This window comes from Sporolactobacillus pectinivorans, assembly GCF_002802965.1.
GTDB lineage: Bacteria > Bacillota > Bacilli > Bacillales > Sporolactobacillaceae > Sporolactobacillus > Sporolactobacillus pectinivorans.
Window position 1 is genome coordinate 429,438 of the sequence record NZ_NXGA01000001.1, and the last position, 167,739, is coordinate 597,176.

Consider the following 167,739-nt stretch of genomic DNA (forward strand, 5'->3'; position numbering starts at 1 on the left):
AAGACTTTGGATGCTCCCGTCCTCTCCGTTTTTACCGTGTAAAACCGGAAAAACGACATCTAAATGAGTTCGAAAGAATTTGCCATTGCGCTGCTCCAGAAAGCCATGCAAACTGGGATACGGCAAGATTGCAGCAGGCACCCCCCCCTGCTCACTCCAAGTATCCTGTGGAATTGCTTCCAATGGTCCGTCATATCGTTTCCACGTGCCGTTTTGCGTAATACCAATCAGTATTAATTCATATTTTGTGGTATCCAAATTGGTGATGATCGAATAAGCAGACTTCAGCGAAACCTTATATTCCGCCGAATCTCCTCCAAATAAAATGCCAACTGTTATTTTTTTCAACTTGTACGACTCCTTAAGACCGTAATTTTACAATCATTTGCATCCAGCGGCCCGTGTGATAGACTGCTTGTTTTTTTACTCGTTGACAAATTATAAACCTACCTTCCTTGTTGTGCCATCATTATTTAAGCACAATCAGCCGGCAAATTTCTTAATTTCATCTTAATTTCTATAAATTTCTTATCAAAGGCTGTTCAAAAAATGCGATTTTAATTTTGAAGAGAGCAGAAGAAAGGACTCATTACGGTTCCAATATAGGAAATGGGAGGGAAAAAGTCATGAAGGGTAATTGCTTCTTATATTGATATCCATTCAGCACCCAAATTTGAACAGACTCTAAAACACAAAATTAAAAAAAATATTTTTTCGGAATATCATTCGAGGTATAAAAAAACGGGCTTCAAGCCCGTTTTTTCCGTAATGAATGACTGAACTACTGTCAGCCGATTTGCTGCTGCGCATCAGCTGTAGCAAATTGACTGTTATAAAGATCGGCATAAAAACCTTTTGCTTCGAGCAGCGTTTCATGAGTGCCTTGCTCAATCACGCGTCCGTGATTCATCACGAGGATCAGATCTGCTTCTTTGATTGTCGAGAGACGGTGCGCGATGACAAAGCTGGTCCGATTTTTCATTAACGTCTGCATCGCTTTCTGAATGTGTGCTTCCGTCCGGGTATCCACACTGCTGGTCGCTTCGTCAAGTATCAGGATGACCGGATCGGCAAGAATCGCCCGGGCAATTGTCAGGAGCTGTTTCTGTCCTTGTGAAATGTTGCTCCCCTCTTCATTGAGCACCGTTTCATAGCCATCCGGCAGCGTACGGATAAAATGATCGGCATGCGCCGCTTCGGATGCCTGTATGATTTCTTTTTCAACGGCACCCTCGCGTCCGTAAGCAATATTTTCACGGATTGTTCCCTGAAACAGCCAGGTATCCTGCAGCACCATGCCAAAGAGATGATGCAGATGTTCCCGCTTCAGATCCCTGATGTCAATGCCGTCAACGGTGATTTGGCCTTCGCGGCAATCATAGAAACGCATCAGCAAGTTGACCAGCGTGGTTTTCCCGGCACCGGTCGGACCCACAATAGCGACGGACTGACCGGCCTTCACATCGATATTCATCTGCTCAATCAGCGGCTGGTCGTCTTTATACCGGAATGAAACATGGTCGAATCGGACATTGCCCTGCGGTTCCCTGAGGACGAGCGCATGCTCTCTATCTGGTATGTCTTCCGTTTCATCCAGAATTTCAAAAAGACGTTCGGCCGAGGCAACCGTCGATTGTATAATATTAGAGATATTCGCGATCTGATTCAACGGCTGGCCAAACTGGCGGGCGTACTGTATAAATGCCTGAATATCTCCGATCTGTATCGACCGTTTGATGACCAGTATGCCGCCGACTACCGAGATCAGAACATAACCGATATTGCCGACAAACATCATCATTGGCATCATGATGCCGGACAGAAACTGTGCCTTCCATGCGGAATGATAAAGCTGGCTATTTATCTTGTGAAACTTAACAACCGATTGTTTTTCCCTTCCAAACGCTTTAACAACCTGATGGCCTGTGAACATCTCCTCAACATGCCCGTTCAGGTCGCCGATCTGCGCCTGCTGCTGTTTAAAAAAGCCTTGCGAACGTTTCGTAATCATCATGATGCCCACAATGCTAAGTGGAATCGTCAGAAGTATAACTGCACTGAGCAGCGGACTGATCGTCAGCATCATCACAATCACACCAAGGAGCGTGACAATCGAGGTGATCGATGTGGTCAGGCTTTGCTGAAGCGTGTTACTGATATTTTCCGAATCGTTAACGGCGCGGCTGAGCACATCCCCGTATGGATGCGAATCGAAATAACTGACAGGCAGCCGGGCTAGTTTTTCATTAATCTGTCCGCGCAATTTATAGACCATTTTTTGGGAGACTCCGCTCATCAGGTACTGCATCACATAAGTGAACAATGAGCTAAGTACATATAAAATAACCAGTGTAACAACAATATTCCAGATGTATCCAAAATCAACATGTGCTCCCGGCACACCATGCAGTTTCATCATCATACCCTGAAAAAGCCTTGTCGTTGCATTACCCATCAATTTCGGAGCAATAATGGTGAAAACTGTACTTAATAGAGCAGCTGCAAAGACGGCAATAATGACGTACATATGCGGTTTCAGATAAGTCATCAGCCGGTTAAATGTTTTTTTAAAGTGCTTGGGTTTCTGAACCGGCATGCGCATTCTGCCATGTCCGCCAAATCCTCCTCGGGGACCCTGGCTCCTTTTTTCTTCCTCACTCATGCCAGTTCCTCCTTTTTCAGCTGAGATGCGACAATTTCCTGATAAACCGGACATGATGCCATTAATTCATCATGTGTGCCAATCCCGACAATATTGCCATCGTCCAGAACAATAATCCTGTCCGCATGGAGGACCGTGCTCACGCGCTGGGCGACAATGATCAGAACCGATTTTTTTGTTTTCCTTGCCAGTTCCGCCCGCAGCCGAGCATCCGTGCGATAATCAAGTGCCGAGAAGCTGTCGTCCAGAAGAATGATCTCTGCTTTTCTGGCCAGCGCCCGGGCAATAGCCAGCCGCTGCTTCTGGCCGCCGGAGACATTTTTCCCTCCCTGGGCAATCTGCGACTGGTAGCTTTCGCTCATTTCCCCGATAAACTCATCGGCTTGCGCAACGCGTGCGGCTTCTCTGACATCCTCATCTGTTGCCTGATCATTTCCATAACGGATATTCTCGGCAACCGTTCCGGTGAACAGTATCGCTTTTTGTGGAACATAGCCGATCTTCGCCCGGAGCTCTTCTAGTGGAATATCCCTGACATCTCTGCCGTCAATTCGGACCGTACCGCTGACCGCATCAAAAAATCTCGGAATAAGATTGAGCAGCGTCGATTTTCCAGCGCCGGTTCCTCCTATGATTGCCGTCGTTTCACCAGAGCGCGCAGTAAACGAGATATGGGACAATGCCGGCTTTTCTGCGCCCGGATAGGCGAACGTGACATCGCTGAATGACACGCTTCGCTCACTTTCCATATCCGGTTTTCCCGGACGTACAGCAACATCGACAATATCCGGCTGCAGATCAAGCACTTCATTGACGCGGACCGCTGAAACCTGCGCCCTTGGTATCATGATGAACATCATCGCGCCCATCAGGATGGAGAACATAATCTGCATCGCGTATTGAATAAAAGCCATAAGATCACCGACCTGCATGTTCCCGCTATTGATTCTTAGCCCACCAAACCAGACAATCGCGACCGTCGACAGATTCATAATCAACATCATCAGCGGAATGGCCGCGGCCATAATCTGATTGATTTTGATCGATGTCTCAGTGATATCCCGATTTGCCATATCAAATCTGTTTATTTCATGTTTTGTCCGGTTAAAAGACCGAATGACGCGGATGCCGGTCAGTTCTTCACGCAGCACCAGATTCAACCGGTCCATTTTCTTTTGAATGACCTTAAAAAATGGAATTCCTTTTTTAGCCAACACCACAATTCCGACAATCAGCAGCGGCAGCGTAACAACGAGAACCAGAGAAAGCTTGGCATCCTTGTACACCGCCATAATAATGCCGCCAATGAGCATTAACGGAGCCATGGTCATCATCTTGAGTATCATCATATAAACCTGCTCAATTTGTGCGATATCGTTAGTCGTTCTCGTAATCAGTGAACTTGTGCCGACTTGATCGAATTCTTTTAATGAGAAAGTTTCAACATGTGCAAACATGCTGTCCCGCACATCACGGCCAAACCCGGACGCGACTCTGGAAGCCAGATAATTGGCGATCACTGTGAATGCGCCGGCAATCAGTGTCACAAGTAACATCCAGAGACCCATTTTATAGATATAGGGCATATCACCTTTGACAATTCCTGTATCCACAATATCCGACATCAGTGTCGGAAGATAAAGATTGGCCATCGATTGCAGAAAAACAAAAATGACAGAAAAAATGGCTGACCACATGTAGGGCTTTAAATATTTTGACAGGCGAATCACTTTCTCATCTCCCATTCAGAAAAACTTTTTTTAAAATGGCAACGAACTACTAAGTATAGATGTCATACAGCATTTTTTCAGTATAATTCACATTTGTGAACCCGGGATGAACAATTTTTTTCAACAGATTTCATCGTCAACGTCTGATCATTTCAGAATAAGAAGTCAAACAGCCATATTGTTCGTTTTGATAGTTTGATTTTATCACAGCTGGTAGAAAAAACATTATGCTACTCAACAACCATGCAAAAACACAGGCTTGATTCTGGAACTCCATGTGAAATATTCTTTATACCCTGTCCCCCTATTCCCAGCTGTTACGGCGAGGTATCAATCTACATATTTCATACTACAGCATCCATGCAAGTGACAGGGTATAATCTGAGTATCGTTTATAACATACATACCTTTTGATCGGACATTAGCGTGGCACTTCGATGTTTCGCATCCTGTGTTCTTCCGCAGTCGATAAGTTGGGAAATGAATGAAGATGCACTTTTATAAACCTATAGAAATTGCCGGAGAGCTTCACATCAATCAAAACCACCCCTGTGAAATGACCCCCTGAAGTTGGACAATAAAAATCCAACTTCAGGGGGTTTTACTACGACAAGGTATTCAAACGATTTTAAGCTTAAGGTAGTCAGTGAGTATCTTGGTGGAATGGGGAGTACGTCGTTGTGCCATAAATATCATATTCCTTCCAAGAAAACAGTTTTAAATTGGGTCCATCATTATCAGACAAACGGTCTATCAGGAATCAAAAGTTATGATCGAAGAACGGAATGTTATACCTTACAATTTAAATTAAAAGTATTAAAGTGGATGGAGGAGAACCATTCATCACTCGATAATACCGCCTGTCACTTCAATATTTACTCCCCTTCCACTTAGACAATGCCTAGATGGAAAGTTTCTTTCACATCATGAAGGCTGATACAGTAAATGCTCATAACTATCAGACTCGGGAAGAACTGGAAACGGCCATGCGTGAATGGATTAAGTACTATAATAAAACCAGAATCAAAGAAAAGCTCGGTGGCCTGAGTCCGATTGACTACCGGATTTCGACTACCGAGCAAGCAGCTTAAAAACTATGTCCAACTTTTGGGGTTCAGATCACCCATGCTGGTGCAAGGTGTGGGTTTTTCAACAAGCCCAATCAATCTTTCTTATTTCAAGAAACTTACATCTTTTAACTTTTTTTTCGATATCGACCACCAAATGTTAAAACAAAAGCAACAATAAGCTCAACTATAAGGATAGCATCAGTCACCAATGAACTAAGCTTAAAAACATATTTAGTTAAAAGCCAAGCCACGATCAAAGCTCCAATAATCGTATAATAAAAGGCACCAGAGAACACTCTCATTGCAATCACCACCTAGTTTCTAAAAATTTTTCACTTATATTTCACTTATAATATACCTCATAATTTTCATAAGTACCCGGCCCCATGGGTGGTAAATAGTAAATATATTTTATATAAACTCCCTACCAACTTCGCCACCTCGGGGCTGTCGGCCAAAAAAGAGCCGACCCATGCTGGCACAAGGGTAGCTCTGTTTCATTAAAAATTTGTTTCTTGAAATAAAGCTTGACAGGCTTAGAAGAAATCATTGTCTCCTCAATACTGACTAGAAGTAAGTAGGAGGCTTTTTTACATAATTATTTTTTTTTACCCGTTGGCACAAATACAATATACAAGATGCACATAGGAATAACTATTCGATATACTGTTGATGCAGAAATTATGTTGAAATACGAAATTGTAAGAAGAAAAACAGCGATGATAGTTATGGCTATTCTAAGAAGTAGGAAACCCTTTTCCATAATTAATCCTCTCTAATCATTGCCAATGTATGTTGCTAATACCATTAAGTTCACCAGCGCCTGAAAGGGTTCCAAGCTCTACCAACCATATGTTCACATCAAATCTAATTCCACCTGGTGCAATACCAATAGCAACTCCTAGAGTACTAACAATTTTAGCAACAATTGGTTGTGGAATCCAAATACCTCCAATAGTAACGCCTGTGCCTATATGTTGAAGTGTACTACGGGATAAATATACTCTTGCCTTATGATATTTTAATGGTAACTCTTTCTTAGTATTCTTTCACCGAAAACTTGTTGCGTGGTGACCGCAAAAAAATTGCGCGATCTCCGCAAAACCACGCAAAAAAATTGCGTGGTTAAGGAAGCCAAAGGCAGACCTTTATGCAAGCGACTCTCTTAATATAGCAGACTGACTGAAGAAAATTTGTCTATCTAAGTGGCTGACCTTATTTGAGCTCATAAAAAACATACTAACCTTAATGGTGCAGAGAAGTGCGACGGTATTTCCTGCACCACTTTTGTTTTATAGTGGTGGTGAAGCATAAGGCCGCGGGTCTTTTGGGCACTGGATGCCGAAACAAAAACGGGCCGCTTCACCGGTTTCACTGCAGTCTGTTCTAAGTATGTGGGACTCCAGAAGTCGTGTTTTGAAAATGAGATGGGTGAAATGTACGGTGAAAAGCTTCAAATCATGATAAGAAGGGATTGGAATTGAAAACAAAAGCAGTAATTGGTCTTGATATAAGTTCACAGACCTCGGAAGTAGCGGTGATGACCGATCGTCAGCTTGTTGATCATTTTAAAATCACCAATGACGCTATCGGCTTTCAAAGTCTCGTGTCGACCATTCAAAAATTCGCTCAGATACCGGCCATTATTTTCGAAGCGACCGGTGTGTATTCCCGTCGTCTGAAAGCCTTACTGGATGATCACGGCTATCGGTATACACAACTGAATCCGCTTCTGGCGAAGATGCAGATGGATCGACTCCATCCGAATAAAACAGATTCGAACGATGCTCGCCGGCTAGCCGAAACCGAATTCCAACTGAACCGACCGCAGACGGATGTTCAGGCGCCGGTGTACGCCCAACTGAAGGATCTTCACCGCTTCTATCAAGCAGCTCACGAGCGATAACGTTCAGGCGAAGAACCGGCTTCACCGCGTTTTACAGCTTACCTTCCCTGAATGGGAACGAATGACTCTGAGCCATACTGAACCGCTCTACTATCATTTAGTCAAAATATTCCCCCAGCCACAGATGGTTTGCGATCATTCACTTGTCAAAGTGACAGAACAGATCCTCCAGTCCACGCCGAAACACATCGGACGTCAGCGTACCGAGCGGTTGGTCAAACAGTTGATCCTATGTGCAGCACGCTCTTATCCGGCCGTCCCCAACGACTCGCCAGTGGTGAAACAGGCTGTCTACTGGGCCGATCAGATTCTAATGCTCTCCGCCCAGCGAAAAGCGGTGATTGAGGAGATGAAACAGCGAGCCGAAACGCTCCCGGAATACTCCATTTATCTCAGTTTGCCTGACTTTGCGGTCACAACGGCCGTACCGGTCATCGCTGAACTGGGGGGATCTGCGCCGCTTCGATTATCCGAATCAAATCAACGCCTACATCGGCATCGACCTTCGTCACTACGAGTCTGGTCAGTACACGCTGCCGATACTATTAGTAAGCGGGGTGATGCCCTGGCACGGAAAATCCTGTACCGATCCATCGGGACTATTGCTTCCGTCGCCCGCTATCATCCCAATCACATTAATGATTATTACCAACGCAAAAAGCAATCCCCCGGCACCAGTTCCAAGAAGATTGCCATTGCGGCGGTACATCGATTGATTCGGACCGTATACTTCCTAGTGACGCATAATCAAACGTATGACTATGGCCTCGCCACCAGAAGATAGCCTATCTGTACCTTTATATCATAATCGTCTGGCTGAAAAAAGACACCTAGTCAGGCCTAGTTTGGTATACATTTTTTTGCACGGAAGTCCTTGAGAATTTCTCCATCCACCAATTATTTTACTCAAGGGCTTGACTAATGGTAGAAAAAAGACGCAATCAGCGCATTTCCAAGTGTTCTAAGTCTTCGTAGTATGAACCCTTCACCCGGTCAAACCACTCCACGACATTTGTACCCTCACAGGTGGGTTGATGCTTGAATTTACGAGAAATGTCCATGCGTGTATTTCTCTGGATCAGCTCTTTGTTTTCCCTCTCAAGCCGATCAGATTGGTTTCTAAACGTTTCACTCGCTTTTGCCACCAAAAAAAAAGCCTCGAAGGTCTTTTCGGTCCAATACGGCGACCTCACGACTGTTTCTGAGGACACACACTGTTTTGTACTTCACCGGAATGCGGTGAAGCCGGTCACCCAGCATACCGGTTTTTTCGGTAGCTGCCTTAACCGTGCTGAGATTCTTTTCTTCACGGGCGATCGACGTCTGTAATTCGCCCAAGGTTTCCGTGGATTCCTCGATCTGAGTCGTGATCTTCTGAACCGTCTGCAAGGCTGCTGTATGCTGCGCTGTGAGCTGAATTTCCTGAGCCGCTCGTACAAGCCAGTACCTTCGTCACCTTTTTGATATCCCGCTGTTTCTGCGCTCCAGTGCTGATCAGTGCATTCACAGCCTTTTCTGTTTCAGCCAGGCTGCTCTTTTTTCAACCAGCGTTTTTTCGGCCTCGACAGCCTTTTCCTGCGCTAATTCTGCACGGATTTCTGCCTGCTTCGCCTTGTAGTCTAATTCGTCCAAGTGCTCATTTCTCGATTGCCTTTTTTCCACGTCGAAGCCCTGTTGCTGCAGGTGCTCCGGTAGAGCTTTCTGCAAGTCCTGAAGCTCCTTATGATTGAAAATCCGCTTGGCCGACAGCTTATGGTCGGCCGTGATCAGTACCACGCCTAAATGCATGTGAGGCGTAGTTTCGTCCAGATGAACCGAAGCAAACACCACGTTTTTTTCACCATATCGCTCTTTGAAAAAATCCGTGGCTGCCTGAAAATACTGAGCGGCCTTTCCACTCGCTCTTGCTTCCATTGGGTCAAGGATATAGCTGCTTCTTTCCGGATCATCGAACAGTTCCGGACTGGCGCTAACAATGAAGCGGCACACCCTTACCGCATCTTTCCGAATGGCCTGGTTGGTCTCGACCCCTTCGACAATTCGGGTGTCGATTTTATTCGGGTAAGAAATTTCATACGCGTTGACCAGGCCATAGTTCAAATAGGAGTATTGCGTGTTGATGTCCTTGTTCGCGTGATTTTCCGTTTCTCGTTGATTGTGCCGTTGCAAGCTGCCCAAGTTTCCGGCACCGTACTTTTCCATATGACACACCACAAAAGCCATGAACGAGCATCTCTTTTTTCGGCAGCTCTTCCAAGTAAAGTATAGGTAAATATACTTCACTCCGTGGAGCTTGCGCTCTGCGAGGCTCTCCCGGCAAAAGCCAGGGCTTGCCTTCGGCAGGGAGTGATGTCCAATCACTACTCTGACAAAAAAGGCTTTGTGAGGAATTTAAAAATTCCTCACAAAGCCTTTTTAAAATCCATACTTATCTCCAACTGTAATCCCAATGACTGAAAACATTTACTGTTGCTGTTTTATAGTTATTCATAGGAACTGGGGCCGCTCCAGTTCCACCAAGTACCATATATTCTCGTTGTGTTACAGTGTATACATTATATACTGAACGAAAAATAATTTGCCTGTGTACCTTGTTGGGAATATAGATGGAATAACTTGTACCATAAGTCTTGGTTACATTAAGTGTAACTCCTAAAGAAGCGGCAATTGTTCCTGCTCCTACAGGATATTGCCCTGATATTGTATTAGTAAATCCTCTATCTACAGAAGTAGAGTCGCTTAAGGTTAATGTAGCAGGTCCATCTCCAGAAGGACCTGCTCTCCAACCACTATAATGGGTTGCAGTGTATTTTTTACCAGTAATTTTCCACTCATAATAATAAACAATTATTTGTGGACTAAAATGTGATGAGCTATTTTCATCAACAGGTCTATAGAAGTTGCCGTCGTTGTTCAGATTTACCAGTGGTGCTTTTTCATAGTCAACAGAACCTGAGGCATACGCCTCTGTAACGGAACTTGTTGCGATTAAAAAAATGGCCAACAGTGTTGAAATAAAAAATACTTTTTTCAATTTGTTGTTTCTCCTTTCTAAAGCGTCAAAATAGTCGATGTGAACGTTGCGCATGCTGAAAGTAGACAAATTTCTACTCCGGATCTTTAATCGGGCTTTTTAATTTCAAGATAAATATATATGACAAGAAACACAGCAGAAATAATTAGCGGTGCAAATGTAGCTACATTAATAATTCCTAAATTACTGGATAACCACTTGTAAACTGCGTTGGGCTGATTTAAAACAAAATCTGGATTTTCCGCTAAAAATAGTGCTCTATTTATAAATAAAAAAAAGAAAAACACAAACAATGATTTGATAGAACATTCTAATAGTTCGAAATATTTCAAGTGTTCATCCCCTATCATTTAACTTTATGTTGTTTACAATTTTATAATAAAATATACTATCGAGCCTTGTTTATACGATGTTCGATAATCAACGATACAATCAAAACAATCACCAGAAACGAAAGAAATGTAAACTGAAACAATGGAAATGTGATCGCAAATACAGCAATACATGAAGCCACAATAAGATACTTGTTATACGGCTTTAGTCGCTTTCGCATCCGAATCGAAAACACCAATCCTCCGATTACAATCAGTATGATACCTATCAATGGCGTATAATTCATAGGCTCCTCCTTTCTTTATCGAGATTAAAAAAACCTTTAATTTTCGTAAACCTCAACCGTCAGCTGAAATCACAGTCTTTTCTTTCACCAGATACCAGATATACAATCAATCATAAGATCCTAGGATATTCCTAATAGTAACATCTTTCTATTATTCTTTCACCGAAATTTTTTTGCGGTAACCACGCAATTTTTTTGCGTTATTACCAAATAATGGAACGTTTTTAAGAAACTATTATCATTCTGCATCAATTCTATTTTCAATTACAAAATCACGTAATTTTTCAAACTAATATGCCACTTAGCCATGACATCGAACGTGCCATTTGCCACTTCGTCATCACCAGTAACACTTACAAGTAATTGGACTTAGTCGTCAGCAATTTTACGGCATTCATCGACTGATTGAGTCTTGCGAAGTGCTTGGGCTAATGTGAGGAGCTTTCTTTAGTGATAAATATTCCGGGTACGACAAGAAGCATTCTCCGTTTCCGGAAAATGCTTCTTGTATTCATTNAATGTGAGGAGCTTAGTGATAAATATTCCGGGTACGACAAGAAGCATTCTCCGTTTCCGGAAAATGCTTCTTGTATTCATTTGCCTGGCAGTGACCTACTCTCACAGGGGGACAGCCCCCCACCCCCATCGGCACAGAAGAGCTTAACGGCCGTGTTCGGGATGGGAACGGGTGTGACCTCTTCGCTATAACCGCCAGACTAAATACCCGGCTCGAACGAGCCTTCAAAACCGGTAACGAACGAAACAAGCGCCTTGTCTTCCACAGACTGACCGTCTGGGTTAAGCCCTCGGCCGATTAGTATCTGTCCGCTCCACGCGTCACCGCGCTTCCACTCCAGACCTATCTACCTCATCATCTCTGAGGGGCCTTACTGGTTTGAAACCATGGGAAATCTCATCTTGAAGGGGGCTTCATGCTTAGATGCTTTCAGCACTTATCCCGGCCACACATAGCTACCCAGCGTCTGCTCCTGGCGGAACAACTGGAACACCAGCGGTGTGTCCATCCCGGTCCTCTCGTACTAAGGACAGCTCTTCTCAAATTTCCAACGCCCGCGACGGATAGGGACCGAACTGTCTCACGACGTTCTGAACCCAGCTCGCGTACCGCTTTAATGGGCGAACAGCCCAACCCTTGGGACCTACTTCAGCCCCAGGATGCGATGAGCCGACATCGAGGTGCCAAACCTCCCCGTCGATGTGAACTCTTGGGGGAGATAAGCCTGTTATCCCCAGGGTAGCTTTTATCCGTTGAGCGATGGCCCTTCCATGCGGTGCCACCGGATCACTAAGCCCGACTTTCGTCCCTGCTCGACTTGTGGGTCTCGCAGTCAAGCTCCCTTGTGCCTTTACACTCTGCGAATGATTTCCAACCATTCTGAGGGAACCTTTGGGCGCCTCCGTTACCTTTTAGGAGGCGACCGCCCCAGTCAAACTGCCTACCAGACACTGTCTCCGGACCGGATCACGGTCCCGGGTTAGAATGCCGGTATCGTCAGGGCAGTATCCCACGGGCGCCTCCCCCGAACCTAGCGGTCCGGCTTCTCTGGCTCCTGCCTATCCTGTACAAACGATACCCACATCCAATATCAAGCTGCAGTAAAGCTCCATGGGGTCTTTCCGTCCTGTCGCGGGTAACCTGCATCTTCACAGGTACTATAATTTCACCGGGTCTCTCGTTGAGACAGTATCCAAATCGTTACACCTTTCGTGCGGGTCGGAACTTACCCGACAAGGAATTTCGCTACCTTAGGACCGTTATAGTTACGGCCGCCGTTTACTGGGGCTTCGATTCAAAGCGGCTCCCCGAAGGGATGACCTCTCCTCTTAACCTTCCAGCACCGGGCAGGTGTCAGCCCCTATACTTCACCTTGCGGTTTCGCAGAAACCTGTGTTTTTGATAAACAGTCGCTTGGATCTTTTCACTGCGGCTCTCTGGGCCCGAAGGCCCGTCGAGCACCCCTTCTCCCGAAGTTACGGGGTGATTTTGCCGAGTTCCTTAACGAGAGTTCTCCCGAGCGTCTGAGAATTCTCTTCTAGCCCACCTGTGTCGGTTTCGGTACGGGCGCCGTGACACTCGCTAGAGGCTTTTCTTGGCAGTGTAGGTACAGGCCCTTCGGTACTCTATTTCCCTCCTCATCACCGCTCGGCTTCCTGCAGCGGGATTTGCCTCGCTGCCGGCCTCACGGCTTGAACGCACTCTTCCATCCGTGCGCTGGCCTTGCCTTCCTGCGTCCCCCCATCACTCAAACGTGTCTTGGCGGTACAGGACTTTCCACCTGTTGTCCATCGCCTACGCCTCTCGGCCTCGGCTTAGGTCCCGACTAACCCTGAGCGGACGAACCTTCCTCAGGAAACCTCAGGCTTTCGACGGAGGAGATTCTCACTCCTCTTTTCGTTACTCATACCGGCATTCTCACTTCCAAGCGCTCCAGCCCACCTTCCGGTGAACCTTCTACGCCCTTGGAACGCTCCCCTACCATGACCCATCGGGTCATCCGCGACTTCGGTGCTGTGTTTGAGCCCCGTTACATTTTCGGCGCAGCGCCACTCGACCAGTGAGCTATTACGCACTCTTTAAATGGTGGCTGCTTCTGAGCCAACATCCTGGTTGTCTGGGCAACGCCACATCCTTTCCCACTTAACACACACTTGGGGACCTTAGTCGGCGGTCTGGGCTGTTTCCCTTTCGACGACGGATCTTATCACTCGCCGTCTGACTCCCGGACGTAAGCGCCTGGCATTCGGAGTTTGACTGAACTCGGTAATCCTGTGGGGACCCCTTATTCAATCCGTGCTCTACCTCCAGGCCTCACGCGTCCGAGGCTAGCCCTAAAGCTATTTCGGGGAGAACCAGCTATCTCCGTGTTCGATTGGCATTTCACCCCTACCCACACCTCATCCCCGCATTTTTCAACATGCGTGGGTTCGGGCCTCCATTCAGTGTTACCTGAACTTCACCCTGGACATGGGTAGATCACACGGTTTCGGGTCGGCAACCCTAAACTCATTCGCCCTCTTCAGACTCGCTTTCGCTGCGGCTCCGCCTCTTCAGCTTAACCTAGCTTAGAATCGCCACTCGCCGGTCCATTCTACAAAAGGTACGCTGTCACCCCCCGAAGGGGGCTCCAACTACTTGTAAGCACACGGTTTCAGGATCTCTTTCACTCCCCTTCCGGGGTGCTTTTCACCTTTCCCTCACGGTACTGGTTCACTATCGGTCACTGGGGAGTATTTAGCCTTGGGAGACGGTCCTCCCTGCTTCCGACGGGGTTTCTCGTGTCCCGCCGTACTCAGGATCCACTCCGGAGGACGCGCCGCTTCGGCTACAGGGCGTTTGCCTTCTCTGGCCGGCCCTTCCAGGCCGTTCGCCTGCTGCGCGTCTTTCTGACTCCATGTGGAGTGTCCTACAACCCCAGGGGGCAAGCCCCCTGGTTTGGGCTGTTTCCGTTTCGCTCGCCACTACTCAGGAAATCGCATTTGCTTTCTCTTCCTCCGGGTACTGAGATGTTTCAGTTCCCCGGGTCTGCCTTGACGCGCCTATGGATTCAGCGCGCCATCCTGCCCGTTCGGGCAGGGGGTTCCCCCATTCGGAAATCTCCGGATCTCAGCTGACTTACAGCTCCCCGGAGCTTATCGGAGTTCGTTCCGTCCTTCATCGGCTCCCAGTGCCAAGGCATCCACCGTGCGCTCTTTAAAACTTAACCACTCGATCAAAGACGCCATCTTTGATGCTCGGTCGTTATGGAATGACTTGACTTGTTGCTTGTTTCTTTCGTTATCCAGTTTTCAAGGATCGTCCCACGCCCCCGAAGGGACGCCGGGTCTGAAGGAATGCTTCCTTCAAAACCAAACAAAAGCCCAAACGCTTCGCTGAGTCTCTTTTTCCTTAGAAAGGAGGTGATCCAGCCGCACCTTCCGATACGGCTACCTTGTTACGACTTCACCCCAATCATGGGTCCCACCTTCGGCGGCTGGGTCCATAAAGGTTCCCGCACCGACTTCGGGTGTTATCCACTCTCGTGGTGTGACGGGCGGTGTGTACAAGGCCCGGGAACGGATTCACCGCGGCATGCTGATCCGCGATTACTAGCAATTCCGGCTTCATGCAGGCGGGTTGCAGCCTGCAATCCGAACTGGGGGCGGCTTTATGGGATTGGCTCAACCTCGCGGTCTCGCAGCCCTTTGTACCGCCCATTGTAGCACGTGTGTAGCCCAGATCATAAGGGGCATGATGATTTGACGTCATCCCCACCTTCCTCCGGTTTGTCACCGGCAGTCACCCTAGAGTGCCCAACTCAATGCTGGCAACTAAGGTCAAGGGTTGCGCTCGTTGCGGGACTTAACCCAACATCTCACGACACGAGCTGACGACAACCATGCACCACCTGTCACTCCGTCCCCCGAAGGGGAAAGCCTGATCTCTCAGGCGGTCGAAGGATGTCAAGACCTGGTAAGGTTCTTCGCGTTGCTTCGAATTAAACCACATGCTCCACTGCTTGTGCGGGCCCCCGTCAATTCCTTTGAGTTTCAACCTTGCGGTCGTACTTCCCAGGCGGAATGCTTAATGTGTTAACTTCAGCACTAAGGGGTTGGACCCCCCTAACACCTAGCATTCATCGTTTACAGCGTGGACTACCAGGGTATCTAATCCTGTTTGCTCCCCACGCTTTCGCACCTCAGCGTCAGTAACAGACCAGAGAGCCGCCTTCGCCACCGGTATTCCTCCACATCTCTACGCATTTCACCGCTACACGTGGAATTCTACTCTCCTCTTCTGTACTCAAGCTCCCCAGTTTCCAATGGCCGCTTGCGGTTGAGCCGCAAGATTTCACATCAGACTTAGGAAGCCGCCTGCGCGCGCTTTACGCCCAATAATTCCGGACAACGCTTGCCACCTACGTATTACCGCGGCTGCTGGCACGTAGTTAGCCGTGGCTTTCTGGCCGGATACCGTCACTGCAAGAGCATTTCCTCTCTCACTCATTCTTCTCCGGCAACAGAGCTTTACGATCCGAAAACCTTCTTCGCTCACGCGGCGTTGCTCCATCAGACTTTCGTCCATTGTGGAAGATTCCCTACTGCTGCCTCCCGTAGGAGTTTGGGCCGTGTCTCAGTCCCAATGTGGCCGATCACCCTCTCAGGTCGGCTATGCATCGCGGTCTTGGTGGGCCGTTGCCCCGCCAACTAACTAATGCACCGCGGGCCCATCTGTAAGCGATGGCCGAAACCATCTTTCAACCCTGCACCATGCGGTGCAGCGTGTTACCCGGTATTAGCTCCCGTTTCCCGGAGTTATCCCCGTCTTACAGGCAGGTTGCCCACGTGTTACTCACCCATCCGCCGCTCACTTCCGGGGGCAAGCCCCCTTCCGTGCGCTCGACTTGCATGTATTAGGCACGCCGCCAGCGTTCGTCCTGAGCCAGGATCAAACTCTCCAAAAAATACTCTTCCAGGAAGCCGAAGCTTCCGCTTATTTCTTTTTCGTTCTGTCGATCCTCAGCAAAAATTTTGAATTGACTTAAGGGTTTCACCCTTTAAATCACGCTTGGCTTTTGTTCAGTTTTCAAGGAACATTCCGCATCGCTTCTTGTTAGCAGCAACTCTTATATGATAGCATACTGTATCGAAGAAGTCAATACCTTTTTTCAATCACCATTTCGGCGACAAGAAATATTATATTACTCTCTTAATCTCTTGTCAACAATTAATTTTAATTTGAAAAACACGGCAAGACATATAGTAGCATCCCGCCGTTTATTCGTCAATAGCTTATTTATTTTTCCGTACCTAATCATTCAGACTCATCATTCAGACTCCAGTCGTATACCTGATTAGAACAAGCGCCGCGACACCTGGAATCCCAAGCAATCCGCTGACAGACGCCGTCGCAATATTAATGGGAATGTGCAGACTGAATGATTGACCGACAACATTAAGCAGAAAGAGAAAAAAAACACCGATCAACAAACGTACCGCCAATCTCCCAATCCACCGCAGAGGATGAAAGGAAGTCCCGAAAACAGTCATCAAAAAGAGCAGAACAACAAATCCGGCCATAACGAACAGAAAAGTAGTCAAAGGAACAACCCCCTTTTACTTTGCGACCCTTCAAAAAGGTGACTTAAGCAGAGACACATTCAGCCGCAGAACAGTCACATCAAGCGAATTACAGGATGACGGCAGTACAAAAAGCACTTCCCTCACAAGAAATCCACCTAGCGATTCCTCCTGCCTTTTAAAAGTATATGGGGGGCCTGTCCTGAATAGAACAATCAGTTCTCTACATGGATCTTCAGTTCGCGGACTTCTTTCAATAGAAAAAGATACCTAGTTTCCGCAAGTTTCAGTTGATACATAACTTCCTCTGAAGGATCGATACTGGGCTCAATGACGTCCCGTTTTGTCATCCAGTCCCGTTTACAACGTGTTAACGATTCAAGAAGCGAATCCGTTATTTCCTTCCTCAACAATCCTTTTTTTCTTCCAAACATAGCAAGCATCCTCCAGATTAATGCGTGGCCCGTTACCCCGGGAAACATCAGTCAAATTCTAATTTCCAATGCTCAGATCACAGTTCCCTACGCCCTTCAATAGCCTTTGACAAAGTTACTTCATCTGCATATTCGAGATCTCCTCCAACAGGAAGTCCATGAGCAATCCGTGAAGTTTTCACGCCAATAGGCTTAACTAAACGGGAAATATACATCGCGGTTGCTTCACCTTCAACAGTCGGGTTGGTCGCCAGGATGATCTCCTTTATCGATTCATCCTCCAGGCGCCGGATCAATTCTGCAATCTTAATATCTTCAGGACCGATCCCGTCCATTGGCGAAATGACGCCGTGAAGCACGTGATATACGCCATGATAATCACGCATTTTTTCCAGCGCTACGACGTCTTTCGGATCCTGTACAACACAGATGGTCGAATGATCGCGTGAAGAGTCATCGCAAATCGGGCAGGGATCACGGTCGCTGATATTCTGGCATATTGAACAGTATACTAGCTTTCTTTTGACATCTACCAAAGAACGAGCAAATTCCATAACATCTTCTTCATTCATATCCACTGCATAAAAAGCAAGACGAACTGCTGTCTTAGGTCCGATTCCCGGAAGTTTCATAAAACCGTCAATCAGTTTGGCAATGGGTTCAGGATATTGCATGGCAAGGAACCTCCACAAAGTGCTTAAAAAATTATAACTAAGCAGCAGCGAATTCCACTGTCCAATCATCTGGGCTCACGGAATCCGCCGCTTTCAACAAATCTATAGCAAACTTCAGAGGTTACATTCCGGGCAAATTCAACCCCTTGGTAAATTTGCCGAGCCTCTGGTTGACTAGTTCCTCCGTTTTTGTCAGCGCATCATTCACAGCTGCCAGAACTAAATCCTGAAGCATATCCACATCTTCCGGATCAACTGCCTCCGGCTTAATCGTAATGTCAACGATCTGCTTGTGTCCATTGGCTTTCACCGTCACCACCCCGCCGCCGGCCGTTCCTTCAACAAACTCATCTTTAAGTTTTTCCTGTTCCTCCGCCATTTGCTTCTGCATTTTCTGTACCTGACGCATCATATTATTCATATTTCCCCGCATCATTTAAATCGCCTCCAAAGGTTAATCTTTAATATCAAGCAAATCAGAGCCAACTAATTTCTTTGCTTCCTCAATCAACGGATCCTGATCTTGCTGATCTCCCGATTTTTTTTCCGAAGCTTTTGACCGCTGAATAAAATCCTGTTTCAATTTTTCCCAGGTTTCCTCAGGGACAGGATACATCATTTTTTTCTTGTGAATGACATCCTGTAAAATGGATTGAACCATTTCTGTAATATGGCTTTTGGCATCCATAACCATCTGGCAGTGAAAATCGTACTTAAAAGCCTGGATAAAGCCATCCGGCGAACTGGCTACAGGCTGACTTTCCAAGAGCCAGGCATTTGCAGCCACATTCTGCACCCTGATCTTTGACATGACTTCCCCCCAGGCAGACCGGAGCTCAGTCAGATCGTCTTTGGTTGCCGCATCAAGCACCTGACTGAGTTTTCCCATCGGCAGCCGAATGCTCCCGCTGTTTCTTGTCCTGCGGCCGCTGTTTCCAACAGCAGGCTGCTGGACTGGAAGAGTTTCCCCGTCCCCAGCCGGTGTGGGACGTTCCTTGATTTCCCGTTCCAGTGCCTCGACTCTTTTTTCCAGTAGTTCAAGACCGGCAGCGGTCGGCTCATGCTGCAGGCCACGGCCCGCCAATTGACAAAGCCGTACAATGGCCATCTCTAGGAAAATGCGCGGATGATTGGTGCGCTTCATTTCCAGAAAAGCATTGTTTAATTGGCGGATGAACTCATACAACCGGTCTGTCGAAGTGTTTTCCGACTGCTCACGGAAGCTGTCGTCCACACGCGGACGGCTCAAAATGTCTTCCAGATCCGGCGAAGTCTGATAAAGCAACAAATCGCGATAATAAAAAATCAGCTGTTCAATTAATCGGAGCGGATCTTTGCCCTGGTCAAGCAGTGCCGATGTTTTATTGATGGCAGTAGCCGCGTCATGTGCGTCCAGAGCCTCGGTCAGCTCCCGGATCAGGCGGTCGGAAACCATGCCCGTCACATCAAGCACGTCCTGCACCATCACTTTTCCGTCGCTGTAAGCCACTGTCTGATCGAGAACACTCAGCGCATCACGCATGCCGCCCTCGCTCGCCTTGGCAATCAGCTGAAGGGCCTCATCCTCCGCTTCAATATGCTGGTCGCGGACGACATATTGAAGGCGACCCGCGATGGCTGATGCCGGAATGCGCCGAAAATCAAACTGCTGACAGCGCGATATAATGGTCAGTGGAATCTTCTGCGGCTCAGTCGTCGCCAGAATAAAAACGACATGTTCCGGAGGCTCCTCCAACGTTTTCAAAAGCGCATTGAACGCACCCGTTGACAGCATGTGCACTTCATCAATGATATAGACTTTATAGCGGACTTCACTGGGTGCGTATTTTACTTTATCACGAATCTCCCGGATCTCATCGACACCGTTGTTGGACGCGGCATCGATTTCAATGACATCAGCGATGCTCCCGTCTGTAATCCCGCGGCAAGCAGCGCATTCATTGCACGGCTCGGCAACGGGCGCGTGCTCACAGTTTATCGCTTTGGCCAGTATCTTCGCTGCACTGGTTTTACCCGTTCCGCGTGGTCCGGTAAAGAGATAGGCATGGGAAAATTGCTGCTTGATCAGAGCATTCTGCAGCGTCTGCGTAATGTGCTGCTGGCCGGCAATATCGTGAAATGTTTGGGGCCGGTACACTCTGTAAAGCGCCTGATAAGCCAAAGTTCATCCCCCTTTACCGATGAAAACAGGCTTTTTAATTTTGTATAAATTTATTATAACGGTAACAGACGGTGAAGTGAACTGCGGTTGCTCCTTCTTCTGCCCATCATAAGAAATTGTTGAAGTTTTTAATAAAACAGGGGCTACCGAAAACTGTGTTCCGATAGCCCCTGTACTTTATTATTTTAACGCCGTGCACCTTTTGTCGATCAGGGCGCCATAAGCGCTTCTCAAGCCGCCGGCTCAGCCCAGGTAACCCCGCGGCACACGAAAGGTCTCACTTACTGCTGCTTCCTTCCGGACCTGACAGGGTTCATGAGTTTCCGTTGCGCGGGACCCGAACGTCAACACCACGTGCTCAAGGCTGCCTTACATCGCACAAACCTCGAAAAGGAATTCAACCTCGCTATAGCGGATTGCGAGTTACAGGGCACCGCTGCCTCCCCGTCTAGCACGGCTAATTTTATAACAAAATTAATGGCGGAGGCGAGAGGATTTGAACCCCCGCGGCGCCGAACGACGCCCTAACTGATTTCGAGTCAGTCCCCTTCAGCCACTTGGGTACGCCTCCACAGCCAAATTCCGTAACGATGACTAGTTTAACATAAAACAATATCCGTTACAAGTTTGTAATTAATCATCCGGAAAGCGCTTACTTCGCGACTTTCTTCTTATTGCTGCGCAATTTTCTGAAAAATCGGGTCAAAAGCGCACCGCACTGTTCCTCCAGCACACTGCCCGTCACATCTGCGCGGTGATTGAACCGCTCATCCTGAACCAGATTCATTAAAGTACCGGCGCATCCTGCCTTTGGATCGGCCGCACCGTAAACCAGGCGCTCAATACGTGACAGGACAACCGCACCGGCGCACATTGGGCACGGTTCAAGCGTCACATACAGCGTGCAGCCGGAAAGGCGCCACGTGCCTAACTTTTGGCTTGTTTCCTGAATTGCCGTCAATTCGGCGTGAGCAGTTGGCTCCTGCAGCGTTTCACGTTTGTTATAGGCACTGGCGATGATTTTACCATCCCTGACGATGACCGCGCCGATCGGCACTTCACCGATCGCTTCGGCTTTTTCCGCTTCCGCAATCGCCAGCGCCATATATTTCTCATCTTCTGAAGATGACATTTCCAACCCCATTTCTATATTTCGTTCAAAAATAGCGGAAACTACCTGTTTCGTTTTTTTAGCCATTCAGGCAACATACAAAAAACGGGAGATGCATCAGCACTTCCCGATCCTCACATCATTTCATTTTTTTGCAAACCGTTCTGTCAGTTCTTCGACCCGATACCGATGAACTGGAGAATGTACATGAATAGGTTGATAAAGTCCAGATAAATAGAAACAACAATCATTGGGATATCCTGATCGGTGAATCCATGAACCGTTAATCTGCTGAAATCAAACAGCGTATACCCGATAAAAATCAGAATGCCCATACCGGAATAAATCATCATCGTCATGCTCGAAAAAGGGATAAAAATCCCGACAATCGGAATGATGACAAGAGCGATCAGAGCAAGGAACAAAAAACGGCCCAGAAATGAAAAGTCACGCTTGCTGACCATCGTATAAACGGCAATTGCCCCAAATGAGACGGTCGTAATTGTGAACGCCTGAAGGACCACAGCCGTTCCCAGCATGTGAGTGTACACATTGAGTACTGAATACAGAGTCAAACCTGAAATGAACATAAACGCATACATCATTAGATAACCGACCGACTGACGCTTCCTGACAGCCATCATAATAAAGATCAGAACAAGTTCAGCAATCCAGAGTGGTAGCTGGAGTGCTGCAGGCACATACTGCCCAACATAGACACCTGCAGTTGTCGCCAATAGTCCCGAAAAAAATGCACCGAATAGTTTCGAGTAGGGTCTTCTTAGTGTTTCGGTTGAAAAGCTTTCCATAATCGACATCCTTTCTTAGGGCTTGTAATAATAATACGCAAGAAAAATCACTAAAGTTTCTCATTCAGAAAATATATTTTAATGTACCAGCCTTTTAAATCATGTTAAAAGGCTTACATCCATTATACAATTCTGTTCTGGAAAATCAAAAATAATCGGAATAAAATATGATAAACTGCCGATGGTGTGGAATATCAATATCCAAGAAAAGAGCGGCCCGTTTTTCACGAGTGCCGCTCTTCCCGCCCTTTTCATCGGTTTTTACTTTTGATGACGCCTGGCGCTCACTTTCAGAATCTTACCTGCCTGCGTCTGCTGCGTTTCACCATTTATCTGGCTGTTCGTATGCATCGCATGGGATTTTGCATTCGGATCAATCATTTCGCTGGTTAAATCCGGTTTCTTTTTCACCTGCTCGTCCCTCCGCATGATCGTGATTCTGATCTTCCCGCTGTTTCCTACGCGCGGAAAACATGCGTTCGCCGGGGTGATCTTTAATCGACCCATCAGCACGCTTCGACGCGTACTCATCTTTAGCGCCCGGCCATAATTCCTCATCATTCTGCACGCTGAACGTTGTTCCCGGCTGATCCACCAAAGCAAAACCTCCTTTTCAAAAGGGTACTTTTAGTATGCGGAGATTCAAGAAAAATATGAGGGCGGTTATTAAGATTGGGATGAAGCGCGATGCAAACCGGGAATTCTCTCCCGCAGCCTTAACGCCAGCAAAGCGACAAAAACCGTTTTGACCACATCACCGGGAATAAAAACAGCGCTCATCGCGATGGCATTCCACCAGGAAATATGCATCAGTGCAGCCTGCCATAAAGTTCCTATTGGGTAAAGAACGAAGACTCCTCCGGCCAGACCGGCAGCGATCAATAGCCAGAGCGGCGTTTTTTTGGATAGAGACAGGATCAGTGACATCACAAACGCTTCGGCAACCCAACCTAAAACAAAACCGCCGCTGACAGAAGCGAAAATTGCTCCCGCCCCGCCGTGTCCACCGCCAAGAATGGGCGCTCCCGCGATCACCAGCAACACGAACAGCACCATACTTGAAGTTGCTGCCCGGACGCCGAGAAACATGCCGGCAAACAACACGCCGATATTTTGAAGTGTGATCGGAACCGGTGTGAACGGCAGCGGAATCGATGGAAGAAAGCCTAGAACACCAAGGATTGCAGCAAATAAAGCTATTTCTACAAGCTCTTTTGTTTTCATTTTTTCTCCCCCTGTTCTGAATCAGTTAACGTTTTAATTGTAAAAAGGGAGGAATTATATGTCAACATATTTTTTAATTTAGTTAACATATAATTCGTTTAACGTTAATGATTGCCAAACGAAAAAACACCCGAAAGCATTATGCTCCGGGTGTCTTATGAAAATCAGCGTGACTGGATCATCACAACTTTGTAATAATCTTATCAATAAAACCGTATTCCTTTGCTTCTTCCGCCGTCAGGAAATTATCGCGGTCGGTATCCTGTAAAATTTGTTCAGGTGTACGATTTGAGGTATCAGACAGAATTTTGTTCAGCTTTTCTCTTGTTTTTAAGATATGTTTTGCACTGATTTCAATATCGCTGGCCTGCCCCTGTGCTCCGCCCAGCGGCTGATGAATCATGACTTCGCCATTCGGCAGCGACAGGCGCTTGCCCTTAGTTCCAGACGTCAGGATAATAGACGCCATAGATGCGGCCATTCCGACACAGATCGTCTGAATATCCGGTTTGACAAAGTTCATCGTATCAAGGATGGCAAATCCTGCCGAAACCGATCCGCCCGGGCTGTTGACGTAAATCGAAATATCTTTTTCAGGATCCTCCGACGCAAGGAAGAGCAGCTGGGCCACAATACTGTTGGCCACTTCATCGTTAATTTCCGATCCTAGAAAAATAACACGGTCTTTCAGCAATCGCGAATAGATATCGTACGACCGCTCTCCGCGATTTGATTGTTCAATGACATAAGGTATAAAAAATGACATGCCGTTTCCTCCTGTATATTACCTTTTGTATAATCAAACAGATTGTTACGCTGCGTCCCGGATGGTACCGGAATGCCTGTAAATACTGCCAGACAAATAATTCCTCAAACCGCCGGCCATCCGCATGGCTTGGTGCTGCGCGCCAGTTTCTTCCCAATAAAGACGTAGCAGGCGTTCAGGATCCCCGCTCTGAAAAGCGTCCGCATAACGCAACGCCCGTTGATCGGCTTTACCGTAGGCCGCCTTCTTGCCGGAATCCCGGAGCTTTTTTCTCGCCCGGTGATAGATCACCCGGACGTTGCCCTCCGTTTCGCCGGTCTGTTCCGCCACTTCAGCAGGGGTCATCTCCCAGCCGGCAAGCATCATAAAAACAAGAGATTGTTTCGGCGTCAGCAGTTTAACCAGACGCTTCACACCCTGTGCCAGAACGTCTTCATTTATTTCTGCAGCCACTGAACTGGGGTGGTCTTCAAAGGAGCTCTTCACTGTCTCATCAACAGAAACCTTGCGGTGCCCGTCAATCCAAGCACTGGAAATGATCCGGTAAAGATAAGCCTTAGTAATTGGCCGATCTGTTTTTTTTCTCCAGGCACTGTAAAGCCTGATCATTGAAATTTGAAATAAGTCGTCGCCGTCCCATGAGGAACTAGTGAGTAACGCGCAATACCGGCGCATCAGCGCGATGTACGGCTTAAAGACAGTTTCAAACTGTGAATCACTTTTCTGCTGCAGAGCGTCCATGGACCCGCCCTCCTTTACCCGGGTTTTCAGTGAAATAAACGAAAATCGATCCGCTTATGTTACAAATCGGAACTTTTTTTTGAAAAACTTATGCCTTGTATTCTCTATCATATACAAAAAGCCGTGCAGAGCCAAGAAAATGCAATTTAAAAAGGAATAGATGATTAACTTCCCTAAAGAAATCTCTTCTTTACTGTATATCCAGAATCCTGTCCAGCTCATCAAATTTTTGTATTTGATAAGTAGGAGCTATCGATGTATCATTGTGCTTCATGTCAGGATTAAACCAGCAAGTATCCAGCCCGGCCTGTTGTCCGCCTTTAATATCCGAGTTCAAAGAATCCCCAATGATCAGTCCCCGCTGCGCAGAAAAGTGGGGGATTCTCGCAAAGACATAATCGAAATACTCCCTCATCGGTTTCTGAAAACCGGTTGCTTCTGAAACAAAAATATCCCTAAAAAACGGGTATAACCCCGAATCACGCAAACGCCGGTTCTGCGTTCCGGAGACACCGTTTGTGACAATGTATAAGTCATATTGATTCTTCAGCCGTTTGATCAATTCAGAAGCGCCCTGCACCAGCTGATGCCCCTGATCAAGATAACTGCGGTATTTCTTTTCGAAGAATGCACCATCCTCCTCTTTGCCATACGCTCTGAATAGAAGCGAAAAACGGGTATTTACAACTTTGTCCCGGTCTATGTTCCCTTCTTCATATGACTTCCAAAGCTTTTGGTTAATCTTTTTATAGTCTGCTTCAACCTTGGCAGTCAAAGGAATGTTCTGATCCTCAAACAAGCGGCGCAAGGCCGCATCCTCCGCCGCATCAAAATCCAACAGCGTATTATCCACGTCAAACAACAAAGTCTGATATTTTTTCAAAATTTGCCTCCAGCTGTCTCCATTATCACTCATTGTGTTATATAGTATCAACTAAAAAATGTGGTTTCTGAGAAGGGATGCTATACCGTGGAACGCCTGCCGTTAAATTTAAAAACAATAATTCCCGCGACAATGACCAGTACGCCCATGATTTGTCTGAACGTTAGCGGAATCTGCTTCATACCGAACCAGCCCAGAGAATCCCAAAGTAGAGCAGATAAGAGCTGCGAAGTCAGTACGATAGAAATGGCGTATGTCGGACCGAGCCTTCGAACCCCTTGCACCATGCAGACCACAATGCCCACGCCGATTAAACCGCTGAACCCGTACCAGGGCCGCATATGGTGCAGAGTAAAGAACGTTTTTCCTTCGAAAACCAGACCGATTATCAGCGAGGCCAGAAAACCAAGGCCCAGAACCAATACCGTTGTCGCCCACGACCCGGCCCGCTCACTAACCTTGCTGTTAAAAATATTTTGCATGCCAACCAGTGAACCTGCGATTAGCGCCATGAAAAGGCCCCAAAACATAGAACTTCCTCCCGTCTGATATGCTCCTTTATTCATAGATATTCCGTCCGGCAAGCGTGCTTAATCCCTTCCTGTCCTTAACAACGATAAGTCCTTTGTTCCGTTCAATCAGACCTTCTGAACATAACTTCCTGATGACCCGGTTCAGATGCCTGTAACTGGTGCCAATTAAATTCGCTGCATCGGTCAAACTTGTGCTGTTCAGCCATCCCTTGAATTGATCATCAGATACGTCAAAAGAAACGGATAAGATATAACTCGCCAGCCGCACCTCCACGGGGTACATGAGATTAAAGCTCAAAGAATTGGATTTAATATGAAATTTTCTTGTAATAATTTCGAGAATAGACCGCAGCAATCGGGGATCATCGTCTCCATATTTTCTTAACCAATGATCATCCACTCCGATCATGAAGACCGGTGACACCGCCTCAACGGTATTTATAAAATTAATCTGCTGCACATACTCAATATCGCCAATGATCTCAAGAGGTGTTTTAAAAGACAGGATCAATGTCTTTCCTTCCGGCGACGTTGTATAAATTTTAATTTTCCCCTTAACAAGGACATACAGATACTCTGCAATATCTCCCTGACTGCAAATAAGTTCGCCCGGATTAAAACGGTACAGTGACAGGTGCGGTCTGATCTGTCTATTAAATATTGATTCAATCTGGCAGGTTTTCAGATAAGTCTCTAATTGTTCACGATCTTTAATTTCTTCCATAACTGAGCATCACCTCCGGATGATGAAGCCACTAAATCCCGAGTATTGCCACCCCCGCAATCATCATTGTGAGACCCAGAAACTGCGGCATTCCCATTTTCTGCTTTATGACGCCAAACCAGCCGTTACTATCAATTAAAAAAGTCAGGCACAGCTGGGCAATCAAAAGAAAAGAAATAGACAGTGTCACACCGATTTGCTGAAAGGCCGTCACGTTACAAAAAATAATCACTGCCCCCAAAGCACCACCACATAAGTATAAAGGCCTGATCTGACGGAACATTTTCCAATGAGCGTCCCGGACAAAAATCAGAACAAGCAATGCCGCCGTGAATCCGGTAAACTGCGTCATCGCCGCCGTTTGCCATGTACCGATATCCCTGCTGATCCTCGTATTGGCAACGCCCTGCAGCGTAATGAACGCTCCAGCTAAAAGAGCAAATAGACTCCCTTTCATTTTCTCCCCTCAATTCGCGTTTTCCTCTATTTATATTAAAGAGGTAGCCGAACCTTTGGAAAAGGACATATGTCCTAAACGCAATAATCATTGATCCTTGTACATTAAAAAACGGAGCAAAAAAGACCTCCACATGGGAAGCCTTTCAGCTTATATTATGGCCCCGAGGGGGTTCGGACCATCACTTTCCGGGTTGTTCGAAGACTGATGCCACGCAGCAGCCTACAAATGGATCACGTTCAGCTGCCCCATTCGGTGACCCGCACAAGATCTCTCCGGAGTTTCACTGCTTCAAACCAGGCTGGTTCAGTGATTCTCGATCCCGGGACTGACCCTGTGTCCGTATAGAATCCGTGAAAATCAGAGCCTCCGGTTTGAATCAGATGATACTTACCGGCCAGATCCTGAGCTTTTTTCTCCGCCTGCTCATTATTCAGAGGATGATGGACTTCAATCCCCTCCAGACCCGCGCGTACCCAGTCGGGAACAGCGGGGAAGTTATCGAACTGACCCGGGTGAGCAAGTACAGGAACGCCCCCGGCTTCGCGGATTGCCTGAATAGCATCGATCGCCTCAAGGTACCTGATGGGAACAAAAGCCACTCCCTTCGGCTCCCCTCTGGAAAAGATTTTTTTATACAGATCACCATAAATAGAATTCGTATAACCCTTCTTAATTAAGACATGCATGATATGCTGCTTGAATACCCCCGTTCCCGCTTCCGCCAGTTTGGAGACCTCGTCCCACTCAATCTCGTAACCTGCTTGAATTAATTTTTCAACCATTTCCTGTGAAGCGTTCTGTCGCGCTTCCCTGAGCGGTTGGCAAAGTTCTTCCAGGGCCGGGTGACCGGGTTTGATGTACAAGCCAAGGATGTGTGCGCGCCTGTCGCGAAGAAAATCATAGGCTGAGATTTCGATTCCGGGAATAATGTCCAAGTCTTTGCTTTTCCCTAAATTCATTGCCTGATGGAGCCCGATTGTAGTGTCATGATCGGTGATCGCCAAATGATCGACATGGTTTCTTTTGGCAATGTGAAGAACCTCCTCAATTGAAAATGAGTTATCCGATACGTTTGTATGGCAGTGAAGGTCGATAGTCATTTTCCCAACTCCGTTCTAAAGCTGAGCCCATGTTTTTGAAAACCCAGGCTTTCATAAAACGCGTGCGCACCCGTCCTTTTTATATCGCTGGAAAGCATAAGTTTGTAACAGCCGTTGTCCCTTGCACGCTGCATAGCATCGTGCATCATTTCCTGCCCAATTCCCGAATGGCGCACATCCGGCGCGACAACAACATTTTCTACAATAGCGATCTTCAGCCCGCCGTGCCCGAAATTATCAAGAATGATCAGCGTGTAGGTACCGACAATCCGGTCTTCCGAACAAACACAATAAATTTTATAAAAAGGATACCGTCCGACTGTGTCATACAGTGCCCGTGCTTCTTCTTCAGGCATGATATGCTGGTCGTCCAGTTCACATAAAAGGCAGAGATAGTCACCGATTTCTTCCAGTTTCAATTCACGAGTGATGGCCATAACCAGTCACACCTCCTTCAAAAGCCCGGATTCAAGCTTATAATTGCGGTCAACGACGGATTCCATAAAATCCAGATCGTGAAAAATTCCGATCATCGTTGTGCCGCTCTGTTTCAATTCGTTGATCCGCTCCCTGACTGTTTCCTTCGATGCCTGATCAAGGGAGGCTGTCGGTTCATCAAGGAGAAGCAGCTTCGATTGCCGAACCATTGCCCGTGCCAGATTCAACCGCAGTTTTTCACCGCCGCTGAACGTCCTTGGAAAGGTGTCCCAGAGTGTTTCGGGAATGATAAAATGAGCGAGCATTTGTTCCGCTTTTTGTTTCGCAGAAGATTCTGATTCCCCCAGTTCGAGCAGCGACTCCATCACAAATTCCAACGCCGTGACCCGTGGCATGATATTCAGAAACTGCGAGACATAACTGATTTCTTTTTCCCTGATCGCGATGATTTTTCTCTCATCCGCATCTGCCAGATCAATAGGCCCGAATTGCTGCGAAGCGTAGAAAATATGTCCGCCCGTGGGCAGATACGTTCTGTAAAGGCACTTCAGAATTGTGGATTTCCCCGCTCCGCTCTTACCTGTGATGCCCAGAAATTCACCCTTTCGAACTGAGAAGCTGATTTGGTCGCACCCCACAATCTTCTTTTGTCCAGTTTGGTGCATCGTAAAAACTTTTTGCAGTTGATCCGCCCGAAGTATCTCATCCATCCGATCACCTTCCTTCACGAACTAATTTCAGAAAGGAATCGACATCGCACAGTTCATGAAAATGATCTTCAAGGTTGCGGCGATCCCAGTTCCACCACTGACTTTTCAGAAGTTCTTCAATAACAGGTCCGGAAAATCGCTGACGCAAAGGCCTTGCGGGAACACCGACGGCAATCGTATAAGGTTCGATATCCTTTGTCACTACAGCTCCAGCGCCGACCACCGCACCAGTTCCGATCGTGACCCCAGGCATGATGGTCGCCGAGTGTCCGATCCAGACATCATTGCCGATCGTCACCTTATGACCCCTTCGCCAGTTAAAAATCGTTTCATCATCGGTGCCCGCGAACTGATATCTGATCCTCCGGTAAGTCAGATGATGCTGCGTCACCCGCCACATCGGATGATTGCCGGGATTGATACGGACATGAGAAGCAATCGAACAGAATTTGCCAATGCTCGAATATATAATCGTCGCGTCTCCATCCGTGTAGCTGTAATCACCGAATTCTGTTTCCTCTATTTTTGTATTTGGGCCTATGTCGGTCCAGCTGCCCAGACGGCTGTTGATTACCGTTGAGCTTGGATCGATGGTTGGCTGTTCACTCAGCAGCCTGTGTTCTGTCATATCCATCACCTATTCCGCTAAAGTATCCACATGATCCGGATTCAGATAACTTAATTCGCAGATTTTTTTTCCGCCGACAATCACCGTCTGCAGAACCGGTTTCTGTCCACTTTCAGCAACGATCAGCAAGTCCGCTTTTTTCCCGGTTTCGATTGAACCAAGATTGTGATTGAGTTTCATTGCCCTGGCCGGATTCAATGTCATCATATTGACCGCATGGGGCAGCGTTATGCCAAGCTCATAGTGAAGTTCAAAGACCGCGTGGAGAAGGGAGGACGGGTAATAATCCGAACACATCATATCGACCAGTCCTTCACGGACCGCCTCTCTTGCCGACAGGTTGTTGCTGTGTGATTTCCCCAACAAAAGATTGGGCGCGCCCATGACCACAAACATTCCCATATCCTTCGCGCTTCTGGCAACTTCAAGCGTGATCGGAAATTCACTGATTGACGCTTTCCAGTCGTGAATGATCTGAAGCTTCTCCAAAGTATCATCGTCATGGGAAGCGACCGGGATTCCCTTTTGAACCGCCAGGTGAGCGAGCTCCCTGACCGTTTCCGGATCCAGCTTGGCCTGATGCATCGTTTCCCGGATGATTTCATCGGCCTCTTGTTCCGAATAGTGCCGGAGTCCGACAAGCAGGCGCCTCTGTACTTCAAGGTCCCTGTACTGTCCCTGACCCGGTGTATGATCGGTCAGGGAAAATTCATCAATCTTTCCTTCCCTGATCAGGCCGGCAACCTGATCCGCCGCATCCACATTTGCGATCTCGTAGCGAAGATGCGTCTTATGCCTGATCAAGTGGCTTCCCTTAGCCAGCCGGTTGATGTCATCAATCAGTTCAAAGACCGTTTCGTTCTGTCTCGGCCACCGGACCGTGTTGCGTTTCATCAGAGAAACAGCGTGAAAGATTGTCGTAATCCCCTCGCTTGCGAGCTTCTTTTCCAGTTCAAAAAAAGAAAGCTCAATCGGAAATTTGCTTGTCGGTCTCGGTTCGATTTCAATTTCAATTGCATCACTGTGTGAATCGATGATCCCGGGCATTACCCAGCTGCCCATGGCATTGATGTCGCCGGGCTCAATCCTGTCCGGTTCTTTTCGATCAATCGCCGTAATGGTTCCATCTTCAACAGTCAGCGTTCCCTGTTCGATAATCTGGTCAGGTGTGACAATTTTTCCATGATAGATTTTCATATTCTGCACCTCACAACAAAGATTGGACGAGCAATTGAGTATAGGGATGATGCGGATCTTCAAGAATCTGGTCGGTGAGCCCACTCTCGACAAATCGACCTTGCTTCATAACGATGGTACGCTCACTGAGCATGCGGATAACGCCTAGATCGTGAGACACGACGATCATCGCCGTATGGCTTTCCCGCTGAATCCTGCGTATTAAATCAAGAACCCGCGCCTGGACCGATAAATCCAGACCGGTTGTCACTTCATCCAGCAGAAGAATCGACGGGCTGTTAGCCAGCGCTTTTGAAATCTGAACCCTTTGCTGCATGCCGCCGCTGAAATGGACCGGCTTCTCGTCCATACGGGTCAGAGGAATTTCAACATGTTCGAGAAGCTCCGAAGCGCGCCGGCGGATCTTATGGACATTGAAATTGCCCGCAGCAATCAGTTTCTCGGCAATATTCCCTCCACTTGAAAAATCCATTTTCAGGCCCAGCCAAGGATTCTGATACACCATGCCCATCAGATAGTTTTTTATATAGCGTTTTTGCTGGGCGGATTCTGTAAAAATATTAACCCTTCCCTCTTTAAAATTTGCGATCTGTCCAGTTCCGGATGTTACGGGTGCATCAAAATACAGACTTCTGACCAAAGTGCTTTTCCCGGATCCGCTCTCGCCGACGATTCCGAGGATCTCACCTTCATACAGATCAAAGCTGGCATGAATGCATGCCCAGACGCTCCCGCAGTAGGGGCAGCGATTGTTCAGGCCGGGCAAGTCTTCAGGTTTCCGGCAATGGGCGCATCCTTTTCCGAACCTTTTGTTCAGATCACGGACGCTGAGAATCGGCCGATTTATCGGATCACTCATTTGAATTTCTCCCTTCCGGCCTTTTCCGGCAGTTGCCGGTGTCAGAACACTGGTACACTTTCTCCCCTGTTTTTTCATCATAGATCTCGTCCAGGAAAGTGTCCGTGCTGCCGCAAAGCCGACAGGCACATCCTTCAAAATGTTCCGTTTCAAAAGGGTAATCTTCAAAAGCCAGCGGCACCACATCGGTATAAGGCGGGATGGCATATATTTTCTTTTCCCGGCCTGCGCCGAACAGGTAGAGCCCTTCCGCCTGATTCAGTTTTGGCAAATCAAACCGGGGAATGGGGCTTGGATTAAAAATATAGCGATGGTTAGCCATCGCGGGATAATCGGGACCAATCGTGATTTTTCCCCATCTGACGATGTCCTCGTACAGCCGCAGCCAGATGCTGCTGTAATCCATTTCCGCGTGAAGGCGTTTTGTTTCTTTTTCCCGGGGTTCAACGCGGCGCAGAGGCTCCGGCTCCGGAACCTGAAGCACAAGAATCTGATCCTTGCGAAGTGATACCTCCGGGATCCGATGCCTCGTTTGAATGATCGTTGCCTGTTCGGAGTCTGTCGTTGTCGTGATCCGTGTACACGTCTGAACCAGTTTCTTGATGCTTACGGCGTTGACGCTGTCATCGTGGCCCTGATCAATCACCTTCAGGCAGTCGCCGTCGCCGATCAGCGAGAGGGTCAGCTGCAGTCCTCCGGTACCCCAGCCGCGGCCGATCGGTAATTCCCGGGACGCGAAGGGAACCTGGTATCCCGGAATGGCCACGGCCTTTAACGCCGCGCGCCGGATTTCGCGCTTTGATCCCTCATCCAGAAATGCAAAATTATAAGTTTGCAAGAGTTGAAAGTCCACTCCGTCACACCTCCTGTCCTTTGAAATCCCGCATCTCGTTCTTCTTTTGTTCCATAGATATTTTCCGGGACTGGCGGAGAACATCCAGTTTGGACTGAAACGTAATATAGTGCGGTAGCTTCAGATGTGAAACAAAACCATTCGCTTCGACACTATCAATATGCAGGAGGACAAATTCTTCGTCCTGTGTCGGGCTCTTCCCTTTGGTCTCCAGACTCTGCTCTAGAATCGCCATGGCAATGGCTTTCGTTTCATTCTGTCCAAAGACCAGCCCGTAGCCCAGACGGAAAGTGATTGCCCCGTCATCATTCAGGGTAAAAGAATTAATGGTTTCCACTTCTGTAAGCATCATTTCACCGATATATAAGCTTTCTTTTTCATCATATGGGTAAGCGATCGCCACCCCAGCATAGCCGACACGCAGTTCACCGATTGTCGGGTGCACCGCACCGTAACCGCGCAGGCTGCTGTATGCCAGCGCCGTCATCGCGCCAGTCTCACCGCGGGACAGCGCCTGAAGCCGCGCCGATCGTGAGGCGGGAAATGTGAGCTTCTGCCGGGTCATATCAAAGGGTTTCTGTTCCTGTGGATCCGGATTTCCGACCAGCCCCTGTTCCCGCAGAAGATCGGTCACTTTCTGAAATGTGAGTTTTACAGACATATGTTTCGGGTCTATCGAAAGATGATCTAAGATCTGATTCAGCGCATCCCGGTGATTTTCGTCCCGTAAATCAAAATTCAAGAGACGGTGCGTATAATCATAAGTCGGTCCGAGAATCTGCCCACCCGGGATATCTTTGAATGATGATGAAATCCGGCGGATCACACGCATTTTTTCAGGTTCGATCGTTTCCGAATAGTAGTTTCTCGCCAATGTGGAACGATAGGCCCTCATCAAAAAAGCAGCCTCGGCCGGGTCTCCTTCAGCCTGCTTCACGGCAATCGCCGCATACTCCGGCGCATACAAACCGCCCTCGCCCATGACCCGGTTGATTAGCTGCCGCATCTGGTGCTCAATATCTTCGACTTTCAGAGAACGATCCGAATCCTTCAGACGGTACCACTGGGTCAGATTATTGGCTGTCTCAATGGCCGCCTGGCCGCCTGTAACAGCAACATAGCCCATTACAATCCCTCGCTTTCAACCAGAGTAGTCCGCGGTAAAGCGGCGATCTTCCCAGTTGCCGTAATGAATATAAAATCACATCCTGTCGGATACTCCTTATTGATCTGCCGCCGCTTTCTGACCCACTCAGGATCCATCCCAGCAATGGAGAGTTCTTTTTTCTCTTTGATGCCGGGTCCCCGGAGTCTGAGTGCAAGCGGCAGATCCGCGTGATCTGAAAGATCGTCAACGCCCAGAATCAAGGTCGCGCTTTGATCAGGATTCTGAAGCGTACCTACCCGGATTACGTCCATCATTTCATCAATTTGTATGGGATCAATCCGCAAGTCAATAAAAAGATAATCTGCCTGATTTATCTCTTCCTGACGGCTTCTCATCCTCCATTCAATGAAACGGACAGCTTCATCTTTTTTCGGAGAAATGAGATGGAAAGTGACTTCACGGTCAAGCAGTGTAGCAGCCATCATGAATACTCTCGGTGAACACGGCAGATTCGCGTCGACTTTTTGAATGGACAGTGATACTGAATTTATTTTTCCCGGCCGCGCCATGCAGTCGAGCAGCTGCCGGTATGTCATTTGTGTATCCCGGACTTCATCAAAACGGGACAAATTAGTGTTGATCATGGAATTCCTCCATCGTGTCAAAATTCACTCTTGACTCAGATACCCTGGCGCTCTCCATATTCTGTCGCTCGGCAAGGCGTGCTTCCTCAGCGATGAGCAGCGGACCCCACTCCTTAACAATCGGCAGCCCCGCGTTAAAGGCCGCGTCAATGGCCGCCATCCGATAGGCACGTTCCGGCTGCTCACCGATAACAACGCCAATGCCAAACTTATCGTTGATTGATACCGTACATTCCGTGACAAGCACCTCCCCCATATAAAAAGGCTGCGTCGACACGGAGTCTTTTGCCTTCATCATCACGAGAGAGGTCTGAGGGGCTCTCTCAACCCGGATCTCGGCCAGAGCCTCAGCCTGGTCCGAAATCTTTTTCAACAGCGGCAGATCACTATTGACGAGAATCTTGCTTAAGCGCCGTTTACTCATCTCAGCCATTGGGCAAAACCTTCTTTCCTTTTATCTCGTACCTGAACTATATCTTGTTGATAAGTGCCGAGAGTTAACGATTTGTAAAATTACAGTTAATTTGTCTGTCAATTTTTTTGTCTTTCGAACCATAAATAAAAATCCGGCTGCGTCAACGAACAGCCGGATTAACTGAAGGCCTGGGGTCAGGCCCTGATTTTATCTTTTATTTTTACTGACCCATATTCCAGGATCATCGCGACAATCAGTATAAAATAAGCGATAGCACCCATCTCGTGAAGATTATAATAATACGAACTGTCCATAAACATATCGTAGCCGATCCCGCCCGCGCCGGCAGCGGCTCCCATAGCGACGGCGATACCGAAATTGACTTCAAAGCGGATAAACGTCCAGGAAATCATCGAGGTCATGGAAGACGGAATAACCGCCTGCCAGACGATCTGCCACCAGCTCGCCCCGCACCCCTCGAGCGCCTCAATGGTTCCTTTGTCCATTTCTTCGAATGATTCGGAATAAGCTTTTGTCAGGTAACTGATGGAATGAAAAGACATCCCGATAACCGCGGCCACACTTCCGAGGCCGGCAGATACTGCGAAAATCAACACCCACAAAACGGTCGGCACGGCACGGATGATGGCAACAAGTTCCTTGACGATGTTCGACGTCATCCGATTCGACAGATTTCTGGCGGCGAAAAGGCTCAGAAAGAGTGCGATAATTGCTCCAAGCAGCGTCGTCAGTATACCGAGAGACAATGTGATCAACAGCTCGCCGATGGCACCAAGAAAGGTCACATGGTCAAATGAAGGCTGCAGGAATATCACCTTAAAGTTGGATAATGTTGCCAACACACCCTTGATAAAATTCACGCCCTCATAATTGAACGTCAGAAAACCTATTATAGTCAGCAAAGCGAGCATTAGCAAAGTAATTCGAATGGCCAGAGCAGACCTGGTCAATAATTTGATTTTGATCCGCTTCGCGGTAAACGGGACCGATCCGCTGCCTGTCAGGGCGGGTTCCGTTGTTTTGATCATTCTCACTTATAACATCGCCCTTCTTACGTAATTGGAAATCCATTCCGTGATTAATATGGACAGAACGATCGAAAGAACGACGAGGCTTGCCGAATTATAGTCCATACCTTTGTAGTACAGATCAAAAATAAATCCGATTCCGGATCCTGTCAGAATGCCAACCAGCGTGGCGCTTCGGACATTGGTTTCGATCATAAAAAGTACCCAGCTGATCAGCTGAGGAACACTCATCGGAAGCACAGCCTGAAAAACAATGGCGATGTAGCTGGCTCCCGTCGCGCGCAAGGCCTCCACCGAATCCGCCCCGACCTCATCGATCGTTTCCATGAACGCGCGGGTGAGAAAACCGAATGATGCGACAAATAAAGCAAAATAACCGGTAAGCGAGCTCTGCCCGAATGAGAAAAGAAGCACGAGTGCCCAGATACTGACGTCAATATTTCGGAAGATATTCGCGATGAACCTGCTGATCAATGCCAGAACACGGTTGATCTCGGTCACCCTCGATCCGAACAGAGCGAAAACAAAGGCAAAAATTGAGGCAACAGATGCTGCCGCAATGGAGATCAGAAGCGTTTCCTGTAATTTTGACCAAATATCCGGAATTTTTGCCAGTGAGTTTGCATTCGGGTAGAAGTTTGTCACACTCCAGATGATCGCTTTCGGAATCGAGGTGACAGTCTGGATAATATCAAATTGAGTGATGATCATTGCCGCATAGGCAATCACAACCAGGATCAGAAGAATAACCAGCGACTGAACTTTTCGGAATAATAAATCATGCTTCATATTTTTCGCGCCGCTTCTTTAGACTCGGGAATGGTGAGATTCAGTTCTCCACTGTCTGCCCCGTAAATTGCCCGGATATTCTCATCTGTCAGCTCAGACGGCAGTCCGTCAAAAACAACCTTGCCCTGGCTGACCCCGATAATACGGTCAGCATAATTAAGTGCGACATCCAGTTGATGCAAATTTACCAGAACAGTAATGCCAAGGGTGGTCGAAATATGTCTTAAGTGATCCATGATCGTTTTAGAAGAGTTGGGGTCCAGTGATGCGATCGGTTCATCCGCCAGCAGCATCTTGGGCTCCTGGACAAGCGCCCTGGCAATACCCACACGCTGCTTCTGTCCGCCGCTCAGCTGATCACAGCGTTTATAGACTTGGTCCTCAAGGCCTAAAGATTTCAGAATCTCCAGAGCTTGTTTTTTCTCGCTTTCTTGGTACAGCCCCAGCGCGCCGATAAAGGCCGGTTTATACCCAAGACGTCCGTGCAGGACGTTTTCAAAAACACTCAGCCGATCCACAAGATTATAGCTCTGAAAGATCATGCCTATTTGGGTTCGCAGCCCCCTCAGTTTGCCCTTGCTTAATTGCTGTACATTGGTTTTATCAAAGATAACCTCTCCGCTTGTCGCTTCAATCAACCGGTTGATGCAACGAAGGAGAGTTGATTTCCCTGCTCCCGAAGGACCAATAATGGAAACTAACTCCCCTTCATTTACGGAGAAGCTAACATGGGATAACGCCAGAGTGTCATTGCCGTACCGCTTTGAGACATCCCTGAACTCTAATAACGCTGCCATGTCTGACTCCTCACTTTATTTATAAATTTTAAAGAAAGCTTGCCGATTGGCAAGCCCTTAGGCGATGCCAGAGGCCTAGTTGCACTTACACTTTAATCCTTGAAATTTTTATACTCTTAAAGTTGAGAGAAACTCCGGTTATTCAGACAGTTTTCTGATCGGATCAAACCAGGAATCATCGATTTTCAGAAAGCGGTCGTTCTTCCCTGTTTTGAAGAACATTGCCTTTGAATTTGCCGGGGCAAAGATCGATTTATCGTTCGCGACTTTATCTGAAGTCAGCGTGCTGAGCAGTTTCTGCTGATCCTGTTTGCTTAACGTCTGTGTATTCATGACAATCGGCGCATTGAGAACAGGAGTAACGGTCAGAACCGTGAATTCTTTCCCGGCAAGATTATTGAAAGGTTCCGGTGCGCCGCTTTTTACTTTATATGTCGTGCCGGGCTTATCAAAAGTGCCGCTTGCAACATCCACATAGCGTTCCAGTTCCGTGTCACAGAAAGCCGCAACATCCACTTTTCCTGTCAGCAGATTGACGGCCGAACCCTGATGGGTCTGACCGAAAAGAACCTGGCTGAAGAACTTCCCGCCCTGGGTCAAATCCGACTGCTTCAAATTACTGTACTTGCTCTGAGATTTGAAATCGTGAATAATCTGAGCGGTCGGGATAATAAATCCTGAGGTTGACGCCGTCGAAACAAATGACATCTTTTTGCCTGCGATATTAGCAAGTGAGTACTGGCCATTTGTCTGATACTTAGAAGCATCAGCCGCAGGCACAGAAATCCAGCTGTAGTACACCGCATCCTTGAGGGTACCGGATCCACCGCTGTTTACGACCAGAGGAAGAACCTTGCTGTTTTTCTGATGTGCCTCGATATAACCCTGGGCAGCTAAAAATCCGATATCCGCGTTGCCACTGGCAACAGCTTCAATTGCAATATTATAATCGGTTGTCAGTTTATCAATGACTTTCTTTCCGGTTGCCTGGGCAATGATTTTATCAAGTGCCTGGCGGGAATCCTTCATGTCCGCTCCGGATTCGTTCGGATACCAGACAACCGTGATTATCTTTTTTCCTGTGCTTGCCGAACCGTTTGCCGAGCACGCAGATGTTAAAAGAACTAATGTCAGAATAAGTAAACCGATCAAAAATTTTTTCACTTTTCGATTCCCTCCAGAATTGTTATCTGACTCAGTGGTTCCGCCGGCCATTAGCCAGTGAAAGTAAAGCCTGTCAATTGATGCAATTAAAAAGTGACAAAACCTTTCTGCATATCGCCACGAATCCGAGAATTGCTGTATTCAACGGGTTGATCAAGATGATTGACAAAACTTTCAATTTTGATGATAGGAACATTTTCGGGAATGTTTAACAACTCAGCGTCACTCGTGACAGGCAACATCGCCTGAAAAACCGACTTAGAACGCCTGGGGCGGAGGTGGTAACAACCTGTCATCACCTGATAAAGCGAATGGAAATCGACCAGGTGTTTCTCCAGTTGAGGAACCTTCTCTGCCGGCAGGATGGTCGTTGTCACGGAAATGGGACAGCGGTCGACGTAACGAAGAATCTCAAGTTCATAGATAGATGGGTCGCGGTCAAGCTGCAAATAACGTTTTTCTTTTTCGGTGGGCTGGCGCTTCACACACTTCAACACTTTGCAACTATGCAAAATGCCCTGATTGTTCATATTGTCGGAAAAGCAAGTTCTCGATGATAGACTGTATGAAACAAGCCGCGGTCTCTGATTGACAAACGATCCCTTTCCCTGCCTTGAAGTCAGCCAGCCCAGGCTCGCAGTTCGTGCAACAGCCTGCCTTACCACCGATCGATTGGTTCCGAACTGTCTGCATAATTCATTTTCAGAAGGAATTTTATCTCCTTCCTTATAAACTCCCGTAGAAATACAATCGATCAAATATTCGGCAATTTTCAAATGTTGAAGTTCCGCTTGCACCATCCTTCACCTCCCCCAAAACTGATCTCGGCATTTCAATGCTTACGATTTACACTCTAACTTGTTAACAAGTAGGAAACATTAAGCTATTTTTAATTAATTCTAAAGCTTAAGACTTGAATAAACATATCGTTTAAAAAAATTGAAGCATTGCCGGATCCTGTCCATACTTAGGTAATATTCATGCGGAACTCTGTGTCGAAAACATTCATAGAGATGCAAAAATGCCCGGTCGATACGATAATATGTCGTATCGACCGGGCACAGAAGCTCATTGGCTAATCTCTAAAAAACTTTCGGCGGCATTTCTCCTGCTTTAAGGTTTAACTGCCTGAATGGTTGAGGATACAATGTAATTTTGAATGTTCATCCCCGGCACCCATTCTTTGATAAACTCTTTTGACTCATCTTTAGGCTGAATAACAATAGTTACAAAACCAGCCGCTTTCAGCATGTTTTCCAGATCGATGATAGACGCTGCACCCGAGATACAGCCGGAATAGGAGATATCCAGGTCATTCTTGACATCCGGGGGTAATTCAGCAGTCAAAACAACATCAGAAATAGCAAGACGCCCGCCTTTTTTTAATACCCGGTAGGCCTCCTTAAAAACCTGAAGCTTATCCGGAGAAAGATTGATCACACAATTTGAAATAATAACATCCACAGTTTGATCGGCTACCGGCAAGTGCTCAATTTCCCCGAGACGAAAATCAACCTGGTCATAAGCGCCTTTTGCGGCGTTTTGACGGGACTTGCTCACCATTTCCGGAGTCATATCCACGCCCACAACACGGCCGCTGGCACCGACCTGACGCGCCGCAAGAAAACAGTCAAAGCCACCGCCGCTGCCAAGGTCAAGAACGTATTCACCTGGTTTTAGAGAAGCGATGGCCTGAGGGTTGCCACATCCCAGTCCCAAATTGGCACCATCAGGCACGGCTGCCAGTTCTTCAGCAGAATAACCAAGCTGCTCCGATAAGCGGCTGCTGTCAGACGAAGTATGGCAGTTGCAGCCGGAACTCGAAGAACAGCAATTTGACGCAGAAGTTACATTCTGAAGAGCAATTTGTTTGTAATGATGGCGAACATTTTGTTTAATCTGATCGTTTGATAAGCTCATGGCAAACACTCCTTAGTTTTCATTTGAAATTTGCTTCGACTGTCATTTCATTTTTACCACGTACGGTGACCCATCAAACCATCTGATTTAACGGATCTATGTTACTGACAAGCAATCTGTTTGAGGTATATCTTTAAACAACCATACATTCACTTTCGCTTATATAATAACACAATTATATTAAAGAAGGCTTATCTATTAAGCAAATTTAAGTTATTATTTTTACTTATGAATCAACATGTAACTATTACGATAAAAATTCTTTACTGAAGGCATTATTTTACCTCAGCAAGGAACCTATTATCGGATATAGCGGGTGAAAAAGCCCTTGTTCTAATAATAAAGAAATCCGACATGTATTTTTAGATAAAGAAAAAAAATCAACCTACTCCGGAAAACCAACACAAGGAGATTATTTCAGATAGAAAAGGAAACAAACTACTGTAAATACGGTATAGTTGATATAAAATGTTTTGTTTGATTTCTTCTCCATAATTTTCAAAAAGGAGTTCGTTATGAAACGATTGAATCAAGTAATATTCGTTGTTGCGTTCATCATTATGGCAATATTCGCAGGTAAAACAGTTTTTACCGATAATAATAACTCAGGACATAATTTATTATCTTCACATTCTACCAGCAAAACCAATATAAAGAACGGAATACAGCAGGTTGCATCGGGAATTTCAGCATCCCTTTCCAGTCAAGGTTCTACTGGAAAGACCAATGATTCAGCTTCCAAACTGGCGTCTCTGAACTATCAGCCCGGATCAAGCGCAGTCATAGCAGTGAATCATAACAAGTCAACGCTCAACTCGAGAGACTGGAAAGAAAACAAAGTAATTTACAGCAATATCGACGACTTAAACCGTACTTCACATCCAAATACCGCTTATCTGGAATCACGCAATATGGCCAACGATTCCCTTAGAGTGCGCCAATACGTTCAACCGACCGGGTGGCACCAGAAGTTCTCCAATGGTAAAGCAATTCTAAATCGTGGCCATCTGATCGCCTACTCGCTGTCAAAGGGTATTGCCTATACAGGGTCATATAATCCAAGTCTGAAATCCGGGGATCAAAATAATCCTAAAAATTTGTTCACACAGACCGCTTTCTCAAACCAAGAAATTCAAACCATTTATGAAAGCCAAGTCCGTAACGCATTGAAACAAGGAAAAAAGGTGATTTATCAAGCACAGGCGATATTTAATGGCAATGATCTCATGGCTAAAGGAGTGGAACTACAAGCCATTTCAACTGATGGATCACTGAACTTCAACGTCTTTATCTTCAATGTTCAGCCGGGTTTCCAATTCAACTATGCTGATGGCACATCACATATGGATCGAAGTATTACGGTTCCTACACCAGCTGGCGCACCACACTTTTATGATTAAAGAGCAAGATATGAAAATAGCTACCCACTATTAAATAAAAATATCGTTGTTTGTTGAATTTATTTAAATATATCGTGATTATGAAATTGGCCCGGCCAGTAAAATGATTTTTTTCTAATTGTATAGTGTCTATCTTTTTATTGTCGATGAATACTACGATCAGACGTTGCTAGTTCTGGCCTACAGTCATCATAAAAACTGATCCTATGATTATTTTCATACTTATACACTCCCCCGGTTTGATATAGGCCATTCTCATAGAATTTTAGTTGTACCCTATTTGACGAAGTCTCCCGGTAAAGATAAGCTTGATAACATTGTGGATCTCCAGCTGCAAAATCATTTAAAACAACTTCCCACTTATAATGCCCTACCCATATGGGATGTCGTGCACATAAAATGGTGTAAGTTGCTCAGTAAAGAATAAATACACTGATAACGATAACCAATCCTCAAATAAGATGATTTTTCAAAAATAGATCACCCCTTTATCTTTTATGCTTACCGTACTGAAAACAATATATTTATGTTTATGAATTAGTTTTTTATCAATAATCACAATGATCTGAGTATTTTTACTGGATACTATAATTATAAGAATTATACTTTTATAAAAAGGGGGAGGTACACTGATTAGGGCTTTGAATTGTTATTAATTTGTACCACTCTAGTTTTGCGTGTGATTTGCGTATAAGGGCCTGTATTACTCTAAATCAGCGGATCAGTACTATCTGTTATATATAAGTAAAACCCCTGAATATCAAGGGGTTTGACGATTTTCTGTTTATGGCCCTGGGGGGAATCGAACCCTCGACGCACGGTTTAGGAAACCGACGCTCTATCCACTGAGCTACAGAGCCGGATACAGTCTGGCCGCTTTGAAGGCGACAATAGCTATTATACAAAAAAAACAGCCCTTTGAACAGGGGAAGATTAGGCATCCAGGGAAATATGGGCAGCGCAGACTAATCTCCCAAGCCGTCTTTTGTTGATATGATTTGAACCACGCACAAATAAAAAGCAGCCCTTGTTTAGAGAGGACTGCTTCTGCATCACCGGCTATGGCCGAAGATCACAGCTTCGTAACGTTTGCTGCCTGAGGTCCGCGGTTGCCTTCGACAATGTCGAAGCTAACTTCCTGACCTTCTTCAAGCGTCTTGAAACCGTCGCCTTCGATTGCAGAATAGTGTACGAATACATCATTTCCGCCTTCGACTTCAATGAATCCGTAGCCCTTTTCTGCGTTAAACCACTTTACTTTACCATTCTGAGCCATAGTATAGCTGCCTCCCTAAAACCTTGCGCTGCCCGCGCGTGAAATAATACCATCCACCATCTAACAAAGTAATCAGGACATAAAAAGCAAACCCTTCCAGAAGTAAAAACTACTACACTTCAGGGAAGGGTCTTCATTCTTACATCCAGATCATATATTAAGTAGTAAAATGGTTTATTACAATATAGCACAGTCAATGATTTGTGTCAAATTTCCAATTAATTTTTGTAAACGGATACGTTGTTGTTATAACAGAGAATTTCGCACATCAGGGTGTCCGCAAACCGCGCTCTGGGCAGCTCGACTTTGCAATTTCTCTTCACCAGATGATCCCTCCCGTTCTTTTCAAACCATTGAACTCATGATAAACTAAAAGCAATATATATGTTCCTGTTTTCGGCCGTCCGATTTACGAGTAACGGCTATTTTTATTTCAGAAGGGCGATTGATTCCGTAATGAATGACAGCCAGAGATCTTCGAAACACTTAATTACTGTTGCGGGCATGGTTGGTATTGGCAAGACGACATTCACAAAAGCACTGGCCGAGCGTCTTCATTTCCGCACATCTCTCGAAAAGGTCAATGGAAACCCATATCTTGAAGCCTTTTACAAAGATTTCAGCCGCTGGGTCTTTCATCTTCAGATCTACTTTCTTGGCGAACGTTTCAAAGAAACCAAATTGATTGACGCATCTCCGGACGGATTCGTCCAGGATCGCTCGATTTACGAAGATACAGGCATCTTTGCCCGGATGCATTATGAAAAAGGGACAATGTCTGAAGCTGACTATCAGACATATACCAGTCTGTTTGACGCCATGGTCATGACACCTTACTTTCATCATCCCGATCTGCTGATCTATCTCCACGGATCACTGGATGCGACGATCCGCCGTATCAGCCGTCGCGGCCGGGCGATGGAAAAAGAAACCCCAGTCGGCTATTGGAAAGAAATGCATGATCGTTACGAGCAGTGGATCAGCCATTTTGACACCTGCCCGGTGCTGAAAATTGATATTGATGATTACGATCTGCTGGACGACCCGAATTCCATTGAACAGGTCATACCGCTCATCGAGGATAAACTAGTCAGCCAGTCCGGAAGCCGATAAAAAATCTGTCACCTTTATATATGTCCGGGCCTACGAAAAAACCGCCGCATAGGCAGAAATCTCTGCTGATGCGGCGGTTTTTTTAGTCTTTTTCCTGATTTTTTGCTTTCTGATCGGACGTTTTCTTATCCTCTTTTTCCTTATCGGGATTAAGTGTAATCCCCATGTCTTCAATCATGCGTGTCAGCCTGGCTTCGGTATCAACTTTCTGGTGAAAAGGCATGCCGTTCCCTCCTCAGAAAATGTTATTCGGCAATGATTAATCTGCCTGTGTAATCTTGTCATGATTTCTCATGTAAGGACGGAGCGCCTCGGGGATCACAACACTGCCGTCTTCCTGCTGATAATTCTCCAGAATTGCGGCAACCGTACGCCCGACAGCAAGTCCCGACCCGTTCAGGGTATGGACGTATTCCGGTTTGGCTTTCGGCGTACGCCTGAAGCGGATATTGGCCCGGCGTGCCTGGAAGTCTTCAAAGTTACTGCACGAAGAAATCTCGCGGTAGGTGTTCTGGCTTGGAATCCAGACTTCAAGATCGTATTTCTTAGCTGCGGTAAAACCAAGATCACCTGTGCAAATGCTAACCACTCTGTAAGGAAGCTGAAGCAGCCTCAGCACCTCTTCAGCATGTCCCGTTAGTTTTTCAAGCTCATTATAAGAGTCTTCAGGTTTAACGAAGCGGACGAGTTCAACTTTGTTGAACTGGTGCTGCCGGATGATACCCCGAGTGTCTCGCCCGGCTGACCCGGCTTCGGAACGGAAACAGGCACTATACGCGGCGTAGGCGATCGGAAGCTGATCTCCGCTGAGAATCTCATCGCGATAATAATTCGTTACCGGCACTTCGGCTGTAGGGATCAGGAAGTAATCCCTGTCGTCAGCAATTTTAAAAGCATCCTCCTCAAACTTCGGAAGCTGCCCGGTTCCCGTCATGCTGTCACGGTTAACCATGTAGGGCGGCATTATAGTGGTATAGCCATGCTTTTCTTCATGAAGATCCAGCATGAAGCTGATCAGTGCGCGCTCCAGGCGCACACCGAGTCCTTTATAAAAAACAAAACGGCTGCCGGTGACTTTAGCTGCCCGCTCGAAATCCAGGATATCGAGATTTGTGGCAATATCCCAGTGCGGTTTCGGTTCAAAAGGAAATTTTTTTGGGTCGCCCCAGAAACGAATCGGTTTATTGTCATTTTCGTCTTCGCCGACCGGGACGCTTCCGTGCGGAATATTCGGGATGGATAGCATCACCTGGTGCAGATCGCTCTCGATCTGATTCAGCTCACCGTCAAGCGCCTTGATGTTGGCACTGACTTCACGCATGGATGCGATCAGATCTTGAGCATCCTCTTTTTCCCGTTTCTTAGCCGCCACTTTTGCTGAAACCTCATTCCGCTTTGCCTTCAGAACCTCGGTTTGACTGATCAATTCGCGCCTTTTCTCATCAAGCGCCGGAAACTTTTTAAAATCGCTGAGATCTTCACCTCTTTTATTCAGTTTTCCCTTAATTTCATCATAATGGTCACGTAAAAATTTCATATCGAGCATCGTCATTTGCCTCCAAATATCTCAGAAATAAATAAAATCCCGTCCCTGAATCAAGGGACGGGATTTAACCCGCGTTGCCACCCAAATTGCCGAAGATCCGCTCAGAACCTGTCGGCCGCTTTGTCATTGATAACGGATTTGATCCGTTTATGGCCGGAACTTATCCGGCTTTTCTCTCAGGAATGGATTCGTTGCATGTCCCTCACCGCTTCCCACCAGCCGCAGCTCTCTGCACAGGGACATTGCAATTACTGTTTTCCGTCATCAAGCCTGCTATTCATTAACTAAAAATGTACAATAAACTTCATCAAAAAGCAAGCGGTTAAATAGTTTCTTCAACAAGATGAACAAAATAGCGATGCAGGCTCAAGTCGTCCGTCAATTCGGGGTGAAAAGCACACGTTAGAAACCGGCCCTGACGGCAAGCCACAATGTGATCCTCATAAGTTGAGAGGACTTCTACGTCCGGACTGGCACTTTTAATATACGGCGCTCTGATGAAAACACCATCATAATGATCGCTGACATGTTTGATTTTTAGGTCGGCTTCGAAACTGTCGACTTGCCGGCCGAACGCGTTGCGCTTTACGTCAATATCGAGAAGGCCCAGATGCGGGCCTTTTTTTCCTTCAATTTTTTTAGCCATCAGAATCAATCCGGCACAGGTACCGAAAACCGGTTTTCTTTCCGCAAATGATCGGACTGTCTCAAAAAGCCCGTATTGATCCATCAGCCTCCGCATGGTTGTGCTCTCGCCGCCGGGAAGCACAAGCCCGTCAAGACTTTCTAAATCCCCAGCATGTTTCACACCGACGGCATCTGCACCTGACGCCTGAAGTGACTTTATATGTTCACTGACCGCACCCTGAAGGGCAAGAACCCCAATTTTTACTGTCATGATTTAATCAGCCTCCGCCTTATTCCCCGCGGTCCTGCATCCGGTCAGCCGGCTGAAGCGTCCCCATATCAATACCCTTCATCGGATGACCCAGTCCCTTTGAGAGCTCAACAATACGTTCATAGTCCTGATAATAAGTCGTCGCTTCAACAATCGCTCGGGCAAATTTAGCCGGATTTTCAGATTTGAAAATACCGGATCCGACAAAAACGCCGTCAGCGCCGAGCTCCATCATCAGGGCAGCATCGGCCGGAGTTGCTACGCCACCGGCCGCAAAATTGACAACCGGCAGACGGCCGGCCTCCTTGATTTGCAGCAATATTTCGTAAGGAGCACCCAACTCTTTAGCAAATACCATAATTTCCTCGGGAGTCATACCGACCACTCTGTGCACCTGACTATTCACAAGGCGCATGTGCCGGACTGCTTCGACAATATTGCCTGTACCCGGTTCTCCTTTAGTACGAAGCATTGCTGCGCCTTCGCCAATTCTACGGGCAGCTTCGCCAAGATCGCGGCAGCCGCAGACAAATGGAACAGTAAAGGTTTTTTTATCAATATGGTAAACATCATCGGCAGGTGTTAAAACTTCACTTTCGTCAATATAATCAACCTTCATCGATTCGAGCACTCGGGCTTCAACAATATGGCCGATACGTGCTTTAGCCATTACGGGAATTGTCACTGCGTTTTGAACTTGTTCAACAATTTCCGGATCCGCCATTCTGGCAACTCCGCCGGCCTTCCTGATATCTGAAGGTACTCGCTCCAACGCCATAACAGCAGTAGCACCGGCTTCTTCAGCAATTTTGGCCTGTTCGGCATTGACCACATCCATGATCACGCCGCCCTTTTGCATTTCTGCCATTCCTCTTTTTACAGTGTCCGTGCCTTTCTGAGCCACTTTTATCCCTCCATTAATTTCTTCTTAGATCATTTAAAATTGGAACAGCTCTAGTGTACTATAAATTCATAGTAAATAACTATTTTTTTAGGCATATTGAAAATTTTTACAAAAAAACCCGGAAAAACAATCTTCCTGGGTTTTAAACTATAAGTCACTAAATTGTGTCAGTCTCAGAAGCGTCCGGCAATCCATGAAAAAATTCCGGCAAAGAAACTGCCAATGGCTTTGAGCATGCTGATAAACCAACCGTTCTTGTCAACCTGCTGGGCTGCAACAACCGGAATTTGGTTATCGTTTGGATTCAATTTGCCATAAGCGCCGTTACTTGAAGAAAGCGTTGCGTAACCAATTTTTTCGCCTTTTTTGACAGGGGCTTCCAACTGACCATTTTTATTCAATTTTGAACGATCAAGAGTGACCTTGAAATCAACTTTTGACGTTTCGCCGTTCTGGGCGGTAACAATCACCGGTTCACCAAAAGCAAGGTTCACACTGCCTTGTTTACCATTATTGACCGGAACTGCTTTTTGCCCTTGAACTAACTGATTCTTTTGAGCTAGGGTTTTCTCAGAAAATTGCTGATATCCATAATCGAACAGTGTCCGCGTCTGCTCAAAACGCTGCCCTTCAGATGATGTTCCCATAACAACACTGATCAGCCGATGTCCGTTCTGTTTAACGGTACCAGTAAAGCAATAACCGGCCTGAGCGATGTATCCGGTTTTCAGTCCGTCCACACCTTGATAAGTATATTTACTCATATTAGCACCAAATCCAGGAAGCATATAATTCCAGTTCACCATCTGAATAGGCGTTTTCACACCGGCTGTAAAGTTTTTCAGCGGAATCTTGGAAATATTCAGTGCTTCAGGATAATCCTTGATCACGTGGTAGGCCAATATCGCCAAGTCTCTCGCTGAAAGCTCATCGCTATCATTCTTGCCACCATAGCCGCCATAGGAAGCAAATTGCCCGAGATCTGAATTATCAAGGCCTGTGCTATTAATATAATGAGCGCCGTTCATACCGAACTTTTTAGCCGTTGCATTCATCAGATCAACAAAATTCTTTTCGGAACCGCCTATTTTTTCAGCCAGAGCAATAGCCGCTCCATTAGCTGAGTAGATAGCCATCGCTTCGTATAATTCTTTAACCGTGTACTGATAATCTTGTCTGAGTGGCACGTTTGAAAGGGACCGGTTTTGCGAAATCTGATAAGCATAATTGCTGATTGACACTTGCGAATTCCAGTTTAGCTTCTTGGAATGAACCGCCTGCATCACCAGATATTCAGTCATCATTTTGGTCATGCTGGCCGGTGGATAAACCTGATCCGCGTTTTTCTCATACAAAATTTGTCCGCTGTTGTAGTCAACAAGTATCGCAGATCTTGCCTGCAGATTCAGTGTATCTGCCGCTTCAGCTTTCGAAGCAAAAGATCCTTGAAATGCGATTGTCAGAGCCAGTATAAAAGCGAGCCCTGTCACTGCAAAAAACCGCAGCTTTTTTCTGAAATTCAACCCCTACACCCCCGAATGGTTTACCGCAGCGCATTCTTCAAAGCAGCTGCAAACATAGAAAACCGAGGCGAAATGAATCGTCCCGAATAAGTAAAGCAAAAACAGTAGACTTTAAGAATCAGTGAATAACCTGCCGGCCACTCTATGATTATTTAATAGAATAGTTCGGTGCTTCTTTTGTAATCTGAACGTCATGGGGATGACTTTCTAGCAATCCTGCATTGGTGATTTTTGTAAATCTTGCATGCTCACGCAAATCCTTAATCGTCGGCGTCCCGCAATAGCCCATACCGGAACGGAGACCGCCGATCAGCTGATAGATCGTATCAGCCAGCTTACCTTTATAGGGCACACGTCCTTCAATGCCTTCCGGAACCAGCTTCTTCTGGTTTTCCTGAAAGTAACGATCCTTGCTGCCATGTTCCATCGCACTGACTGAACCCATACCACGATAAACTTTGAACTGACGACCCTGATAAATTTCTTTTTCTCCCGGTGTTTCATCAACTCCAGCAAGCAGTCCTCCGAGCATAACCGCGCTGCCGCCTGCTGCAAGCGCCTTGACTATATCGCCGGAATACTTGATCCCGCCATCAGCAATAATCGCTATACCGTGCTTGTCTGCTTCGTTGGCGCAATCGTAGACAGCCGTGATCTGAGGGACCCCAACTCCCGCAACGACACGTGTTGTACATATTGATCCCGGCCCGATTCCGACCTTCACTACATCGACACCGGCATCAATCAGTGCTTTTGTACCCTCAGCTGTTGCAATATTTCCTGCGATCAGATTGATCTTCGGGAAACTTTTCCTTATTTCAGCAACCTTATCCAGAACACCCTTTGAATGGCCATGTGCTGTGTCAATCACAAGCGCATCGGCACCGGCATCGACCAATTTTTCAACACGGAGCAACGCGTCAGCCGTCACCCCGACGGCTGCGGCAACGAGCAGCCTGCCGTGCTCATCCTTTGCCGAATTCGGAAATTCGACGACTTTTTCAATGTCCTTGGTCGTAATAAGACCCTTCAGCACGCCGTTTTCATCAACGAGCGGCAACTTCTCGATCCGGTGCCTGTTGAGGATTTCCTCAGCTTGTTTGAGACTGGTTCCAACCGGAGCAGTGATCAGATTGTCTTTCGTCATCATGTCACCGATATTCGCCGAGTAATCTTTAACAAACCGCATATCTCTATTCGTCAGAATGCCGACAAGATGCTGGTCTTTATTGTTGTCTACAATGGGAACACCAGAAATCCGGTATTTATTCATCAAGTGTTCTGCATCAAATATTTGATCTTTCGGAGTTAAAAAGAAAGGATTCGTTATAACGCCGCTTTCAGACCTTTTTACCTTATCTACTTGCTCTGCCTGTTCTTCAATGGACATGTTCTTATGAATAACACCCATGCCGCCCTGCCTGGCCATAGCAATCGCCATCGACGACTCAGTCACAGTATCCATGCCTGCACTGATAATCGGCAAGTTCAGTTTCAGCGATCCGGTCAATGCGGTTTTGACAGAAACATCGCGCGGCAGCACTTCTGAAGCTGCCGGAATCAGCAATACATCGTCAAAAGTCAGAGATTCTTTCACAAACTTATCTTCTCTCAACGCTTTCTTACCTCCATTAAAGGATTATTTAATCACTCATCCGAAAATTTTATTGATAGCTTAACAATTGGGCAAACAGCTGTCAAGGAATCCGGTTAAAGTAATACTATTCTAAAAAAGAGCTGCCACACTGCGTACGATTATTACATTTTGCTGTGAACACCAGAATCGCCGGAATAAATTTTAAGCTATATAAAAACTCTTTCGTTATTTGTCCATTATAAACCGATTCTATCGATTTGAAGAATGAATTGTTTTCCATTATGAGCAGACTTTGTATTTATTTTACTGGGTCGGCATGGTAAACATCTGAAATATGAACAGAACGATTTGAGGTTAGAGAAAAGACTTCATTATTTTCAAGGCGGATGATTGGCCGCGTCGGATCTTTTTCCGGGATAAAAATAATTTTTCCGGTCAAGTTATTTGAGAGCATCACATCCATGCCAATGAACAGCGTCATCAGTTCAGTACAAAATTTGTCAAGGATAAAACCTGAGAGCTTCCCGTAATACCTTCCGCTAACGCGTTCCAATATTTGTACCGGCCCGCCTGTCGACAACTTGTCAGCATGATGAAGGAAGCAGTCGCACACCGCCATAATTTTTCCAAAGACACTGAGCCGATCCCCGGTCAAATGCAACGGAAATCCGCTGCCATCCTCACGTTCATGGTGCTGAATCACTGCCACCATTGCCTCTTCTTTCAGGGTTGGGACGCCTTTTACCATTTTATAGCTGTCAAGGACATGTTTCTCGTAGAGTGATCGTTCGCTGCCAACATAATTGCCCTTCTTATTCAACAGAGAAGGAGGGAACTTGGCCATGCCACAATCCGCAAGCATGCCTGCAAGTCCGAGTTGATATATGTCTCCCTGTGGAAAGTTCATTTTTTTGCCTAAAAAACCTGACAGGAGACCAAGGGTAACATTGCGGTCTGCGCGGCTGCGCACCATCGTCTTTGTCAGCAAAAACTCAGTGAGCCAGATTGAAGAATCATTAAGATAAGTTTCTAAAACAGGCATCATCACTTTCCGGAATTCGCCAATATTAAGCGACGCACCGGACTTCCAATATTCAAAGAAAAGTTTATAAGTGTCAACCGCCTGCTGATAAACACCGTCCATGAGACTGGATCCCAGATGGTCTTCATGGACTGACGGCTCATTCGTGCCCGCGGAAACTTCTGCATGTACTTTTTTTCCATTGGCCCGCACGGATTCAATCTCTACGTCTCTGATCAGGAAAGCATTTAAAAATGCAATATGGATTGCATTCAGTATGGTCCCCGTTTTCATCAGCGGTTTATCCGATTTAGCATAAACATCCTTTTTCAGTACGTAACCGGGCTTCAACGCATCGACAGCAATCTGCATATCTTTTCCCCTCGCCATTCACCGGAAGCAATCAGACTGGTTGAAATGAAGATCATTCCTGATCATCAATGTCTTCTTCATCATTATTCTGAATCCGAGCGACTGTCGCCACGCTGTCTCCTTCATCAACCCGGATCAGCGTCACACCCATCGTATTTCTTCCCAGTCTGGAAATGCCTGAAACCGGCATCCTGATAATTACTCCATTTGCGGTTATAATCATCAAATCTTCTTTTTCTTCAACCGTGCGCAGCGCAATAAGATTCCCGTTCTTCTCAGTAATATTGCACGTCTTCAGCCCTTTGCCACCGCGTGTCTGACGACGGTATTCACTGCTGGACGTCCGCTTGCCGAAGCCGTTTTCCGTGACGATCAGGACATCGTTCCTGTCATCGGCAATGCCCATCCCAACAACTTCATCATCGGAATCCAGGGAGATGGCTTTCACACCGGCAGCGGTTCTGCCCATCGGCCGGACATCGTTTTCATCATAACAGATGGCCATTCCTTTCTTCGTACCAACGATCAGATCCCGTTGCCCATCAGTCAGCCGGACGGCCATCAATTCATCTTCATCACGGATGGAGATGGCAAACAGACCCCCCTTGCGAATATTGGAAAAATCCACCAGTGGTGATCGTTTTGTAATTCCTTTTTTAGTCAGGAAAACAAGAAAATGTTTTTCATCAAAGGCTTCGACCGGGAAGAAAGCCGTAATATACTCCCCTTTTTCAATCTGAATCAAGTTAATGATCGGAATGCCTTTTGCCGTTCTGCCCAGTTCAGGAATTTCATAGCCTTTCAGCTGAAAGACACGTCCCTTGTTCGTGAAAAAGAGCACATGATGATGTGTATTGGTCTGAAAAAGATGTTCGACAAAGTCGTCTTCATTGGTTCCCATGCCCTGAATGCCGCGTCCGCCACGATTCTGGTTTTTGTACGTATTGACAGGCATCCGTTTGACGTACCCATTATGAGAGACCGTAATCACAATATCCTCTTTTTCAATCAGGTCCTCATCTTCAATCAGATCGGCGCCGACAGTGATTTCAGTACGCCTTGTGTCATTGTATTTTTCTTTAATTTCACGTAGCTCTTTGCGGATAATATGCAGCACTTTCTGTTCATCAGCAAGTATGGCTTTCAATTCAGCAATTCGCTTGATCAAATCCTCGAACTCCTGCTGAATTTTCTCGCGTTCAAGGCCGGTCAACCTTTGTAACCGCATATCCAGAATTGCCTGGGCCTGTACCTCTGACAGTGAGAAGTTTTCCATCAGCCCGCTCCGCGCAATATCCGTTGTTTTGGAGTTGCGGATCAGTGTAATGACTTCATCCAAATGATCGAGTGCAATGCGTAAGCCTTCGAGAATATGTGCCCTTGCTTCCGCCTTTTTGAGTTCAAAACTTGTGCGGCGGCGAATCACTGATTCCTGATGCACCAAATAATAGTGAAGGCATTCTTTAAGTGTCAGGATCCTCGGCCGGTCGTCAACCAGTGCCAGTATATTAATGCCGAAACTCGTCTGTAGCCCGGTATGCTTGTATAAATTATTCAGCAAAACATTGGCGTTTGCATCCCGCCGAACCTCAACGACCATGCGCATACCCCGGCGATCCGACTCGTCGCGCAGATCGGTGATACCATCCAGTTTTTTGTCTTTTACCAGTTCGGCAATTCTTTCAATGAGTTTTGCTTTGTTCACCTGATAAGGGAGCTCTGTGACAATGATGCTCTGCTTTCCGCTTGGTTGTTCTTCAATTTCCACCTTTGCTCGGACAATGATCGATCCACGTCCGGTACGATAGGCTCTCTTAATGCCCTCCCGGCCAAGAATCAAGCCGCCTGTTGGAAAATCAGGCCCGGGTATAAACTGCATCAATTCATCTACACTGATATCCGGATTTTTGCTTAATGCCAGAACGGCATCAATCACTTCGCCCAGCTGATGCGGAGGAATATTGGTAGCCATGCCGACAGCAATGCCAGAAGCGCCGTTGACCAGCAGGTTTGGGAAACGCGATGGTAGAACAACCGGTTCCTGCTCTGAATCGTCATAATTAGGATGGAAGTCAATCGTATCTTTACGGATGTCACGAACCATTTCCATTGAAATTTTTGACATTCTTGCTTCGGTATAACGCATGGCTGCCGCCGGATCACCGTCGACTGAACCGAAGTTGCCGTGCCCGTCGACCAGTTCATAGCGGTAACTGAAATCCTGTGCCATACGCACCATTGTGTCATAGACCGCGGAATCGCCGTGCGGATGATACTTACCAATCACTTCACCGACAATTCGCGCCGATTTTTTATAAGCCTTGTCGGCAGTGATTCCGAGCTCATTCATCGCGTATAGAATACGCCGGTGTACAGGCTTCAGACCGTCGCGGACATCGGGAAGCGCCCGGCTGACTATGACACTCATCGCATAGTCAAGGAAAGAGGTCCGCATTTCATGCCCGATATCGACCGGTTTGATTCTTGATTCATCTTGCTCTGCCATCTTTTTTCCTCCTTACGGAATAAAACTCATTCAATCCATGCCCGATTGGAAGGGCCAGTCTGTTAAACATCGAGATTCTGAACGTAATGGGCGTTTTCCTGAATAAAGTCCTTCCGCGGTTCAACACGGTCGCCCATCAGCATTTCAAAGACCTGGTCCGCTTCAATAGCATCTTCCAAGTTAACATTCAGCACCACACGGTTTTCCGGATCCATCGTCGTTTCCCAAAGCTGTTCAGGATTCATTTCCCCGAGGCCCTTATAGCGCTGCAAAGCCGGTTTAACATTTGCCGGAAGTTCACTCTGAATCTTTGTCAGTTCCTTGTCATCATAAGCGTACTGCAGCGTTTTTCCGTACTGCACACGGTAAAGAGGCGGCTGAGCAATATAGATATATCTGTTTTCAAGAAGCGGGCGCATGAAACGATAAAAAAATGTTAACAATAACGTCCGGATATGTGCACCGTCCACATCGGCATCAGTCATAATGATGATCTTATGGTATCTTGCTTTTTCCAATTTGAATTCATCACCGACACCGGTGCCAAGAGCAGTAATCATTGCGCGTATTTCAGCGTTGGAGAGGATCTTATCCAGTCGCGCTTTCTCGACATTCAGGATCTTTCCACGCAGCGGCAGTATCGCCTGGTACATTCTGTCGCGTCCCTGTTTCGCTGAACCGCCGGCCGAATCTCCTTCGACGATGTAAAGCTCTGAAATGCTGGCGTCCTTCGATGTACAATCAGCCAGTTTGCCCGGCAAAGAGGAACTCTCAAGGCTGCTTTTGCGCCGAGTGAGTTCGCGCGCTTTTTTCGCTGCTGAACGTGCCCGGGAAGCGATCGTTCCTTTTTCAACAATCAGCCGTGCAATGTCGGGATTTTCATACAGAAATCTGGAAAATGAAACGGAAAACAGATTATCGGTAATGGTCCGAACTTCCGGATTGCCCAGTTTGGTCTTCGTCTGCCCTTCAAATTGCGGATCCGGATGCTTGACTGAAACAATTGCTGTCAGCCCTTCACGCACATCTTCTCCCGACAGATTCGGATCCGTATTTTTCATCAGCTGATTTTTTCGTGCGTAATCATTAATGACGCGTGTCAGGGCAACCTTGAAGCCATATTCATGGGTCCCGCCCTCGTGCGTGTGAATATTATTTGCAAAGGAGTACAGCTGACTGGCAAAACCGTCATTATACTGCATCGCAATCTCGACTTTAATGCCGTCCTGTTCGCCTTCCAAATCAATTGGCGAATGAAGCACTTCTTTCGAGCGGTTCAGAAACTCAACATAAGAACGAATGCCGCCCTCATAGTGAAAAGATTCTTTCTTATCCTGTTCGCGTCTGTCTTCGATTGAGATACGAATATTTTTATTAAGAAAAGCCAGTTCCCGCACACGGACACGCAGTGTATCATAATCAAAATGAGTTGTTTCCTTGAAAATTTCCGGATCAGGAATAAAGTGAGTTGTCGTTCCCGTATGATCTGCGTCACCGATCACTTTCAGATCTTCGACAGGTTTTCCGCGATGATATTCCTGATAATAGACATGGCCGTTTCGGTAAACTTTAACCCATGTCGTTGTTGACAGGGCATTAACAACCGAAGCGCCAACACCGTGCAACCCGCCAGAGACTTTATATCCGCCACCGCCGAACTTGCCACCGGCATGAAGGACAGTCATAATAACTTCAATAGCTGGCCGGCCGACTTTTTTCTGAATGTCTACAGGGATGCCGCGGCCATCATCCATGACAGTGATACCGCCGTCTGTTTCAATGATGACCTGAATATGGTGGCAAAATCCTGCAAGTGCTTCGTCAATCGAATTGTCGACAATTTCCCAGACAAGATGATGAAGACCCTTTTCGCCTGTCGTTCCAATATACATACCCGGCCTTTTCCTGACGGCTTCAAGTCCCTCCAGCACCTGAATCTGGCTGGCATTATAAGACTGCTTCACTTCTTGTTGATCACTCATCATACCCCACCTAACTTGGTGTCATCCGACACGTAATGTCCCTGTATTTCCAACCCGTGACACTTGTAAAAATTCATAGCTGAAGGGGACAATCCCGCCCGCTTTTTAAGCGTCCCCGAACTGAATGGCGAAAAGTACCATTTTGTTTCCGTAAGAATAACAGATTTGAATGGCTGTTCTCCCACTTTGATCCAGTTGCCGCTGGCTTGCGCATCAGAAAAGAGGAGCCGGTTCACTTCGCTTTTCTGCACTGCCTCAAAGTCAAGGACGGCAATCATTTCACCGGAATCAACGATAATCCCTTCACCAAGATGAACATACACGGGCCTCAGCCTTTCACTGATTCTGCTTTTCCCTTTTGAATCTGAAAAAGTGTCGCGCGGTCGAGTAAATGCTTATCCAGACCGTCAATTGATGTTGTCGTGACAAAAGTCTGTACCTTCTGTTTGAAAACGCCCAAAAGGTGTGTTTGTCTGATATCGTCCAGTTCGCTCAGCACATCGTCCAAAAGAAGCAGTGGATATTCACCCACTTCATGGCGGATCAATTCAATTTCAGCGAGTTTCACCGAAAGAGCTGCGGTCCTTTGCTGGCCCTGCGAACCAAATAACTGTACATCCCGTTCATTCACGAAAAATTGGAGATCATCCCTGTGCGGTCCAATCAGTGTCGTTCCTCTGTCAATCTCCCGCCGCCTTAACTGACCGTAACCCGCCTTATATGCCTCTACTATTTTTGACGAATCACTGTCATCTGATACCTCCCGTACAGAGGATTGATAGACCAGAGAAAGCTGCTCTCTACCCTGACTGATCTCGGCATGGATCGGTGCCGCCCATTTATTCAGCATGGAAACGAAACTTAGTCTCCGGTGAACAATTTCTGCCGCAAGCCCAATCAGTTTTTCCGTTAAAATATCCAATAAAGGCTCAAGACTGGCTGCTCGGTGCGAAAAGTCTCTGAGCAGGGCATTTCTCTGCTGCAACACTTTTTGGTAATCGCCCAGAGCATGGATGTAGACGGGGGCTATCTGTCCTATTTCCATATCGATAAAACGTCTCCGCAGGGCGGGACCACCCTTAACCAGACCCAGATCCTCGGGGGCGAACATCACAACGTTGCAGAGGCCTACATAATCGCTGAGCCGCCGTTTTTCAAGATGATTGGCTTTTGCCTTTTTTCCTTTTCTGGATATAATCAGCTCCAGCGGGAGGATATCGCCGTGCCTTGATACTCTACCTTTTATTTTACCATAATCCTCATCCCATTTGATTAAATCTTTGTCATGGGAGGTCCGAGGTGATTTGGCGATCGCGAGAACGTAAATCGCTTCAAGCAAATTTGTTTTTCCCTGAGCATTCTCTCCTAGAAAAACATTGACAGAATCAGAGAAATCCAGAGATAAACGGTCATAATTTCTAAAATTCGTTAATTCGATTGACTGCAGATTCAAGACGGGACGCCCCCTTATGAGCGGGTTATCGTAAATTCACCCATCCCGGTTATTTTTATTTGATCGCCTTCACGCAATTTTTTGCCCCGCCGTGATTCTGACAGATCATTAACAGTGACTTCATTTTTACTCAGAAAGTATTTGGCCTCGCCGCCAGTCTGAATGATCCCGGCTACTTTTAGAAGCTGGCCAAGTGTGATAAAATCCTCTCCACTTTTTATTTTAATTTTTTTCATTCTTCTGCCTCTATTTTCTCAGTTTCTTTGTTCGGAAGCTGCCTTTTTCAGAATGTCCTAATCGGTAGAATCAGCATGAGAATGTCATCGTCACCAACCGGCCGGATGATAATCGGACGCATCGGACCAATAAAATATATTTTTACATTTTCTGCATCTATTTTTCCAAGCGCATCCATCATAAACTTGGCACTAAAGGATATCCGGAGGGCATCACCTTCAAATTTTTCCGCATGCAGCATTTCAAAAACCCGTCCAAGCTCCAGTGACTGTGATGAAATTTCAACTTCATCGCCTTCAGCGCGCAGCTTCACGACATTATTCCGTTCTTCTTTGGCAAGAAGCGAAGCGCGTTCGATCGCGTGATAAAGATCCCTTGTGGACAAGGTCATCTCTGTTTTGCTTTCACTTGGAATCAGGCGGCTGGTATCCGGATAATTTCCATCGAGCAAACGCGAATAAAATTGAACGTTGCTTGATTTGAACAGAATCTGATTGGAAGTCATCACGATGTCCACCATCTTGTCGTCATCATCATCGAGAATTTTTGATAACTCATTCAGGCTTGTACCCGGGATCACCATTTCCCTCGTTTCTCCGGTGTTTCCGTTTTCGACAGGCACAGACCGCTGGGCAAGGCGATGGCTGTCAGTTGCAACACATTCCAATTCTCCGCCCTGCAGTGTCCACTTGACACCAGTCAAAACGGGCCGCGTTTCTGACAGAGAAACGGCGTAAACCGTTTGTCTGACCACATCTTTCAAAAGATCTTTCTTGATGCTGAAAACGTCCTTCTCATTGATCACCGGAAGATTCGGATATTCATCGGGATCAAGGCCATTAAGCGTGAATTCAGAACGGCCTGAAGTTATTTTGGCAATCAACCGTGTATCGACCTCAATAAAAATATTGTCATCCGGCAATTTACGAACCAGTTCTGAAAACAGACGTGAAGGAAGAATGATACTGCCGGCAGTATCAACGGTAACGTTCTCTTTATCATCCTCAATCGATGGAATGTAAGATTTGATTGAAATATCGGAGTTACTACCGGTTAATGTGAGGCCATCTGCTCCGGCGGTCAATTTTATGCCGGTCAGAATTGGAATGGTCGTTTTGGTTGAAATAGCTTTCATGACTTGATTTACCGATTCGGCAAGTTTATCCTTCTGAACGCTGCACTTCATTGCGAGCGATGAGCTGCTTGTATCCTGCATTTCTGGCATGATTCTTGCCTCCAAATAATTATTTAATAATATTTAAAAATAATAATCATAGTAATAGGTGCAGTGAATATGTTAATAAGTTAAAACAGGCGATGAAAAAACTGATTATGCACATGTTGATAAACTGTGCATAAAATTACGGCGCTTTAACTTGTTGTCCACATGATTGTGGACAGATCAAGCGGCCTGATTTTAAACTTGATTGAAAGAAGGCTTAACAAATATTAAGAACACGGTGTAATGGGAAATAAGGACCGGCTAAGCACCACTTTCTTTATTGAATTTTAACAGGTGATTTCAGCTGATCGATGAGCCCGTTGACTTTTTGCTGCAGACTGCGGTCGGAAGCAAGTTGCTTTGTGATTTTTTCGTGGGCGTGTATCACGGTTGTATGATCTCTGCCGCCAAATTCCTCCCCGATTTTCGGCAATGAATAATCGGTTAGCTCACGGGCAAGATACATAGCTATCTGCCTTGGAAAAGCAATTGATTTAGTACGTCTTTTTGCTGAAAAATCCTCTAGTTTCAAATGATACTCTTCGCCGACAGCGACTTGAATATCCTGTATGGTAATTGTTTTAGGCTTCGACGACGGGATAATGTCTTTAAGTGCCTCAGCTGCGAGATCCACATTTATGTCCTGATTATTCAGGGAAGAGAAGGCAATCACCCGGATCAATGCACCTTCGAGTTCACGGATGTTAGTGTCAATCTGGTTCGCAATGTAAATCATCACCTCATTTGGAATATCCAGACCCTCTGCTTTTGCTTTTTTTCGAAGGATAGCAATCCGTGTTTCAAGGTCGGGCGGGGTAATATCGGTAATCAGTCCCCACTCGAATCGGGAACGGAGACGGTCTTCAAGCGTCGGGATTTCCTTAGGCGGCCGGTCACTGGATATGACAATCTGCTTATACTCTTCATGCAGTGCGTTGAATGTATGAAAAAACTCTTCCTGGGTCTGTTCTTTTCCGGCGAGAAACTGAATATCATCAATAAGAAGGACGTCAACGCTGCGGTATTTATTGCGGAATTCAACAGTTTTATTGTCCCTGATCGAATTGATAAATTCATTCGTAAATTTTTCTGAGGAAAGATAAACGACACGGGCAGCCGGATTATGCTCAATAACATAGTGCCCGATCGCGTGCATCAGGTGGGTTTTTCCCAGTCCGACGCCTCCGTATATAAAAAGCGGATTGTACGCTTTTGCAGGCGCCTCGGCGACAGCCAGTGAAGCCGCGTGCGCAAAGCGGTTTCCGGATCCGATAACAAAAGTTTCAAATGTATTTTTGGAGTTGAGCATACTATTATTTAATTCTTCCAGACGTTTCGGGGATGCTTGGTTAGTAGAATGCGCATTGCCGGATGGGCTGTATTCCGGGTTAAAATTCATGGAATCACTCTTTCTTGTTTTCTGTGTGGCTCGTCCATCCACTCCGTCCGACTGTTTTCGCGGAATGATAAACTGCACATTGTAGCGAACACCGGCAATGTCAAAAAGAATATCTGAAATAAGTCTGGAATAATGTTCTTCCAGCCAATCACGCGAGAACTCATTGGGAACGCTGATAATGACTGTCTGTCCATTTATCGACTGAGCTTCCGTTTCTTTCAGCCAGGTTTCGAAGCTCGGTTTGCTGAGCTTCTTTTTTATTATTGTGAGTGCCTGATTCCACATATCCTGAAGGTTATTCAATGCTTAGCTGTCCTCCCTTGTTTCTATGCCTACACATAAAAGAAATCATTTTTTGAAATTTGGCTGAATTCGTGAAATTTATCTGATTCAGCCAAATTTTTCTATATAAAAAAAACAAACACAACAATTTCGACAGTTTTCTTCTGCGGGCAAATAAACAGTTTCGATATTGATTATTTATCCACAATTAAGAAAAAAGTCGAAAGCTGATCGCATCGGGGAAACGAGAAGTTATCAACAGAAGTTAATAATCTGTGGATAGCATGATTCACAAACATGAACGGATGTCCACAGAGTTATCCACAGCCAGTGGAAAACATGGATAAAATCGATACTTTTTCACGGATCAAAGCAATATGATCATATCAAAAAAAAGCAGAATAAGCAACGATTCACAAATGTTATCCACAGTGCATAACTTATCAACTTCCAAACTATGCACACCCTGATTATTTGTTAGAAACTTGTCGATAAATGGTGGAAAATTAAAAATGCCTACTGCGTTTTATCCACAGAAGATATTTATTGCTCCGAAGCATGGCTATTTGACTTCCTGACTATAAATTTATATAATTAGTCAGACTGGTTTTTCATACAAGAAAATTTACGGAATCAGAATCAGAACGGCCGAGATTAGCCGGCAAGATTTGTTTTTTCGAATTGCTGGGAGGTGTATAACAATTGAAACGTACTTATCAACCGAATAAGCGCAGCAGAAAGAAAGTGCATGGATTCCGCGCCAGGATGGCAACTGCTAACGGCCGCAAGGTATTGGCAAACCGTCGGCGTAAGGGAAGAAAAGTTCTGTCAGCTTAAGGCCACTGTGACAAATGCAGTGGTTTTTTTAAAATGGATTCAGTTGTGAAAAATTTATTGCCAATCACCGGCGTTACTCTATACTTGTTAACTGTTGCGTTTTTTCAATGATGTGCCTGAATGCTGAATGTTTGGTGAATGGTGTCCCATTATGGAGGGACAAAATGAAGACGTTAAAAAGATTAAAAAAAAATAAAGACTTTCAAGTGGTTTTCAAGAAGGGCAGTTCATTTGCCAACCGCCAGTTCGTTGTTTATGTTTTGAAACAAGAAGAACAGCCATACTCGCGGCTTGGCCTGTCGGTCAGTAAGAAAATGGGTAATGCGGTAATGCGAAATCATATTAAACGGTTTATTAAAGAAATTTTTCGTAACCTGTCGGACAAACTGGATCCGGGCAATGACTATATTGTTATCTCTCGCCGTCCAGTGCGAACGATGTCCTATCAGCAAATGCAGAGCAGCCTGATCCATGTCTTGAAAAAAACAGGTATGATGACGGAACACAAGGACATTTGATATGAGGTATTTATTTATTTTTCCCATAAGAATATATCAGAAGTTTATTTCTCCTCTGACACCACCATCCTGCCGCTTTTATCCGACCTGTTCTCAATATGCGGTTGAGGCCTTGGGAAGGTTTGGTGTGATCAAAGGGGGATGGCTGACGGTTAAGCGCCTGCTTAAATGTCAGCCCTTCCATCCGGGCGGGTTTGATCCTGTTCCGGAAAAAACAGCAGAAAAAACAAAACGGGTATGATTTAATAACATCGTTCGGACCGATCGAGGAGGTAACGCTTTGCGTAAAAAATTTTTGGGTGCAGGATTACTGATATCGCTTGCGGTTTTGCTTGCAGGTTGCTCAAATGTCAATCAGCCGATTAACAGTCAGTCTACCGGGCTCTGGAGTCATTATTTCGTGTATCCGCTATCCTGGTTTATTACGACTGTATCTCATATTTTTTGGAATAGTTACGGCATTGCTATTATCATTACGACGATCATTGTTCGTCTCGTCCTGTTGCCGCTTATGGCGAAGCAGGTAAAAAGTTCTCAGGCGATGCAGGAACTGCAGCCGAAAATTAAAGAATTACAGCAGAAATATAGTTCTAAAGATCAAAATACGCAGAAAAAGCTTCAGGAAGAACAGATGAAGCTTTTTCAGGAAAATCATGTCAATCCGCTTGCCGGCTGCCTGCCGCTGCTGATTCAGATGCCTATTTTATTCGCCTTTTATCAGGCTATTATGAGAACTGAAGCGATTAAATCGCAGTCATTTTTGTGGTTTCAGCTAGGACATGCTGACCCCTTTTATATTCTTCCGGTAATCGCAGGATTGTCTACATTCCTGCAGCAGAAAATCATGATGGGCCGGATGGGCAATAATAATCCGCAAATGGCAATGATGATGTATGTATTCCCAATCATGATCGCTATTCCGGCGTTGTATTTTCCGTCCGCTTTGGCTCTGTACTGGGTCATCGGCAATATTTTCATGATTTTTCAAACCTATATTATTTATGAAAAACACGATGAGCCTAAAAAGGCCGTGTCCGGGAGTGCCAAAAAGAAGTGAGGGAAGTTGTAAAATATGGAAAGACGGTTGCTGAAGCCGTGTCTTTTGCCCTCGAAGAGTTAAATGCAACTGAGGAACAAGTGAAAACGGAAATTCTTGTCAAACCAAGGTTCGGATTTCTGGGTATTGGATCCAGAAAAGCCTTAGTCAGAGTTAAGTTGAATCAAACAGCGTTCGACGAAGGGATCAGCTTTTTGAAAGACGTTGTCAATGTTTTAGGACTGTCCGTGCACGTTCAGGTTAAAGACAAGACAAAACGGTTCTGTCACTGCGTTTTTTCCGGTAGAGATGCCGCACACTTAATCGGAAAACATGGAGAGACATTGAACGCCCTGCAGTTTTTGGCTAACAGTGTCGTTGCCAGGCATTCGGATTCCAGAATGAGGCTGTTCGTTGATGCCGAAAATTACCGAGAAATAAGAAAAAAGGCTTTGATCCGGCTTGCTGAGCGGATTGCAGCGCAGGTTGTGGCGACTGGAAAAACATATCGTTTCAAACCGATGCCTTTTTTTGAAAGAAAATTGATCCATGTCGATTTAGCGAAAAATGATCAAGTAAGGACCCGATCGTTTGGAGAAGAACCGTATCGCTGTGTAGCAGTCGTTCCTAGGAATATTGAACGATAAGCTGGAATGGAGCGCGGTCGCCAGGTGAATTTTATAATGTTAGAAAAGCACGCAAAGCGGCGCGCTTTTTTCTTATACTGAAGAAACGGCATGAGTGCAACTAAGGATTCGCCAAGTTTGCTTTATTTCGTTTAAGAAGGTATAAAACTTAGAGAAAACAGTACAAGTGAGCGATCAGACAGGTAAGTGTAGACTAAGTTAAAGGAACTTCGGCTAAAAACAAACGTGCATGTCCAGTGCCAATGTCGGAGTCACCGCATCCCGCTGAAGTATATCCTTCAACCTGTTTGACGCTAGGCTCATCTTAGCTGTCGCAACTGGGACCCATTTTGCGCCATAACTTGGTTGGTTTTAACAGACTTTCGTTTTCGGAGTATGCACAGGGATGGGACTTATTAGGAAAGGGTGATAGAATTGTACTATGAAGATACAATTGCTGCTATTTCAACGCCGGTCGGAGAGGGAGCAATCAGTATTGTCCGGTTGAGCGGGCCGGAAGCCATTCAAGCAGTTGGGCATCTTTTTTCAGGCAAAAAGTCTCTGTCTGAGGTTCCCAGCCATACGATTCATTATGGAAAAATCGTTGATCCTGGTACTGGAAGAGCCGTTGAAGAGGCTATGGTTTCCATAATGAGGAAGCCGAGAACATTCACGCGAGAAGACGTAGTTGAAATCAATTGTCATGGCGGTTTGAAGAGCGTGAACAGGGTGCTTGAGCTTGTTCTTGATCAGAATGTCCGGCTTGCAGAACCCGGGGAGTTCACAAAACGAGCTTTTTTGAATGGGAGAATTGATCTTTCTCAGGCGGAAGCCGTTATGGATCTGATTCGGGCAAAAACAGATCAGGCGATGGATGTGGCAATGGGGCAGATGGAAGGAAGTCTTTCCGAGCTTGTCCGAAAACTGAGAAGACAGCTTCTCGATACTCTGGCCGCGGTCGAAGTGAATATTGATTACCCGGAGTATGATGGCGCCGAAGTTGTCACCAGCCAGATGCTTCATGATCAATCAGTCGCAGTCGGGAGACGGATTGATCAGATACTATCAACTGCGCGGCAGGGAAAAATACTTCGTGAAGGATTGTCCACTGCAATTATTGGACGGCCAAATGTCGGGAAATCGTCACTGCTAAACCATCTGATCCATGAAAATAAAGCCATTGTTACAGACATTCCAGGCACGACACGTGACATTATCGAGGATTATGTAAATATTCATGGCATTCCGCTGAAACTAATTGATACAGCGGGTATCCGGGAAACGGACGATATAGTCGAGAAGATCGGCGTGGAGCGTTCGCGAACCGCACTGAAAAAAGCTGATTTGGTTTTGCTTCTGATTAATTATCATGACGATCTGACAGATGGAGATCGAGCACTTTTTAATCTCATTGGCAAGACGCCGGCTATTATTGTTCTGAATAAAACAGATTTATCATTAACTGTGTCAATGGATGAAGTAGATAAGCTTGCAAAGGGACGGCCGGTTGTCCAGACTTCTTTGCTCAACGAAGAGGGAGTTTCAGAACTTGAGGAGAGCATTGCATCGCTCTTTTTCGAACACGGCATATATCAGAATGAATCGGCCTACGTCTCCAATACCCGGCATATTGCCTTGCTAAAAAAAGCTAAATCGGCTATCGCCGATGCAGTTGCCGCTACGGATCAGGGACTGCCGGTTGATATGGCCCAGATCGATGTCAGACGGGCATGGGACATACTGGGTGAAATAATCGGGGATACAGTCTCAGACAGTTTGATTAATGAGCTTTTTTCAAAGTTCTGTCTTGGAAAATAATTTTATCAGATGGAAACATATGTAAATAATAGATCAAGGAGGAAGTAAAGATGGAAGGATATCAGGCCGGCACGTATGATGTAATTGTCGTAGGCGCCGGACACGCCGGAGTTGAAGCTGGACTTGCTGCTGCGAGGATGGGCGCGAAAACGCTGATGTTGACGATCAGCCTTGAAGGCGTTGCTTTTATGCCATGCAATCCATCGGTCGGCGGTCCTGCGAAGGGTGTGGTTGTCCGTGAAATCGATGCACTGGGCGGCGAAATGGGTCACAATATTGATAAAACGTATATCCAGATGAGAATGCTGAATACACGAAAAGGACCAGCGGTGCGTGCACTTCGCGCCCAGGCAGACAAGCAATTGTATCAGCGGGCGATGAAGAAGACTATTGAGAAAACGGAAAATCTTACCCTTCGTCAGGGAATGGTTGAACGCTTGATCGTCGAGGATGGTGTCTGCAGAGGTGTGGTTGTAGCAACAGGTGCTGAATATCGGGCAGCGGCGGTTGTGCTGACTGCCGGTGTCTATCTGAAGGGCAAAATTATCATCGGTGAATTGCAATATGAGAGCGGACCGAACAATATGCAGGCATCCGTAAGCCTTTCTGATCATTTGAAGGAACTGGGTTTTGATATGGTTCGGTTTAAAACGGGCACACCTCCGCGTGTAAACGGACGGACTATTGATTATTCGAAAACAGAAATTCAACCTGGAGATGAAGGAACTCTTGCCTTTTCGTATGATACAAGGGAATTCATCAAAGATCAGATTCCTTGCTGGTTAACTTATACGAATCAAGAGACACATAAAATTATTAATGAAAATCTTGGCCGTTCTCCAATCTATTCGGGTGCTATTGTAGGCACTGGTCCGAGGTACTGTCCATCCATCGAAACGAAAGTGGTCCGTTTCAGCGATAAAAGCCGCCATCAGCTTTTTCTTGAACCAGAAGGAAAAGAGACAAAAGAAGTCTATGTTGACGGTCTTTCTACGAGCATGCCTGAAGAAATTCAGCGAAAAATGCTGGCAACGATCCCCGGTCTTGAACAGGCGGAGATGATGCGTCCGGGTTATGCCATCGAATATGATGCCATTGTGCCAACACAACTCTGGCCGACCTTGGAGACCAAAAAAGTCAAAGGTCTTTTCACTGCGGGACAGATCAATGGCACGTCAGGATATGAAGAGGCTGCAGGCCAGGGACTGATGGGCGGGATCAACGCTGCCAGAAAAGCATTTGGTGAGGAGCCGGTGATTCTGGATCGAGCTCAGGCATACATTGGTGTATTAATCGATGATCTGGTAACAAAGGGAACAAGAGAGCCATACAGGTTATTGACCTCACGGGCTGAATACAGACTGTTACTGCGGCATGACAATGCCGATCTTCGACTGACCGGGCTGGGACATGAAATCGGACTGATACCTGAGAAGCGATACAGGTGGTTTTTGCAAAAGAAACAGATGATCGAACAAGAAAGGAATAGATTTGCAGCGGCAACAGTCAGGCCATCTGAGGCAGCAGCAGCTTTACTGGAAAGCAGGGGGGCGGCCCCGATTAATGAACCTGTGAAAGCGGATCGTTTGCTCAAAAGACCGGAATTGAGCTATCGGGATGTGGCATCCTTACTTCCGGATAATGGTGGTGTCATACCCGAAGAAGTCGGAGAACAGGTTGAGATTCAGGTGAAGTATGAAGGATACATTAATAAACAACTGCAGCAGGTCGAGAAAATGAAGCGGATGGAGAAGAAAAAAATTCCTCAAGATTTGGATTACAGCGTGATTGACGGAATTGCGACAGAAGCCCGTCAGAAACTGGACAAAGTACGGCCGATTTCCGTCGGACAGGCTTCGCGGATTTCCGGTGTTAATCCTAGCGATATTGCTATTTTGCTTGTTTACCTTGAACAGGGGAAACTGGCGAGAAAAACAGGATAACCATCCGTTTTAGGAGGCAATCATGGAGATACTTGACGCGTTACTTGCAGAAAAAGGAATACACCTGTCTGCTGTCCAAAGCGAGCAGTTTGATGTTTATTATCAGGAGCTGGTCGAATGGAACAGCAGGATCAACCTGACATCGATTACAGAAGAAAAAGAAGTTGCCATTAAACATTTTTTTGATTCGATAACACCGGTATTTTATTATTCTTTCAATCAAAAACTGAAATTGTGTGACGTGGGATCCGGGGCCGGTTTTCCTGGAATACCGCTGAAAATTCTTTTCCCTGAAATTGAGATTACCATTGTCGATTCACTGCAGAAGCGGCTTAATTTTCTGCAATCGCTGGCAGCCGTGATGAAGCTGGATCATTTAATTTTATTTCATGAGCGTGCTGAGGTATTTGCGCACAACCCGAAAGTACGGGAACAGTTTGATGTTGTAACTGCCCGGGCAGTAGCAAATCTTTCGGTACTCAGTGAATACTGCCTGCCACTTGTATGTAAGGGTGGAACATTTATTGCACTTAAAGGCCTCAATGCCGATCAGGAAGTCAGTCAGGCAGAGCATGCTATTCAACTGTTGGGTGGCACGTTTGACAGGCAGGTTGATCTCGATTTGCCGGAGGGTATGGGCTCGCGATCGATTGTTTTCATTGATAAAACCAAACTTTCACCTGACAATTTTCCGAGAAAGCCGGGAATGCCAGCAAAGAATCCATTATGATCGGTTGCTATCTGATTTTGGCAATCATTTCTCTGCTGATAGTTTATCTGAATGTTTCACGTGAAACATTCAGAACTATTTGGAGGAGTTGAGACGCTTTAAGCGAAATAATAAATGTCAGACAGCAAAGGGTGGTGTTGAAGGGATGAAACATTCTTTTTCAAATATTTTCAGTACGGGTGAACATGAAGAAATCGATGTTGAAGATGACCGGAACGATGAAAAAGTACAGGAGATTTTGATTTCAAAGATTGTTCCGAATCAGTATCAACCGAGATCAGTATTTGATGAAGAAAAATTGCATGAACTTGCTGCGACTATTAAAAGACATGGTGTTATTCAGCCTATTGTTCTCCGTACTTTGAACGACAAGTTTGAAATTATTGCCGGTGAGAGAAGATGGCGCGCCTGCATATATTTGGGCTGGGAAAAAATACCGGCAATTGTGAAAAACATGGATGATGATCAAACCGCATCGGTCGCATTGATCGAAAATCTTCAACGGGAAGAATTAACGGCCATTGAAGAGGCTATGGCTTATGCAAGATTGATTGATATCCATGGACTGACACAAGAAAGCCTGGCTCAGAAATTGGGAAGAGGGCAGTCTACAATTGCCAATAAACTCAGATTGCTTAAACTTCCACCGGTAGTTCAAAGTGCCATTTTGGAAAAGAAAATTAGTGAGCGTCATGCCCGTGCACTGATTATTTTAAAAGATCCGGGGAAGCAGGAAAAGTTGCTGCAGGAAATCATTGAAAAGCAGCTGAATGTGAAGCAAACTGAACTGCGTGTTCAAAAGATGATCCAACCGAACCTGGATACTGCCCATGATGATGGAAGTAAAAAAAGAAGAATCTCTTTGAACCGTGATACCCGACTTGCCGTCAACACGATCCGTCGATCTGTTTATATGGTTAATGATTCCGGCCTTAATATTGATACAAAAGAAGAGGATCTGGGTGATTATTATCAATTTACAATCCGGATTCCCAAAGGGCAATAAAGTTCAAGACTTTAGGGACAATTGAAAATCCTCAAAAATACCGTATTCTGTGCGGAATTTTGCGAGTCCGCGCAGAATGCGGTATTCCTGTTTCAGGATATTAACACAGATTAGTTTTCTCCGATGAATGAATTCATGATAAAATGGAAGTTAGCAATTGAAGCTTGAGAGTAGGTGAAAGTGTGAGTAAGATATTGGCGGTTGCCAACCAGAAAGGCGGCGTAGGCAAAACAACAACAGCGGTCAATCTTAGCGCCTGTATGGCGAATCTTGGCTGTAAAGTTCTGCTGGTCGATATTGATCCCCAAGGAAATGCAACGAGTGGTTCAGGGGTCGACAAAGGTGAAGTTGATGAATGTGTTTATGATGTTTTAGTAGAAGAAACAGAAGTTGCTCAAGTTGTAAAAAGTTCTGCTATTGATAATCTTGATGTTCTTCCATCTGCTATTCAACTGGCAGGAGCAGAGATTGAGCTTGTGCCGACGATTTCAAGGGAAGTCAGGTTGAAACGTGCGCTGGAGAAAGTAAAAGATACATATGATTACATAATCATAGATTGCCCGCCGTCGCTAGGCCTTTTGACCATAAATGCCTTAACCGCTGCAGATGCGGTGATTATCCCGGTTCAGTGTGAATACTACGCACTTGAAGGGCTGAGCCAGCTCCTTAACACGGTCAGGCTCGTGCAGAAACATCTCAATCATCATCTCGCAATTGAAGGTGTGCTTCTGACCATGCTTGATGCAAGGACTAACCTTGGTTTACAAGTCATACAGGAAGTAAAAAAATATTTCCAGGATCGTGTTTTTCATACGATCATTCCACGCAATGTCCGGCTAAGCGAGGCACCCAGCCATGGTCTGCCGATCATTCTCTATGATTCAAGATCCAAAGGTGCCGAAGTATATCTTGACTTCGCAAAGGAAGTGATGACAGGTGACTAAAGCTTTGGGCAAAGGATTGGATGCTTTTTTTCCCTCGGCATTTTCAGATGAGCTGGATAATGCAGTGGAAAGCGTTGCGTTAAGTGATTTGAAGCCCAATCCCTATCAGCCAAGAAAGCAGTTCGATGAAGAGGGTATTGAGGAACTCGCTCAGTCAATCAGGGAACATGGCATTATTCAGCCTCTGATCGTCCGCAAAAGCATTAAAGGTTACGACATCATCGTGGGTGAACGCCGTTACAGGGCAGCAAAACAGATAAAGCTGGAAAAAGTACCCGTCGTTATTAAGGAATTATCCGATCATGAAATGATGCAGATTGCATTAATTGAGAATCTTCAACGAGAGGATCTAAATCCAATCGAAGAAGCTACAGCCTATAAAAAACTCATGCATGGCCTGCAATTGACCCAGGATGAACTTGCAAAGAAACTTGGAAAGAGCAGGCCCCACATTGCAAATCATCTGCGTCTGCTTCAGTTGGAACCGACCATCCGTATTTTAGTTGAACAGGGAAAACTTTCAATGGGACATGCACGTGCTCTTGTGGGCTTGAAAAACAAAAAACAGATCGTTCCTGTCGTGGATAAAGTAATAAAAGAACAAATGAATGTACGACAGTTGGAAACACTCATCCAAAGATTAAACCACCATGTTCCACGTGAAACATCGAGAAAAAAAGAATGGATCATGTCGCCCGAACTTAAAGAGAGGGTAAATGGTTTGCGTGAAAGATTTGGTACGTCAGTCAAAATCAAACCTGGAACGAATAAGGATAAAGGTAAAATAGAATTGGATTATTATTCTGCTGAAGACCTTTACCGGCTGCTGGAACTGCTGGATAAAGAATCATGATAAAAACATGTTACTTTGCGATGCATGCGCATGACGCTTCTCAAAGAATAGGATGAAAACAGCATTAATAGTTCGACTTGAATCGGGAAAAAAGGTTAGCATGATCTCTTGATAAGATCGCCCGGACAAGAGATTTGCTGATTACTTTTGATAGATTTATTACAATGCTGAGCCGGGTGCTTTGCAAAACTGAATACTCCATAAACCCGCTAACATTGACTACTCCAGTAATATTAATATTTCCTACGGGTTCTAACTTTTTGTTCACGCCGGCCCCGGGCAGAACGGGACCTTCTGAGACGCAGATTTTCCCGATATTCTGTTGCTGCCCGAGGCAGGCATCAACAGCAATAATAAACGGCCGACGATAAGACACTTTGATCGTTGACAGGGTTTCCTGCAAGTTTACTGCGTGTACGGGATTTTCAAGGGTTCCGTAAATAGCTGCTTCCGGAAGCAAAAAACTTTCCAGTTGAGTGCCGACAAGCGGACCCAGTGCATCACCCGTGGACCGATCGGTGCCGATGCAAACAATGACCAGATCATTTTGGCCTGCTCCCGATAGATAATACCGGATGGCGCTGACTACTGAAGTGCAGGCATGCCTGTCAAGATAATGAATCGGCTGATGATACTGGCGGGCAAGCGGTTTTTCACGATTCAGATTCATAGTTTACGCTCCTTTAAAAAGTATTAACAGTATATGGCCATGCTTCTGTTTCTATACCTTAAAATTCATAGTTTCAGATATAATTCGATGCTTGGAGAGCAGCAACCAGTCAGCAAATTTTTTCACGGAAAAAAATGAAAAACTATGCTTTTCTCTGGAAATAGGATATACTATGACACAGAAACAGTAATTGAATCAGAAACGGCGATGAAGGAAAAGAGTACTCAGAACAGTTACTTTACAGCAAGTCGGGAATGATGGGAGCCCGGCAAGCAACCTCAGAGGAAGGCGTTCCCGAACCGGACTTTTCATAAAGTGGATGCAGTAAATCACTGCATCAATTAGGGTGGAACCGCGTGAGCGCAGATACAGCTCTCGTCCCTAGGTCTTGCATACAGACCTGGAGAACGAGAGCTTATTTATTTGAAAAGGAGCAGAACAAATGGCCAAAACAATGGATCAGATCGTCAATCTTGCAAAACAGAGAGGGTTTATCTTCCCGGGATCCGAAATTTACGGAGGGCTGGCAAATACTTGGGATTACGGTCCTTTAGGCGTGGAACTGAAAAACAATGTTAAAAGAGCTTGGTGGAAGAAGTTTGTCCAGGAGTCGCCATATAATGTCGGGTTGGATGCAGCCATTCTCATGAATCCAAAAACATGGGAAGCTTCCGGACATATTACCAATTTCAATGATCCAATGATTGACTGTAAAAACTGTAAATCACGTTTTCGTGCAGATAAGCTGATTGAAGCCAACATACCTGCGGAAGAACTTCCCGGGCCGGTGGATGGGCTTAGTTTTGAGACCATGGAAAAGTTAATCGAATCCCATGCCATTAAGTGTCCAGACTGTGGAGCGCACGATTTTACTTCAATCAGGCAATTCAATCTGATGTTTAAAACCTATCAAGGTGTGACCGAAACAGCAAAAGATGAAATCTACCTTCGCCCGGAGACAGCTCAGGGGATTTTTGTCAATTTTAAAAATGTACAACGGACAATGAGAAAAAAAATTCCTTTTGGAATCGGACAGGTTGGGAAATCTTTCCGAAATGAAATCACTCCTGGGAACTTCACTTTCAGAACGCGTGAGTTTGAGCAGCTTGAACTTGAATTTTTCTGCAAACCGGGTGAAGATAAAAAGTGGTTTGAATACTGGAGAACATTCGGCTTTGAATGGTTGAAATCACTTAGTATCCAGCCCGAAAATCTAAGGTTGCGTGACCATGAGAAGGAAGAATTGCCGCATTACAGTAATGCGACAACAGATATCGAGTACCTTTTTCCCTTTGGCTGGGGGGAACTTTCGAGTCTGTCGTCCAGAACAGATTATGATTTGCGCAGACATATGGAAGTATCCGGACAGGATCTGCAATATATTGACCAGAATGCGAAGGAACGCTATATTCCTTATGTTATAGAGCCATCTCTAGGAGCAGATCGTGTCACGCTGGCCTTTCTCGCGGATGCCTACGAAGAACAGAAAATCAGTGATACGGACTCAAGAACCGTATTACATTTTCATCCGGCACTGGCACCATATAAAGTGAGTATCTTGCCACTTTCTAAAAAATTGAGTGAAGAGGCCGGAGCCATTTACAAGAATTTGGCCAAAGAGTGGATGGTCGATTACGATGAAACGGGTTCAATCGGTAAAAGGTACCGCAGACAGGATGAAATCGGTACACCTTACTGTATTACTTACGATTTTGACTCAAAGGAAGATGGGAAGGTAACTGTCAGGAACAGGGACACGATGGACCAGATCTGGCTGCCAATTGACCAATTGCCGCAGTTTCTCACGGAGAAAACTGCATTCTAAAAGCTGGCAGAAAACACTTATTGATATCAATATATAAATCGGAAAACACAATCGGATTCACCGGACTTCAAGGGGGGAGGATACATGGCCAGACCGCATATTGCATTTAACTTGAATGACGTTGTTGAGATGAAAAAGGCACATCCGTGTGGAACAAATCAATGGAAAATCATCCGCATGGGTGCGGATATCCGGATTAAGTGTCTCGGATGCGGCCATAGTGTTCTGATGCCGAGAAGCGAATTTCAAAAAAAAATCAAAAAAGTGATCGAATCAAAAACTGTAGAAGATAGCGAACAGTAAAACAACGTATAAATAATGGATAGAAAAAGGGAGAAGAGCTGGTGACAAAATCTTCTCCCATAAGAAAGAAATAATTGTGAGAACCAAGGGGCTGTAATGTCCGAGGAGCTGAAAAAAATGAGTTTGACAACAGGTATAGTCGGACTGCCAAATGTCGGCAAGTCCACACTGTTTAACGCGATTACTCAGGCAGGAGCGGAAATGGCAAATTATCCGTTCTGTACTATTGAGCCAAATGTTGGCATTGTCAGTGTGCCTGACAGCAGGCTGGACCAGTTGACCGAAATGTATCACCCGAAACGAAGAGTGCCAACGACATTTGAGTTTACCGATATAGCCGGTCTAGTCAAGGGGGCAAGCAAAGGTGAAGGTCTCGGCAATCAGTTTCTTGCTAATATCAGACAAGTCGATGCCATTTCACACGTTGTCCGCTGCTTTGATGACAGGAACATCACACATGTGTCCGGGAAAATTGATCCGGTAGATGATATTGAAACAATTAATCTCGAACTGATTCTTGCAGATCTGGAACAGGTCAATAAAAGATTTGACCGAGTAGCAAAGCTGGCAAATCAAAAAGAAAAACAAGCTATTATTGAATTCTCTGCACTACAAAAACTTAAGAAAGCTTTTGATGAGGGAAAGCCGGCACGCCATGTTGCATTGACCGAAGAGGAAGAAGCAATTGTCAGGCCATTTAACTTCTTGACAAAGAAACCCGTTCTCTATGTTGCCAACGTCTCCGAAGATGATGTGGCTTCTCCTGAAGAGAATAAATATGTTCAAGCGGTACAGAAATATGCTGAAAAAGACGGGGCTGAGGCCGTAGCGATTTCAGCGAGAATCGAGTCTGAAATTGCAGAACTCGATAAAGAGGAGAAAAAAGCCTTTTTGCAGGACCTTGGTCTTGACTCTTCGGGCCTTGACAGATTGGTTGCAAAATCATATCAATTGCTTGGACTGGCAACCTATTTTACAGCAGGAGAAAAAGAAGTTCGTGCCTGGACTTTTAAAAAAGGTACTAAAGCGCCACAGGCGGCGGGAATTATTCATTCAGATTTTGAACGTGGTTTTATCCGCGCGGAAATTGTTTCATATGAAGACCTGATTTCAGCAGGATCGGAAACCGCCGCCAGAGAACAGGGCCATCTCCGCCTTGAGGGGAAGGACTACGTCATGCAGGATGGGGATATAGTTAATTTCAGATTTAATGTCTGACCATAGCCGTCTGAGGTTGTTCTTGCAAATGTGGTCTAACTGTGGTAACATTATGACCCATGAGTGAGAAGACTTGCTCTCTGCTCCGATCAGGAGCCGCTTAGTCCAAGGGGAGGTGAAAAATCGTGCGCAAATATGAAATCATGTACATTCTTCGTCCAGATCTGGAAGAGGATCAGGAAAAAGCAGTTAATGAAAAGCTGGCTTCGATTCTGACGGATAATGGCGCCGAGATAAATGAAGTGAAGGAAATGGGTAAGCGCCGCTTAGCCTATGAAATCACGGATTTTAATACCGGTGTGTACTTTGTCCTGTATGTTAACGCAGGAAGCCCGGCAATCAATGAGTTTGACCGTCTTGTGAAAATCAATGATGACGTGATCCGTTTCATGATCATTAAAGATGAACGCAAACCGGAAGAAGTAAAATAATCTCAAAAACGGGGGGATTCTATTGATTAATCGGGTCGTTCTCGTCGGACGATTAACAAAAAATCCGGAACTTCGCTACACACCCAATGGGGTTGCAGTTGCAAGTTTTACTATTGCCGTCAATCGCCCGTTTTCAAATCAGCAGGGTGATCGTGAAACGGACTTTATTCCTGTTGTCGTCTGGCGCAGACAGGCAGAAAATGCAGCTAACTTCCTGACAAAAGGAAGCTTGACGGGTGTTGACGGGCGAATTCAGACGCGGAATTATGAGAATAATGAAGGGCGCAGGGTATATGTCACGGAGGTCATTGCTGATAGCGTGCAATTTCTTGAACCAAAAGGAACAAGACACACTGACGGAAATGACTTCGGCAACGGGGCGCCTGCACCTTCAGGCGGGAATAATAGTTTTGCCCCGCAGACCGGTAACCGCCCGAATGCCGGTACAAACAGCAACAACAATCAGAATGCCCCTTCTTTTGAAGATCCTTTTGCAAATGACAGTAAGCCTATCGATATCTCGGATGATGACCTTCCATTCTAAAAGATGGGAGAACCAGGTGAATAAGGGGAGGTGCAGTAGAAATGGCAGTACGCCGGTCACGCGGTAAACGCCGCAAAGTATGCTATTTTACAGTTAATCACATTACTTATATTGATTATAAGGATGTTGATTTGCTGAGACGCTTTATTTCAGAACGCGGGAAAATTTTGCCTCGCCGTGTTACAGGAACGAGCGCAAAATATCAGCGTCAGCTGACGAGAGCAATCAAACGCTCACGTCAGATGGCTTTACTTCCATATACACAGGAATAAAAAACTGGTTTGATCAAGCCAGTGAATGAAAAAACTGCAGTAAGAGGAATGCCTCTGCTGCGGTTTTTTTATACTCGTTGGAAAGATATAGGCCGTCACAACCAAGCTTAGCAGGCTTCAGAGTTTTTTTCTTCATCATTTTCTGCAGTCGTTGTCCTGCCTGTTGAAAAAAATGTCCAGACACTCTAAGCTTTACAGTAAACGATTAAGAGGTTAGCGAATGATGATGAAACCGGGCCATTTAAAAGAAAGTGCTGGTTTGCCAGTTAAAGAGAAGTGGCTGCTGATCGCGGCTATGATCATGATTGCGATCTATCTGGCACCAATGTTCATACTTGGAGAAAATGCGCACATCCGAATTGTGGATAATATGGATTCAAATATTGCATGGTATCAGGTGCTAAAAAACAGTGGTGAATTGTTCGGTTCCGTCCATTCCCAAATACCTCAAATTATCAATGGCCAGCTTTCCCGGAATGCTTTCGGTTCACAGTTCAGCCTTATTGTACTGCTGCACGCGATCCTGCCACCAATGCTTGCCTATTCCATATGTCAGCTGATTTCGAGGTTTTTTGCGTTTTTAGGGATGTATTTGTTGTTGAGGGATCATTTTGTCAAAAACAGGGATAGTTCCCCGATCAGAGTGCTCGTGGCACTTGCTTTTGCATTGACGCCGTTCTGGCCTTCCGGCATGCTGAGCACCCTTGGTATGCCACTTGCATTGTGGGCCTTTCTCAATATAAGGGCGCACCATGCTTCTTGGAAAGAATGGCTGACTATTTGCCTCTTGCCTTTTTATTCCAGTTTTGAGCTCGGATTTTTCTTCTTTTTAACGCTAATGGCAATGTTCTGGATGAGAGACTGGATCGTCAAAAAAAAGTTCAATCTAATATTTATATTTTCCATCGCACTGATGACGGCCATCTACTTCTTTGTTGAATACAGATTAGTTGCCTCGCTGCTTCTGCCTGGACCGCTGACGAACAGAGATGATTTTGTTGAATCAACATCGAGTTTATGGCATGTCCTGATACTCTCAATAGAAAATTTTATTGTCGGCCATGATCAGGTCATGACGGTTCATCAGTACGTCATTCTGCCCTTTATTTGCATTGTCTTGTGGCAGATAATCAAGCCCGGCACAGGGGAACGGTTGCTCAATAAGCGTTTTCTTCAACTGCTCTTTCTGAATGTGCTGCTGTCCGTGTGGTTTGCTTTCTGGTTTTATAAGGGCTGGGCACCGCTTAAAGCAAAGATCAGTATCCTTAGAACATTCAACTTTTCAAGATATCACTACCTTCACCCTCTGTTCATTTATCTGATGTTTGCAATGGGAGCACTCATATGCTGGCAAAAGGGGAAGAGATGGAAGAGATTTGTTGAAATCGTGCTTGTTTTGCAGATTATCGTGCTGTTCCTTTATAACCCGGAAATTGAGTTTCACGACCAGCCGTCTTTCAAGCAGTTCTATGCTAGTCAGCAGTTCAGTGCGATTGCTAAATATATAGGAAAGCCCAAATCGAGCTATCGTGTGGCCAGTATTGGTTTGCATCCGGCGATCGCTCAATTTAATGGATTTTATACGCTGGATACGTACAATAATTTTTACCCGCTCACATATAAGCAGGCCTTCCGAAAAATCATTTCTAAAGAACTGGACAAAAATCCAAGCATCCGGGCCTATTTTGATAATTGGGGTGGCAGATGCTATCTTTTTACCGCTGAATTGGGAGAGAATTATGATTTTCGCAAGAATTCCCATGTGAAGATCCACCATCTGCAACTCAATATTGGCCAGTTTAAAAAGATGGGCGGGAATTATATTTTTTCCGCGGTTCCGATCGTCAATGCAAGGCAAGACGGTTTGCATTTCCTTAAGTCATTTAACAGTAAAGAGTCTGCATGGAAGATCTATCTGTATGGGACGAGTTAAAGGGATGAAAAAAGACGCTCTGTCAGGGCGCCTTTTTTATGGAATTTCGGGATTTCGGGAAAAAGTGTTCAGCATTAATAATAGGGTGCCATCATTAAATAAACGATAACCCCGGTCAGGCTGACATAAAGCCAGATCGGCATCGTCCAGCGTACAATTTTCCTATGCTTGCTGATCTGCATGGTCCAGCCCCACACAAGCGCGAACGGAGCAAGAAAAACGACGCTTGCAGCTAGAGTGCTATGCGTAATCAGAATAAAAAAGTAGATTGGCCTGATCAGTCCCACGCCGCCGTAATGAGGTGCCGGTGCGAGATAGTGGAAAGAAAGATACGAAAGCAGAAAAAGAGCAGTTGTCGAAAATGCGGCCAATATAAAACCACGATGCAGATTGATTTTTTTCATTTTAATGGCAATCAGTGCGCAGACAAGAAAGATAAATGTAAAGCTGTTAAATACGGCATTCAGCTTGGGAAGCACATAGACGCTACGGCTGATTTTGCCATGATAGCCAATAAAAGGCGCAAAGAAAAGCAGCAATATGACAATGTTGGCGAGGATAGCGACTGTGATGATAAGCACAGCGTAATTCTTATCGCTTTTCGGTTTTGGATGACTGGCGCCCTGGGTGTTTAGCGTTTGCTTCATAATCGTTAATAACTCCTTTGCTTGTGAGATTCACGGACAGGCTATAAATCTATGATAGGTGTCAGCAGCCGGACAGGCAAGAATTAACACACGCGCGAATCAATGAAGTCAATCCGCAGAAACTTTGGAAAGAAGTTTATTTGTAATTGATTTAATATAGGTGTGTGATTTAGTTTCTTCATCAATCATTTCTTTAAGGATGACCCTTATGAAATACTGCACGGAAATCAGGTCTTTGAATATCAGAATAGATTCCAAGGCCTCTTTGTAGATCTGGAAAAAAAGAGGTTCAGGGTTACCTTTCTGAATTTCGCCATAAGCCTCATAAAGCAGATCAATCTTATCTGCAACCGACAGAATTTTACCTTCCAGTGAATGATCTTTGCCCTCTTTGAAGCGTTCTTCATAAACTTTGCGGAACTCCGATGGAATTTCTTTATCAAGAAATTCCTGAGTCATTGAGCCTTCCACCTGTGAAAACAGTTCCCGGAGTTTCGGCAAGGCGTATTTAACCGGAGTTTTTATATCGCCGGTAAAAAGTTCTGAATAATCATGGTTAATGGCTCGTTCATAGACCTTTTTCCAGTCAACGGATTGTCCGTTCTGATCTTCAACAGTTGCAAGAAACTGTGCAATGGTTGCAACTTTAAATGAGTGGCTGGCAACGGAATGTTCCTGGTATTTAAAAACACCTGGACAGCGGTAAATGCCCTCCAGGTCAGATAAGCTTTGAAAATATTTGTGGATACCCATGGACAAGACTCCTCTCCGAATGCTTCTGATCGATCTGTTTGGATATTTCGAACAGTATAGACCGCATGAGGAAAAGAGTCAATCATTCTGAGCCAGACCCGCTTCGTTTCGAATCCTGGTGTTCTGGGTCTGAATAAAATCAATTAGTTCCTTTATATCAAGCAGAGGCAGCTCACCATCCTGTAGCTGGACTTCTGAGTTGAAAAACTGAGACACGTCACCGTCAGCGGCAATCTGCCCCGACTGGAACACATAAGTGTCTCCAACAGCATCGATATCGAGGGCGACACTTCCGGATTCCGCTGAACAAATCACGAATTTCCTGTCCTCTTTAATCAGAGAAGCATTGCTTCCAGCCTGAAGGACTTCGGAAAGACGAATCAGCGGCAGAATTTGATTTCTTAATGATATAAAACCTGAGAAGAAAGGGTGGGTTAATGGAACAGATACCACGGGCACAGGTTCAATAATTTCGCTGACAGCACTGATCAGGATACCAACCGAACGATTGCCGGTATGGAGAGTGAGTGCTTCCAGATCCGTTGTTTCTAAAGACATATGATTCACCTCGGATAATATTTTCTCAAGCAAAAATGATTAAACATATTTTCAAGATTTATATCGGAATAAAGCGACATAATGATTATTTTTTTAGGCGGGGGACTGAGTCGGGCTCAACGATCTCTTTACCCTCATACCATGGATTGATATGGATCAATACTTCTTCTACATCAGGAAATCTGGTCATCACTTTTTGTCTGATTTCTTCCGTTATGTCATCACCTTCCTGAATATTGTAGGACGCAGGAAGACGGATTTGCGCATCGATCAGAATTGAATTACCGTGTTCCCGTGCACGCAGGATATCAATTTTTTTCACCTGTGGAAATGAAAGAAACACTTCCTTATACTCTTCCTGCTTTAACTCGTCGACGCTGCTTTCCATGAGTACATTGGTCGACTTGATCATCATCATGATGGCAATTCTGAGAACAAGGAGAGAGACAACAATGCCGGCAATCGGATCGCTGAAGTGTGAATAAGGTATATTCAGAATTTCCCCGACCCAACCAATGCTCAGTCCAATGGCAGCAGCGAATGAGGCATAAATATCTGCCAGATGGTCTGAAGCGGTTGCCTCGAGACTCTTGCTGTGATACTTTTTTGCTGCACGGTGTGTGTATACATAAAGCACCCATTTCCACGCTGTAGATATTATAGCGGCGCTGAGCGCCCATACGCTGACCTCAGTAGCAGGGTCGAACAAAGCACGGATCGCTTCGAAAATCAGGAAAGCGGCTGCTCCGGTCAAGATAGTCGCAATAAATGCGGTGGAGATGTCCTCCGCTTTTCCGTGGCCATAAGGGTGCTCTCTATCCGCAGGATGATTGGACAATTTCATTGAGCCAATGGCGGCGACAGAGCCAATCACATCTCCGCCATTATGCACACCATCAGCAATCAGCGCGGTACTATGAAAAAGCACGCCGCATCCGATTTTGATTAAGGTCAGAAAAAAATTGCTGATAAGGCTGATCCAGGCAACAAACAGCGCTTGTGCACTTTCATAAGCCATAATGGTTCACTCTCCCCAAATTGTTTGCCTGAGGCAAGTTCATCATTAGAAAAGACAATCCGCGTTTGGATTGTCTTAAAAACGAGCGATATTTTTTGACGATGCAATAACTGATCATTTTGACACCAACTCTCCAAATAAAACAAGAGATAGATAAGTGTATGGTGAGTGAAATTAAAATAACCCTTATTGATTCAAAAGGGTAGATAAAGTTCACTATAAAACGCTTTCTTTTCAAATATTTAACTCCTCTATTATATACAGAAAATTTAAATGGTGCAAGATAATACGCGCTATTCAACACTCTGCCCTTCCATTGAGAACTGAATTTATATTATAATTAATCTTATGAATCATTTGAATGACCGGTGCAGTTGCTGCAGTACCTTGAGAAGGGAACAGGCACGCTTGTTTTTTTTGAAGCCAGAGTGGCATTCAACTGATCCCTTATAAGAGGTGTGATTATGAAAGATAAAAACGCTCGTATTGGCGGAGCGCTGACCGTCATTCTTTTGTTTGTTTTACTTTGGGTCACTCTTTATGTCCCACTTGCATCGGCTGTTTCAGTCTGGTTGATTCCTCTGCCGCTGATGTATGCTGTGTCAAAGTCCGGATGGCGTTATGGAAGTATGCTGCTCGTTTTAGGCATAGTATTTCTGCTCCTGATTCAGCGGGATCTGAGTATGCTCTTTCCTATTTTCTTTATCATATTGGGCTTTGTAATGGGTGAAACCATTCGTTTGAAAAAATCTGCTTTTGCAGTGCTGCTTACAGGCAGCTTGGCGAACATTATGATGCTTATTCTCTGTTTAGCTGGCGCAGTGCTTATTTTTGACTTTAACCCCGTTGTTGAAACAAAAACAGCGATTGAAAGGTCTCTTGAGTCAATGGTTGGCCAGGCAGGCCCTTTGCTGCATCAGAATGCCGGAACGCTGCTCAGTATGTACAAAAGCTACCTTAATTATTTGGGCAATATCGCGCCCTCGTTAATTGTAATGATTGGCGTTGTTTATGCATCCATTATTGAATGGATCAGTCTTCCGATACTTAGGAGGTTCCGAATCAAAGTTCCGGAGTGGGTGCCGTTCAGGCGCTGGCAGGTACCAAAAAGTGTAGTCTGGATTTATCTGATTGCGCTTCTGCTGATTCAGACCGGATTAACAACTGACGGAGATCCACTCTTCATCATGGCGATCAATATTGCTTTTGTGATGCAGATACTGCTTGCTATTCAGGGGCTGAGTTTCATTTTTTATTTCGCATCGCATCGACGGCTTCCGGTGATCGTTCCGGCTATTGTGACCGTTGCAGTCATTATCTTCAGTTTCTTACTGCTGCAGCTGGTCACATTATTAGGTATAATTGATCTTGGTTTTGATCTTCGGAAGCGGTTGGATAAAAAGAAGTAGTGACCCGGGATAAGTGAAAAATTCCCTGAAAATTGTGCGGCCGCGGGAGCTGAAAAAATTGGCAAACCAATTTAAACACCGGTGGCGCAGCGACTTGCTGATCGTGCTAGGTCTGCTGTGCCTTCTATTTATTATTTTTACCGCGTTCCTAAACTGGATGCTTGCTTTGGCAGGGCTGGTGATTCTGGCATTGGCTGTCACATGGTTTGTGTTCAATGAAACGCAGTTTGACAAGGAACTGGTGGAATATATCGCCGGGCTGTCCTACCGGCTGAAAAAAGTCGGCGGTGAGGCCCTTCTTCAGATGCCGATCGGCATTGCCCTGTATGATGAAGAGGAACGGATAGAGTGGTGCAATCCCTACTTCAATCAGCTGGCAGGCGGAACAGAGACAAAGATCGGACAATTGATTAACGATATTTCTGATGATCTTGAGAAATTAATTCTGTCGGATAAAGATTCGTCAATTATCACGCTCAATGAGCGGCAATATCGTGTACGTCTGAGGCGGACAGAAAGGTTACTCTATTTTACCGATATTACAGATGTTCTGGAAATTAAGAAAAATTATTTTGATGAGCAGCCCGTTCTTGCTCTGATCTTTTTGGACAATTACGATGAGGTTACTCAGGGCATGGAAGATCAGGTCAGGAGCACGATCAATAATGAAACCACGTCGGTTATAAAAGCCTGGGCATCGCGCCATGGTATCTATTTAAGAAGGACAGCGTCCGACCGCTTTCTCGCGGTGATGAATGAAAAACTGTTGATTGCTGTCGAGGAAGAGCACTTTTCTATACTTGATAAGGTCCGTGAGATTACGGTGCCCCTCAGCCATATCCCCCTGACGCTCAGTATCGGTGTCGGAGCGGGCACGGAAACGTTGGAGGATCTTGGTACTTATGCCCAGTCTGCACTTGATCTTGGCCTTGGGCGGGGCGGTGACCAGGCTGTAATAAAAAGACCGGACGGGGCTGTGAAATTTTTTGGCGGGAAATCCAATCCTATTGAAAAGAGAACGCGTGTCCGTGCAAGAGTTATTTCCCATGCGTTAACAGAACTCATGCTGGAAAGTGACCAGGTGATGATCATGGGGCATAAGGCACCGGATCTTGATGCTTTGGGTTCGTGCATCGGCATCCTGAAGATCGCCCATGCCAACGGCCGCAGTGCCAAGATTATTCTTGACCGCGAACACAACGTAACCGGTGTAGCGCGGCTGGTAAGCGAAATTCAGAAAAACAGGAATTTATGGGCCAATTTTATTTCTGCAGAAGAAGCTCACGAAAAAGTAACGAGACGGACGCTGATTGTGGTGGCTGACACGCACCGCCCTTCGATGGTTGTCGATCCGGATATTCTGGATGATGTTCACCGTATCGTTATCATTGATCATCACCGCAGAGCAGAAGAATTTATTAAGGATCCCGTGCTTGTCTATATGGAGCCTTATGCCTCATCAACCGCTGAACTGGTGACCGAACTTCTTGAATACCAGCCTAATGAACGTCCGCTTGACGTTATTGAAGCGACTGCGATGCTCGGCGGGATAGCGGTCGATACAAAGAATTTCACATTAAGAACCGGGTTTAGAACTTTCGATGCAGCTTCTTATTTACGCGCGCACGGGGCGGATACCATACTCGTTCAGAAATTCCTCTGTGATGATTTGGACCAGTTTAATCAGCGTGCTGAACTGATTCGGAGAACGCAGGTCTACCGGTCAAATATTGCAGTTGTCTGGGGCGAGAACAGCAAGCCGTATAATCAGGTGCTGCTGGCTCAGACTGCCGATACGCTGCTGATGCTGGAGGGAATTCGGACGTCTTTTGTTATTGGGCTGCGGGATGACGGATTGATTGGTGTCAGCGCCCGCTCACTTGGCGACGTCAACGTCCAGATTGTTATGGAAAGCCTTGGCGGTGGCGGTCACTTGAATAACGCAGCCACCCAAATGAAAGGTATTACGGTAGAAACGGCAGCAGCCAAGGTCAAAGAAGCTGTTGATAAGTATTTTGAAGGAGGCTTGTCATAATGAAAGTTATTTTTTTAAAAGACGTAAAAGGCAAGGGCAATTCAGGCGATGTTAAAGAGGTTTCAGAGGGCTACGCACGCAATTATTTGCTCCCTCAAAATTTGGCCGTTCCCGCGAACAAGGGCAGTATAAACCAGCTGGAAGCCAAAAAGAAAAAGAAAAAGCAGCTTGAAGAAGAAGAACGCTCAAATGCTGAAGCATTAAAACAAAAGATCGAAAAAATAACGATTGAACTTAAAGCTAAGTCCGGTGAAGGCGGCCGGCTCTTTGGATCTATCACCAGCAAACAGATCGCTCAGGCTTTCAGAAAAATTGAAATAACGATTGATAAACGAAAAATCGATCTCCCAGAGCCGATAAGGACACTCGGGTTTACAGACGTTCCGCTGAAGCTGCATCCGCAGGTTACTGCCAAAGTGAAAGTGCACGTAACTGAGGAATAACCTGATTCGCTGATGATTGGTCCTGATTGCACGGATCATCAGCGAATTCATGAACAACATGAAGGAGAATGCATCATGAGTGACTTATTTGCCGATCGAACGCCTCCCTATAATACGGAGGCTGAACAGGCCGTATTGGGTGCGGTGTTTCTTGAACCACCTGCAGTGATTACCGCCTCTGAACGGCTTGTTCCCGAAGACTTTTACCGGACGAGCCATCAATTAATTTTTTCGGTTATGCTTCAGCTGTTTGACCGCAATGAACCGGTTGATGTGGTTACAGTAACCAATGCGCTTCAATCTGCAAAACATCTGGAAGAGGTAGGCGGCGTGTCTTATCTTGCTGATCTCGCCGGATCGGCACCGACAGCGGCCAACATTGAGTATTACTGCAATATCGTTGCGGAAAAGTCGCTTCTTCGCCGCTTGATTCGTACGGCGACTCAAATCGTATCCGAAAGTTACACAAGAGAAGATGATGCTGAGAGCATCGTCGATGATGCCGAACGGCAGATTCTTGAAGTTGCAGAGCGAAAACGGACAGGCGAATTCAGGCCGATCAAGGATGTGCTGATCGAGACCTATGACAACATTGAGGCACTGCAGAGCAGAAAGGATGAGGTGACCGGAACAGGCACCGGATTTATGGAGCTCGATCGAATGACAGCAGGCTTTCAGAAAAGTGATCTGATCATCGTGGCTGCGCGGCCGTCTGTGGGGAAAACCGCGTTTGCACTCAATATCGCGCAGAATGTAGCGACAAAGAATGATTCTAATGTTGCTATTTTCAGTCTTGAAATGGGCGCACGCCAGCTTGCGATGCGTATGCTGTGCGCTGAGGGGAATATTGACGCACAGAAACTCCGTACCGGCCGTCTTGAGGACGATGACTGGCAAAAATTGACGATGGCGATGGGAACATTGTCGCGTGCCGGTATCTACATTGATGATTCGCCGGGCATCCGGGTAAATGATATACGTTCGAAGTGCCGTAGGCTGAAGCAGGAAAAAGGACTTGATCTTGTAATTATAGATTATCTGCAGCTGATTGTCGGTTCCGGGAATCTCGGGCATCAGGAAAACCGCCAGCAGGAAGTTTCGGAAATTTCCCGAACCCTGAAAGCCATGGCCCGTGAACTGGATGTTCCGGTCATAGCTTTGTCCCAGCTTTCAAGAGGTGTTGAATCACGTCAGGATAAAAGGCCGATGATGAGTGACATCCGTGAATCCGGCAGTATCGAACAGGATGCGGATATTGTGGCCTTTCTCTACCGCGATGATTATTACAATAAAGAGAGTGAAAAACAGAACATTATTGAAATCATCATTGCAAAACAGCGAAATGGTCCGGTAGGCACTGTCGAACTGGCGTTTATCAAGGAATATAATAAGTTTGTCAACATTGACAGAAATCATCAGGAAAATATTCCACGCGGAGCATAAGTTTCATCTGGCCAGAAAAGCATAAAATCCGAACGAAAAGCAATCCGATCATAGAAATTGTTCGCCTATTGTCGTTGACTTTTAAATTCAATAGCTGTTAGACTAAACAGGGTCGGAGAGAAAAATTTTAACTGGATGAAGTAAGGGGCTGAAGGTATGTCTTCTGTAGTTATAGTGGGTGCCCAGTGGGGCGATGAAGGAAAAGGCAAAATTACGGATTATCTCTCGGAAAACTCTGAAGTGGTGTCACGTTATCAGGGTGGAGACAATGCGGGCCATACAATTGTCTGGAACGGAAAGACTTACAAGCTGAGGTTAATGCCTTCGGGAATACTCTATAAGGATAAAATCTGCGTGCTTGGAAACGGCATGGTGATCAATCCTAAATCGCTCTGCAGCGAACTGGACTACATGAAGGAAAACGGCATCAGCACCGAAAATTTGCGCATCAGCAATCGGGCGCATCTGGTTCTGCCTTATCACCTGAAACTTGATATTCTGGAAGAAAAGAGCAAAGGTGCCTCCAAGATCGGTACGACTCAAAAGGGGATTGGACCGGCTTACATGGATAAAGCCGCACGAATTGGCATCCGGATGGCCGATCTCCTCGAACCGGAGACTTTTAAGGAAAAACTGACAAAAAATCTGGCTTCCAAAAATCGCCTACTTGAAAAAATGTACGACAGTGAAGGATTCAATATTGATGATATTTACGGCGAATATCTCGCATATGGAGAAAGAGTACGCCACTTGGTCTGCGATACGTCTGTAGTGCTTAACGAGGCGCTTGATACCGGAAAGCGGGTGCTTTTTGAAGGTGCCCAGGGCTGTATGCTTGATATCGATCAAGGGACGTACCCATTTGTAACATCGTCAAATCCGGTAGCCGGTGGTGTAACGATCGGTGCCGGTGTCGGCCCGACGAAAATCAATCATGTAGTCGGCTGCGCTAAAGCTTATACTACACGGGTTGGCGATGGACCGTTCCCGACAGAGTTGACCAATGCTATCGGCGATCAGATCCGTGAAACCGGGCATGAATACGGTACGGTGACCGGACGCCCCCGCCGAGTCGGCTGGTTTGACAGTGTCGTGCTTCGACATTCCCGCCGAGTCAGCGGCCTGACGGATCTTTCCCTTAACTGTGTCGATGTACTGACAGGACTGGAAACGGTGAAGATCTGCAAGGCTTATGAATTCAAGGGCAAAGTGATCCGGGAATTCCCGGCGAGCCTGAATATTCTTGCGGCGTGCAAACCGATTTATGAAGAAATGCCGGGTTGGTCGGAAGACATTACAGGAGCTCGGTCACTTTCCGATCTGCCGCAGAACGCCCGCCATTATATTGAACGGATTTCTCAGCTCACCGGTGTGCCGCTGTCGCTGTTTTCGGTCGGACCGGATCGTGGGCAGACTATCGAAGTGCGCAGTGTATTTGCCTGATATCGATGAATTTGAAAAGAACAGGCCTCACTTGGAGCGGAATTTCTTATGGAATTCTGCTCCTGCTATATTAGAGCCTATCCAAAAAAGGTGACGAAGGAGGGCGTTTGCAGGCTAAAAACGTAACACTGTGTTGCAGGGCCTGCACTAGGTCGTCCATAACCATCGGAAGGTCGAGGCGGCGAAGTTTAGAGGACTGGGGGGAACAAGCGGGCGTTGAGATTCGCTGCTGATCATTCGGTGACATTTTGCCCCATTCTAATAAAAAAAGGAATGCTTTATGCGACTGGAAGGAGCAGGTATACAAAGAAAAGACATTAAATTGAAATAAAGAGTTGCCATTGCAGGCTAACGATGGTATAATATTACTTGTGCCGCGAAAAGGAACATCATTAAAATTCTTTTCCGGATTTGAAAGAGATCGTTGATTGTCGCGGGGTGGAGCAGTCTGGTAGCTCGTCGGGCTCATAACCCGAAGGTCGCAGGTTCAAATCCTGCCCCCGCAACCAATGGGTCCGTGGTGTAGTGGTTAACATGCCTGCCTGTCACGCAGGAGATCGGCGGTTCAAGTCCGCTCGGACCCGCCATTTTGATTATGATCAGTATGCTTCATTTTTATAATGAATGGGTTTACCCACAAGCATACTGTTTTATTTATATTATGGCTCGATAGCTCAGTCGGTAGAGCAGAGGACTGAAAATCCTCGTGTCGGTGGTTCGATTCCGCCTCGAGCCATGTTTTATCAAACACAAGCGAACTCAGCGAATATAAACGAAAAAGCAGGCTCTCGGAAATTTCCGAGAGCCCTGTTCATTACCGGCAGTTATGACAGAGCAAGCGCCGTTATGGTAGAATAAATGAGAAGTGCATTCCGGCGTCCGGGCCCGCTCCCGGCCGGGTAAGAGGTTTTGGAAATGAATAGAAAATAAGACACCCTCATTTCAACTTGAAGAGAAAGCATGATTATAAGCTAGATAATTGAGATTTTTCCAGGGGGCTTTGAAGAATGAGCAACAAAATTCTTGTCGTAGATGATGAACAGCCAATTGCGGATATATTACAATTTAATCTTGAAAAGGAAGGTTATGACGTTGTTTGCGCCTATGATGGACAGGAGGCGCTGGACAAGGTCGAACAGGAGAATCCGGACATGATTCTACTGGATGTGATGCTGCCAGTCAAGGACGGCATGGAGGTGTGCCGCGAGGTTCGCAGGACACACAATATGCCGATCATTATGCTTACAGCCAAAGACTCGGAGATTGACAAAGTACTGGGGCTGGAAATGGGAGCGGATGACTATGTCACGAAACCGTTCAGTAACCGCGAGCTGATTGCAAGAGTTAAAGCCAATCTCAGGCGGCATAAGCAGGAATCAAATGAAACTGAAAAAGGAAGAGAGAATAGTATTGAAATCGGTGATCTGGTCATTAATCTGGATGCTTATGTAGTGACCAAAAGGGGCCAAGTGATTGAACTGACACATAGGGAGTTTGAACTGCTTCATTATCTGGCTGATCACATCGGCCAGGTGATGACAAGAGAAAATCTTCTGCAGACTGTCTGGGGATATGACTATTTTGGCGATGTTCGGACGGTAGATGTTACTGTGCGGCGATTGCGCGAGAAAATTGAAGACAATCCCAGCCGGCCGATCTGGATTATTACTCGCCGCGGTGTCGGTTATTATCTGAATGCACCCGATCAGGAGCCGTCAGAATGACTAAAGTCGGTTTTTTTAAATCGATTCAATTTAAGATTGTGCTTGTTTACACACTGTTGATTCTGCTGGCCATGCAGCTGATCGGCGTGTATTTTACGGATAGCCTCAAAACCATGCAGCTGAACAGCTTTGAAGACGCCCTTGTTAATCAGAGTAAGCTGATTGCTGTTAATATCGGCGAGGTTCTCAGAGAATCGAAAGATACGAATATCGACGATCCAAGCCGTCTGGCTGATCAGATCAGCAGCCAGTTTTCCGAAGTGGACAATACCAGGCAAATCGAAGTCATTGATGAAAATCGTGTGATTGTGGCGGCGGACGACAAACGGGCGATTGGGAAAAGCACAACAAACGATCTGATCATCCAGAATCTGACATCAACAACAGCCAACAAATACCGGCGGACAGACAGCGGCAGCGGGGAACGGGTTGATATTGTTACAGTACCGATTATGGTTGGTAATCAGCGATACGGCGTCCTCTATGTAGAGAAAAGCTTTGAAGGCGTTTATAGTCAGCTCCTGTTGATTAACCGAATACTTGCCACAGCAACAATTTTTTCTCTTCTTATTACTGCCGTTCTTGGTTTCTTTTTGGCGCGGACAATAACGAAGCCCCTTGTTCAGATGCAGCGTCAGGTGCTCGCGGTTTCCCAGGGCAATTTTAACCGGAAAGTCGATATGATTGAAAAGGATGAAATCGGACAGTTGGCTGCGGCCTTCAACAATATGACAATCAAATTGCGCGAAGCGACATCGACAACTGAGTCAGAACGCCGCAAACTGAAATCTGTTCTTACATATATGACGGATGGTGTGATTGCAACCGACCGCAAGGGTAATGTAATCCTGATGAATAACCGTGCGGAAGAGTTGCTGAATGTTTATCGTAACGACGTGATCGGCAATTCAATTCTCGATTTACTCAAGATCAGGAAAAATTATAAAATCATGGATTTGTACAGCCTCGCAGATTCAATGGTTCTTGACTTCAGCAGTGATCAGCAGATCGTTCTGCTGAGGGCTAACTTTTCTGTTGTGAAAAAAGAAAACGGGCTTGCCAATGGGCTCATTGCTGTGATTCACGATGTCACAGAGCAGGAACAGGTGGATATGGAGCGTCGCGAATTCGTGGCTAACGTTTCTCACGAATTGCGCACGCCGCTGACAACCATGAAAAGCTACCTTGAGGCGCTCCAAGACGGCGCAGTTGATGATCCGAAACTCGCGGCCAAGTTTCTTGATGTGACACAAAAAGAGACAGAGCGGATGATCCGGCTGGTCAAGGATTTGCTGCAGCTGTCCCGGCTTGATTCCAAATCCTATAAAATTAATCTGCAGCATACCAACTATATTAATTTCTGTGAGCAAATCATTGATCGTTTTGAAATGACGAAAAAACAGAATATCGAGTTTTCACGCAAATTACCAAAAGGGACTTTTTTTGTCCAGATTGATCGGGACAAGCTGACCCAGGTCATTGACAATATTCTTTCGAACGCGATGAAATATTCACCTGAAGGCGGGCTGATTACTTTCCGGATTACAAGAAAGGGTCATAAGATCCGGACGACAATTAGTGACGAAGGGGTTGGGATTCCCAAGGAAAACCTGGTAAAAGTGTTTGAACGCTTCTATAGAGTGGACAAGGCCCGCTCCCGGAAACTCGGTGGCACAGGCCTGGGGCTGGCCATTGCTAAAGAGATGATTGAAGCACAGGGCGGGGATATCTGGGCGGAGAGTGAATGGAATCACGGCACGACGATTCACTTCATCCTTCCGCTTGACCGGGAGGGTGAAGAAGGTTGAACCGTGAAGTTTTCAAATCTATTCTTCTGAGCGTTTTGGTACTGGCGAGTATTGCGATGACTTGGAATATCTGGTTTTATAAAGCAGATTTTAAAAATTACAAAGGGCCTTCAAATTCGACAAATTCTGTTGCCATTGCTGAATCCCGTAAACTTAGCGATGTCATCCGGCCTTCCCTCATTCTTCAGAAGTCACCAGAAGGGACAGTCGGCCAGATCGACAGCAACCAGGTGATGAGCGGATATAAAATTTTTCAGAACGCGGTATTCACCAATGTTCAGCTCGAAAGTGCGCAAAAAAGCCCCGCCCGAAAGAGGGGAACAAGCTCATACGAGATCATGTTTCCGGCGCCGCTGATGCAGGAGACATTGAAGGAAATCTTTCATTTTGGTGACAATAATGTGCAAATTCCTCAAAATGTGCTTATTGATCGTATAGAAATTTATCAACCGACCTCCGGCCACGGACTGGTTGCTGCATTCCGGTCGCAGAATAATGTCGATCAGCTGTCCGCGGCGGTTTCCGGGACAAACCTGAACAGCCTGAGCAAGATATTTTTAAACGGGCAGACTGGGCCGTACGGACTTCAGCAGTTAAAAGGTAAAACGCTTTATCTGCCGCTTGGAAACACCAATGTCCGTTCGGAAATGATCTACTTTGAGAAAATTCCCGTTGATGAATTCATACCGATTCTGTTTACGGATCCAAAAAACGTTTTTCAATACCGTGGAAAGACGGCCTACACAGACGGAACAAGCCAATTGGAGAATAATTCCAACATTCTTCAATACGTGGATCCGGGGATCAGCGGGTCAACAGTGATGACGGATCCGATTTTCCACAGCTTTGAGTTTATTAACAACTTTAAAGCCTGGACGGATGATTTTATGTATGATGGCTTGATCTTATCCTCCAATCAGCAGGAAACAGTTACTTTCCGTCTCCTGCTTGGCAGTTATATGGTTTATAACACTGAATATTACCCGAACCCTTTTCTAACGACAATGGAACTGACCTGGAAAAGCCAGGATCTAAGCAGTTTTAATAGAACACTGGTCACTTTTACGAGAATAGACGAGCCGGGATCTGTAACGCTGAATTCCGGAAGCGACGTGCTAAGTATGCTGAAAAAGAATGGCGTTGCCGTAAATGAGATTGAGGATATGGCGATAGGTTATGGGGTAGACAACCCACAGTCTAATGATAATTCTTCCCTGAAAGCAACGCCCGACTGGTTTTATAAAATCAACAACCGGTGGTATTCTGAAAATGGTACATTAGCGTCCCGCCAGCCGGGTCAGCTGGGGGTGGATTCGCAATGAACTGGAGCAAAACCAAATCTATTTTTATTGTCTGTTTTCTGCTTCTGGATGCTTTTCTGATTTTTGAACTGTATGCAAGACAGCAGGACGAAGGGGTTGAAAACCTTACTGACGGATCCGGGACAAATAATACTTTCCGTGTGGATACAACCATACCGCCAACACCGCAGAATGTCACTTTCCTGCGTGGAAGCCGGGTCAATTTTTCAAATGAAAAGAAAAATATTGCCGATTTGACAAGCTCGGCCAACAACGGAATCGGTCAGAAAATCCAATATGAGAACGGGGGCATGCAGTTGCATGGAATCTTTGCCTCACCCATCAGTGGAAATATGACAAATACAGATCTGCAGAAAATCATTCTCGGCTTGGTATATAAAGGACAGTCTTATACATACTGGCAAAATGATTCTAAGGCAAGAACGATTAATTTTGTTCAGTTATATAATAACCAGCCGGTTTTCATCAGCAGGCGCAACAACATTCAGATGCTCGAATTTACGGTTAGCCAGAACAAAATTGTCGGATATCAGCAAAGTTATTTTAAGTTTAGTAAATCCAATTATGTCGATGTAATCAGCGCGGAGAAAGCGATCAGCAATTTGGGGGAAAACACGGATTTGCTTGATTCAGAACGGCCGGTAATTAAGACTGTTGAACTGGGCTACGTGAACCTGGTAGGCGATGCCAGTGCTGATCCGTTGATATTTATCCCCACCTGGCATATTGTCGTGCAAACAAATCACGGCGATCAGGAGTATTTTGTCAATGCGATGTCGGGGAATGTACAGACCCTTGATTGATTCACCGGTATAGATAGATAGATCATCAGAGAGAACGCAGACGTGGCACAAACGTGGGAGTGGTAGAAATGACAGTGCATTACAGCGTGCTCGCGAGCGGAAGCACGGGTAATTCGTTATATGTTGAAACAGAGCAGCAGCGGCTGCTGATTGACTGCGGGTTGAGCGGGAAAAAAATGATTGAGTTACTGGCGCAGATTGGCCATAAACCGGAGGATATCGATGCGATCCTGGTGACACATGAGCACAGCGACCACGTGAAGGGCTTGGGTGTTTTTGCGCGCCGCTTTCAGACCCCGGTATACGCCAATGAAAAAACCTGGCGTGCGATGACGACTGTGACCGGGGACATCCCGGAAGACCAGAAATTTGAATTTCAAGCGAATACGATTAAGAAATTCGGCAATCTTGATATTGAGTCGTTTTCTGTTTCCCATGACGCAGCGGATCCGATGTTTTACATCGTGCATGACGATGACAGAAAATTAACACTTCTGACGGATCTCGGCTATGTATCCGAGCATATTAAAGGGCTGATTCGGGATTCTGACGCCTATATTATGGAAGCAAATCATGATACGGAAATGCTGATGATGGGCCGATATCCATGGAGTGTTAAGCGGAGGATCCTCGGAGACACCGGGCATATATCGAACGATGAATCTGGCATCGCCCTGACGGAGGTTCTCGGAAATCGGACAAAGAAAATATATTTAGCTCACCTGAGCAGGGATAATAACATGAAAGAATTGGCAAGAATGAGTGTAGGGCAGAAATTGGAAAGTGTCGGGTTAAAAATGGGGAGAGATCTCAGCCTTTTTGATACCGATCCTGAACATGCTACACAGCTTACGGCCATTTAATGGCTGTCTGATCTGCGTATGGCGTAGCTTTTTAGATAAGCAGCGGTTTGGCGGCCACTCAGATGTTAAATTCTTTAATATTGTATATAAATAGTCACATATTTTTAATAAGGCGGGTTACCGGTGTTACATTAGGGGTAAAGAAAAATCGTCGGCCAATATAGATCTTTCAGCGCAACTGGCGAGATTGGAATGCGAGGAGGAGAACAGGTATGGAATATTACGATGAGAACCGTACGGATCACATACCGGAATCAGAGACAGGGCCCAAACGCTCGTCAACAGGCAGGGGCGGCTGGTTTTTTGCCGGATTTATTGGTGCTATAGTCGGAATTGTCTGTTTCCTTATTTTTGCCCCCATATTATCCGATTTAGGCATATTACCTTATTCAGTAACTACAGGATCACAGGGTACCAGCAATCTGAGCAGCAACGCAGGAGCGACTACCCAGCAGATTAACGTGAAAGTCGATTCGGGTGTAACTCAGGCAGTAGCGAAGGTTTCTCCCGCAGTGGTTGCTGTTATCAATCTGCAGAAGGCTAACTTTTTTGATAATCAATACACTGAAACGGGAATGGGGTCCGGCATCATTTATAAGCGCGCGGGGCCTTATGCTTATGTAGTGACGAATGACCACGTAGTTTCCGGTGCCGGAGAAGTTGAAGTCCGTCTCAGTAACAATCAGAAAGTAAATGCCACCGTGCTTGGCACAGATGCCCTGTATGACTTGGCAGTCCTCAGGATCCCATCGACGAATGTTACAACCGTTGCGGATTTTGGTAACTCCGCGACGCTGCAGCGCGGCGAACCGGCCATCGCGATCGGCAACCCGCTCGGATTTTCCGGTTCGGTAACCGAGGGTATTATCAGTTCCACCAATCGTACTATTCCGGTCCAAAGCAATAATGCATCTGTCGAGGCTCAGGTTTTGCAGACGGATGCGGCTATCAATCCCGGGAATAGCGGCGGGGCGCTGGTAAACATCGCAGGGCAGGTTATCGGCATTAATTCTTCTAAGATTGCTTCGACAGCTTCAACGGATTCAGGAGCAAATACAAGTGTTGAGGGAATTGGCTTTGCGATCCCGATCAACGTGGCCAAACCAGTGATCAGCGAACTTGAGAAAAACGGCAAAATTGAACGGCCGATGCTCGGTATCAGCATTGTCGATCTATCGATGGTACCTGCACAGGAAGTTAGCCAGCTGAATTTGCCATCGTCCGTAAAAACCGGTTTAGTCGTGACCGATGTAACGAATGGAAGCCCGGCAAAGAAAACCGGTGTTCAAGCCGGTGATGTCATTACCTCCATCAACGGGCAGAAAATCACAAGCTACATTTCTTTTTCGACTTATATGTATTCAAAACTGCATGTCGGGCAGACAGTTCCGATCCAGTATTATCACGCCGGAAAGCTGCACACAGCTCAGCTGACACTCGGCAGCAAAACGTTCTCGTAACAGATCTTCAAAATAAATGAAAGTGAAAATCCGGCTGAAGGTTTGTATTAGCCGGATTTTGTTTTGTTTCCTGGATTCCCGGAAAATTATAACAAGGTGTCTGAAAATTCGTACCAGACAAGGATTTTTTCTTAGCACTTCTTTTTTATTGGTATAATTATACTGGCTGCTATTGGTCAAAAAATGCCTTAACAGCAGGATTTTTCATGACCTTGGTATAAAAACACGGGAATGCAGGTTGTTTGCTGTAAGATTAAATTGAGGCTAGTGTACTTTTCAACTGAGTGTGTACAACTTGTGTACAGAGTACCCAATTTATGCACAAGTTATCCACATTTCATGTAAAATTGTTGATAACAGTAAAAAATTTGGTGCTCTATCGTCTTTTATGGAAAAAACATTAATTTGTTTAAAAGAACTCGGACAATGGCTGAATACAAGAGATTGGCAGTAGCCAAAAACTATGCAGGAACTACTTGGATAGAAAAAATACACTGCTAAAATAGAAAATATAGCTTGGATTGTGGGACCAAACTCAGAGGTTATCCACATTCGACAAAAATTGATAATTTTTGATATGCAGATATCGTGGCAAACACGTGGTTCCATACATAATGTGGATACCATCTGTGGATATGTGTATAAGTTCTGTGCATAACTTATGTATAAGGATGGGATAAGTTGTGAATATCGATATATTGACCGTTGGGAAGTTAAAAGAAAAATATTTTAAACAGGGCATTGAGGAGTACATCAAACGTCTCCAGCCCTATGCAAGGATATCCATTGTCGAAGTGGCAGACGAGAAGGCCCCGGAGAGTCTGTCGGATGCCGAAGTCGAACAAATAAAGAAAATCGAAGGTGAACGGCTGTTAAAGAAACTATCGGACAATACCTACGTAATTGCACTTGCTATTTTAGGCAGGCAAGTGCCCTCTGAAATTTTTGCAGAGAAAATCCGGGAACTGGCCACCTACGGGCACAGCAATATCGCATTCATCATCGGGGGCTCAAACGGTCTCAGCGAAGCCGTGCTTCAACGAGCAGACTTTCAGCTATCCTTTTCCAAGTTCACCTTTCCCCATCAGCTGATGCGCCTGATCCTTGTCGAACAGATCTACCGTGCGTTTAAGATTATCAGGGGAGAACCGTATCACAAGTAAATGAGGTTTTTTGGGGGAGTCAGTGAATAAATATACATAAAGAAATTTTCGTAAAGCGTAGTAGACAGCAACCGCCAAACTTCTGCCGACCTCTGCGCCCCGCGTCCAGCGACTTTCTAACGTGCCGATAGATAATAGGCATCGATCAATTCGGCGCTTGTGAGAAGCAGCTGCATACGGCGTGATGGACAATGCGTACATAGGCCAGCTTTTCGATCCGTCGGTAATCCTTTTCCAAAAACCGCACTGTCGTCCGTACACGGCCGGACGAACGCACCACCGAACATGTCGGATGGTTGTAATGACCGGCATACAAATGAGCAGATGACGCCCAATAATTGCGCTTAAAATACGGCGTAAGGGACTGAATGACCGGCGTCGTAATCAGCGCACTCCGGCAAAGATATTCAGCGAATCTTTCATGGGTGTGTCCGTGATATAGCTGACACGCGCCAGGCATTCGTTCTGCGTGACCGACAACACGGGTCGTATCCAATGGCGTTTGTTCGATCGTGTTTTTCGCGTGCGCTCTCCCTTGATTTCCTGCATCGATGCATCCTTCTCTCCTTTTAAGTCTGCGACACATTCTCATGGTCGCAGACTTAATTTATGAGAGGGACAGCCAAATAGAACCATGCGACACTTATTTCTTGCGTGAAGGCAGTCCATATTTCTTTTGGTGCTCTAAGATTTTTTGGATGAGTTTGTCCCGTTCCTGTTTAGTGAGCTTCTTCGCCATGGGTCAAACAAGATTTAAAGTTATTCTAGACTGGCCAAATTGCATATCAGGGGTTGATAATAACCAAAATATGTTGCTTGGCGCGTTACTTAGTCATGTGGTAATTATCTATTGACTATCGTTCGGCAATTATAGACTAGCTTGTCAGTAATATGACCAACACAGCAAAGGAAGGCTCTAAGAGAGCGGATAAATATACTTATCCAAATCCATCTCCATCTCTCTGCTTTTCATGCGACGGTTATCAATTTATTTCGTAATTTTGAAAGGCCCATTGTTGCATCCTTGAAAGAATAAGTATTTTCGTGTACTATAAATAATACGAACGTATGTTCCTGATTATGTGGATGACAGTATTTAGGCATGTTTTTGGCAAGGTTTAACAGATATAACGATTTATGATGGGAATAAGCACCCGGCACATCCCCTTTCATTCCTCTTGATGACATAGAAAACACATCATGTCATACTATCTTGAATTTTATGTATCTGAACATATGGAAAATACTAATTGAATCAGGTGGGCGAAATGAAAAGTGTTAGAAATCCTAGTGAAAAACAAGCGGTTATCGATCTCAAAGATTATCTTTATCGTTGCCAGTTGTTATTTGTGAAGATGACGCAATCGCCTTTTTTGTTTGATGATTATCATATTGAAATCAGTCGAGAATATTTTCATTTTCTTGAATTTGATGAAGTCAATCAGTTATTGAAAATTTACGCGGCACTTCAGGCTTTGGATATCGATGAACAGTCTATTGTGTTTTATAAATATCTTAGAAAGGCGTCATCTATGGATTTTGAAATACAAAACCGTCTGGCTATGTCTGAACACACGTATTATCGAAAGAAAAAACGGGCTTTGACTAAATTGGCCATTGCTCTCCATTTACTTCCAATCAGTAATATTCATTGTTCTCTTTTGTAATAAAATTTTTATGTGGCAACAGTAGCGCTCCCTCAAGCAGAAAGTTGGGAGACCTGAAGCCAGAAAATCAGATAGCATGGGTTTTAGTTAAAACAGGCCATGTGTCTTGCGTGTCTATAAAAGAGGAGGGGTGAAATGAGTATGCAGGGTATGACTGTATATGTTTTTCTGGTCCTGTTAATGGGGCTGGATGTCATAGCAGGATTATTAAAAGCTATTAAAAAGAGAACGCTTCAATCGGATGCCGTTCGAGATGGACTGCTAAAAAAGTCAGGAACATTTCTGGCTCTGATTCTATCCTATGTCCTAGATCGTCTCGTAAATAACGGTTCGCCCGTTTTTCAAACAATGATGGTCATCATGGCCGTTTGTGACGAAAGTCTTTCGATTATAGAAAATCTGAGCTTTCTTGGCGTTCCTTTTCCAAAGGGAATTACAAGCCGGTTAAATAGTTTGAAGGAAAAATCAAGTGATATAGGCACGGACAATCAGGATGATCTTACTAAAATAAATAAGAAGAATAACACGGAATTATAACAATGGCAGTTATCTGACAGAGATGTGGCAGAGCAAGAGTGCTAGAAGAGCGTAAATTTGTTTATGCGCCCAGAAAGGGGATAGTGTTTAAAGGATGCGAAAAGGGATGTGAACAGAGGGAGCGGTACAGGAACATGGTTACACATTTTAAAAAGGAAGGCGACCAAGATGGCATTTACTGACGAACAAATTGCTAACGCGAAGTATATTTATTCCTATTTTGTCAACAAAGGATGGACACCACAGGCAGTGTGCGGCATGATCGGCAACATACAGACAGAGTCTTTGCTCTACGCCGATATCTGGGAAGGTGGTGTCGGCCCAGGGTATGGCCTTGTTCAGTGGACACCCGCCAGCAAACTTATCAGCTGGTGTGATGCGCAAGGGCTGGATTACAAGGATATCGGTTCGCAGTGCGCGCGTATTGAATATGAAATGATGAACGGCATTCAATTCTATCCTTCATATTCTTATTCAATGACTTCGACCCAATTCATCACGAGTACAGAATCAGCTGAAACGTTAGGATTAGTGTTCCTTGCAAATTACGAGCGACCTAAGAATCCCGATCAGCCCCAACGTGGAGATCAGGCGCAGTATTGGTACGATCAGTTAGCCGAAGGCGGAAAACCATCAGCGCCAACCGAACCAACGCCAAGCAAACCTACGGATACCAACACGTATACTGTTGAATCCGGCGATACACTGAGTGGCATTGCGCTAAAATTCGGCGTCACGGTTTCGCAGCTACAATCATGGAATAGCATTTCTGATCCAAATAAAATCTACGTTGGACAAGTATTAAAGCTTAAACCGGATGAAAGCGATAATTCGGAGACGTCAAATACGTATGTCATCAAATCAGGAGATACACTGAGCGGCATTGCACAGCAATTTAATGTTACAGTATCGCAGTTGCAATCGTGGAACAATATTTCTGATCCAAACAAGATATATGTCGGTCAAAAAATTATTGTGTATAAAAACGGCGGGGGAACGGGTACAATGGTATACACTGTAAAATCCGGGGATACATTGAGCGCCATTGCGGAACGTTTTGGCGTAAGTTTAAGCAATATCGAGCAGTGGAATGACATTTCCGATCCCGACAAAATATACGTTGGACAAACTTTGAAAATGTACAGTTCCGGTGGCGGTGGTGGCAGTGAGATTTCTTATACCATTCAATCCGGCGATACGCTGAGTGGAATTGCGGCCAAGTTTGGTGTATCTGTCTCACAACTGCAGGCATGGAATAGTATTGCTGACGCCAATAAGATTTATGCTGGAGAGGTGCTTTCCATTTTTACTTCGGGAGCCGGTGGTGGCGGATCACGGACTTATACCGTGGAATCTGGCGATACGCTGAGTGGAATTGCGGCCAAGTTTGGTGTATCTGTTTCACAACTTCAGTCGTGGAATAATGCTGCCAATGCCAACAAAATATACGCTGGTCAGGTATTGGTGGTCTGATATCGAAAGATCAGAAACCCATACAATTATTCTGAAGACAGAAGAAGATTAAAATTCATCGTGCTTAATTTAAAGAGGTGGTCTTAACAGGCAACCCCCGAATATAAAAAATGAGAGGAGTTCACCTCTCATTTTTTATATTTCTGTGGGTTCTTTCAGAAGAAATCCATCTTTCCTTTTGTAATGTAAATGACCAGTCCACATTATTCGAAGACGACTTTTAGGATAACGAGGGGGATCTGTTAACCGTGAAAATTGCCTGTATATTGATCAACGGTTACATAAGGATTCTGCCCTGTATTATATTCTTTTACCCAGACCTCCCAAAGACCATTGCCTATATATTTATAGCGGCTGGGTGTTACGTGATAACCTTTATATAGGTCTTGTTCAAATTTTTTAACCCAAGCTCCCGTCGGTTTACTGGCAGGTTGAATTGCACTCGTTTGTCCGCTTGTAGTATTTGTACTCTCAGATGCCGCAGAATGGCTTGTTGATGATTCATTTGACTGGGTTTTGGTTGCAGTCCGACTTGATGATGCAGCGGAGGGGCTCACTGATTCTGTTACGCTGCTTGTTGAACTATCTGTTATCGGCTGGCTCGAACTCTCCGTAATCTCGTGACTCGACGAAGATGACACGTGAGATTGACCCGCAGGGGCTTGACTTTCTGTGTGTTTGCCGCTAGATGATCTGTTCGAATCTGAGTTATGATTCAAAAAAATAAACAATCCTCCAATTACAATCAGAATCGCTAACGATACTACCAGAACTCTTTTCATTTTTTCGACCTGCCTCCAAATGAACTACTAATTGCTAAATCTGGTTTGCAAGGAAGTTAGAATAGCCTGAACATGAGAGTGGTTTTAAAGAGAGAATCTTACCCGAGGATGTATGATTATTCATTGAATGATGAGGTTCCTGTCTTCAAAACATTATTAGTTTAGCATTCTCTGAATCGTAATGCAAAAATTCAAGGACAGTGAGCTTGATCAGAATTTCATTACAGTGAAAACAACAATATCCTAGTCGAGTTGTTCTAATTAGGTTTATCCTTTTTAATAGGAAGGTGTCGTTGCTATGATTATGTCCATACGTAATCCCTCCATAGCATGTGGATAGAGTAAATTAAAAGTAATAATGCCTTCAGAAAGCACTGAGATCTGGGCTTGTTTTGAAGAATAATCAACGTGAATGTCCGCAATTTTATGTGCGCCCACTGCAAACTAGCTGCCTTCCATGAACGGTGGCCCATGAAAGAGCGCGAGATGCCCGTAGCGCGCCGTTACCGCATCCATTGCGGCAGAGAGCCGCTCCTTTGCGCAGCAATGACCCGGAATAGGTCGAGTTGGTAAACAGACGCGTCCTAGAGCAGAGGGCGTCAGGCCGACACTACGCACCGGCTGGCCGTCCCATTCATTTCTGGAGCACTTGAAGCTTCGAATGTTGATCTAACCGATGAAATGACGGAGCTGATCAATGCGCAAAGAGCTTATCAATCCAACGCAAGAGCATTACTAGTGCAGATCAAATCCTACAAGAATTGGTACGGTTGAAAAGGTAAACATCAATCAAAATCCGGTGACGAGCAAACACATAATGCTTGTCACTTTTTTTCTTTAGTTTGTTTGGTCTCGTAGATGTGAAGAAGTATAGGATTTCAACCGCAGGAATCAACTTTAGGCGTTAGAGGTTTCGCAAATTTCTTGGTTTTAGCGAATAATGTAAGATATATTGGTGAAATTGGTCTAGATTTTTCCTCAAGTAGATATTTACCTAAGAATCAACAATTAGATTATTTCGAACAAATAGTTAAATTGTGTGCAGAAAATGATAAACTAATGTCTGTACATTTACGTAAATCCGAGAAGGCGGCGATAGACATTATAAAGAAATATAAACCATCAAAATGCATAATTCATTGGTTTACTGGTTCATTTACGCAACTAAATGCCGTTGTAGCCTTAAATTGTTATTTTTCCACAAATACTATAATACGACACACAGTAAGAAAGCAAAACCAAAGCTCTCACTTATTCCTACTAACAGACTCCTAGTAGAAAGTGATGGTCCCTTTACAAAAGTTCAAAGTTAATGGTAATAAATTCACATCCAAATTACTTTCATCAGCCTATCAATCAATAGCTGAATACTATGCGAACATTCTTGTTGAAAGAAGAAGATCTCAAAAAACACACCCCTTTGCCAAGCCAGTGAGAAACATGGAAAATTCGTTTCTCTTCCCATCTTTCATACTGACTCTCACCGGGACAATGCTATTTGTTGCAAGATACCTCTTTTCTATGAAACTTTTAAGTATTGAAAAAAAGCCTGAGCGGACCTAATCATCCGTACAGATTTTTGAATAAGTACATATAGCTCTAAAAAATAAAACCATCGCTAAAATAAACTTTTTTATCTCTGTAATTCTATCTCCTATAATTGTGTCGTGATACTTTGAACGATATTATTCGATATTCAGACTGCACTACTGACGAAATACAGAGAGATGCATCAGTACATCAGCGACTCCATTTACATCACTAGAGGTTGTGACATAGATGGGACTCTTTGATTTCAACATCCGCATACGTCATTACAATCGGGATTCTTGTCAATTTGATGCCATGGGTACACCATGGCATCACTGAACGCGGCTGTCTGGTTCCCATAGAATTGCTCACTTGCCATATCGGTGCATGGCCTGATACAAGTTTAAGCAGGATTTTATGTCCCGAATTACTTGAACTGTAGTTGGATGATATGTCCATGACTGTTAAGAAGAGTCCCGTCCGTATCCGAAAAAATGTCTCTAATCATATTTCAGCGTTCCTTTATTCAATACTTCAAATATTTTACAGCCGTTTGTCTCCTCTACTATTCTCATCTTAGTCTATCATTTATTCTTCTCCATATGAGGTTGCAGCACCCGGATCCATACGCGTCCTGTAATCAAAAGTAGACTGCCAGTCACCCACAGTAAAGCATTTCCAGTAACATCATTCGGGCCGAGGTTGCCGAGAAAATTCCATACCATCGGTGCAAAGAAGGCACTAATCACAGTGGCAATCGTCAGATAACTACTCAAAGTATCGACCTGATCATCAGCAAGCCCAAGATTACTGCGAAATACCAGATATGGTCCGGTGTACGAATAGATATAGTTGAAAAAGACTGCGGCGAGGATTGCAACTACTTGGTTCTTAGCAAGTAAGAGCACCGCAACAGAAACCGCAGCACCGCCATAACCCAAAACGAGCGTATATTGACGCAGTCGGCGGTAGACCAAGCCAAAGGATAGGCCAGCAATCAGGCCGCCAATATTCATTGCAGCAAGCGTCCAATTAACTACCGACGCATCTCCGAATCCTCTCGTCAAAAATAGACTGGGCAGTTTTAGCTGAACGCCCCAAATCAACAAATATGTGATAAAAGCCAGTCTGATAAAACGCCAACGTTCATTGTTTAAGTGACTACGTACATGCTCATGTGTATCCGTCTCCCCGACTGCTGGGACAAAGCACCATACACCAACTGCAACAACGCCCAAAAGCAGATATATAAGGAATACTGATCGCCAGTTCAACGCCACCACAACGCCAGCCAACGCAAGCAACAATGCATTTCCTAAAGCGGATAGCCCCGTCTGATAACCAAGCAATCGTGTGCGAAACTCCCCGGTGTATACATGAGCAATCAGCCCAATGGCATGTGGTGAAAACAGACCAATGCCCAATCCGAGCGCAAGGCGGCTGACCATAATCAGTGTAAAATTTTTGATCAATAGGGGAATGACTCCGGCCCAAGCAGCAATCAGCAACCCCGTGATCACAACACTGCGACTGCCGTAGCGATAGGTCAACTTTGGATTCAGTAAAAGTGTCGCCAGAGCGCTAAGATTCGCTGCTGTTACAAGCCATTCAATCATAGTCGTCGGCATCTGCGGGTATGCATGTTCCAGTTGAGGAATTATCCCGGTGATAATCGTTGAAACGCCACCAACCATCGAAATGCTTAAAATGCTGACCGTTGTCGTGAACCGAGATTGACTCAAAATTGTTTCTCCAGCAGTTGGTCAATAAAGCTGAGAACGCCTTGCGACTGATTATCGGTCGTCTTTGCCTTCGCTACAGCGGTAACAGCCGGTTGAGCATTTTGCATCGAAACGCCGAGTCCAACTTCTCTAATCATTTCAAGATCGTTCCCACCATCACCAAATGCACACATTTCACTCAGAGCGATTCCAAGAACTGTTCCCAATTCCCTTAGCCCTGCAGCTTTGTTCATCCCTAACTGAATGACATCAATATCGCCATGTCCGCTACTTGTCGGTTCAGCTAATCCGATTAACATGATTCGCAGACGTGCGACAATATCCTCAGTCAGTTCAGGCGGGCAAGTGATCGCGAACTTCAAAACATTATCGTCGATATGGTCAAAATCTTCTACAACAGTCAATTGATGGTAGTAGCGATGCACAAACTGAATGTGCGCTTCACCTTCGCTTGCTCGTGCATAGGCACACTTCTGCCCACATACGAGTATCTTCAATTCTGGGATCTCAATCAACTTAGGCAAGATTTGCTTGACGGCTAGAGAACTGAAGGCATGCAGCGCATAGACTTGCTTTTCATCAAGAATGTACGCACCATTCTCAGCAACATAAATTGTATCGGGATAATCTTCAAAAAAGGACTTCAATTGAAAGTATTGGTTCCCACTCGCAACAACAAAGTGAACGCCTTGTCGTTGCATTTCCGTATACAGCTTCGAAAAATGGAGACGATCATAACTCATGTCGTCGCGTAAGAATGTGCCATCCATATCAGTTGCAATCAACTTAATCATTTACGTTCTCCTCAGATAGGCGCGCTGCTCAGCTTTCCAATACGCTTCATCATTATCGGTAATCGGTCGAATGACGCGTGCGGGGTTTCCTGCAACAACCACGTTATCAGGAACATCTTTTGTCACGATTGATCCGGCACCGATCACAACGTTACTGCCGATCGTGATACCTAGACAAATTACCGTATTTCCGCCGATCCAGACGTCATTTCCAATTGTGATTGGATGTCCATATTCAAGATATTCGTTCCGTACACTTGCAACAATTGGGTGTCCAGCAGTATATAGCGAGACGCGTGGTCCCAGCATAACATTATCTCCAATGATGATCGGCGCAATGTCTAAGAAAATGCAGTCATAATTTGCATAAAATCGTCTTCCCACATGCAAGTTGGAACCATAGTCCGCTCGCATCGGCGGTTCGATGTAAGCGTCATTGGTCGGACAGTCAATCATTAAGTTAAGTAACTCGTCACGTTCTTCACTCTGCTCCGGTTGTGTGCCGTTATAACGCCAAGTCAACTGCTTCGCCTTCAGTCTCATTTGCACCAATTCAGTATCGTTTGAGTCGTATAACTTGCCCGCGAGCATTAATTCACGTTCTGTTGGCATAAAAAAACCTCCTGTAAAATCGATTACAGGAAGTAGATTAGCATATTTATCAAGCCCTTAAGGGACAATTTCAAAGGCAACTGGTATCATTTTTGTGATAACGTGCATACGCCTGTCGATACTCAGTCGGCGTCATGCCTTTCCATGATTTAAAGTTGCGATTAAATGTCTTACCATTGGTGAATCCGGATTCGACGGCAATATAGTCAACCGTTTTATCCGTTTCGAGAAGTAGACGCCGCGAGTTCATTAAGCGAACCAAACGAATATAGCGATTTACTGACATCTGCAGATTGATATTGAACTGTTGATTAAGTGTTGTCAACGAGACATGGAATTGTTCAGCCAGAATTGTTCCAGTCAGCTGTTGTGCATAATCCCTATTGATTGCGTTCATGACAGTATCAATTAGAGGTGGATTAGGATTGGCGTCTTGCGCAATCATGGGAACCGTAAAAGACTCTCCCAATATTGCCAATATCATGAAAAAATGACCTAAAATCGACATCCGTGAAAGGTCTGTTACCTGAGAACTGATAAGATCGTGAATCGCGATAAGATGCTCCCGAATTGCTCCATAGGAAGCCCGATTGGTCTGTGACGAGCGACTGCCCTGTAGGGTAATCTGCCAGTTAGTACTGGCCGGAAACTGTGACTGGAGAATGTTATCATCGATGATAAAGCCAAACTCTGACCAGTTTGCCTTTGAAGGACCAGTGACACTATGAATAACGCGACGGTTAACTGCCCATACATCTCCTGGATGGTATTCATTTGTCACACCATTTGTCACGAACTTCAATGTTGCACCGGACATCAGGCAATTCAGTTCGATTCCTTGATGCCAATGTGGAGAAACATTAATACTCGTTAACGGATCGTGTTTATAGTATTTGAACGGCAGTCTAGGCGTGAGTTGAACATTTTCATGCTGTATTGTCATGTCTTATCACCTCGCTTGAAGATATAGGGTCACCAGAGCATTAAGAGCCTTGCATAACATTAAAAGCATAGCACATTCGAGCTTTGAACGATTAATCAACCGTTTTACCAGTAAGCGATAGAACAATAATAGTTCTAATTACTTTCAATAATAACTCCTGAGTCAGCAAGTTACTAAGACAGGTGTTATGGTAAACGTTTATTTTTTTTATAGATACCGCATTTCTTGGATCACATTACAGAGAACAATTTTTTGAGAATCCCATGCAACGGTTGCATGAATTTCTGCTATAATGAAGTACACGGGAGGAATATTGATGGTAACCATTCGGGATGTAGCAAAATATGCTGGTGTATCTGCATCAACGGCATCACGCGCCATACGGAATAGTTCACTAATCAGCCCAGAAACACGAAAAAAAGTGCAACTTGTTGCAAAAAAAATGAACTATGTTCCAAATTTCAACGCACATAATCTAGCAACTAACGCCAATAACACTGTTGGTGTTGTTTTCCCAGTTGATAAGGATGATTTGTACCAAAACCCCTTTTATACTGAATTAATTGAAGGCATTAATCAGGAGTTAACACCAAAGCATTTTTTCATGACGGTGGCTTTAGGTGGTACCATAAAGGAATTGAAGCAAACTATCAAAATAATGATTGAAAATAGTAAAATTGAGCAATTCATTTTATTGTATTCTATTGAAAATGATCCTATTTTGAAATATTTGCAGCAACGAAAAGCAAAGTATGCTGTCATTGGAAAGCCCTATACTAACGCCAATAGCATCCCCTATGTCGACAATGATAATGTCAATGCTGGATTAGATGCAACGGAATATTTGATAAACAAAGGACATCGTCAGTTAGGGTATGCTTTTACTAGTAGATACCGATTGGTACAAACTGACCGAATGCTTGGTTTTCATGAAGCAATTCGTCGCAATGATTCTTATGGTTATGATCTGGAACTGTGCAGTGAACGTTTTGGTACCGCCATTAAGGAATACTTGCAACGCTATCCAGACATTTCTGCCATTTTGGCGAGTGATGATATTTTAGCCTTTCAAGTCCAAAAAGCTGTGCAGCGAATTGTCCCTGAAAGGCAGATTGAACTGATGGGATTCAACGATTCTTTATTTGCTAAATTTGCCGAACCGAAAATCAGCACCGTACAAATTTATCCGAAACGACTTGGCAAGGCAGCCGCACAGTTGATTATTCAGCAACTCGAGCAGGAATCGAATGAACCTTTCGAAAAAATGATTGTACCCTATAAAATCATCGAACAAAATTAATTAAAAAATGTACTGGCGGATTTGGTTCGCCAATCGAGCAGTTAGTTCGCCTAAACCGCGAAACAGCTGCTTTTTTGTTTGCTTTTTGATACAATCGACTGTTTCTTTGTAAATAAATATTCAAAATTTTTTATTTGCAACCGGTTGCATTTTTTTGTAAGCCGTTACATAATAGATTATGCAAGTAACGAACATTATCCTTTTTAAGGCATTGTTGTTCGATTATGAAGGAGGAGAAAGAATGATGTATCAAGAACAACCCGTTAAGGCCGATGTAAAAAGCACCGAACAGAAATTGCCAAGTCTTCCGGTCAGTACGATTTGGATGATTAGTTTTGGGTTTTTGGGCGTGCAAATGGCATTCTCATTGCAAAGTTCAAATATGGGACGGATCTTCCAGACGATTGGCGCAGATCCTACTAAACTCGGTTTCTTCTTTATCTTGCCTCCGCTGGCAGGTTTAGTTGTTCAACCCTTAGTTGGTTATTTTTCCGACCGCACGTGGATACCAAAACTTGGACGCCGTATCCCTTATCTGCTCATCGGAGCCATTGTTGCCGTCATTGTCATGTGCCTATTGCCTAATTCAGGCAGTTTTGGTTTTGGTTTTGGTTCAATGACAGCGCTGACATTCGGAGCCATCACGATTCTGTTCATGGATCTGTCATCGAACGTTGCTATGCAACCGTTTAAAATGATGGTCGGCGATATGGTTAACGAGGAGCAAAAAGGGTATGCCTATTCTATTCAAAGCTTTCTCTCAAACAGCGGCGCTGTGCTGGCTTGTATTTTCCCCTTTGTTTTAACCGTGCTGGGCACGTCAAACAGTGCACCAAAAGGGGTTGTCCCTCAATCAGTTGTTATTTCATTTTATGCTGGAGCAATTATTTTAATTGTCTGCAGTTTAATTACGATATTCAAGGTTAAAGAGTATTCACCTTCTGAGTATGCATTCTATCACGGGTTCACAGATAAAACCGCTCAGAGAGAAAGTAACATTATCAAACTACTTGTCCATGCACCAAAAGTTTTCTGGACCGTTACTGTCGTGCAACTCTTCTGCTGGATGGGTTTTCAGTATTTGTGGACTTACGGCGCAGGTGCCGTTGCTAAGAATGTTTGGCAGACGATTGATCCAACAAGCGCAGCTTATCAAGATGCCGGGAACTGGTTTGGTATTTTATCAGCTGTGTATTCATTTGCTGCCGTTTTGTGGTCACTTGTCTTGTCGCGCTTGCCAAATGATAAACGCAAACCGGCTTATGCCTTCAGCTTGTTGCTAGGCGGTATCGGTTTTGGTTCTGTATTCTTCATTCATAATCAATGGGCATTGATCGTTTCATTTATCTTGATCGGTATAACCTGGGCTGCTATGATGACCTTCCCATTCACAATACTGACCAATGCTTTGTCTGGCGAGAATATGGGAACGTATCTCGGACTGTTCAATGGAAGCATTTGTTTGCCGCAAATTATTGCATCCTGTGCAAGCTTTGCCTTATTCCCGGCGTTTGGATCATCGATGCCGTCAATGATTTTATTTTCAGGTGTTATGCTGATTATCGGTGCATTCTCTGTTCCAATTATCAAAGAAACCTATGCAGAATAAGTTAATCAGCAATATTAATTGAAACCGCTTTGATTTTTGCTTGACTGTGCAACCGGTTGCATTTAATATAAGGGCATGAAAGAGCATTCAAAATGGACGTACGAGGAGGAATTGGCATGCAGCGAATTTTTGAAATTGACCCTTGGGAAGTCGTTACCCATAAATTAGACAAAGAAAACAAACGGGTGCAAGAAAGTATGACTAGTATTGGAAACGGCTACATGGGCATGCGTGGGTTTTTTGAAGAAAATTACAGTGGAGACACACTACAAGGGATTTACATTGGAGGCGTTTGGTTCCCTGACAAGACACGTGTCGGATGGTGGAAGAACGGCTATCCAAAGTACTTTGGCAAAGTGATCAATGCAGTTAATTTTATTAAGACGAATCTATTCATTAACGGTGAACCTATTGATCTAGCCAATGATTTGGTCAGCGATTTCAGTTTGCGGCTGGACATGAAGACTTCCTTTCTAACTCGTGAATTTACTGTAGAAAAAAGCGGCGCTAAGTTAAAAGTTTCCATTGAGCGCTTTGTCAGCGCCGCACAAAAGGAATTATTCGTGGATGCTTATCAATTTGAAAATGAGGGTTCAACGCGTTTTAAATTAACCGTAAATACCCAAATTGACGCCGACGTTCAAAATGAAGATGCAAATTACGGAGAACGTTTCTGGAAAGTTTTAAATAAGTCCCAAAGTGATACTAAAGGTCATGTTGTAGCGATCACTAAAGAAAATCAATTCGGTACTCCTCGATTTATCGTTGGTGATGAGATGGTCAACAAAACGGATTTGACAGCTGAAAAGACGGATGAAACGGATGAATTAGAATTAGCCGTTCAAAACCAGTTCAGTAAAGAACTTGTACCAGGTGACACAGCTTATTTTGAAAAACGTGTCGTTGTCGTTACTTCACGCGATTACGATGACCAAGCGAGCTTAATCAAAGCCATGCATCAATTAGCTGCCAAAGTTGCCGATAAAAAGTTAGCAGATTTACAAACAGCTCACAAACACGTTTGGGCACAACGTTGGAAAAAATCCGATGTTGAAATTGACGGCGATGCTGCTGCACAACAAGGAATTCGTTTCAACCTGTATCAATTATTCTCCACGTACTATGGTGAAGATGATCGGCTGAACATTGGCCCTAAGGGCTTTACTGGCGAAAAGTATGGTGGTGCCACCTATTGGGATACCGAAGCATTTGCCGTTCCAATGTACTTAGGAGTTACCGATTCTACAGTGACCCGAAACTTGTTAATGTACCGTTACAAGCAGCTCGATGGTGCTTATGTCAACGCTAAAGAACAAGGCTTAAAGGGTGCGCTGTATCCGATGGTGACGTTCAATGGAATTGAATGCCATAACGAATGGGAAATTACCTTTGAAGAAATTCATCGGAACGGTGATATCGCATTTGCCATTTACAACTACACCCGATATACCGGTGATAAATCCTATGTATTAAACGAAGGCAGCAAGGTCTTAACCGAAATTTCTCGCTTCTGGGCAAATCGGGTACATTATTCACAACGTAAGGATCAATACATGATTCACGGTGTAACCGGTCCAGATGAATATCAAAACAACATCAATAACAACTGGTACACAAACTACCTGGCACAATGGACTTTGAAATACACACTTGAAATATTGGATGAAGTTTCATCCGAACAAGCAGTTCAATTAAATGTTTCTGATGAAGAGAAGAAACAATGGAAAGAGATCATCAACAAGATGTACTTACCAGAAGATAAGAAACTTGGCATTTTTGTTCAGAACGACGGCTTCCTGGATAAAGATTTAAAGCCAGTCTGCGAACTTCCAGCTGATCAATTGCCGATTAACCAGCATTGGTCATGGGATAAAATTTTACGTTCGCCATACATCAAGCAAGGTGACGTCCTTCAAGGAATATGGGATTTTATCGATGAATTCACACCGGAACAAAAGAAAGCCAACTTTGACTTCTATGAGCCTTTAACCGTTCATGAATCAAGTTTATCTGCTTCGATTCATTCGATTTTAGCTGCCGACCTGCATTACGAAGATAAGGCAGTTGAAATGTATGAACGGACCTCCCGCTTAGACTTGGATAACTATAACAACGATACTGCCGATGGACTGCATATTACCTCAATGACCGGCAGCTGGCTCGCCATCGTGCAAGGCTTTGCAGGCATGCGTGTGCGCAATAATCATCTACACTTTGATCCATTCTTACCGAAGAAATGGGAAGGGTATCGCTTCCGGATCAACTTCCGTGGACGGATCATCCAAGTTGCTATCGATCATGTGGGAACACGGATTACATTAGTTTCTGGTGAACCGCTCACCATTGATGTTAAAGGACAAAACGTTCAACTGGATTCAAAAACCGTCACGGCTTAAATTCATATTGAGTGAGTTTCTGCATTTATCCCTAAAGTATAGAGGAAAGTTAGGGGGGGAGTAACGGTGAAAATTACGCAAGCAACGATTGGTTCAATTGCTGATGAGCTAATTACACAATATACCTTAGAAAACGATCACCATGTACAAGTCGTATGTATGTCCTATGCAGCAACTTGGCAAGGATTTATGGTTCCAGATCAAAATGTCAAATTACACAATTTGATTTTACGATTCGATGACATCAACACTTATTTGACAAATCCATTTCATGTTGGTAATACCATCGGTCGCGTAGGTGGCCGACTTAAAAATAGCAGCTTCGCCATTAAAGGCATTAAATACCACGTTCCTGCAAATGAAGGTCCGAATTTAATTCATGGCGGCAACCATGGCTTTTCCAGTTGGAATTGGCATGCCGCTACGGAAAGCCTTCAAAATGCAGTGAACGTGACATTTAGTCGGAAGATAGCAACTCAAGATGATGGTTTTCCGGGAAATATTGAGGTGAAAATCTCATACACCCTAGACAATCAAAACAAAGTCACCATTCAATTTTTTGGTCAAAGTGATGCAGATACGCTCTTCAATCCGATGACGCATGTATATTTTAATTTGAGCGATGATCAGAAAACGATTATGAATCATGAATTGCAGATCAATAGCCTGCAACACGTTGAAGTTGATGATCAAAAACTGCCGACCGGTCGTTTACTTGAACATAGTGGAACGGCATTTGATTTTTCGAAACCTGTAATGATGCGAAAGGCGGTCGCGCAGCTACAAAAAGAAATGGGTAAAAACCAATTTGACGACGCATTCAAATTGGTCGGCCAAGAACATCCAGCTGTTGTGATTCGGGATAACGCTTCCCACCGTCAAGTTCGCGTTTATTCTGACCGAAATGGTATCGTGATGTTCACGGCCAATCCTGAAGTGATTGGAAAACCGAAGGAATGGGAAGCAAGCCATCCCTATAATGGTGTGGCAATTGAAGCACAGACGCTTCCGGATGCCATTCATCATCCGGAATTTGGCGATATCGTATTAAAAGCGAATCAGCCTAAAGTATATACCGTACACTATCAATACGAAGAAATTTAATGAGAGGGGAAAATTGCTTGACAAACTTTAATGACATTAAGGGGTTCATCTTTGATTTGGATGGCGTAATCGCGCTGACATCTAAGTATCACAGTCAGGCTTGGCATCAGATTGCCGATGAGTTGGATGCGACATGGACAAAATCACTTGAAGATGGGCTCAAAGGGATCAGCCGAATGGACTCTTTAGAAATGATTTTGAAAGCTGGCAATAAAGAAAACGACTATACCGAAGAAGAAAAAATCAAATTAGCGGCAAAGAAAAATGACAATTATTTGGCGCTTATTGGAAATATGAATATTGATGATCTTTTACCTGGAATACCGGAGTTCTTAGAAGATTTAATGGCCCACAATTATAAGATTTGTTTGGCATCTGCTTCAAAGAATTCTCCAATTATTCTTAAAAAGTTAAACCTGGCAAGATATTTTCCAGATGTTGTCGATCCATCTAAACTGAAAAAAGGAAAGCCAGATCCTGAAATTTATATTCGTGGAGCTGAACTGTTGAACTTGAAGCCTGAAGAATGCATTGGAATTGAAGATGCCGCTGCAGGGATTCAATCCATTAATGGAGCCGGCGAAACATCAATTGGTATTGGTGATACACAAGAACTAAGTGCCGCTGATATTCTTTTCTCAAGCACAAAAGACATTACATTAGCGAACATTGAAGCTGCAATGAAAGTTAACGCATAAATCGATCATTTAAATTGTTTTCAGTGTAAGAGGCTGTCTCAAAAGGTCAGCAGATGAAAGACGAGAGGGAATTTTTATCCCTCTCGTTTTTTCGCGTTTCTGGATAAAAATCATAGAAAAAAATCGCCAATTCTCTTTAAATGAAATTATCCCGAGTCTCAATGAATGAAGACGATTTTTTTGAAAAACATTATCTTCGAAAAGTATAACATGCATCAACTCATTCTTCCAATGGATTTCAGCGACAGTATTCCCAAAAGCCATATATGACAGGACTGCTATAAGAGAGCAATTTATTAGGAGTATGCCTTGCTTCAGCATTTTCTTTCAGTGGCTTAAATTTCTTGCCATCTAAATGATTTTTCAGGTCCATTTTATTGACAAAGAGAAGTTGTGCCGGATCTTTATTGCCATCTTCATCATAACCGCCGACAATAACTTTTTCTACGATGCTCTCAAAAGTGAACCAATCAAATTGATTCAACGCCTTATTCTGTTCCAGGGTCTTCTTGAATTGCTCCAACCTAGCTGGCTAATTTGATTTTACAACTGGCCAATATAAACAAATTCATTCAAGAAAACGGAGAATTTTCAATGTCTTTTTTTCAAGTATTACATTCTATTATAAAAAGGAAATAGATAATGGTCTAGAAGATTTTTAGTTTGTGTAATAAAACCTCACTTACACCCATTACGGAGAACCTTACCATAAGTAAGAGAGGTTTTTCTGGTTTTGAAAAAATAAAAAAAGACAGTCTGCATGTATTTTACCTCCCCCAAAAAGCTAATAATGCTATTAATTTATTTTGCAGTACCAAGTTTGGCACTTGCCATCACCGAATTCAAATTGTTAATCTGTAACTGCCGTCGGGAATCCTCTAATATTAATGAAGGGTTTGTTTCTTTTTTAGCGGTGTAAACAACAATTGGTTGATTAGGTAACAAGTCAAAATAATTATTCGAAAAAATAGCGTCAGCCGTTTGCAAATCCACCAATGCAATCAGGGCAATGAATCCGAAAAAATGTGTGATTCATAGGGACTTGGTAAAATAAATAATCCAGGCAGAACTAAAGTGACCGCGCGATTGTTAGGGCTGGCAAGTCTGTTAATACCAATTTTTGTATTTTCAGAGAAGGGCCCTTTGAGTTAAAGAGAAGCAAGTTCACTATTCTGGGAGAATAGAATGGTGGGGCATCAACTAAAAAAATTTTTTCTAATAAAAAAACAGTAGAGAAGAAATAGGTTTTCCCTCTAATGCTTTTTTGTTTAAATCACCTAATATTCGAATCTTTCATAAGTAATACGTATCATCAATTGGAAATCGTTCTCTAGAATCGACACCATCTGATTTAATTAGTCGTAGCATATAAAAGATGTTGATCATCATAGAGGGACGCTTTAATCTTTCGTGTGTAGGCGTCAACGAGTACCTCATCTAAATTCTCTTGAATGCCTTCAATAACTTTTTGTACCAATAGATCAAGGCTTACTTTATTAGCTTTAATATCCTTAGTTGATTCTGCATCTACAAAACCGCAGTGAGCACCAATGACCTGTATTCCTTGAGGACGAAGTTCAACACGTAGAGCATTACTCATAGACCACTCCGCTGCTTTTGAAGCCGCATATCCAGTCATCGCTGTACTAGCCCTCCATGAAGCAACAGATAACATATTAACAATTTTACCTCCACCGTTCTGCTTAATGATAGGAGTGAAAGCTTGTGCCATTGACCAGGCCCCAAGATAATTGACTTCTATTTCCTCTCTTGCATTATTAAGTAAGGCATTTAGCGGTGAAGCAGCCCTAAAAACGCCTGCATTATTTACTAATATAGTGGTATCTGCAGCTTTTTCTCGGGACCTCTTTATATCATCAATGTCAGTAACATCAAGCTTGATTGGAGTGAGACGGGGGTCACTAATCGAATTAGGATCCCTTGCTCCTGCATAAACTTTGGTAGCTCCATGTTCTATAAATGAATAAGCAAGAGCATAGCCAATTCCTCAATTTGCACCTGTTACAAAGACCGTAGAATTCTCAATATTCATTTTTCTCTCCTTAATTGATGTAGGCAAACTGCCTAACCTGCATCATGAATTATACGGCGCTGCGTCCGCCGTCAACAGGAATTAAGGCACCAGAAATATAACTCGAATCAGGTGATGCTAAGAAAGAAACAGTTTTGGCAATTTCTTTCGCATCTGCTGCACGCTTCAGCAATGTTGTTGATCCAAGTGCTGTCGTGCGATCCGGAAGGGCCCCTTCTGTATAAGTCGGGCCTGGTGAAATGGTGTTGACTCTGACGCCCTTCGCGCCGAATTCTGATGCCCACGCTCTTGTAAGAGAAGCAATCGCTCCCTTTGTTGCTCCGTAGACTGATCCAGCGGCTAGTCCAATTTGTCCAGCCATACTACCTATATTAATGATGCTGCCTGTTCCTCGTTCTGCCATCTTAGGCGCGAACGCACTAACAAGAAAGAACGGTGCACGAACGTTCAACGCAAAAAGAGTGTTGAACGTTTCTAAATCCAGTCCCCGACTTTCACCAAACCATGAACGTCCCGCATTATTCACCAGGATATCGACATCGTCAACTTCTTGAATAAGCTTGAGCACATCATCATGATTGGCTAAGTCAGCATATTGAAAAATGCCCAATCCTCCGTTTTCAATGATTTCATTCACTACCTCCGTACCACGCTCCTCATTACGGCCGTGTACAATAACTTCATAACCGTCATCAGCCAACTGCACTGCAATAGCGTGTCCAATACCAGAGGTCGCCCCTGTAATTAAGGCTTTTGTCTTTTTAGTGTTTTGAAGATTAGTCATTGGAATTTATATCCTCCTTTATTTTTCATCAGATAAATTTGTCTAATAAGCGTGTAATTAAAATAATTCAACACTTTCTCAAATTCTAAAAATGCTTTTCAAGTTAAATTTATCTACCGGAAAGTAAGCTGGCAAATCCTTTTAAATCATAAGCTTTACCGCCGATGCCCCAGCCGCCGTCAGCAGCTTCTGTTAAAAGCACCCACGTACGATTGCCCTGAGTTTCGTCGCCGGAAAGCCTCTGAACAATTTCGGTCGCCGTTTTCACAAGATACTTTTGCCCATCACTCGTTAAAACATGTGGTGGTGTCAAGACCTGAATACGAACAACCTTCGCCGCCCCTTCAGCAGCAGTATGAATTAATTCAGGTTCGAATTTATGAATATAGACGGCAGTATTGTTCAAATGTACCGGTGTTGGTTCTTGAACACCTTCAGCATGTAACAAAGCGAGTGTTAGTTCACTGGCTAGTTGCCTTTCTGTTCCCTCTGGAAATAAATTTTTGGGTGCATAAAGATCAATCATTGGCACATTTTATTCCTCCTCGCTGATAAAATTATCAAAAACACAATCGATTCTTAACGATGTTTGGTGTGATTCTGTCGCATAAGTCGTTCATTTTATAATTACACAGCGGTGCGTCCACCATCGACAGCAATATTTGCCCCAGTGATATAACTTGAATCTGATATTGCCAAAAAAGCAACAGCTTTAGCGATTTCTGCAACATTCGCTGCGCGTTTGAATGGAGTTGTTGCTCCAAGAGCCTCAATAACATCTTCAGATGCGCCACTAGTGAAGGTCGGTCCAGGTGAAATAGTGTTGATCCGCACACCCTTAGCTCCGAATTCAGCTGCCCATGCTCTTGTTAGTGAAGCAATGGCCCCTTTGGTTGCTCCATAAGCTGCTCCAGCCGATAGACCTACCTGCCCAGCCATACTCCCGATATTTATAATACTGCCTGTACCTTTTTCCGCCATTTTCGGAGCAAAGGCACTGACAAGGAAATACGGCGCTCGAACATTTACAGAGAATAGAGTATTAAAAGTTTTGATATCAAGATCCATGCTATCCCCGAACCATGCTATTCCCGCATTATTGACCAGTATATCAACATCATTAACGTCCTTTATAAGTTGAAGAACATCGTCATGTTTGGAAAGGTCAGCATATTGAAATTTGGCGTGACCACCTGATTCAATAATTTCTTTGACAACTTCTGCACCTCGTTCAGTATTACGGCCTTGGACAATAACACTAATACCTTTACTAGCTAATTGGATAGCTACTGCGCGACCGATCCCTGATGTCGCACCAGTGACTAATGCCGTAGTTTTTGCGTCTTGAGAATTAGTCATTTGATTATATCCCTTCTAATTAAATTTTGATAAAACAGACCGGTCTGTCTACACGACCTAGATTACACAACATACTTTTCAAAGTCAAGTGCAAGTTGATTTAAATTTATTATGTCCTGAAATTATTTCAACGGTTGCCCAATTATATTTTTAATTTCTTACTTTTTAACATAGGGCCAGTATGCAAACTGCAAGTTTCATCAATGAAAGGGTGAATTTTTCAATCGCCCAGCATAATCCTAAGTTTAGCATTTGCAGTATATCGGTCGATTATATATATTGGAGATATGGAAAATAAAGATACTAAACATAAAAAAAATGAACAATTGCCCGCTAGAGAAAGACTCTTGTCTGCTGCGAGCGAATTATTTTACCGAGAAGGAATACACACGGTTGGTATTGATCGAATATTAAAGCAGGCTGGAGTAGCAAAAGCGACTTTATATACTTCTTTTGGTAATAAAGAGGGCCTTATTGAAGCTTATCTAACAAGAAGGAAGGAAAATTGGGAACGTAATGCATCTAACTGGCTCCTTAAATATGATACATCAAAAGAACGTATCTTGGGTGTGTTTGACATGCTGTATCAATCATTCAGCCATCCCGGCTTTCATGGATGTGCTTTTATGAATGCACTCGCCGAAGAGCAAAGTGGTAGTGTTGTTGAGAAACCGACCAAGGCGTATCGTGCTGCCGTTCGCAAAAAATTTCAAGATCTTGTTCAACAACTAGATATAAATAATTCGGATGTTCTGGTGGATCATTTGGTTATTTTATACGATGGAGCAACGATAAATGCACGAATGGATCACAATGCCGATGCGGCTTTATCCGCAAAAGAAATGGCGGCAGTACTAATTGATAAATTGCTAGATAAAAGCGAGAAAAACCTCTAGTTCTCTATTATCAAGCCCATTACTTGTAGCGATCGATTCATATATGTCGGCCAATGATCCGGACAGGAATACATTTAGTGAACTGTGCCAAGGAACGATGGCAGATTATGTTCTCGTTCCTCGATCTTTGGGAAGGGCCAACCGCAGAAAAAAATATTCTTACTCCACAGGTATTGAAGCGTGTTTTAGAGCCGTCAAAACACGCTTCAATCATAAATTCGCAGGTATACCGGACCTTTTCCCTGGGGTAACGCCACTACATCCTGTATGATTTTTTAGACGGAGGCGATAAAATTGGCGAGAGCATTAAAGAATATTTATAACAAAGATTTCTTCTTGGATTTTGGTAGGAAGGTTCAATCCAAGTACGGAGTTTTTGACACGAAGGCATTTATCACTTCATTAATGGACGAAACATGGGATGAGCTTCCGCTGAAAGCGCGGACGCGGCGAATTTCCGAAACATTTGGCACATTTCTACCAAGCCGCTATGAAACCGCACTGGACATTTTGTTTGCAATTGCCGACACCTGTGTAGGTTTTCCATACCTGTTCTTTCCTGATTTTGTGGTGGTATATGGGCAGGCAGAACAGGATTGGGAGCTTTCCATGAACGCACTGGAATACTTTACGCAGAAATCCTCCTCGGAATTTGCTGTAAGGCCGTTTATTCTGTCTGACCCGGATCGGGTAATGCGACGGATGACTGCATGGGCAGGACATCCGAATGAGCACGTACGGCGGTTTTCCAGTGAGGGCTGCCGGCCCCGCCTTCCTTGGGGAGAAGCGCTTCCGGTGTTCAAGAAAAACCCGACTCCCGTATTATCCATTCTGGAACTGCTCAAAACGGACCCTTCGCTTTACGTGCGAAAAAGCGTTGCCAACAATCTGAATGATATCGCAAAAGACAACCCAGATACGGTACTCGATGTGGCCCGCCGCTGGAAAGGGGAAAATCCCGACACGGACTGGATCATACGGCAGGGCTGCCGTACTATGATCCGAGATGCGAATCCAGGAGCGATGGAGCTATTCGGTTACATAGGTTCCAGAGGTGAAATTCCGCTGACGACCTGCGCTTCTATATCGGTACAGCCCGCTGAATTAATGATAGGTGGGAGCTGCGAGCTGCACTATAGCCTTGATATAAGCCAAGGCGGGCCAGTGCATATCCGGATTGAATACGGCATTTACCTTATAAAGGCGAATGGACGGCTCTCGCGCAAGTCATTTCTTTTGTCCGATAAAACGATATCCGGTAGTACGCATATTGCCGGAACGCGGACACATAATTGGTCGGATCTGACGACTCGCCGGCATTATCCAGGTGTACATCGAATTGTGCTTTTAGTAAATGGACAGGAAGCTGCTGATACGATATTAAAACTAGAGAAAAATTACGACATGCAGAGTTGACAGTGGAGTCAACTCTTTATTTTTAAGATGAGCCTAAACCTAGTAAAATATGAACCTGAGTCCCTGGTTAAGTTTGACAATGTCTTTAAATGCAACTAATATAGTTACAAAGAGGTGCGGAATGAAAAATGAACAGTCATTATACCATTGCCCTTCATATTTTGACGATGATTGCTTTTCACACGAGCCGAAGTGATCAATATTTATCATCTGAAAAAATTGCGGGTAGTGTCAATACGAATTCGGTGTTCATTCGCCGAATTTTGGGCAAGTTAAAAAAAGCGCAGCTCGTTAATGTCCATCGCGGCGGAGTTGAGGGCGGATGGAAATTGGCACGCCCTGCTGATGTTATAACGTTGTTAGATGTCTATACAGCCGTTGAGAAGAAGCCGCTTTTTGAAATGCATTACAGTCTGCCCAATGAAAAATGCCCGATTGGCTGCAGCATTCAATCTTCCTTGAAAGTCTATTACGGAAATGCTGAGGCCGCTATGAAAGACCAGCTGCGTGAAAATACGATTGCTGATTTATTGAAGAAGACATTGAATTATACCGCTGAAAAACGAATGAAGGCATCAGGCGCTCTTCTGGATCAATTAGGAAATGAAATCGGCTGAATCTCATGAAGGAAAAACAGAACGTCCGGCCTCATTGCTTTTTTTACAATCGAATGTAACTAATATAGTTACATTTGAAATATACTTTCTTTGGAGGAATGTGCAATGGATCAGAACAAATTGGAACAGCGTTTGCTTTACACATTGTTTCAGCCTTTGTCTCTAGGCAAGCTGAATCTTTCCAATCGCATCGTTATGGCACCTATGACTCGAGGCTTCTCCCCGGATGGAGTTCCAGGACAGAGTGTTGCAGATTATTATCGACGGCGGGCGGAGAACGACGTGGGATTGATTGTTACTGAGGGCACTTTAATCAATCATCCGTCGGCAGGATCGAATGCAAATTGGCCGCATTTCTATGGCCCGGATGCGCTGAAGGGATGGGCCAATGTCGCAAATGCGGTACACGATGCAGGCGGGAAAATCATTCCGCAGCTTTGGCATGTTGGGATGGCTAGGCAGGTAGGGGATTTCCCCAATCCTGAAGCTCGGCCGATCGGTCCGTCCGGATTGAGCCTGACAGGTACTCAGGTGAATGCACCTATGACTGAATCAGAGATTTCTGCTATCGTTGAAGCCTATGGACAGGCGGCAGCTGATGCAAAGCGCCTTGGCTTTGACGGAATTGAAATTCACGGGGCCCACGGCTATCTGATTGATCAGTTCTTTTGGGCAAGAACCAACAAACGGACCGATCGCTACGGCGGGAACATAGCGGCACGTGGGCGCTTTGCAGCTGAAATCGTTGCGGCTTGCAGGGCTGCTGTCGGGCCTGAGTTTCCCATTGTGTTCCGTTTTTCACAATGGAAAACGTCGAACTATTCGGCTAAGCTTGCGCAAACGGCTGATGAACTGGAACAATTCTTAACACCACTCGTCAATGCAGGCGTTGATATCTTCCATTGTTCTACTCGTCGTTTCTGGGAACTTGAATTTGACAATTCCACGCTTAATCTCGCGGGATGGACCAAGAAGCTATCAGGAAAATCGACGATCACTGTGGGTTCCGTCGGGTTACACAATGAATTTTCCAATTATTTTAGCGATAGAAAAGGTGCGGGAGTAGATATCACGAACATCGAAGGATTGATTGAGCGGGTAGAGAAGAACGAATTTGATCTGGTGGCCGTAGGAAGAGCCCTGCTTGCCGATCCTGCCTGGGCAAGAAAAATTAGGGAAGGGAAAATCAATGAATTAATCTCTTTTCATTCCGAAACGACGAAGCACCTTTTTTAGGGCAAAACGTCAATTTGTATGGATTCCTTGATAGACAGTCGTGCTGTACAAAAAAATCGGAGGCTCTTAATGTTTAAGAACAATCATACCGGCTCAGAATTTATCTCCAGGAATCCCAAAATAACGAAGTGGATGACACTGGCAGCGACTTGTCTTGGACTCTTGCTCCTGAACATTGATTTGTTTATTGTCAACGTCGCACTGCCCTCGATTGGTCATGATCTGCATGCTCCGGTAAACATTGTCTCCTGGACCATTTCCACCTATGTCTTAATGCTTGGTGTCTTGCCTGCCGGGCTGGGCAAAATAGGAGATATTTGGGGTCAGAAGAAGTGCTATCTGGGAGGGCTCGCGCTTTTCACACTGGCTTCTCTTGCCTGCGGCCTCGCATCTAGTATTGGCTGGCTGATTGCTTTTCGCACGCTTCAGGGAATCGGGGCCGCCGCGATCACACCGGGAACGCTTGCGATTCTCATTCGCGCTTTTCCAAGAAATCAGAAGGGATTTGCCATTGGCTTGAATGGAGGGATCGGCGGATTGGGCTTGGTCGCCGGTCCGGTTCTTGGGGGCGTGATCATAGCCGGATCAAGCTGGCGGTGGATTTTCTTCGTTAATATTCCACTGGGTCTGCTGGCAATCATGTTAACGGCAGTGTTTGTAGTCGAATCACAGGTTGAAGTCAAATCGAAGGCCATGGACTGGTTGGGCATGCTGTGCTTATGTATGGGTTTATTTCCAATTCTATTTGCCTTTACAAGAGCAGAAAGCGACGGTTTTGATCCGCTTTCCATTTGTTCATTGCTTGGCGGTCTTGCCGTCATCGGACTATTCGTTTTTGTTGAGAAAAAAACACGTCATCCATTAATCGAGCTTTCCTTATTTAAAAACGCGGCTTTTATCATGCCATGTATCAGTCTGTTCTTATTTTCTGCGGCCTTGTTTGGATCGCAGCCCTATTGGAATTTATTTTTCCAGAATTTCTGGGGCTTTACACCCTTACAGGGAGGACTTGCTTTCCTGCCGGCGACGGTGCTGATCGCTGCGCTGACACCATTTTCGGGTATCATTAGTCAGAAAAGTGAGAGACATCTCCGGTATATTGTGATGCTTGGTGTTATTCTGGTCGGGTTTAGTTTCTTTTATGTGACGCGGATTAATAGTCAAAGTCATTTTGTCAACGGATTTCTACCCGCCTTGCTGATACGAGGTGTTGGTATTCCTATTTTGATGGCATCCACGTCTCTCGCGATCATGAATGCTGTTTCAGATGATCAATCCGGACTTGCCGCAGGAATGCTTAATATCTTTAAAAATATCGGCACTGCTATGGGCGTCACCCTGCTGGGACAAACGTACATCCACGAGGTTGGACAAAGGCTATCGTTGCTGCATGGCGTCCGATCTCCGTACAGCGTTTCCGAGATAAAGGAATCGGCCTATCAGTTTATTTCATCGCATGATCATTTTAGGACGATGACAGCCGTCGCCATTATCAAAGGATTCGACAAAATGTCGATGATTTGTATGCTTGCTTTTATCCCTGCTTTCATATCCGCCTTCTTGATTAAAAGTCATAAGGAGAGAAATCTATAAAGAGCTGTTTGAAGATGGTGAAGTTCTGAAGAAAGTACTTTTTTTAGAGAATGATCATTCTCTAAAAAAGTTAAATCGAAGGGAGATATAGAAAATGGAAATTCAAAATGCTGTTGTTTTGGTTACAGGTTCAAACCGAGGGATCGGTTACTCGATTGCACGCGCTTTTGTCGAAAATGGAGCGGCAAAGGTATATGCCGGTGCGCGAAATCCTGCCTTAATTACCGACCCCGATCTCATTCCTTTACAACTGGATATTACAGATTCCGCCGAGGTATCGGCAGCTGCCAAACTAGCCGCCGACACGACGATACTTGTGAACAATGCGGGTATTTTCTATCCTACTCATCCACTCACTGGATCGCTTGCTGATGCTAAAAAAGAAATGGAGGTCAATTATTTGGGCACATGGGCGATGGCCCAAGCGTTTGCTCCAGTGCTTGCGCGTAACGGAGGCGGGGCGATGGTTAACATGTTATCCGTCGCGTCATGGAGAGCCAGTACGAAAATGACGGGCTATGCCTCCTCAAAATCAGCTGAATGGTCACTAACCAATGCGCTACGTATGGCGCTGAGATCACAAGGGACATTAGTTACGGGGGTTCACTGTGGTTTCGTAGATACAGAATCGACGAAGGGTATCGAATCAGTGAAGGTAAGTCTGGAAAAAGTTACGCAAGAATTAATCAAAGGTATTTTGGAAAATTCGGATGAAGTGCTGGTGGATGAGACGGCAAGAAAAGTGAAGGCATCGCTTCACGATGATCAGCGCCTCTTGTATGCACCGGGTAACTAAGCATTGGCATACAATTAAGGGGGTCGGATGTGCTCGATCCTCTTTTGATATATATTAGGGTGTTTTCACTTCTTCTTAAACTGGATATGCCAAAGGGTTTTATTAGCTTTAGGATCACATTATCAATAAAATTAACTCATCAAACTGAAATCTCCAAGCTATTGGCGCTTATAATAAATTTGGAATAGCCGATTGAGAGAAGTATAAAACCTCACTTAGACCTATTACGGAGAACCTTACCATAAGTAGGAGAGGTTTTTTAATTACCCCATTAAAAGACTGATAATTCAAAATTCTGTATAATTAATGTATATCAAGACAAGGTGGTGAAACAATTGGCTATTTTTGTGCTAAATATTCAGGAGTTCTATTATGATGCTTTCGTGATCCTCAGGTGGGAAGAATTAAACCCAAAGTGCATAAAGAATCATCCCAAATTGTATTGTACATATGACCCTGATGGTCATGTAAGAGACATTATTGTGACAGACGATTCAACAACGAAAGAAATGCTTATGAATGGCTATCACAATATAAAACTTCTGGACAAAAGAATTAGTTAAGAATTGAGGGCGTCCCAAAAGAGGGCGCCCTTCGTTGTTTCGTCAAGCGTAAGCGTTAAATAATGGACACCTAGGATCAGCACTCAGACCATGGGATAATACATTCATCAAAGATAGATGGAGATGAGTCTCATGACCTTGAACGAACGAGATTTGTTATGGAAAGAACGCATTGAAGCCTTCGAAGCCAGCGGCCTGAATGGGCGCAATGGTGCCGGTCTCAAGAGATACCCGTGAAACAATTTCGTTACTGGCATAAGAAACTGCGCCGCGGGGCTGCTGCCCAGACACAGGAACCAGAAAGAAACCGATGGTAAGCGTCAAATCTGTGTCTTATTCACGACCTGGGATGTGACGTAGCGCTTACGCCGCTGCCGCCCCTCTAAAATACTCGTTTACATAAATCAAACCCACCCGTTTGGGGTAGGCTCGATTTGTTACGCTCTTAGATGGGCTGCCTTGCCAGAATTTTCAGGGCAGCTCACTGTTCATTTATTACCGTGATCGCCGGGGTATCAAGACTGTGCCAAAAACCGAATCAGCAACGCGTTTGTTTTCTCAGGTTGCTCTTGTTGCAACCAATGACCCGCCCCTTCGATGAAGCTGCATCCTCGAAAGTCGGAGAACACCTGTTGCGACATTTTTTCCAAGGCATTTGGAAGTTGATATGGGCACCAATCACTGCATCCAGCTAGAAACAGAGTGGGCACATCAATTTTGCGGCCAGCATAAAGTGTCATTTCACGCGCATTCAAACCATTCATGCCGCAACGGAACCAATTCAGTCCTCCCTGAAAGCCAGTGCGGGTATATTCGGTGCTGAATACTTGGAGCTCCTGTTCCGTAAGCCAGGTACAAGCACATATGTTATCTTTGTCGGGCATAAATGGTGCAACAGTAGCGGCCATACCTTTGTCTTGATCCATAATATAGTAAGTGGGCATTTGGGCCAGTTCCTCTGCCGTCCAGCTTTTAAGCGCGAAAGGTTTGTTTCCCTCCCAGTCTGCACTTTTATAATGGAAACTTGCGCGCAAAAACGCATGTATACCTTGCGGTGGCGTACTAAGATCCGGACCTGCCTCCGCCGTCGTATAATACAACTGATAGTGCTTACGGGGCCGCTTGAGCGCAGCCAGCTTTTCATGGATCGGGTCGTCTTGCGCGGCAACAGGCAAGCCTTCCACGCCCAATGCAAAACCAGGCACACCGGGGAACGGTGCTGACAACAAGATAAGAGATCGGAAAATATCCGGACGGATCAATGCCGCCATGGCAGCAACCTGTACCCCAGTATCGTGGCCAATCACCGCTTGTACCCGCCGATGGCCCAGCGTATTAACCAAAACCACCATATCCGTCACCAGATTTATTATACCGAAAGGCTGAAGATCTACATCATAGCCATCTTGCCAGCCCGTTGTGCGGCCAAAGCCACGCTGATCCGGAGCGATAACATGAAATCCCTGGGCTGCCAAGTGCAGCATATTATGCCGCCAGCTATATGCCAGTTCTGGAAACCCGTGTAACAGTAGCACACACGAACGAGCCGGTGTTTCATACCCTGCTTCAAGTACATGCATTCGAAGACCATTTACCTGGACAAAACGTGATCTGATTCCCTTTGGTAATATTCCAGGGGCATATGCGTTTGGCAAGAGGTTCTGAGCAGATTCGTTTGTTTGCATATTGATTTCCTCCTACAATAAAGTTAAGGTTTAAGGCACAGCAGCCAACCGTGTCTTTTTCCATCTCAAAGCTGAAGCTATTAGAATGAGCGAGTAAATGGCCTGATACTTATCACCATGAGCCAGCACGCCCGTAATGGAGTCCGTCAGCCGCCTTCACAAGTTTGTCTTCTGCTTCTTGCGGCGTCAGATAATTGAGAGTGCTATGAACTCTAGACCGGTTGTACCAGCCTTCAATGTACTGAAAAAGCGCACGTCTGGCTTTTTCAAAATCTGAATACTCCGTTCGATGAATTTCTTCTTTTTTCAACGTCGCGTGAAAGGATTCGATACACGTGTTATCGTACGGGCAGCCTTTTTTACTGAACGAATGGATCATTTGTTTCTCTTGAATCACTTTCTCAAATTCACGGCTTGTATACTGGGATCCAAGGTCCGTATGCAGGATCAAACCAGGCTCCGGATTTTGGCTCAAACAGGCATTTTTTAGTCAATGAACTCCCGGGCTAAACCCACTGGCTTTTAGCCAGTAGATCTTTCAGGACTTGGTGGCACTTTAGTGGCTTCTGAAGGCTCTGCTATAATAATGCTAGGTGGGCAAAATGGGATATATTCACTATGGAAGTCATACTGTCTACGACATCCAGCATCATATTGTCTGGACAACCAAATATCGTTATAGAATTCAACAGGGCAAAATTGCTGTTCGGCTAAGAGACCTGATCCGGCAAGGTTCGAAGCACGCAATAGTCAAATTGTCCGGGGAAGCATTGGGAAAGAACACGTACATCTGTTGATTTCCTGTCCACCCAATCTGGCCCCGAGCAAATTGCTGCAGGAAGAGTTCAAGGGATTAAGATAAAGATATTGGGCCAGCATCTATGGGCTCCCGGTTATTTCTGCAGGACGGTGGGAGCCATGACGGAAGAGAGGATCAAGGAGTACATTGATAATCAGGACAATGGCCGGGATGACGAAACGTTTAAAATTGTGAAGGATTGAGTTCAGTCGAAAGCTTGAGCAGGACATTTTTTAACCGGCTTTAGCCGGAACAGCGACTTTAAGTCGCAACAATGAACCCCTGTACTTTAGTGCAGGGCGTGGTTCAGATACTCCTCAGGAGTAAAGGACTTCCCGTCTTCTAACGGAATGGGATTAAATTTTTTAATCCATTTATAAAGGGTTGTTTCGGATAGGCCATCTTCGCTGCTGAGATTTTTGACCGGTGTGCCTGTTTGATAAAGTTCAACGATCATTTGCCGGAATTCATTGTTGAATTTGTTGCCTGTTTTTCCGCTGCCCATACGGTACACATCCTTTCGTTAATCCTTAGTTTAACTAAAATGTGTCCGTAAAACTATCCTAACATCAGCAACAGTAAGTGGTCAAACAGAAAACGTTAAGGTTCCTGACAATTCTCAAAAGCCAATTAATTTAATTGATAAAGAAGACCCAAGTAACAACATGTCGATAACTCTCCCTGATCAACAAGCAACATCAAACGCAACAGAGACAAAAGATGGGGCAGTCGTATACGACAATTCCAAAAAATGATTTTGGATTAGCTGTACAGCCAACTAATGGTAGTGTTAAGGCATTAATCACCATTAAAGATAATGAATCACCAAAAAGATATGACTTTAAAATCGACTTACCTGAAGGAGGTAGGCTAGTGCACCGTAGCTACCGTATTTGTTTTAATTTTCTACCGTGAGTTTAGGGTACAGTGAGTGTAACTTGATACAAGCATTAGCTGTGGTAAATTGCCACTTGATCGTAATGGACTGACGATTACGATCGTCGCACCAAGCTTTGAACTCCTGATCCAGTTCTTCAAGGGTCAGCTCATCTACGGTCCAACTCCCACCTGATTCTCCCTCGGTTTGAGGCTGATCGCAGGCTAAAGCAATGAGTTCACAGTGCTGGCTTAGGGTAAACGTTTGCGGAGATCCTGAACGTGGGGCATCCAGCAGACCCTTCGTTCCTTTTTCCAAGAAACGGTGGCGCCATTTTCGGACGGTCTTACTTGTTGTTTCCAATTTATCGGCAACCTCGGTGACACTGAGCTGTTCCACCTGCAGTTTCCAGATGATTGAGGCGCGGAATTTGAAACGGTATTCTATTTTCAGAGATTGAGACCAAGTTTTTAGCTTTTCTCGATCCGACGGGGTTAGAAAGTCAGTCATAATCAGGTCCATTCATCAAAATTCTCGGTTGCCTTTCTTGTTAACCATAGAATGCCAGATATTTCCGAACCCGTCTTTAGATCCCCCCCAAAAGGGGGAGAGTATTTATGAAACGTGGTACTAGTGATGTGTAACGGGAATCCAGGTAATATAACAACAGCCGGGATGGATCCCGACCACGAACTTACCCTGCAAGCGGCAGGCAGTGCGAGGAATAATTAAATTGTATCAATCTCAAATGATTGTATCGTATAAAACTCCGCTATATGGCTCGATCAATTCGGCAATCAGGCTCTTCACTGATTCTTTGCTTGCACCCAAAATGGCAAAAAGGGTTCTGCGGTAAAACCTCCTTCAAAGCTTTCCTCAATATCAGTCATTGCCTGGTCTAAAAGACTACGATATCATTAGTACTAGCTTTTTAACGATGTATGATCAGCGGGCGGTTTCTTAACGTGTATTAAATTTATTACCGGCAAACTTCAAGAATACCAAACCAATAACGGCATCCCTGTTTTTTTCGGTGCCACCAATGCCACGGGGGGCAACGCGGCAGTTCCATAATACAGTTTCGAGGCTGACCTCTTTTTCTTTAACAGTTCTTGCCATTATCTTTCCTCATTTCCGGGTCGAAAAATGCAACTATCACCCTACTGTCCAAATATAATTCTAATCTATCGTTTATACCATAAGCGTACTTACTCTGCAGTACTGTCTCCTTTTCGGTATTTCTATCATCGCATTTGCCGGAACGAATCCAATTGTTCACCTCTGTTTGAACAACCTCGTTTCCCGAATGCTTTCACAACAAGGTTCATGATAGCCTTCGTTGCATCGTAGGGTAACAGAATCATCATATACGGAGGAAACATGAACTAATTATATTTTACTGCTATGAAGTGCGAAAAACTAGACAGTGTACATGATTGGGGGATTCGTGCATACTCTTTGAAAGAAAGCCTCATATTAAAACGCCTTATTAAATTTATATTAGTGATTTGAAAAAGATAATGGGAATTCGTTCAATCATCCGGTAATAAAGAGTCAGAACATAAAAAGAAAAGTGTACCCCATAGCGCGGCTAGCTAAAAGGCTTGCGCTATGGGGTACTTTTTAATCAGTAAATAATGGTTTTAACGGGTTCGGATCCTGACTATGGAAAAAATCAATATGAAACAGAACTGTATGCCGATCTTCTAAACTCTTAAATTTTGATCACAAAATATTTTCCGGAACAGGGAGGCCGAGACCTTCTGCCACACGTTTTCCATATTCCGGATCCGCTCTGTAAAAGTGGCGGATTTGGCGCTCTTTGATTTCTTCTTTTTCAACCGGTTTTAGCCAGTTGACGAGATTTCGCACCAGTCGTGTCCGTTCGTCCTCACTCATTAGGCGGTACAGGTCGCCCGCCTGTGTATAAAAATCATCGTCATCGTGAGGGCGATTCGCCGCCATACCACTGACTTCGAATTCGGCTTGTTTGTCTTTGGGGGATTCGTGCGGTCCGCCAAAGCTGTTCGGTTCATAGTAAACGGAACGGCCGCCGTTCCCATCAAAGCGCATGTTGCCGTCGCGATAGTTGTTGTTGGTACCATTTAGCGGACGATTGATCGGTAAACTCTGATAATTGGCTCCAATGCGGTGCCGCTGTGTGTCCGCATAGGAGAAGAGACGTCCCTGGAGCATTTTATCCGGAGACACATCAATACCGGGTACAAGCGTAGCCGGGGAGAAAGCCGCTTGTTCCACTTCCGCAAAATAATTTTCAGGATTTTTATTTAGGACCATACGTCCAACTTCAATCAGCGGATAGTCTTTCTGAGAGATGACTTTGGTGACGTCAAAGGGATTGAAACGATAGGTTTTCGCGTCTTCCAGCGGCATGATCTGGACATATAACGTCCATGATGGGTAGTCGCCTTTTTCAATGGCGTTAAATAAATCTTCAATATGGTAATCTGGATTTTCTCCGGCTAGTTTTTCGGCAAGGCTGACGTCGAGATTTTTAATTCCCTGATCTGTCCTCCAGTGATATTTGATCCAAACGCTCTTGCCTTCCGCATTCGTCCATTTAAATGTGTGGCTGCCGTACCCGTGCATATGACGGAGGGTCGCAGGGATGCCGCGATCGGATGCCAGGATGGTCACCTGGTGAAGCGATTCAGGAGACAATGACCAGAAATCCCAGACGGCGGTTGGATTCTTCAGGTGAGTTCTCGGATCCCTTTTTTGCGTATGGATAAAATCCGGGAACTTAATCGCGTCACGGATGAAGAACACCGGTGTATTGTTGCCGACTAAATCATAATTCCCATCATTCGTATAAAACTTAACGGCAAATCCTCTTGGATCGCGAACAGTGTCGGCAGATCCGAGTTCACCGGCAACGGTTGAAAAACGGACAAACACAGGAGTGCGCTTCCCGACTTCAGATAGAAAATCGGCTTTTGTATAATTGGAGAGATTGTTTGTGACTTCAAAATAACCATGTGCTCCAGCACCCTTCGCATGCACCACGCGCTCCGGAACACGCTCGCGGTCGAAATGCGCCAGTTTATCAAGAAGCGCTACATCTTGAATAAGTGTAGGTCCTGAAGAACCTGCAGTCATCGAATTCTGATTATCACCGACAGGTGCACCCCAGCTGGTTGTCAGTTTGTTTTTATTTTCGCCCATGTTGTCACCTCTTCCTATTGAGTATGGTTAGAGGATAACATATACTGTTTAAAATTAAAACTAATTAATACTTATTTTAATTAAAATTATGTTTAACTTTAAAGTAAAATATCATATAATTCCTTTATTTAAAAGGAAAATAGAACGATTAATCCTCCTGAAAGACAAATCCTAGAAATGCGAAAATTTTTATTTGTTGAGATTTCAAAGATTGATTTATTTGAACGCATTGATCTATCTGAGCGCAGCAATGAATTCACCAAGCGTCTCCTTACCCCAAAGTAATGCAAAGGAACGTCATCCGAAACTTTACCATTGCTACCGTCAGGGTTCCTTTCCTTGTACCCTGGCAACTGAAAACGCATATTACTGTTTGCCTACTATGCCGCGCGCTTTCGCCGGAATGCAGGCAACCATCGCCAATAGGGCAATGACCATCGCAATAAGAAATGTAATATGCAGAGCAAAAGTGAACGATTGATTTTGGATAGCTTGAACACTAAGCTTTTGCGCCGTTGCATTTTGTTTGCCCAAGGTTTGCAACACGGTAAACAGGGATCCCGACGCGGTTATGCCCAGAATCATGCCAATGTTTTTCATGGTGGAAAGTGTGCCTGATGTTACGCCTCTGTCCGCATCGGGAACGCTTCCTAGAACGGCGCTATTGTTTGGCGTCTGGAACATACCATATCCAATTCCAATCAGAGCTACCACCAAGATCAGATAAGGTAGTCCAGTATTTTGTCCAAGAAAACTCATCAGCAATAAAGCAACACCCATAACTCCCATGCCCGTGATACATAGGCCACGGCTGCCAATTCGGTCGGATAAAGAACCGCTGGCCGGAGCCGCCAACAAAAAGGCGAGAGGCATGGGCAAATACAAAAGGCCTGCCTGAACCGTGGAAAAGTGCCGAAAGGTTTCAAGATAGAACGGGAGAAGAAAGATAAAAATATACATAGCTGTAAAGTTAAGCATCGCTGCGATTCCGTTGTAAACAAATATTCGGCTGCGGAACAAAGAGAAACGCAAAAGTGGGTTCGGCTGTTTGCGTTCATAAAGCGCAAATAAAAACCAGAGGAGGACACCAGCAAACAGCAATCCGACAAACAATCCAGCAGGCATATATGATTCTCCGATAGTATCCAGTGGGAATAAAATCAGCCACAGGGACAAAATGAACAAAACTCCGCCTTTCCAGTCAAACAGTGTATTTGTGTGTGGTTCGTCTTTTTCAATATTCCGAACAGCTAAAAAGATTGCAATCACGCCTACTGGAACATTGACAAAGAAGATGCTGTGCCAGCCCAATGTGGCAGTCAGTATGCCACCAAGAAGCGGACCGAGGCACAGGGCGAGGGAGATGGAGACAGCCGTCACGCTAAGTGCTTTGCCTCGGTCTTTCTCATCGGCAGCATGAGTGGAAATTGCTGGTCCGGATGAAATGATCATGGCTCCGCCTACCGCCTGAACGGACACCCCAAATAGCAATATAGCAATGTTAACAGATAGACCGCAGATCAGCGAACCTACCGTAAATATCGACAGCCCTGTTACAAAAATACGTTTCCACCCGAAGGCGTCCGCCAATTTTCCGCAGAGCAATAGCGTGCTGCTGATGGTAATGAGGTATGCGGTGACCACCCATTCAGTCAACGCAAGCGAAATGTTAAAATCTTTTTGAATGACCGGTAGTGACACGTTTACGATGCTGTTGTCAATTTGGCCCATAAAGCTGCCCAATGCAACTGTAATCAAAATGTTTCGTAGCTTTGCGCGTGGAGTACGGCTCAAGGTATCATTTCCTTTCCTAGATGCGGTTGTAAAAGTTGAGGAATTCCTCGCATTTACAATAAGCTGTGAACTCGTCATTGTCAATAGTATGTGAGGGATTCCTCGCATAATATTGACAGGCACTCTGCCGGCGGATACAATGACGGTAAAGGAAGTGACCGCATGAGTGAAGCAAGACCCATCCGCAGACCCAGGCAGTCCAGAGGAATTGCGTCCCGGTCCAAAATCGTTGATGCCGCCCTTGAATTGTTTAAGGAAAAGGGATATTATGGCACCAACACCGAGGACATTGCAAAAGCCGCTGATGTTTCCATTGGATGCCTGTATTCATACTTCAAGGATCGAGACGACCTGTTCCATGAGGTACTTAACCAGAGGCAACAGATTTTCCTTCAACTGCTTCCTTCCGAACCGGTCACAATAAAATCAGAAGAGGATATCCGCGAGTGGTTGAAAAAGCAGATTATCCGAGTGGCCGAATTTCAAAGGAGTTCTCGACGCATCTATACGGACATTCGTTCCCTTTCTTATTCTTCTCCGGCGATTTCACATATTCTGACGGAACAGCGAAACCGCCGTCTCCATACGGCAATGGAGTTTTTCAATACGCACAAACAGATCCTCAAAGTGGAGGATATAGAAGCGGCTGCAATTCTGTTTTGTAATCTTATTTCTGTAACCACAGAGCAGATTGCATTTCGGGAAAATGATATCTCGGAAGATCGCATTTTGCAGGCCGGAGTTGATGCTCTGATGGCGTACCTGTTTATCTAATGGGCAGCAGATTTGTTATGTATATAACTGAAAAATTGTGCTTATTATAAAAATCAGACATAATTTCCAAAAGCGGGATCTAAACCCGTCGGCTTTTAGCCAATAAATCCTTTCGGGACTCGGTGGTATTTCAGCGGCTTCTGAAGCGCGTTCTGCACTCAAGTACAGAGTATGGCTTAGGAGTCCAATTTTTAAACACAGACTGTTTTCAGAGAATTGTGCTTATTTCATCAAACCGATTGATGCTTGGATAGTTTTACGGACACATTTTTCAAAAGCATGACCACGGAGTTAGCCCAACCGGGTGAAAAAACAGATCGTGACATTCGGTGACACGTTCTGTGGCAGTCAGTTAATAAAAAAGCCTGAAATCCTTGATATACCAAAAATTTCGGGCTTTTATGTGATGATTACCCTATCTGTCTTCTGATCAACGGGCTTAGCGGGTAGTATGCTGAGTTATCGAGACTTGGATGAGTTAAAGACGCTCAAGCCGGGTTAAAAAAGGTTTGGATGGTGACATCCGCAAAATATAGATATAAATATAACCCAATCTATAACACCATTCATAAAAACACCTTTTTTTATATTCTGAAATTACGGTATAGTAAATATGTTTTACTTTATTGGTGGTTTCCAAAGCGGTATATCCATAAAAGTGGTTTCCTTCACATTAGGTAAAACATCATAAATGGAACATTTCATCTGTTTTGCAAAATACTCTTTTATTCCAAAAGTAGCATTCCATCGTGAAACGGATGTAGACGATACACCGTATCTTCTTGATACATCAATAAATCTTTTTTCTAACATACAGAAACCGTTGGCTAGCGCTAAACTATCGCACAACTGTAAGAGTCTATCATAATCATCATAAGCACAACTTACAATATAGTCTTTGATAAAAATCTCTTCATCCTGAACTTCTTCAGCAAAATCTTTTCCCTTTATTGGATAAGAATGAGTCATACAAATCTTTGCAACTTCGTCCCATCCTTTTTCCATAGAATAAACATAACCTTCATATACATGTTTAGGGACACTAACAATGCCGACCCTGCGACCTATATCATGTAAAATCCCTAAAATATAAGCCTTATCAGCATCCATATTTGTACATTTTTCTGCAATATATTTTGCCGCCAGGCCTGCATTCAGTGAATGATTTGTCCATGGACCTGGATTTAAATGTCCTGCTATTTCTAATTCCCTTTCTGCTGTTTTTTTATCTGGTAACATAGATTTTCCCCCAGTTAATTGTGATAATTACAACATACTACTATCTTCGAAAAAGAGGGGATTTTATGTTAAAAAAATCTATCTATAAAGTGGGACCCATTGTCAAGACACAAATTTTAAAATATTAAGGTGGGGGTTGGAGGGGGAATTCCCCCTTCTGATCTGATTTCTTAATGTTCTTATAAAACCAGAAAAATGAAAATTCATTGACAAAAGATAATTAATGGTAGACGCTTATCTTAACATAGTTTACTTAGTTACTAATACTGAGCATAACAAGCCTATTATCGAATGGAGCGTGTGACTATTGAAAAAATTGTTGGTAGTACTTACTGTGACGGGTTTGTTGTTAACATTTTCGGGATTTGGTCAGGTGGCTTTTGCGGACACTGGTTCCTCTCTCTCGTTGCAACCTCAACGAGTGGGAACAGTTGCTGCATGGATATTTGATCAAGTGACGAAAAAAGAAAACGGAACCTTTATTGATGTTGTTAATGGCGATCGTTATTGGAACACTACAAAAGATAATATATCTTTAACTTCGTCGTTCACTGGTAGCCATACAAACGGTTCATCGGTCTCGGCTTCATTAGGAGGTGGATGGGGCCCCATTAATGCAACAGTTGGATACAATGCCAATAGTTCATATACTTGGAGCTATACAGAAGCCGTACACATTACCATCCGTCCAGGCTATATGGGCTGGAATGAATACGGAGTGGGTCGAGACGAGTGGTATGGGCATTATTATTATCGTGACCAATATGGAAATGAGTCAAGTAGTCATTGGATTTATGTCTATAGTCCTCGATACAAATTAATTAAAGCAACCACTCAATATCGGGGGTATTAATAGATGAGGCAGAAACCGAACCCCTTTCCCGGTTTTAAGATTTGTTTTTTTATATGTTTATTAGCCATTATTAGTATTGTTATTACAGGTTGCAGTACCACTGCTAAAAAAGAACCTTTGACGACTAAGAAAACGAAAACTGTGTTTGTTTCAGAAGTGGTCTTTCGTCAGGCAAGTAAAGGCAACTCACAAACGCCTTCTCAGACTGCCCTGCACGGGATGGTGTGGTATCTATCTAATGGAAGGACAGTAACTCCGGATTTAAAGGATCTCGTTTTTAATTCAACGGTCGGTAAAGATGGGTTTGTTGTTTTGCTAGTACCAGGAACGACTTATAAATGGTTTAACTACGTTTTCCTTAGTTATAAAAATCATGCTTGGGTGGTAAGTGGGTATGTAGACGCTCCAATTCAAGGATCTCTCTCTAAAAATAAACGAGGTTTGGCTTTGCCATTTCCTAGTTATTTGGGATTAAATCTGGATATTAATTCAAACCAAAAGGTCTGGGTGTTTGAGAATGTTGATCACTTTGTCATTATTGAACGTCAAAAGCAATATCCTGTTTCTTTACCAGGGTTTAAACTGATAAAGATCAACGGCAAACAACTATCAATTAAGAGCTCTGGAAATACGAGCACAGCCGTTTATGGCGATGAGGAATCCATGGTCACGGTGGCCGGAAACGTGAAGAAAAATGCTGTTATTAGTTTAGTAAAAAGTCTTTCACCAACGACTGATCCGACCTTTCCCTATAAATGATAGTTAGGAAAATGGTTGGACTAACGTGCTTTATGTGATTATAGAGGACAAGTTCCCGACTTAACCTCACGTGCTTTGTCAAAACCTCCATTCGTCATTATGCGTCGCTCACCGGTTTCCGGATCAAAGCAATAGAGGGTTCCACCGTTATCGTACGCGACATTTTTGAAGTCTCCGAGCAGACGGGTCTGATTGGGATCCTTCCACATAGTCCATGTAAATTTTGTGCTCAACAATATTTTTACCATAAGGGGAATCAGGTATCTTTTTTTTATGGTGGAAAATGAACGAGTTCATGAAGGGTGCGATGAAAAATCGCATGAATACACGATCGGGCTGGGAGAAAATTATTTTTAGGCCTCTGTTCAGCCTAGAACTGACGCGATTTTCGAGACATCGAAATTAGCTCAAATTTGATAAAGAAAGAAGAGATAATGAAATATCTGGATTATTTAGAAGCGGCTAAAAAGGATTTTGATAAATATTTTTCGAATGATAAATTATAAATCCCACTTATACCTATTACGGAGAACCGTATCATAAGTAAATGAGGTTTTACTGAACGTAGTCTTGTAAAATCGCTCTGTTACGATACATTTTTTATGGGAGAAGCGGTCTTAAATCATGTCCTAGCACACACGAAGCAATAAATATATGCAATAGAAATGCTTAATGCGATGTGGAAAGGTATGGAAGGCGGGGTAAGGAACTATGAAGCATAGAATAGGTTTGTTATCCGACGTACATGGTAATATAACAGCATTAGAAGCAGTGATTGCGGATTCAATTCAAGAAAATGTGACGGACTATTGGTTTCTGGGAGACTTAATCATGCCCGGACCTGGTTCTGGGAAATTATTTGATATTTTGGAAACGGTCAATCTATCTGCCTTTGTAAAAGGAAATTGGGAAGACTGTTTTTTAGAGGTATTAAGCGGCGATATTGATACAAATGATCCAACAGATATATATATTGCAAAATTAGCTCAATATCAGTGTCAGAATTTGAGTCATGCCAATATAGAATTTATAAAGCGATCGCCACTGTACCTGACCAAAACGATTAATGGATTAAAATTTGGTATTTCTCACAATCTGCCTGAAAAAGATTATGGCACTGATTTAACCCCTGATCAGGATACGAAAAATTTTGATCAGTTGTTTACGAAGGAACAATGCGACATCGCAATTTACGCACATATCCATCATCAAATGATTCGATATAGCAGCAACGATGAATTGATTATTAATCCAGGTTCTATTGGACAGCCTTTTTTTAAATGGGACAAACTTCGTGCTGATCGGCGGGCACAGTATGCAATTATAGAGGTAGATGAAAATGGTCTATTTGAAGTAGATTTTAAAAAAGTAAGATATGATGTAGAAAGAGAAACTCAGCGAGCGATAAGGTATGGAATACCATACCTAAACCTGTACAAAGAATTATTGAAAACAGGATATGTTCATACACACGATAAGGAACTGTTACTGAAAATTAATCGTCAAAATGATTACAAAGAAGATGTAATCATTTTCTTCAACGAGAAATACCGTGACACTAGGAATTGACGGAGAACCGTATCACAAAGTTTTAATGACTAATAATACGAATGATAAACCAATAGTTAGGGAATGGTGATTGACACACTCCACTAGAGATTATCGGGCATAACTATAATGTCTTGAAAAATAAACTCCAAAAATTGCTTTTAGAAAAAATATTAGAGTGTTCACCAACATTTTTTGAATGTTTAATCGTTGAATTAATTGCAGCTATGGGTTAAGGTGGGTCGGTAAAAGATAGAGCACCCCCCCTTGGTCTAAGCGAAAAAGAACCCGGTCTATAGTTAATTCTTTGTTTCTATGATGATGAAATTGAAAACCTTTAATGAACTATACTCCCGTTAGCCACATAAAGATCCCCATTGTAACAATAGACAGGATTGTGCTATAGAAAAGCGTTGATGCCATTTCCTTTTCGGCTACCTTAAACTGAACGGCTAAAATGATCCCTATTGATCCGGTTGGAATCGCAAGCGAGATCAAGACGATATTTTGAATAGTTCCGGGTGTCCCGCTTATGATCATCAACGCCCAAATCGCAAGCGGTAGCAGAACGTTTTTTGAAAGAATATTAATTCCCACGGGCCAAGTTAACTTTACCTTGTGTGAAAAAAGAATAATACCAGATGAAAATAAGGCGACGCCTCCCGTAGTTTTCCCCAATAACGCAAATGAGGTCTGAAAGGAAGCTGGCAGGGTAATGCCGCATAGCTCGATCGTAAAGGCCAGAAGCGGGGCCCAGACAACAGGTTCTTTTAATGTAGACACAATATTTTTTTCAAAGAGGGTAATGGGATTGGCATCTGATCTGTCATTGGAGTCGTAAGACAACAAAATTATACAAATGGGTATCTGGACCAGATTTATCAGAAGACCACAAATCGCTATAGCGAGTGTGCTTTCACTTCCGAAGAGTGTATTTAATACGGAAGCACCAACGAAGGGTACAGCTGGACCGGCAATGGCTATGGCCTGTAAAACGGAGACGGACAAATTTCTTTTGAAGATAAAGTGAGAGATGATCAACACCATTATGAATCCGCCAATCATTCCGATGGACAGCCATATTACCATAGGTACATTACTTAAGATCTCTTTGCGTGGCGTGCTAAGAATTCCCGCAAATAAACTCATCGGAAGGGCGTATAGCATCACCATTCGATTTAGTATACTGCTTTGATCCACACTGAAGTCATGGTGCCATCCGGCAAAAAAACCTAGTATCAAAGTGACTACAATAGGCAGCAATGCATTTGTTAATGTTCCGATCATCAGGTAATGCTCCTTTCGGTCAGTAAATAAACAATCAGTTTTACACTACCCCCTAAATTGGATGGTTGGTTTTTGCCCCTGCCTTAACAATCCTGATGGTCTTACTCGTTGTTTCCAATTTCTCGGCTACGCTTAGATGCTCCACATGCAGTTTCCAGATGATCGAGGTGCGGAATTTCAAACGGTATTCAATTTTCAGGGATTGAAACCAAGTTCTTAGCTCTTCTCGATCTGACTGGGTCAGAAAGTCTGTCATAATAAGGTCCATTCATCAGAATTTTCGGTTGCCTTTCTTGTTAACAATAGAATATCAGATACTTCCTAATTCGTCTTTAGTATTTTCCTCAATACGGGGAAAGTATTTATGAAACGTCGTATTAGTACATCTGAAGAGATAAACATAAAAAAACTAAATTTGGTGGCAAGCAATCGAGTCATGCTTGTCATTTTTTTATAAATGCCTCATGTACAATAAACCAAATTTAAAATAAAAAATCGAGTCAAAAAAGCGGCCCTTAGCATTGGAAAAATTGCCGTATTATCTTTTTGTAACTGGCGCATTATTTTTTATCATCTATATCGCAATGACCATTAATAAACTGTGAAGAATAAAAAGAGGGTTAATGCAGGAATTGTCATTATGTTTTTACTGGGTGCTGTTTTTACGAGTGCGAGCCTCGTAACGTATTTCAAATCATCTTCACTTCAAAAAAGCGTAACTCAAAAAATAAGTGCCACTGTAAGGCAATCACTTGCCTCACTGGTTGGCCGATTCTTTTTCCCCGAATTCAGTTGGGTTGTCGGGCGTTAAGGAAATACGCAGAAGGTTCGCTTCCAAGATGATCTTTCTTCTTTTCTTTTTTCTGATGCGTATTTGATTCCATGATCCATTCATTGACTTTGTTGATAATGTCCTAACCTTTTTCAGCAAAATTTAATTAAATTGTTTTTTACAGGTGCATTTTTTTTAAGCAAGCTGCGAATTTAGAAATGTCTAGAGTTATATCAGCTGAGCCGGTCCATTTGTTTGACGTTTGAGGATCCTTTTCGCCGATAAAATAATGATAATCCAATTTTCCCAATGAACTTATTCCATAGAAATGGGCGATAATATAGTTTGGGTGAAAAATTTCCAGAATTTTTGTTTTAGGCTTGCAGAAAGTTAAATTTGTTAATGCTGCCCCATGTGCAGCTATTATGGACTCTGCGGATGAAAAAAGCTGAACCTGTTCTGCCACTGAGAGGGATTCCAATTCCACTTTAACAAAACCATATTTGCTTAGTATCTCCATTGCTTGATCTTCATTAGTGATTTTCCGCGACCATTTTCTACTGATGTAAATTCGCTTTTTATCGGAGGGATTAAACTTACAATCTTTTAAAAATGTTTTACGTAGAAAATCATATCCCCATTTTGTTGGGAACGTTGGTTGTGAAGGAATAATTAATTTTTCAGCTTGAACATGGAACCCGCGGTGAGTAATTAATAAATTTTCCTTATTTAGTCCTAATTGATTTAAGGTTTCGGTTTGATAAGGTTGCTCGGGTTCAGTATTCACGATAAACTGATCAACCGTTAGACCGCTTTGCCGAATTAAATGAATCCTGGGGATTACCTCATACATCCAATGATAATAATTCCTGCTAAAAACATGTGTCAGGTCTGCAGCATTTTTGACGAAAGAAGCTACCGGCAATGTTTTCTCTTTAAAAATGGAATGATTCTCGGGAGTAATATCAACACCCTCAAAAGATACATCCCATATGAGTTGATTATCAGGAGTAATGATTGCTCCATTTACTCCCCATACACGTCCATTCGGAATAACCGCAACATAGCCACCCTGTGACTTTAATTTACTTGGAAACCATGAGGGGGGCCAGGGGGGACGATGTTTCGCTCTACTTAAAATAAGCGTTTCAGGGTAGATTGCTCTAATGTCCGCGCCTATTGATAAGGCCCCATCTTTTGCAGCAGTCCACTCTTTTACAGAATTAACGATTCCAATAGGCGGTAGTAAATGATTCAAAAAGACACCCCTATTCATTTTAATCTTCTTCATTCTTTAATAGATTACATAGATCGCTATATGGTCACTCGGATGCATTTTGTTATGTTCATTTACCAGTCTAGTTTCTCTCTGTAGTAATCATATTCTTCTTTAAGATAAGGATCACCATTCCACGGTTTGACATCCGTATTGAAATGAATAATCTTTGGCTGAATATCTAAATGTCCCATTCTGTATACCTGATAGTTCCACTTGTAATCAAGTTCAAACCATTTATTGTACAGTATGGCGTTAAGCGCATCCTGATCCCACCACATGATTTTTGAAGCGTGTTTTCTGATAAATTGAAAAATCCTTTTCGAAATATTGTTTTTCCGCCACTTTTCAAGATTCATGAGCATAACGCCTGAATTAAAGTATTTATACCTCTTAGGTAATCTGATTCCGGCAATATCGACCGGGTCCTCTACGGCACCCAAAAAATAGTGGCCCAATTGTTTATTGTTCCATAATTCAAGGAGGTCATCTTTAATGATCAGATCACTGTCAAGATACAATGCTTTTTTTATCTTCCGGTCTAAGAGATCAGGTATCGATATCCGATAGAAGGCCTCCCGGCTCACATGTCCCCAGCCTTTACAGTCTTTGAAAAGCCTTTGATCTACGTTCAGAAATACAGGGGAGGTGTTGAAGGTTTGAAGAAGGTTACGTAACTTTAATTTATTATCCTCCGACAAATCTCCATCGATAATATAGATCTGATAATGAGTTTCGGGCGATTTATTTTCAAATAAAGAAAGCAGCATCGTAGCTAAATGAACCGCGTAATGATCATTACAAAGTGTAACTATTGAAACCTCTTCCATTTATAGTCCCTCACGTCGCTGTTTGTCCAATTGCCTATAATTGTCGGCTAAGGACTCGCAATAATTTAGTAAGTTAACAATTGCATTGACTTCATAATCTGTGGTGTACTTTAAATCCAGTGAACGGCAAAAGGAAAGGTTCATTGGAACATATTTTTCCTGATGATCTGAGATCGTATCAAGATTTAAATAAAAGTTATTTTTTTTAAGTTCATCAAAAAGGGCATGCCAGTGATAATTATATCCCTCACTATAGTTATAAGAAGCAAGTGTGTTAATCCATCCTACAGTTATTTTTGATTTTAATTGTTCTAAGGATCGATAAGGAAAATGTCTTAATTTCAGGGTCTGTAATTTATGCGTTTGTATATTTTTTTTATCAAATAATAAATCATGGTTGCCGCCGGAAATGGAGGGAGAATAGGCGTCCATTATTTTTTTCGAAACGATGACTTTGGGCCAATAATCTTTTATTGGACTCGCAAAAGTAAGCCTTTTCGGTATAAACAACTCGTTTTCATCTAGATTAATGGGGAAGTAAGTATATTCTCGTTCAATGTAATAAACTTTACTTGTTGATAAATTGTTTACTAATTTTCGAGGGTTTCCAGAATAATTAGGCGCCATTAAGAACTCATCAACGTCTAAAGGGAATATCAAATCAGGACCAAACTGATCGAAAGTATACTTGATTAAATCTGTTGTTTTGTCCCCCTGGATATATTCTAGACTAACGTCCTGCTTTAAATAGACAGGAAGGCCCTCTGTCTGCAATTGGTTGATAATTTCAAGAGATCGATCCGTACTTCCATTATCTAAAAGAACCATGCCATCAAAAATATTCAGATGGTATCTAATGTAAGACTCAATGATATCTGCCTCATTCTTTAACATGCCGACACAAAACACTTTCTTCATAACAATCCTCCTTAAGTTTATATCACGATCCGGTCGTTATAGTTTATTCACTTTATTTTTTTGTGTATAGATGATTCCAAAATTTCTCGCCATGCATAAAATGAACCAAACGTTTTGGAGGGAGTAGCTATGGAGTTGTCTGTGGTAACAGCTGTGTATAATGGTGAAGCGCATCTCGAAGAGGCTATTCAGGGTATTCTTAATCAAACCTTCCATGATTTTGAATATATTATTGTGAACGATGGTTCAAGTGATCGGACAAGAGAGATATTGGACGGAGTGATCGATCCCAGAGTAAAGGTCATTCATTTAAAGAAGAACAAAGGTGCTGCCAATGCTTTAAATACAGGTATTTACGATGCCAGTGGCGAATGGATTGCTCTTCAAGATGCCGATGACGTGAGTATGGAACCTCGCTTGCAAAAACAATTAACCTATATAAAATCCCACCCGGGGTTTGCGGCTATTGGTTCTCTTATTCAATGTATACCTGAAGATGAAAATATGGATCAAAATTTCCTGAAAATGGAAGAGTTCTTTTTCAATGCCAAAGAACCGGAAAAATTCAGGGATGAACAGTTCTACAGTACGCCTATTTGTCATGGTTCGGGCCTTTTCTCAAAAAAAGCTTTTCAAAATACTGGAGGATACGATCCGGCGTTTAAAATTGCTTATGATTACGATCTATGGTCGAGAATGTTTGAAGAAGGAGAAATTGGAAGAGTACCGGAAGTTTTATACCAATACAGAATTCAAGCCAATTCTCTTGCACATATGAACAGAATAGAGACAACAAGTGAGGTTCTGCTTAGTACGTTTAAATCTCTAGCAAAGGTAAGGTTCGGCCAATTAAACAGAAAACCGAAACTGCTCTTACTTGGATCACAAAAGGAGATTGCTTTTTATAAAGACAAAATAGCACCTAGAAATCATTATTTAAAGATGCTATTTCTTGAACAAAAACTGAGTAATATCAAAAAAGCTTATTCTTTATATCGATTTAGTAAAATTGATGGAATAGTTCTGGCTTCAAATCCTCAAATGAATCAAACTTTTCGTTTTTTTGCCAGCAGGGGTTTGTCATTCGGGCGTCAGGTATTTATGGTTTGGATACCGGACGAGTTCTCGTAACAAGTGAATGTCACTATTTATTTTGCAAAAATAAGTTGTAGCTCTCCTTCATACCAGCCAATCTTTCCTCAAAGGGAACGCCGCAGTGATGGACAATAACGGGATCACTGGCTGCACCTAAGAACCCGCCCCATGACATCATGCTGTTGTATTTTATATCCAGAGTTTTAATGCAGTCCGTGTATTCAGTCGGTCCCACATAGTTATAGAAGTCGCGAGGATTAGGATAGCCCAAAAGTTTAAAAAGTGCGCCTTGTTCCCATGGATGACTGAGAATGTTATCCGTTTGATTCCACATATCATCTAATATTTTTATAGATCTATCCGTCTTTTTTACTACCCATACCCCGGTATTCGGGCAGCAAGGTTCAACTCCTTTGTGCGTGCAAAGGTGCATATCGTAATTTAAATCAAGGTCGTCTTTAATGTTTTGATGAGGATTGACTATCATTGTGTCAGCATCCATCCAGATAACCAAAGAATAATGGTCAAGGAGGCTGCGAATTAAAACTACTTTATCCCAGGCAACAGGCCTGTTCGTCACTAATTGGTGAGTGACAAAGACGGTGTCAAATCCATGCTCTTTTGCGTATAGATCGACAGTTGGTTTCATTATGTTTAGCAAGGTTTGATGCTCACCGACAGCGAGTGAACAAATCACACTGTCGCTTGAAGTTTGGAAGTTAAGATCAGCTTTGGGAATCAATGTTATGGCCGCCTCTTCTCTCTTTATCAGATCTTGTCTTTATAAGCCCTTATTGTCTCATCAAGTCCTTTTTCTAATGAAACGGTTGGTTCCCAGTCTAAAAGTCTTTTAGCCTTCGTTATATCCGGTTTCCGAGTCGTGGGATCATCGACCGGCCGAGGCTGAAAGACAATTTTGCTACTGGATTGCGTTAAGTGTTTTATTTTGTTGGCAAGATCCAGAATAGTTATTTCGGCAGGACTGCCGATATTAATGATTTCTCCAGTGGCTTCTTCTTTTTCCATCAACCGTTTTAATCCGCGAATGGTATCTGTGACATAACAGAAGGACCGTGTCTGAGTCCCGTCTCCATATACCGTTATATCTTTACCCGTTAAAGCTTGTGTCACAAAGTTTGAAATGACACGGCCGTCATCATTTGCCAGACCTGCTGAATACGTATTAAAGATCCGCGCGACCTTTACTTTGACATCGTAGAGGGTGTGGTAAAGGTAGCAATACACTTCACCAAGTCGTTTGGATTCGTCGTAACAGGCCCTTGGACCCCAAGTGTTGACATTTCCTCGATAGGTTTCCGGCTGAGGAATGACCTTTGGATCACCGTAGGTCTCACTCGTACTTGTATAGACTATTTTCGCCTGGTTTTTCTTCGCTAATTCAAGCATATTTTCTGTGCCTTGTGTATTGACTTCAATTGTTTTTAACGGGTATTTTTGGTAACTTTTTGGAGAAGCAGGCGATGCCAGATGATAGATTTCGTCAATTGTGTTTAAAAGAGGATGTTTGAGTAACTCAGGAGAACCAATATCCATGTCTATAAAAGTAAACTTTTCTATGTCCAGATCGATCATATTTCTGGGCTTTCCTGTTAATAAGTTATCAATACCGATTACCAGGTTCCCCTCATCTATCAACTCTTTTGCCAGATGAGATCCTAAGAAACCCGCTACCCCGGTTACGACGATTTTTTTTCCCAATTTCTGCACCCCATTCATCACTTTATTTCATGTTGATAACATATTATGAATGGGGGACATGAATGGTATGGACGTAAAACTCGATTGGAGTGATTTTGTGGTAACAGTACTGACTAGCACAATACGGCAGGAGATGTCGGATATGATTTTAGACAATTTCCTGAGACAGAATTACAATCCAAAGGAATTAATCATCCTTTTAAATAATAATGAGATAAACGCCGACCAATGGAAGGAAAAAGTAGTGAATGATAACGTTATTCGTGTTTTTCAATTGGATGAAGAAAAGACATTGGGAGAATGTCTTAATTTTGGTGGGGAACAATCATTCTTTGATGTCATTGCCAAGTTTGATGACGATGATTACTATTCACCCACCTATTTAACGAATATGGTAGGTCAATTAAAGGAAAAAAATATTGATGTCATTGGCAAGTCTTCTATATTTGTTTATTTTAAAACCGAGAAAAAACTGAGCTTTTTCAAAAGAAGTAAAAATCCTTTTTATATAAGAAAAGAAAGGGATTTAAAAAGGGCACTGGCAGGCGGAACGCTTATATTTAAAAAGGATGTTCTAAAAAAGGTGCATTTTGCACATTTGAATAAAGGAGAAGATCTTCAGTTCCAAAAGGATTGTCTCCATCAAGGTTTATCACTGTTCTCAAGCGATCCTTATGATTACGTCCTCTTTCGATATGATCCAAAGCATCATCAGCATTCGTGGGAGACAGACAATCAAATCTTTCAACAGCATTGTCAGTTAATATCCGTGACGGAGTCTTTTGAAAATCTGATCCGACGGCCTCAAACAAAAGGTTATGCTCCATGATTTCCGTTGTCGTCTCAACTTACCGTCCGCAATTTATCGACAATATCATTGAAAACTTTTCAAAACAAACGCTTGTAGAAAAAGAGCTGATCTTGATCCTTAACACCGGGGATATAGATGTTTTTCCTTTTAAAAAAAAGCTTGCAGAGTGCGGTGTTCGTGGTGTTATCTATCCTTTATCAGCCGATATAAGTCTCGGTGAATGTCTTAATCAAGGGGCAAAAAGAGCAAGTTATCCTACGATCGCTAAATTTGATGATGATGATTATTATGGAAAATATTATTTAGAGGAAGCCCAGCATGTACTAACCGAAACAGGTGCTGAAGTCATTGGAAAGCGATCCTTTTTCATTTACTTTAAAAACAAGAACGAGCTTCGATTATATAATCCCAATCATGAGCACGTCTGGGTTTTGAATCATGGACAGTCTGCTTATAAAAGAACTTATTTTTTTAGCGGGGCAACTTTAGTCATCAAAAAGCGTATCGCTGAAACTTACCCCTTTCCAAATACCAATGTTGGAGAAGACAACTGGTTTCAAAAGAACTGTTTTCTCAATGAAATCAAGATGTATGCTACATCTAAAATGAATTATGCTTATTTAAGATATCCGTCACCGCATCATCATACTTCTGAGAGTCAGGACTTTTTGTTAAAGAAGAAAAGTAATTGGGTCACCCGCACAATGAATTTTAATCTCGTGGTAGATCAGATAAGTCCTGAGTATTAGATGTGTTTAATGTCTACAGTTCCTGTCTGCGTTCAGTGATGCTGGAAAACAGGCTCCTTCACTATTTTCAATCGGACTAGGTTTGAGCACTACCAAGCGGCGATCCTACCGAATATGGTACAAATGAGAAAATAATGAGGGGTGAAAAGATTGGGCGATAAAAAAAAGTATGATGACCAAAACGAGCATCGCGAAGATAAAGAGGATAGCAAGTACTTAAAAAGAGAACATCATGATAACAAAGAGGACAGCAAGTGCTTAAAAAGAGAGCATCACGAAAATAAAGAGGACAGCAAGCGCTTAAAAAGAGAACATCACGAAAATAAAGAGGACAGCAAGTGCTTAAAAAAAGAACATCATGACAATAAGGAGAATAGTAAGCGTTCAAAAAAAGAACATTGTGATCACGATTCCTGCCAGAGCTGTATCTGTCAACTGTTAAGGAAGGCGGGGCAAGGAACCATGGTCAGGCTGGTTACTGATTCAGGGGACATCATTGAAGGGAAATTTATTGGGTTTAGTGAGGAGAAATGCTGTGCAATAATTGAGGTTAATGAAATTGTCTCGCCGCCTATTCCGTGTGAAGTAGTCTTTGTTGATTGTCTGAAAATTGAAAGCCTAGTTTTTATTAACTAAGGAAGCAAATGATATGGGTCAGACACAGGGCTTACGCATTTAAAAAGTAGAAGAATATTTTCCCAGAAAACGGTAAACAAACGTTCCGGTGAATGTTTATGCAGGGCATATCAAAAAAACTGTTCTAATGTATGGTGACGGAGAACAAATACGCGATTTTACGTATGTTGGTGATTGTGTTGAAAGAACTCTTTCCATACTTTATGCAAATAAGATTATCGTGAAAACTATTAATATTGGCGGAACAGAAAGAGCTTCTATCCTAGATGTCATTACCATCATCAGAAAGATTCTGAAAGAGGGAGTCAGGATAAATTTTATCGGGCAGCCTAAAGGTGACTCAACGGTTGTGGTTTATCGAGCCGAAAGACATCCTTATTTCATGAAGTGGAAAGGCTGCCTATATCAGTCACCGTCCCATTTGTTTTTCGTCTCAATGTTTTAATTTGGTTCATCAGTCGGCGTAATGGTGTAGTAGCGGATGTGGACCATTCTTTGACTCGACTTCGATGGGTCAGATGCTTTTATTAGCGAGCCTATCTGTAACGTCCATGGCGATCTGCATCTTCACTGACTGGATTTGATTTACACTGTTTCAGTATGTCTTGACATTCCTCTCGGCATTTAAGGCTGTCCCATTCTATTTTTAATCTATTCTCAAAATTCCGCCTATTAAGTAAATTTTAATAGAGTCCGCCTGAATTTCTAATACCGCTTATTAGTTTTTTAATTTGCAGATAACTATAAAATACCCTTTATACTATCGGACAACTTACTCTTAGTTCACTTATGAATACATTGTTAGCAGAGAAAGGTGACTTAAATATGGTCAGAAAAGCGATTATTCCTGCGGCAGGGTTTGGAACGAGGAACCTGCCTATTACAAAAGTCTTGCCAAAAGAAATGATGCCTATTTGTGGTCGACCCGCTATTGATTATATCGTTCAGGAAGCGATTGATTCAGGAATTGAACAGATTTTAATTGTTGTATCCAAGAATAAGAATATGATTCTTGATTACTTTGATAGATCTCTAGAGTTAGAAGCCTATTTAGAAATGAAAAATAAAACAGATTTATTAAAGAAACTGGATCAGCCTAAAATTTATATTCAATATATCCGTCAGCCTTATCCTGCAGGTCTGGGGGATGCAGTTCGATTGGGCAAGTTTTTTGTTGGTCAAGAACCTTTTGCCGTTTTGCTTCCCGATGAAATTGTTGTTTCACAAGATAAAACGGCATTGCGTCAATTAATTGAAAGACACAATACGCTAAAAGGGAATGTACTTGGGTTAAAACGCGTGGCTCCATCTGAGCTTAAGAGCTATGGGGTGATTGATCCTCAGAAATTGGACGACACAACCTTTAAACTTAAAAATATTATAGAAAAGGCGCAGGATTCCTTTCCATCGAATTTAGCCGTTGTGGGGAGGTATATCCTTGAACCTACTATATTCGGCTATTTAGACCGGCTGCAACCAGGTGTTGGTTCAGAAATTCAATTAACAGATGCCATTAAAGCGATGTTAAGCGATGTGCCCAGCTATGGCATAGAGATTGCCGGGCAGCGATTTGATATTTCGAAAATGCCGGAGTATGTGTCTCTCATTAATTTATTATGTGGTTCGGCTCATCGTGAGGATGAACATTTTGGGGGGGACTTGTCATAAAAATTTTAATTGTTGGAACGGGTTACGTTGGTACAACCACAGCGCTTGTTTTCTGTGAAAAGGGTCATCAGGTAACAGGACTTGATGTTGATGGAGAGAAAATAAAGAGATTGCAATCCGGTCAGCTTCATTTTTTTGAACCTGGATTAGATGAACTATTAAAAAAACATTTAAGGGAAGGAAAGCTCTCTTTTACACAAAATGAATCAAAGGCCATTGAAGAAAACGACATCATTTTTATTTGTGTTGGAACACCCCAAGATAAGGATGGAAGTGCCGATCTTAGCTACGTTCAAAATGTGGCTGAACGGATTGGAGAGAACTTGAATGACTATAAAGTCATTGTCGATAAGAGTACCGTACCTGTAGGAACTGCTGACAAGGTTGCAAAATGGATCAAACTACATCAAGAAAAAAACATCTCATTTGATGTGGTTTCTAATCCGGAGTTTCTTCGCGAAGGGTCAGCGCTCCAGGATGCTTTGCAACCTGATCGAATTGTCATCGGTCATTCAAGTGACAAAGCTCTGCACCTTATGCGGGAACTTTATAAGGATTTTAATTGTCCATTCGTTGAGACAACGCCAAAAACAGCTGAAATGATCAAGTATGCCGCCAACTCTTTTTTGGCCTTAAAAATATCGTATATAAATGAACTGGCGCGACTATGTGATGTCTTAGGGCTTGAAATTGATGATATATCAAGAGGAATCGGTCTTGACCATCGAATTGGCGAGGCTTTTCTAAAAGCCGGTATCGGGTATGGAGGGTCTTGTTTCCCAAAGGATGTCAGTGCCCTACTCAAAATAGCTGAAACGAACCATCAATCGCTTTCTATTTTGGAAACAGCCGTGAAAGTCAACAAAACGCAGCCAAAATATTTTATTGAAAAACTTCAAGCTGCCCTGGGTAGTTTGGAAAACAAAGTGATTGCCGTTCTCGGATTAGCATTTAAACCCGATACGGATGATACACGTGAATCGCCAAGCTTTAAAATAATTAATGAACTGATAAAAGAGGGATCAAAGGTAAAGGTTCATGATCCAGTCGTGAAAATTGGATCGAGGCAATCCCTAAAACAAGCAGGCACTGTTGAGGAATGCGTTTCAGATACTGACGCCATCATCCTATGTACGGATTGGGAACAGTATAATGCTATTGATTGGCCATCGGTCAGAAAACGGGTGCGATTCCCTTTTATTGTTGATGGTAAAAATATGCTGAATCCAAACGAAATGAAACATGCAGGTTTTGGTTATTACGCAATCGGGAAAAGTTAATCGTCTAATAATGATAAGTAACTTTATCAGCTATTACCAGCGCTTTCAATGGAGAAGCATTCATTAGTAAAGTTGTTAAAAGTATATATTAATCATCGGTTTAACAGGTACTACTGAAGACTAGGAGGGTGTTATCCATGATTCTGGTAACAGGCGGGGCGGGCTATATAGGGAGCCATGTCACAAGAGAATTAATAAACCAAGGCTATAAAGTCATCGTATTGGACAATTTATCAACCGGACACCAATCGGCCGTTGACCGGAGAGCTATTTTTAAATTAGGTGATATTAGTGATCGTCAACTGCTAGATGACTTATTTAATCAATACGATATCACAGCTGTTATGCATTTTGCTGCCCATTGTCTGGTTGGTGAATCCGTCCAGAATCCGCTAAAGTATTACAATAACAATGTTGGCAAGACAACGCGACTGATTCAAAGCATGACAAAGAATAAAGTGAATAAATTAATTTTTTCGTCAACCTGTGCCATCTATGGCAAGCCCGAACAGGATTCAATAACGGAACAACTACCGAAAAATCCGATTAACCCCTATGGAAGATCTAAGCTCATGATCGAGACGATTTTAAACGACACCTCAAAAAGTGATGGATTAAGTTACATTTCGCTTAGATATTTTAACGCGGCGGGGGCTCATTTCTCTGGTGAGATTGGTGAGGACCACGATCCGGAAACACATTTAATTCCAAATATCCTAAGACATTTGCAAGGGGCTACAGAAGAAATAGACGTTTACGGAAATGATTATGATACTCCTGACGGCACCTGTATCAGGGATTATATCCATGTTCAAGATTTATCGAGCGCACATATTCTTGCTTTAAAACACCTTTTATCACAACCTAGAATAGGGTTGCAGTATAATCTGGGCAATGGAAAAGGACACTCCGTAAAAGAAGTGATCAGCGAATGCGAACGGATAACAAATAAAAAAGCCAAGGTTAACTATGCGCCCAGAAGACCGGGTGATCCACCAATTTTAGTTGCTTCATCCTCTAAAATAAAGAAGGAATTAGGATGGGCCCCAATTTATACCTTGACAGACATTGTCCGTTCAGCCTGGGAATGGCTTCTCAAACATCCAGACGGCTATGAATCATTTTGAGATTAGATTAATACGGAGTTATTTAGATCGTACAATGGGGACTTCCCCATTTTTATTTTTCATCCTGATTATAAGTTCCGGATCGTTATCTTTATGAATAAATTAATTCTGATAGAATAACAAATCGAAAATGAGAAATTGAATACGAGGAGTGAACGGCCATAAGTCACTCAAAACTTTCTGTACCTGAAGTCAAATTTAAATTACATCCAAAAAGTAATATGATTATTTGCAGCAGCGCAACCGGAGAGATGTATGAAACGGAATTGAAGATCATGAAGCCTACGGTTAAAGCATATGCAAAAAAACATCACATGGATACGATTTTCATTACGGAGCGCTTCGATTCAGGCAGGCCAGCATCATGGGATAAAATTATAATTTTATATAATTTGTTAAAACATTACGATATTGTCATGTGGATAGATGCGGATGCAATATTTTTAGATACCAGTTTAGATATACGAAACCAATTAAACGAAGATCATGTTATGTTTATGGTGACGCATTACGGAAGGTCGCCAATCTGGCCTAATGGTGGATTAATTGTTGCAAAAAAGAACAAAAAAACCTTTGATTTATTAAATAAAATATGGAATAAAACAGATGTGATCGACCATCCATGGTGGGAACAGCAAGCTATTATTAATGTATTAGGATATGAAAACTCCTATCATGACATAATTTCCTACCATCCTAACAAATATAGCAACCTTATTGGTATGTTAGATCTTAGATGGAACAGCAGACCATTAGATGGTGATTTAGCTGAAAACCCTATTATAATGCATTATTGCGGTCTTCCTCATGAAATCAGGATTAATAAAATGGTATCTTGCTATCGTATTTTTAAAAATAGAAAGAGACTAGATAAATATAGGAAATACAACAGTCAATTGAGGTAAATTCATTGCTCCATCCTATAATAAGGTTCTGTTTTGCACCGGATTCCACTTTGGTACGTGCTTTTCCTCGGACAATCGGGTAAACATGAGGCTGACAGTCTTTTATACAGGGGACATGGTTTCGACACATGATCCCCTGCTGACAATCAACTTACTAATAAACACCAAGTTCCGATAGTGTTTCGGCGATAATTATGAGAGTGGACTTCGTTACAAAAATTCTGTTAACGACCTCTTGAGTCATCTTATTATTTATTATTGTTAAGTAACTGTTTCCATTACTTATTCATGGAACGATAGAGGTTTAAATATTCATTAGCTTCTTCTTGGACTGTTCTAACCTTTTCATTTTTTATATTTTTCTTTATTCCATTTAAACGCTTTGGTCCCTTTATCAATTTCTTTAATATTCTGGTCAGCTTTTCCGAATTATTTCTTGGAAAGATAAACCCATTCTGGCCATGATCAATGATCTCTGTTATGCCGCCGACATCCGAAGCAACTACAGGTAATCTACAAGCTAATGCTTCGTAAACCACAAACGGACAATTTTCATGCCAGATTGAAGGAACAATGAGTACATCAGACTCACTAAAAATTTTCCCAATATCCGTTTCATCATAAACGCCACAAAATTCAATATTACTATTTTTATAAGCAGACTTTCTAATCTGATTATTATAGGATTCAATATTTCCAGATCCATAGATTTTTAACTTAGCTTTTTTGATCTTAAGATTTAGGAATGCTTTTATTAAAACATGCAGACCTTTATGATAATAATGGCTTCCTGCATAGCAAAACGTTAGTTTTTGGTTTTTAGTATAAACGGTTTTATTCTGTATACATTTTTCTGTATTAATTCCGTATTTAATAACTTCTATATCCACTTCAGGGAATTCTTCCCTAAACATTTTCGCTAAAAAGAAAGATGGAGCAATGACCTTTTTTGCAGATAATAAAATATTTTCAGATTGCTTGTAACGGTATTTGACAAATTCGTTATTGATTTCCGGGCATTGGGTTCTGCAAGCATCGCCTTGTTTAGCACCCAGACAAGGTGAACCTGAACTTGTCATAAGTATACCTTTAGGGCACATCATGAAGAAATCAGTAAGTGTTATTAAATAAGGGATGTTCCGTTTTATAGCAACATTAACAAATTCGCCCATCCGTATGGGATGTGCAATATGAACAATATCCGGCTGCTCTTTTTCAAGAATCATATTTGCAAACCCGGTTAATTCGGAATCCTCTAATGATTGATAAAGAGTCTGAGGACCTGGGTCGTTAATATGTTTATAGGCAATAATGGGGATATCATTATATAGAAATTCTCTGTACATTATGTTTTCATAGGTGTGTTCGAAATATGAGTCGGTTTGAAAACTATGGGTAATTATTTTTACATCATGCTCATTAGTTTTTATCTGTCCGGCAAGATTTAGCAAGAAATTTTCAGTACCTGTATATGTTTCCGGAAAGAATTGATGTATCAGATACAGAATTTTTATGGTAAACACCTCTTTATTTTTTCTCGCCTTCTTCAATATATGCTGTTGGCAATTTTTGCTGAAGCCAGTTAAGGCTCAGCTGGGTGTGATCATTGAGATCTATATGAGTAAGGGTCCCCTCCTTTGTAAATATAAGTATCTCTAGGCCGCGATGATTACTAATTAACTAAAATAATGGAGTACATACCGCTCTGAAAAAAATGGTCAATCCCTTTTGGAAGTTTCAAATTTAATTGTGCCTGAGATAAATGATCCGGTAAAATCCATTTATCTTTGTTTTCAGAAACAATTCCGCCCAACCCGCATATCTTTGTAAATATCTTGAGGGGAATATTTTTTAGGCCTGGATGACTCATAAAAGTGCTCCATTATTTAAAAGTGTTATGACCAGCATAAGCGCGTGAAAATGAACAGATCATTAATAAGATCCATTCACAATATATGTATTTTATTTTGGCTTTATTCATGAAAGTATATGTGCACTATATGTATCGAAATACGTACTTAAGTGACCGGAAATCGGTACACTTTTATAGTTCGGTATTTTTTTCAATAATAATGACTTCCAAATATTTTGTGCAAGGCTATCTCATAATAGGTAGCCTGGTCACGCAAATTCTTTCTTCTTTTTCAAATCAACTGCCATACGCTTTCAAATAATTCTTGGTAATCATCATGATCCCACCGCTCCGCAAAATAAGGATTATGAAAATAAACAAATGCAGTCATAATAGCTTGACCTTCTCCCTTACGGCCGCTAATTGCTTCTGCCTTTTCCGCTAATTGTTTAAGATGACTATTGATTAGTGTTTGTGTGCCCTCTAAATAGTCAGTGTATAAGTAAAACATTCGTTTATCATTATGGTATAGTTCTTTTTTCGTATTGGCGAGTTGCCAGAGCCAATCATGAAGGGCAGATTCACCATCCATGTTTGCTGGAACTGTCCATTCTAATAGGTTTTTTGAAGTGGTGTTTAACCACTTTAATGCGAGTTGCTGCAAGAGATCCTCTTTATTTTTGTAATGTTTATAGAAAGCTGCATGGGTGACGCCCAAGGCTTTTGCTATATCTGAAAGCTTAGTTTTTTTAACACCCTTTTCCATGACCATTGCTTCTGCAACATTAAAAATCTTTTCCTCTGTGAGTATCGCCAATTCGATTTTCCTTTTCTTTTGGTTCTGTTAACTTGTCTGTCGCTTTTTGCTCCATGTGTTCACTTTCCGTGGACAATCTCTCAGGAGTCCCGCACCTTCCGCGCAATCAACAAAGGAGCAGGATCAACATTGAACTTTAACATAGCCTTTTTTTATGTTATTAGTGTACAAGAAAAACCGTGAAGTTACAAATTGTTGACATTGTAACCGGAGGATATATAATAATACGTGAAAGTTACAAAATAATCATTATGTAACTTTATAAAAATATAAAGGAGCGATTTTATGCTTAACGCAACGAATGAAACAAATGATCTAAGAGTAGCGCTTGTTACAGGAGGTTCTGGTGGGATAGGTCGGGCAGTCGTAAAAAAATTGTCTGATACCGGTTTTGCTGTTGCCGTTCAATATGCTGGTAATAAAGCAAAGGCAGATGCCTTAGTAGCAGAAATAATTGAGGGAGGCGGTAAAGCAATCAGTGTTGGTGGAGATGTTGCAGACGAGCAGGCCATGAAGGCCATTTTTGATACAGTTGAAACAGAATTCGGCGGTATCGACGTGGTCATCAATACAGCGGGAATAATGCTCCTTAGTCCAATTGCAGATATAAACTTGGATGATCTAGATAAAATGCATCGGACCAATATTCGTGGAACTTTTGTTGTCTCAAAGCAAGCCGCACGGCATGTACGTCAGGGCGGTGCCATTATTAACTTCTCTACTTCAATTACTCGTACACAGTTTCCTAATTACGGGGCATATGCTGCAAGTAAAGCTGCTGTTGAGTCGATGACGTTAATCTTAGCTCGCGAATTACGTGGAAAAGATATCACGGTTAACGCTGTGGCACCTGGACCAACAGCGACCCCACTCTTTTTAGATGGAAAAGACGAAAAAACAATTGACTATCTTGCTAAGTCGGTACCCTTGGAACGTCTTGGTCAACCAGAGGATATTGCTGAAACGGTAGCCTTTCTTGCAGGCCCTGCACGTTGGGTTAATGGACAAATTATTTTTACAAATGGAGGCATGGCCTAAATAACGAGGTGGAAGGAATCATGAATAGTGAAGAGAAAAAAATTATTGTGATCACAGGTGCATCCAGTGGCTTTGGATCACTTACTGCCCGGGCACTTGCTGATTGTGGCCATGTTGTTTATGCCGGCATGCGCGAAACATCAAAACGCAATGCGCCACAAGTTCAAGCTGCTGAAAATTATTTATTGGAACATGGTGTAGACTTTAGAACGGCATCAATCACTTTGATTGCGGTGAAAGGTATCCTTGTTTGAAGAAACCGGATACGACAAGATGATCCGGTCTAGGAAAAGGTGAAGAAGCTGGAGTTATCTGTACCTTTTGTGGTAGCACAATGAGATGAGCGGGAAAAAGTCCCAAGTGATCAGATAACACTTGGGACGTGATTGAATCGCGTCAGCGATTTTGTACTTTGGTGCGAACGGGTGAATTTGCCAGTATTGTAAGAATAATTCTGTCCGAATGGTAAGAAGCCGTATTCGGATTGCTTGACGCTTTGCGCCGCCATATATGGAGCATATCCAAATCTAAATAGTTAATAGTTCACAGTGTTTCGATCTGAATGTTGAGCTTTTCTTTAAAAAAGAAATACAAGAGTAATCTCATCAGGCAGGTGATCACTTCGGTTACGGTCATCGACCAGATAATGCCTTGCAATCCAAACAGGACATGGAGTAGAAGGATCATCGGGATATACAGCACGCCCTGTGTTATTGACATAATCATGGTTGGCGCTCCTTGCCCTGTGGCCTGAAATACTCCGGTTAACAACCCGGTAAATCCGTTGAAGAGAGCAGAGATCAACATTGCAACTAAAATGGAGGTTCCGATACTTAAAACGGCTGGATCATTTGAAAACAAATGAATGACAGGCGTTCTGAACAGGTACACAAGTCCGACAAATACGACAGAAATACTGCCAATCCATAGCGCGGCAGATTTCAGCCCGGCCCTAAATCGAGTTATGTTCTGACTGGCAAAGTTAAAAGCGAAAAAAGGAATTAACCCTAAAAATAGACCCATAGAAAGAAATTCGGGAACTTGAACAATTCTTAAAGCGACACCAAATCCGGCAACCACTTGATCACCATAACGACTGGCAAAGTTGTTTAATAGAAGGGTGGTGACAACAAGGAAGGCTGCCTGCAGCAACTCTGATGTTCCAATTTTATAGAGCTCCATTTGGTCATTAAGCGAAATGGTAAACTGTTTCAAGAATCCTTTCAGATGCTCACTTTTCGTTTCCAAAAAGTAAATGTAATAAATTACAGAGCCTAAATTCGCTAAAAGCATGGCTAAAGCAGCGCCTGCAACATGCCAGCCTAATACGATGATGCATAATGGATCAAAAATTAAGCTAAGGGCAGTACTGATAAAAACACCATACATGGATTCTCTTGACGCGCCTTCTGAGCGAACCAATTGTTCCAAAGAGAAATTAAGGATAATGATAAATCCCCCAGCCAAAAGCGTTAATACGTATTGTTTCGTGTAATCAAATGTAGCTGCATCTGTACCCAGAAGTTCTGTAATCGGATTAATCAGCAAAAAAGCAATAGTGGCAATGAGAAAACCGGAAATGATACTGGCATAAAATGTGTATCCGGCTACTTTTCTTCCTTTATTGGTTATTTCTTCCCTGCTAATCGGGTGGCAAAAGTGCCGCCACCAACCCCAAACATATTGCCAAAAGCCATTAAGACTGTGAATATGGGGAGTCCCAAAGTCACAGAGGAAAGCGTATCCGTATTGTGCAGAAGGCCAATGAAATATGCATTAATAACGTTGTAAATGGTTCCAACGGACATCCCAATCATCATGGGGATTGATAGATGTGCAATGGTCTTTTGAATCGGAGCTTCTTCTAAATAATAGTGATCTGTGTATTTTTTTATTACATTCATCTTCCTTCATAAATTTTCACTTACTTTTATTAGCAAGTCTTTGAGTGTTTTTGTTTCTTCAGGCGTTAGACTCTTTGTAAGCCTGTGTTCTGTCTCCGAAAAGATTTGGTTGAATTCTTCAACTAGGTTTATCCCTTTTTCTAGGACATATATATTTTTTTGACGTTCATTATTTTCCGGCACAATGCGTTCGATATACCCTTTCTTTTCCAAGCCTTGAAGCATATTGGTAATACTTGCACTTTTGCGGTTAAATTTCTCTGCTAAATCTTTTTGAATAACGCCCCTTTCTTGATTTGCATAAATGTAGCCGATCATCTGCCCTTGCTGAGAATTTAATCCTAAACAAGTTAATCGGGCGTCTGCTATTTTTTTGATTTTGATACCAATCACTCGAATAAGATCTGAGTACGGGGTAGCTACCACTTTTTTATTCATCTTCTCAACTCCATTAGCCACATTATAGTTAGATATCTAATGATTATGATTATAAGAGTTAGATATCTAACTGCCAATGATCTAATTATTTATTTCCCATAGTTGCCATTTACTTTCCCCTGAGAACGACAAGAACCGGGCACTTTGTCCGGCGGTATTCATTTTTGTACTTGAGTAAGAAAGCATAAGCGTTGATCTCTAGATAAGAGCTAACTTTTTCATTTTACTTTCTTGACATCAAACAAAAATTAACTTATATTATAAAAGAACGATCGTTCCAATAAATTTATTAAACTTTGGAGTGAGGTCTTTGACAAGAACGCGTGTCTTCGATCGACAAAAGGTACTTGAGAAGGCTATGATTGTGTTTTGGCGGAAAGGAGCCGATGATGCAAGCATTGCTGATTTATTAAAAGAAATGAAAATTAGTCGCTCAAGTATGTATGAGACGTTTGGCAGTAAAGATAATCTGCTTCTCGAATCGATTCAGTGCTATATGGACGCCAGAAAATCAGAACGCGGGGTTCTTAACGACTCCCAAGATATTCGATTGAGTATCATGCGCTATTTTCAAAATCATATTGATCGTGTATTTGATGATAATGCACCAGATGGTTGCTTACTCACCAGTACAGCAGCTTCTATTGATCATCAGAGCGCTTTGATTCAGGACGCAGTGGCAACAAGTTTTAAAGATATTGAAATGTCGTTGTTTAACCTTTTGGAAATCGGGAAAAAAAGTGGGCAAATAAATTCACATATTGATTCAAAAAAATGGGCGTTTCTTTTACTCAATTTACACCATAGCATTAATATTACTTCCAAAATCGATCACAATAAGGAAGATTTTATCCAGATGATTGAGTTGGTTGTCTCCTTGTTATAAGCTCAATTTTTTTTGATCTTTAAAGGAACGATCATTCCAATAACTGATTATAAAAGGAGTCTTAAATTATTATGATAATTTTTATGTTGATTGCCGGTTTTTTCTCTGGAATGACTATTCCTGTTCAAACATCAATTAATTCACGGCTTGGCTTGCAGGTTAAATCTCCCTACACAGCATCTGCCATTTCATTTTTGGTTGGGACGATTGTCTTATTTCTCGTTTCTTTCCTTGCAGAACCGCATTTTGTATCTGATATTAGCCTTCTTTCTTCTATCCCGTGGTGGATTCTAATTGGCGGTGGCTGCCTTGGCGTTTTTTATTTGACGTCTAATATTCTATTGCTGCCGCGGCTTGGGTCTGCGCTAACGGTTGTTGTTACTTTGCTTGGCCAAATGATTATGGCTTTATCGATTGATCACTTCGGATGGTTTCATGTTCCTGTCCATGAATTAAATGGCCCAAGAATTACCGGCATCGTATTCATGTTAATTGGCGTTTTTGTCATAAAAAAATATTAATAAACAAGGGAGCTTATTCTTCATGAAAAACAAATCATCGTATTTAATACTTTACATGTTCCTTGGCCTGTTTGCGGGAATGCTGTCACCGATTCAAACATCGATTAATTCAGAACTGAGAAGCGATGTTCAATCTCCACTTGTTGCGTCTCTCATTTCTTTTTCAGTAGGAACAATAGCTCTTTTTCTTCTTGTTTCGATTATTGAGCATCGGCGGTTATTCAATACGAACATCTTAGAAAAGGGGAGAAGAGTCATTTCAGAGAATCCCTGGTGGCTCTGGATAGGAGGGATACTGGGAGTTGTTTTTGTAACATCTAATATATTTTTGTTGCCCGTTATCGGGGCTGCTTTAACTGTTGTTTTGGCTTTATGTGGTCAGATGGTCATCGCGCTCATTATTGATCATTTTGGCTGGTTCGGGGTACCCAAACATCAGATAAACATACAACGTATTTTCGGCATTATACTGATGGTTTCAGGAATATTTTTGATTCAGCACTTTTAATATAAGCAGTTTAAAGTAGTCAAGTTTTCTTTAGAAGGAGTGCACTCTCTGTCGAAAATAGATAGAGGGTTTATTTATTCTTTTTCTCAATCCTGGAACTATTAGCGTAAGCAGGCATACATTTTACAAAATATTACCGTGGCGTAAGCTAAAGATATATTTCTAACCAGTCAGGGGGGGTCAAAGACAACACTTTCAAGATTGATGAATGAATTGAGTCTCGTTGTTCTTTAAGCATAAGGTCTTTCAAAAGACTTCAATCTTAAATGGCGACTTTAAGTAAGTCACAGAAATGCTACAAGTTTGCGTAGGGATGTCACCGCTAGGGTACGATTGAAAATGTTCTATCTGGTGCTAATGAAATCGGTCAGCTCTCATTGACGCGTAGTTAGTACGGACTACGCAGCATAAAAGGTTAAATTGCTAATAACTCCTTTAGAGAATTTATCTCTTTTCTTTGACCGTATTCTTTTTTTGCATTTGTTCTGTTTATTAAAACCGAATATGTACCTATGCTATTGGCTCCTTTAATATCTTTTTGTTCATCACCTACAAATACTAGGTTGTTTGCAGAGACTCCCAGCTTACTTAATAAGTCCAAATAGCCTTGTTTGTTCGGTTTTCTAAAACCAACATCAGCTGAAGTCAATAATACATCAATATAATCTTTAAAGACCTCAATATCAGACAAAACGTAATCTCGATCCATCCCATAAGGCACATCGGTTAATATGCCAATTTTTACGCCTTGTTTTTTTAAAGCTTCTAAAGTATAGATTGTATCATCATATAGTTGTGAAGTTCGGTGAAAGTAAGAATAAAAGGTCTTTTTTGTCTTGTTCAAACATTTATCGATATTTAATTTCCACGTTTCCAATATTTCAGAGAATATTTGGTCAGAAGATACTTCAACTTCTCTATAGGTTATTCTTGTATTATATTTTGATAGAACTTTTTCTCCTGCTTCGATCATATTTTTATTTGGAATACAGTTACAGCTGATCAGAACATCTTTCAGAGCTTCTTTGTACAAGCTTTTCCAATTTAGTGGAACATTTTTGTATTTCATCTGTTGTACAGTAATCACGAACTAGTCAATAAAAAATAAATATACTCTGATATAAGCAAACTTAAAATTACATAGTGAATGTGTTAATTAAGATTTACTATTTTTCTTTGCTTAGTTTTCCTGCTATTTATTTTTCGTATATCTGTCGCAAAGAACACTCCAATGATAACAAAAACCATACCCATTATTTGTTGCCATGTAATAGATGAACCATAGAATAATAACGAGATCCATGTTGCGTTAATGGGCACTAAATTCATATACATGCTCGTTTTGCTCGCTCCAATCTTTTGTATTCCCTTATTCCAAAGAAAGAAAGCGACGACGGTTGAGCATAAAGTCATAAAAGCTATCTCGATCCATGCTTGCACAGTTATATGAGTGATATTTCCCCAGTCGTTTTCAAAAAGAGAACCAACAGCTAGAAAGAGAGAACCAATCAACATGGAAGCAGTTGTCGTCAAAAGAGGAGGATAGGTTTTCATTACGATTTTTCCGATCAATCCATGAATGACCCAGCAGCCTAGTGCTGCAAGAAGCAAAAGATCTCCTATGTTGAACTTTAGTGCCATGATTGTTTGAAGTGATCCTTTAACGATAACAAGAAATACGCCAAAGAGAGATAAGAGGAGTCCAAAACCAATTCGACGATTCCATGATTCATTTAAGAAAAAAACAGCACCAAGCGTGACAAAAACGGGTGTCGTTGCCATAATTAAGGACCCATTAATTGCCGAGGTATATTTCATTGATTCAAAGAAAAAAGCATTGTACCCAAAGATACCGGTAAGAGCCATTAATAATATACCGATACCATTTTTTTTGAAAAAATTGATCTTCCATTCAGAGCTGAATATTGTGATGGCTAATAATATTAAGCTGGCTAATCCAAAACGTACCGTTGCTGCTGTTAAGGGGGATATCTCTGTTATGACATGCTTTGTCGCCCCAAAAGCTCCTCCCCAAAATAAAGGGACAAGTAAGAGTAAAATATAATAGATTCCATTTCTTTGTTTTTCATTCGTCATATTCGGGACTCCCTCAACTTACTTAACTTATTTTAAGACGGTTATGTTTATTTATGTAGAGGGAGCCCCTTCAATATCTTATCAACAGTGTTTTTTTGACCATACATGGCCATTCCAACAATTTGAAGATCTTCCTCCCTAACAGACCTTACAACTGCTCGATTATCTTCATCATTATTCGTATCGAAAAGCCCTTTTGTATAAATTGAAAAACGAATATCTCGGCTTAATGCTCGTTGGTGCACCTTTTTGATTTGATCTTTGTCGGCAGAGAAAACTAATACAGGTTGATTGAACATAGGTAAGTAAACAGAGCCATCTTCATAATTTTTGCCAATAATGTCTTTTATTGTTCCAGCAATACCACTAACAGTAAATGCTGTCACATTCAACTCTTGCCACATTTGAAGATCTTCTCTGACAACAACTGCTATTTTTGTACTTGTCTTCATCATGTATTAACCCCCTCGTAGGATTTGTTTATTTTAGAAGATGATAAACTTCGTTCATTGGTCTCAGCCAGTTCTGACTCATAACAGAAGCAGCTAACTTAGAGTTATGGTCAGTAAAAGCTTTAATAATAGCAGCGTGCTCTTTTACGGAATCTGATTTGAGTGTAAGATCATTTTTTAGAAAAACATATTTAAAGCGTCGAATATGCAACTGTAAGGTGGATGAAAAACGATCAATGTATGGATTATCAGCAATCTTTAAAATGAAACTGTGATAGTGCTCATCAAAAGTCATCGCGTCAAATGGTTGTCCGTTTTTTATCGCTTCCTCGTATTTTTGATTAACAGCCTTCAACGTTTCCACTTGTTCCAGAGTGATAATCTTGGATGCTTCATCTGCTGCTAAAGCTTGTAAGGAGGCAAGCGGTGGATACAATTTCAATACGTCTTTCTTTTTTATCATGGTAATACGTGTCTCTCTGCCTGGAAACGTTTCAATAAATCCTTGAACTTCAAGTAATTGTATTGCTTCCCTGATGGGTGTCCGGCTAATGCCAAGTGTTTCAGCCAGTTCTGAATCATATAGCTTTTCTCCCGGCTCAAGAGTTCCATCAATAATCCATCGCTGCAATTGATTGAATGCTTTCTTTTTAGCGGATAAGCGAGTAGGTGAAGAATAATTTTTGGGTATAGGCATTTTGCATTCTCAATATTTTGATTTATTAGAAATATATCACATATAAATACATATATCAAATTGATTCGGTGAATTTTTCGAATTCATAGCCGCGATGATCACGGTACTACATGAAAAGAAAAGTTTTACTTTTACGCTTGGCTGTTTTCTGGGTCAAAGTAAATTTTACTTTGGTCTCTTGAACAACAATTTCCGTTTAGTGAAGCGATATAATGAATTCTATATCCCATATAATTAGCAATGATACAATAAGAGGCCGGATAACGGATTGTTATGTTAGGGTGGTTGAAAATCTCTTTGTTAAGGTGTTTTTTCCACAACATTAAAAACCAGGCATTGTTTAAGCATCCGAGCAGATAGTTCAGCCGCTAAAATATTATTTTCATTAACTTATCTCTTACTTTTACCATTGCGAAAAATTTAAATTTAGTTATTTGTTTAGATGAATGATATGTTGTAGTAGTACAAGCAGATGATTTAGATTCGGTTTCCTCAGTGAAACTTACTGGTATGAATTCTACTTCAATAAACCGTTCATCATCATACGGTTCAAGAAATTTGTTGACCGAAGTTTCAAGAGCAAACAAATCGTTTTCCTCAAATAATTTAATTTTCATTAATCCACCCCTCAGTAAATAAGTTTGGCTAAAGAAAATTCATTTCAAACGGGTTATACAAGGTAACAATCATCAAGCGTCTTTTTATCGTTATCGAAATAAGTGATGCGTGCCTCTCTTAAAACTGCCTATTTTTTTCGCTGGCGCGTAAAGTCCCCCTGCGTTAATAAAAAATCAGTTAAGCACTGTTAAAGTAATGCTTTTGGATGAATCAACAGCCCTTAAAGCAGGATATTTTACTTAAATGTATATTAACGAAACTTTGGTTTTTTTCAAAAATGATACAGCTGAATCATTATTTTTTTGGATAATATACACCGGCATGGCCAGGTGCGGATTAGCCGGCAACTTTTTTAATCCAGGACTTATTAAAGCCACGAGTTGTTTTTGTCAATATGATATGAT

Annotated in this window: 163 protein-coding genes, 5 tRNA genes, 3 rRNA genes, 1 other RNA gene and 4 pseudogenes (1 of these 176 cut by a window edge); 77 read left to right on the top strand and 99 right to left on the bottom strand. The window is 43.6% G+C overall.

Features of this window, described 5'->3' with window-relative positions:
* The 3 genes from COP04_RS02330 to COP04_RS02340 all read right to left on the bottom strand — a co-directional run.
* Positions 1-348: the beginning of a D-alanine--D-alanine ligase family protein gene (locus COP04_RS02330; RefSeq protein WP_100486524.1), read on the bottom strand. Its footprint begins 741 nt before the window's first position; 348 of the gene's 1,089 nt are visible here — the first part of the coding sequence; it begins with the start codon at positions 346-348; the stop codon falls past the left edge of the window.
* A 439-nt stretch (positions 349-787) separates the two neighbouring features.
* Positions 788-2,662, bottom strand: a complete 1,875-nt coding sequence (locus COP04_RS02335; protein WP_100486525.1) for an ABC transporter ATP-binding protein — start codon at positions 2,660-2,662, stop codon at positions 788-790.
* A complete protein-coding gene (locus tag COP04_RS02340) occupies positions 2,659-4,392 on the bottom strand; it encodes an ABC transporter ATP-binding protein (RefSeq protein WP_157800394.1) in 1,734 nt (577 codons plus the stop codon). Before COP04_RS02340 ends, COP04_RS02335 begins: the two co-directional genes overlap by 4 nt.
* 570 nt (positions 4,393-4,962) lie before the next feature.
* Between COP04_RS02340 and COP04_RS20665 the strand changes: the two genes are divergently transcribed.
* From COP04_RS20665 to COP04_RS20870, 4 genes are all read left to right on the top strand, one after another.
* Positions 4,963-5,286 carry a helix-turn-helix domain-containing protein gene (locus COP04_RS20665; RefSeq protein WP_100486526.1) on the top strand — a complete coding sequence of 108 codons (324 nt, stop codon included), beginning with the start codon at positions 4,963-4,965 and terminating at the stop codon, positions 5,284-5,286.
* A gap of 11 nt (positions 5,287-5,297) precedes the next feature.
* Entirely contained in the window at positions 5,298-5,483 is a 186-nt protein-coding gene (locus COP04_RS02350) for an IS3 family transposase (RefSeq protein WP_100486527.1), read from the top strand.
* A 1,459-nt stretch (positions 5,484-6,942) separates the two neighbouring features.
* Positions 6,943-7,368, top strand: a complete 426-nt coding sequence (locus COP04_RS20090; RefSeq protein ID WP_204988007.1) for an IS110 family transposase — start codon at positions 6,943-6,945, stop codon at positions 7,366-7,368.
* Positions 7,369-7,429: 61 nt separating this feature from the next.
* Positions 7,430-8,152, top strand: coding sequence for a hypothetical protein (locus COP04_RS20870; protein WP_204988008.1), 723 nt, complete (start codon positions 7,430-7,432; stop codon positions 8,150-8,152).
* Between the two features lie 344 nt (positions 8,153-8,496).
* Here COP04_RS20870 and COP04_RS02360 read toward each other — a convergent pair whose 3' ends face one another.
* The 40 genes and pseudogenes from COP04_RS02360 to COP04_RS02560 form a co-directional block, all read right to left on the bottom strand.
* Positions 8,497-8,757 (bottom strand): hypothetical protein, encoded by a 261-nt coding sequence (locus COP04_RS02360; protein ID WP_100486528.1) that lies wholly within the window; start codon positions 8,755-8,757, stop codon positions 8,497-8,499.
* Between the two features lie 114 nt (positions 8,758-8,871).
* Positions 8,872-9,591, bottom strand: a complete 720-nt coding sequence (gene mobV, locus COP04_RS02365) for a MobV family relaxase (protein ID WP_100486529.1) — start codon at positions 9,589-9,591, stop codon at positions 8,872-8,874.
* Between the two features lie 205 nt (positions 9,592-9,796).
* Positions 9,797-10,402 carry a hypothetical protein gene (locus COP04_RS02370; protein ID WP_100486530.1) on the bottom strand — a complete coding sequence of 202 codons (606 nt, stop codon included), beginning with the start codon at positions 10,400-10,402 and terminating at the stop codon, positions 9,797-9,799.
* A 1,218-nt stretch (positions 10,403-11,620) separates the two neighbouring features.
* Positions 11,621-11,737: ribosomal RNA gene (gene rrf / locus COP04_RS02385) — 5S ribosomal RNA — on the bottom strand.
* A 78-nt stretch (positions 11,738-11,815) separates the two neighbouring features.
* Positions 11,816-14,746, bottom strand: a 23S ribosomal RNA gene (locus COP04_RS02390).
* Between the two features lie 186 nt (positions 14,747-14,932).
* Positions 14,933-16,483: ribosomal RNA gene (locus COP04_RS02395) — 16S ribosomal RNA — on the bottom strand.
* The 16S, 23S and 5S rRNA genes sit together here, the layout of an rRNA operon.
* 367 nt (positions 16,484-16,850) lie before the next feature.
* Positions 16,851-17,099, bottom strand: coding sequence for a pro-sigmaK processing inhibitor BofA family protein (locus COP04_RS02400; RefSeq protein ID WP_193437443.1), 249 nt, complete (start codon positions 17,097-17,099; stop codon positions 16,851-16,853).
* Positions 17,100-17,314: 215 nt separating this feature from the next.
* A complete protein-coding gene (locus tag COP04_RS02405; protein ID WP_100486534.1) occupies positions 17,315-17,533 on the bottom strand; it encodes a YaaL family protein in 219 nt (72 codons plus the stop codon).
* Positions 17,534-17,610: 77 nt separating this feature from the next.
* Positions 17,611-18,207 carry a recombination mediator RecR gene (gene recR / locus COP04_RS02410; RefSeq protein WP_100486535.1) on the bottom strand — a complete coding sequence of 199 codons (597 nt, stop codon included), beginning with the start codon at positions 18,205-18,207 and terminating at the stop codon, positions 17,611-17,613.
* A 121-nt stretch (positions 18,208-18,328) separates the two neighbouring features.
* The gene (locus tag COP04_RS02415) at positions 18,329-18,643 is read right to left on the bottom strand and encodes a YbaB/EbfC family nucleoid-associated protein (protein WP_100486536.1); all 315 of its coding nucleotides are present in this window, start codon (positions 18,641-18,643) and stop codon (positions 18,329-18,331) included.
* Positions 18,644-18,661: 18 nt separating this feature from the next.
* Entirely contained in the window at positions 18,662-20,368 is a 1,707-nt protein-coding gene (gene dnaX, locus COP04_RS02420) for a DNA polymerase III subunit gamma/tau (protein WP_100486537.1), read from the bottom strand.
* 191 nt (positions 20,369-20,559) lie between these two features.
* Positions 20,560-20,825: signal recognition particle sRNA large type (gene ffs / locus COP04_RS02425), an RNA gene on the bottom strand.
* Between the two features lie 21 nt (positions 20,826-20,846).
* A tRNA-Ser gene (locus tag COP04_RS02430) sits at positions 20,847-20,939 on the bottom strand.
* Between the two features lie 81 nt (positions 20,940-21,020).
* Positions 21,021-21,500 (bottom strand): tRNA adenosine(34) deaminase TadA, encoded by a 480-nt coding sequence (tadA, locus tag COP04_RS02435; protein WP_157800395.1) that lies wholly within the window; start codon positions 21,498-21,500, stop codon positions 21,021-21,023.
* A 146-nt stretch (positions 21,501-21,646) separates the two neighbouring features.
* On the bottom strand, positions 21,647-22,288 hold the full coding sequence (locus tag COP04_RS02440) for a Bax inhibitor-1/YccA family protein (RefSeq protein ID WP_100486539.1): 642 nt from the start codon (positions 22,286-22,288) through the stop codon (positions 21,647-21,649).
* 261 nt (positions 22,289-22,549) lie between these two features.
* A complete protein-coding gene (locus COP04_RS19350; RefSeq protein WP_157800139.1) occupies positions 22,550-22,699 on the bottom strand; it encodes a YpzG family protein in 150 nt (49 codons plus the stop codon).
* Between the two features lie 43 nt (positions 22,700-22,742).
* Positions 22,743-22,856: pseudogene (gene sspK / locus COP04_RS20175) on the bottom strand (small acid-soluble spore protein K); the annotation flags it as partial.
* Between the two features lie 98 nt (positions 22,857-22,954).
* On the bottom strand, positions 22,955-23,512 hold the full coding sequence (locus tag COP04_RS02450; RefSeq protein ID WP_100486540.1) for a biotin transporter BioY: 558 nt from the start codon (positions 23,510-23,512) through the stop codon (positions 22,955-22,957).
* A 181-nt stretch (positions 23,513-23,693) separates the two neighbouring features.
* On the bottom strand, positions 23,694-24,278 hold the full coding sequence (clpP, locus tag COP04_RS02455) for an ATP-dependent Clp endopeptidase proteolytic subunit ClpP (protein WP_100486541.1): 585 nt from the start codon (positions 24,276-24,278) through the stop codon (positions 23,694-23,696).
* Between the two features lie 45 nt (positions 24,279-24,323).
* Positions 24,324-25,019 (bottom strand): RNA polymerase sigma factor, encoded by a 696-nt coding sequence (locus tag COP04_RS02460; protein WP_100486542.1) that lies wholly within the window; start codon positions 25,017-25,019, stop codon positions 24,324-24,326.
* A 190-nt stretch (positions 25,020-25,209) separates the two neighbouring features.
* Positions 25,210-25,902 carry a YjjG family noncanonical pyrimidine nucleotidase gene (locus tag COP04_RS02465; protein ID WP_100486543.1) on the bottom strand — a complete coding sequence of 231 codons (693 nt, stop codon included), beginning with the start codon at positions 25,900-25,902 and terminating at the stop codon, positions 25,210-25,212.
* An 80-nt stretch (positions 25,903-25,982) separates the two neighbouring features.
* On the bottom strand, positions 25,983-26,432 hold the full coding sequence (locus COP04_RS02470) for a DMT family transporter (protein ID WP_100486544.1): 450 nt from the start codon (positions 26,430-26,432) through the stop codon (positions 25,983-25,985).
* 28 nt (positions 26,433-26,460) lie between these two features.
* A complete protein-coding gene (locus COP04_RS02475) occupies positions 26,461-27,159 on the bottom strand; it encodes a Crp/Fnr family transcriptional regulator (protein ID WP_100486545.1) in 699 nt (232 codons plus the stop codon).
* 31 nt (positions 27,160-27,190) lie between these two features.
* Positions 27,191-27,616, bottom strand: coding sequence for a DMT family transporter (locus COP04_RS02480; RefSeq protein ID WP_100486546.1), 426 nt, complete (start codon positions 27,614-27,616; stop codon positions 27,191-27,193).
* Between the two features lie 239 nt (positions 27,617-27,855).
* Positions 27,856-28,719: a PHP domain-containing protein gene (locus tag COP04_RS02485; protein ID WP_100486547.1), complete on the bottom strand. Its 864-nt coding sequence runs from the start codon at positions 28,717-28,719 to the stop codon at positions 27,856-27,858.
* Entirely contained in the window at positions 28,716-29,156 is a 441-nt protein-coding gene (locus tag COP04_RS02490) for a GNAT family N-acetyltransferase (protein ID WP_100486548.1), read from the bottom strand. The genes COP04_RS02485 and COP04_RS02490 overlap by 4 nt, the downstream gene beginning before the upstream one ends.
* A gap of 6 nt (positions 29,157-29,162) precedes the next feature.
* The gene (gene phnL / locus COP04_RS02495; protein ID WP_100486549.1) at positions 29,163-29,867 is read right to left on the bottom strand and encodes a phosphonate C-P lyase system protein PhnL; all 705 of its coding nucleotides are present in this window, start codon (positions 29,865-29,867) and stop codon (positions 29,163-29,165) included.
* A gap of 4 nt (positions 29,868-29,871) precedes the next feature.
* Positions 29,872-30,501, bottom strand: coding sequence for a DapH/DapD/GlmU-related protein (locus COP04_RS02500; RefSeq protein WP_100486550.1), 630 nt, complete (start codon positions 30,499-30,501; stop codon positions 29,872-29,874).
* Positions 30,502-30,504: 3 nt separating this feature from the next.
* Positions 30,505-31,692, bottom strand: a complete 1,188-nt coding sequence (gene phnM / locus COP04_RS02505) for a phosphonate metabolism protein PhnM (RefSeq protein ID WP_100486551.1) — start codon at positions 31,690-31,692, stop codon at positions 30,505-30,507.
* Positions 31,693-31,702: 10 nt separating this feature from the next.
* The gene (locus COP04_RS02510) at positions 31,703-32,551 is read right to left on the bottom strand and encodes an ATP-binding cassette domain-containing protein (protein ID WP_100486552.1); all 849 of its coding nucleotides are present in this window, start codon (positions 32,549-32,551) and stop codon (positions 31,703-31,705) included.
* Complete coding sequence (locus tag COP04_RS02515; protein ID WP_239984737.1) at positions 32,544-33,404, bottom strand: alpha-D-ribose 1-methylphosphonate 5-phosphate C-P-lyase PhnJ; 861 nt, start codon at positions 33,402-33,404, stop codon at positions 32,544-32,546. The genes COP04_RS02510 and COP04_RS02515 overlap by 8 nt, the downstream gene beginning before the upstream one ends.
* A gap of 4 nt (positions 33,405-33,408) precedes the next feature.
* Complete coding sequence (locus COP04_RS02520; protein WP_100486554.1) at positions 33,409-34,530, bottom strand: carbon-phosphorus lyase complex subunit PhnI; 1,122 nt, start codon at positions 34,528-34,530, stop codon at positions 33,409-33,411.
* Positions 34,530-35,156: a phosphonate C-P lyase system protein PhnH gene (phnH, locus tag COP04_RS02525; RefSeq protein WP_100486555.1), complete on the bottom strand. Its 627-nt coding sequence runs from the start codon at positions 35,154-35,156 to the stop codon at positions 34,530-34,532. The genes COP04_RS02520 and phnH overlap by 1 nt, the downstream gene beginning before the upstream one ends.
* A complete protein-coding gene (gene phnG / locus COP04_RS02530) occupies positions 35,143-35,589 on the bottom strand; it encodes a phosphonate C-P lyase system protein PhnG (protein WP_100486556.1) in 447 nt (148 codons plus the stop codon). Before phnG ends, phnH begins: the two co-directional genes overlap by 14 nt.
* Before the next feature lie 176 nt (positions 35,590-35,765).
* Positions 35,766-36,620: a PhnE/PtxC family ABC transporter permease gene (locus COP04_RS02535; RefSeq protein WP_100489487.1), complete on the bottom strand. Its 855-nt coding sequence runs from the start codon at positions 36,618-36,620 to the stop codon at positions 35,766-35,768.
* A 6-nt stretch (positions 36,621-36,626) separates the two neighbouring features.
* On the bottom strand, positions 36,627-37,409 hold the full coding sequence (locus COP04_RS02540) for a PhnE/PtxC family ABC transporter permease (RefSeq protein WP_100486557.1): 783 nt from the start codon (positions 37,407-37,409) through the stop codon (positions 36,627-36,629).
* Positions 37,406-38,206, bottom strand: a complete 801-nt coding sequence (phnC, locus tag COP04_RS02545) for a phosphonate ABC transporter ATP-binding protein (protein ID WP_100486558.1) — start codon at positions 38,204-38,206, stop codon at positions 37,406-37,408. Before phnC ends, COP04_RS02540 begins: the two co-directional genes overlap by 4 nt.
* 138 nt (positions 38,207-38,344) lie before the next feature.
* On the bottom strand, positions 38,345-39,370 hold the full coding sequence (locus tag COP04_RS02550) for a PhnD/SsuA/transferrin family substrate-binding protein (RefSeq protein WP_239984740.1): 1,026 nt from the start codon (positions 39,368-39,370) through the stop codon (positions 38,345-38,347).
* Positions 39,371-39,456: 86 nt separating this feature from the next.
* Positions 39,457-40,170 carry a GntR family transcriptional regulator gene (locus COP04_RS02555; RefSeq protein WP_100486560.1) on the bottom strand — a complete coding sequence of 238 codons (714 nt, stop codon included), beginning with the start codon at positions 40,168-40,170 and terminating at the stop codon, positions 39,457-39,459.
* Positions 40,171-40,483: 313 nt separating this feature from the next.
* Complete coding sequence (locus COP04_RS02560) at positions 40,484-41,290, bottom strand: arsenite methyltransferase (protein ID WP_100486561.1); 807 nt, start codon at positions 41,288-41,290, stop codon at positions 40,484-40,486.
* A gap of 515 nt (positions 41,291-41,805) precedes the next feature.
* On the opposite strand from COP04_RS02560, the gene COP04_RS02565 reads away from it, so the two are divergent.
* Complete coding sequence (locus COP04_RS02565; protein WP_239984742.1) at positions 41,806-42,690, top strand: DNA/RNA non-specific endonuclease; 885 nt, start codon at positions 41,806-41,808, stop codon at positions 42,688-42,690.
* A 787-nt stretch (positions 42,691-43,477) separates the two neighbouring features.
* On the opposite strand, the gene COP04_RS02570 is transcribed toward COP04_RS02565, so the two are convergent.
* Both COP04_RS02570 and cspD read right to left on the bottom strand, forming a co-directional pair.
* Positions 43,478-43,550: transfer RNA gene (locus tag COP04_RS02570), tRNA-Arg, on the bottom strand.
* Between the two features lie 212 nt (positions 43,551-43,762).
* Positions 43,763-43,966 (bottom strand): cold-shock protein CspD, encoded by a 204-nt coding sequence (gene cspD / locus COP04_RS02575; RefSeq protein ID WP_100486562.1) that lies wholly within the window; start codon positions 43,964-43,966, stop codon positions 43,763-43,765.
* Between the two features lie 456 nt (positions 43,967-44,422).
* Here cspD and COP04_RS02580 point away from each other — a divergent pair, with 456 nt between their 5' ends.
* Positions 44,423-45,079, top strand: coding sequence for a deoxynucleoside kinase (locus COP04_RS02580; RefSeq protein WP_100489489.1), 657 nt, complete (start codon positions 44,423-44,425; stop codon positions 45,077-45,079).
* Between the two features lie 82 nt (positions 45,080-45,161).
* Here the strand turns inward: COP04_RS02580 and COP04_RS19355 are convergent, their stop codons facing one another.
* Complete coding sequence (locus COP04_RS19355; protein ID WP_157800140.1) at positions 45,162-45,302, bottom strand: hypothetical protein; 141 nt, start codon at positions 45,300-45,302, stop codon at positions 45,162-45,164.
* 36 nt (positions 45,303-45,338) lie between these two features.
* Positions 45,339-46,625 carry a serine--tRNA ligase gene (gene serS, locus COP04_RS02585; RefSeq protein ID WP_100486563.1) on the bottom strand — a complete coding sequence of 429 codons (1,287 nt, stop codon included), beginning with the start codon at positions 46,623-46,625 and terminating at the stop codon, positions 45,339-45,341.
* Positions 46,626-46,699: 74 nt separating this feature from the next.
* Between serS and COP04_RS02590 the strand changes: the two genes are divergently transcribed.
* Entirely contained in the window at positions 46,700-46,909 is a 210-nt protein-coding gene (locus COP04_RS02590) for a hypothetical protein (RefSeq protein ID WP_100486564.1), read from the top strand.
* Between the two features lie 38 nt (positions 46,910-46,947).
* On the opposite strand, the gene pdxT is transcribed toward COP04_RS02590, so the two are convergent.
* From pdxT to dnaA, 12 genes are all read right to left on the bottom strand, one after another.
* Entirely contained in the window at positions 46,948-47,523 is a 576-nt protein-coding gene (pdxT, locus tag COP04_RS02595; protein WP_100486565.1) for a pyridoxal 5'-phosphate synthase glutaminase subunit PdxT, read from the bottom strand.
* 19 nt (positions 47,524-47,542) lie between these two features.
* Positions 47,543-48,427, bottom strand: a complete 885-nt coding sequence (gene pdxS, locus COP04_RS02600; RefSeq protein WP_100486566.1) for a pyridoxal 5'-phosphate synthase lyase subunit PdxS — start codon at positions 48,425-48,427, stop codon at positions 47,543-47,545.
* Positions 48,428-48,600: 173 nt separating this feature from the next.
* Complete coding sequence (locus COP04_RS02605; protein ID WP_100486567.1) at positions 48,601-49,950, bottom strand: serine hydrolase; 1,350 nt, start codon at positions 49,948-49,950, stop codon at positions 48,601-48,603.
* A gap of 148 nt (positions 49,951-50,098) precedes the next feature.
* Positions 50,099-51,565, bottom strand: coding sequence for an IMP dehydrogenase (gene guaB / locus COP04_RS02610; RefSeq protein ID WP_100486568.1), 1,467 nt, complete (start codon positions 51,563-51,565; stop codon positions 50,099-50,101).
* Positions 51,566-51,845: 280 nt separating this feature from the next.
* The gene (locus COP04_RS02615) at positions 51,846-52,940 is read right to left on the bottom strand and encodes an HD-GYP domain-containing protein (RefSeq protein ID WP_100486569.1); all 1,095 of its coding nucleotides are present in this window, start codon (positions 52,938-52,940) and stop codon (positions 51,846-51,848) included.
* 52 nt (positions 52,941-52,992) lie between these two features.
* Entirely contained in the window at positions 52,993-55,446 is a 2,454-nt protein-coding gene (gene gyrA, locus COP04_RS02620) for a DNA gyrase subunit A (protein ID WP_100486570.1), read from the bottom strand.
* A gap of 62 nt (positions 55,447-55,508) precedes the next feature.
* Entirely contained in the window at positions 55,509-57,428 is a 1,920-nt protein-coding gene (gene gyrB / locus COP04_RS02625) for a DNA topoisomerase (ATP-hydrolyzing) subunit B (RefSeq protein ID WP_100486571.1), read from the bottom strand.
* Positions 57,428-57,751, bottom strand: a complete 324-nt coding sequence (gene remB, locus COP04_RS02630) for an extracellular matrix regulator RemB (protein WP_100486572.1) — start codon at positions 57,749-57,751, stop codon at positions 57,428-57,430. Before remB ends, gyrB begins: the two co-directional genes overlap by 1 nt.
* A gap of 5 nt (positions 57,752-57,756) precedes the next feature.
* On the bottom strand, positions 57,757-58,881 hold the full coding sequence (gene recF, locus COP04_RS02635; RefSeq protein ID WP_100486573.1) for a DNA replication/repair protein RecF: 1,125 nt from the start codon (positions 58,879-58,881) through the stop codon (positions 57,757-57,759).
* 14 nt (positions 58,882-58,895) lie between these two features.
* Entirely contained in the window at positions 58,896-59,117 is a 222-nt protein-coding gene (gene yaaA / locus COP04_RS02640; RefSeq protein ID WP_100486574.1) for a S4 domain-containing protein YaaA, read from the bottom strand.
* A 47-nt stretch (positions 59,118-59,164) separates the two neighbouring features.
* On the bottom strand, positions 59,165-60,304 hold the full coding sequence (gene dnaN / locus COP04_RS02645) for a DNA polymerase III subunit beta (RefSeq protein ID WP_100489490.1): 1,140 nt from the start codon (positions 60,302-60,304) through the stop codon (positions 59,165-59,167).
* Positions 60,305-60,617: 313 nt separating this feature from the next.
* The gene (dnaA, locus tag COP04_RS02650) at positions 60,618-62,042 is read right to left on the bottom strand and encodes a chromosomal replication initiator protein DnaA (RefSeq protein WP_100486575.1); all 1,425 of its coding nucleotides are present in this window, start codon (positions 62,040-62,042) and stop codon (positions 60,618-60,620) included.
* Between the two features lie 681 nt (positions 62,043-62,723).
* On the opposite strand from dnaA, the gene rpmH reads away from it, so the two are divergent.
* From rpmH to COP04_RS02705, 11 genes are all read left to right on the top strand, one after another.
* A complete protein-coding gene (gene rpmH / locus COP04_RS02655; RefSeq protein ID WP_010630846.1) occupies positions 62,724-62,858 on the top strand; it encodes a 50S ribosomal protein L34 in 135 nt (44 codons plus the stop codon).
* A 164-nt stretch (positions 62,859-63,022) separates the two neighbouring features.
* Complete coding sequence (gene rnpA, locus COP04_RS02660; protein WP_100486576.1) at positions 63,023-63,376, top strand: ribonuclease P protein component; 354 nt, start codon at positions 63,023-63,025, stop codon at positions 63,374-63,376.
* 1 nt (position 63,377) lies between these two features.
* Positions 63,378-63,617 carry a membrane protein insertion efficiency factor YidD gene (gene yidD, locus COP04_RS02665; protein WP_100486577.1) on the top strand — a complete coding sequence of 80 codons (240 nt, stop codon included), beginning with the start codon at positions 63,378-63,380 and terminating at the stop codon, positions 63,615-63,617.
* 39 nt (positions 63,618-63,656) lie between these two features.
* Positions 63,657-64,433: a YidC family membrane integrase SpoIIIJ gene (gene spoIIIJ, locus COP04_RS02670; protein ID WP_100486578.1), complete on the top strand. Its 777-nt coding sequence runs from the start codon at positions 63,657-63,659 to the stop codon at positions 64,431-64,433.
* The gene (gene jag, locus COP04_RS02675; RefSeq protein ID WP_100486579.1) at positions 64,430-65,059 is read left to right on the top strand and encodes an RNA-binding cell elongation regulator Jag/EloR; all 630 of its coding nucleotides are present in this window, start codon (positions 64,430-64,432) and stop codon (positions 65,057-65,059) included. Before spoIIIJ ends, jag begins: the two co-directional genes overlap by 4 nt.
* Positions 65,060-65,473: 414 nt before the next feature.
* Positions 65,474-66,856: a tRNA uridine-5-carboxymethylaminomethyl(34) synthesis GTPase MnmE gene (gene mnmE, locus COP04_RS02680; protein ID WP_100486580.1), complete on the top strand. Its 1,383-nt coding sequence runs from the start codon at positions 65,474-65,476 to the stop codon at positions 66,854-66,856.
* Positions 66,857-66,906: 50 nt separating this feature from the next.
* Positions 66,907-68,799: a tRNA uridine-5-carboxymethylaminomethyl(34) synthesis enzyme MnmG gene (gene mnmG / locus COP04_RS02685; RefSeq protein ID WP_100486581.1), complete on the top strand. Its 1,893-nt coding sequence runs from the start codon at positions 66,907-66,909 to the stop codon at positions 68,797-68,799.
* A gap of 22 nt (positions 68,800-68,821) precedes the next feature.
* The gene (gene rsmG / locus COP04_RS02690) at positions 68,822-69,529 is read left to right on the top strand and encodes a 16S rRNA (guanine(527)-N(7))-methyltransferase RsmG (RefSeq protein WP_100486582.1); all 708 of its coding nucleotides are present in this window, start codon (positions 68,822-68,824) and stop codon (positions 69,527-69,529) included.
* A gap of 145 nt (positions 69,530-69,674) precedes the next feature.
* A complete protein-coding gene (gene noc, locus COP04_RS02695) occupies positions 69,675-70,535 on the top strand; it encodes a nucleoid occlusion protein (RefSeq protein ID WP_100486583.1) in 861 nt (286 codons plus the stop codon).
* Between the two features lie 182 nt (positions 70,536-70,717).
* Positions 70,718-71,479, top strand: coding sequence for a ParA family protein (locus COP04_RS02700; RefSeq protein ID WP_157800141.1), 762 nt, complete (start codon positions 70,718-70,720; stop codon positions 71,477-71,479).
* Positions 71,472-72,332: a ParB/RepB/Spo0J family partition protein gene (locus COP04_RS02705; protein WP_100486585.1), complete on the top strand. Its 861-nt coding sequence runs from the start codon at positions 71,472-71,474 to the stop codon at positions 72,330-72,332. Before COP04_RS02700 ends, COP04_RS02705 begins: the two co-directional genes overlap by 8 nt.
* A 64-nt stretch (positions 72,333-72,396) precedes the next feature.
* Here COP04_RS02705 and yyaC read toward each other — a convergent pair whose 3' ends face one another.
* Positions 72,397-73,002, bottom strand: coding sequence for a spore protease YyaC (yyaC, locus tag COP04_RS02710; protein ID WP_100486586.1), 606 nt, complete (start codon positions 73,000-73,002; stop codon positions 72,397-72,399).
* Between the two features lie 442 nt (positions 73,003-73,444).
* On the opposite strand from yyaC, the gene COP04_RS02715 reads away from it, so the two are divergent.
* The 7 genes from COP04_RS02715 (at position 73,445) to COP04_RS02745 (ending at position 79,528) form a co-directional block, all read left to right on the top strand.
* A complete protein-coding gene (locus COP04_RS02715) occupies positions 73,445-74,827 on the top strand; it encodes a glycine--tRNA ligase (RefSeq protein WP_100486587.1) in 1,383 nt (460 codons plus the stop codon).
* Between the two features lie 84 nt (positions 74,828-74,911).
* Positions 74,912-75,130: a DUF951 domain-containing protein gene (locus tag COP04_RS02720; protein ID WP_100486588.1), complete on the top strand. Its 219-nt coding sequence runs from the start codon at positions 74,912-74,914 to the stop codon at positions 75,128-75,130.
* A 117-nt stretch (positions 75,131-75,247) separates the two neighbouring features.
* A complete protein-coding gene (ychF, locus tag COP04_RS02725; protein WP_100489491.1) occupies positions 75,248-76,348 on the top strand; it encodes a redox-regulated ATPase YchF in 1,101 nt (366 codons plus the stop codon).
* A gap of 125 nt (positions 76,349-76,473) precedes the next feature.
* A complete protein-coding gene (rpsF, locus tag COP04_RS02730; RefSeq protein ID WP_100486589.1) occupies positions 76,474-76,779 on the top strand; it encodes a 30S ribosomal protein S6 in 306 nt (101 codons plus the stop codon).
* A 22-nt stretch (positions 76,780-76,801) separates the two neighbouring features.
* Entirely contained in the window at positions 76,802-77,323 is a 522-nt protein-coding gene (ssb, locus tag COP04_RS02735; protein WP_100486590.1) for a single-stranded DNA-binding protein, read from the top strand.
* A 41-nt stretch (positions 77,324-77,364) separates the two neighbouring features.
* Positions 77,365-77,595, top strand: coding sequence for a 30S ribosomal protein S18 (gene rpsR / locus COP04_RS02740; RefSeq protein ID WP_100486591.1), 231 nt, complete (start codon positions 77,365-77,367; stop codon positions 77,593-77,595).
* Positions 77,596-77,821: 226 nt separating this feature from the next.
* Positions 77,822-79,528 (top strand): DUF6044 family protein, encoded by a 1,707-nt coding sequence (locus tag COP04_RS02745; protein ID WP_100489492.1) that lies wholly within the window; start codon positions 77,822-77,824, stop codon positions 79,526-79,528.
* 74 nt (positions 79,529-79,602) lie between these two features.
* Here COP04_RS02745 and COP04_RS02750 read toward each other — a convergent pair whose 3' ends face one another.
* The 4 genes from COP04_RS02750 to COP04_RS02765 form a co-directional block, all read right to left on the bottom strand.
* Positions 79,603-80,175 carry a DUF420 domain-containing protein gene (locus tag COP04_RS02750; protein WP_100486592.1) on the bottom strand — a complete coding sequence of 191 codons (573 nt, stop codon included), beginning with the start codon at positions 80,173-80,175 and terminating at the stop codon, positions 79,603-79,605.
* 108 nt (positions 80,176-80,283) lie between these two features.
* Entirely contained in the window at positions 80,284-80,928 is a 645-nt protein-coding gene (locus tag COP04_RS02755; RefSeq protein ID WP_100486593.1) for an HD domain-containing protein, read from the bottom strand.
* A 78-nt stretch (positions 80,929-81,006) separates the two neighbouring features.
* Positions 81,007-81,486: a chemotaxis protein CheW gene (locus COP04_RS02760; RefSeq protein ID WP_100486594.1), complete on the bottom strand. Its 480-nt coding sequence runs from the start codon at positions 81,484-81,486 to the stop codon at positions 81,007-81,009.
* Between the two features lie 85 nt (positions 81,487-81,571).
* The gene (locus COP04_RS02765; protein WP_100486595.1) at positions 81,572-82,504 is read right to left on the bottom strand and encodes a cation diffusion facilitator family transporter; all 933 of its coding nucleotides are present in this window, start codon (positions 82,502-82,504) and stop codon (positions 81,572-81,574) included.
* Positions 82,505-82,968: 464 nt separating this feature from the next.
* On the opposite strand from COP04_RS02765, the gene COP04_RS02770 reads away from it, so the two are divergent.
* From COP04_RS02770 to rlmH, 15 genes are all read left to right on the top strand, one after another.
* Positions 82,969-83,913 carry a YybS family protein gene (locus COP04_RS02770; RefSeq protein ID WP_100486596.1) on the top strand — a complete coding sequence of 315 codons (945 nt, stop codon included), beginning with the start codon at positions 82,969-82,971 and terminating at the stop codon, positions 83,911-83,913.
* A gap of 58 nt (positions 83,914-83,971) precedes the next feature.
* Positions 83,972-85,948: a DHH family phosphoesterase gene (locus tag COP04_RS02775; RefSeq protein WP_100489493.1), complete on the top strand. Its 1,977-nt coding sequence runs from the start codon at positions 83,972-83,974 to the stop codon at positions 85,946-85,948.
* The gene (gene rplI, locus COP04_RS02780; protein WP_100486597.1) at positions 85,948-86,391 is read left to right on the top strand and encodes a 50S ribosomal protein L9; all 444 of its coding nucleotides are present in this window, start codon (positions 85,948-85,950) and stop codon (positions 86,389-86,391) included. The genes COP04_RS02775 and rplI overlap by 1 nt, the downstream gene beginning before the upstream one ends.
* 75 nt (positions 86,392-86,466) lie before the next feature.
* Positions 86,467-87,834 carry a replicative DNA helicase gene (dnaB, locus tag COP04_RS02785; RefSeq protein ID WP_100486598.1) on the top strand — a complete coding sequence of 456 codons (1,368 nt, stop codon included), beginning with the start codon at positions 86,467-86,469 and terminating at the stop codon, positions 87,832-87,834.
* A gap of 156 nt (positions 87,835-87,990) precedes the next feature.
* A complete protein-coding gene (locus COP04_RS02790; RefSeq protein WP_100486599.1) occupies positions 87,991-89,277 on the top strand; it encodes an adenylosuccinate synthase in 1,287 nt (428 codons plus the stop codon).
* Positions 89,278-89,709: 432 nt separating this feature from the next.
* Positions 89,710-89,786: transfer RNA gene (locus tag COP04_RS02795), tRNA-Met, on the top strand.
* A 2-nt stretch (positions 89,787-89,788) separates the two neighbouring features.
* A tRNA-Asp gene (locus COP04_RS02800) sits at positions 89,789-89,864 on the top strand.
* Positions 89,865-89,940: 76 nt separating this feature from the next.
* A tRNA-Phe gene (locus COP04_RS02805) sits at positions 89,941-90,013 on the top strand.
* 271 nt (positions 90,014-90,284) lie between these two features.
* The gene (gene yycF, locus COP04_RS02810; RefSeq protein WP_100486600.1) at positions 90,285-91,001 is read left to right on the top strand and encodes a response regulator YycF; all 717 of its coding nucleotides are present in this window, start codon (positions 90,285-90,287) and stop codon (positions 90,999-91,001) included.
* On the top strand, positions 90,998-92,809 hold the full coding sequence (gene walK / locus COP04_RS02815; RefSeq protein WP_100486601.1) for a cell wall metabolism sensor histidine kinase WalK: 1,812 nt from the start codon (positions 90,998-91,000) through the stop codon (positions 92,807-92,809). Before yycF ends, walK begins: the two co-directional genes overlap by 4 nt.
* Positions 92,806-94,131, top strand: a complete 1,326-nt coding sequence (locus COP04_RS02820) for a YycH family regulatory protein (RefSeq protein ID WP_100486602.1) — start codon at positions 92,806-92,808, stop codon at positions 94,129-94,131. The genes walK and COP04_RS02820 overlap by 4 nt, the downstream gene beginning before the upstream one ends.
* Positions 94,128-94,934 carry a two-component system regulatory protein YycI gene (locus COP04_RS02825; protein ID WP_100486603.1) on the top strand — a complete coding sequence of 269 codons (807 nt, stop codon included), beginning with the start codon at positions 94,128-94,130 and terminating at the stop codon, positions 94,932-94,934. Before COP04_RS02820 ends, COP04_RS02825 begins: the two co-directional genes overlap by 4 nt.
* A 68-nt stretch (positions 94,935-95,002) precedes the next feature.
* Positions 95,003-95,797 carry an MBL fold metallo-hydrolase gene (locus COP04_RS02830; RefSeq protein WP_100486604.1) on the top strand — a complete coding sequence of 265 codons (795 nt, stop codon included), beginning with the start codon at positions 95,003-95,005 and terminating at the stop codon, positions 95,795-95,797.
* Between the two features lie 212 nt (positions 95,798-96,009).
* On the top strand, positions 96,010-97,257 hold the full coding sequence (locus COP04_RS02835; protein WP_100486605.1) for a S1C family serine protease: 1,248 nt from the start codon (positions 96,010-96,012) through the stop codon (positions 97,255-97,257).
* A 683-nt stretch (positions 97,258-97,940) separates the two neighbouring features.
* Positions 97,941-98,420 (top strand): 23S rRNA (pseudouridine(1915)-N(3))-methyltransferase RlmH, encoded by a 480-nt coding sequence (gene rlmH / locus COP04_RS02840; RefSeq protein ID WP_100486606.1) that lies wholly within the window; start codon positions 97,941-97,943, stop codon positions 98,418-98,420.
* Positions 98,421-98,565: 145 nt separating this feature from the next.
* On the opposite strand, the gene COP04_RS19360 is transcribed toward rlmH, so the two are convergent.
* Positions 98,566-99,006, bottom strand: a complete 441-nt coding sequence (locus COP04_RS19360) for a hypothetical protein (RefSeq protein ID WP_157800142.1) — start codon at positions 99,004-99,006, stop codon at positions 98,566-98,568.
* A 682-nt stretch (positions 99,007-99,688) separates the two neighbouring features.
* Here COP04_RS19360 and COP04_RS02845 point away from each other — a divergent pair.
* The 3 genes from COP04_RS02845 to COP04_RS02855 all read left to right on the top strand — a co-directional run bounded on the left by COP04_RS02845 (position 99,689) and on the right by COP04_RS02855 (position 102,097).
* A complete protein-coding gene (locus tag COP04_RS02845; RefSeq protein WP_100486607.1) occupies positions 99,689-100,087 on the top strand; it encodes an ArpU family phage packaging/lysis transcriptional regulator in 399 nt (132 codons plus the stop codon).
* Between the two features lie 135 nt (positions 100,088-100,222).
* On the top strand, positions 100,223-100,624 hold the full coding sequence (locus COP04_RS02850) for a phage holin family protein (RefSeq protein ID WP_100486608.1): 402 nt from the start codon (positions 100,223-100,225) through the stop codon (positions 100,622-100,624).
* A 168-nt stretch (positions 100,625-100,792) separates the two neighbouring features.
* Positions 100,793-102,097: a phage tail tip lysozyme gene (locus COP04_RS02855; RefSeq protein ID WP_204988009.1), complete on the top strand. Its 1,305-nt coding sequence runs from the start codon at positions 100,793-100,795 to the stop codon at positions 102,095-102,097.
* A 242-nt stretch (positions 102,098-102,339) separates the two neighbouring features.
* Here the strand turns inward: COP04_RS02855 and COP04_RS02860 are convergent, their stop codons facing one another.
* Complete coding sequence (locus COP04_RS02860; RefSeq protein WP_204988010.1) at positions 102,340-102,879, bottom strand: hypothetical protein; 540 nt, start codon at positions 102,877-102,879, stop codon at positions 102,340-102,342.
* Positions 102,880-103,560: 681 nt separating this feature from the next.
* Here COP04_RS02860 and COP04_RS02865 point away from each other — a divergent pair.
* Both COP04_RS02865 and COP04_RS20670 read left to right on the top strand, forming a co-directional pair.
* Positions 103,561-103,653, top strand: a complete 93-nt coding sequence (locus tag COP04_RS02865) for a flagellar basal body rod C-terminal domain-containing protein (protein WP_338062822.1) — start codon at positions 103,561-103,563, stop codon at positions 103,651-103,653.
* A 150-nt stretch (positions 103,654-103,803) separates the two neighbouring features.
* Complete coding sequence (locus COP04_RS20670; RefSeq protein WP_157800144.1) at positions 103,804-104,154, top strand: TatD family hydrolase; 351 nt, start codon at positions 103,804-103,806, stop codon at positions 104,152-104,154.
* An 839-nt stretch (positions 104,155-104,993) separates the two neighbouring features.
* Here the strand turns inward: COP04_RS20670 and COP04_RS02875 are convergent.
* From COP04_RS02875 to COP04_RS02890, 4 genes are all read right to left on the bottom strand, one after another.
* Complete coding sequence (locus COP04_RS02875) at positions 104,994-106,151, bottom strand: MFS transporter (RefSeq protein WP_204988011.1); 1,158 nt, start codon at positions 106,149-106,151, stop codon at positions 104,994-104,996.
* Positions 106,148-106,945, bottom strand: a complete 798-nt coding sequence (locus COP04_RS02880) for a Cof-type HAD-IIB family hydrolase (RefSeq protein WP_100486610.1) — start codon at positions 106,943-106,945, stop codon at positions 106,148-106,150. Before COP04_RS02880 ends, COP04_RS02875 begins: the two co-directional genes overlap by 4 nt.
* The gene (locus tag COP04_RS02885; RefSeq protein ID WP_100486611.1) at positions 106,946-107,557 is read right to left on the bottom strand and encodes a sugar O-acetyltransferase; all 612 of its coding nucleotides are present in this window, start codon (positions 107,555-107,557) and stop codon (positions 106,946-106,948) included.
* Between the two features lie 70 nt (positions 107,558-107,627).
* Entirely contained in the window at positions 107,628-108,500 is an 873-nt protein-coding gene (locus COP04_RS02890) for an AraC family transcriptional regulator (protein WP_100486612.1), read from the bottom strand.
* A gap of 316 nt (positions 108,501-108,816) precedes the next feature.
* Between COP04_RS02890 and COP04_RS02895 the strand changes: the two genes are divergently transcribed.
* From COP04_RS02895 to pgmB, 5 genes are all read left to right on the top strand, one after another.
* Positions 108,817-109,800: a LacI family DNA-binding transcriptional regulator gene (locus COP04_RS02895; protein ID WP_162297071.1), complete on the top strand. Its 984-nt coding sequence runs from the start codon at positions 108,817-108,819 to the stop codon at positions 109,798-109,800.
* Positions 109,801-110,044: 244 nt separating this feature from the next.
* Entirely contained in the window at positions 110,045-111,409 is a 1,365-nt protein-coding gene (locus COP04_RS02900) for an SLC45 family MFS transporter (RefSeq protein ID WP_100489496.1), read from the top strand.
* 110 nt (positions 111,410-111,519) lie between these two features.
* Positions 111,520-113,805, top strand: coding sequence for a glycoside hydrolase family 65 protein (locus COP04_RS02905; RefSeq protein ID WP_275656871.1), 2,286 nt, complete (start codon positions 111,520-111,522; stop codon positions 113,803-113,805).
* Positions 113,806-113,871: 66 nt separating this feature from the next.
* A complete protein-coding gene (locus COP04_RS02910) occupies positions 113,872-114,909 on the top strand; it encodes an aldose epimerase family protein (protein ID WP_100486615.1) in 1,038 nt (345 codons plus the stop codon).
* 17 nt (positions 114,910-114,926) lie between these two features.
* Positions 114,927-115,607 carry a beta-phosphoglucomutase gene (gene pgmB, locus COP04_RS02915; protein WP_100486616.1) on the top strand — a complete coding sequence of 227 codons (681 nt, stop codon included), beginning with the start codon at positions 114,927-114,929 and terminating at the stop codon, positions 115,605-115,607.
* A 238-nt stretch (positions 115,608-115,845) separates the two neighbouring features.
* Here pgmB and COP04_RS02925 read toward each other — a convergent pair whose 3' ends face one another.
* The 6 genes from COP04_RS02925 to COP04_RS02945 all read right to left on the bottom strand — a co-directional run bounded on the left by COP04_RS02925 (position 115,846) and on the right by COP04_RS02945 (position 119,803).
* Entirely contained in the window at positions 115,846-116,091 is a 246-nt protein-coding gene (locus COP04_RS02925; RefSeq protein WP_100486618.1) for a hypothetical protein, read from the bottom strand.
* Between the two features lie 317 nt (positions 116,092-116,408).
* On the bottom strand, positions 116,409-116,600 hold the full coding sequence (locus COP04_RS20675) for a glycoside hydrolase family 2 protein (protein ID WP_157800145.1): 192 nt from the start codon (positions 116,598-116,600) through the stop codon (positions 116,409-116,411).
* Between the two features lie 358 nt (positions 116,601-116,958).
* Positions 116,959-117,612 carry an SDR family NAD(P)-dependent oxidoreductase gene (locus COP04_RS02930; RefSeq protein WP_100486619.1) on the bottom strand — a complete coding sequence of 218 codons (654 nt, stop codon included), beginning with the start codon at positions 117,610-117,612 and terminating at the stop codon, positions 116,959-116,961.
* 97 nt (positions 117,613-117,709) lie between these two features.
* Entirely contained in the window at positions 117,710-118,444 is a 735-nt protein-coding gene (locus COP04_RS02935) for an SDR family NAD(P)-dependent oxidoreductase (protein WP_100486620.1), read from the bottom strand.
* A 109-nt stretch (positions 118,445-118,553) separates the two neighbouring features.
* The gene (locus tag COP04_RS02940) at positions 118,554-118,976 is read right to left on the bottom strand and encodes a tautomerase family protein (RefSeq protein WP_100486621.1); all 423 of its coding nucleotides are present in this window, start codon (positions 118,974-118,976) and stop codon (positions 118,554-118,556) included.
* A 95-nt stretch (positions 118,977-119,071) separates the two neighbouring features.
* The gene (locus COP04_RS02945) at positions 119,072-119,803 is read right to left on the bottom strand and encodes an SDR family NAD(P)-dependent oxidoreductase (RefSeq protein ID WP_100486622.1); all 732 of its coding nucleotides are present in this window, start codon (positions 119,801-119,803) and stop codon (positions 119,072-119,074) included.
* Between the two features lie 287 nt (positions 119,804-120,090).
* On the opposite strand from COP04_RS02945, the gene COP04_RS02950 reads away from it, so the two are divergent.
* The 7 genes from COP04_RS02950 (at position 120,091) to COP04_RS20680 (ending at position 127,237) form a co-directional block, all read left to right on the top strand.
* Entirely contained in the window at positions 120,091-120,699 is a 609-nt protein-coding gene (locus tag COP04_RS02950; protein ID WP_100486623.1) for a TetR/AcrR family transcriptional regulator, read from the top strand.
* Between the two features lie 294 nt (positions 120,700-120,993).
* Positions 120,994-122,115, top strand: coding sequence for a DNA alkylation repair protein (locus tag COP04_RS02955; RefSeq protein ID WP_100486624.1), 1,122 nt, complete (start codon positions 120,994-120,996; stop codon positions 122,113-122,115).
* A 128-nt stretch (positions 122,116-122,243) separates the two neighbouring features.
* Complete coding sequence (locus COP04_RS02960) at positions 122,244-122,732, top strand: Rrf2 family transcriptional regulator (protein ID WP_100486625.1); 489 nt, start codon at positions 122,244-122,246, stop codon at positions 122,730-122,732.
* 105 nt (positions 122,733-122,837) lie between these two features.
* Positions 122,838-123,968, top strand: coding sequence for an NADH:flavin oxidoreductase (locus COP04_RS02965; RefSeq protein WP_100486626.1), 1,131 nt, complete (start codon positions 122,838-122,840; stop codon positions 123,966-123,968).
* A gap of 69 nt (positions 123,969-124,037) precedes the next feature.
* Positions 124,038-125,561 (top strand): DHA2 family efflux MFS transporter permease subunit, encoded by a 1,524-nt coding sequence (locus tag COP04_RS02970; RefSeq protein ID WP_157800146.1) that lies wholly within the window; start codon positions 124,038-124,040, stop codon positions 125,559-125,561.
* 94 nt (positions 125,562-125,655) lie between these two features.
* Positions 125,656-126,357 (top strand): SDR family oxidoreductase, encoded by a 702-nt coding sequence (locus tag COP04_RS02975; protein WP_100486628.1) that lies wholly within the window; start codon positions 125,656-125,658, stop codon positions 126,355-126,357.
* 796 nt (positions 126,358-127,153) lie between these two features.
* Positions 127,154-127,237, top strand: coding sequence for a hypothetical protein (locus COP04_RS20680; protein ID WP_420852777.1), 84 nt, complete (start codon positions 127,154-127,156; stop codon positions 127,235-127,237).
* Positions 127,238-127,435: 198 nt separating this feature from the next.
* Here COP04_RS20680 and COP04_RS02985 read toward each other — a convergent pair whose 3' ends face one another.
* On the bottom strand, positions 127,436-128,605 hold the full coding sequence (locus COP04_RS02985) for an alpha/beta fold hydrolase (RefSeq protein ID WP_100486630.1): 1,170 nt from the start codon (positions 128,603-128,605) through the stop codon (positions 127,436-127,438).
* A gap of 112 nt (positions 128,606-128,717) precedes the next feature.
* Positions 128,718-129,095, bottom strand: a pseudogene (locus COP04_RS02990) (transposase); the annotation flags it as partial.
* Between the two features lie 112 nt (positions 129,096-129,207).
* On the opposite strand from COP04_RS02990, the pseudogene tnpA reads away from it, so the two are divergent.
* Together tnpA and COP04_RS20685 are read left to right on the top strand one after the other, a co-directional pair.
* Positions 129,208-129,467, top strand: a pseudogene (tnpA, locus tag COP04_RS02995) (IS200/IS605 family transposase).
* 5 nt (positions 129,468-129,472) lie between these two features.
* Positions 129,473-129,607, top strand: a complete 135-nt coding sequence (locus tag COP04_RS20685) for a transposase (RefSeq protein WP_420852732.1) — start codon at positions 129,473-129,475, stop codon at positions 129,605-129,607.
* 86 nt (positions 129,608-129,693) lie between these two features.
* Here the strand turns inward: COP04_RS20685 and COP04_RS03000 are convergent, their stop codons facing one another.
* From COP04_RS03000 to COP04_RS03020, 5 genes are all read right to left on the bottom strand, one after another.
* Entirely contained in the window at positions 129,694-129,909 is a 216-nt protein-coding gene (locus tag COP04_RS03000) for a transposase (protein ID WP_100486632.1), read from the bottom strand.
* Between the two features lie 393 nt (positions 129,910-130,302).
* Positions 130,303-130,803 (bottom strand): helix-turn-helix domain-containing protein, encoded by a 501-nt coding sequence (locus COP04_RS03005; RefSeq protein ID WP_100486633.1) that lies wholly within the window; start codon positions 130,801-130,803, stop codon positions 130,303-130,305.
* A 438-nt stretch (positions 130,804-131,241) separates the two neighbouring features.
* A complete protein-coding gene (locus tag COP04_RS20100) occupies positions 131,242-131,400 on the bottom strand; it encodes a hypothetical protein (protein WP_204988012.1) in 159 nt (52 codons plus the stop codon).
* A gap of 606 nt (positions 131,401-132,006) precedes the next feature.
* A complete protein-coding gene (gene katA, locus COP04_RS03015; protein ID WP_100486634.1) occupies positions 132,007-133,467 on the bottom strand; it encodes a catalase KatA in 1,461 nt (486 codons plus the stop codon).
* A 366-nt stretch (positions 133,468-133,833) separates the two neighbouring features.
* Positions 133,834-135,261 carry an MFS transporter gene (locus COP04_RS03020; protein WP_162297072.1) on the bottom strand — a complete coding sequence of 476 codons (1,428 nt, stop codon included), beginning with the start codon at positions 135,259-135,261 and terminating at the stop codon, positions 133,834-133,836.
* Between the two features lie 162 nt (positions 135,262-135,423).
* Here COP04_RS03020 and COP04_RS03025 point away from each other — a divergent pair, with 162 nt between their 5' ends.
* Positions 135,424-136,035, top strand: coding sequence for a TetR/AcrR family transcriptional regulator (locus COP04_RS03025; RefSeq protein ID WP_100486636.1), 612 nt, complete (start codon positions 135,424-135,426; stop codon positions 136,033-136,035).
* 618 nt (positions 136,036-136,653) lie between these two features.
* On the opposite strand, the gene COP04_RS03030 is transcribed toward COP04_RS03025, so the two are convergent.
* Positions 136,654-137,274, bottom strand: a complete 621-nt coding sequence (locus COP04_RS03030) for an HD domain-containing protein (RefSeq protein WP_100486637.1) — start codon at positions 137,272-137,274, stop codon at positions 136,654-136,656.
* Positions 137,275-137,581: 307 nt separating this feature from the next.
* On the opposite strand from COP04_RS03030, the gene COP04_RS19370 reads away from it, so the two are divergent.
* The 3 genes from COP04_RS19370 to COP04_RS03045 all read left to right on the top strand — a co-directional run bounded on the left by COP04_RS19370 (position 137,582) and on the right by COP04_RS03045 (position 140,455).
* Complete coding sequence (locus COP04_RS19370) at positions 137,582-138,127, top strand: hypothetical protein (protein WP_157800149.1); 546 nt, start codon at positions 137,582-137,584, stop codon at positions 138,125-138,127.
* 3 nt (positions 138,128-138,130) lie between these two features.
* The gene (locus tag COP04_RS03040; protein ID WP_100486639.1) at positions 138,131-138,886 is read left to right on the top strand and encodes a hypothetical protein; all 756 of its coding nucleotides are present in this window, start codon (positions 138,131-138,133) and stop codon (positions 138,884-138,886) included.
* A 711-nt stretch (positions 138,887-139,597) separates the two neighbouring features.
* Positions 139,598-140,455, top strand: a complete 858-nt coding sequence (locus COP04_RS03045) for a metallophosphoesterase family protein (RefSeq protein ID WP_100486640.1) — start codon at positions 139,598-139,600, stop codon at positions 140,453-140,455.
* 324 nt (positions 140,456-140,779) lie between these two features.
* Here COP04_RS03045 and COP04_RS03050 read toward each other — a convergent pair whose 3' ends face one another.
* The 4 genes from COP04_RS03050 to COP04_RS03070 form a co-directional block, all read right to left on the bottom strand.
* Positions 140,780-141,721, bottom strand: coding sequence for an AEC family transporter (locus tag COP04_RS03050; protein WP_100486641.1), 942 nt, complete (start codon positions 141,719-141,721; stop codon positions 140,780-140,782).
* 950 nt (positions 141,722-142,671) lie between these two features.
* Positions 142,672-143,751, bottom strand: coding sequence for a glycosyltransferase family 61 protein (locus COP04_RS03060; protein ID WP_100489497.1), 1,080 nt, complete (start codon positions 143,749-143,751; stop codon positions 142,672-142,674).
* A 92-nt stretch (positions 143,752-143,843) separates the two neighbouring features.
* The gene (locus COP04_RS03065) at positions 143,844-144,599 is read right to left on the bottom strand and encodes a glycosyltransferase family 8 protein (RefSeq protein ID WP_100486643.1); all 756 of its coding nucleotides are present in this window, start codon (positions 144,597-144,599) and stop codon (positions 143,844-143,846) included.
* Complete coding sequence (locus COP04_RS03070; protein WP_100486644.1) at positions 144,600-145,517, bottom strand: glycosyltransferase family 2 protein; 918 nt, start codon at positions 145,515-145,517, stop codon at positions 144,600-144,602. It lies immediately after the preceding gene.
* A 129-nt stretch (positions 145,518-145,646) separates the two neighbouring features.
* Here COP04_RS03070 and COP04_RS03075 point away from each other — a divergent pair, with 129 nt between their 5' ends.
* Positions 145,647-146,648 carry a glycosyltransferase family 2 protein gene (locus COP04_RS03075; RefSeq protein WP_100486645.1) on the top strand — a complete coding sequence of 334 codons (1,002 nt, stop codon included), beginning with the start codon at positions 145,647-145,649 and terminating at the stop codon, positions 146,646-146,648.
* Between the two features lie 13 nt (positions 146,649-146,661).
* Here the strand turns inward: COP04_RS03075 and COP04_RS03080 are convergent, their stop codons facing one another.
* Both COP04_RS03080 and COP04_RS03085 read right to left on the bottom strand, forming a co-directional pair.
* Complete coding sequence (locus COP04_RS03080; RefSeq protein ID WP_100486646.1) at positions 146,662-147,354, bottom strand: putative nucleotide-diphospho-sugar transferase; 693 nt, start codon at positions 147,352-147,354, stop codon at positions 146,662-146,664.
* A 26-nt stretch (positions 147,355-147,380) separates the two neighbouring features.
* Positions 147,381-148,331 carry an NAD-dependent epimerase/dehydratase family protein gene (locus tag COP04_RS03085; RefSeq protein WP_100486647.1) on the bottom strand — a complete coding sequence of 317 codons (951 nt, stop codon included), beginning with the start codon at positions 148,329-148,331 and terminating at the stop codon, positions 147,381-147,383.
* Between the two features lie 67 nt (positions 148,332-148,398).
* Between COP04_RS03085 and COP04_RS03090 the strand changes: the two genes are divergently transcribed.
* The 8 genes from COP04_RS03090 to COP04_RS03125 all read left to right on the top strand — a co-directional run bounded on the left by COP04_RS03090 (position 148,399) and on the right by COP04_RS03125 (position 155,507).
* Positions 148,399-149,160, top strand: coding sequence for a glycosyltransferase family 2 protein (locus COP04_RS03090; RefSeq protein ID WP_157800151.1), 762 nt, complete (start codon positions 148,399-148,401; stop codon positions 149,158-149,160).
* Positions 149,157-149,891 carry a glycosyltransferase family 2 protein gene (locus COP04_RS03095; RefSeq protein ID WP_100486649.1) on the top strand — a complete coding sequence of 245 codons (735 nt, stop codon included), beginning with the start codon at positions 149,157-149,159 and terminating at the stop codon, positions 149,889-149,891. Before COP04_RS03090 ends, COP04_RS03095 begins: the two co-directional genes overlap by 4 nt.
* Before the next feature lie 150 nt (positions 149,892-150,041).
* A complete protein-coding gene (locus COP04_RS03100; RefSeq protein WP_100486650.1) occupies positions 150,042-150,527 on the top strand; it encodes a hypothetical protein in 486 nt (161 codons plus the stop codon).
* A gap of 88 nt (positions 150,528-150,615) precedes the next feature.
* Complete coding sequence (locus tag COP04_RS20690; RefSeq protein ID WP_100486651.1) at positions 150,616-150,972, top strand: NAD-dependent epimerase/dehydratase family protein; 357 nt, start codon at positions 150,616-150,618, stop codon at positions 150,970-150,972.
* A 380-nt stretch (positions 150,973-151,352) separates the two neighbouring features.
* Positions 151,353-152,195, top strand: a complete 843-nt coding sequence (locus tag COP04_RS03110; RefSeq protein ID WP_100486652.1) for a UTP--glucose-1-phosphate uridylyltransferase — start codon at positions 151,353-151,355, stop codon at positions 152,193-152,195.
* Positions 152,192-153,475, top strand: coding sequence for a UDP-glucose dehydrogenase family protein (locus COP04_RS03115; RefSeq protein ID WP_100486653.1), 1,284 nt, complete (start codon positions 152,192-152,194; stop codon positions 153,473-153,475). The genes COP04_RS03110 and COP04_RS03115 overlap by 4 nt, the downstream gene beginning before the upstream one ends.
* A 137-nt stretch (positions 153,476-153,612) precedes the next feature.
* Positions 153,613-154,602: a UDP-glucose 4-epimerase GalE gene (gene galE / locus COP04_RS03120; RefSeq protein WP_100486654.1), complete on the top strand. Its 990-nt coding sequence runs from the start codon at positions 153,613-153,615 to the stop codon at positions 154,600-154,602.
* Positions 154,603-154,853: 251 nt separating this feature from the next.
* Positions 154,854-155,507 carry a putative nucleotide-diphospho-sugar transferase gene (locus COP04_RS03125; protein WP_275656852.1) on the top strand — a complete coding sequence of 218 codons (654 nt, stop codon included), beginning with the start codon at positions 154,854-154,856 and terminating at the stop codon, positions 155,505-155,507.
* A 278-nt stretch (positions 155,508-155,785) separates the two neighbouring features.
* On the opposite strand, the gene COP04_RS03130 is transcribed toward COP04_RS03125, so the two are convergent.
* Positions 155,786-157,057 (bottom strand): glycosyltransferase, encoded by a 1,272-nt coding sequence (locus COP04_RS03130; RefSeq protein WP_239984745.1) that lies wholly within the window; start codon positions 157,055-157,057, stop codon positions 155,786-155,788.
* 594 nt (positions 157,058-157,651) lie between these two features.
* Positions 157,652-158,176, bottom strand: a complete 525-nt coding sequence (locus tag COP04_RS03140; protein WP_100486657.1) for a TetR/AcrR family transcriptional regulator — start codon at positions 158,174-158,176, stop codon at positions 157,652-157,654.
* Between the two features lie 285 nt (positions 158,177-158,461).
* On the opposite strand from COP04_RS03140, the gene COP04_RS03145 reads away from it, so the two are divergent.
* Entirely contained in the window at positions 158,462-159,214 is a 753-nt protein-coding gene (locus COP04_RS03145) for an SDR family oxidoreductase (RefSeq protein ID WP_100486658.1), read from the top strand.
* Between the two features lie 20 nt (positions 159,215-159,234).
* Positions 159,235-159,468, top strand: a complete 234-nt coding sequence (locus tag COP04_RS03150; protein WP_204988013.1) for a hypothetical protein — start codon at positions 159,235-159,237, stop codon at positions 159,466-159,468.
* Between the two features lie 289 nt (positions 159,469-159,757).
* Here the strand turns inward: COP04_RS03150 and COP04_RS03155 are convergent.
* Both COP04_RS03155 and COP04_RS03160 read right to left on the bottom strand, forming a co-directional pair.
* Positions 159,758-161,118, bottom strand: a pseudogene (locus COP04_RS03155) (MATE family efflux transporter).
* A 6-nt stretch (positions 161,119-161,124) separates the two neighbouring features.
* A complete protein-coding gene (locus tag COP04_RS03160) occupies positions 161,125-161,556 on the bottom strand; it encodes a MarR family winged helix-turn-helix transcriptional regulator (RefSeq protein ID WP_100486659.1) in 432 nt (143 codons plus the stop codon).
* Between the two features lie 310 nt (positions 161,557-161,866).
* Between COP04_RS03160 and COP04_RS03165 the strand changes: the two genes are divergently transcribed.
* The 3 genes from COP04_RS03165 (at position 161,867) to COP04_RS03175 (ending at position 163,471) form a co-directional block, all read left to right on the top strand.
* Positions 161,867-162,442 (top strand): TetR/AcrR family transcriptional regulator, encoded by a 576-nt coding sequence (locus tag COP04_RS03165; RefSeq protein ID WP_100486660.1) that lies wholly within the window; start codon positions 161,867-161,869, stop codon positions 162,440-162,442.
* Between the two features lie 68 nt (positions 162,443-162,510).
* Positions 162,511-162,963 (top strand): DMT family transporter, encoded by a 453-nt coding sequence (locus COP04_RS03170; RefSeq protein WP_100486661.1) that lies wholly within the window; start codon positions 162,511-162,513, stop codon positions 162,961-162,963.
* Between the two features lie 22 nt (positions 162,964-162,985).
* Complete coding sequence (locus COP04_RS03175) at positions 162,986-163,471, top strand: DMT family transporter (RefSeq protein WP_100486662.1); 486 nt, start codon at positions 162,986-162,988, stop codon at positions 163,469-163,471.
* Between the two features lie 415 nt (positions 163,472-163,886).
* Here COP04_RS03175 and COP04_RS03180 read toward each other — a convergent pair whose 3' ends face one another.
* The 5 genes from COP04_RS03180 to COP04_RS03200 all read right to left on the bottom strand — a co-directional run bounded on the left by COP04_RS03180 (position 163,887) and on the right by COP04_RS03200 (position 167,334).
* Positions 163,887-164,540, bottom strand: a complete 654-nt coding sequence (locus COP04_RS03180; RefSeq protein ID WP_157800152.1) for an HAD family hydrolase — start codon at positions 164,538-164,540, stop codon at positions 163,887-163,889.
* Between the two features lie 83 nt (positions 164,541-164,623).
* Positions 164,624-165,568 (bottom strand): DMT family transporter, encoded by a 945-nt coding sequence (locus COP04_RS03185; protein WP_100486664.1) that lies wholly within the window; start codon positions 165,566-165,568, stop codon positions 164,624-164,626.
* A 47-nt stretch (positions 165,569-165,615) separates the two neighbouring features.
* A complete protein-coding gene (locus tag COP04_RS03190; RefSeq protein WP_239984746.1) occupies positions 165,616-166,023 on the bottom strand; it encodes a DUF2000 domain-containing protein in 408 nt (135 codons plus the stop codon).
* 25 nt (positions 166,024-166,048) lie between these two features.
* A complete protein-coding gene (locus COP04_RS03195; protein ID WP_100486665.1) occupies positions 166,049-166,717 on the bottom strand; it encodes a GntR family transcriptional regulator in 669 nt (222 codons plus the stop codon).
* Positions 166,718-167,085: 368 nt separating this feature from the next.
* Positions 167,086-167,334, bottom strand: coding sequence for a sporulation protein Cse60 (locus COP04_RS03200; RefSeq protein WP_100486666.1), 249 nt, complete (start codon positions 167,332-167,334; stop codon positions 167,086-167,088).
* Positions 167,335-167,739 lie beyond the last annotated feature (405 nt).

Coding starts and splice junctions, on each gene's coding strand:
- COP04_RS02335 (WP_100486525.1), bottom strand. CDS start 2,662: ATGAGTGAGGAAGAAAAAAGGAGCCAGGGTCCCCGAGGAGGATTTGGC.
- COP04_RS02350 (WP_100486527.1), top strand. CDS start 5,298: ATGGAAAGTTTCTTTCACATCATGAAGGCTGATACAGTAAATGCTCAT.
- COP04_RS20870 (WP_204988008.1), top strand. CDS start 7,430: ATGACTCTGAGCCATACTGAACCGCTCTACTATCATTTAGTCAAAATA.
- mobV (WP_100486529.1), bottom strand. CDS start 9,591: ATGGCTTTTGTGGTGTGTCATATGGAAAAGTACGGTGCCGGAAACTTG.
- COP04_RS02400 (WP_193437443.1), bottom strand. CDS start 17,099: ATGGCCGGATTTGTTGTTCTGCTCTTTTTGATGACTGTTTTCGGGACT.
- COP04_RS02405 (WP_100486534.1), bottom strand. CDS start 17,533: ATGTTTGGAAGAAAAAAAGGATTGTTGAGGAAGGAAATAACGGATTCG.
- recR (WP_100486535.1), bottom strand. CDS start 18,207: ATGCAATATCCTGAACCCATTGCCAAACTGATTGACGGTTTTATGAAA.
- COP04_RS02415 (WP_100486536.1), bottom strand. CDS start 18,643: ATGATGCGGGGAAATATGAATAATATGATGCGTCAGGTACAGAAAATG.
- tadA (WP_157800395.1), bottom strand. CDS start 21,500: ATGTCATCTTCAGAAGATGAGAAATATATGGCGCTGGCGATTGCGGAA.
- COP04_RS02440 (WP_100486539.1), bottom strand. CDS start 22,288: ATGGAAAGCTTTTCAACCGAAACACTAAGAAGACCCTACTCGAAACTA.
- COP04_RS02450 (WP_100486540.1), bottom strand. CDS start 23,512: ATGAAAACAAAAGAGCTTGTAGAAATAGCTTTATTTGCTGCAATCCTT.
- clpP (WP_100486541.1), bottom strand. CDS start 24,278: ATGTCATTTTTTATACCTTATGTCATTGAACAATCAAATCGCGGAGAG.
- COP04_RS02460 (WP_100486542.1), bottom strand. CDS start 25,019: ATGGACGCTCTGCAGCAGAAAAGTGATTCACAGTTTGAAACTGTCTTT.
- COP04_RS02470 (WP_100486544.1), bottom strand. CDS start 26,432: ATGTTTTGGGGCCTTTTCATGGCGCTAATCGCAGGTTCACTGGTTGGC.
- COP04_RS02475 (WP_100486545.1), bottom strand. CDS start 27,159: ATGGAAGAAATTAAAGATCGTGAACAATTAGAGACTTATCTGAAAACC.
- COP04_RS02480 (WP_100486546.1), bottom strand. CDS start 27,616: ATGAAAGGGAGTCTATTTGCTCTTTTAGCTGGAGCGTTCATTACGCTG.
- COP04_RS02485 (WP_100486547.1), bottom strand. CDS start 28,719: ATGACTATCGACCTTCACTGCCATACAAACGTATCGGATAACTCATTT.
- COP04_RS02490 (WP_100486548.1), bottom strand. CDS start 29,156: ATGGCCATCACTCGTGAATTGAAACTGGAAGAAATCGGTGACTATCTC.
- phnL (WP_100486549.1), bottom strand. CDS start 29,867: ATGGATGAGATACTTCGGGCGGATCAACTGCAAAAAGTTTTTACGATG.
- COP04_RS02500 (WP_100486550.1), bottom strand. CDS start 30,501: ATGGATATGACAGAACACAGGCTGCTGAGTGAACAGCCAACCATCGAT.
- phnM (WP_100486551.1), bottom strand. CDS start 31,692: ATGAAAATCTATCATGGAAAAATTGTCACACCTGACCAGATTATCGAA.
- COP04_RS02510 (WP_100486552.1), bottom strand. CDS start 32,551: ATGAGTGATCCGATAAATCGGCCGATTCTCAGCGTCCGTGATCTGAAC.
- COP04_RS02520 (WP_100486554.1), bottom strand. CDS start 34,530: ATGGGCTATGTTGCTGTTACAGGCGGCCAGGCGGCCATTGAGACAGCC.
- phnH (WP_100486555.1), bottom strand. CDS start 35,156: ATGATCAACACTAATTTGTCCCGTTTTGATGAAGTCCGGGATACACAA.
- phnG (WP_100486556.1), bottom strand. CDS start 35,589: ATGGCTGAGATGAGTAAACGGCGCTTAAGCAAGATTCTCGTCAATAGT.
- COP04_RS02535 (WP_100489487.1), bottom strand. CDS start 36,620: ATGATCAAAACAACGGAACCCGCCCTGACAGGCAGCGGATCGGTCCCG.
- COP04_RS02540 (WP_100486557.1), bottom strand. CDS start 37,409: ATGAAGCATGATTTATTATTCCGAAAAGTTCAGTCGCTGGTTATTCTT.
- phnC (WP_100486558.1), bottom strand. CDS start 38,206: ATGGCAGCGTTATTAGAGTTCAGGGATGTCTCAAAGCGGTACGGCAAT.
- COP04_RS02555 (WP_100486560.1), bottom strand. CDS start 40,170: ATGGTGCAAGCGGAACTTCAACATTTGAAAATTGCCGAATATTTGATC.
- COP04_RS02560 (WP_100486561.1), bottom strand. CDS start 41,290: ATGAGCTTATCAAACGATCAGATTAAACAAAATGTTCGCCATCATTAC.
- COP04_RS02565 (WP_239984742.1), top strand. CDS start 41,806: ATGAAACGATTGAATCAAGTAATATTCGTTGTTGCGTTCATCATTATG.
- cspD (WP_100486562.1), bottom strand. CDS start 43,966: ATGGCTCAGAATGGTAAAGTAAAGTGGTTTAACGCAGAAAAGGGCTAC.
- COP04_RS02580 (WP_100489489.1), top strand. CDS start 44,423: ATGAATGACAGCCAGAGATCTTCGAAACACTTAATTACTGTTGCGGGC.
- COP04_RS19355 (WP_157800140.1), bottom strand. CDS start 45,302: ATGCCTTTTCACCAGAAAGTTGATACCGAAGCCAGGCTGACACGCATG.
- serS (WP_100486563.1), bottom strand. CDS start 46,625: ATGCTCGATATGAAATTTTTACGTGACCATTATGATGAAATTAAGGGA.
- pdxT (WP_100486565.1), bottom strand. CDS start 47,523: ATGACAGTAAAAATTGGGGTTCTTGCCCTTCAGGGTGCGGTCAGTGAA.
- COP04_RS02615 (WP_100486569.1), bottom strand. CDS start 52,940: ATGCAGATTGCTGTCGATGCGTTGAAGCCCGGTTACGTACTGAAAAAG.
- gyrA (WP_100486570.1), bottom strand. CDS start 55,446: ATGGCAGAGCAAGATGAATCAAGAATCAAACCGGTCGATATCGGGCAT.
- gyrB (WP_100486571.1), bottom strand. CDS start 57,428: ATGAGTGATCAACAAGAAGTGAAGCAGTCTTATAATGCCAGCCAGATT.
- yaaA (WP_100486574.1), bottom strand. CDS start 59,117: ATGAAAAAAATTAAAATAAAAAGTGGAGAGGATTTTATCACACTTGGC.
- dnaN (WP_100489490.1), bottom strand. CDS start 60,304: ATGAAGTGCAGCGTTCAGAAGGATAAACTTGCCGAATCGGTAAATCAA.
- rnpA (WP_100486576.1), top strand. CDS start 63,023: ATGAAGACGTTAAAAAGATTAAAAAAAAATAAAGACTTTCAAGTGGTT.
- yidD (WP_100486577.1), top strand. CDS start 63,378: ATGAGGTATTTATTTATTTTTCCCATAAGAATATATCAGAAGTTTATT.
- mnmG (WP_100486581.1), top strand. CDS start 66,907: ATGGAAGGATATCAGGCCGGCACGTATGATGTAATTGTCGTAGGCGCC.
- rsmG (WP_100486582.1), top strand. CDS start 68,822: ATGGAGATACTTGACGCGTTACTTGCAGAAAAAGGAATACACCTGTCT.
- noc (WP_100486583.1), top strand. CDS start 69,675: ATGAAACATTCTTTTTCAAATATTTTCAGTACGGGTGAACATGAAGAA.
- yyaC (WP_100486586.1), bottom strand. CDS start 73,002: ATGAATCTGAATCGTGAAAAACCGCTTGCCCGCCAGTATCATCAGCCG.
- COP04_RS02715 (WP_100486587.1), top strand. CDS start 73,445: ATGGCCAAAACAATGGATCAGATCGTCAATCTTGCAAAACAGAGAGGG.
- COP04_RS02720 (WP_100486588.1), top strand. CDS start 74,912: ATGGCCAGACCGCATATTGCATTTAACTTGAATGACGTTGTTGAGATG.
- ychF (WP_100489491.1), top strand. CDS start 75,248: ATGAGTTTGACAACAGGTATAGTCGGACTGCCAAATGTCGGCAAGTCC.
- rpsR (WP_100486591.1), top strand. CDS start 77,365: ATGGCAGTACGCCGGTCACGCGGTAAACGCCGCAAAGTATGCTATTTT.
- COP04_RS02745 (WP_100489492.1), top strand. CDS start 77,822: ATGAAACCGGGCCATTTAAAAGAAAGTGCTGGTTTGCCAGTTAAAGAG.
- COP04_RS02750 (WP_100486592.1), bottom strand. CDS start 80,175: ATGAAGCAAACGCTAAACACCCAGGGCGCCAGTCATCCAAAACCGAAA.
- COP04_RS02755 (WP_100486593.1), bottom strand. CDS start 80,928: ATGGGTATCCACAAATATTTTCAAAGCTTATCTGACCTGGAGGGCATT.
- COP04_RS02760 (WP_100486594.1), bottom strand. CDS start 81,486: ATGTCTTTAGAAACAACGGATCTGGAAGCACTCACTCTCCATACCGGC.
- COP04_RS02765 (WP_100486595.1), bottom strand. CDS start 82,504: ATGGCTTATGAAAGTGCACAAGCGCTGTTTGTTGCCTGGATCAGCCTT.
- COP04_RS02770 (WP_100486596.1), top strand. CDS start 82,969: ATGAAAGATAAAAACGCTCGTATTGGCGGAGCGCTGACCGTCATTCTT.
- rplI (WP_100486597.1), top strand. CDS start 85,948: ATGAAAGTTATTTTTTTAAAAGACGTAAAAGGCAAGGGCAATTCAGGC.
- dnaB (WP_100486598.1), top strand. CDS start 86,467: ATGAGTGACTTATTTGCCGATCGAACGCCTCCCTATAATACGGAGGCT.
- COP04_RS02790 (WP_100486599.1), top strand. CDS start 87,991: ATGTCTTCTGTAGTTATAGTGGGTGCCCAGTGGGGCGATGAAGGAAAA.
- yycF (WP_100486600.1), top strand. CDS start 90,285: ATGAGCAACAAAATTCTTGTCGTAGATGATGAACAGCCAATTGCGGAT.
- walK (WP_100486601.1), top strand. CDS start 90,998: ATGACTAAAGTCGGTTTTTTTAAATCGATTCAATTTAAGATTGTGCTT.
- COP04_RS02825 (WP_100486603.1), top strand. CDS start 94,128: ATGAACTGGAGCAAAACCAAATCTATTTTTATTGTCTGTTTTCTGCTT.
- COP04_RS02830 (WP_100486604.1), top strand. CDS start 95,003: ATGACAGTGCATTACAGCGTGCTCGCGAGCGGAAGCACGGGTAATTCG.
- COP04_RS02835 (WP_100486605.1), top strand. CDS start 96,010: ATGGAATATTACGATGAGAACCGTACGGATCACATACCGGAATCAGAG.
- COP04_RS19360 (WP_157800142.1), bottom strand. CDS start 99,006: ATGTGTCGCAGACTTAAAAGGAGAGAAGGATGCATCGATGCAGGAAAT.
- COP04_RS02845 (WP_100486607.1), top strand. CDS start 99,689: ATGAAAAGTGTTAGAAATCCTAGTGAAAAACAAGCGGTTATCGATCTC.
- COP04_RS02850 (WP_100486608.1), top strand. CDS start 100,223: ATGAGTATGCAGGGTATGACTGTATATGTTTTTCTGGTCCTGTTAATG.
- COP04_RS02855 (WP_204988009.1), top strand. CDS start 100,793: ATGGCATTTACTGACGAACAAATTGCTAACGCGAAGTATATTTATTCC.
- COP04_RS02860 (WP_204988010.1), bottom strand. CDS start 102,879: ATGAAAAGAGTTCTGGTAGTATCGTTAGCGATTCTGATTGTAATTGGA.
- COP04_RS02865 (WP_338062822.1), top strand. CDS start 103,561: ATGACGGAGCTGATCAATGCGCAAAGAGCTTATCAATCCAACGCAAGA.
- COP04_RS02880 (WP_100486610.1), bottom strand. CDS start 106,945: ATGATTAAGTTGATTGCAACTGATATGGATGGCACATTCTTACGCGAC.
- COP04_RS02885 (WP_100486611.1), bottom strand. CDS start 107,557: ATGCCAACAGAACGTGAATTAATGCTCGCGGGCAAGTTATACGACTCA.
- COP04_RS02890 (WP_100486612.1), bottom strand. CDS start 108,500: ATGACAATACAGCATGAAAATGTTCAACTCACGCCTAGACTGCCGTTC.
- COP04_RS02895 (WP_162297071.1), top strand. CDS start 108,817: ATGGTAACCATTCGGGATGTAGCAAAATATGCTGGTGTATCTGCATCA.
- COP04_RS02900 (WP_100489496.1), top strand. CDS start 110,045: ATGTATCAAGAACAACCCGTTAAGGCCGATGTAAAAAGCACCGAACAG.
- COP04_RS02935 (WP_100486620.1), bottom strand. CDS start 118,444: ATGACTAATCTTCAAAACACTAAAAAGACAAAAGCCTTAATTACAGGG.
- COP04_RS02945 (WP_100486622.1), bottom strand. CDS start 119,803: ATGACTAATTCTCAAGACGCAAAAACTACGGCATTAGTCACTGGTGCG.
- COP04_RS02950 (WP_100486623.1), top strand. CDS start 120,091: ATGGAAAATAAAGATACTAAACATAAAAAAAATGAACAATTGCCCGCT.
- COP04_RS02960 (WP_100486625.1), top strand. CDS start 122,244: ATGAACAGTCATTATACCATTGCCCTTCATATTTTGACGATGATTGCT.
- COP04_RS02965 (WP_100486626.1), top strand. CDS start 122,838: ATGGATCAGAACAAATTGGAACAGCGTTTGCTTTACACATTGTTTCAG.
- COP04_RS02970 (WP_157800146.1), top strand. CDS start 124,038: ATGTTTAAGAACAATCATACCGGCTCAGAATTTATCTCCAGGAATCCC.
- COP04_RS02975 (WP_100486628.1), top strand. CDS start 125,656: ATGGAAATTCAAAATGCTGTTGTTTTGGTTACAGGTTCAAACCGAGGG.
- COP04_RS02985 (WP_100486630.1), bottom strand. CDS start 128,605: ATGCAAACAAACGAATCTGCTCAGAACCTCTTGCCAAACGCATATGCC.
- COP04_RS03000 (WP_100486632.1), bottom strand. CDS start 129,909: ATGGGCAGCGGAAAAACAGGCAACAAATTCAACAATGAATTCCGGCAA.
- COP04_RS03005 (WP_100486633.1), bottom strand. CDS start 130,803: ATGGACCTGATTATGACTGACTTTCTAACCCCGTCGGATCGAGAAAAG.
- COP04_RS20100 (WP_204988012.1), bottom strand. CDS start 131,400: ATGGCAAGAACTGTTAAAGAAAAAGAGGTCAGCCTCGAAACTGTATTA.
- katA (WP_100486634.1), bottom strand. CDS start 133,467: ATGGGCGAAAATAAAAACAAACTGACAACCAGCTGGGGTGCACCTGTC.
- COP04_RS03025 (WP_100486636.1), top strand. CDS start 135,424: ATGAGTGAAGCAAGACCCATCCGCAGACCCAGGCAGTCCAGAGGAATT.
- COP04_RS03030 (WP_100486637.1), bottom strand. CDS start 137,274: ATGTTACCAGATAAAAAAACAGCAGAAAGGGAATTAGAAATAGCAGGA.
- COP04_RS03040 (WP_100486639.1), top strand. CDS start 138,131: ATGAGGCAGAAACCGAACCCCTTTCCCGGTTTTAAGATTTGTTTTTTT.
- COP04_RS03045 (WP_100486640.1), top strand. CDS start 139,598: ATGAAGCATAGAATAGGTTTGTTATCCGACGTACATGGTAATATAACA.
- COP04_RS03050 (WP_100486641.1), bottom strand. CDS start 141,721: ATGATCGGAACATTAACAAATGCATTGCTGCCTATTGTAGTCACTTTG.
- COP04_RS03065 (WP_100486643.1), bottom strand. CDS start 144,599: ATGGAAGAGGTTTCAATAGTTACACTTTGTAATGATCATTACGCGGTT.
- COP04_RS03070 (WP_100486644.1), bottom strand. CDS start 145,517: ATGAAGAAAGTGTTTTGTGTCGGCATGTTAAAGAATGAGGCAGATATC.
- COP04_RS03075 (WP_100486645.1), top strand. CDS start 145,647: ATGGAGTTGTCTGTGGTAACAGCTGTGTATAATGGTGAAGCGCATCTC.
- COP04_RS03090 (WP_157800151.1), top strand. CDS start 148,399: ATGGACGTAAAACTCGATTGGAGTGATTTTGTGGTAACAGTACTGACT.
- COP04_RS03095 (WP_100486649.1), top strand. CDS start 149,157: ATGATTTCCGTTGTCGTCTCAACTTACCGTCCGCAATTTATCGACAAT.
- COP04_RS03110 (WP_100486652.1), top strand. CDS start 151,353: ATGGTCAGAAAAGCGATTATTCCTGCGGCAGGGTTTGGAACGAGGAAC.
- galE (WP_100486654.1), top strand. CDS start 153,613: ATGATTCTGGTAACAGGCGGGGCGGGCTATATAGGGAGCCATGTCACA.
- COP04_RS03125 (WP_275656852.1), top strand. CDS start 154,854: ATGTATGAAACGGAATTGAAGATCATGAAGCCTACGGTTAAAGCATAT.
- COP04_RS03145 (WP_100486658.1), top strand. CDS start 158,462: ATGCTTAACGCAACGAATGAAACAAATGATCTAAGAGTAGCGCTTGTT.
- COP04_RS03150 (WP_204988013.1), top strand. CDS start 159,235: ATGAATAGTGAAGAGAAAAAAATTATTGTGATCACAGGTGCATCCAGT.
- COP04_RS03160 (WP_100486659.1), bottom strand. CDS start 161,556: ATGAATAAAAAAGTGGTAGCTACCCCGTACTCAGATCTTATTCGAGTG.
- COP04_RS03175 (WP_100486662.1), top strand. CDS start 162,986: ATGAAAAACAAATCATCGTATTTAATACTTTACATGTTCCTTGGCCTG.
- COP04_RS03180 (WP_157800152.1), bottom strand. CDS start 164,540: ATGAAATACAAAAATGTTCCACTAAATTGGAAAAGCTTGTACAAAGAA.
- COP04_RS03185 (WP_100486664.1), bottom strand. CDS start 165,568: ATGACGAATGAAAAACAAAGAAATGGAATCTATTATATTTTACTCTTA.
- COP04_RS03190 (WP_239984746.1), bottom strand. CDS start 166,023: ATGATGAAGACAAGTACAAAAATAGCAGTTGTTGTCAGAGAAGATCTT.
- COP04_RS03195 (WP_100486665.1), bottom strand. CDS start 166,717: ATGCCTATACCCAAAAATTATTCTTCACCTACTCGCTTATCCGCTAAA.
- COP04_RS03200 (WP_100486666.1), bottom strand. CDS start 167,334: ATGAAAATTAAATTATTTGAGGAAAACGATTTGTTTGCTCTTGAAACT.